The 197,890-nt window shown below is 71.8% G+C and carries 187 protein-coding genes, 1 tRNA gene and 1 pseudogene (1 of these 189 cut by a window edge); 81 read left to right on the forward strand and 108 right to left on the reverse strand.

The window, feature by feature from the left end:
* The 3 genes from ureG to ACQPZA_RS36280 all read left to right on the forward strand — a co-directional run.
* Positions 1–452 carry the 3' portion of an urease accessory protein UreG gene (gene ureG, locus ACQPZA_RS36270; RefSeq protein WP_433277012.1) on the forward strand. 253 nt of this gene lie to the left of the window's left edge, so only the last 452 of its 705 coding nucleotides appear in the window; its start codon lies off the left edge, out of view; its stop codon occupies positions 450–452.
* 5 nt (positions 453–457) lie between these two features.
* Positions 458–1,237 (forward strand): urease accessory protein UreD, encoded by a 780-nt coding sequence (locus ACQPZA_RS36275; RefSeq protein ID WP_433277014.1) that lies wholly within the window; start codon positions 458–460, stop codon positions 1,235–1,237.
* A 257-nt stretch (positions 1,238–1,494) separates the two neighbouring features.
* On the forward strand, positions 1,495–2,784 hold the full coding sequence (locus ACQPZA_RS36280; protein WP_433277016.1) for a reverse transcriptase family protein: 1,290 nt from the start codon (positions 1,495–1,497) through the stop codon (positions 2,782–2,784).
* A gap of 43 nt (positions 2,785–2,827) precedes the next feature.
* Here ACQPZA_RS36280 and ACQPZA_RS36285 read toward each other — a convergent pair whose 3' ends face one another.
* Positions 2,828–3,415, reverse strand: a complete 588-nt coding sequence (locus ACQPZA_RS36285; protein WP_433277018.1) for an ArsR/SmtB family transcription factor — start codon at positions 3,413–3,415, stop codon at positions 2,828–2,830.
* Between the two features lie 64 nt (positions 3,416–3,479).
* Between ACQPZA_RS36285 and ACQPZA_RS36290 the strand changes: the two genes are divergently transcribed.
* A complete protein-coding gene (locus ACQPZA_RS36290; protein ID WP_433277020.1) occupies positions 3,480–4,049 on the forward strand; it encodes a dienelactone hydrolase family protein in 570 nt (189 codons plus the stop codon).
* Between the two features lie 32 nt (positions 4,050–4,081).
* Here ACQPZA_RS36290 and ACQPZA_RS36295 read toward each other — a convergent pair whose 3' ends face one another.
* Entirely contained in the window at positions 4,082–4,744 is a 663-nt protein-coding gene (locus ACQPZA_RS36295; protein WP_433277022.1) for a lysophospholipid acyltransferase family protein, read from the reverse strand.
* Positions 4,745–4,912: 168 nt separating this feature from the next.
* On the opposite strand from ACQPZA_RS36295, the gene ACQPZA_RS36300 reads away from it, so the two are divergent.
* Positions 4,913–6,520: an ABC-F family ATP-binding cassette domain-containing protein gene (locus ACQPZA_RS36300; protein WP_433277024.1), complete on the forward strand. Its 1,608-nt coding sequence runs from the start codon at positions 4,913–4,915 to the stop codon at positions 6,518–6,520.
* A gap of 12 nt (positions 6,521–6,532) precedes the next feature.
* Here ACQPZA_RS36300 and ACQPZA_RS36305 read toward each other — a convergent pair whose 3' ends face one another.
* The 3 genes from ACQPZA_RS36305 to fbaA all read right to left on the reverse strand — a co-directional run bounded on the left by ACQPZA_RS36305 (position 6,533) and on the right by fbaA (position 9,158).
* Positions 6,533–7,636, reverse strand: coding sequence for an FUSC family protein (locus ACQPZA_RS36305; RefSeq protein WP_433277026.1), 1,104 nt, complete (start codon positions 7,634–7,636; stop codon positions 6,533–6,535).
* Between the two features lie 5 nt (positions 7,637–7,641).
* Positions 7,642–8,055, reverse strand: a complete 414-nt coding sequence (locus tag ACQPZA_RS36310) for a DUF3151 domain-containing protein (protein ID WP_169397996.1) — start codon at positions 8,053–8,055, stop codon at positions 7,642–7,644.
* A 71-nt stretch (positions 8,056–8,126) separates the two neighbouring features.
* Positions 8,127–9,158 carry a class II fructose-bisphosphate aldolase gene (gene fbaA / locus ACQPZA_RS36315; RefSeq protein WP_433277028.1) on the reverse strand — a complete coding sequence of 344 codons (1,032 nt, stop codon included), beginning with the start codon at positions 9,156–9,158 and terminating at the stop codon, positions 8,127–8,129.
* Between the two features lie 105 nt (positions 9,159–9,263).
* On the opposite strand from fbaA, the gene ACQPZA_RS36320 reads away from it, so the two are divergent.
* From ACQPZA_RS36320 to ACQPZA_RS36335, 4 genes are read left to right on the forward strand one after another with little or no spacing between them, the layout of a single operon-like run.
* Complete coding sequence (locus ACQPZA_RS36320; RefSeq protein WP_169397994.1) at positions 9,264–9,848, forward strand: SigE family RNA polymerase sigma factor; 585 nt, start codon at positions 9,264–9,266, stop codon at positions 9,846–9,848.
* A gap of 5 nt (positions 9,849–9,853) precedes the next feature.
* Complete coding sequence (locus ACQPZA_RS36325; RefSeq protein WP_169397993.1) at positions 9,854–10,078, forward strand: hypothetical protein; 225 nt, start codon at positions 9,854–9,856, stop codon at positions 10,076–10,078.
* Positions 10,079–10,105: 27 nt separating this feature from the next.
* Entirely contained in the window at positions 10,106–10,750 is a 645-nt protein-coding gene (locus ACQPZA_RS36330; RefSeq protein WP_169397992.1) for a DedA family protein, read from the forward strand.
* 48 nt (positions 10,751–10,798) lie between these two features.
* The gene (locus tag ACQPZA_RS36335) at positions 10,799–11,497 is read left to right on the forward strand and encodes a DedA family protein (protein WP_433277031.1); all 699 of its coding nucleotides are present in this window, start codon (positions 10,799–10,801) and stop codon (positions 11,495–11,497) included.
* An 18-nt stretch (positions 11,498–11,515) separates the two neighbouring features.
* Here the strand turns inward: ACQPZA_RS36335 and ACQPZA_RS36340 are convergent, their stop codons facing one another.
* Positions 11,516–12,583: a glycoside hydrolase family 76 protein gene (locus ACQPZA_RS36340; protein WP_433277033.1), complete on the reverse strand. Its 1,068-nt coding sequence runs from the start codon at positions 12,581–12,583 to the stop codon at positions 11,516–11,518.
* A 78-nt stretch (positions 12,584–12,661) separates the two neighbouring features.
* On the opposite strand from ACQPZA_RS36340, the gene ACQPZA_RS36345 reads away from it, so the two are divergent.
* Together ACQPZA_RS36345 and ACQPZA_RS36350 are read left to right on the forward strand one after the other, a co-directional pair.
* Positions 12,662–13,660, forward strand: a complete 999-nt coding sequence (locus ACQPZA_RS36345) for a GlxA family transcriptional regulator (RefSeq protein WP_433277035.1) — start codon at positions 12,662–12,664, stop codon at positions 13,658–13,660.
* Complete coding sequence (locus tag ACQPZA_RS36350) at positions 13,657–14,301, forward strand: DJ-1/PfpI family protein (RefSeq protein ID WP_433277037.1); 645 nt, start codon at positions 13,657–13,659, stop codon at positions 14,299–14,301. The genes ACQPZA_RS36345 and ACQPZA_RS36350 overlap by 4 nt, the downstream gene beginning before the upstream one ends.
* 21 nt (positions 14,302–14,322) lie before the next feature.
* Here the strand turns inward: ACQPZA_RS36350 and ACQPZA_RS36355 are convergent, their stop codons facing one another.
* From ACQPZA_RS36355 to ACQPZA_RS36365, 3 genes are all read right to left on the reverse strand, one after another.
* Positions 14,323–15,012, reverse strand: a complete 690-nt coding sequence (locus ACQPZA_RS36355; RefSeq protein WP_433277039.1) for an HAD family hydrolase — start codon at positions 15,010–15,012, stop codon at positions 14,323–14,325.
* A 183-nt stretch (positions 15,013–15,195) separates the two neighbouring features.
* The gene (locus ACQPZA_RS36360) at positions 15,196–16,005 is read right to left on the reverse strand and encodes an NAD(P)H-binding protein (protein ID WP_433277041.1); all 810 of its coding nucleotides are present in this window, start codon (positions 16,003–16,005) and stop codon (positions 15,196–15,198) included.
* Between the two features lie 104 nt (positions 16,006–16,109).
* On the reverse strand, positions 16,110–16,892 hold the full coding sequence (locus tag ACQPZA_RS36365) for a TrmH family RNA methyltransferase (RefSeq protein ID WP_433277043.1): 783 nt from the start codon (positions 16,890–16,892) through the stop codon (positions 16,110–16,112).
* Between the two features lie 535 nt (positions 16,893–17,427).
* Between ACQPZA_RS36365 and ACQPZA_RS36370 the strand changes: the two genes are divergently transcribed.
* From ACQPZA_RS36370 to ACQPZA_RS36380, 3 genes are all read left to right on the forward strand, one after another.
* The gene (locus ACQPZA_RS36370; protein ID WP_433277045.1) at positions 17,428–18,756 is read left to right on the forward strand and encodes a ferredoxin reductase family protein; all 1,329 of its coding nucleotides are present in this window, start codon (positions 17,428–17,430) and stop codon (positions 18,754–18,756) included.
* 53 nt (positions 18,757–18,809) lie between these two features.
* On the forward strand, positions 18,810–19,901 hold the full coding sequence (locus tag ACQPZA_RS36375) for a DUF4142 domain-containing protein (RefSeq protein ID WP_433277047.1): 1,092 nt from the start codon (positions 18,810–18,812) through the stop codon (positions 19,899–19,901).
* Positions 19,902–19,988: 87 nt separating this feature from the next.
* Positions 19,989–20,990: a hypothetical protein gene (locus ACQPZA_RS36380; RefSeq protein WP_433277049.1), complete on the forward strand. Its 1,002-nt coding sequence runs from the start codon at positions 19,989–19,991 to the stop codon at positions 20,988–20,990.
* A 19-nt stretch (positions 20,991–21,009) separates the two neighbouring features.
* Here the strand turns inward: ACQPZA_RS36380 and pyrE are convergent, their stop codons facing one another.
* From pyrE to ACQPZA_RS36395, 3 genes are all read right to left on the reverse strand, one after another.
* Positions 21,010–21,579 (reverse strand): orotate phosphoribosyltransferase, encoded by a 570-nt coding sequence (gene pyrE, locus ACQPZA_RS36385; protein ID WP_433277050.1) that lies wholly within the window; start codon positions 21,577–21,579, stop codon positions 21,010–21,012.
* A gap of 31 nt (positions 21,580–21,610) precedes the next feature.
* Positions 21,611–22,390: an SDR family NAD(P)-dependent oxidoreductase gene (locus ACQPZA_RS36390; RefSeq protein ID WP_433277052.1), complete on the reverse strand. Its 780-nt coding sequence runs from the start codon at positions 22,388–22,390 to the stop codon at positions 21,611–21,613.
* Positions 22,391–22,460: 70 nt separating this feature from the next.
* A complete protein-coding gene (locus ACQPZA_RS36395; RefSeq protein ID WP_169399255.1) occupies positions 22,461–23,111 on the reverse strand; it encodes a hypothetical protein in 651 nt (216 codons plus the stop codon).
* A 181-nt stretch (positions 23,112–23,292) separates the two neighbouring features.
* Between ACQPZA_RS36395 and ACQPZA_RS36400 the strand changes: the two genes are divergently transcribed.
* A complete protein-coding gene (locus tag ACQPZA_RS36400) occupies positions 23,293–24,540 on the forward strand; it encodes a flavin-dependent oxidoreductase (protein ID WP_433277054.1) in 1,248 nt (415 codons plus the stop codon).
* Between the two features lie 10 nt (positions 24,541–24,550).
* Here ACQPZA_RS36400 and ACQPZA_RS36405 read toward each other — a convergent pair whose 3' ends face one another.
* Both ACQPZA_RS36405 and clpB read right to left on the reverse strand, forming a co-directional pair.
* Positions 24,551–25,027, reverse strand: a complete 477-nt coding sequence (locus tag ACQPZA_RS36405; protein ID WP_169399253.1) for a cupin domain-containing protein — start codon at positions 25,025–25,027, stop codon at positions 24,551–24,553.
* Between the two features lie 130 nt (positions 25,028–25,157).
* Entirely contained in the window at positions 25,158–27,770 is a 2,613-nt protein-coding gene (gene clpB, locus ACQPZA_RS36410; RefSeq protein WP_169399263.1) for an ATP-dependent chaperone ClpB, read from the reverse strand.
* A gap of 370 nt (positions 27,771–28,140) precedes the next feature.
* On the opposite strand from clpB, the gene ACQPZA_RS36415 reads away from it, so the two are divergent.
* Complete coding sequence (locus ACQPZA_RS36415) at positions 28,141–29,244, forward strand: globin domain-containing protein (protein ID WP_433283130.1); 1,104 nt, start codon at positions 28,141–28,143, stop codon at positions 29,242–29,244.
* A gap of 40 nt (positions 29,245–29,284) precedes the next feature.
* Entirely contained in the window at positions 29,285–29,713 is a 429-nt protein-coding gene (locus ACQPZA_RS36420) for a hypothetical protein (RefSeq protein ID WP_433277056.1), read from the forward strand.
* Positions 29,714–29,724: 11 nt separating this feature from the next.
* Here ACQPZA_RS36420 and ACQPZA_RS36425 read toward each other — a convergent pair whose 3' ends face one another.
* From ACQPZA_RS36425 to dnaK, 4 genes are read right to left on the reverse strand one after another with little or no spacing between them, the layout of a single operon-like run.
* Positions 29,725–30,165, reverse strand: coding sequence for a heat shock protein transcriptional repressor HspR (locus ACQPZA_RS36425; protein WP_433277058.1), 441 nt, complete (start codon positions 30,163–30,165; stop codon positions 29,725–29,727).
* Positions 30,162–31,364, reverse strand: a complete 1,203-nt coding sequence (gene dnaJ, locus ACQPZA_RS36430) for a molecular chaperone DnaJ (RefSeq protein ID WP_169399249.1) — start codon at positions 31,362–31,364, stop codon at positions 30,162–30,164. Before dnaJ ends, ACQPZA_RS36425 begins: the two co-directional genes overlap by 4 nt.
* A gap of 19 nt (positions 31,365–31,383) precedes the next feature.
* Positions 31,384–32,055 (reverse strand): nucleotide exchange factor GrpE, encoded by a 672-nt coding sequence (gene grpE, locus ACQPZA_RS36435; RefSeq protein WP_433277060.1) that lies wholly within the window; start codon positions 32,053–32,055, stop codon positions 31,384–31,386.
* A complete protein-coding gene (dnaK, locus tag ACQPZA_RS36440) occupies positions 32,052–33,911 on the reverse strand; it encodes a molecular chaperone DnaK (RefSeq protein ID WP_169399247.1) in 1,860 nt (619 codons plus the stop codon). Before dnaK ends, grpE begins: the two co-directional genes overlap by 4 nt.
* Positions 33,912–34,101: 190 nt before the next feature.
* Here dnaK and ACQPZA_RS36445 point away from each other — a divergent pair, with 190 nt between their 5' ends.
* The 4 genes from ACQPZA_RS36445 to ACQPZA_RS36460 are packed head-to-tail and all read left to right on the forward strand — an operon-like array spanning position 34,102 to position 37,153.
* Positions 34,102–34,455 (forward strand): hypothetical protein, encoded by a 354-nt coding sequence (locus ACQPZA_RS36445; protein ID WP_433277063.1) that lies wholly within the window; start codon positions 34,102–34,104, stop codon positions 34,453–34,455.
* Positions 34,452–35,042 (forward strand): DUF3558 domain-containing protein, encoded by a 591-nt coding sequence (locus ACQPZA_RS36450; RefSeq protein ID WP_433277065.1) that lies wholly within the window; start codon positions 34,452–34,454, stop codon positions 35,040–35,042. Before ACQPZA_RS36445 ends, ACQPZA_RS36450 begins: the two co-directional genes overlap by 4 nt.
* Before the next feature lie 6 nt (positions 35,043–35,048).
* The gene (locus ACQPZA_RS36455) at positions 35,049–36,362 is read left to right on the forward strand and encodes a hypothetical protein (RefSeq protein WP_433277066.1); all 1,314 of its coding nucleotides are present in this window, start codon (positions 35,049–35,051) and stop codon (positions 36,360–36,362) included.
* Between the two features lie 2 nt (positions 36,363–36,364).
* On the forward strand, positions 36,365–37,153 hold the full coding sequence (locus tag ACQPZA_RS36460) for an ESX secretion-associated protein EspG (protein ID WP_433277068.1): 789 nt from the start codon (positions 36,365–36,367) through the stop codon (positions 37,151–37,153).
* A 251-nt stretch (positions 37,154–37,404) separates the two neighbouring features.
* On the opposite strand, the gene ACQPZA_RS36465 is transcribed toward ACQPZA_RS36460, so the two are convergent.
* From ACQPZA_RS36465 to ACQPZA_RS36495, 7 genes are read right to left on the reverse strand one after another with little or no spacing between them, the layout of a single operon-like run.
* Positions 37,405–37,833 carry a hypothetical protein gene (locus tag ACQPZA_RS36465; protein ID WP_433277070.1) on the reverse strand — a complete coding sequence of 143 codons (429 nt, stop codon included), beginning with the start codon at positions 37,831–37,833 and terminating at the stop codon, positions 37,405–37,407.
* Between the two features lie 37 nt (positions 37,834–37,870).
* A complete protein-coding gene (locus ACQPZA_RS36470) occupies positions 37,871–38,878 on the reverse strand; it encodes a C40 family peptidase (protein ID WP_433277072.1) in 1,008 nt (335 codons plus the stop codon).
* 15 nt (positions 38,879–38,893) lie between these two features.
* The gene (locus ACQPZA_RS36475; RefSeq protein ID WP_169400599.1) at positions 38,894–39,511 is read right to left on the reverse strand and encodes a hypothetical protein; all 618 of its coding nucleotides are present in this window, start codon (positions 39,509–39,511) and stop codon (positions 38,894–38,896) included.
* Positions 39,501–41,444 (reverse strand): hypothetical protein, encoded by a 1,944-nt coding sequence (locus ACQPZA_RS36480; protein WP_433277074.1) that lies wholly within the window; start codon positions 41,442–41,444, stop codon positions 39,501–39,503. The genes ACQPZA_RS36475 and ACQPZA_RS36480 overlap by 11 nt, the downstream gene beginning before the upstream one ends.
* On the reverse strand, positions 41,444–44,482 hold the full coding sequence (locus ACQPZA_RS36485) for an ATP-binding protein (protein ID WP_433277076.1): 3,039 nt from the start codon (positions 44,480–44,482) through the stop codon (positions 41,444–41,446). Before ACQPZA_RS36485 ends, ACQPZA_RS36480 begins: the two co-directional genes overlap by 1 nt.
* On the reverse strand, positions 44,469–44,969 hold the full coding sequence (locus tag ACQPZA_RS36490) for a hypothetical protein (RefSeq protein ID WP_433277078.1): 501 nt from the start codon (positions 44,967–44,969) through the stop codon (positions 44,469–44,471). The genes ACQPZA_RS36485 and ACQPZA_RS36490 overlap by 14 nt, the downstream gene beginning before the upstream one ends.
* 4 nt (positions 44,970–44,973) lie before the next feature.
* Complete coding sequence (locus tag ACQPZA_RS36495) at positions 44,974–45,234, reverse strand: hypothetical protein (protein WP_169400471.1); 261 nt, start codon at positions 45,232–45,234, stop codon at positions 44,974–44,976.
* A gap of 431 nt (positions 45,235–45,665) precedes the next feature.
* On the opposite strand from ACQPZA_RS36495, the gene ACQPZA_RS36500 reads away from it, so the two are divergent.
* The gene (locus ACQPZA_RS36500) at positions 45,666–48,095 is read left to right on the forward strand and encodes a (Fe-S)-binding protein (protein ID WP_433277080.1); all 2,430 of its coding nucleotides are present in this window, start codon (positions 45,666–45,668) and stop codon (positions 48,093–48,095) included.
* Between the two features lie 19 nt (positions 48,096–48,114).
* On the opposite strand, the gene ACQPZA_RS36505 is transcribed toward ACQPZA_RS36500, so the two are convergent.
* Both ACQPZA_RS36505 and ACQPZA_RS36510 read right to left on the reverse strand, forming a co-directional pair.
* Positions 48,115–49,029, reverse strand: a complete 915-nt coding sequence (locus ACQPZA_RS36505; protein WP_433277082.1) for a hypothetical protein — start codon at positions 49,027–49,029, stop codon at positions 48,115–48,117.
* Between the two features lie 52 nt (positions 49,030–49,081).
* Positions 49,082–49,873 (reverse strand): AraC family transcriptional regulator, encoded by a 792-nt coding sequence (locus ACQPZA_RS36510; protein ID WP_433277084.1) that lies wholly within the window; start codon positions 49,871–49,873, stop codon positions 49,082–49,084.
* Positions 49,874–50,103: 230 nt separating this feature from the next.
* Here ACQPZA_RS36510 and ACQPZA_RS36515 point away from each other — a divergent pair, with 230 nt between their 5' ends.
* Positions 50,104–50,751: a class I SAM-dependent methyltransferase gene (locus ACQPZA_RS36515; RefSeq protein ID WP_433277086.1), complete on the forward strand. Its 648-nt coding sequence runs from the start codon at positions 50,104–50,106 to the stop codon at positions 50,749–50,751.
* Positions 50,752–50,758: 7 nt separating this feature from the next.
* Here the strand turns inward: ACQPZA_RS36515 and ACQPZA_RS36520 are convergent, their stop codons facing one another.
* Positions 50,759–51,382 (reverse strand): response regulator, encoded by a 624-nt coding sequence (locus ACQPZA_RS36520; protein ID WP_433277088.1) that lies wholly within the window; start codon positions 51,380–51,382, stop codon positions 50,759–50,761.
* Positions 51,379–52,566 carry a histidine kinase gene (locus ACQPZA_RS36525; protein WP_433277090.1) on the reverse strand — a complete coding sequence of 396 codons (1,188 nt, stop codon included), beginning with the start codon at positions 52,564–52,566 and terminating at the stop codon, positions 51,379–51,381. Before ACQPZA_RS36525 ends, ACQPZA_RS36520 begins: the two co-directional genes overlap by 4 nt.
* A gap of 137 nt (positions 52,567–52,703) precedes the next feature.
* Between ACQPZA_RS36525 and ACQPZA_RS36530 the strand changes: the two genes are divergently transcribed.
* Positions 52,704–53,663, forward strand: a complete 960-nt coding sequence (locus ACQPZA_RS36530) for an ABC transporter ATP-binding protein (protein ID WP_433277092.1) — start codon at positions 52,704–52,706, stop codon at positions 53,661–53,663.
* On the forward strand, positions 53,660–54,445 hold the full coding sequence (locus tag ACQPZA_RS36535; RefSeq protein ID WP_433277094.1) for an ABC transporter permease: 786 nt from the start codon (positions 53,660–53,662) through the stop codon (positions 54,443–54,445). Before ACQPZA_RS36530 ends, ACQPZA_RS36535 begins: the two co-directional genes overlap by 4 nt.
* A 12-nt stretch (positions 54,446–54,457) precedes the next feature.
* Here ACQPZA_RS36535 and dcd read toward each other — a convergent pair whose 3' ends face one another.
* Both dcd and ACQPZA_RS36545 read right to left on the reverse strand, forming a co-directional pair.
* Positions 54,458–55,039: a dCTP deaminase gene (gene dcd, locus ACQPZA_RS36540; RefSeq protein ID WP_433277095.1), complete on the reverse strand. Its 582-nt coding sequence runs from the start codon at positions 55,037–55,039 to the stop codon at positions 54,458–54,460.
* A gap of 23 nt (positions 55,040–55,062) precedes the next feature.
* Complete coding sequence (locus tag ACQPZA_RS36545; RefSeq protein ID WP_433277097.1) at positions 55,063–56,217, reverse strand: UDP-N-acetylglucosamine 2-epimerase; 1,155 nt, start codon at positions 56,215–56,217, stop codon at positions 55,063–55,065.
* Positions 56,218–56,403: 186 nt separating this feature from the next.
* Here ACQPZA_RS36545 and ACQPZA_RS36550 point away from each other — a divergent pair.
* Both ACQPZA_RS36550 and ACQPZA_RS36555 read left to right on the forward strand, forming a co-directional pair.
* Positions 56,404–56,477 (forward strand) — tRNA-Gly (locus ACQPZA_RS36550).
* A 108-nt stretch (positions 56,478–56,585) separates the two neighbouring features.
* Positions 56,586–57,203: a GyrI-like domain-containing protein gene (locus tag ACQPZA_RS36555; protein ID WP_433277099.1), complete on the forward strand. Its 618-nt coding sequence runs from the start codon at positions 56,586–56,588 to the stop codon at positions 57,201–57,203.
* A 4-nt stretch (positions 57,204–57,207) separates the two neighbouring features.
* Here ACQPZA_RS36555 and ACQPZA_RS36560 read toward each other — a convergent pair whose 3' ends face one another.
* The 4 genes and pseudogenes from ACQPZA_RS36560 to ACQPZA_RS36575 form a co-directional block, all read right to left on the reverse strand.
* The gene (locus ACQPZA_RS36560; protein WP_433283132.1) at positions 57,208–57,759 is read right to left on the reverse strand and encodes a class I SAM-dependent DNA methyltransferase; all 552 of its coding nucleotides are present in this window, start codon (positions 57,757–57,759) and stop codon (positions 57,208–57,210) included.
* A 121-nt stretch (positions 57,760–57,880) separates the two neighbouring features.
* Positions 57,881–59,079 (reverse strand): annotated as a pseudogene (gene dinB, locus ACQPZA_RS36565) (DNA polymerase IV).
* 63 nt (positions 59,080–59,142) lie between these two features.
* A complete protein-coding gene (locus tag ACQPZA_RS36570; protein ID WP_433277101.1) occupies positions 59,143–59,601 on the reverse strand; it encodes a GNAT family N-acetyltransferase in 459 nt (152 codons plus the stop codon).
* Between the two features lie 4 nt (positions 59,602–59,605).
* Positions 59,606–60,100, reverse strand: a complete 495-nt coding sequence (locus ACQPZA_RS36575) for a cupin domain-containing protein (RefSeq protein ID WP_433277103.1) — start codon at positions 60,098–60,100, stop codon at positions 59,606–59,608.
* Between the two features lie 71 nt (positions 60,101–60,171).
* Here ACQPZA_RS36575 and ACQPZA_RS36580 point away from each other — a divergent pair, with 71 nt between their 5' ends.
* Positions 60,172–61,056, forward strand: a complete 885-nt coding sequence (locus tag ACQPZA_RS36580) for a LysR family transcriptional regulator (RefSeq protein WP_433277105.1) — start codon at positions 60,172–60,174, stop codon at positions 61,054–61,056.
* Between the two features lie 14 nt (positions 61,057–61,070).
* Here the strand turns inward: ACQPZA_RS36580 and ACQPZA_RS36585 are convergent, their stop codons facing one another.
* The 5 genes from ACQPZA_RS36585 to ACQPZA_RS36605 all read right to left on the reverse strand — a co-directional run bounded on the left by ACQPZA_RS36585 (position 61,071) and on the right by ACQPZA_RS36605 (position 65,369).
* Positions 61,071–61,418 (reverse strand): MmcQ/YjbR family DNA-binding protein, encoded by a 348-nt coding sequence (locus tag ACQPZA_RS36585; RefSeq protein ID WP_433277107.1) that lies wholly within the window; start codon positions 61,416–61,418, stop codon positions 61,071–61,073.
* A 49-nt stretch (positions 61,419–61,467) separates the two neighbouring features.
* Positions 61,468–62,286, reverse strand: coding sequence for a hypothetical protein (locus tag ACQPZA_RS36590; protein WP_169399783.1), 819 nt, complete (start codon positions 62,284–62,286; stop codon positions 61,468–61,470).
* Positions 62,287–62,337: 51 nt separating this feature from the next.
* Positions 62,338–62,805, reverse strand: coding sequence for a GNAT family N-acetyltransferase (locus ACQPZA_RS36595; RefSeq protein WP_169399782.1), 468 nt, complete (start codon positions 62,803–62,805; stop codon positions 62,338–62,340).
* A 34-nt stretch (positions 62,806–62,839) separates the two neighbouring features.
* Positions 62,840–63,106, reverse strand: a complete 267-nt coding sequence (locus ACQPZA_RS36600) for a hypothetical protein (protein WP_169399781.1) — start codon at positions 63,104–63,106, stop codon at positions 62,840–62,842.
* A gap of 184 nt (positions 63,107–63,290) precedes the next feature.
* A complete protein-coding gene (locus ACQPZA_RS36605; protein ID WP_433277109.1) occupies positions 63,291–65,369 on the reverse strand; it encodes an Hsp70 family protein in 2,079 nt (692 codons plus the stop codon).
* 290 nt (positions 65,370–65,659) lie between these two features.
* Between ACQPZA_RS36605 and ACQPZA_RS36610 the strand changes: the two genes are divergently transcribed.
* From ACQPZA_RS36610 to ACQPZA_RS36625, 4 genes are all read left to right on the forward strand, one after another.
* Positions 65,660–66,514 (forward strand): IniB N-terminal domain-containing protein, encoded by an 855-nt coding sequence (locus ACQPZA_RS36610; RefSeq protein ID WP_433277111.1) that lies wholly within the window; start codon positions 65,660–65,662, stop codon positions 66,512–66,514.
* 272 nt (positions 66,515–66,786) lie between these two features.
* Complete coding sequence (locus ACQPZA_RS36615; protein ID WP_433277113.1) at positions 66,787–67,656, forward strand: IniB N-terminal domain-containing protein; 870 nt, start codon at positions 66,787–66,789, stop codon at positions 67,654–67,656.
* Between the two features lie 168 nt (positions 67,657–67,824).
* Entirely contained in the window at positions 67,825–69,684 is a 1,860-nt protein-coding gene (locus ACQPZA_RS36620) for a dynamin family protein (protein ID WP_433277114.1), read from the forward strand.
* Positions 69,681–71,168, forward strand: coding sequence for a dynamin family protein (locus ACQPZA_RS36625; protein ID WP_169400419.1), 1,488 nt, complete (start codon positions 69,681–69,683; stop codon positions 71,166–71,168). Before ACQPZA_RS36620 ends, ACQPZA_RS36625 begins: the two co-directional genes overlap by 4 nt.
* Positions 71,169–71,286: 118 nt before the next feature.
* On the opposite strand, the gene ACQPZA_RS36630 is transcribed toward ACQPZA_RS36625, so the two are convergent.
* Positions 71,287–73,962 carry a LuxR C-terminal-related transcriptional regulator gene (locus tag ACQPZA_RS36630; RefSeq protein ID WP_433277116.1) on the reverse strand — a complete coding sequence of 892 codons (2,676 nt, stop codon included), beginning with the start codon at positions 73,960–73,962 and terminating at the stop codon, positions 71,287–71,289.
* A gap of 347 nt (positions 73,963–74,309) precedes the next feature.
* On the opposite strand from ACQPZA_RS36630, the gene ACQPZA_RS36635 reads away from it, so the two are divergent.
* Positions 74,310–75,128, forward strand: coding sequence for a glucose-1-phosphate cytidylyltransferase (locus tag ACQPZA_RS36635; protein ID WP_433277118.1), 819 nt, complete (start codon positions 74,310–74,312; stop codon positions 75,126–75,128).
* A gap of 29 nt (positions 75,129–75,157) precedes the next feature.
* Here the strand turns inward: ACQPZA_RS36635 and ACQPZA_RS36640 are convergent, their stop codons facing one another.
* Entirely contained in the window at positions 75,158–76,174 is a 1,017-nt protein-coding gene (locus ACQPZA_RS36640; RefSeq protein WP_433277120.1) for a peptidoglycan recognition protein family protein, read from the reverse strand.
* Positions 76,175–76,390: 216 nt separating this feature from the next.
* Here ACQPZA_RS36640 and ACQPZA_RS36645 point away from each other — a divergent pair, with 216 nt between their 5' ends.
* A complete protein-coding gene (locus ACQPZA_RS36645; RefSeq protein ID WP_433277122.1) occupies positions 76,391–78,250 on the forward strand; it encodes an acyl-CoA dehydrogenase in 1,860 nt (619 codons plus the stop codon).
* A 288-nt stretch (positions 78,251–78,538) separates the two neighbouring features.
* Positions 78,539–79,090 (forward strand): NADPH-dependent FMN reductase, encoded by a 552-nt coding sequence (locus tag ACQPZA_RS36650; RefSeq protein ID WP_433277124.1) that lies wholly within the window; start codon positions 78,539–78,541, stop codon positions 79,088–79,090.
* A 13-nt stretch (positions 79,091–79,103) separates the two neighbouring features.
* On the opposite strand, the gene ACQPZA_RS36655 is transcribed toward ACQPZA_RS36650, so the two are convergent.
* The 5 genes from ACQPZA_RS36655 to ACQPZA_RS36675 all read right to left on the reverse strand — a co-directional run bounded on the left by ACQPZA_RS36655 (position 79,104) and on the right by ACQPZA_RS36675 (position 85,036).
* Positions 79,104–79,529 (reverse strand): CBS domain-containing protein, encoded by a 426-nt coding sequence (locus ACQPZA_RS36655; protein ID WP_169398047.1) that lies wholly within the window; start codon positions 79,527–79,529, stop codon positions 79,104–79,106.
* Between the two features lie 104 nt (positions 79,530–79,633).
* On the reverse strand, positions 79,634–82,312 hold the full coding sequence (locus tag ACQPZA_RS36660) for a VanW family protein (RefSeq protein ID WP_433277126.1): 2,679 nt from the start codon (positions 82,310–82,312) through the stop codon (positions 79,634–79,636).
* Between the two features lie 52 nt (positions 82,313–82,364).
* Positions 82,365–82,682: a GroES family chaperonin gene (locus ACQPZA_RS36665; RefSeq protein ID WP_169398045.1), complete on the reverse strand. Its 318-nt coding sequence runs from the start codon at positions 82,680–82,682 to the stop codon at positions 82,365–82,367.
* 207 nt (positions 82,683–82,889) lie between these two features.
* On the reverse strand, positions 82,890–84,080 hold the full coding sequence (locus ACQPZA_RS36670) for an ATP-binding protein (RefSeq protein ID WP_169398044.1): 1,191 nt from the start codon (positions 84,078–84,080) through the stop codon (positions 82,890–82,892).
* A gap of 125 nt (positions 84,081–84,205) precedes the next feature.
* Positions 84,206–85,036 (reverse strand): DUF1206 domain-containing protein, encoded by an 831-nt coding sequence (locus ACQPZA_RS36675; protein ID WP_169398043.1) that lies wholly within the window; start codon positions 85,034–85,036, stop codon positions 84,206–84,208.
* Positions 85,037–85,135: 99 nt separating this feature from the next.
* On the opposite strand from ACQPZA_RS36675, the gene ACQPZA_RS36680 reads away from it, so the two are divergent.
* Both ACQPZA_RS36680 and ACQPZA_RS36685 read left to right on the forward strand, forming a co-directional pair.
* Positions 85,136–85,762: an SIMPL domain-containing protein gene (locus tag ACQPZA_RS36680; protein ID WP_433277129.1), complete on the forward strand. Its 627-nt coding sequence runs from the start codon at positions 85,136–85,138 to the stop codon at positions 85,760–85,762.
* Positions 85,763–85,829: 67 nt separating this feature from the next.
* Positions 85,830–86,396, forward strand: coding sequence for a hypothetical protein (locus tag ACQPZA_RS36685; protein ID WP_433277130.1), 567 nt, complete (start codon positions 85,830–85,832; stop codon positions 86,394–86,396).
* A gap of 12 nt (positions 86,397–86,408) precedes the next feature.
* On the opposite strand, the gene ACQPZA_RS36690 is transcribed toward ACQPZA_RS36685, so the two are convergent.
* The 5 genes from ACQPZA_RS36690 to ACQPZA_RS36710 form a co-directional block, all read right to left on the reverse strand.
* Complete coding sequence (locus tag ACQPZA_RS36690; RefSeq protein ID WP_169398041.1) at positions 86,409–86,888, reverse strand: FxsA family protein; 480 nt, start codon at positions 86,886–86,888, stop codon at positions 86,409–86,411.
* A 98-nt stretch (positions 86,889–86,986) separates the two neighbouring features.
* Positions 86,987–88,348: a dihydrolipoamide acetyltransferase family protein gene (locus ACQPZA_RS36695; protein WP_433283133.1), complete on the reverse strand. Its 1,362-nt coding sequence runs from the start codon at positions 88,346–88,348 to the stop codon at positions 86,987–86,989.
* Between the two features lie 5 nt (positions 88,349–88,353).
* The gene (locus ACQPZA_RS36700) at positions 88,354–89,328 is read right to left on the reverse strand and encodes an alpha-ketoacid dehydrogenase subunit beta (RefSeq protein ID WP_433277132.1); all 975 of its coding nucleotides are present in this window, start codon (positions 89,326–89,328) and stop codon (positions 88,354–88,356) included.
* A 1-nt stretch (position 89,329) separates the two neighbouring features.
* Complete coding sequence (pdhA, locus tag ACQPZA_RS36705) at positions 89,330–90,574, reverse strand: pyruvate dehydrogenase (acetyl-transferring) E1 component subunit alpha (protein ID WP_433277134.1); 1,245 nt, start codon at positions 90,572–90,574, stop codon at positions 89,330–89,332.
* A gap of 221 nt (positions 90,575–90,795) precedes the next feature.
* Entirely contained in the window at positions 90,796–91,122 is a 327-nt protein-coding gene (locus ACQPZA_RS36710) for an antitoxin (RefSeq protein ID WP_169398038.1), read from the reverse strand.
* A 209-nt stretch (positions 91,123–91,331) separates the two neighbouring features.
* Between ACQPZA_RS36710 and ACQPZA_RS36715 the strand changes: the two genes are divergently transcribed.
* From ACQPZA_RS36715 to ACQPZA_RS36725, 3 genes are read left to right on the forward strand one after another with little or no spacing between them, the layout of a single operon-like run.
* Entirely contained in the window at positions 91,332–92,246 is a 915-nt protein-coding gene (locus ACQPZA_RS36715; RefSeq protein ID WP_433277136.1) for an ABC transporter substrate-binding protein, read from the forward strand.
* A gap of 7 nt (positions 92,247–92,253) precedes the next feature.
* Complete coding sequence (locus ACQPZA_RS36720) at positions 92,254–93,174, forward strand: amino acid ABC transporter permease (protein ID WP_433277138.1); 921 nt, start codon at positions 92,254–92,256, stop codon at positions 93,172–93,174.
* Positions 93,171–93,935 carry an amino acid ABC transporter ATP-binding protein gene (locus ACQPZA_RS36725; RefSeq protein ID WP_433277140.1) on the forward strand — a complete coding sequence of 255 codons (765 nt, stop codon included), beginning with the start codon at positions 93,171–93,173 and terminating at the stop codon, positions 93,933–93,935. The genes ACQPZA_RS36720 and ACQPZA_RS36725 overlap by 4 nt, the downstream gene beginning before the upstream one ends.
* Before the next feature lie 22 nt (positions 93,936–93,957).
* Here the strand turns inward: ACQPZA_RS36725 and ACQPZA_RS36730 are convergent, their stop codons facing one another.
* From ACQPZA_RS36730 to ACQPZA_RS36755, 6 genes are all read right to left on the reverse strand, one after another.
* Positions 93,958–94,347 (reverse strand): VOC family protein, encoded by a 390-nt coding sequence (locus tag ACQPZA_RS36730; protein WP_433277142.1) that lies wholly within the window; start codon positions 94,345–94,347, stop codon positions 93,958–93,960.
* Positions 94,344–94,982: a TetR/AcrR family transcriptional regulator gene (locus ACQPZA_RS36735; RefSeq protein ID WP_433277144.1), complete on the reverse strand. Its 639-nt coding sequence runs from the start codon at positions 94,980–94,982 to the stop codon at positions 94,344–94,346. The genes ACQPZA_RS36730 and ACQPZA_RS36735 overlap by 4 nt, the downstream gene beginning before the upstream one ends.
* Positions 94,979–96,547: an FAD-dependent monooxygenase gene (locus ACQPZA_RS36740; RefSeq protein ID WP_433277146.1), complete on the reverse strand. Its 1,569-nt coding sequence runs from the start codon at positions 96,545–96,547 to the stop codon at positions 94,979–94,981. Before ACQPZA_RS36740 ends, ACQPZA_RS36735 begins: the two co-directional genes overlap by 4 nt.
* 89 nt (positions 96,548–96,636) lie before the next feature.
* Entirely contained in the window at positions 96,637–98,910 is a 2,274-nt protein-coding gene (locus ACQPZA_RS36745) for an ATP-binding protein (RefSeq protein ID WP_433277147.1), read from the reverse strand.
* Positions 98,911–98,989: 79 nt separating this feature from the next.
* Complete coding sequence (locus tag ACQPZA_RS36750; RefSeq protein WP_433277149.1) at positions 98,990–101,347, reverse strand: LuxR C-terminal-related transcriptional regulator; 2,358 nt, start codon at positions 101,345–101,347, stop codon at positions 98,990–98,992.
* A 144-nt stretch (positions 101,348–101,491) separates the two neighbouring features.
* Positions 101,492–103,051, reverse strand: a complete 1,560-nt coding sequence (locus ACQPZA_RS36755) for an AAA family ATPase (protein ID WP_433277151.1) — start codon at positions 103,049–103,051, stop codon at positions 101,492–101,494.
* A gap of 130 nt (positions 103,052–103,181) precedes the next feature.
* Between ACQPZA_RS36755 and ACQPZA_RS36760 the strand changes: the two genes are divergently transcribed.
* Positions 103,182–103,691 carry a hypothetical protein gene (locus tag ACQPZA_RS36760; protein ID WP_433277153.1) on the forward strand — a complete coding sequence of 170 codons (510 nt, stop codon included), beginning with the start codon at positions 103,182–103,184 and terminating at the stop codon, positions 103,689–103,691.
* A 7-nt stretch (positions 103,692–103,698) separates the two neighbouring features.
* On the opposite strand, the gene ACQPZA_RS36765 is transcribed toward ACQPZA_RS36760, so the two are convergent.
* From ACQPZA_RS36765 to ACQPZA_RS36780, 4 genes are read right to left on the reverse strand one after another with little or no spacing between them, the layout of a single operon-like run.
* Complete coding sequence (locus ACQPZA_RS36765) at positions 103,699–104,205, reverse strand: class I SAM-dependent methyltransferase (protein ID WP_169398031.1); 507 nt, start codon at positions 104,203–104,205, stop codon at positions 103,699–103,701.
* On the reverse strand, positions 104,202–104,699 hold the full coding sequence (locus ACQPZA_RS36770; RefSeq protein ID WP_169398030.1) for an acyltransferase: 498 nt from the start codon (positions 104,697–104,699) through the stop codon (positions 104,202–104,204). The genes ACQPZA_RS36765 and ACQPZA_RS36770 overlap by 4 nt, the downstream gene beginning before the upstream one ends.
* A complete protein-coding gene (locus tag ACQPZA_RS36775; RefSeq protein ID WP_433277156.1) occupies positions 104,678–105,808 on the reverse strand; it encodes a glycosyltransferase in 1,131 nt (376 codons plus the stop codon). The genes ACQPZA_RS36770 and ACQPZA_RS36775 overlap by 22 nt, the downstream gene beginning before the upstream one ends.
* 44 nt (positions 105,809–105,852) lie before the next feature.
* The gene (locus ACQPZA_RS36780; RefSeq protein WP_169398028.1) at positions 105,853–106,440 is read right to left on the reverse strand and encodes a peroxidase-related enzyme; all 588 of its coding nucleotides are present in this window, start codon (positions 106,438–106,440) and stop codon (positions 105,853–105,855) included.
* A 40-nt stretch (positions 106,441–106,480) separates the two neighbouring features.
* Here ACQPZA_RS36780 and ACQPZA_RS36785 point away from each other — a divergent pair, with 40 nt between their 5' ends.
* Positions 106,481–106,783, forward strand: coding sequence for a hypothetical protein (locus ACQPZA_RS36785; RefSeq protein ID WP_169398027.1), 303 nt, complete (start codon positions 106,481–106,483; stop codon positions 106,781–106,783).
* Between the two features lie 19 nt (positions 106,784–106,802).
* Here ACQPZA_RS36785 and ACQPZA_RS36790 read toward each other — a convergent pair whose 3' ends face one another.
* From ACQPZA_RS36790 to ACQPZA_RS36805, 4 genes are all read right to left on the reverse strand, one after another.
* A complete protein-coding gene (locus tag ACQPZA_RS36790; protein ID WP_433277158.1) occupies positions 106,803–108,689 on the reverse strand; it encodes a hypothetical protein in 1,887 nt (628 codons plus the stop codon).
* A 251-nt stretch (positions 108,690–108,940) separates the two neighbouring features.
* Positions 108,941–110,596 (reverse strand): monocarboxylate uptake permease MctP, encoded by a 1,656-nt coding sequence (gene mctP / locus ACQPZA_RS36795; protein ID WP_433283135.1) that lies wholly within the window; start codon positions 110,594–110,596, stop codon positions 108,941–108,943.
* Positions 110,596–110,841: a DUF3311 domain-containing protein gene (locus ACQPZA_RS36800; RefSeq protein ID WP_433277160.1), complete on the reverse strand. Its 246-nt coding sequence runs from the start codon at positions 110,839–110,841 to the stop codon at positions 110,596–110,598. Before ACQPZA_RS36800 ends, mctP begins: the two co-directional genes overlap by 1 nt.
* A gap of 134 nt (positions 110,842–110,975) precedes the next feature.
* Entirely contained in the window at positions 110,976–112,802 is a 1,827-nt protein-coding gene (locus ACQPZA_RS36805; RefSeq protein ID WP_169399378.1) for a phosphoenolpyruvate carboxykinase (GTP), read from the reverse strand.
* Positions 112,803–113,276: 474 nt separating this feature from the next.
* Here ACQPZA_RS36805 and ACQPZA_RS36810 point away from each other — a divergent pair, with 474 nt between their 5' ends.
* The gene (locus ACQPZA_RS36810; RefSeq protein WP_433277162.1) at positions 113,277–113,723 is read left to right on the forward strand and encodes a hypothetical protein; all 447 of its coding nucleotides are present in this window, start codon (positions 113,277–113,279) and stop codon (positions 113,721–113,723) included.
* A gap of 38 nt (positions 113,724–113,761) precedes the next feature.
* Here ACQPZA_RS36810 and ACQPZA_RS36815 read toward each other — a convergent pair whose 3' ends face one another.
* Positions 113,762–115,303 (reverse strand): MFS transporter, encoded by a 1,542-nt coding sequence (locus ACQPZA_RS36815; RefSeq protein WP_433277164.1) that lies wholly within the window; start codon positions 115,301–115,303, stop codon positions 113,762–113,764.
* Positions 115,304–115,450: 147 nt separating this feature from the next.
* Here ACQPZA_RS36815 and ACQPZA_RS36820 point away from each other — a divergent pair, with 147 nt between their 5' ends.
* Positions 115,451–115,996: a TetR family transcriptional regulator gene (locus ACQPZA_RS36820; RefSeq protein ID WP_169399376.1), complete on the forward strand. Its 546-nt coding sequence runs from the start codon at positions 115,451–115,453 to the stop codon at positions 115,994–115,996.
* Positions 115,997–116,018: 22 nt separating this feature from the next.
* Here the strand turns inward: ACQPZA_RS36820 and ACQPZA_RS36825 are convergent, their stop codons facing one another.
* The 6 genes from ACQPZA_RS36825 to ACQPZA_RS36850 form a co-directional block, all read right to left on the reverse strand.
* Entirely contained in the window at positions 116,019–116,315 is a 297-nt protein-coding gene (locus tag ACQPZA_RS36825) for a hypothetical protein (RefSeq protein ID WP_169399375.1), read from the reverse strand.
* Between the two features lie 138 nt (positions 116,316–116,453).
* Complete coding sequence (locus ACQPZA_RS36830; RefSeq protein WP_433277167.1) at positions 116,454–117,869, reverse strand: metallopeptidase TldD-related protein; 1,416 nt, start codon at positions 117,867–117,869, stop codon at positions 116,454–116,456.
* Positions 117,866–119,377 carry a TldD/PmbA family protein gene (locus tag ACQPZA_RS36835; protein ID WP_169399374.1) on the reverse strand — a complete coding sequence of 504 codons (1,512 nt, stop codon included), beginning with the start codon at positions 119,375–119,377 and terminating at the stop codon, positions 117,866–117,868. The genes ACQPZA_RS36830 and ACQPZA_RS36835 overlap by 4 nt, the downstream gene beginning before the upstream one ends.
* 44 nt (positions 119,378–119,421) lie before the next feature.
* A complete protein-coding gene (locus tag ACQPZA_RS36840; protein ID WP_433277170.1) occupies positions 119,422–119,748 on the reverse strand; it encodes a hypothetical protein in 327 nt (108 codons plus the stop codon).
* Entirely contained in the window at positions 119,741–120,535 is a 795-nt protein-coding gene (locus tag ACQPZA_RS36845; RefSeq protein WP_433277172.1) for a hypothetical protein, read from the reverse strand. Before ACQPZA_RS36845 ends, ACQPZA_RS36840 begins: the two co-directional genes overlap by 8 nt.
* A 74-nt stretch (positions 120,536–120,609) precedes the next feature.
* Positions 120,610–122,562 (reverse strand): DUF2339 domain-containing protein, encoded by a 1,953-nt coding sequence (locus ACQPZA_RS36850; protein ID WP_433277173.1) that lies wholly within the window; start codon positions 122,560–122,562, stop codon positions 120,610–120,612.
* 244 nt (positions 122,563–122,806) lie between these two features.
* Between ACQPZA_RS36850 and ACQPZA_RS36855 the strand changes: the two genes are divergently transcribed.
* The 4 genes from ACQPZA_RS36855 to ACQPZA_RS36870 all read left to right on the forward strand — a co-directional run bounded on the left by ACQPZA_RS36855 (position 122,807) and on the right by ACQPZA_RS36870 (position 126,655).
* Positions 122,807–123,586, forward strand: coding sequence for a glycosyltransferase family 2 protein (locus tag ACQPZA_RS36855; RefSeq protein WP_433277175.1), 780 nt, complete (start codon positions 122,807–122,809; stop codon positions 123,584–123,586).
* A gap of 38 nt (positions 123,587–123,624) precedes the next feature.
* Positions 123,625–124,674 carry a glycosyltransferase family 2 protein gene (locus ACQPZA_RS36860; protein ID WP_169399369.1) on the forward strand — a complete coding sequence of 350 codons (1,050 nt, stop codon included), beginning with the start codon at positions 123,625–123,627 and terminating at the stop codon, positions 124,672–124,674.
* Positions 124,667–125,413, forward strand: a complete 747-nt coding sequence (gene trmB, locus ACQPZA_RS36865) for a tRNA (guanosine(46)-N7)-methyltransferase TrmB (RefSeq protein ID WP_433277177.1) — start codon at positions 124,667–124,669, stop codon at positions 125,411–125,413. The genes ACQPZA_RS36860 and trmB overlap by 8 nt, the downstream gene beginning before the upstream one ends.
* Positions 125,414–125,536: 123 nt before the next feature.
* Positions 125,537–126,655 (forward strand): nitric oxide synthase oxygenase, encoded by a 1,119-nt coding sequence (locus ACQPZA_RS36870; protein ID WP_433283137.1) that lies wholly within the window; start codon positions 125,537–125,539, stop codon positions 126,653–126,655.
* A gap of 18 nt (positions 126,656–126,673) precedes the next feature.
* On the opposite strand, the gene paaI is transcribed toward ACQPZA_RS36870, so the two are convergent.
* The gene (gene paaI, locus ACQPZA_RS36875) at positions 126,674–127,105 is read right to left on the reverse strand and encodes a hydroxyphenylacetyl-CoA thioesterase PaaI (RefSeq protein ID WP_433277179.1); all 432 of its coding nucleotides are present in this window, start codon (positions 127,103–127,105) and stop codon (positions 126,674–126,676) included.
* Positions 127,106–127,198: 93 nt separating this feature from the next.
* On the opposite strand from paaI, the gene ACQPZA_RS36880 reads away from it, so the two are divergent.
* Entirely contained in the window at positions 127,199–127,825 is a 627-nt protein-coding gene (locus tag ACQPZA_RS36880) for an NYN domain-containing protein (RefSeq protein WP_312859622.1), read from the forward strand.
* The gene (locus ACQPZA_RS36885; RefSeq protein WP_433277181.1) at positions 127,822–129,144 is read left to right on the forward strand and encodes an amidohydrolase family protein; all 1,323 of its coding nucleotides are present in this window, start codon (positions 127,822–127,824) and stop codon (positions 129,142–129,144) included. Before ACQPZA_RS36880 ends, ACQPZA_RS36885 begins: the two co-directional genes overlap by 4 nt.
* Before the next feature lie 391 nt (positions 129,145–129,535).
* Here ACQPZA_RS36885 and ACQPZA_RS36890 read toward each other — a convergent pair whose 3' ends face one another.
* The 3 genes from ACQPZA_RS36890 to ACQPZA_RS36900 form a co-directional block, all read right to left on the reverse strand.
* Positions 129,536–130,621 (reverse strand): type IV toxin-antitoxin system AbiEi family antitoxin, encoded by a 1,086-nt coding sequence (locus tag ACQPZA_RS36890; RefSeq protein ID WP_433277184.1) that lies wholly within the window; start codon positions 130,619–130,621, stop codon positions 129,536–129,538.
* Positions 130,622–130,961: 340 nt separating this feature from the next.
* Positions 130,962–131,354: a hypothetical protein gene (locus ACQPZA_RS36895; RefSeq protein WP_433277186.1), complete on the reverse strand. Its 393-nt coding sequence runs from the start codon at positions 131,352–131,354 to the stop codon at positions 130,962–130,964.
* A gap of 167 nt (positions 131,355–131,521) precedes the next feature.
* Positions 131,522–133,711 (reverse strand): hypothetical protein, encoded by a 2,190-nt coding sequence (locus tag ACQPZA_RS36900; RefSeq protein WP_433277188.1) that lies wholly within the window; start codon positions 133,709–133,711, stop codon positions 131,522–131,524.
* A 137-nt stretch (positions 133,712–133,848) separates the two neighbouring features.
* Here ACQPZA_RS36900 and ACQPZA_RS36905 point away from each other — a divergent pair, with 137 nt between their 5' ends.
* Positions 133,849–135,348 (forward strand): SDR family oxidoreductase, encoded by a 1,500-nt coding sequence (locus ACQPZA_RS36905; RefSeq protein ID WP_433277190.1) that lies wholly within the window; start codon positions 133,849–133,851, stop codon positions 135,346–135,348.
* Positions 135,349–135,420: 72 nt separating this feature from the next.
* Here the strand turns inward: ACQPZA_RS36905 and ACQPZA_RS36910 are convergent, their stop codons facing one another.
* Together ACQPZA_RS36910 and ACQPZA_RS36915 are read right to left on the reverse strand one after the other, a co-directional pair.
* Positions 135,421–136,242, reverse strand: a complete 822-nt coding sequence (locus ACQPZA_RS36910) for an aldo/keto reductase (protein WP_433283140.1) — start codon at positions 136,240–136,242, stop codon at positions 135,421–135,423.
* A 183-nt stretch (positions 136,243–136,425) separates the two neighbouring features.
* Positions 136,426–136,800 carry a BlaI/MecI/CopY family transcriptional regulator gene (locus ACQPZA_RS36915; RefSeq protein ID WP_433277192.1) on the reverse strand — a complete coding sequence of 125 codons (375 nt, stop codon included), beginning with the start codon at positions 136,798–136,800 and terminating at the stop codon, positions 136,426–136,428.
* 145 nt (positions 136,801–136,945) lie between these two features.
* Between ACQPZA_RS36915 and ACQPZA_RS36920 the strand changes: the two genes are divergently transcribed.
* The 3 genes from ACQPZA_RS36920 to pcaD are packed head-to-tail and all read left to right on the forward strand — an operon-like array spanning position 136,946 to position 139,322.
* Positions 136,946–137,752 carry a CoA transferase subunit A gene (locus ACQPZA_RS36920; RefSeq protein WP_169399884.1) on the forward strand — a complete coding sequence of 269 codons (807 nt, stop codon included), beginning with the start codon at positions 136,946–136,948 and terminating at the stop codon, positions 137,750–137,752.
* Positions 137,749–138,549: a CoA-transferase subunit beta gene (locus ACQPZA_RS36925; RefSeq protein ID WP_169399885.1), complete on the forward strand. Its 801-nt coding sequence runs from the start codon at positions 137,749–137,751 to the stop codon at positions 138,547–138,549. Before ACQPZA_RS36920 ends, ACQPZA_RS36925 begins: the two co-directional genes overlap by 4 nt.
* On the forward strand, positions 138,546–139,322 hold the full coding sequence (gene pcaD / locus ACQPZA_RS36930; protein ID WP_433277194.1) for a 3-oxoadipate enol-lactonase: 777 nt from the start codon (positions 138,546–138,548) through the stop codon (positions 139,320–139,322). The genes ACQPZA_RS36925 and pcaD overlap by 4 nt, the downstream gene beginning before the upstream one ends.
* Before the next feature lie 42 nt (positions 139,323–139,364).
* On the opposite strand, the gene ACQPZA_RS36935 is transcribed toward pcaD, so the two are convergent.
* The 4 genes from ACQPZA_RS36935 to ACQPZA_RS36950 all read right to left on the reverse strand — a co-directional run bounded on the left by ACQPZA_RS36935 (position 139,365) and on the right by ACQPZA_RS36950 (position 142,856).
* Positions 139,365–140,591 carry a cytochrome P450 gene (locus ACQPZA_RS36935; RefSeq protein ID WP_433277196.1) on the reverse strand — a complete coding sequence of 409 codons (1,227 nt, stop codon included), beginning with the start codon at positions 140,589–140,591 and terminating at the stop codon, positions 139,365–139,367.
* A gap of 32 nt (positions 140,592–140,623) precedes the next feature.
* Entirely contained in the window at positions 140,624–141,469 is an 846-nt protein-coding gene (locus tag ACQPZA_RS36940) for a DUF4097 family beta strand repeat-containing protein (protein WP_433277198.1), read from the reverse strand.
* Between the two features lie 73 nt (positions 141,470–141,542).
* A complete protein-coding gene (locus ACQPZA_RS36945; RefSeq protein WP_433277199.1) occupies positions 141,543–142,064 on the reverse strand; it encodes a YlcI/YnfO family protein in 522 nt (173 codons plus the stop codon).
* A 78-nt stretch (positions 142,065–142,142) separates the two neighbouring features.
* Positions 142,143–142,856: an SDR family NAD(P)-dependent oxidoreductase gene (locus ACQPZA_RS36950; RefSeq protein ID WP_433277201.1), complete on the reverse strand. Its 714-nt coding sequence runs from the start codon at positions 142,854–142,856 to the stop codon at positions 142,143–142,145.
* A gap of 358 nt (positions 142,857–143,214) precedes the next feature.
* Between ACQPZA_RS36950 and ACQPZA_RS36955 the strand changes: the two genes are divergently transcribed.
* Positions 143,215–144,066: an enoyl-CoA hydratase/isomerase family protein gene (locus tag ACQPZA_RS36955; RefSeq protein ID WP_433277203.1), complete on the forward strand. Its 852-nt coding sequence runs from the start codon at positions 143,215–143,217 to the stop codon at positions 144,064–144,066.
* Positions 144,067–144,364: 298 nt separating this feature from the next.
* Here the strand turns inward: ACQPZA_RS36955 and ACQPZA_RS36960 are convergent, their stop codons facing one another.
* Together ACQPZA_RS36960 and ACQPZA_RS36965 are read right to left on the reverse strand one after the other, a co-directional pair.
* The gene (locus ACQPZA_RS36960) at positions 144,365–145,303 is read right to left on the reverse strand and encodes an SDR family oxidoreductase (RefSeq protein ID WP_433277205.1); all 939 of its coding nucleotides are present in this window, start codon (positions 145,301–145,303) and stop codon (positions 144,365–144,367) included.
* Between the two features lie 88 nt (positions 145,304–145,391).
* A complete protein-coding gene (locus tag ACQPZA_RS36965) occupies positions 145,392–146,024 on the reverse strand; it encodes an NADPH-dependent F420 reductase (protein WP_433277207.1) in 633 nt (210 codons plus the stop codon).
* Positions 146,025–146,227: 203 nt separating this feature from the next.
* On the opposite strand from ACQPZA_RS36965, the gene ACQPZA_RS36970 reads away from it, so the two are divergent.
* The gene (locus ACQPZA_RS36970) at positions 146,228–147,139 is read left to right on the forward strand and encodes a LysR family transcriptional regulator (protein ID WP_433277209.1); all 912 of its coding nucleotides are present in this window, start codon (positions 146,228–146,230) and stop codon (positions 147,137–147,139) included.
* Positions 147,140–147,518: 379 nt separating this feature from the next.
* On the opposite strand, the gene ACQPZA_RS36975 is transcribed toward ACQPZA_RS36970, so the two are convergent.
* Complete coding sequence (locus ACQPZA_RS36975) at positions 147,519–148,130, reverse strand: TetR/AcrR family transcriptional regulator (protein WP_433277211.1); 612 nt, start codon at positions 148,128–148,130, stop codon at positions 147,519–147,521.
* A 145-nt stretch (positions 148,131–148,275) separates the two neighbouring features.
* Here ACQPZA_RS36975 and ACQPZA_RS36980 point away from each other — a divergent pair, with 145 nt between their 5' ends.
* The 4 genes from ACQPZA_RS36980 (at position 148,276) to ACQPZA_RS36995 (ending at position 151,287) form a co-directional block, all read left to right on the forward strand.
* Positions 148,276–149,010, forward strand: coding sequence for an SDR family NAD(P)-dependent oxidoreductase (locus ACQPZA_RS36980; protein WP_433277213.1), 735 nt, complete (start codon positions 148,276–148,278; stop codon positions 149,008–149,010).
* Between the two features lie 32 nt (positions 149,011–149,042).
* Positions 149,043–149,666: an NADPH-dependent F420 reductase gene (locus tag ACQPZA_RS36985; protein WP_433277216.1), complete on the forward strand. Its 624-nt coding sequence runs from the start codon at positions 149,043–149,045 to the stop codon at positions 149,664–149,666.
* 454 nt (positions 149,667–150,120) lie between these two features.
* Entirely contained in the window at positions 150,121–150,288 is a 168-nt protein-coding gene (locus ACQPZA_RS36990) for a hypothetical protein (protein ID WP_433277217.1), read from the forward strand.
* A 459-nt stretch (positions 150,289–150,747) separates the two neighbouring features.
* The gene (locus ACQPZA_RS36995; RefSeq protein ID WP_433277219.1) at positions 150,748–151,287 is read left to right on the forward strand and encodes a hypothetical protein; all 540 of its coding nucleotides are present in this window, start codon (positions 150,748–150,750) and stop codon (positions 151,285–151,287) included.
* A gap of 469 nt (positions 151,288–151,756) precedes the next feature.
* On the opposite strand, the gene dnaB is transcribed toward ACQPZA_RS36995, so the two are convergent.
* From dnaB to rpsF, 5 genes are all read right to left on the reverse strand, one after another.
* A complete protein-coding gene (gene dnaB / locus ACQPZA_RS37000; protein ID WP_169399907.1) occupies positions 151,757–153,160 on the reverse strand; it encodes a replicative DNA helicase in 1,404 nt (467 codons plus the stop codon).
* A 534-nt stretch (positions 153,161–153,694) separates the two neighbouring features.
* Positions 153,695–154,144: a 50S ribosomal protein L9 gene (gene rplI / locus ACQPZA_RS37005; protein WP_433277220.1), complete on the reverse strand. Its 450-nt coding sequence runs from the start codon at positions 154,142–154,144 to the stop codon at positions 153,695–153,697.
* A gap of 43 nt (positions 154,145–154,187) precedes the next feature.
* Complete coding sequence (rpsR, locus tag ACQPZA_RS37010) at positions 154,188–154,424, reverse strand: 30S ribosomal protein S18 (RefSeq protein WP_094923024.1); 237 nt, start codon at positions 154,422–154,424, stop codon at positions 154,188–154,190.
* 57 nt (positions 154,425–154,481) lie between these two features.
* The gene (locus ACQPZA_RS37015) at positions 154,482–154,982 is read right to left on the reverse strand and encodes a single-stranded DNA-binding protein (protein WP_433277223.1); all 501 of its coding nucleotides are present in this window, start codon (positions 154,980–154,982) and stop codon (positions 154,482–154,484) included.
* Between the two features lie 10 nt (positions 154,983–154,992).
* Positions 154,993–155,313, reverse strand: a complete 321-nt coding sequence (gene rpsF, locus ACQPZA_RS37020; RefSeq protein ID WP_169399910.1) for a 30S ribosomal protein S6 — start codon at positions 155,311–155,313, stop codon at positions 154,993–154,995.
* Positions 155,314–155,619: 306 nt separating this feature from the next.
* Between rpsF and ACQPZA_RS37025 the strand changes: the two genes are divergently transcribed.
* Together ACQPZA_RS37025 and ACQPZA_RS37030 are read left to right on the forward strand one after the other, a co-directional pair.
* Positions 155,620–156,390 (forward strand): deoxyribonuclease IV, encoded by a 771-nt coding sequence (locus ACQPZA_RS37025; protein WP_433277225.1) that lies wholly within the window; start codon positions 155,620–155,622, stop codon positions 156,388–156,390.
* A gap of 40 nt (positions 156,391–156,430) precedes the next feature.
* Entirely contained in the window at positions 156,431–157,816 is a 1,386-nt protein-coding gene (locus tag ACQPZA_RS37030; RefSeq protein WP_433277227.1) for a glycosyltransferase family 87 protein, read from the forward strand.
* Positions 157,817–157,832: 16 nt separating this feature from the next.
* On the opposite strand, the gene ACQPZA_RS37035 is transcribed toward ACQPZA_RS37030, so the two are convergent.
* The gene (locus ACQPZA_RS37035) at positions 157,833–158,426 is read right to left on the reverse strand and encodes an NUDIX hydrolase (RefSeq protein ID WP_433277229.1); all 594 of its coding nucleotides are present in this window, start codon (positions 158,424–158,426) and stop codon (positions 157,833–157,835) included.
* Between the two features lie 142 nt (positions 158,427–158,568).
* Here ACQPZA_RS37035 and ACQPZA_RS37040 point away from each other — a divergent pair, with 142 nt between their 5' ends.
* A complete protein-coding gene (locus ACQPZA_RS37040) occupies positions 158,569–159,378 on the forward strand; it encodes an N-acyl homoserine lactonase family protein (RefSeq protein WP_433277231.1) in 810 nt (269 codons plus the stop codon).
* 9 nt (positions 159,379–159,387) lie between these two features.
* Here the strand turns inward: ACQPZA_RS37040 and ACQPZA_RS37045 are convergent, their stop codons facing one another.
* From ACQPZA_RS37045 to ACQPZA_RS37055, 3 genes are all read right to left on the reverse strand, one after another.
* Positions 159,388–160,959 (reverse strand): glycosyltransferase family 87 protein, encoded by a 1,572-nt coding sequence (locus tag ACQPZA_RS37045; protein ID WP_433277233.1) that lies wholly within the window; start codon positions 160,957–160,959, stop codon positions 159,388–159,390.
* On the reverse strand, positions 160,956–163,556 hold the full coding sequence (locus ACQPZA_RS37050) for a transglycosylase domain-containing protein (protein ID WP_433277235.1): 2,601 nt from the start codon (positions 163,554–163,556) through the stop codon (positions 160,956–160,958). Before ACQPZA_RS37050 ends, ACQPZA_RS37045 begins: the two co-directional genes overlap by 4 nt.
* A gap of 168 nt (positions 163,557–163,724) precedes the next feature.
* Positions 163,725–164,141 (reverse strand): DUF5318 domain-containing protein, encoded by a 417-nt coding sequence (locus ACQPZA_RS37055; protein WP_169400625.1) that lies wholly within the window; start codon positions 164,139–164,141, stop codon positions 163,725–163,727.
* A 150-nt stretch (positions 164,142–164,291) separates the two neighbouring features.
* Here ACQPZA_RS37055 and ACQPZA_RS37060 point away from each other — a divergent pair, with 150 nt between their 5' ends.
* The 4 genes from ACQPZA_RS37060 to ACQPZA_RS37075 all read left to right on the forward strand — a co-directional run bounded on the left by ACQPZA_RS37060 (position 164,292) and on the right by ACQPZA_RS37075 (position 167,898).
* Positions 164,292–164,912, forward strand: a complete 621-nt coding sequence (locus ACQPZA_RS37060; protein ID WP_433277237.1) for a PadR family transcriptional regulator — start codon at positions 164,292–164,294, stop codon at positions 164,910–164,912.
* Between the two features lie 13 nt (positions 164,913–164,925).
* A complete protein-coding gene (locus ACQPZA_RS37065) occupies positions 164,926–166,005 on the forward strand; it encodes an inositol-3-phosphate synthase (RefSeq protein ID WP_169400627.1) in 1,080 nt (359 codons plus the stop codon).
* 524 nt (positions 166,006–166,529) lie between these two features.
* Positions 166,530–167,090, forward strand: coding sequence for a C40 family peptidase (locus ACQPZA_RS37070; RefSeq protein ID WP_433283143.1), 561 nt, complete (start codon positions 166,530–166,532; stop codon positions 167,088–167,090).
* A 109-nt stretch (positions 167,091–167,199) separates the two neighbouring features.
* Positions 167,200–167,898 carry an SDR family oxidoreductase gene (locus ACQPZA_RS37075; protein WP_169400208.1) on the forward strand — a complete coding sequence of 233 codons (699 nt, stop codon included), beginning with the start codon at positions 167,200–167,202 and terminating at the stop codon, positions 167,896–167,898.
* Here ACQPZA_RS37075 and leuS read toward each other — a convergent pair.
* Positions 167,895–170,795, reverse strand: coding sequence for a leucine--tRNA ligase (gene leuS / locus ACQPZA_RS37080; protein WP_433277240.1), 2,901 nt, complete (start codon positions 170,793–170,795; stop codon positions 167,895–167,897). The genes ACQPZA_RS37075 and leuS overlap by 4 nt on opposite strands.
* A 203-nt stretch (positions 170,796–170,998) precedes the next feature.
* On the opposite strand from leuS, the gene ACQPZA_RS37085 reads away from it, so the two are divergent.
* Complete coding sequence (locus ACQPZA_RS37085) at positions 170,999–171,457, forward strand: SdpI family protein (protein WP_433277242.1); 459 nt, start codon at positions 170,999–171,001, stop codon at positions 171,455–171,457.
* Positions 171,458–171,485: 28 nt separating this feature from the next.
* Here the strand turns inward: ACQPZA_RS37085 and ACQPZA_RS37090 are convergent, their stop codons facing one another.
* Positions 171,486–172,094 carry a YqgE/AlgH family protein gene (locus tag ACQPZA_RS37090; RefSeq protein ID WP_169400211.1) on the reverse strand — a complete coding sequence of 203 codons (609 nt, stop codon included), beginning with the start codon at positions 172,092–172,094 and terminating at the stop codon, positions 171,486–171,488.
* Positions 172,095–172,127: 33 nt separating this feature from the next.
* On the opposite strand from ACQPZA_RS37090, the gene ACQPZA_RS37095 reads away from it, so the two are divergent.
* Entirely contained in the window at positions 172,128–173,459 is a 1,332-nt protein-coding gene (locus ACQPZA_RS37095) for an MFS transporter (protein ID WP_433277244.1), read from the forward strand.
* 68 nt (positions 173,460–173,527) lie between these two features.
* Here the strand turns inward: ACQPZA_RS37095 and ACQPZA_RS37100 are convergent, their stop codons facing one another.
* Positions 173,528–174,994, reverse strand: coding sequence for a CCA tRNA nucleotidyltransferase (locus ACQPZA_RS37100; protein WP_433277246.1), 1,467 nt, complete (start codon positions 174,992–174,994; stop codon positions 173,528–173,530).
* Between the two features lie 99 nt (positions 174,995–175,093).
* On the opposite strand from ACQPZA_RS37100, the gene ACQPZA_RS37105 reads away from it, so the two are divergent.
* From ACQPZA_RS37105 to ACQPZA_RS37120, 4 genes are read left to right on the forward strand one after another with little or no spacing between them, the layout of a single operon-like run.
* Positions 175,094–175,588, forward strand: coding sequence for an NUDIX domain-containing protein (locus tag ACQPZA_RS37105; RefSeq protein WP_169400212.1), 495 nt, complete (start codon positions 175,094–175,096; stop codon positions 175,586–175,588).
* The gene (locus tag ACQPZA_RS37110) at positions 175,585–178,149 is read left to right on the forward strand and encodes a DUF6049 family protein (protein ID WP_433277248.1); all 2,565 of its coding nucleotides are present in this window, start codon (positions 175,585–175,587) and stop codon (positions 178,147–178,149) included. Before ACQPZA_RS37105 ends, ACQPZA_RS37110 begins: the two co-directional genes overlap by 4 nt.
* The gene (murJ, locus tag ACQPZA_RS37115) at positions 178,146–179,804 is read left to right on the forward strand and encodes a murein biosynthesis integral membrane protein MurJ (RefSeq protein ID WP_433277250.1); all 1,659 of its coding nucleotides are present in this window, start codon (positions 178,146–178,148) and stop codon (positions 179,802–179,804) included. The genes ACQPZA_RS37110 and murJ overlap by 4 nt, the downstream gene beginning before the upstream one ends.
* 54 nt (positions 179,805–179,858) lie before the next feature.
* Positions 179,859–181,571, forward strand: coding sequence for a protein kinase family protein (locus ACQPZA_RS37120; protein ID WP_433277253.1), 1,713 nt, complete (start codon positions 179,859–179,861; stop codon positions 181,569–181,571).
* Positions 181,572–181,594: 23 nt separating this feature from the next.
* Here the strand turns inward: ACQPZA_RS37120 and ACQPZA_RS37125 are convergent, their stop codons facing one another.
* Positions 181,595–182,374, reverse strand: coding sequence for an alpha/beta hydrolase (locus ACQPZA_RS37125; RefSeq protein ID WP_433277255.1), 780 nt, complete (start codon positions 182,372–182,374; stop codon positions 181,595–181,597).
* 300 nt (positions 182,375–182,674) lie between these two features.
* Between ACQPZA_RS37125 and ACQPZA_RS37130 the strand changes: the two genes are divergently transcribed.
* The 6 genes from ACQPZA_RS37130 to ACQPZA_RS37155 all read left to right on the forward strand — a co-directional run bounded on the left by ACQPZA_RS37130 (position 182,675) and on the right by ACQPZA_RS37155 (position 187,442).
* A complete protein-coding gene (locus ACQPZA_RS37130; protein ID WP_433277257.1) occupies positions 182,675–183,250 on the forward strand; it encodes a TetR/AcrR family transcriptional regulator in 576 nt (191 codons plus the stop codon).
* Positions 183,251–183,365: 115 nt separating this feature from the next.
* A complete protein-coding gene (gene sigM, locus ACQPZA_RS37135) occupies positions 183,366–183,917 on the forward strand; it encodes an RNA polymerase sigma factor SigM (protein WP_169400092.1) in 552 nt (183 codons plus the stop codon).
* Complete coding sequence (locus ACQPZA_RS37140; RefSeq protein ID WP_433277259.1) at positions 183,914–184,654, forward strand: hypothetical protein; 741 nt, start codon at positions 183,914–183,916, stop codon at positions 184,652–184,654. Before sigM ends, ACQPZA_RS37140 begins: the two co-directional genes overlap by 4 nt.
* Positions 184,655–184,750: 96 nt before the next feature.
* Positions 184,751–185,749 carry a thioredoxin-disulfide reductase gene (trxB, locus tag ACQPZA_RS37145; protein ID WP_433277261.1) on the forward strand — a complete coding sequence of 333 codons (999 nt, stop codon included), beginning with the start codon at positions 184,751–184,753 and terminating at the stop codon, positions 185,747–185,749.
* A gap of 38 nt (positions 185,750–185,787) precedes the next feature.
* Positions 185,788–186,114 carry a thioredoxin gene (trxA, locus tag ACQPZA_RS37150; RefSeq protein ID WP_169400095.1) on the forward strand — a complete coding sequence of 109 codons (327 nt, stop codon included), beginning with the start codon at positions 185,788–185,790 and terminating at the stop codon, positions 186,112–186,114.
* Between the two features lie 173 nt (positions 186,115–186,287).
* Positions 186,288–187,442, forward strand: coding sequence for an N-acetylmuramoyl-L-alanine amidase (locus tag ACQPZA_RS37155; protein WP_433277263.1), 1,155 nt, complete (start codon positions 186,288–186,290; stop codon positions 187,440–187,442).
* A gap of 168 nt (positions 187,443–187,610) precedes the next feature.
* Here ACQPZA_RS37155 and ACQPZA_RS37160 read toward each other — a convergent pair whose 3' ends face one another.
* The gene (locus ACQPZA_RS37160; protein WP_407692271.1) at positions 187,611–188,267 is read right to left on the reverse strand and encodes a GNAT family N-acetyltransferase; all 657 of its coding nucleotides are present in this window, start codon (positions 188,265–188,267) and stop codon (positions 187,611–187,613) included.
* A 235-nt stretch (positions 188,268–188,502) separates the two neighbouring features.
* Between ACQPZA_RS37160 and ACQPZA_RS37165 the strand changes: the two genes are divergently transcribed.
* Together ACQPZA_RS37165 and ACQPZA_RS37170 are read left to right on the forward strand one after the other, a co-directional pair.
* Positions 188,503–189,834: a PLP-dependent aminotransferase family protein gene (locus tag ACQPZA_RS37165; RefSeq protein ID WP_433283145.1), complete on the forward strand. Its 1,332-nt coding sequence runs from the start codon at positions 188,503–188,505 to the stop codon at positions 189,832–189,834.
* A 1,311-nt stretch (positions 189,835–191,145) separates the two neighbouring features.
* Positions 191,146–192,093, forward strand: a complete 948-nt coding sequence (locus ACQPZA_RS37170; RefSeq protein WP_169399598.1) for a D-alanine--D-alanine ligase family protein — start codon at positions 191,146–191,148, stop codon at positions 192,091–192,093.
* A 93-nt stretch (positions 192,094–192,186) separates the two neighbouring features.
* On the opposite strand, the gene ACQPZA_RS37175 is transcribed toward ACQPZA_RS37170, so the two are convergent.
* From ACQPZA_RS37175 to rpmH, 8 genes are all read right to left on the reverse strand, one after another.
* Positions 192,187–193,209 carry a ParB/RepB/Spo0J family partition protein gene (locus ACQPZA_RS37175; protein WP_169399597.1) on the reverse strand — a complete coding sequence of 341 codons (1,023 nt, stop codon included), beginning with the start codon at positions 193,207–193,209 and terminating at the stop codon, positions 192,187–192,189.
* Between the two features lie 4 nt (positions 193,210–193,213).
* Positions 193,214–194,134: a ParA family protein gene (locus ACQPZA_RS37180; protein ID WP_407692257.1), complete on the reverse strand. Its 921-nt coding sequence runs from the start codon at positions 194,132–194,134 to the stop codon at positions 193,214–193,216.
* Positions 194,135–194,187: 53 nt separating this feature from the next.
* Positions 194,188–194,883 (reverse strand): 16S rRNA (guanine(527)-N(7))-methyltransferase RsmG, encoded by a 696-nt coding sequence (gene rsmG, locus ACQPZA_RS37185; protein WP_433277267.1) that lies wholly within the window; start codon positions 194,881–194,883, stop codon positions 194,188–194,190.
* Positions 194,876–195,406: a protein jag gene (locus ACQPZA_RS37190; RefSeq protein ID WP_433277268.1), complete on the reverse strand. Its 531-nt coding sequence runs from the start codon at positions 195,404–195,406 to the stop codon at positions 194,876–194,878. The genes rsmG and ACQPZA_RS37190 overlap by 8 nt, the downstream gene beginning before the upstream one ends.
* A 93-nt stretch (positions 195,407–195,499) precedes the next feature.
* A complete protein-coding gene (gene yidC, locus ACQPZA_RS37195; RefSeq protein WP_433277270.1) occupies positions 195,500–196,660 on the reverse strand; it encodes a membrane protein insertase YidC in 1,161 nt (386 codons plus the stop codon).
* Positions 196,654–196,941, reverse strand: a complete 288-nt coding sequence (gene yidD, locus ACQPZA_RS37200) for a membrane protein insertion efficiency factor YidD (protein WP_169399594.1) — start codon at positions 196,939–196,941, stop codon at positions 196,654–196,656. Before yidD ends, yidC begins: the two co-directional genes overlap by 7 nt.
* Positions 196,934–197,293: a ribonuclease P protein component gene (gene rnpA / locus ACQPZA_RS37205; protein WP_433277272.1), complete on the reverse strand. Its 360-nt coding sequence runs from the start codon at positions 197,291–197,293 to the stop codon at positions 196,934–196,936. Before rnpA ends, yidD begins: the two co-directional genes overlap by 8 nt.
* Before the next feature lie 13 nt (positions 197,294–197,306).
* Complete coding sequence (rpmH, locus tag ACQPZA_RS37210) at positions 197,307–197,450, reverse strand: 50S ribosomal protein L34 (protein ID WP_169399592.1); 144 nt, start codon at positions 197,448–197,450, stop codon at positions 197,307–197,309.
* Positions 197,451–197,890: the final 440 nt, after the last annotated feature.

Consider the following 197,890-nt stretch of genomic DNA (forward strand, 5'->3'; position numbering starts at 1 on the left):
CCCCCGACCGGATCGAGGCCGTGCAGACGGGCTGCTGCCCGCACACCGCGATCCGCGACGACATCACCGCCAACCTGGACGCCGTCGAGCTGCTGGAGGAGCGGTTCGGCGACCTCGACCTCGTACTCGTGGAGAGCGGCGGCGACAACCTGACGGCCGTGTTCAGCCGCGGGCTGATCGACCGGCAGATCTTCGTCGTCGACGTGGCGGGCGGGGACAAGGTGCCGCGCAAGGGCGGCCCCGGCGTCACCACCGCCGACCTACTCGTGATCAACAAGGTGGATCTCGCCCCGTACGTGGGTGCCGACCTCGAGGTGATGACCTCCGACGCGCACCGGATGCGCGGCGAGCTGCCCGTGATCGCGCAGTCCCTGGTGACCGACCCGGCCGCCTCCGACGTCAGCGAGTGGGTGCTCGCCCAGCTCGCCGCGGTGCGGGTGCCCGCCGCCTGATCGTCGTGCTGGCCAGAGCGCGGATCGTCGTCGAACGGCGCGGCGCGCGCACCGTCGTGCGTGAGCTGCGGTCCCAGCCGCCGCTGACGCTGCTGCCCCAGCGCGGGGCCGTGGCGTCCCGGTCCCCGGCCGCCACCGTGCACATGCTGAGCTCGGCGACCACCCCGCTCGGCGGCGACGACGTGGGGCTCGAGGTCGTCGTCGGGCCGGGGGCGCACCTCGTCCTCACGGGGGTGGCCGCCACGCTCGCCCTGCCCGGGCAGGGGACGTCCGGACCGAGCCGGCTCGTCGTCCGGCTCACCGTCGCTGACGGCGCCGCCGTCCAGTACCTGCCGGAGCCCACCGTGGTCACCCGGCGTGCCGACCACCGTGGCGAGCTGCACGCCGAACTGGGAGCCGGCGCCCGGCTGCGCTGCCGCGAGGTGCTGGTGGCCGGCCGCACCGCGGAGCCGTCGGGGCGCTACCTGGGGCTCACCCGCGTCGTGGACACCGCCACGGCCCGCCCGCTCCTCGTGCAGGAGCAGGAGCTGGGTGATCCGACGCTGCACGCATCGGGCGCCCACCTCGCCGGGCGCCGCGTGCTGGGCACCGAGGTGCTGGTGTGGGGCGAGGACCCGCCCACCGGTCTGGCGGGCGAGTGGTGGTCGCTCAGCCCGCTCGCCGGGCGCGGGTCGCTCGCCACGGCCGTGGGCACCGACGCCGTCACGGCGGGCCGAGGGCTGGCGCTCGCGATCGCCGGCCATCCCGGCTGGGCCGCGACGACGCTCACCTCCGCAGCCCCCTGAGGCTCCGGGCGGATTTGTCGGCCCGTGGCGCTAGGTTCACTCCTCGATGCAGCGGCGTACGGACGAGACGGCGAGCATCCGCCCAAGCACCACCCGGCGGGTCTCGTGGCTCCGGGGCAACCCCGGGGTGCACCACCTCTCTGCGGCATGGCGTCCCGCGCACCCCGGGCACGAACGCAGTGCCGTCAGTGCGCGGCCGACGGGAACACCGGTCGTCGCACGCCGCTGCATCACCACAGGTCCGGCGCGGATCTGACGTGGCGCCCCACCCACCCGTCGTCGCAAACGCCGCGCTGGCCGGTCCGTGGCGCCTGGACGCCCTCACCGAGCGGCTGGCCCCGCTACCCGGGTGGAGGAGTCCGGAGGAGATCGGCGACGTCGTCGCGCTCCTGCTCGGCCGCTGGCGCGCCAGGCCGCGGAGCCACGTGGCCCGGGTGGTGGCCGAGATCGCCGCGCTGCTCGCCGCCCGGCCGGGGACGCGCCCATTGCGGCCCGAGGAGCCGGCTGCGCCGGTCTGGCGCTGGCCGGTCACGCGGTGGAGCAGCCTCGACGCGGTGACCGGCGGCCTGGACCTGCGTGCGGGTGAGCTCGACTGGTTCGCCGACCGCGGCGGCTGGCTGCACCGCAGGCCGGAAGGGCCACTGCACCACTACCGGACCCGCTGGACGGCCTCGCGGTCGGGCGTCCCGCGGCTGCTGGAGACCCCGGCTCCTCGGCTGCAGGAGCTGCAACGGCGCATCGGACGCCACGTACTGGCCCGCATCCCGGTGCACGCCGCCGCGCACGGCTACGTCCGCGGCCGCTCACCGCTCACCCTCGCGGCGGCGCACGCGGGCCGGGCGATGGTGGTCCGGCTCGACCTGGAGGGCTTCTTCAGCCACGTCACCGGTGATCGGATCGCCGGTCTGATGCGCGCCGCCGGGTACCCACCGGCGGTGGCCTCGGCGCTGGCCGGGCTCCTGGTCACGAGCACGCCGGTGCACGTGCTGCGAGGCGCGCCACCCGCGCCGCCGGACGTGCTGGACTCCCGGCGCAGGCTGCTCGACCGGCTCGCCACGCCGCACCTCCCGCAGGGGGCGCCGACCTCACCGGCCACGGCCAACCTGCTCGCCCACCGGCTCGACCGCCGCCTCGCCGGGCTCGCGGCCGCCGTCGGCGCGGAGTACGGCCGGTACGCCGACGACCTGGTCTTCTCCGGTGGGGCGAGGCTGCCGGCCCACGGCATCGCCGCCCGGGTCACGGAGATCGCGGCCGAGGAGGGGTTCCGGGTGCGCGCCGACAAGACCCGGGTGCTGCCGGCCCACCACCGGCAGCAGATCACCGGCCTGGTGGTCAACGCGCGGCCGGCCACCCCGCGCCGCGAGTACGACGCGCTGCGGGGTCTGCTGCACAACTGCGCCCGCACCGGGCCGGACGCACAGAACCGCTCCGACCACCCGGCGTTCCGCGAGCACCTGCTGGGCCGCATCTCCTGGGTCGAGGCCGCCCACCCGGCGCGGGGTGCCCGCCTGCGAGCGCGCTTCGCCGAGATCCGGTGGCCGGGCTGACGCGTCAGGCCGATCACCGCCATGCGGCGCGTCGGCCGGCTGCTCACGGTCCGGCGGTCGCGTCCGGTTGGACCTCGGGAAGAGTCGGGTGGTCGGTGGGGTAGAGGCCGACCACGAAGCCGTAGACCTCGTCGCCGTCGCGCGGAAGCTCGCTGAACTCCTGAACCAGCACCTCGACCCGACGCCAGAACGCAGCGGCCTGCGGCCGGGCGATCCGGGCATGGCGGTGGTTGGCCCACATCCGGTCGGCGTGGTACGCCGCGGTCGACTCCTCAGCCGCGTCGGCGAGATAGTTCGTCCATGGCAGCGGGGTGATCTGCTCGAGTGGCACCGGCCCGACGAAGAACAACCGCGCCGTACGCCCGTAGAACCGCTCGTCGATGGCGCGGACCCGGCGCGTGCGCACCACGCGGAGCAGGCCGGCGTCGACCAGCACCTTCACGTGGTGCGCCATCGTGCTCTTGGGCCGTCCGACGGCGCCGGCCAGCTCGGACACCGTGGCGGCCCGCTCCAGGAGCAGGTCGAGGACCGTCGACCGCAGGGGATGCGCCATCGCGCGCAGCTCGGCCGGTGCGGTGAGCACGATTCGGTCGTCCAGGTCGTAGTCGGGGACCTGGTTATTGATCGACATAGTTGGATCATTCTAGTATTCTGGATCATTGACAGGCGGCGCCGCGAGCATAGGGAGTTCCACCATGGCCGAGGTCCTGCTGCTCCACCACGCCCAGGGGCTGACCGCCGGGGTCACGGCGTTCGCCGACGAGCTGCGCAAGGCCGGCCACACCGTGCACACGCCCGACGTCTACGACGGCAACACGTTCGAGACGCTGGACGACGGGATCGCGTACGCCAGGCAGGTGGGCTTCCAGGTGCTGCACGACCGGGGCATCCGAGCCGCCGAGGGGCTGCCGGCCGAGCTGGTCTACGCCGGGTTCTCCCTCGGCGTGATGCCGGCCCAGGCGCTGGCCCAGACGCGGCCGGGCGCGCGCGGCGCGTTGTTCTTCGACTCGTGCGTGCCGGTGTCGGAGTTCGGCACCTCATGGCCCACCGGCGTCCCGGTCCAGGTGCATGCGATGGAGTCCGACCCGTGGTTCCTCGAGGACATCGACGCTGCCCGGACTCTGGTCAAGGAGGCCGACAGGGCCGAGCTGTTCCTCTACCCCGGCGACAGCCACCTGTTCGCCGACAGCTCGCTGGCCGGCTATGACCCGGACGCTGCTGCGCTCGTGCGGGAGCGGGTGCTCGCCTTCCTCGCCGAGCACTGAGCTTCCGCTCAGCGGTCACTGGCCCGATCGGGTCAGGCGGCCGGGCGCTCGTGGTAGGAGTCGACGTACTCCTGGTGGGAGAGGCTCGCGATCGCGTCCATGATCTCGTCGGTCACGGCGCGGCGGATCATGCCCGAGCCCTCGAGCCCGTCGTAGCGGGTGAAGTCGAGCGGCTCCCCGAAGCGCACGGTCACGCGGCGCAGGCGCGGGAACCGGGCTCCCACGGGCTGCACCCGCTCGGTGCCGATCAGTGCCACCGGGACGACCGGCGCACCGGTGCTCAGCGCGAGCGTGGCGACGCCGGTGTGGCCGCGGTGCAGGCGTCCGTCGAGCGACCGGGTGCCCTCGGGGTAGATGGCGAAGACCCCGCCGGCGTCGAGCACCGCGCGGGCGGCGTGCAGCGCCGCGAGCCCGGCCTTGGCGTTGGCCCGGTCGACGGGGACGTAACCCAGCGCCGTCAGGAACGAGGCGAACGCGCGCCCGCGCAGTCCGGTCCTGGTGAAGTACTCCGCCTTGCCGAGGAACGAGACGGGCCGCCCGGCCGTCAGCGCGATCACCGCGGTGTCGACGGCGGCCCGGTGGTTGGCGGCGATGATCACCGGCCCGCAGCGGGGAATCTGCTCAGCGCCGTGCACCACCGGCCGGTACAGGAACCGGACGAACGGCGCGAGGAGCCAGCGAACGACCAGATGCACGGGCCGTGAACGTAGGCGGCGCGACCGTGGTTCCCGCGGTCGCCAAATCCGTTGCACAACCACCCGGATGGCTGCATTCTGGCCAGGTCATGCGGATCTGACCACGCCACGCGTCCACGCCAGCGGCCTCGCCCGGTGGACGCTCCGTCGACCCCTCGGTGGTCCCGCGTGCCCGCAGCACTCATCGCTCACGACCTCGTCAAGACCTACGGCGACCGCGCCGTCCTCGACGGTGTGTCGCTGACAGCCGCGCCCGGCAGCCGGATCGGGGTGATCGGGGAGAACGGCGTCGGGAAGTCGACGCTCCTGCGGCTGCTCGCCGGCGTGGAGGAACCCGACTCCGGCAGCGTCTCGCGGCCACCGGACGTCGGCTACGGCCACCAGGAGCTGCCCTATCCCGCGCAGGCGCGGGTCGCCGACGTGCTCGCGGACGCACTGCGGGAGGCCCGGGCGGCCGTCCACGCGCTCGCCGAACTGGCCTCCGAGCTTGCACGCCGTCCCGACGATCCCGACGTGCTGCGCCGCTACGGCGACCGACTCGAGTGGTGTCACGACCACGACGCCTGGGACGCCGACCGCCGGGCCGAGCTGGTGCTGGCCGGCCTCGGGCTCGCCCGGGTGGACCCCGGGCGGCGGCTCGACACGCTGTCCGGAGGGCAGCGGGCCAGGCTCGGGCTCGCCGCGCTGCTCGTGCGTCGGCCCGGCGCGCTGCTGCTCGACGAGCCCACCAACCACCTCGACGACGACGGGGCCGGGTTCCTCGCCGAGCACCTGCGGCGGCTGCCGGGAGTGGTGCTCGCCGCCAGTCACGACCGCGCGTTCCTGGACGCGGTGTGCACCGACCTGGTCGACCTCGATCCCGCGCTCGGCGGCCCGACGCGGTACGGCGGCGGGTTCACCCAGTACCTGGAGGCCCGCCGCGCGCAGCGGGCGCGCTGGGCCCAGCGCTACGCCGCCGAGCAGGACGAGCTGGAGGCGCTGCGCCACGCGGTGGCGGTCACCGCGCGGCGCGTCGCCCACGACCGTCCACCCCGGGACAACGACAAGATGGCGTACGACTTCTTCGGCGGCCGGGTGGCGCGGCAGCTGTCGCGGCGCGTGCGCAACGCCGAGCGCCGGCTCGACGAGCTCACGCGCGAGCAGGTGCCGCGGCCACCGGATCCCCTGCGGTTCACCGCCTCTGTCGGCACGCCGGCCGCCGGGCCGGCGGCCGCGCTGCGCCACGTGCACCTGCCCGGCAGGCTCGTCCTCGACCATCTCGACGTGGCCGCATCCGACCGACTGCTGGTCACCGGACCCAACGGGGCAGGGAAGTCGACGCTGCTCGCGGTGCTGGCAGGTCGGCTGGACCCGGTGGACGGCACGGTGCACCGCCGCCGCGGGTTGCGCGTCGGGCTGCTGGCCCAGGACATCGCGATCGAGCCGTCGACCCGCTCCGCGAGCTCGGTGTACGCCGAGCGGCTCGGACCGGAGCGGGCCACCGCCACCCCGCTCGCGACGCTCGGGCTGCTCGAGCCGCGGGACCTCGACCGGCCCGTCGCGGAGCTGTCGGTCGGGCAGCGCCGGCGCCTGGAGCTCGCGCTGCTGGTGGCAGGCGCCCCGCAGCTGCTGCTCCTCGACGAGCCGACCAACCACCTCTCACCCGCGCTCGTCGAGGAGCTGGAGGAGGCGCTCGGCTCGAGCCCGGGTGCGGTGGTGGTCGCGAGCCACGACCGGTGGCTGCGCAGGCGCTGGACGGGCCGCGAGCTGCATCTGCGGGACGGCCGCCCCGCCTGACCGTCGGCCCCGTCAGATCCGGCGCTGGTCCCGCATCGCCGCCAGCGCATCCGCGCGGGTCAGGCCGGTGGCCTGCAGGAGGTCCAGCGCGATCGAACCCAGCTGCGCCACGATCACCTGTTCCGACGGGCCGCCGGCCCAGCCGTCGGACAGCGCCGCCACGTGCCGGACGACGTCCAGCACCGGTTCCCGGGCGCGCTCCCGGTCGCCCTCACGCCCCAGCTGGTCGGTGAGCGCCCGGACCGCGGCGGAGAGCTCGCCCAGCAGGTCGGCCAGCTCGGGTGCGACGGGCTCGTCGTTCTCCAGGGCGGTGTAGACGCGGCGCCCGAGGACGCGGGCGTTGCGCATCGCGTAGTCGGCCCGCTCCGCGAGCTCGGCGAACCGGCCGAGGACACGACGACGCCTGCGATGCAACGGAGCGACCGTGGTGACCTCCTGGCCGCCCCGCAGCGCGGCACGCAGCTCGTCGATCAGCGGCTGGCTGGCCCGGGCGCGCTCCAGGGCCGCGGCGGCGGCGCTCGCGTCGCGGGCCCGCAGCGCGTCGGCGGTCATGGCGAGCACGGTGGCCAGCTCGTCGAGCAGAGCACGTCCCTGCCGGCGGGCCGGACCCACCGGGTCCGTCGGCAGGACGGCCACGACCAGCACGCCGACGGCACCGCCGATCAAGGCGTCGAGGCAGCGGTCGATCCCGCCGGCCTCACCGGGTGGCAGCAGGGTCGCCACCAGCACCGCGGACGACGCGGCCTGCGCGACGAGCAGTGTGGCGCCGTTGGCGAACACCGCGATGGCCATCGCGAGCCCGACGACCAGGGTGATCTGCCAGGCTCCGCTCCCGATCCAGGAGATCAGCAGGTCGCCGACGAGCACACCGAGGCTCACCCCGAGGACCAGCTCGGCCACGCGGCGGAGCCGGCTCCCCAGCGACACGCCGAGGCTGATCACCGCCGCGATGGGTGCGAAGAACGGCCGCGGGTGACCGACCAGGTTGTAGGCGACGAACCAGGCCAGTCCCGCGGCCACCGCGCACTGCGTGATCGGGACCGCGGACACCTCGAGCCTGCGGAAGCCGTGCTGGAACCGGGCGCGCACCCGGTCCAGCCGCACCGCTGCAGGCAAGGACGTCAGCCCAGACCGAGGGCGGCCGCGGCGGCCGGGTCGGAGTCGACGAGGAAGACCAGGCAACGCTCCGCCTCGTCGGTCTCCCCGATGAGGGCAGCGGCGCGCTGCAGCGAGGCCAGCGCCCGCAGGAAGCCCCGGTTGGGCTCGTGCGACCACGGGACCGGGCCGAAGCCCTTCCAGCCCGAGCGTCGCAGCTGGTCGAGGCCCCGGTGGTAGCCCGTACGCGCGTAGGCGTAACCGGTGATCGTCAGGGCGTTCTCCAGTGCCCGCTCGGCGAGCACCGCCCAGGCGAGGGACGACGTCGGATGCGCCGCCGCGACCTCTTCAGGCGTGACGCCGCGGTCGAGCTCCGCGGCGGCCGGGTCGACGGGCAGCAGGGTGGGCTCTGGTCCGAGCAGGTTGCCGTGCAGGGTCATGCCAGCATCTTGCCGTCCTCCGCGTGGTGCCTGGACACGAGTGCCGGAGCGCGACGACCGGCGCACCCGGTTCAGCGCAGGGTCGTGCCCGTGGACCGCAGGTTCTCGCACGCGACGATGACGCGCTCGCTCATCCCGATCTCGGCCGCCTTCAGGTACGTGCGCGGGTCGTAGGCCTTCTTGCTCCCGACCTCGCCGTCGATCTTGAGCACGCCGTCGTAGCTCTTGAACATGTGGTCGGTGATCGGGCGGGTGAAGGCGTACTGCGTGTCGGTGTCGACGTTCATCTTCACCACGCCGTAGCCCAGCGCCTCGTGGATCTCCTCGAGCAGCGAGCCCGAGCCACCGTGGAAGACCAGGTCGAACGGCTTCGACCCCGCCGCCAGCCCCAGCTTCGCGGTGGCGACCTCCTGGCCCTGCTTGAGGATCTCCGGGCGCAGCTTGACGTTGCCCGGCTTGTAGACGCCGTGCACGTTGCCGAACGTGGCGGCCAGCAGGTACCGGCCCTTCTCGCCGCCGCCGAGCGCCTCCACCGTGTCCTCGTAGTCGCCGGGGGCGGTGTAGAGCTTCTCGTTGATGTCGTTGGCGACGCCGTCCTCCTCGCCGCCGACCACGCCGATCTCGACCTCGAGGATGATCTTCGCCTTGACGGCCTGGTCGAGCAGCTCGGCGGCGATCCGCAGGTTCTCGTGCAGCTCGGTGGCCGACCCGTCCCACATGTGCGACTGGAACAGCGGGTTCTCCCCGCGGTCGACACGCTCCTGGCTGATCGCGATCAGCGGCCGGACGTAGCTGTCCAGCTTGTCCTTCGGGCAGTGGTCGGTGTGCAGCGCGACGTTGATCGGGTACTTCGCCGCGACGACGTGCGCGAACTCCGCGAGCCCCACGGCCCCGGTCACCATGTCCTTGACCGCGGTGCCGGACAGGAACTCGGCCCCGCCCGTGGAGATCTGCACGATCCCGTCGCTCTCCGCCTCGGCGAAGCCACGCAGCGCAGCGTTCAGCGTCTCCGTGCTCGTGACGTTGATCGCCGGGTAGGCGTACTCACCGTTCTTGGCCTTGTCCAACATCTCGTTGTACTTCTCGGGGGTGGCGATAGGCACGGTCTGGCCCTCCTCGACGTCCTCGTTCTCCGGCCCGCAGTATCCCGCACTCGGACTGCGACGTCCCCGTCGGCGGACAACTGCCCCACCATTAAGCTGCAGCGCATGATCCGCGACGGTGGGGAGAACGCCGTCGAGCAGACGCTGAGCAGGCTGCGGCGCATCGACACCCGCCCCGAGCCGCCCCCTGCTCCGGGTGCCCCGCGGACTCTCTCGGACCTCTACCGCGACCACCGCATGCGCATGGTGCGCCTGGCCGTGCTCCTGGTCGACGACCCGAGCACGGCGGAGGACGTCGTCCAGGAGGCGTTCACCGGGCTGCACCGGCACTGGTCGGGGCTGCGCGACGAGGCGGCTGCCGTCGGTTACCTGCGTACGGCCGTGGTCAACGGCTCGCGGTCGGTGCTGCGCCGGCGGCGTACGGCGCGCGACTACGTCCCGCCGCACCAGGTGAACGCCCGCTCCGCCGAGTCGCTCGCCATGCTGTCCGCCGAGCACCAGGCGGTGGTGGACGCCCTCTCCACGTTGCCGCCCCGGCAGCGCGAGGTGCTGGTGCTGCGCTACTACGGCGGGCTCTCCGAGGCCGAGATCGCCGACGCCACCGGCATCAGCCGCGGCACCGTGAAATCGACGGCGAGCCGGGCACTGGAGGCCGTCGCGCGCGTGATGAGCGGCGGTGGGGCACGATGACGTCCGTGAGCAGCAGCGACGATTCCGAGCGCCGGGTCGCCGAGGCACTGCGCGCCAGGGCGACGGGCGCGGGTCGCGCCGGCGTTCCCCGCGCGGTGCGGCCGGCGCCGGTGGCCGGCCCGGACGTACGGATCGCCTTGCTGATCGCGCTGCTCGGCGGCGTGGTGCTCGGCGTGGCACTCGCGCTGCTCTCGCTGCTCGCTCCGGGAGTGCTCCCCGGTCCGGGGTGACCGCCCCCACCCGGTACCGTCGCGGCCGTGCATGAACTTGCGCTCGGCCCCGAGTGGCTCCAGCCGGATACGATCATCTCCTGGCTCGGCCCGTGGGCGCTGGTCGGGCTGGCACTCATCGTGTTCGCCGAGTGCGGGCTGCTGCTCGGGTTCTTCCTGCCGGGTGACTCCCTGCTGTTCACCGGCGGCCTCTTCGTCGCGCAGGGCTCGATCGAGGCCCCGTTGTGGCTGGTCTGCGCGATCCTCGTGGTCGCAGCCCTCGCGGGCAACGCATCGGGCTACTGGATCGGACGCAAGGCCGGGCCGGCCGTGTTCGACAAGCCGAAGTCGAAGCTGTTCAAGCCGCAACACGTGCGCAAGACGCAGGACTTCTTCGACAAGTACGGCAACCGGGCCATCGTGCTCGGCCGCTTCGTGCCGGTGGTGCGCACCTTCATCACGGTGATGGCGGGCGTCGGCCAGATGGAGCCGAAGCGCTACTTCACCTACTCGCTCATCGGCGGCGTCGCCTGGGCCGCGGGTGTCACGGTGCTGGGCTTCTGGCTCGGCCAGTTCACGTTCGTGCGCGACCACATCGAGCTGATGCTGATCGTGATCGTGCTGGTGTCGGTGCTGCCGATCCTCTTCGAGGTGGTGCGCGCCCGCCGCTCCGGCGGAGCGCACGCCAGGTAACAGCGCTCCGCACGCGCGCGACCCCAGAGGTACCTACCCTGGAGCCCCGTGAGCAGCGCACCTGTCCTGCACCTGGCCGTCGGGCCTCTCGCCGAGGCCGGTCCGGTGACGGTGTGGGTCATCGTTCTCGCGTTCGTGTTCTTCGAATGCGCGCTCATCGTCGGGATGTTCCTGCCCGGCGACACGCTGCTGCTGGCCGCGGGCGTGGTGCTGGCGCAGGGCCATCACGAGGCCAGTGCCTGGGCGCTCGGGCTGGTGGCCAGCATCGTCGCCGTGGGCGGCAACCAGGTGGGTTACCTCGTCGGCCGGTACGCCGGCACCCGCATGCTCGCCCGCCGCGACGGCCGCATCCTCAACCGCACCAACCTGGCGCGGGCGGCGGGGTTCTTCGAGCGCTGGGGGTTCTGGGCCATCGTCGTGGCCCGGTGGGTGCCCTGGGTACGCACGCTCGCGCCGATGATCGCCGGCGCCGCCCGCATGGACAACCGGCGCTACATCGTCGCCAACGCCGTCGGCGCGGTCCTCTGGGTGCCCACGCTGATCATGCTCGGCTACTACGGCGCAGGGCTGCTCGACGTCGTGCCGTGGCTCAAGACCGCCACGGCCGTGGCCGCGATCGCGTTCTTCGTGCTCGGCACGGGCTACGGGCTCTACCGCTACCGGCAGGAGATGCGCAGGCCGATCGACGACCCCTCCGCCGAACCGGGTGAGCCGCCGGAGGAGCAGGACCTGCGCGACGCCGGCTGAGATCCCGGTTTCCGCAGCTCAGCCCGCCCGCTGCAGCCTGGCCGCGGCCTCCAGCAGCATCCAACCCGACAGCTGCACCGACAGATCGGCCTCCGGCACCCCCCGCCCGGGATGCATGGCCGGCCTGCCCCACTCCGCGGAGAACACGGGCCCCCCACGGACCTCCGCCCGGCCGTTCCACACCGCGGTGGCGCCCGCCGTCACGATCCGCGTCGCCGCACCGGCCAGCTCGGGCATGCGCAGCGCGGCGTCGGCGAGATAGCGGGCCGTGATCCCGGCGAAGAGGCCCCCGTCCCCACCACCGGAGCCGGGCAGCACGCCACGGGAGTCGGCCAGCCGGTGCGTCATGGCGTCGACGATCGCCATCGCGCGGTCGGTGAAACGGTGGTGGCCGTCCCGTTCGGCCAGCTCGACGCAGGCGCCGAGGTGCACGCCCTGGCAGTAGGTGTAGATGTACGGCTCGACGGCGCGGATGCTCCCGTCGGGTGCCACCCGGACGCCGTCCCGGACCAGGCCGGAGTCGGGATCGATCAGCGTCTCGGCCATCCAGTCGGCGATGGCCGCCGCGAAGGCCGACTGCCCGTCCCGGGCCAGCAGGATCGCCGCGGGGCCGTTGGCCGGGGCGTTCTTGAAGTCGTCGTCACGCCGCCACCAGATGCCCCCGCCCCCGCCCTCCGTCCAGCCGTCGTGGAGCCGGTTGGTGATCGCGGCGAGCGCCGACGGACCGGAGCGGCCTGCGAGGATCCCGGCGCGTTGCACCGCGAGACCGAGCCAGGCGATGTCGTCGTAGTAGCGGTTGAGCCACGAGCCGGCATTGTGCAGCCGCACACCCCGGACCAGCGCCCCGATCGCGTGGGCCCGCCGGCGCTCCGGCGAGCGCAGCTGGGCGTCGATCATGCAGTCCAGCAGATGCGCCTGCCACCAGTAGTGCCAGGGCACCGGCGACGAGGGCAGCGGGCGCGGCCACCGGATGCGTCCGATGCGGGTGCCCGGCACCACGCCGGCGATCCGTCGTAGGTGGCGGCGGACGACCGCCCGCTCGGCGATACCCGCCCGTTCCGACCAGTCGACCTCAGCGGCAGCCACCGAGCCAGTCTGCCTGATGGCCGAATCGGTGGGATCCATGTCGTTGACGCCATCATGTGACGCCGTCACCGTGGACACATGGCCACCCACGAGGTCGTCGTCCCCCTCTTCGACGGCATCCAGCCGCTCGACGCCACGGGTCCGCACGAGGTCCTCATGGGCGCCAACCGGGTGCTCGACCACATCGGCTCGGCGGAGCCGCGGTACCGCGTCACCTTCGTGGCACAGACGCCCGGGACCGTCACGGCCGACAGCGGCATGCGGATGTGCGTGGATGCTCCGCTGCCGGAGACAGGGGAGATCGGCACGCTCCTGGTTCCTGGGGGGTCAGGAGCGCGTGCCATGACAGCCGGCCATCCCCTCGCCTGCTGGCTGCGGCGGGCGGCCCCGCGCGCGGCGCGGGTCGTCTCGGTGTGCACCGGGGCGTTCCCGCTCGCCGCCGCGGGGCTGCTCGACAACATCTCGGCCACCACCCACTGGCGCCACGCGCCCGCGCTCGCCACCGCGTACCCGGCCGTCGACGTCCGGCCCGATCCCATCTACCTGCGGCAAGGACGCATCTGGACGGCCGCGGGCGTCACCGCGGGGGTGGATCTCGCCCTCGCTCTCGTCGAGGCCGACCACGGTGTCGACGTCGCGCAGCTCATCGCCCGCGAGCTCGTGGTGTTCCTGCGCAGACCAGGAGGGCAGAGCCAGTTCGCCGCACCGGTCTGGTCACCGCCCGCCCGGCAGCCCTCGATCCGCGCCGCGCAGGACCTGATCCACGGCGACCCGGCTGCCGACCTGCGGGTGCCGATCCTCGCCGCGCGGGTGGGCATGAGCGAGCGCCACTTCAGCCGCGAGTTCACCCGCGCGCTCGGCACCCCGCCGGGCGACTACGTCGAGCAGGTCCGCGTCGACGCCGCCAAGCGGTTGCTGGAGTCCGAACCCGTGCTCGTCACCGTCGCAGCGGCCCGTACGGGGTTCGGCACCGCCGAGACGATGCGCCGGGCGTTCGTGCGCCGCCTCGGCGTCGCCCCCGACCGCTACCGGCGGCACTTCGCCACCACGACAGCCAGCACCGACGAGAGGACATGACCATGCAGGTCGCCATCCCGCTGTACCCCCGCATGACGGCGCTCGACGCGATCGGGCCGTACGAGGTGCTGCAGCGCGTGCCCGCCATCGACGTCGTGTTCGTCGGCGAACGGCGGGGCGAGATCCGCACCGAGAACGGCTTCCTCGGCCTCACCGTCGACGCGACCCTCGACGAGGTGCCCACGCCGGACGTCGTCGTCGTGCCGGGCGGGATCGGCTCGCGTGACCTGCTGCAGGCCGGCCCGTACCTCGACTGGATCAGGACGGCCCACACCGGCACCCGCTTCACCACGTCGGTGTGCAGCGGCTCCCTCATGCTCGCCGCCGCCGGGCTGCTCGACGGCCTGACGGCCACCACCCACTGGATCGCCATGGAGCACCTGGAGAAGCTCGGAGCGGTGCCCGTGACGCAGCGGGTGGTGGAGCACCTGCCCGAGCGCCTGATCACCGCGGCCGGGGTGTCGTCCGGCATCGACATGGCGATCCGGCTCGTCGCACTGCTCGTCGACGACGTGGCAGCCCAGGCCGCACAGGTGTTCATCGAGTACGACCCGCAGCCGCCGTTCGACGCCGGCCACCCGAGCCGGGTCAGCCCCGCGGTGATGGAACGGGTGCACGAGCACCGCCGGGTGCGGGCCTGAGCACCCGGTCTCGGGTGCCCGTCAGAAGTGCTCGACGAGCTCCGGGAACCGCCGCAGGTGCAGCACACCGTGGTCGTCGGGGTCGAGCTCGTCGTGCTCGAGCACCCACGTGTACCGGTTCGGGATGAACACCGCGCCCAGACCGGCAGCCCGCGCGGGCAGGATGTCCGAGCGCGGCGAGTTGCCGATCATCCACGTCGTCGCCGGGACGAGCCCGTGCTCCACGACCAGCTCCTCGTAGGCCGCCACGTGCTTCTCCGCCACGATGTGGGTGCTGCGGAAGTGGTGGGCGAGGTTCGACGCGTCGATCTTGCGCTGCTGCTCGGCCTGGTCGCCCTTGGTGAGCAGGAGAAGGTCGTGCCGGGTGCCGAGCTCGGCGAGCGTCTCGGCCACCCCCGGCACGAGCTCCACCTCGTGGTTGACCAGAGCCGCGGCCAGATCCTCGATCCGCGCGGCCTCCGCCGCCGTAACGGGGCGCCGGTTGAGGCGCTCGAAGGCGTCGCCGAGGCTGCGCAGGAAGCTCGCGCTGCCGTAGCCGTGCACGGCGACGTTCGCCCGCTCCACCTCGTCGAGCACGGCGCGGGTGGCCACCCGGTCGAGCGTGGGATGGGCCAGCCAGTCGAGGTAGGCGTCGATCACCCGCTCGAACAGGACGTTGTTCTCCCAGAGCGTGTCGTCGGCGTCGAAGACGAGGGTCTGGCGGCTGTTCACGACCGGAGTCTAGGTACCGGCCGAGCCGATCTCCGTCCGGTTTTCCGGCGTCGCCCCCGCCCTCACCATGCGCCCGACAGGTCCGCGTGCTGCCGGATCCAGGCGTGCATGGCGCTAGGTGCTGGCGCCACTTCCTCCCTGCTGAGCCGGCATCTCGCGGGCATCCGATGGTGGGCTGTCGGGCTATCCGCGGAAGGCTTCGGCGTGCTGCTGCGCCCACTGGGCGAAGGTGGTCGCGGGGGAGCCCGTCACCTGCTCCACCGTGGGCTGCACCTCGGCGGGCCAGTCGACGGAGCCCTCGAGGATCGTGTCGACGTACCACTCCGCGTTGGCGCCCATGCCCGGGCGGAGCGCCTCTACGGCCTCGTCCCGGGTGACCTGGACGAACTCCACCGGCCTCCCGCGGGCCGCGCCGATCCGGTGCGCCAGGTCCACACGACTCAGCACCTCGGGGCCGGTAAGGGACAGCGACCGGCCCTCGTACCCGTTGCGGGTCAGAGCCACCGCCGCGACGTGCGCGATGTCGCTCATCGCGATCGGGGTGCTGCGGCCCTCCGGATAGGGCTCGCGGACGGCGTCCGTCGCGATGATCTGCGGTGCCCATTCCAGCGTGTTCTCCATGAAGTCACCCGGGCTGAGGTGTGTCCAGGCCAGGCCGCAGGCCTCCACCGCCTTCGCCACGCCGCCCCACCAGCTCTCGTGCTCACCGGAGAGATCGACGACCCGCTTCACCCCCGCCTCGCGCGCCAGCCGGAGCACCTCCTCCACGGTGTCCGGGGTCGGCGCCAGATACAGCGCCTCGACACCCTCGAACGCCGCAGGCAAGGTCTCCGGCCTACGCAGATAGCCCACAGCGACGTCGACCTCCGTGGGCAGCGCCGCCTTGACCGGGTTCGTCGTGAGCGCGCGGACCGCGCGGACCCCGCGCGCCAGCAGGTGGTCGACGACCTTGCGGCCGATGTTCCCCGTCGCGCCTGTCACCAGGATCGTCATGACGCTCCCCTACTTGGTACTGCGTACGCAGAAAATAGCAGTACAGCGTACGGAGTTCTCGCCCCTGCTGAGCTGGGCGCCGCTGGTGTCGAGGGCTTGCGCCTTCACCAGGCCGTGTCGAGGTCGGCGTGCTGCCGAACCCACGCGTGCATGGTGATCCCGGCGGCGACGCCCGCGTTGATCGAGCGGGTGGAGCCGAACTGCGCGATCGAGACCAGAAGATCGGCGATGGCCCGGGCCCCCGGCGTGAGGCCCGGGCCCTCCTGCCCGAACAGCAGTACGCACTGCCGGGGAATGGCGGCGGTCTCGATCCGCTGCGCCCCCTCGGTGTTGTCGACGGCCACGACCGCCAGTCCGCGCTCGCGGGCGAATGCGGCCAACCCTCCGACGTCCTCGTGATGGTGGAGCGTCTGATAGCGGTCGGTGACCATCGCGCCGCGCCGGTTCCAGCGCCGCCGTCCGACGATGTGCACGGCGGCCGCGGCGAACGCGTTGGCAGTGCGCACCACCGTGCCGATGTTGTGGTCGTGGCCGAAGTTCTCGATCGCGACATGGAACGGGTGGGCCCGCCGGGCGAGGTCGGCGGCCACCGCCTCACGGCGCCAGTAGCGATAGGCGTCCACGACGTTGCGCGCGTCGCCGTGCTCGAGCAGGTCGGGGTCGTACCGCTCGTCCCGGGGCCACGCCGCCCGCCCGCCCGGCCATGGCCCCACCCCCACCTGTCCGGGCACGCCCCACTCGCTCGGCCCGACCCCCTCCCGCGAGTCGCCCGGTTCCTCTCCGCGAGTCGCCCGTTCCGGGTGGTCGAGTCGCCCGTTCCCGGCCGCCGCGCCCACCACTCCCGGACCGGGCTCGTTCCCGGCCCGCGCGGTCGCGTCCTCGGTCATGGCCGAAATCATCCCCCGCGCCGGGTCCGTCGACGTGGCTGGTGCGACGACCCGTGGTGTCACGGAGGGCGCTCACAGGGTGACGGATGGCGCTCGCGTGTTGCGGAGGGCGCCCGCCGGGTGACACAGGGCACTCGTGTGTAACGGAGAGCATGCGATGTGTGACAGAGGGCGACACCAACGGGAATGAGCGCCGAACGGTCGGAGGGAGGTTTCGGACGACCGGGACGCGGGGAACGGACGACTTGCCGGGCTCGAATGCACGGCCCCCGGAGCCCCCTCCGTCCGGCGCACCGCCGACGCCGCTCGCCCGCGCCGCCTGTCCTCGTACGGTGGGGCGCCGTCGGCGAGTGGCGAGACCCCCGTTTCGGGCCTCTCTGGACGCCGGACCTGAAGGCGTTACACGGCAAACAGCCCAATAAATGAGACATTCGGAGTAATCCTCGGACCACTCGTCGCGCCGTGCGTCACTCCTGGCCCACTGTGCTCTCAGCTTCGCAACCCCTGCGGGACGCCGCCTCCTACGGTCCCCGGCATGGATCAGCGGTGGGTGCGCACGGGGTGGCTGAGTGTTTTCGGCCTGATCGTCGGAGCGCCGTCGCTCGTGTGGCTCTCGATCGCTCCGGTCGAGCCGCTGTGGGACCACCTCTCGGTGCTGACGGGGTTGCTGGCGCTGTCCGCGCTCGTGTGTGCGGCGGTACTGCCGTCCCGGCTCCGCTCCCTGAACCGGGCCCTCGGTATCGAGAGCGTGATCGACATCCACCGCTTCCTCGGCGTCGTCACCGCGGCGCTGGTCTTCGCCCATCTCGCCTGCGTGGTCGCCGCAGACCCGTCCAACATCACGCTGCTGAACTTCGAGACCGCCCCCGACCGCGCGCGAGCCGCCACCGGAGCGACCATCGCGCTCGCGGCACTCGCCGGGCTGGCCGTGCTGAAGAGCCGCACCGGGTTGTCCTACGAGCTGTGGCGGTGGCTGCACGTGGCGCTGGCAGTCACGGTGATCACGCTGTCGGCACTGCACGTGTGGTTGCTCGACCACCTCGTGGCCGAGCCCGCGATCGGCACCCTCTTCGGCATGCTCGCGGCCCTCGTGGTGGGGATCTTCGGATATCGCTGGGCATGGCGGCCCATGTTCGACCCGTCCACCGAGTTCCTGGTCCGCGAGGTACGCCGGGAGAACGCCACGGTGAGCACGCTCGTGCTCGAGCCGAGGCGCCGGCGGTACGGGGGGCCGCCGACGACGTGGGCCTTCGCTCCTGGCCAGTTCGCATGGATCCGTCTCGAGCGGTCGGTGGCCGCCGAGGAGCACCCGTTCACCATCGCGTCCAGCGCACACCTGGACACCACCGAGTTCACGATCCGCCACACCGGGGACTTCACCCGCGCGCTGCGCCGCCTTCCGCCGGGCTCCCCGGTCTGGGTGGACGGCCCGCACGGTGCCTTCACCAACGACGTCGGCGCGGCGGCCGGCTTCGTGATGATCGCCGGCGGCGTCGGGATCACGCCCATGATGAGCATGCTGCGCACGGCCGCGCACCGCGGGGATCCGCGGCCGTACCGCCTGGTCGTCGTGGCCAGCTCACCGGAGGACCTGCTGTTCCGTGACGAGCTCGCGGAACTGCGCTTCCAGCTCGACCTCGTGGTCACCGAGGTGCTGCGCCGTCCGCACGACGGCTGGGACGGCCACACCGGCGATATCGGTCCCGACCTGCTCTCGATGGTGCTCCCGAACACGGAGCACCCCGACGATCTCGACTACTTCATCTGTGGCCCGCCTGCGCTGGTCACCGACGCAATGAGCGCTCTCGACCCCCTTGGTGTGACACCGGCCCGGGTGCACACCGAACAGTTCGACTTCGTGTGAACGTCAGGAAGGCACCAATGCTCCGCAGTATCCCCCGCATACTCCGTCGCGCGGTGATCGTCGCCGTGATCCTCGCCGTATCCGCGTCGGTGTACCAGTCGTGGGCGTCGGGGTCGCCCGGCACCGGCGGTTGGACGCAGACCCAGTTCGGGCCGCTCGGACCTGCCGACCGCGACCTGCTCGTCAAGGTCCGGCTGGCCGGTCTGTGGGAGCAGCCGACGGGCCAGCAGGCCGAGCAGCAGGCGAGCTCCCCCGAGGTCCAGGAGGTCGGAAAGCACATCTCCGGCGAGCACGGCACGCTCGACCAGGAGGTGCGCAAGGTCGCCGACCAGCTCGGTGTCCTGCTGCCCAGCAGCCCCAACAGCCAGCAGGTCGCGTGGATGAACGAGATCTCGCAGCAGACCGGCTCCGACTACGACAGGATCTTCGTCCAGCGGCTGCGCGAGGCGCACGGCAACATCCTGCCCATCATCGCGCAGGTGCGGGCCAGCACCCGAAACGAGCTGATCCGGCAGTTCGCCACCACGGGCAACGAGTTCGTCAGCCGGCACATCCAGTACCTCGAGAGCACCGGACTCGTCGACTACGCGGCGCTGCCGCAGGCCTCGCCGGGTCTGCTGTCCGGAGGCACCGGCCCGACCGACCTCCTGGTGCCGATCCTGGTGTTCGTCGCCGCGCTGCTCGCCGCGATCGCGCTGTTCGCCGCCATGAAGGGTCGCAACGCGGCGCGGCGAAACCGGGTCACCGTCCCGCGCGCTCCGGCGCCTATCCCCGAGCTCACCGCCGTCGCCGCGATCCCCGCTCCCCGGGCGACGGCGTCCATAGGGTCGGGGCTCGACACCCTGTCCGACACCGGACGCTTCACCGCCGGTACCGGCCGGACCTCGACGATCTCCGACACCGGCACCCGCCGGAGGGTCTCGGACTCGGGGGCGTACCGCGCGGTGTCCGAGTCGGGGTCCTACCGCAGCGTCTCCGACACCGGGTCCTACCGCAGCGCGTCCGACACCGGGTCCCATCGGGCCGTCTCCGACACCGGTTCGCACCGGGCCGTTTCCGAGACGGGATCGCACCGGGCCGTGTCGGACACCGGATCCCACCGGCTCACCAGCCGTAAGGGTTCCCGCCACTCACTCCGGCGCTAGCTCCACGCTCCCCGCGTCAGCGCCGATCCATCCCGGTTGTGCCACCCGGCCACCGGTTTCCGCTCCCCGACCCCGAAACGGAGCAGTATGTTCCCGTCCAGTAGCGAACGACGCCGGAGCACGGCCCGCAAGCTGGCGATCTCCGCGGCCGCCATCGTGGTGACCGTCCTCCCCACCGCGTGCGACAGCGCGTACGCCGGATCCCCGAACAACGGGAACGGGGTCTCGATGGGCAGCTCTGGCCACGGCTCCGGAAGCGGTCACGGTTCGGGCGGCGGCCACGGTTCCGGATCCCCGATCGAGACGCGCCCCGTCGTGCCCGCCGGTAACAACTCGGATGATCCCGCCACCGAACCGTCCGACGACGCCGGGGATGCCCCCGAGACCACCGCTCCCGCCCAGCCGGAGGGCGACGACGAGAACGGGTCGAACGGGTCGGGCGACGCGGGAGGATCCGAGGGTTCCGCCGACCCTGACGAGGAGGGCGCCGGTGGTGACAACGGGGACGACGGGGACGCCGAACCCGCGCCGCCGGCCAACAACGGCCTCGACGTCCTCGGCACCGACTGCACCGGGAGCCAGCTCCCGCCGCACGACGGTTTCCAGCTCGCTCCCCGCTGTGTGAGCACCTCCTTCGGCGAGGTGGCGTCGGAGGACAAGAGCCCGTCGCTGCTCATCACGGACGCGCCCCGCAGCGTCGGCGTCAAGGAGAAGTTCACGATCTCGGTGAGCACCCGCAACCTGGTGCGTGACCGGTTCCTCGGTGCCGCGGCGGGTGGTTACTACCTGGAGAGCTCGTTCCTGACGCCGGAGGGCCTGCAGCGCGGGCACTTCCACACCGCCTGCCGGATGCTCTCCAGCACGGACGTGGCGCCCGACGCCGCGCCCGCGCCCGAGTTCTTCCTCGCGACTCAGGACAACGGTGGCGGCGCCGAGCCGGACACCGTGACCGTGACCGTGACCGGCATGCCGACCGCGGGCACCGCACAGTGCGCGGTGTGGGCGGGCGACGGATCGCACCGCCTCCCGATGATGCAGCGGGCCAACCAGACTCCCGCGTTCGACGTGGTCCGCATCACGGTGAAGTAAGCCTGCGGCCGGGCGCTGCTCAGGCGAGGCCGAGGTCGGCCAGCCCGAGCAGCGCCCGGTAGGGCACGTCCTCGGCCTCGATGGCCTCACGAGCGCCGGTGTCGCGGTCGACCACGGTGGCGACACCGGCGACCGTGGCACCGGCCTCCCGGACCGCCCGCACGGCCGTCAGCACGGATGCCCCGGTGGTGGAGGTGTCCTCCACCACGAGGACCCGCCGCCCGGCGATGTCCGGCCCCTCGATGAGCCGCTGCATGCCGTGCTGCTTGATGTCCTTGCGCACCACGAACGCGTCGACCGGTGGGATCTCGGGCACGGCCAGGCGCTCGGCGGCCGCCGCGTGCAGGACGGCGTCGGCCACCGGGTCGGCGCCGAGCGTCAGACCGCCCACGGCGGAGTACTCCCAGTCGGCGGTGAGCACCCGCAGCAGCCGGCCCACCAGCGGTGCGGCCCGGTGCTCGAGCGTGACGCGGCGCAGGTCGACGTAGTACTCGGCCTCGGCGCCGGACGACAGGGTGACGTGTCCGTGCACCACTCCCAGGTCACGGACCAGTGCCGCCAGCTCGTCGCGCTCGGTGTCTGCGTTCATGCGGTCATCCTGGCAAGCGGCGGACCGGACCTCACTGGCGGTGTCGGTCGCCGAGGGCCAGAAGACGCCGCGCCAGCGACCGGGGCAGCAGGTCGACGAGCGCGACGACCGCCTTGTACTGCGGGCTCGGCACCGACACCACCTTTCCCTTGGCCAGGTCGGCCAGGCACTCCTCGACGACGCTCTCCGCGGAGAGCCAGAACGGACCGCTCCGCGTGCCGACGTCCATCCCGGCGCGCTGGTGGAACTCGGTGCGGACGAAGCCGGGGCACAGCGCGAGCGCCCGGACGCCGGTGCCGCTGAGCGAGGCGGCCACCGCTTCGGTGAAGGACGTGACCCACGCCTTGTCCGCGCCGTAGACGGAGCCGCGGCCGGGCAGGAAGCCGGCGACGCTCGAGACGTTGATGACGCCACCGCGACCCCTGTCGACCATGCCCGGCACGGCGGCGACGGTCAGTCTCAGCACAGATGTCACGTTGACGTCGAGCTGGCGCTGCAACGCCGGGCCACCCGCCGCGATCGGATCGTCGTTCGCGGAGGCCGTGTAACCGGCGTTGTTGATCAGCAGGTCCACCGGCACGGCGTCCACATCGGACAGCCTCGCCGCGACCCGGTCGCGCTCCTCGGCGACCGACAGGTCGGCAGGCAGCACCTCGACGGCCACACCGGCAGCCCGGTGGCGGACCGCCGCGGACTCCAGCCGCTCCCGGTCGCGCGCGACGAGCACGAGGTCCCGGCCGTCACGCGCCAGACGGGACGCGAAGGCGGCCCCGATGCCCGAGGTGGCACCGGTGATCAAGGCGGTGGGCACGCCGGGAGCCTACCGGCGAACTATCCGGACATCTCGGCGGAATACGTGCAAACGGGTGGGGCAGACCGGGTCAGCGGCGCCCGACGCCGAGCGACTGCTCCAGTACGGTGGCCACCTCGGCGAGGTCGGCGAGCAGGTCCTGCACCCGCTCCGAGCTGGAACCCAGCGGAGCCGTGGCGAGCACCCACGACTCCTCGGCCCACAGCAGCTCCACGTCGTCGCCGACCTGGTCGCTGGCCTCCGCCAGGCGCGGCGTGATGAGGTGGCGCACGGCATCGGCGTCGGACACGAACGCGTACCGCTCCCCGACCGGCTCCAGCAGGTCGAGCCCTGCGTCGTCCGGGAGCGGGGCCGACGGCAGGCGCAGCTCCACCGCGGCGGGCAGCTGGTCCTGCACCTGGACCGCCACCAGCACGGAGTTCAGCCGCCCTGCCTGCTCGTGGTCGAACACGTAGGCGTGTCGCGGCCCGACGGACGTGGGGACGTCACCACTCATCAGGTTGCGCGCCACACCGGGACCGCCCTGGTGGATCGTCCCGTAGCGCCACCGGCTCGGCAGCACCGGATCGGTGTCGAGGTACTCCCAGCCGTGCGTCGCAGCCCAGCGCTTTCGGTCCTTCGCCCCACCGGGGCCGCCGCGGCGGTCGGCGAACAACAGCGCGGCGCCGAGCAGCAGCGCGATCACGGCGATGACGAACCACACCGTCGACGAGAGGCCCACGGCGGGAGCCTAGACCGATGGTCGCCGAGGTGCGCGGACGCCCGATCACCCGAACGATCCTCGTTCGGGCGGTACATCCTCCCGGGTGAGTCCGGAGCACCCCCGCAGCCGGTTCCGACATTTGGTGTGATCCGGATACCTGCGTCATCCTGATGGTCTCGGTCGGACGGGGGGAACCGTCATGCGAGTCATCATCGTCGGAGCGGGAATCGGGGGCCTCACCACCGCTCTACGGCTGCACCACGACGGCATCGACTGTGTCGTTCACGAGCAGAGCGAGCAGATCCGCGAGCTGGGCGTGGGGATCAACGCGTTGCCACACGCGGTCGAGGAGCTCGCCGGACTCGGGCTGCTCGACCGGCTGGACGACGTGGGGATCCGGACCAAGGAGCTGTTCTACACCCACCGGCTGGGACACGAGATCCTCCGCAGACCGTGCGGCACGGACGCCGGCTTCGCGTTTCCGCAGCTCTCGTTCCACCGGGGGCGGCTGCAGGGCGTGCTGCTCGCAGCGATACGCGAACGACTCGGGGTCGACGCGGTGCGCACCGGGCACCGTCTCGTCGGCTTCGACCAGGACGCGGACGGCGTTCGTGCGCGGTTCGTCGATCCGCACGGCCACAGCCTCGAACCGGTGCACGGTGACGTGCTGGTGGCTGCCGACGGCATCCACTCGACGGTGCGCTCGATCCTGTTCCCGGACGAGGGCGCACCCCGGTGGAACGGGGTACTCATGTGGCGGGGAGCCACCGACTGGCCGGAGTTCGGAACCGGACGCTCGATGATCATCGCCGGCGGCACGGCCGCCAAGCTGGTGATCTATCCGATCGGCCGGGGAGCAACCCCGGGCACCAGGCTCACCAACTGGGCGGTCTGCGTGCTGGCGGGGCGCCCCGGCGACCCGCCGCCCGGGCGGCAGGACTGGTCACGGGCCGCCGACCCGGCCCAGCTGGAACCGCACCTCGACCGGTTCCGGGTCCGGCACGTCGACCACGTGGGTCTCGTCCGGGCCACCGGGGAGTGTCTCGAGTTCCCGATGTGCGACCGGGACCCGCTGCCCCACTGGACCAGGGGACGCGTGACGCTGCTGGGCGACGCCGCCCACCCCATGTACCCGATGGGCTCCAACGGAGCGGGCCAGGCCATCCTCGATGCCACGAGCCTCGGCCACCGGCTGGTGCAGCACGCCGATCCCGCCGACGCGTTGCGCGCGTACGAGGACGACCGGCTGCCCGCCACCAGCGAGGTGGTGCTCCGCAACCGGGTGGGCGGCCCGGAGAGCGTGATCGACGAGGTCGAGCGCCGGGCGCCCGACGGGTTCTCCCGGCTGGAGGACGTGATCGACGCCGCCGAGCTCGAGGCCGTGGTGAGCAGCTACGCGCGGATCTCCGGATCCGCAGGTCAGCAGGCCGACCGGCCCACGACGTGAGCGCAGCCGCTCAGGCCCCTTCCACAGTTCCCGGCGGAAGGAAGTCCACGCCGCAGAGGGCCGACACGCGCACGACCTCGGCCGGGTCCTCGAGGTTGTGCAGCTTGTCGAACAGCTCGGCGAGGCGGCCCGCGGGGCTCACCCAGAACAGCCCTCGGGTGGGTTCCTCGCCGCGGTTGTAGTAGGCGTGCGGCAGGTTCCGCGGCATCCGCACCGTGTCGCCCGGCCCCGCGGTCTCCCACCGGCCGTCGAGATAGAGGGTGAACACGCCGTCGAGAACGTAGATGTGCTCGTCCTGAGTCGGATGGACGTGCGGTGGCACACCGGTACCGGGCGGGTCGAACGTCTCGAACGCGAAGCTCGACTCGCCCGCCGCCTTCATCGAGTAGGTGTGGCCGAGCACGTTCCACACCTTCTTCTGCATGCCCTCGTTCGCGAGCGTGATGCCCGCGGGCAATGGGCCGAGCACGATCTCCTCGCCGGTCATGTCGCCTCCTGGCCGCGGTCACTCACCCTGCAGTTCCCGCCTCAAGGTCTACACCCCGGCGCACGTCAACGGGAGGGTGCTCGGGCCTGGCCCGAGCACCCTCCCGTCAGGTGCGTGAGAAGCCGCCGCCTCAGATGGTGACCGGCAGGGCGCGGCCGACGATCAGACCGCCCATGCCGCCGCTCGCCTCCGGGTCGAGGTCGACCCGGACGGTGTCGCCCTCGCGGATGTCGCCGGACAGCAGCTCCTTCGCGAGCTGGTCACCGATCGCCGACTGCACGAGCCTGCGCAACGGTCGGGCCCCGTAGACGGGGTCGAAGCCGTTCATCGCCAGCCACTCGCGGCCTGCGTCGGAGACCTCCAGCGTGAGCCGGCGCTTCGCCAGCCGCCGCCGCAGCACGTCGAGCTGGATGTCGACGATGTGCGTGAGCTCCTCGGTGGACAGCGCGTGGAAGACCACCACGTCGTCGAGCCGGTTGAGGAACTCCGGCTTGAAGTGCCGCTGCACGACCGCCATGACCGCGTCCTTGCGACCGCGGTCGTCGAGAGCCGGGTCGGTGATCAGCTGCGAGCCGAGGTTGGAGGTCAGCACCAGGATCGTGTTGCGGAAGTCGACCGTGCGGCCCTGGCCGTCGGTCAGCCTGCCGTCGTCGAGCACCTGCAGCAGCGTGTCGAAGACGTCCGAGTGTGCCTTCTCCACCTCGTCGAACAGCACCACCGTGTACGGACGGCGCCGTACGGCCTCGGTGAGCTGCCCGCCCTGGTCGTAGCCCACATATCCGGGCGGGGCGCCGACCAGGCGGGCGACGCTGTGCTTCTCCGAGTACTCGCTCATGTCGATGCGGACCATCGCCCGCTCGTCGTCGAACAGGAACTCGGCCAGCGCCTTCGCCAGCTCGGTCTTGCCCACGCCGGTGGGGCCGAGGAAGAGGAACGACCCGGTGGGCCGGTTCTCGTCGGCGATGCCCGCCCTGGCCCGGCGCACCGCGTCGGACACCGCGCGCACGGCCTCGGTCTGGCCGACCACCCGCTTGCCGAGCTCGTCCTCCATGCGCAGCAGCTTGGCCGTCTCACCCTCGAGCATCCGGCCGGCGGGGATGCCGGTCCATGCGGACACGACGTCGGCCACGTCGTCCGGGCCGACCTCCTCCTTGAGCATCACGTCGGCATCCGGAGCCGTGACGGCCGTGGCCTCCTCCAGCTTCTTCTCCAGCGCCGGGATGCGCCCGTAGCGCAGCTCAGCCGCCTTGCCGAGGTCGCCGTCACGCTCGGCGCGGTCCGACTCCCCGCGCAGCCCCTCGAGCTGCTCCTTGAGCTCACGGACGCTCTCGATCGCGCCCTTCTCGTTCTGCCACCGGGCGGTGAGGGCGGAGAGCTCCTCGCGCTTCTCCGCCAGCTCGGCCCGCAGCGCGTCGAGCCGGTCGCGGGAGGCGGGGTCGTTCTCCTTCTCCAGCGCCATCTCCTCGATCTCCAGCCGGCGCACGGCGCGCTCGACCGAGTCGATCTCCACGGGCCGGGAGTCGATCTCCATGCGCAGCCGCGATGCGGCCTCGTCGACCAGGTCGATCGCCTTGTCGGGGAGGAAGCGCGCGGTGATGTAGCGGTCGGACAGCGTGGCTGCGGCGACCAGCGCGGCGTCGGTGATCCGCACGCCGTGGTGCACCTCGTAGCGCTCCTTGAGCCCGCGCAGGATCCCGATGGTGTCCTCGACGCTGGGCTCGCCGACCAGCACCTGCTGGAAGCGGCGCTCCAGCGCGGCGTCCTTCTCGATGCGCTGGCGATACTCGTCGAGCGTGGTGGCACCGACCAGCCGCAGCTCACCGCGGGCGAGCATCGGCTTGATCATGTTGCCGGCGTCCATCGCACCCTCGCCGGTGGCGCCCGCCCCGACGATCGTGTGCAGCTCATCGATGAAGGTGACGACCTCGCCGGCGCTCTCGGTGATCTCCTTGAGCACGGCCTTGAGCCGCTCCTCGAACTCGCCGCGGTACTTCGCGCCCGCGAGCATCGAACCGAGGTCGAGGGAGATCACCCGCTTGCCGCGCAGCGACTCCGGGACGTCGCCTGCCACGATCCGCTGGGCGAGCCCCTCGACGATCGCGGTCTTCCCGACGCCCGGCTCACCGATCAGCACGGGGTTGTTCTTGGTGCGCCGCGAGAGCACCTGCACCACGCGGCGGATCTCGGTGTCACGGCCGATCACCGGGTCGAGCTCGCCCTTGCGGGCCCGCTCGGTGAGGTCGACGCCGTACTTCTCCAGCGCCTGGTAGGTGCCCTCGGGGTCCGGGCTGGTGACGCGAGATGACCCGCGCACCTTCGCGAACGCCTCCCGCAGCGCGTCCGGCGTGGCGCCGTGGCGGCGCAGCAGGTCGGCGACCGGACCACGCGTGCCGGCCAGCCCGACCAGCAGGTGCTCGGTGGAGACGTACTCGTCGCCCATCTCCGTGGCGAGCTGCTGCGCGGCGGTGATCGCCGCCAGCGCGTCGCGCGACAGCTGCGGTGCACTCACCGTGGCGCCGGCCGCCGATGGCAGCCTGTTGCCCAGCTGTGTGAGCTCGGTGCGCACTACGGCAGGGTCTGCACCCACCGCCGTGAGCAGCGGCACGGCGATCCCATCGCCCTGCGCCAGCAGGGCACCCAGCAAGTGTGTGGGGCCGACATCAGGGTTGCCGGCGAGCGCAGCGGCCTGCACCGCGGCCGAAATGGCCTGCTGCGCCTTGGTGGTGGGGTTGAAGGAGTCCATCCCCTGTTCCTCCTGCATCGTCGCCAGGACACCATCGTGCCCGTCGCTCCGAACAACGTCAGGAAAGTTGAGCCTGTTCCACTCAGCTCTGCTTGTTTTCGCGAGCCGACAGCAGATTCGGACAACTGTGCGCCGAACGGTCCGGCAGCCCCCGGACGGGCGGGACAGGGCCGCCTCGCTGCGAGAAGACCCATCCTCGGGGCAACGGAGGGTCACCAGAGTGCCTCCCGAGCGTTAGGCTTCTCCAGCCAGAGACTCGCCTCCCTCCGCCCCCCGACCATCGAGCAGGAAGAGCCGGCCATTCATGACCGCTGAACAGTTGCTCGCCGCCGACCTCTCCGTCGGTGAGTCCCGCAGCGAGCAGTCCGGGATGGTCGACGTCATCCGGTCCAGTTTCGCAGAGGTCGAGCCGCAGGCCGAGGAGCTCGGGCGACACTTCTACGGCACCCTCTTCCGGATCGCCCCACAGACCCGCGACCTGTTCCCCATCAACATGGAGGTGCAGCGCAGCCGGCTGCTCCGGGCGCTCGTGCACGTCGTCCAGATGGTGGATCAGCCCGACGACCTGATGCCGTTCCTCGAGCAGCTGGGGCGCGACCACCGCAAGTTCGGCGTGCTCGCCCAGCACTACGACGCTGTGGGGGCGGCGCTGATCGGCAGCATCCGCCAGTTCTCCGGTCCCTCGTGGACCGCCGAGATGGAGAACGCCTGGACCGACGCCTACGGGATCGTGGCCAACGCCATGATCGACGCCGCTCAGGCCGAACGCGGTCCGGCGTCCTGGCTGGGCCGGGTGGTCGACCACCAGCGGGTGGGCTGGGACCTCGCGATGATCACCGTGCAGACCAGCGAGCCGATCCCGTACCGGGCGGGCCAGTACCTGAGCGTGGAGACACCCCAGCGGCCGCGCCTGTGGCGTTATCTCTCCCCGGCCAACGCGCCCCGGCCGGACGGCACGCTCGACTTCCACGTGCGCGCCGTCGACGGCGGATGGGTGAGCCGGGCGATCGTCGCCCACTCCCGGATCGGGGACACCTGGCGGATCGGTCCGCCGATGGGCCGCATGCACGTCGACGTCGAGTCGGGACGCGACCTCCTGATGGTCACCGGCGGCACCGGCGTGGCGCCGATCAAGGCATTGCTCGAGGATCTGGCCGCGCGGCCGACCCAGCCTCACACGCAGGTCTTCGTCGGTGGCCGCACGTGGGACGACCTCTACGACTTCCCCAGCCTGCGGCGCCTCTCCTACAGCAACACCTGGCTCGACATCGTCCCAGTCGTCGAGAAGGAGGAGGCGGGCACCGGCGCCGAGCGCGGCACGCTGGCCGACGTGGTCACGCGCTACGGGGCGTGGGCCGACCACGACGTGATGGTCTGCGGCTCGCCGGCGATGATCCGCGCCACCGTGTCCCGGATGCTCGTGGCCGGCACGCCGCTCGACCGCATCCGGTACGACCCGTTCACGATGGACTAGTCCCACTCCCGGCATCGAACGAATGCCTGATCACGCCACGATGAGATCAGGGAGCTGGGCGGCCGTCCTGCCCGACTTGTTGGCGCACATCGTCGACCAGCTGGGACCGGTCGTGCCCGAGCACCTCGCGCTGACCGCGGCCGGACCGCAGGTCGTGCTCTCGACCTCGCAGGATCGACACCGGGTCGTCGCCACGGAGACACTCGGCGTGCCGCCCGATGTCGACCGGGCCGGGTTGGCGGTGGTCGCAACTCACATGCTCGCCGACGTCCAGGATCTGGTGGTCCCGCACCTGCGTGCGCCCTGGCCGGTGACCGGGACCGGACGGGTCACGCACCCCATCGCCGAGCTGGTCGGGACGTCGCTGGAGATGCGCTTCGCGACCCGGGGCGACTCACCGGATGACGTCGTCGCGCTGCGGGCCTACCCGGTGCCGGAGAACCCGCCACGGGTCGTGACCGCGGGCTGACACGCGCCTCGTCACTCCCGGGGCTTCGGCCGCCACACCACGAGGGCCTGGCGGCGGTCCACCGGCACGAGGTCTCGCCGGTACGACGCGTGCACGCTGGCAGCGGCCTGGTCCGCGGCAGCATGAGCGGCCATCAGGTCGTGCGCCATCTCGTCGAGCCGCGCCCGCAGCTCGTCGACGAGCTGCTCGAGCTCGATGATGCGTTTGATGCCCGCGAGGTTCACGCCCTCCTCCTGGGAGAGCCGCTGCACCTCGCGGAGCAGCGCGATGTCGCGAGCCGAGTAGCGACGGCCGCCGCCGGGCGACCGGCCGGGGCTCACGAGCCCCAGCCGGTCGTAACTGCGCAGAGTCTGGGCGTGCAGCCCGGCCAGCTCCGCCGCCACCGAGATGACGAAGACAGGGCTGTCCGGGTTGGCGCCCGGGGGTAGCGCGGGGCCGCCGCCGCTGGTCATCGCCGGCCCCCGAGCAGGTCGGCCCGCGGGTCGAACGACTTGGTGGCCTCGGCGTAGGCCTGCAGCGACTCGGTGGCCGCGTCGTCGAGCGAGCTCGGCACCGCGACCTCCACGGTGACGAGCAGGTCACCGGTCTTGCCGTTCTTGCGCTGCACACCGCGGCCACGCACCCGGAACGTGCGCCCGCTCGACGTGCCCGGGGGGATCCGGAGCGACACGGTGGAGTCGAGCGTGGGCACGGTCAGCGTGCTGCCGAGCACCAGCTCCGGATAGGTGACCGGAACCGTCAGCGTCAGGTCGTCGGCATTGCGCTCCGACCGGCCGAACAGCCGGTGCGGGTTGACGTGCACCTTGACGTACAGGTCACCGGCAGGTGCGCCGCCGCGACCGGGCTCACCCTGGCCCTTGAGCCGGATCTGCTGGCCGTCGGCCACACCGGCCGGAACCCGGACGGTGAGCAGCCGGGTGCGGGTGCTGACGCCGTCGCCTCCGCACTCCGGGCACGGGTCGTCGATGATCCGGCCGGTACCGCGGCAGTCGCGGCACGGCTCGGAGAACGCGAACGCGCCCTGGCTGCGGCTGACCAGGCCGACGCCACCACACGTGGGGCACTGGTGCGGCGTGCTGCCGGGGCGGGCCCCGGTGCCACCACACCGCTCGCACCGACCGGGCGACGACAGCCTCAGCTGCACCTCGGCGCCGCGCACGGCGTCGATGAAGTCGATACGCAGCTCGCTCTCGACGTCGGCGCCGCGCTGGGCACGGGGCCCGGTGGGCCCCGCCCCGGCGCGGTTGCCGAAGATGCCGCCGAGAAGGTCGCCGAGACCCCCGGCCCCACCGGCGCCGGAGCCCCCGGCACCGGTGCGGTTCAACAGGTCGTTCAGGTCGAAGCTCTGGCCACCGGCCGCCCCGGTCCCGAAGCCACCGGGGAAGCCCCCACCGCCTCCGAAACCGCCGCCACCGGCGAAGAGCGCACGCGTCTCGTCGTACTCACGGCGCTTCTTCTCGTCGGACAGCACCCCGTAGGCCTCGGACACGGACTTGAACCGCGCCTCGGCCTTGGCGTCGCCGGGGTTGGCGTCCGGGTGCAGCTCACGCGCGAGCTTCCGGTACGCCTTCTTGATCTCGTCCGCGGACGCGCTTGAGGTGACGCCCAGCTCGCGGTAGAAGTCCTTCTCGATCCAGTCGCGCTGGGTCACTCCGCCTCCTCGCGTCTTCTCAGGGGCCCTGGGTGGGGCCGGGTTCCGTCATGGGCGTCGCATCCGGTTCGGTGGCGGTGCCGTCGTCGGCGCGGTCGGTCACCGCCACCATCGCGGGCCGCAGGACGCGGTCGGCGATGCGGTAGCCGCGGCGGAGCACCGCCGACACCACCGTGACGGTGGGACCGCTGACGTCGCTCGGCTCGTGCTGCACGGCCTCGTGCACGGACGGGTCGAAGGGTTCGCCCTCCAGCCCGAACCACTCCAGGCCGAGCTTCTGCACCACCGAGATCAACTTGTCGGCAACGGCCTTGAACGGACCGTTGAGATCGCCGTGGGCATCCGCCCGCTCCAGGTCGTCGAGCACGGTGAGCAGTTCGGAGACGAACTGCACCCGCGCCCCGACCAGCACGGTCTCGCGGTCGCGGTCGACGCGGCGCCGGTAGTTGGCGTACTCCGCACTGACCCGCTGCAGGTCGGCGGTGCGCTCGGCCACCTGGGCGGCGAGCTCTGCAGCCGCCACCGCGTCCAGGCCCACCTCCGGCGACTCGGCGGGGGCGGCCCCGGCCGGCTCACCGGCCGGGGTCCGCACCTCACCGGTCACCGGATCGATCCGGCGCCGGTCCCGAACCACGACCCGCTCGCCCTCGGCACCGTTCTCGCCGTGTTCGTTGCGGTCGCGATCAGTCACTTCTTGTCCTTCTCCTCGTCGACGATCTCGGCGTCCACGACGTCGTCGTCGGAGCTGTTGCTGCCCTGGGCCTGCCCGGCGTCAGCGCCCGGGTTGGCGGCACCCTCGGCGCCCGGCTGCTGGTACAGCGCGGCGCCCATCTTCTGGGACTCCGTGGCGAGCTTCTCCATCGACGACTTGATGGCGTCGGTATCGGTGCCCTTCAGCGCGGCCTGCGCCTCGCCGAGAGCGGCGTTGACGCCGTCCTTGACGTCGGACGGGAGCTTCTCGTCGTTCTCCTTGACGAACTTCTCCGTCTGGTAGACGAGCGACTCGGCCTGGTTGCGGACCTCGGCCTCCTCGCGGCGCTTCTTGTCCTCCTCGGCGTGCTGCTCGGCCTCGCGCATCATCCGGTCGATCTCGTCCTTGCCCAGGGCGGATCCGCCGGTGATCGTCATGGCCTGGCTCTTGCCGGTGCCCAGGTCCTTGGCCGACACGTTCACGATGCCGTTGGCGTCGATGTCGAAGGAGACCTCGATCTGCGGCACGCCACGCGGGGCGGGCGGCAGGCCGGTCAGCTCGAACATGCCGAGCTTCTTGTTGTAGGACGCGATCTCGCGCTCACCCTGGAACACCTGGATCTGCACGGACGGCTGGTTGTCGTCGGCCGTCGTGAAGATCTCCGACCGCTTGGTGGGGATCGTGGTGTTGCGCTCGATGAGCTTGGTCATCACGCCACCCTTGGTCTCGATGCCCAGGGACAGCGGGGTGACGTCGAGCAGCAGGACGTCCTTGACCTCACCGCGCAGCACACCGGCCTGCAGTGCGGCGCCGACGGCCACGACCTCGTCCGGGTTGACGCCCTTGTTGGGCTCCTTGCCACCGGTGAGCTCCTTCACCAGCTCGGTGACGGCCGGCATGCGGGTGGAACCACCGACGAGCACGACGTGGTCGATGTCGCCGACGGAGATGCCGGCGTCCTTCACGACCTGGTTGAACGGCGCACGAGTGCGGTCGAGCAGGTCGGAGGTGATCCGCTGGAACTCCGCGCGCGACAGCGTCTCGTCGAGGAACAGCGGGTTCTTGTCGGCGTCGACCGTGATGTAAGGCAGGTTGATCGTGGCCGTCGACTGGCTCGACAGCTCGATCTTCGCCTTCTCAGCGGCCTCACGCAGCCGCTGCATCGCCATCTTGTCCTTGGTCAGGTCGATGCCCTGGCTGTTCTTGAACTTGTCGACGAGCCAGGTGATGACCCGCTCGTCCCAGTCGTCGCCACCGAGGTGGTTGTCGCCGTTGGTGGCCTTGACCTCCACGACGCCCTCACCGATCTCCAGCAGCGAGACGTCGAACGTGCCACCACCGAGGTCGAAGACCAGGATGGTCTGCTCCTTCTCGCCCTTGTCCAGCCCGTAGGCCAGAGCGGCGGCGGTGGGCTCGTTGACGATGCGCAGGACGTTGAGGCCCGCGATCTGCCCGGCCTCCTTGGTGGCCTGGCGCTGCGAGTCCTCGAAGTACGCCGGGACGGTGATCACCGCGTCGGTGATCGTCTCACCCAGGTACGACTCGGCGTCGCGCTTCAGCTTCTGCAGCACGCGCGCGCTGATCTCCTGGGCGGAGTACTTCTTCCCGTCGACGTCCGGGGTGGTCCAGCCGGTGCCGATGTGACGCTTGACCGACCGGATGGTCCGGTCGACGTTCGTCACGGCCTGGTTCTTCGCCGACTGTCCGACGAGTACCTCGCCGTTCCGGGCGAAGGCGACGACGGACGGTGTGGTCCGCGCCCCCTCCGAGTTCGCGATGACCGTCGGCTCGCCACCTTCGAGGACGGCGACGACGGAGTTGGTGGTCCCGAGGTCGATGCCGACCGCACGAGCCATGGTGATTGCCTCCGAGTAGCTTGAGTTCGGTTCGCTCAAGTTTTACACGGAACCGGCCGCGCTTGCACAGCGCCCTTGAGCCGATCCCGCTCAACTTGCTGTCCCGTCCAACGCGCCACCGGCCGACCGTGTTCCCGGGACTTCCCCCGAACCACCCCACCGGCCGCTGCGGGCGCCCTACGCTGCCCGCATGATCGCGCCGCGCCCCGGCCCGCACCACGGGCAACTCGACGCCGCCGTCGAGTCCCTCACGCTCCAGGTGGATCGGGACACCGTGCTCCAGGCGCGAGCCGCGCTGCTGGGGGAGGCGTTGCGGCTCCGCGACGCGATCAAGTTTCACGGCGTGGGCATCACCGTTGGCCTCTGTGGCAGAGATCCAGTGTCCGCTGACGCTGCCCACGCTTTCAGCGAGCGAATCGAAGGGTTGGTCGACCACTGCGCCCGCTACACGACCGAGCTTGAGACAGCCGGAGCCCTGCTCGGTGACATCGCCAGGAGCTACGGCTACACAGATGCCGAGATTGCGGCCTCTTTCAGCGCATGACCCGCACTCACACAAACTTTCTCCCCCTTGCGCTCCTCATGCTCGCGCTTACGCTGGTTGCCTGCTCCGTCGATGTGACCGAATCGCCCGTTCCACCCACCAGTAGCGCCGATGTTTTGCCCGCGCGGCCCAGAGAGCTTCCCCTCGAGCAAGGGCTCGATCCTTGCCTGATGCTGACACCGTCGCAGCAGGGACATCTCGACGTAGGTAAGGGGCGTCCCGGAGTTGCCAGTGATGGCTTCAACAGTCCTGCCTGTGTCTGGAGCCGCTTCCCGCAGGAACCACTGGACTCCTATCTCGTGCAGTTGGTGACACAGCAGGGCGCAGAATTCGCTCTCCACAGCACCACCGGGGCCAGAGTCGTCCAGATCGGTGACTTCGCCGCAGTCGAGACTCAACGCGACGAACGCTATCCCGTCGAGTTCCATTGCGTACTACTCATCGATGTAGCGGCGGGACAATCCCTTTGGGTCCAATACGACTACGACGGGGCCACCGTCCCCATGACAAAACAGCTGGCGTGTGACAAGGCCAAGGTGGCGGCCGAGATGGCCGTCCAGACCCTCATCGAGCAGTCGGGCGGGTGACGAGGCATGACCGAGATCGGTTATTACCGCTACGAGGGCTTCGATCTGCGCACCAAGTTCTCCTGGATCAACGGTGCTGTCGGCCTGCAGGCCACCGAACCCGCGCGAATCGGGATGGGCAATCTCGGCAACGCGTTCGTCGCGTCCGACGATGCGATCCGTGGCCTGCTCGCCCCGCTGGGATTGCAGTGGCACGGGCAGGCGGCCGAGGCGACGGCCGGGGCTCTCGCGAGGGCGGCCGACCGGGCAGGCACGGCGGGGCTGGACGGCGGGGCCGGCAGCAGCGCCGTCGCAGGCTACGGCCAGTCGTTCGAGGAGATGCGTCCGAAGATCGCCTGGCAGGACCCGGGGAGCTGGGACTGGTGGGACATGGGTATCGACGTCTACGGCGCCGGGATGCGGACGGCGTTCGGGGACACGTTCGACGTCCAGTCCGACTTCACGGCGACCCTCGAGGAGAACCGCACGCTCGACGCGCGAGCCAACGAGGCGCTCTACAGCCACGAGCAGGTCAGCCGCGAGCGCTTGGAGGCGTTCCCGCTCGTCGAACCGGCGTCGGCACCGACCGTGCCGGGTGCGCCTGGGGGTTCCGGAGCGCCTCCGTTCCCGTCCCCTGGCCCCCTCGGCGCCGATCCCGTCGGCATCGGGCCGGCGAGTGGACCGCCGGCGCCTACCGGCGTTGCGGCACCACCGGGTTCTCCGACGGTGGGGCGGTTCGCACCCGAGACCGTCGGGATCGGTGGCAACGCCGGGACTCCTGCGGTGAGCGGGGCCCAGATTCCCGGTGCCGTCCCGGGTATCGGGCCTGCCGGAGGGCTGCACGCGCCGGGATCATCGCGCCCCGGCTCCACCAACGCCGGGAGCGGCGTCGGCTGGGGCAGCGCAGGCGCCGGCACTCCCGCCCCGGCTTGGGGAGGCAGCGAGCGATTGCCTGCCGGCATCGGCCGAGGCGGCGTCGGGACGAACGGCGCGGCCGGCTTGTCCGCTGGGCCCGGCCGTCCCCTCCCAGCGGGCGGACCGGGTGTCGGCCTCGGCCGGGGCGGCACGAACGGGGGTGAGTTCGCGGGGCGGCTACCCGGGGGATCCGAGCAGTCCGGCGCGGCTCGCCCGGCGGCGGGCGCGGGCGCTGCACCCCCGGGATCGCCGAGGGCGAACGGGGTGAGCGCCGGCGGGCATGCCCCATTCCTGGGCGGCATGGGGGCCGGAGCCGGAGCCGGGCCGACCGAGCACAAGGTCCGGTACTGGATCCCGTCGACCGAGGCCTTCGACGTGGACCTGCCACCACACACCGAGCCGGTCATCGAGGGACGGGACGGCTGACCATGGGTCTCGACTGGACCCGGGCGACCGTTCTGGGCGTCACCGAGTTCGAGATCTCCTGGGAACTGCTCGGTCTGGGGGAGACCCCGCCGCAGCTGGATCCGCCGAGTGCGGGCCGGACCATGGAGGAGCGCCGTCGCATCATCGCTGCCGTCTGTGCGGACTTGCACCGCCGTGGACTGGGCGACGACCGCGGTCCGCACCCGGTGCTCGCCGAGCGGCTGCGGTTGCTCGCCGGGGCCGAGTTGACGCTCGACCTGCGATTCCGCGGCGACACCCTGGTCGCCGGGTTGGCAGCGTGCCAGGCGAACCGCTGCACGCTCGCCGTCCGGCACGGGGCGCAGATCGCGCTGCTCGACGTGCCTGTCGACGCGGCGGCGCCGGCACTCGTCGAGCTGATCGGCCCCGTCACGCCCGGTCCAGGTGCCGTGGTGACGCTGCCGGCGGCGACACTCGACGCTGCCCGATCCGTTGCGCCCGACGATCCGGGCCGGTTCGCCGAAGAGCTCGTGTGGCGAGGCGTTCCCCGGCTCGACGCCGGCCGCCTGGTCCGGATGTGTTCCGGCGTGCGTCAACGCGGGCAGTTCGGAGCCACCGGCCGGCCCGGGGGCGGCCGGCGCCGTCGGGCGCCGTACGTGGTGGGGATGCACCGCACCGACGACGGGCACTTCCGCCAGCTCCGGCGGACCGAATCGGGCACCACCACCGTGACCATCGGGCCGGTGACGGCACAAGGGCTGGTCGACGACCTGGCCGACCTCGCAGGCGCCGTGGTCGGTTCAGGGATCTGAACCGACCACACCCCGCTTTCGGCAGCGGCCTTCAGGTTGGAGCGACGGCTACGCGGCCGCATCCACGCCGACCCGCAGGGAACCGGCGACTCGCGCACCGAAAGGGGCGACTCGTGGGCAGGGAACGGGCGACTCGCGCACCAGGAACGGGCGACTCGCGCGCGGGAAAGGGGCGACTCGCGGGGCAGGGAAGGGCGCTCGAGCACGCCCGGCGGGCGACTCGCGCACGGGGAACGGGCGACTCGCGGGCTTTACAGGGGGGCGGCCGGGCGGGGCTCGATTCGGCCCCCGGAGGCCGGGGGCAGCGGGTCGGCCACCGGTGCCAGTACGCGGTGGTTCTCCGGGTCGGGCACCACCTCGTCGGCGCTGTTGCGGTACTCCAGCTGTCCGTCCGGGCCGAGGTCGGCCACGTAGCCCGCAGCGGCGAGCTGCTCCTCGTCCAGATCGACCAGCAGCTCCCAGCGGCTCGGCACCACCATGTAGTCGGGCCAGGGCAGGTGGCCGTAGGCGTCGTGCAGGTCGGCGAGCAGCCCGACGAACACCTGCTGCCAGCGCAGCGGCATCGACTGGGCCAGCGAGCGCGGCACCACGAGATGGTCGTCGGTGGCGCCCGGTGCGGGCCCGTCGAGGTAGTCCTGCAGTGGCGTGGTGGACGCCGGAACGAAGGGTTCGGGGGGCATTGCTACTCCTGCTCGTACGTGGCCGCCGACCACGACCCTAGGCACGGTTCGGTGTGGTGCCGGGCCGAGTGGCCAGCGGCACGAGCTCCGCATAGTCCCACGGCACCGGCCGCACTCTGACGGATTGTCCGGTGTAGGGCGCCTCCACCATCTGCCCGTTGCCCATGTAGAGCACCACGTGATGGATGGTGGCCGGGTCCGACGGATCGGTGGCGTAGAAGAGCAGGTCACCGGGCTGTGCCTGAGCGACCGGCACGTGGCCACCGGCGTAGAACTGCTGCCTCGACACTCGGGGCAGGTTGATCCCGGCGGCCTGGAAGGCGCGCAGCATCAACCCGGAACAGTCATAGGTGTTGGGTCCGGTCGCACCCCACACGTACGGCTTCCCGACCTCCTTGAGCGCGAAGGCGATGGCCGCGCCCGCTGCGCCGTCGGGAAGCACGCTGGTCTGCCCGCACCCCGCCGGGTCGGACACGTCGGCCAACTGCTTCACGAGATCGGCGGCCAGGCCCTCCCACTTGGCGTACGCGTCGGGGAACGCCGAGCGCTGGACGGTCTGCGCCGCCACCGTGACGGGCATGTCGGCCCACCCCGGCACCGCCAGGAGTCGCTGGATGAAGATCGTGGTGCTGTACGTCGGATCGGTGACCTGGGACGGCGACCCCCAACCTTGGGACGGGCGCTGCTGGAAGAGCCCCAGCGAGTCCCGGTCGCCGTAGTTGATGTTGCGCAGGGTGGACTCCTGCATGGCCGTGGCGAGCGCGACGAGCCACGCCCGCGGCGGAGCCCCCAGGTTGCGGGCGACCTGGATGATCGTGGCGGCGTTGCGCCGCTGGTCATCGCTCAGGTCGGCGGCCCGCAGCGGCGCCCGGCCACTCGCGAGAGGGCTCGAGTCCAGCCCGGCGTCACACGGTCCGTACGACGCGGACTGGCCGCCTCCCCCGCCCGTGCTGAACGCGATGAAGCCGATGCCCAGGAAGAGACCGAGCGCGGCGGCGATCGCCACGAACGGGACGAGGAGCCGCAGCGGCCGCAGGACGTTCATTGCGTGCCCACGGCGTCACGCCCGGTCGTAGCCGGCGACCCGCCAGCCCTCGGTGTCGGTGTCGACGACGAGGACGACCAGGGTGAGAGCGTCCGTCGGCACCTGGACCTGCACCGAGTGCGGGGCGACCCGCACCGCGCGCGGCTCCCCGGTGACCCGGGTGGCCGGGATGTTGCCCGGGTCGACACCGCTGAGGACCCCCAGATACTCATCGGTCGTTGTGGGCCGGAGGCCGTCGAGCCACGCCTGCGCGGTGGTGCCGGCGGGCGGGCGGACCCAGGCGGCGGACCACCGGGCCGCCACCGAGAGCGCCGCCGCCGGTGCTCGCGAGAGCGGAAGGGTGGTGGGCTCGAGGTCCGGCACAGGGGGGAGCGCCGTCGGGGCGGGAGTCACGGGGACGGCAGCGGATCCCGGGAGCCGGGTGGCGGACGGGGCGGCCCCGGTGGACGACGGCGAGGCGAGCAGGCCGCGGCCTGCCGAGCCTCCCCCGAGGGCGTTGACGCCGATGCTCACACCGGCTGCCACGGCGATGACGAGGATCCCGGTGACGGCGAGCCGGGCGGGGGACCGGAGAGGCCACTGCCAGATCGACCGATAGGCAGCGGCGCGCCCGCGCGGGGACCTAATCGGCACGGCCGGACCCGCCGCTCGGGCTGTAGGCCGCCGGCGTGGAACGGGGCCGGTAGATGCGGTACACCGGGACACCGTCGACGATCTCGGCACGCACCGGGCGCGCGCCACCGGGGCGCAACGGCACCGAGTCGGGGCGGCGGTAGATCACGCGTTCGTCGACCTCGCCGGGATCGGCCCAGCTCGGCGTTGCTCCCCCGGCACCGACACCACCGGACCCGGTGGGGAGGGCCGGACGGCGCGCGCCCGGGACGAGCCGCTCCGACGAGGGCGCCTCGGCCTCGGTTCGCTGTCGCGGCACCCGCGCGCTCGCCTGGGTGGGAATCCGGATCCCCGGCTCTGCCTCGGGACGCCCGCCGTCCGGGTAGCCGTACGTCGAAGCCGCCCCGCGGCGCTCGTCCCACCACCGGGTCTGCCGGTCCTCGGTCGGTCCACCGCGCACCCGCTGCCAGACGCGGGACATGGGGCCGGCACCGGCACCCGGCACGATTCCCCCGAACTGCTCGCGGGTGAGCGACACCATCGACACGAGGCGCCGGAACGGGCGGGCGACGGCCCACAGGACCACGGTGACGACCCCCGTGACGAGCAGCGCGAGCCACAGGTCGACGCCGCTGCCCGGCCGGAACAACGACACCACCAGCAGCGCGTGCAATCCGGCGAGAGCCCCCACGACGAGCGTGTTCACGATCGCCGCGCCGGCGACGCGCAACACCGACGGCAGGATGTCGGGCTTGAGAATGGCCACCACCGCGACCGCGGGCGCGGTCATCACCATCAGCCGCAGCAGCAGCATCGCCACCAGCACGAGCACCTTGGAGAGCAGCTGGAACAGCGCGATGCACAACGCCTGCACCACCGCCAGGATCCCGACGCCGATACGGCTGCCGGACTTGCCCTGGAAGTAGGAGTAGCGGTCCCCCATGCGGCCCGCGAGCGCGGCGAAGTCGGCCTTCTTCTGCTCGGCGAGCTGCACCGTGTCGCGACCCTCGGCGACCTCGGGTTTCGTGAACGTCTGCGCGCGCAGCAGGTCGCGGCCGAGCTCCTTCGCCTGAGGAACGTCGGGCGACCCGAACTCACCCCGCAGCCAGTTCTGGTAGATCACCTGGTCGACGAGCACCGTTGGCAGCGTGTCGCGGTCGCCGAGCCCGACCTGCCCGAGGAAGCCCTGCTGCATGTCGGTGACGCCGTTGAGCAGCAGGGGGTCGGCCGCCTTCGCCCAGTCGACCGGCGCCAGGTACGCCGCCGAGCCCACCAGCAGGGCGAGCGCCGCGAACGCCGCACGCTGGGTCTGGCGGGCGAGGTCACCGCGCAGCGCGAGCACGAGGAGCAGCACGGCCAGAACGAGCAGCGCGAGGCCGACCCACGTGGTGAACACCGCGTCGTACATCGCCCGCGTGCCGTCGCCGATGAGCTGGTCGAGCGGGGCGAGCAGCTCCCCGCCGTCGGCGATCAGATAATGGGCCCAGTTCACCCCGGCGACGGCGAACTTCGCGACGTTGAAGGTCTGGTTGCCCAGCCAGGTGTCGGTGGAGGTCGCGGGGTTGACCACCGTTCCGGCGCACCCGAGGTCGTAGGTGTACCAGACGAGGCCCGCGTACCCGACCTCGTCGTACACGCTGCCAGGCTCCCCCACCCCGTAGGTAGGAGGATCGAGCGAACCCACCAGCCCCGTCCCCGGCCGGTCCGGCTCCGGCGACTCCTTGCAGTCCAGCGACTGCGCGAAGGCGGGCTGCCCGAGCAGTATCGAACCGCCGACGAGCCCGGTGACGATCAGCAGTGCGACCCGACGCCGCGGCCTCTCGGTGCGAGGCAGGCGAGTCGGCCCCGCGTGAGCGCGGGCCCGGCGACGACGCCACGAGTCCGCCAGCACGGCGGCAGCCAGCACCAGTGCCACCGGCAGCCAACCTGCGACCGGCGGCAGCCCCCCGGGCATCACCGACGGGCCTCCCCGACCGTACGTATGCGGTCCTGGCCGTGGCCGACGGGATCACCGTTGCCATTGCCGTTGCCGGGGTGTCGATCGTCGGCGCCGGTGTCGACGTCGCCGAGGAGATCGAGCTCCTCGTCATCGAGGAGCTCGTTGACGCTGCCCGCGCCGCTGCCGTTGACCGGGCCGCCTGCCCGGGTGGACGCACCGGCCACCAGCAGGCCGTCGGGGTCGTCGAGGTCGGCGAACTCCTCGTCGAGATCGTCGCCGAGGTCCTCGGGGGAGCGACGGAGCCCACCAGGGCTGTACAGGGTGTGGCCGGGAGGCACAGGAGCTGGGGGGGCGGGTTCGTCCGGGGCACGCACCGCCGCGGGTGCGGTCGCTGCCGGAACGCCACGGACGGAGACACGGCTGGCGTCGGGGTTGGTGTCGAGTGCCTCGCGCACGTGCTCGAGATGTGGCGCCTCGAGGTCGATGCGGATCTTCTCGACGCCGCCGTGCCCGTCGGCGAAGATGAACTGCCGCGGGGTGTCGTCGGGCCGGTCGTCGTGCCGGGGCCGGGGGGACAGCGTGCCGAGCATCTGCTCGTACCCGACGCCGGTGGGCACCTTCAGCAGGCGCAGTGCCTCGCTCTGCGCCTCCTCGTCGTCGGTGCGTCCGACGAAGACGGCGTTGACGAGCGACGCGAACCCCGAGACCCGCAGCAGGTCACCGGCGAGCTGGGAGGCGAACAGCGCCCGGACGTTGAACTTCCGCGAGTCGCGGGCGAGCCGGTCGATGAGCACCTTGCCGGTGGGCACCTGGGAGAGGAAGTGGGTCTCGTCGAGTGCGACGCCCTTGCGCAGGTTGCGGTCGGCGTCGTAGATCGTGCGCTGCGTGAGCCAGGACGCCAGGTTGAGCAGCTCCACGGCGAGCGACTCGCCATCGGTCCACTCCTCACGGGGGCTGCCGGGCCGCGGCAGCGTCATGCCCTGCATGGTGAGCACCGTGAGGCGGTACTCCCGGTCGGCCTGCCACGGGTCGTCGCGGGAGGTGTCGGGGAACAGCAGCGCCGCCTGGGGCAGCTCCCTGCGCTCCTCCAGGAAGTCGGCCACCACGCCGGCGTGGTCCTCGCCGTCGCGCGCGTGCCGGCGCAGCGCGTCGATCACCTGACCCGGGTGCCGGTCGGTGGCGCCACCGACCTCCCGCACCGCACGGAGCAGCACGATGCGGGTGTGCGGCAGCCGCGCGACGTCGTAGGGCAGGAGCCCGGTGAGAACGTCGAGAACGAGCCGTCGTCTGGTGGCCGCGGCGAGGGAGCGCTCACGCCGCCACGCCCGCTCGGGGTCCTCCTCGTCGAGGAAGTGCTCGGGACGCGGCTCGGCGACCACCCGGTACGGGTTGAGGATGCCGGGGTCGGCGCGGAGCAGGTTGATGTGGCGGCTGAACGGCGCGAGCTCGGGCAGGCGGGTGAGCTCCGCGAGCGGGCCCGACGGGTCGAGAACCGTCCAGCGGGCCCCGGCCCGCAGCGTCTTGTAGACGATCACCCCGGTGAGGAACGACTTGCCCGATCCCAGCCCGCCGACCACCGCGGTGAGGCCGGACGCCCTGCGCACCTCCTGCGCGAGCCACGGGTCCCAGGCCACGGGGCGGCGAGTGGCTGTGCACGTCTCACCGATCATGATGCCGCGCCGGTCGCCGACCGACGCGGTGGCCGCGGGAACGGCCGACGCCGCCCACGTGACCGAGCCCCGCCGCCGGTAGGCGGTGGACGCGAGCGGCTCACCCGGGATGAACTCGCGGGCGAAGCGGTACTGCGCCTCGGGGTGCTCGATCTGCACCTTCGGCCGGTACACGTCGAGCACCTGCTGCGCCCTGCTGACCGCCTCGGCCTCGTCCTTGCCCGACACCGCGACCCGCCACCAGCCGTAGAGGCGGGTGTTGAGCTGGGTGAGCCCGGTGGTCAGCTCGTCCTCGACCTCCAGTACGCGGTCGGCCTGCCGGGCCAGCGACATCGGCGGGTCGAGATCGTGGTCGTGCGTGTAGTGCCGGATCTGGCTGCGCACCTTTCCCATCTGGCGCTGCAGCTCGCCCGCCACCTCCTCGGGACGCCGGACGTAGATCCGCGCCGACCACTCCACCGGGAAGGGGAGCCGGTCGGAGTGCTGCATCCACGGGTCGTCCACCTCGGGGATCCGCAGCCCGTCCATCAGCCCCACGGACAGCACGGCGACGTTCCGCGAGACGGTCTGCGTGCGTAGTCGCCCGACCACGCGAACGGTGGGCGCGTAGGGCTCCTGGTGCATGTCGATGCCGTCGGTGAACGCCGCGAGGTCCTCGGTCTCCCACCGGCTGACCCCGCCGGGCACCATCGAGAGCGTGCGCGGGGCAGGCAGGCCGAGCGCGCACGAACGGTGCATCAGCCAGGAGATGTCGTCGGCCGAGGCCGGCACGGCGTCGAGTCCGCTGCCGGCGACGAGCGAGTCGAGGTGCCCCACCTCGGTGGACAGCGCAGCGATCTCGGCGCGCACCGCCGCGGGCGCGACCCTGCCCAGGACCGGCGCCGCCCGTTCGACCCAGCGGTCGAGCACGCTCCGCCCGGAGACCTCGATGCCGAGGAAGACCTCCTTGTCCGACATCGACAGGCCCATCAGGTGCCGTTGCTCACCCTCGAGGAACCCGTCCCAGCCCAGTGCGCCCGCGACGTCCGGCATCCGGCCGAGGGCGTTGTGGTCGAACGACTCGGCCCACATGTGGACCGGGTAGGGCCTGGTGGTGACCCGCAGGTGCAGCCAGCGGCCCTGCAGCTCTCCCAGCTGAGCGGCGATCTGCCGGATCAGCACCTCGCGCTGCGAGTCGCTGCGGAAGCTCCAGGCCTGCGCAGCGAGCCGGTACCAGGCCATCACCTGGGTGCCGGTACGGGTCAGATGACCCTCGATCGAGCGCAGCGCGATCTGGGGGACGTACTTCGGCAGTCCGGCCTCACCGGCCAACGCGCGACCACGGCGACCGCCACGCTGTCTCTCGAGTGGGCTGCTGTCGCGACGGGCGTCACGTCGCGCCACGTGAACGTCCCTTTCCACGCCCGGCCGCCGCCCGGCCCTTCGTCCGCGAGGTCTGCCACGAATCGCGTTCCGCGGGCACCTTCGGCGCCTTCGGTGTTTTCGATGCCTTCGCCTTGGCCTTGCGGGCCCGGACGACCGGCCCGACGCGTACGTGGTCGGAGCGGACCTCGCCGCCGCCGACTGCCGTGCGCACCCTCGGCCCGGTGATCTCGTGACGGAAGAGCTCCACAACCTGCCCGAGGGGTCGTTCGTAGTTGATGCGCTGCCCGAGGAACCGGGTGATCACGACGGTGATCACCAGGGCCCATGCTACGGAGAAGAAGTCGAGCCCGATGCCGACCCGTCGTTGCACGAACATGACGCCGATCATGACGAGCAGGCCGAGCCCGTAGCTGACGTACCGCGCACGCCACGGGAAGGTCGCGCGAGGTGGCCCCAGCCAGACGGAGTCGACGCGGTAGATCTCGTCGTCGGTGCGAACGAGCAACTGATCACCCGACGAGGAGGCTTGCCAGGAAGTTGCCGATCTGCGGACCGTTGCCCGAGACGGCGATCCCGAGCGCCACCAGCCCGACGAGCAGTCCCACGCTTCGACGCGCCACGCCCGCGTTGTCACCACGGCCGCCGATCCACAGCAGGATGATCGCGATACCCAGCAGCACGAGCGGGACGACGTTGTCTTGGATCCACCCCTGGAGCCCGTTGGTGGTCAGCCCTTGCGCGTAGTGCGCAAGCGCCTCTGGTCCGGTCATACGGCTCCTCCTTGCGGCGTTACCCACCCGAGGCTGCCCGTACCCGACCCCCCCGGGCTGGTGATACCCGAACGTGTCGACTCGGCTATCCAGCGTTGAGTAGACCATGCTGACCAGCGGGAGCATAGAGGGTCGCCCGCACGGCGGGCATCAGGTCACACAACGAGCGATGTGCACCGCCGACAGGGTGACTGACCTGGGGATCGTTCGCCCTCCGACTGTCTGGACTGATCGAGTGACGCGGCCCCCAACCGACCTTCGGGCGCCACTTTCCACACCGCGACGTGTCGAATCGCGCTCACTGTTACCGGCCGGTAAGTTGACCCCTGATCGGCCCGAACGTTCCCGGTCGCGAGCCGGAGACGGCGGTCTACCCTGCTCCGCAACGGCCCGCGGCGCCACCGCCGCTGACCAGCCCTGGGAGGAAGCCCGTGGTTGTCAGACTGGTCATCGGACTGGCGATGACAGTGATCGCCGTGGCGGTGTCCGGCCGTCGCGCACTGTGGCTCTACCGGCTGATCAAGTCCGGTCAGCCGGCCCACGACCGCACGAACGCCCTCAACGAGCGCCTACGGGCCCAGCTCGTGGAGGTCTTCGGGCAGCGCAAGCTGCTGCGGTGGTCGGTCCCGGGACTGGCGCACTTCTTCACGTTCTGGGCCTTCGTGATCTTGATCACGGTGTACCTCGAGGCGTACGGAGCGCTGTTCGACCACGACTTCCACATCCCGCTGATCGGCCGGTGGCCGGTGCTCGGGTTCCTCCAGGACTTCATCGCCGCCGCGGCGTTGATCTCGCTCGGGGTCTTCTCGGTGATCCGGCTGCGCAACGCGCCCGAGCGCGAGGCACGGGCGTCGCGGTTCTACGGCTCGCACACCGGGGGCGCGTGGCTGATCCTCTTCATGATCTTCAACGTGCTGTGGACGATGTTCTTCTTCCGCGGCGCGTCCTCGGCGCTGGGCGTGTTCCCCTACACCTCGGGCGCGTTCGTCTCGATCGGCGTCGGCCACCTGTTCGACGGCCTGTCCACGGGCACCCTCGAGGTGCTGGAGAGCGTCGGCCTGCTGCTGCACATCGGCGTGATGCTGGTCTTCACGGTGATCATCGCCTACAGCAAGCACCTGCACATCTTCACCGCGCCGATCAACGTCTCGGCCAAGCGCCTGCCCAAGGCGCTGGGTCCGCTGCCGGTGATGGAGTCGAACGGCAAGCCGATCGACTTCGAGGATCCGGGCGAGGACGACGTGTTCGGGCGCGGCAAGGTCGAGGACTTCACGTGGAAGGGCATGCTCGACTTCGCGACCTGCACCGAGTGCGGTCGCTGCCAGAGCCAGTGCCCGGCCTGGAACACCGGCAAGCCGCTCTCGCCGAAGCTCGTGATCATGGACCTTCGCGACCACCTGCTCGCGAAGGCGCCCTACATCATCGGCGGGAAAGACATGCCCGACGAGGGAGCCGTCTCGGTCACCGGCGGTGCCGACCAGGCCGGCGGGAACGGCCACCACGTGCCGGAGTCCGGTTTCGGCCGGGTTCCGGGCTCCGGGCCCGAGCAGGCCGCGCGGCCGCTGGTCGGCACCCTGGAGCAGGGCGGGGTGATCGATCCTGACGTCCTGTGGTCCTGCACCACGTGCGGCGCGTGCGTGGAGCAGTGCCCGGTGGACATCGAGCACGTCGACCACATCGTCGACATGCGCCGGCACCAGGTGCTCATCGAGTCGGAGTTCCCCTCCGAGCTCGGCGTGCTGTTCCGCAACCTGGAGAACAAGGGCAATCCCTGGGGGCAGAACGCCAAGGACCGGCTGGACTGGACCAAGAACCTCGACTTCGAGGTGCCGGTGTTCGAGGGCGAGCTGTCCGCCGACACCGAGTACCTCTTCTGGGTCGGCTGCGCCGGCGCGTTCGACGACAACGCCAAGAAGACGGTGCGGGCCACCGCCGAACTGCTGCACCGCGCGGGCGTCGGGTACGTCGTGCTCGGCCCGGAGGAGAGCTGCACCGGCGACCCGGCGCGCCGCTCGGGCAACGAGTTCCTGTTCCAGATGCTCGCCCAGCAGAACGTCGAGGTCCTCAACGCCGTGTTCGAGGGCCGGGAGCCGGGCACCCGCAAGATCGTCACGACCTGCCCGCACTGCCTCAACACCCTCGGGCGGGAGTACCCCCAGCTCGACGGGCAGTACGAGGTGGTGCACCACACGCAGCTGCTGAACAAGCTCGTGCGCGAGGGCAAGCTCGTCCCGGTCGCCGCGCCCGACGGCGCGCTGACCGACGTCACCTACCACGACCCGTGCTACCTCGGCCGGCACAACGAGATCTACGAGGAGCCCCGCGAGCTCGTCGGCGCGGCCGGGGTGAAGCTCAACGAGATGCCGCGCCACGCCGACCGTTCCTTCTGCTGCGGCGCCGGCGGTGCCCGCATGTGGATGGAGGAGAAGATCGGCAAGCGGGTCAACCTCGAACGCGTCGACGAGGCACTGGGCACCGGTGCGGAGAAGATCGCCACCGGCTGCCCGTTCTGCCGCGTGATGTTCTCCGACGGCCTGACCCAGCGGCAGAGCGAGGACAAGGGTGCGGGCGTCGAGATCCTCGACGTCTCCCAGATGCTGCTCGCCTCGGTCCGGCGGGGTGACACCGACAGCTCCGCCACCAACGGCTCCGTGGACGCGGTGGGGGCGGGCTCGCCACCCACGGCCGACACCACTCCCCCCGGCGGAACCCAGGTCAACGGGCCGGGCGACGAGTCGGCGGTCACCGCCGAACCCGACGGTGACGTGTCGGTGGGCGGGTCGGTCACCGGCGGCGCGGAGCCGAAGGGCGCCCGGCCGGGCGACCCCACAGCTCAGGAGGGTCGGCCGAGCGGAGACTGACCCGGGACGACGACCGGTCTCAGCAGGGACGGAAACCGGTCACGACGTACCGGGACGGGGCGACGGCCTCGATGGTGAGATGGCCGACCTGCGGACCTGCGGGGGTCGTCGAGCCCCAGTCCATGCTGCACGCGTCGGCCTCGAGTCCCGTCGGAGTGGGCGTGGTGGGGACGTTCGCCTGGGCGTACAGGATCCGATCGGACACGCGCGCGGCGAGCGCCATCACCGCGGCCGCGCAGTCGGGCTGTCCGACCGAAGCGGCGAACGGTGCTCGGGCAGGCTCGGCCAGCAGGTTGTCGCACACTGCACCGGGGCTGCCCAGGGCGATCCGGTTGAGCATGGATGGCAGCACGCTCTGCGGACGGGGTGCGCCCTGATCCGCCTTGCTCTCCTGCTGCAACTGCGCATAGGACGCCGCCGCCTGCTGCTGCTGGCGAACGGTGGTGAAGGCGAATCCGACGCCGGTGATCAGGCACAGCACCGCACCCCCCGCCGCGAGGCGCCACCAGGGCAGCTGGGCGAGCCCCGCGAGCAGCACTCCGATGCTCGCTGCCAGCGCCCAGGCCCACGGCCCGGTGCTCATCATCAGCCCGACGACGACCACCAGCCCGGCGAGGGGCAGGTCCCATCCGCGCAGCGGACCGTCGAGCCGCAGCAACCGCAGGACGACGAGCGCTCCGAGTCCGGCCAGCCAGGGGATCCACGACAGGCCGGAGAACGGCCACAGCAGGACGGCGGCCGCGGTGATCGCGAGCCCGGCGGCGCCGCGCGGAGACCGGATGAGCCGCCGCCAGTCGAAGCGGGGGCGGGCCTTCGGACCGCGAGGCGGAGGGCCCGGAGGCGGCGGGGGTGGCGGGCCGGGGACTGCTGGTGGGGGAACCTGCGGACGCGCCGCGGGCAGCCACGGAGGCGGGGTGGGTCGTGGCGGTTCCATCGGCATCCGAATCTACTGCTCGGACGGTCCGTGTCCCAGTGGTAGCGCTGGGTCAGCTCCGGCGTCCCGCGCGGCGCCACTCCTGGGGCGCCGACCCGTGGCTGCGCCGGAACCGCTTGATGAAGTAGCTGGCGTCGCGGTAGCCGACCCGGGCGCCGACGGTCTCCACCGTGAGGTCGGTCTCGGCCAGGAGACGGCGAGCCTCCGTCATGCGCCGCTCGGTGATCCACTCCTGGACCGTGCGCCCGGTCTTGCGCCCGACCACCGTCGTGAGGTGGCCGGGGGTGAGGCCCACGGCACGCGCGACGTCGCTCAGCGAGATCGGGCTCCGGTAGCGCGCCTCGATGACGTCGAAGACCGCGGCGAGCATCGGCTCGTCCCGCAGCGTGAGGTCCCCGGACACGTCGGTGACCAGCCGGGAGACGGCGACGAGCAGGAGCGTGAGGTGCGCCAGCACGGCCTCGTTGTAGCCGTCCCGCCGTTCGTGCAGCTCGCGTTCCAGCGCGGCGAGCTGCGATATGAAGCCGGGCCGGTCGGCGGCCGGCACGTGGAGCCGTTGCGCGCCACCCGCCAGGCCACGGACGAACGGGAACAGCAGCGGGTGGGCGCGCCAGGACAGGAACGCCCCGGGAAGGCTCGGCTCGACGACGTCGGACGGGAAGAAGACCGCCCACGCCTCGGGCACCCCCGTGCCGACCATCCGGTCGGGCGTCACGACCTCGCCGGGTGCCAGCACGAACACGTCGCCGGTGCCGAGCCGCCACTCGTGGTCGTTGATCCGCATCGAACCGCCGCCGCGCTCGACGTAGAGCAGCACGAGGAAGTCGTGTGCGTGGGTGCGCACGGACCCGTGCTCCTGGCGCGCTCCGGGGGAGCGCACCACGCTGACCGGCGGTACCCCGGGCAGCCGGGGGTAGGTGTGGACGGGGACGTCCCGCCCGCCACGGCCGATGGCAGGAAGAACCGAGGATCGTCCTACTGAACCCGCGGATCCGTCATTGGCCGCAGCTGATGTGCGATCAAGACTGGAGGACGACACCGGACGATCGTCGCATACAGCAGAGGACCTCCACGATGGCCGAACAGGCACCACAGCACGCGGGGCACGGGCACGGCTACCTGCCCGCAATGGGCCACGACCGCCTGCTGCCCTACTACGACGTGTTCACCTGGCTGCTGGGCGCACGCTCCCTGCACCGCACACTGGCCGACCAGGCAGGCATCGCTCCCGGTCAGCGTGTTCTGGAGATCGGGTGCGGCACCGGCAACCTGACGCTGCTGGCGGCGCGGCGGCAGCCCCGGGCGACGGTGGTGGGCCTCGACCCCGACCCGTTGGCCCTCGCGCGCGCCCGGCGCAAGTCCGCGCGCCACGGCACCCCCGTTCAGTGGGACCTCGGCAGCGCGGCAGCACTGCCCTACCCGGACGAGAGCGTCGACCGCGTGTTGTCCTGCCTGATGCTCCACCACATCGAGGAGGGCGAGAAGGACCAGGTCCTGAGCGAGGCCAGGCGCGTGCTGCGGCCGGGAGGTCGGCTGCACCTCGTCGACTTCGCGGGCGACGATCGCCGCGGGCTCCTCAGCCGGCTGACGCGCCGCCACCCGCGTCTGCACGACAACGCCGGAGACCGGATCCCCGCCCGCATGCGCGAGGTGGGCCTCAGCGACGTCTCCGACCTCGGCCCGGGCCGGCTCGGCGTCAGGTTCTACCGCGCCACCCGCTGAGTGACGGTCAGAGCCATCCGCGGTCGCGCGCCCGCTCCACCGCTTCGAGCCGCGTGCTGGCACCGAGCTTCTGCATCGCCGACGACAGGTAGTTGCGCACGGTGCCGGGCGAGAGGTGCACGCGCCGGGCGATGTCGGCGGCCGTGCCCGCCCCGTCGACGGCTCGGAGCACCTCGAGCTCACGCCCGGTGAGTGGGCACTCCTCGGTCATGAGTGCCGTCATCGCCAGTTCGGGGTCGACGTAGCGCCCGCCACCGTGCACCCGGCGGATCACGTCGGCGAGCATGCTGGCCGGGGCGCTCTTCGTGAGAAACCCGGTGGCACCCGCCGCGAGCGCCCTGCGCAACACGCCGGGCCGCGCGTGCCGGGTGAGGATGATGCACCTGGTGGCCGGCTCGTTCACGGCGACCCACTGGGCCACCTCGGCGCCATCGCGGCCCGGCATCTCGACGTCGAGCACGGCCACGTCCGGACGATGCCTGCGGACGCTCGCGATGGCCTCGTCACCGGTACCGGCCTCCGCGACGACGATCAGGTCGGGCTCCAGCCCGAGCAGCGCGCCGACGGCGCCGCGCGTCAGGGACTCGTCGTCGGCGAGCACGAGACGGATCCGGCCGTCCGACCCGGTCACCGGGACGCTCCGGGCAGCACGGCCTCGACGCGGAAGGTGCCGTCCGGACCGGGGCCGGCGTCGAGCCGGCCCGCGTGCTCGTGGAGGTAACGGCCGAGCGCGACCAGCCCGGTACCGGGGTCGGCACCGTCGCCCGGCAGCGCCCCGTCGTTGACCACTCTCAGCCTCGCCTGCCGGTCCGACACCTCGATCTCGATCGTGCAGTGGCTCGGTTCGGCGTGGCGCAGCACGTTCGTCATCGCCTCCCGCAGCACGCGGCCGAACACGTTGCGCGCCGTGGGCCCGACCGATGCCGGGTCGCCGCGCACGACCAGGGCCACGCCTGCGGAGTCGAGCACGGCGCGGGCTCCGGCCAGCTCGGTGACCAGGTCGGTGCTGCGGGCGTCGCGCACGAGCGCCCGGACCTCGGTGAGCGACTCGCGAGCCACCCGCTGCACCTCGTCCATCTCGGCGCGGGCCCGGTCCGGGTCCGCGGCCTGCAGCCGCGACGCCAGTTCGCTCTTGAACGCGACCACCTCCAGCGCGTGGCCGAGGATGTCGTGCAGGTCGTCGGCCAGCCGCAGCCGCTCGCGGGCGGTGGCGAGCTCGGCGGCCGCGCGGCGGGAGTCGTCCAGATCGGTGACGGCTTTGAGCCACCACAGCCGCTCGACGTCGAGTGTCCACATCGACCCGACGAAGAACGCCGCGAGGCCGGCGAAGACGAACGGGGACGGCGGCCACAAGGACTCGTCGAGGACCGCGAGCATGATCACGTAGCCGAAGCCGAACACCGCAACGACGGTCGAGACCACCCAGGCCGCGGCCCAGCGTGCGCGCAGCCCACCGATGATGTCGCCGAGCAGCACGCCCGTGACCATCGACCAGACGAACCCGATCGGTCCGCCGGCGAGCGCGACCAGCGACACGGCCAGCCCGACCGCTGCCGCGGCGATCATGAACCAGGTCGGAGCCCGCCGGCCGAGCGACTTCGTGAGCTCCCGGATCCGCCAGACGTGCAGGACCAGCGCGGCGACGAACAGGGCCAGCAGCGCTGCAATGAACCCGCCGGACGGCCACTCGTACAGCGCGATCGTCATCGGGACCACGAACAGGTACCCGATGGTGATCAGCAACCCGATCCGACCGAACCGGCGCGCCGCTCTGACCTTCCGCTCCTCGGCTCCGACCAGCGGCGAGACGTCCACGACGGGAAACCTAGCCAACGGGAGGCCACCGGGCCCGGAGTTGATGACACCTGTCATCCCCGCCTCTGCCGGTTGTCAGCTCGACCGGTTATCAGCGGTACTACTGGCGCCCGCCCCCCGGCAGAGATCGTGATGGCATGACACAGACGACAGATCGGGCAGGCCCCGGTGCGACGGCATCCCCGGACACCCAGCTCGCCATCGCCGTGCACGACCTGCACGTGCGCTACGGCGACTTCGAGGCCGTGCGCGGCATCGACCTGGACGTGCGCCGTGGCGAGATCTTCGCGCTGCTCGGCACGAACGGTGCCGGGAAGACCACGACGCTGGAGGTGCTGGAGGGCTTCGGCACCCGCAGCGGAGGCACGGTCGCCGTGCTCGGCCTCGACCCGGCGACGGAACGGGCGGCGCTGCAGGTGCGCATGGGCGTCCAGCTCCAGGAGGGTGGGTTCGTCGAGGAGCTGACGGTGGGCGAGACGCTCGCGCTCTGGCAGCGGCTCGTCGACCGGCCGGACCGCCCGGAGCGGCTGCTGGAGCGCTTCGACCTGCGCGCACGCCGCGACGTCTCCGTCGGGAAGCTCTCCGGCGGGGAGAAGCGGCGGCTCGACCTGGCACTGGCGGTGTGGGGATCGCCGGAGCTGGTGATCCTCGACGAGCCCACCACCGGGCTCGACCCGGAGTCGCGCAGGCGCACGTGGGACGCCATCCAGGAGCTGCAGGAGGCCGGCCGCACCGTCGTCCTCACCACGCACTACCTGGAGGAGGCCGAGGCTCTCGCCGACCGGGTGGCGATCATGCACGAGGGCCGGGTCGCCGTCACCGGGACGCTGGCGGAGATCGTCGCCGCTCAGCCTGCCCGCTTCTCGGCCACGCTCCCGGCGGAGATCGCCGACCTCCCGGAGCTCAGGGGAACGACACAGCGCGACGGCGAGCGGGTGCAGGTCCGGACCGACGACCTGCAGGGGGACCTCACGACGTTCCTGAGCTGGGCAGCCGCTCGAGGGGTGCGGCTGCCCGACCTGCGGGCCGCACCTGCCTCGCTGGCCGACATCTACCACGCAGTGCGTACCGACCAGATGGAGGTGACGCGGCCATGACCGCGACGACGACGGCGGCCACGGTGACGCCGGTGGGGCGGGTGCTGGCCCTGGCCACGACCGAGGTCCTGCTCATCCTGCGCAACAAGACGGTGGCGGTGTCCTCGATCCTGCTGCCGGTAGGGCTGGGCGTGTTCTGGACGTTCCAGTTCAGCAGCTACGGCGACCCGGCACGGCAGGCCGTGAGCATCACGCTGCAGCTGGCCGTGGCACTGGCGATGGGGATCTACATCACGGCGACGCAGACCCTCGTGGCCCGGCGACAGGCCCGCGTGCTGAAACGGATGCGGACCAGCGGGCTGTCCGACCGCGGGCTGCTCATGGCCACGCTGGCGCCGAGTGTCGTCCTCGGTCTCCTCCAGCTGGCGGTGTTCGCGGTGGTGAACGTGGCGACCGGGGCACCGATGCCGATCGACCCGCTGCCGCTCGTGCTCGCGGTGCTGGGCGGCCTGGCCCTCGTCGTCACGGCGGCGCTGGCGACGAGCGTCGTCACGCCGACGCCGGAACGTTCGCAGATCACCACGCTGCCGTTGATGTTCGTGATCCTCGGCGTCGGCGTCGTGGCGTCGCTCGCACCTGCGGAGGGGTGGTGGCCCGCACTCATGCTGGCGCCGGGCGCCGCAGTCGGCGACCTGGCCCAGCTCGCCATGACGGGTGGCAGCTGGACGGCCGCCACAGCCGGGCTGCCGGCGATCCTGCCGGCACTCGTGGCCACCGTCGGCTGGCCGGTGCTGTTCGGGACGCTGGCCCTGCGCCGGTTCCGCTGGGACCCGCGGCACTGACGGCCGGGGAGGTCAGCGCCGGGTGTCGGCCCGGTGGAAGTTCAGGTGGGCCCGCGACGGCGTCGGCCCCCGCTGCCCCTGGTAGCGGGAGCCGACGCCGTCGCTGCCGTAGGGGCGCTCGGCGGGGCTCGACAGCCGGAACAGGCACAGCTGCCCGATCTTCATGCCCGGCCACAGGGTGATCGGCAGGTTCGCCACGTTGGACAGCTCGAGCGTGATGTGCCCGGTGAACCCGGGGTCGATGAAGCCGGCGGTGGAGTGGGTGAGCAGGCCCAGCCGCCCCAGGCTCGACTTGCCCTCCAGCCGCCCGGCCAGGTCGTCGGGCAGCGACACCGACTCGAAGGTGGAGCCCAGCACGAACTCGCCGGGGTGCAGCACGAAGGGCTCGTCGCCGTCGGGTTCGACGGGGGTCGTCAGCTCGTCCTGCTGCTGCGCCGGGTCGATGTGGGTGTAGCGGGAGTTCTGGAACACCCGGAAGAAACGGTCCAGCCGCACGTCGATGCTCGAGGGCTGGAGCATCGCTTCATCCCACGGGTCGAGCACGAGACGTCCGGCCTCGAGCTCCTTGCGCAGGTCACCGTCGGACAGCAGCACCAGGCCAGACTATCGGCGCCGCGTCAGACCTCGGTGTTGGTGGCCGGGTCGGTCATGGACGTGGGGAAGGTCGGGGAGAGCACCGGCGACGGGCACAGCCCGAACATCCATGCCACGGCCTGCTCGACCCGCGCGGCCTCGAGGCCGTCGGACGGCGGGGACGCCGGCTTCGGCGCGGCCCTGATGATCTGGCGGACCGTGGTCATGACGGCCGGGCTGAGGATGCTGCGGATCGAGTCGCCGGGCTCCGGGATGTGCGGTCCGTCGACGAGCACGGCGGGCGTGCCGAGGCCGGGAGCGTCGGTGACCAGCTCGGGGTCGTCCGAGACCAGCACGGCACTGGCCGCGATGAGCCAGACCAGCTCCGCGAGCGGCAGGTTGCGCACCACGGTGGCCCGGGGGTGGCCCAGCAGCGGGTAGGCGGCACCGTGGCTCGCCAGCTCGCCGTAGACGACGATCTCGATGTCGGGTTCGCGATCGAGCAGGTCGGGCAGACTGGCGAGGACGCCAAGCGAGTCGGGCCGGTCCAGCCCGACGAGCACCATCTGCGGACCGCCGGACCGCACCCGCCGGAGGAGCCGAGCGAAGCGGAGATCGGCCGGCCGGGGGTTGGCGGCCAGCGTGTCGCCCACCGAGATGGCGTTGGGCCCGACCGGGCTGCCCAGCGCGGCGTCGCCGGTGGTGGTGAGGAACAGCGACGCGAGCTGCCCGATGACGCGCCTGTTGGCCTCCTGCGGGAACGGGCAGAGCAGGTCGTCGCCCGCCACTCCCGCCTGCAGGTGCACGACCGGGATCTGCCGCCAGAATGCGACCTGGGCGGCCACCACGGCCGTCATGCCACCGCCGTAGACCATGACGGCGGAAGGGTCGAGATCGACGAGCAGCTCGTCGAGCCGCGTCATCAACAACGACGCGATCGCGGCCGGATGGGGACCGGGTGGCTCCCGCAACAGCTGCGTGACGTCGGCGGGCACTCCCAGCGACTCGAAGGCCTCGTGGACGGTCATCGGATCCGGACCGGTGGCGACGGTGAGAGCACGGATCCGGTCGGAGTCGGCGAACGCGGTGGCGACCGGGGCCAGTCGAGCGACCTCCGGGCGGCTCCCGGCGATCAGGAGCACGTCATGATCGTGATCCTGGGCAGGAAGCGAACCCAGGGGCTGGTCGAGCTCAGTCATGCTCGGGTCCTTCGCGGCCGGGGGAGCTGGCCTTACGGGGCTCCAGCAGTGTGAACCGGGTGTCTACCGGCCGTCGAGTCCCGATCTCACCAACCGGATCGTACGGGTGAGAACCACCCTGTTGGGTGTACAGGACTGGCCTTGCTCGTTACGGAGTGTGAGGTGCTAAGCTCCTTCATACACTCTGCGGATGTAGTTCAATGGTAGAACATCAGCTTCCCAAGCTGAATACGCGGGTTCGATTCCCGTCATCCGCTCCACATAGAAGGCCCAGGTCAGCGGCATTTCCCGCCGCGCTGGGCCTTCGTCGTGTCCGGGTCGCCGCGTGCGTCCGGAACGTCGTTGCCCGCGTGAGCCGAGGAGAACTCGTGACGGCGAAGCTGGACTTCAAGCGGGAACTGGCGTGCTACACGGCGAAGCGCAACTCTCCGCAGGTCACCCATGTGCCGGACCTGCAGTACCTCATGATCGACGGCCACGGCGACCCGAACACCCCCGTCTACGGGGACGCGGTCTCGGCCCTCTACCCGGTGGCCTACACGCTCAAGTTCGCCAGCAAGAAGATCCTCGACCGCGACTACGTCGTGATGCCGCTGGAGGGTCTGTGGTGGGCCGACGACATGGACACCTTCACCACCGCGCGGGACAAGACGCAGTGGGACTGGACTCTGATGATCATGGTTCCCGACTGGATCACGGCCGAGATGTTCACCGATGCCGTCGAGCAGGTCGGCCGCAAGGACCGACCGGCCCGACTCGACGACGTCCGCCTGGAGGCCCTGTCCGAGGGACGCTGCGTTCAGGCCCTGCACGTCGGGGCCTACGACGACGAGGCCGAACTGCTCCGGCACATGCACGAGGAGTTCGTCCCTGCCCAGGGCCTCAGAATGGTCGGGAAGCACCATGAGATCTACCTCAGCGATCCGCGGCGAGCCGAGCCGGCCAAGCTGCGCACGATCCTGCGACAGCCCGTAGCCGACGCGTGAGCCGTCAGATCTTCTGAGCGATCACGTAGCCCTGCGGCTGCGCCTCGTCAGGATCTGCCGGCCGGCCACCGGTGAAGACGACACGGAAGCCGGCGGCCTCCAGCCTCCCGGTGATCTCCTCGGTGGACAACCAGTAGATGTCGAACTCCACGCCGACGGTACGGCCGCCGCGTCTCAGCGAGTTGTCGCCTGCCTTGAAGGCGGTGGCGAAGAACCCGTTCGGCTCGATCACGCGGGCCAGCTCGCCGAACGCACGCGGGCGGGCGGCCGGGTGGAGATACATGAGCGAGTACCAGCTCACGACACCACCGAGCGAGGAGTCGGAGAACGGCAGATCACGCACATCAGCGACCTCGAAAGGGAAACCCGGGTAGTCACGACGTGCGATGCGGACCATTTCGGGCGACAGGTCGACCCCGTGCGGCTCCAGCCCGCGGCCGGCCACGAACGGCGCCAGGCGTCCCGATCCACAGCCGACGTCGCCGACTCTCCTGCTGCTTCCCGACTCCAGAACCAGGTCGCAGAACAAGCCCAGTACTGCTCGGTCGATCGGCATCCGGTCGAGCGCGTCGGCCAGTTTCTCCGCGTACAGTTCCGCGAGTTCGTCGTGGGCACGTCGAAGCTCGTCGGTACTGTCGTCCACGACAAGATCGTAGAGGGAGCATTTCCCGCCGGGATCAGTCCGGGAGCAGCGGGACCGAAAGGCCGGGTCCCGGCCGAGCAGCACGGCGCGGGTGACGGCCGCCGAACCGAAACGGTCGTGGACGGTGTCGAGCACCGCGTCGAGAGCGGTGCCCGCCTCCTCGTCGAACGGCAGCACCAGTTGCAGTGCGGCATCGTCGTCGAGGTTGGCGACCGCCACGCCGACGAGCGTGAGCCCCCGCTCATCGATCAGCGGCCTGGCCCGGGCCGCGAGCGCCCGCGCCGCGGTGAGGACCGCCTCGGTCGAGCAGGTCGGCTGGGGCAGGGTGTGGGAGCGCGAGACCCGCGAGTAGTCGCCGAACCGCAGCCGGAGCACGACGGTGCGCCCCACCCGGTCGGCGCCCCGCAACCGCCGGCAGATGCGGTCGACCAGCGCGACGACCACGGCGTCGACGGCCTCCGGAGTGCTCGGCGCCCGGCGGCTCATCGCCCGCTGGGACCCGATGGAGCGCCGGCGGCGGCCGGGCTGCACCGGCCGGGGGTCACGGTTGTGGGCGAGGGCGTGCAGATGCCGGCCCAGCGCCCCGCCGAGCAGGGAGACCAGGATCTTCTCAGGCAGTTCGGCGACCTCGCCGACCGTGCAGATCCCGTGCTCGTGCAGCTTGGCGGCCGTCACCTTGCCGACGCCCCAGAGCCGCTCCACCGCGAGCGGGTGGAGGAAGCCGAGCTCGTCGTCGGGCGGCACGACGAGCAGGCCGTCCGGCTTGGCCACCCCGCTCGCCACCTTCGCGAGGAACTTCGTCCGCGCCACCCCGACGGTGATCGGGAGCCCGACCCGTTCCAGCACCTCGGCGCGCAGCCGCGCCGCGATCCCGCTCGGCGGGCCGGCGATCCGGCGCAGCCCCGCGACGTCGAGGAACGCCTCGTCGATCGACAGGCCCTCCACCAGCGGTGTGGTGTTGCGGAACACCTCGAAGACCGCCTTGCTCGCGGCGGAGTAGGCGGACATCCGGGGCGGCACCACGATGGCCTGCGGACACAGCGACCGCGCCTGCGCGCCACCCATCGCCGTGACGACGCCGCAGGCCTTCGCCTCGTAGCTCGCGGCCAGCACGACACCGCCCCCGACGATCACCGGACGGCCGCGCAGCCGGCGGTCGTCGCGCTGCTCGACCGACGCGTAGAACGCGTCCAGGTCGGCATGCAGGATCGTCCCCTCGCCCGACACGAACATATGTTCGCATCGATCCGGTCACCGGGCATCGGAGTCACCCGATCAGCGGTCCGGCGTCATGCCTCAGAGCACCTGAGCCATCAACATGGTCGCGGGGCCGAATCCGGCCCGGGCGTAGAACGGCACGGAACGCTCGCTCGGCGACAGCACGACCCGAACGCAACCGATCTCCCGCGCGTGCCCCAGCAGCCGGTCGAGCAGTGCCGAACCGACACCGCGGTCGCGGAAACCCTCGAGGACGAAGGCGTTCGCCAGGTATCCCCACCGCGACGGGGTTCGCTCCGGACTCGGCATCCGCTCGAAGACCACCAGGTGCATCATCCCGATCAGCCGGTCGCCGGCATCGGCGAGGAAAGAGACCCGGCGGCCCGCCTCGCTCCGGATCCACTCCTCGAAGCGGGCGTCGAACCCGTCGTCGTGGCTCGGTCGCCCCAGCTGCTCGTCGCGGAGGGTTCTTCTGAGCCCGGCGATGCCCTCCGCGTCGTGCTGGTCCGCCACTCGAATCGCCACGCCGTCGATCATGACGTCATCGTGTCGCGGTGCGAGCCTCGCGCCACAGCGCATTTTCCACGTAGTGATTGTCGAAGCGCGCCTGCGACTCCCCGATCTCCCGCGGGTCGGCCTCCCCGCGGTGGACGCAGTCGAGCAGCCGGTAGTAGTCGAACCGGTCCATCCCCGGGGTGAAGACGAAGAGCACGTCCGCGTCCGCACCCGGGACGGCGCCGAAGGCGTGCGGCACGCGCGGCGGGACGAGCAGGACGTCGCCCTGGTCGAGGACGTGCAGTCGGTCCTCGACCAGCACCTGCAGGCTGCCGCCGAGCACGACGAACAGCTCGGACGCACGGGTGTGGAAGTGCGGTGGGGCGCCGTCGGCCCCCGCCCTGAAGGTCGACCTGTTGCAGGTGATCACCCCGCCGGTGGTGGCCGAGTCGGCGAGCAGGGCGATGGTCCCGCCGGGGTCAGCGGTGAGGGTCTCGGCGTCGGACGCCCGGACGAGCAGTGGTGTCGTGGTCGTGTTCATGACGTCGACGATCGCCCCGGGCGGGGCCCGGAACAACGACGTACACGCCCCGGAACGATAATCTGTAAGTTATGGAGCTCCGGGAGATCGAGATCTTCCTCGCGCTCGCCGAGGAGCTCCACTTCGGCCGCACGGCCGAGCGGCTGCACGTGTCCCAGGCCCGGATCAGCCAGACGATCAAGAAGCTGGAGCGCCAGGTGGGCGCCCCGCTCTTCGACCGGACGAGCCGCCGCGTGGCCCTCACCCGGATCGGCGCCGGGCTGCGGGACGATCTCGCGCCCGCCTACCGGCAGATCGTCGACGGCGTGGCCCGGGCGACGGACGCGGGCCGCGGGACGGGCGGCGTCCTGCGCCTCGGGTTCGAGGCGCCGGGGGTCGCCGACCTCGTCGCCGACGTGCTCGACGCGTACCGCTCCCAGCGTCCGGACGGCGACGTGCAGGTCCGGGAGGCCGACTTCCGCGACCCGTTCGGGCTGCTCCGCGGCGGTGAGGTGGATGCGATGGTCACACTGCTGCCCGTCACCGAACCGGATCTCACCGCCGGCCCCGTCGTCCTCACCGAACCGATGGTGTTGGCCGTGCCGATGCGGCACCCGTTCAGCCGGCTCGACTCCGTGACGCTCGACGACCTCGCCCGCGACACGGTGTTCCGCGCGGCCCGCCCCGCACCGCCCTACTGGGTGGAACCTCCCGAGCCGTGGACGACGCCGGCCGGCCATCCGGTGCGGCGCGGACGCGTCCTCACGACGTTCCAGGAGCTGCTCGCGGCGATCGCGGCCGGCGAGGGCATCTGCCCCCTCGCCGCGCACGCGAGACAGTACTTCGCACACCCGAGGATCACGTTCGTGCCGTTCCGGGACGCGCCACACGCCGAGTGGGGAGTCGTGTGGCGCCGGGCGGGCGAGACGGAACGCGTGCGCGAGCTCGCCCGCGTCATCCGGAGCCGAGCAGGCTGACGCGGCAGCCGCGTTCACGAGCGCGCCGCGTCGTACGCCTTCCTCAGGCGGACCGGGGCCCGTTCGCGCCACGCGTCCTCGACCAGCTCCGCCAGCTGCTGGAGTGACACCTTCTCCAGGTCGACGAGGATCGCGCCGTACCCGTCGTAGTGCGCCGTCGTGTAGAACGCGGGGTCGCCGGAGGCGAGCAGTGCCTCCTTCTCGTCAATCTGACACATCAGGACGAGCCCGCCCTCGGCCTCGACGCGGAGCCGCGCGAATCCCTTGCCCTTCACCTTCAGGGCCGGCGTCCCGTAGGAGGTCGACTGCTCCACCTCCGGCAGCCCGCTCGCGATCGCCACGACGTCGTCCCAGCTCGGCATGGAGCCATCGTGGCCTGCTCCGCGCCGCCCGTCATGGACGAATCGGAGGTCAACGAGCCCGGGGAGGCTGTAGCGGTGGGGCCTTCGCGATCACCACCGTGCCCGCGAGCGCCGCCGCCAGACCCACCGCCAGCACCCACTCCCAGCCGGGGCGCACCGGGTCGCCCAGCAGTTGGATGCCGACCATCCCCGGTACGAGCACCTCGGTCACCGTGAAGACCGCGGTGACCGCGCCGACCTCGCCACGGGACAGCGCGGCGGTGTAGCCGATCATCCCCACCAGCCAGAACCCGACCACCAGGTAGGTGGACGGCTGGCCGAGCAGCAGCGCCAGGTCGAACCCTTCCCCGGTCTGGACGTGCGCAGCCCGCACCGACAGTGCGGTGCCACCGAACCCCAGGCCCGACAACAGCGCGAGCGGCCAGGCGTGTTTGCCCTGCCGCAGGATCAGCACGGCGACAGCCAGCAGCAGCAGCGAGACGAGCAGGACGACGTCGACGCCACGCGGGCGGACCGGCGGCTGCTCGCTCCCCGCGCTGGCCGCCACCATGACCAGGCCGGCCAGGCACACCGCCACGGCGATCCGGTTCCTGACCGGCAACGGCACCCCGATCATCCGGGCGCTCACCACGGCGGTCAGGGCGATCGTCCCGCCGATGATGGCCTGCACCGCGAACACCGGCAGCACGCGCAATGCCAGTACCGCGCAGCCCCACGCCACGAAGTCCACCGAGACCCCGGCGATGTAGCGGGGCTGGATCGCGGCAGGTCGGGTACGGGTGGCACGACGCGCACCCGCGGCCTGCAGGAGGGCCCCGAAGCTGTTCAGGACCATCGCGACAGTCGCGAGCAGGATCCCGACCAGCACGATGTCAGCATGCCGCCCCGCGACGCGGGCCGCTCGTCCGACCCGCCGGGTTCAGGCGCCGGAGGGGGAAGGATGCGGTAACGACAGCCGCATCACCGGGAGCGGTCTGCCGAGCGGGGAGTCCGCCCAGCGGACCGTCACACCGCCCATCCGTTCGTAGAAGCCCATGGCGTACGGCTCGGCCTCCCATTCGAGGACGCGCCCACCGCGGGCCGTCGCACGGGCCACCGCATGCTCGAACAGCAGCCGTCCCGACCCGTGCCCGATCTCGGCGGGTTCGAGCCACAGGTCGTCGAGCACGACGAGCTCGCCACGGTGCAGCAGCGTGTAGAACCCGCGGACCTCGCCCGCCCGCTCGCCCACCTGCACGTCGTTGGCCGCCACCACCTCGGGCGTGAGTGCGAGCGTGCGGGCGAAGCGGGCGAGGAACTCCGCCGGGTAGGGCCAGTGTCCCTTGGCCCGGACGGCGAGCGCTGCCAGCGAGGCAGCCTCGTCCGGGCGGGCGGGCCGGATCAGCACCCGACCAGTGTCCCGCCCCACCCGGCGTCCCGCGTCAGCGGCTCACGCGGTCATCCCCGCTCGGCACGGGGGTGAAGAACCCGCTCATCAGCCCGCCCGCGACCACGGGCCGTGCGCGCTGCGCGCGGTGTTCGTGGAGCTTGCGACGCGCTCCCTCGGACACCCGCACGAACGCGAGCACCAGCACCGTTCCCAGAATCAGAGGTACCCCGACCAACAGCACGGGCCACCCGAAGGCCCCGTACGCGACGCCCAACGCCGCAATCTCCATGGCGATGACCGCCCCGCCCATCCGCAGCACTACAGATCTCCCTCTCCCCCGGCGCGCCACCGGCGCGCCATACGCACGTTCATCGCCGGAGCCTGCTCGGATGTGACGGGGTCGGGACGCAGCGACACGAGTGAAGCACGGCGGACGATCACTTCTGTTCGCCCGGAGGTACGCACTCCGGCCGGCGGCGTCCCGCAGAGCCCCGGGCGACGGGTCAGACGGTCGGCGAGGCAGCCGTCTGCGGTTGCGTGGACTGCACGGAAGGCGCGGCAGCGCCGCTCCCGGTGGGGCCGGCCGCGCCCGTGCCGCTCGCCGGCTGGCCTCCGGCCGGCGGGGTGCCGCCGCCGGTGTCCGCGGGGGTGCCGCTGCCCGGCGGCGTGGCGCCACCGCCACCCGCGGGGGTCTCGCCCGGGGTGCCACCCGCGGGCGGGGAGGTTGAACCGCCGCCCACAGGAGGGGTCACCGGGCCACCGGTCCCCGGGGTCGTGGTCTGGCTTCCACCCGTGCTGCTCGAGGGTGGGGGGTCGGTCGTGGTCTGCGCCGGCGGCGGCTCGGACGTCGGCCCGCCCAGCGGGGGATCGACCACCGCGGTCGTCGTCGGCGCGGAGCCACCGGCACTGGGCCGGGCGGGGGCGCGGACGGGGCCGCCACCGCTGCCGGGTGCGTTGTTCCCGTTGCCCGCCGAACCGCCGGAACCACTGCCGCCGTTACCCCCCGCATCCTCCCGGGGGGCACCCGTGTCGGGAGGGGGGACCACCGGCGAGTCGGGACCGGGTTCGGGTTCGGACGTGGCGACGGCATCGCTCGGCCGGTTGTTCGTGCCGATCTCCGCGGACGAGGGAGGGGTGGGCCACAGCATCACCGCGGCCCCGACCGCCGCGGCGGCCAGGAGCCCGCCGATCCCCACCAGCAACCCGACCTGCCGCTGCTCGGGAACCGGCTCGCGGTGGATCCACTCCGCCTGAGGCGCGGCCGACGGCGCCGGGCTGCCGGAGAGCAACGACGTGGCGGGCTCGTGCGACGCCGCGGGGTAGCCGGCGAACCTCCCGGACTGCGACGAGGCGCCCGCGGGGGTCAGGGCGGGCAGCGGCGGCCGGACCGGCGGGAACACGGCGGCACCGGCAGGGGTCCAGTGCTCGACCACCTCCGTGGCGCCGGTGACGGGGGGGATCACCACACCCGGCCACGACGCGGTCGGCTTCGGCGAGACCGCCAGCGCGGCACCCTTGGCAATGGCGTTCTTCGGGTCGGCGTCGACGGCCACGGGCCTGCCGAGCTGCTCGGACACGAGCTGCCCGACCAGCGGGATGCGCGACGAGCCGCCCACCAGCAGCACCGCCGTCAGCTCCTCGGGGATGAGGCCGGCCGAAGCGACCGCCCTGCGCAGCGCGGCGACCGTGTCCTCGATGTGGGGCCGGATCATCGCCTCGAACTCGCTGCGGTGCAGCCGCACCGAACCGCGGGAGGCGGGCATCAGCACCGGAATGGAGACGTCGGTGTCGCTGCTCAGCGCCTCCTTGGCCTCCGTGCACTCGCGCCGCACCCGGGCCACGGCGGCGAGCACCGCGGGGTCGGTGTCGTCCAGATCGACGGGGAAGGCCGCCGGCAGGCCCGACCTGACGTGCTCGAAGACGGCGTCGTCGAAGTCGATGCCGCCGAGCCGTTCGATCCCCTCGGGATGGCCGAGCAGCCCGAATCCGACGCCGGCCGCGTCGGCCGACAGGTCGCCCTTGCGGACGACCGCGGCGTCGAACGTGCCACCGCCCAGGTCGTAGACGGCGATCGCGGAGCCTGCGGGGATCCGCTCGGCCGCCGCGTAGTGCAGGGCGGCGGCCTGCGGCTCGGCCAGGAACGTGACGGTCAGGCCCTGGTCGGCGAGCGCCTCCGCGAGCAGGTCCTTCTTGTGCGTGCCCCATGACGCGGGGTGGGTGACGGCGATCCGGTCGGCCGGGCCGCCCTCCCGCTCCGCCACCCGGTCGACCACCCACCGGACCAGCAGGGCCGACAGCTCCTCCGGGGCCCACGCCCGCCCGGCCACCAGGATCGGCGTCGGGTCGCCGATCCGGCGCTTGAACTCGCGTATCACCCGATCCGGGTCGGTCAGAGCGCGGCGCTCGGCGGCCTCACCGACCACGACCGAGCCCTCGGGGGCCACGAACAGCACCGACGGGACGATGGAGCTGCGGGTGCCGAGGGTCACGACCTCCGGCTCGGCCCAGACCTGGCCAGGCGACCGGCACACGGCAGCTGAGGTATACGTCGTCCCCAGGTCGATACCGAGCTGGTAGCCCATCGAGTTCCCCTCAGCCGCCGATCCGGCCCCGACGCCGGGATCGGTCCCACTTCTAACGGCATCGCAGTATTGCGTACGTCCGTTAGCTCCCGAACGGGTCACGCAGGGGTGCGAGCCCGATCCCCTATGTGTTCCCCCGGGTCCCCCGACGGCTCGCCGCCCGATCCCCGAACGGGCGGTCGGCGAACCATGGCTGATCCCCGATGGCCCGGGGGCGCCCCCCTCATAGCTTTCGTCTCAACGCCGGTCGGCCCGACCGGGACCCCACCGACACACCGGAGATGATCGCCATGAGCGAGCCGATGACGCTGCTCGAGTTCCTGCGTGAGCTGCTCACCAACGAGCAGGCCCGCGACTGGTACGCCGACGACCCCGACGCCGCTCTGAAGTACTACGGCCTCGACGACCTCAGCCCGGCGGACGTCCACGACGCCCTCACGCTGATCGAGGACAACCAGACCGCCGACTTCGACCGGGAGTACAACACCGGCCACAACGACGTGCACTTCCCGTCGCCGCCGCCGGTTCCGGTGCACTACGAGGGTGGCGACCACGAGGCAGCGGTCGAGTACCTCAACCGGTACATCACCAACAACTACGTCAACGACCAGGACACCATCGTCGACAACTCGACGAACCAGCAGATCGACACCCACGGTGGCGACTTCGACCAGGACATCGACGTCGACTCGGTGGTCGCCTCCGGCGACGGCTCCGTGGCGGCCGGCGGGGACATCGACGGCTCCACCATCGTGAGCGGCGACGGCAACCAGGTCGGCGACGGCAACGTCAGCGGGCACGACAACGTCGTGGGTGACGGCAACAACGTCATCAGCGGCGACGGCAACACCGCCGCGTTCGGCGACGGCGACGCCAACAGCGCCTCCTTCGACGACGTCTCCGTGGGCAACGGCGGCGCCATCTCGGTCGGCGGCGACGCCAGCGGCGACTACGACGTCGAGGACTCGTTCAACGAGACCAACACGACGGTCACCAACCACACCGAGTACGACGACTCGTTCAACGAGGACAACGACAGCACGTCGAACTCCTTCAACGAGTCGCACTCCTCGACCGACGTCGACTCGCACGACGAGACCGTGAACCACGTCGGAAGCCACAACGACGTCGACATCGACCACTGATCGGTCTCCACCCGCGCTCGGCCGCGGCCCCGCTCCCGTAGGAGCGGGGCCGCGGTCGGTGCTGCACCGCCGCACGTCCGGGAGGCCGCCCTCCCGCCGATCGGAAAGGCCGGACCCGGCCCCCGATCCCCCAGGCAGACACGACGCCGAGCCCCCACCCCCGGGATCGAGAACTCTGGACGATCCCCGATGGCCCGGCCGGCGGAGCGACCTAGTTTTCCTGGCAACGCCGGTTCGCCCGGCAGCCCGCGAACCCGACCCACATTGGGGAGATGACCGAGATGACCACCTCGACCTCGCTGCTCGACCTGCTGCTCAACCTGCTGCGTGACCCGGAGGCGCTGGCCGCCTACAAGGACGACCCGGAGAGCTTCCTGGCCTCCTGCGGCGACATCTCGCCCGACGACGTCCGCGACGCCCTCGTCCTGCTCGAGGACAGCCAGGACGCCGACTTCGACCGCGAGCACAACTCCGGCGGCAACGGCGGCCACCACAACGTCCACGTGCCCCCGCCGCACACCCCGGACCGGCACGACGGTGAGAGCGACCACGACGCCACCGTCCGCTACCTGAACACCTACATCACGAACAACCACATCGACGACCGAGACACCATCGTCGACAACTCCGTCAACCAGCAGATCGACACCGGTGGCGGCGACTTCGACCAGGACATCGACATCGACTCCGCGGTCGCCTCCGGCGACGGCGCCGTGGCGGCAGGCGGGGACATCGAGGACTCCACCATCGTCACCGGCGACGACAACCAGGTCGGCGACAACAACGTCAACGGCGAGCACAACGTCGTGGGTGACGACAACAACGTCATCAGCGGTGACGACAACACCGCCGCGTTCGGCGACGGCGACGCCAACAGCACCTCGTTCGAGGACGTCTCGGTGAACAACGGTGGCGCGATCGCGGTCGGTGGCGACGCCGACGGCAGCTCCGACGTGGACGGCTCGTTCAACGACACCACCACCGAGACCCACACCAGCACCGAGTACGACGACTCGTTCAACGAGGACAACGACACCACGTCGGGCTCCTTCAACGACTCGCACTCCTCGACCGACGTCGACTCGCACGACACCACGCACAACGACGTCGACAGCCACAACGACCTCACGGTCGACCACTGATCACGTTCACCGGTCGCCGGAGCCCGCCCCATGCCGGGGTAATCTCCAGCTGATGCGACCACCGGCCCCGCCACTCCACGGGATCCTCCGAGGTGGCGGGGCCGGTGTCGTTCTTGGAAGCAGCAGGTTCGCGCCTGCACACGCAGCCGTGAGGAGGGCAGGGACACCGTGGCGGTACCCGCAGCGGTCGAACTGGTCGACCTCGCACTGAAGGCCACCACCGCCTACGAACGGTCCGATCTCGGCGGCAGGCTGCTCCAGACGCGCAAGCGCCTGGTCGACCCCGATGTGCGGGTCCTCGTGGTCGGGGAGTTCAAGCAGGGCAAGAGCCAGCTGGTCAACGCGCTGGTCAACGCTCCGGTCTGCCCGGTCGACGACGACATCGCCACCGCCGTGCCCACCGTCGTCAAGCACGCCGAGACCACCACGGTCGCCCTGGTGCGGGAGGGCTCCGAGAACGCGGCCCCGGAGCGCATCGAGGTGCCCGCCGCGCGGCTGGCCGAGTACGTCTCCGAGGCGGGCAACCCGGGCAACAAGGCGATGCTGAGCTACGCCGAGGTCGGGCTGCCCCGCAAGCTGCTCGCCGGCGGCCTGGTGCTCGTCGACACCCCTGGCGTCGGTGGCCTGGGGTCCGCACACGGCGCCGCCACCATGTCGGCGCTGCCGAGCGCCGACGCCGTGCTGCTGGTCTCCGACACCGCGCAGGAGTACACGGGACCCGAGCTGGAGTTCCTGCAGGCGGCGCTGAAGCTGTGCCCGAACGTGGCGTGTGTGCTCACGAAGACCGACCTCTACCCGCACTGGCGCCGGATCATGGAGCTCGACCGCGGCCACCTCGCCGCCACCGGGATCGACGCCGAGATGTTCCCGGTGTCCTCCATGCTGCGGTTGCACGCCGCCAAGACGCAGGACACCGCGCTCATGGACGAGTCGGGGTTCCGTCAGCTGGTGAACTTCCTGCTCAACAAGGTGGTCGCCCAGTCCGACGACCTGGACCGGCGTTCGACGAGCCACGACGTGCTGTCCGTTGCCGAGCAGCTCGCCGCGGGGATGAAGGCGGAGCTCGAGGTCCAGCAGGACCCGGAGCGCATGGAGTCGCTCGTCGCCGAGCTGTCGCGGGCGAAGGGCAACGCCGACGAGCTCAAGCAGCGCTCCTCACGGTGGCAGATCACGCTCAACGACGGCGTCGCCGACCTGCAGTCCGACATCGACTACGACCTGCGGGACCGGCTGCGCACGATCACGCGCGAGGCGGAACAGCTGATCGACGACGCCGACCCGGCCGAGATCTGGGAGCAGTTCGCGGAGTGGTTCCACCAGCAGGTGTCGTCCGCGGCGTCCGCCAACTTCGTGTGGGCGGCCGAACGTGCCCGCTGGCTCGCCGGGCGGGTGGCCGAGCACTTCGCCGAGGGAGCCGACATCCTGCTTCCCGAGCTGCGGTTCGACGACGAGGGGATGGCCGGGAAGGTCGACCCGCTCGTCAAGCCCGAGGTGGAGAAGTTCGGCACCGGCCAGAAGCTCCTGACCGGGATGCGGGGCGGCTACAGCGGCATGCTGATGTTCGGCATGCTCGGCGCCTTCATGGGCCTGCCCATCTTCGCGGGGGCGCCCGCGGGTATCGCGCTGGGCGTCAAGTCCGTGCGTGACGAGAGCAAGAGGCAGCTGATGAAACGGCGCTCGGACGGGAAGCAGGCCGTGCGCAAGCACATCGACGAGGTGACGTTCCAGGTCGGCAAGGACTCGCGCGACATGCTGCGGCGCACCCAGCGGCAGCTGCGTGACCACTTCAGCGCCATCGCCGAGGAGATGAGCACGTCGCTGGCCGCGTCGGTACTCGCCGCGCAGAACGCGGTGAAGACCACCAGCTCCGAGCGTGAGCGGCGGATCCGCGACCTCAAGGCCGAGCTCGAGCGCATCGACGGGCTCGCCACCAGGGCGCGCGCACTCGTGAAGGACCTGGGTGCCGGTCAACCCGTCGCCGTCGGGTCGGGGGCAGCGCCCCGGAGCCCGGCGAGGAAGTCCCTGTGAACGGTCCCACCCCCGCGCTCGGCTCCGTCGTCCGCGTGCTGTTGCGGCGCACGATCGACGTCTACCGCGACAGCCCGAACGCCGTCGGGTGGCTGCAGCACAACCTGAACCGCTTCGACGAGCCGTTGCGCGTCGCGATCGCCGGCAAGGTCAAGGCCGGCAAGTCGACGCTGCTCAACGCACTGGTCGGCGAGGAGATCGCGCCCACCGACGCAGGCGAGTGCACCCGCATCGTCACGTGGTACATCGACGCCCAGGTCCCCAAGGTGATGATGTACCCCAGGGGCGTGCCACCGCGGCAGCTCGCGATCAGCCGTGCGAACGGCGCACTGTCCTTCGACCTGCAGGGCACGCCGGTCGAACAGGTGGACAAGCTCGAGGTGGAGTGGCCGTCGCAGAGCCTGCGCACCCACACCCTCATCGACACCCCCGGTATCGCGTCGTTGTCGGCCGACACCTCGGCCAGGGCCGGCGCCTTCCTCACCCCCGACGAGTCGCCCAGCCAGGCCGACGCCGTGATCTACCTGATGCGCCACCTGCACGCCACCGACGTGCGCTTCCTGGAGTCGTTCTTCGACCAGGGCGTGGCCAGGGCGACGCCCGTCAACACGATCGGCGTCCTGTCCCGGGCCGACGAGATCGGCGTCGGGCGGCTCGACGCGCTGAGCTCGGCACGCCGGATCGCGCGGCGCTACCGGGCCGACGAGAAGATCCGGGGGCTGTGCCAGACCGTCGTGGCAGTGGCCGGCCTGCTCGCCCAGACCGGGCGCACCATGCGTCAGCACGAGTTCGCCGCCCTCACGGCGCTCGCCGAGCTGCCCCGGGCCGACCTCGACGCGATGCTGCTGTCGGTCGACCGCTTCTCCCGGGCGGAGCTCCCGGACCCGTCCACCGGGCCCGACGCCGACACCCGGGCCCGCCTCATGGAGCGGTTCGGCCTGTTCGGCGTGCGGCTGTCCACCACGCTGATCCGCCAGGGCATGAACGACCCCAACGCCATCGCCACCGAGCTGGTGAAGCGCAGCGGGCTCGACGATCTGCGCAGCGTGCTCGCCACCCAGTTCACCGAGCGCCGTGACCTGCTCAAGGCGCGCTCGGCGCTGCTGGCCGTCGACCTCGTGCTCACCCGCGAGCCCCGCCCGGCGGCCGCGCCGCTGGTGGCGGAGGTGGAACGGATCCTGGCGGGCGCCCACGAGTTCGCCGAGCTGCGGCTGCTGTCGACGCTGCGCTCCGGTGCGGTGCGGCTGCCCACCGAGGCACTGCAGGAGGCCGAGCGGCTGCTCGGTGGCGACGGCGGCTCGGCCGCCGCGCGCCTCGGGCTGGAACCCGACGCCCACCCCGACGAGCTGCGCGCCGCGGCGCTGGACGCCGTGGCCCGCTGGCAGCGGCGGGCCGAGAGCCCGATGTCCGGACGCGCCGTGTCGGACGTCGCCCGGCTGGTGGTCCGCAGCTGCGAGGGCGTGCTCGCCGGCCTGTACCGCTGACGGAGGCCAGGAGGGCTCGGCGCGCTCCTAGGGGGTCCGCGGATCTTCAATCGCGATAGCCGCGCCCAGGCGGCCCCTGGATCACGGCTCTCATCGACCAAGATCCACGGGACACCCCCTAGGCCTCCGCGGCGTTGCCGACGATCTGGCGCAGGTGGGCGAACAGCTCGCCCCGACTGCTGGAGCCGAGCCGCTGGCGCATCCGGGCCACGTGGTGCTCCACGGTCTTCGCCGAGATGAAGAGCTGCTCGCCGATCTCCTTGTAGGTCAGCCCCTCGAGCACCAGTGCCGCCACCTCGCGTTCGCGCCCGCTCAGCGGACCTTCGTCGCCCGTGGCCGAGGGGAGGTCGGGGTCCGGGACCGCGGGGGGCTGGCCACCGGCCTGGCGCGCCGCGGGCACGGTGACCGGGATGCCCGTGGGACCGGTGTCGCTGTCGACATCCGCGGGGCCGGCGGCATCCTGCTCCGCGCCGGATCGGGCGGATCCGCTGCTCTGCAGCGCGCGGGCACACCCGAGCAGGGTGCTCATCGCCTTGCGGTCGCGGGTGCGGATGGCAGCCTGGCCCGCCAGCTTCCCGCCCTCCCAGGCCAGCCCCACCGCGTGCAGACCGCGCGCCGCAGCCTCGACGGCAGGCGCGTCGACCTCCGAGTCCAGCAGCCGCACCCAGTGGGGCGCGGCCATGGCCATGGCCGCGGTGTACCGGCTGGCGCCCGCCGCCGCCTCCAGTGCCACCGCGTGCCGTTGCGCGGCGTCGCGGCTCTCCGACAGGATCGCGGCCTGCAGCGCCGACCAGTGCAGGGGTGCGGCCCACAGCGCCGGATCGCCCAGGCTGGCGAGCAGCTCCGCGGCCTCGTCGAGGTGCGGTCGGACCCAGCTCGGCTCCCGCAGCCTGGTGGCCGCGATCGACAGCTCGCCGAGCTGCTGCAGCACGAACAGGTCGACCGGGTGCCGCACGATTGCCTCCCGGGCGCGGCCCCACGCGGGCATCAGCGACGCGAGGTCACCGGTGCGGCGGGCGAGCGCCACCTCCAGCGCGGCGGCGAGGAACTCGTCGCGGGGCTCGAGCTGCCTGCCCGGGGGTGACACCGACACGAGCGCCGACCGGGCCGCCGCGGTGGCTCCGCGGAAGAGTGCGATCCAGCCGAGCAGCAGGCGGTGCCGCGTGGCCGCGCTCCGGCCGCCGAGCCCAACCCGGACCGCGCGCTCCAGCACCGACTGGGCGACGTCGAGCTCCCCGCAGTGCACCGCGACGAGGGCGGCGAGTGCGGCCGGGGTGTCCGGCAGCAGCGCCGCGTGGTTCGAGGACTCCAGCAGGGACGCCGCGCGGGTCAGCTCCGACAACGCCGCCGTGGGGGATCCGGCGACCGAGTCGTACACGCCCCTGGCCATCAGCTCCTCGGCGCCGGCGAGCAGCGTCGGCGGACGGGACGGGACGCCGGAGACCCGGACGGGCCCACGCAGCACCTCGCGCGCCTCGTCGAGCGCCCCCGTGCCGATCAGTGCGGGCACGGCCAGCACCGCGGCGCTGCCCATCGACGCCGTGCCCATCCAGCGGTACAGCTCCGCGCTGCGGGCGAGCATGCCCCGGCGGGCGAGGACGGCCGCCGCCACCGTGCCGGCCCGGACGGCGTGGTCGGGTGGCACCTGCCCGGGGTCGGACAGCACCTGGTCGGCCTGGGCGAGTGCCTGGTCGAGGTCGCCTGCCAGCACGGCGGCCTCCGCGCGGCGCGCGGCCAGCTCCAGAGCAGGCGATCCGGCGCGCACGGCGGCCTCGAAGAACTCGCCCGCCACCGGGGAGGCCGTCCGCAACGCCTCCTCCGCCGCCGCGATGAACACGGCGGCCACCCGGGCTCCGCTCGCTCCCGTGCCGAGCAGGCCCCGCGCGGCGACGAGCAGGTTGCCCCCGCGGTTCAGCTCGATCTCCGCGAGCGCGCGGCGCATCTCCACGTGCGACGCCTGCGGCGTGTGCGCGAGCACCGCCGCGGAGACCAGTGGGATCGCCAGCCCGTCGGACGTCAGCAGGCCGGCCGCCCGCGCCGCCTCCACCAGCTCGTCCAGCCGGGCGGCGCCGTCGCCGTCCGACATGGCGAGCAGGGGCACCAGTACCTCGGCCTCCAACGGTGCGCCGAGCGCGCGGGCGAGCAGCAGCCCGCGCACCCCGGGGCCCAGTGCCTGCACGACGTAGCCAAGCTGCGCGAGCAGCCCCGCCGGCGGGCGAGCAGGCAGGGCGACCCGGCTGCGGTCCGGTCCCGCCTGCTCGATGAACGCGGTCAGCAGCCGGTCGACCAGTGCCGGAACCCCTCCGGTCTGGGCGAGCACCCGGTCGACCAGCTCGGCGGGCGGGTGCTCGAGCGATCCGGACCGGGCCCCCAGCAGCAGGCCGGCACGCGCGGCGACGCCGGTGCGGTCGAGCGCGTCGAGCACCACCGGTGGCCTGGCCGACGCCAGGGCCGCGCCGAGGGCAGCGGTGCCGGTCGGGCGCGGCCACGGCCGGTGGGCCACCACCAGGTAGCCGTCCGGGCCGGCGGCCAGCTGTGCGAGCCGCTGCAGCTCGGCCGGGGGCAGCAGATGCGCGTCGTCGACCAGCAGCGCGACATCCGGCGCGAGCGGCTCGCCCGCGGCCGGGACGTCGTGCCGGACGGGGATGCCCGCCTCGCGGAGAGCTCCGGAGATCGCATCGAGGAGCACGGTCTTGCCGTGGCCGCCGGGGCCGATGATGTCGACCCTGCGTACCCCGGTGGTGCCCGCGGCGGCCTCCCTGACGAGGCGCCGGGCGGCCGGCGATCCGGCCACCGATGCTTCCGATGCGACCTCGGGGATCGGCTGCGTTCGCGTGGACACCAACCACAACCCCCGTCATCGGTCGTTCGATGGGCGCAGGCGAGCGTACTCAGAGTGGCGCGCGTCTCCTCGGCGCAGTGCGGTGAACAGCCCGGACTCCGCCGTTCGGGGCAGCATGATCCACCGATCAGTGGCAGCGGAGCAGAGCCGTCCGGCAACCGCCGGGTGGCAGAAAAGTGCACAGGGTCACACGTCAGGACTTGCCGCGTGATCACCCTGTGCACTACGAAGTGGTCGTTCTCGGCGTCATCCCCAAAACGGACAGGGCGCTCCAGACACGGCGGAGGGAAAAGCTCCCGGTGGAAGCACATTCCGACATTCCGGTCGTCATCCTCTGTGGGGGACAGGGGACACGCATCCGAGAGGTCAGCGAGCGGCTGCCCAAGGGCATGGTCGAGATCGGCGGCCGCCCGATCCTGTGGCACATCATGAAGCTCTACAGCCACTTCGGGTACCGCAGGTTCATCCTGTGCCTCGGCTACAAGGGCTGGGAGATCAAGCAGTTCTTCCTCGACTACCGCGCCCACACGTCCGACTTCACGCTCTCGCTCTCGCAGGGCGACCACCAGCCCCAGTTCCGCAACGGGGTGGCGGACGAGAACTGGGAGATCACCTTCGCGGAGACGGGCCTCGCTGCCGGCACCGGCGCCCGGTTGCGCCGGATCCGCCACTACATCGACACCCCCCGCTTCATGGTCACCTACGGCGACGGGGTGAGCGCGGTGGACATCCACAACCTGATCCAGGTTCATGAGGCCGGTGGCCGCATGGGCACCGTCACCGGCGTGCACCCGACGTCGAAGTTCGGCGAGATGCAGGTCGACGGCAACGTCGTCGCGGAGTTCAACGAGAAGCCCACGCAGGTCAACGGCTGGGTGAGCGGCGGATACTTCGTCTTCGAGCGCGCCTTCCTCGACGACTACCTCAACGACGACGAGGGACTGTTCCTCGAGAGCGAGCCACTCCAGAAGCTGGCCCGCAACCAGCAGCTCACGGTGAACAGGCACGAGGGCTTCTGGGCCGCCATGGACACCTACAAGGACTACGAGTGGCTCAACACCTACTGGGACACCGGCAACGCGCCGTGGAAGGTCTGGGGGGACGGCACGCGCTGGTGACCGGCGCCACCGGGTGCCGCCCGGTGGCGTCAGCCCGCCAGTGAGGTAGGGGCCGAGAGGAGCCGCCGCCAGTCCTCGGCACCGACGAGGGACTCGGCGGGACGGCCGGGGGCGCCGGACGCGAGCAGTGCGCGCACCGCGCGTCCCGCCTCACCGTCGGCTCCCGGCCGAACAGGGCGCACCAGCAGCGGCCACGACTCGCCGCCGATCATCCCGTTGACCTCCTCCGTGCGGTGGGCCGTCTGGAAGCGCCGCACGGCGTCGGCGGTCCGGCGGTCGAAGGTGCCGTCCGCGGCGACGCCGGTCATCCCCACCTCGCGGAGGAGGTGCTGCGCCGCGAGCACGGCGGGGCCACGGTCGGCCACCCGCAGCAGCGGCCACGACTCCTTCACGGCGATCCGCCGGCTCACGTGCTGCCCCAGCACACCCGCGACCTCGGTGCGCAGCTGCGGCAGCCTTCCGTAGAGGACGTCGCCAGGGCAGGCGGTGTCCTTGAAGTCCCGGTGGCCGAAGATCTCGGTCGGGTCGATCCCGTACTGCTGACAGATGTAGGCACACAGGTCGCGCAGGCGGTTCCAGAGGACCGCGGGCGGGTCGACCGCGGTGTAGGTGCCCTCGTTCTCGATCCCGACGGCCACGACGTTCTGTCCCGTGCAGTGCGCGCCCTCGACCTGTCGCTCGCCGATCCGCAGCACCTCGAGGCTGCGGTGGCGCCCCTCCAGCACATAGCCGCCGCGGCTGATCGTGAAGTGCTGTCCCGAGTCGAGCCAGCCGCGCTGGTCCATGTGGAAGTTCTGGATGCCGCGCGCGAGCCGCTCGCCCGCTCCGCGGCTGAGGTCGGTGACGTTCGGCGTCGCGGTGTGGTGCACGAGGATCTTGACCGGGCGCTGGTTCCAGACCGGCACGACGTCGCTGTTGGGGCGCGCTCCCCAGGCGTCGCAGTCGATGACGTCCGGCACGGCGGCCCAGGCGTTGCTCGTGCCCGCCACCCCCGTGGCGGCGGCAGCCACAGCCAGCCCTCCGAGCAGGAGCCCCCGACGGGACATGCCTTCCGGACCCACCGCCACCCCCGGTCGTCTCGTACCACTGATCACAACTGCCCCATATGAACCATGCGTCACGCCTGCGGACGGCACAACCGCCGCACCCGAAGGTGTGAGGGCGCGAGCGGTCCCCGCGGCGGTCTTGCCGGGGTTACCGACCGGTAATATGGTCGTAGTTACCGCCGAGTAGGTCGTCAGCGTGATGAGGAGTCCAGGGACATGGGCCACTTCAGGAGCAACCTGCGGGACCTCGAGTTCAACCTGTTCGAGGTGTTCCGGGTGCAGGACCGGCTGGAGAGCGCACCCTTCGACGGGGTCGACGCCGACACCGTGCGCGGCGTGCTCAAGGAGCTCAACGCCGTGGCCACCGGCCCGCTGGCGGAGTCGTTCGCCGACGCCGACCGCAACCCGCCCGTCTTCGACCCGGCCACGCACTCCGTCGCGCTGCCGCAGTCGCTCAAGGACGCCTACAAGGTGCTGTGGGACGGCGAGTGGTGGCGCCTCGGCCTGCCGACGGAGCTCGGCGGCTACGGCATCCCGCCCACCGTGCAGTGGGCCGCCTCGGAGCTCATCCTCGGCTCCAACCCTGCGGCGTTCCTGTACATGGCCGGCCCCAGCTTCGCCGCGGTGGTGCACCGCAACGGCACCGACGAGCAGAAGCGCTGGGCCGAGCTGATGATCGACCGCGGCTGGGGCGCCACCATGGTGCTCACCGAGCCGGACGCCGGTTCCGACGTGGGCGCCGGGCGCGCCAAGGCGATCCAGCAGGCCGACGGCAGCTGGCACATCGAGGGCGTCAAGCGCTTCATCACCTCGGCCGAGCACGACCTGACCGAGAACATCATGCACCTGGTGCTGGCCCGTCCCGAGGGCCCGGGGATCACCCCCCGGCCCGGCACGAAGGGTCTCTCGCTGTTCCTCGTGCCGAAGTTCCACTTCGACCCCGAGACCGGCGAGCCCGGAGAGCGCAACGGCGCCTTCGTCACGGGCGTCGAGCACAAGATGGGCCTCAAGGCCTCCACGACCTGCGAGCTGACGTTCGGCCAGCACGGCGTTCCCGCCACGGGATGGCTGCTCGGCGAGGTCCACGACGGCATCGCGCAGATGTTCGAGGTGATCGAGTACGCGCGGATGATGGTGGGCACCAAGGCCATCGGCACGCTCTCGGCCGGCTACCTCTCCGCGCTGGAGTACGCGAAGGAGCGCGTGCAGGGCGCCGACCTGCCGCGGATGCTCGACAAGACCGCACCGCGCGTCACGATCACCCACCACCCGGACGTCCGCCGGCTCCTCATGCTGCAGAAGGCCTACGCCGAGGGGCTGCGCGCCGTCTACACCTACACGGCCACCTACCAGGACCGGATCAGGATCGGACAGGCGGCGGGCGAGGACGTCTCGCTGGAGGAGCGGGTGAACGACCTGCTGCTGCCGATCGTCAAGGGGGTCGGGTCGGAGCGCGCCTCGGAGCAGTTGCTGCTCTCGCTGCAGACCCTGGGCGGCTCCGGCTACCTGCAGGACTACCCCATCGAGCAGTACATCCGCGACGCCAAGATCGACTCCCTGTACGAGGGCACCACGGCGATCCAGTCGCTCGACTTCCTGTTCCGCAAGATCGTGCGGGACAACGGACAGGCGCTCGCCCACGTGACAGGTGAGATCCAGGCCTTCCTCGACGGGGAGCCGGGCAATGGGCGGCTGAAGGAGGAGCGCGCGCTGCTGGGCGTGGCCCTCGCCGACGTCCAGGGGATGCTCGGGAGCCTCACGGGCTACCTCATGGCCTCCGCGGAGGACCCGTCGAGCATCTACAAGGTCGGCCAGCACACCGTGCGGCTGCTGATGGCGGTCGGAGACCTGCTCATCGGGTGGCTGCTGCTGCGCCAGGCCGAGGTGGCGCTCGCCGCGCTCGGCGGGGACGGGCCGGTCACGGCGGCGACGACCAGGGACGGGGCCTTCTACGAGGGCAAGGTCGCCGCGGCCCGGTTCTTCGCCAGGACGGTGCTCCCGCAGCTCACCGCGCAACGCGCGGTGGTCGAGACGGCCGACAACTCGCTCATGGAACTGTCGGAAGCGGCGTTCTAGCCGTTTGGGCGCGGGAGCGACGTACACCACTCGGGCATGCCTGGTCTCCGGATCATTTCCGCGACAAACTGTGCCTCGGATACGACCGCCGGATGCAGAGGACACACCCCGCATCTCGGCCGTATGCCGAAAGCTGAGAGGTAACCAGGACCAGTAGATCGGCCCCCACCGGCAAAGCCGCAGGTGGGGGCCGGTGCTCCTCCTACTGGATACGTCCGGAATTTCGCCAATCGGGCATTTCCGGACTTCCTCGCCTCATTCCACAGGAACTCGCCTCGGAGGTCGAGCATGAAGGTAGCCGTCATTCTCGGAAGTACGCGCCCCAACCGCGTCGGAGCGGTTGTCGCCAACTGGGTGATGGAGGTGGCGGCCAAGCGAGACGACGCCGAGTTCACGCTCGTCGACCTGGCCGAGATCGACCTTCCGATCCTCGACGAGCCGCTGCCCCCCATCGTCGGCCGGTACGAGCAGCCGCACACCAGGGAGTGGTCCGCGCTCATCGACGGCTTCGACGCGTTCGTCTTCGTGACCCCGGAGTACAACCACTCGACCTCCGCGGTCCTCAAGAACGCGATCGACTTCCTGCACCGGGAGTGGAACAACAAGGCGGCCGGATTCGTCGGCTACGGGGCCGCGGGAGGAATCCGCGCGGTCGAGCACCTGCGGCTGATCCTCGCCGAACTGCAGGTCGCCACCGTCCGGGCGCAGGTCACCCTCGACTCGTACCGGGACTTCGAGAACTTCTACGACTTCACGCCGACGGAGCGGCACGTCGCGACCCTCACCGACGTGTTCGACCAGGTGCTCGCCTGGGGTGGCGCACTCAAGACCCTGCGGTAGCGGGCGCCGGGCATCATCCGGCGATGTAGCTCTGCAACTGCTCGCGCTCGGACTCGAGCAGGTCGATCCGGGCCTTGACCAGGTCGCCGATGCTGACGATGCCGGCCAGCTCCCCGTCGACCACGACCGGCAGGTGCCGGAACCGGCGGTTGGTCATCACCGCGGCGATGTCGGCCACGCTGTCGCCGGGGGCACAGGTGGTGACCCCGGTGATCATGATGTCCCCGACCCTGGCATCGAGCAGCTCCGGGCCGGCGTCGTGCAGTCTCCGCACGACGTCGCGCTCGGAGACGATCCCCACCAGCCGGCCACCGTCGACGACGGGCAACGCCCCGACGTTGTGGGTGGCCAGCTCGGAGATCAGCTCGGCGACCGTGGCCGTCGGGTCGACGGTCGCCACGCTGCTGCCCTTGCTCCGCAGCACGTCCGCGATTCGCATGTCGATCCCTCGATCCCCTTCGACAGCAGTGGACCGAGGGTACGAACATCCGGTGTCCCAGGGAAGACCAGATCGTCGAGTGGGCTACTGAGGGACTCGGTCGCTCACCCTCCGCACACGACGATCGGCGACGGGTTGTACCGCACCGTGCGGGTCTCGTGCTTGGTCTCTCCGGTGCTGACGTTGCGCAGGGTGCGGGTGTCGGTGACGGTGAAACCGGGCGCGCCCTGGCTCGGGCTGCACGGCTCTCCCGGCGGGATCGTGACCGTGTTGGGGTTCGTCGGGTTGGTACGCGGCCCCGGCGTGGACGTCACGTCGTAGACCTTGGTGCCGTAGAGCCGCACGGTGAGCGAGCTCGGTGTCCACACCGTCTGGATCAGCACACCGGTCGGGTTGTCGTTGCGGAACTTCAGGTCGATCGAGCCCTCGAAGACCGTGGCCTCACGACCGGCCGGGTAGCGGCTGATGTAGAAGCTGTGCTCCTTGTGCGCCACGTCGACCATGCCGGCGAAGTACGCCGCGTTGTAGAGCGTGGTGGCGACCTGCGAGACACCGCCGCCCACACCGCGAGACGGGTGGCCGTCGGAGATGATGCCGGCCTCGACGTAGCCGTTGCTCGCGTTGCGCGGGGCCGTGGCCTGGTTGAGGCTGAACGTCTCGCCGGGCTCCACGATCATCCCGTTGATCTGCTCCGCCGCCCGCTTGATGTTGCGCCCGGAGTCGGCGGCGAACCCGCCGGTGGTGAACTCGCCGACGACCCCGGTGATGCCGAGGTCGTTCAGCTCCTCGGTGGTGAGCTCGGCGGGCTGGTCGGCGTAGACGGCCGTGATCTCCCGCTCCCCGGTGCCGGTGAGCACGTCGAGCAGGGGGGCGAGGCTGGCCTCGTAGTCGACCCCGCGGCCGTCCTGCGAGGGGACGACGACGGGCCTGCCCGAGGAGAAGTCGAGCGACGCATCCCGGCCCGGGCGCTCGGACGACGCCAGCTGGGGCTTGAGCGCATCGGTGACGGCGGCGGGGTTGATCTCCGGGAGCAGGTCACCGCCCTCGGCGCGGAACGAGAGCGCTGACGCAATGACGTCCGGGGTGACGGTGCCGCTGGCCCCGCCCTCGCCGACCATGGTGACCGGCTCCGACACAGCGGGCCGGGCGACCTGGTCGATCGCGGCGGCGACATCCTCCGGCGTGGTGGACGGCGGCAGCACGGTGAGCGGCAGTGCCACGGGACGGCCGGTGGCCCAGTCGTTCATGAGCACCCCGGCGGCGGCGGGGACGTCGAGGTTCTGGCCCGGCACCGGGTCGACCGGGACGGGCGTGGTGCCCTCGAAACGCACGGACCCCTCGGTCGGGGGCTTGTCGACGATCGGGGACAGCTCTTCCAGCGCGGCGTCGAGCTTGTCGGCGTCGCTCGTGGTCACGACGCCGACCTCGCGCTGGGTGAAGAACGACGTGATGCGGGTGATCGGGTTGAGCGGCTGGGAGCCGGCGTTGGCCAGCGTGGCGTCCCAGTCGACGGCAAGGCCTGCTGCTGCCGGGTCGATCTCGCTGCGCGCCTCTCCGACCGTGACCTGGATCGGCTGCCGGGTGCGCGGTTCGATCTCCGTGCGGAGCCGCTGCTCGGCATCCTCGAGACCGAGGCCGCCCACCGACACTCCCGCCACGGTGACGCCGCGCGGCACCGAGCCGGAGTTGATCACCAGGTCGCCGACGTAGATGAGGGCCAGCGCGCCGACCACACCGGTCAGCAGAAGGATCCGGCGCTTGCGCTTCTGCGGAGGACGCGCGCCGGAGTCCGAACCGCCCGCGCCGTTGTCGCTCGGCGGCGGCGTGGACGGCGGCGGTGCGGTGATCGAGGTGGTGTTGATCGCTGCGGTCGGAGGCGCGACCGAGGAGGAGAAGCCGGGGCCCCGGGTGACCGGGATGCGTTCGGTGGGCGGATCGACCGGGCTCGGGGCCGGGGCAGGCGGCGCGGCGGGAGCGCGCGGGATGACCTGGGTGGCCTCGTGGTCGACCGGGTTGAACCAGGCGGTGGCCGGGGTGGGCTGGCGCGTGGCGGGCCGGCCCGGTGCCACGGCGGCGGCGGGGGGACGGACGGCGACCGTCGACTGGTCCCCCTGTACCGGGGCACCCTGCACCGGGCCGCCCTGCACCGGGCCCCCCTGCACCGGGCCCCGCGGGTGCCGGCCGTTCGTCGGGGCACCGGTCGCGGCCGTGTCACGGGCCGGGGCGGCTGCCGCTCGGGGCTGACCGGCAGCGCCGTTGCCGGGCGCCTCGGGGGTCGGTGCGCCGACGGGCGTGCGGACCGTCGGACCCTCACCGTCGGTGGCTCCGCCGATGGCGGTGCGGACCGTGGGGCTCTCGTCGCCGTCGCCGGCCTCGGGGGCCGGCTGCAGACGCGGCTGCGGCCGCGCTGCGGACGCTCCGGGCGTCTCGGCAACCCGCACCGGAGCCGGCTGCTCCGCCGGACCGGCAGCAGGGCGTGCTGCTGCACCTGCAGTCCCCTCGGGGGCCGCCGTCGCGATCTCCACCGCGGCGGTGGCGTCCAGCACGGGTTCGGCGCCCGTCGGCGCGTCGGCGGCGGGTTCCACGGGGCCGGGTTCGGTCGCATCCGGTGCTGCCGCGACCTGTTCGGCCACCTGCTCGGCCACGGAGTCGGAGCCCTCCGTCCCCCCGGTGGCATCGGTCGGGCGCCCCTGCGCCGCCGATCCCCGGTCGATGTCGTTCTCCGGCACATCCGTTTCCGGACGGGCCGTCACCTCGCCGGGCGAGGACTGCCGCTCGGGCATGAAGTCCGTTTCCCCTCACAACTCGGACCGGGCCTGAAGCAGACCCGGTTCGTCACAGGTAGAGCCCCGTGCCGTGCTCAGTGCGTTCGGTGGCGACAGCGTGCAACTCACGTTCCCGGAGGACCAGGTACGTGACCCCCTGCACGTCGACCTCGTACTGGTCGTCGCGGGCGAACAGCACCCGATCACCTACCTTGACCGTGCGGACGTTCGCCCCCACACCGAACACCTCCCCCCAAACCAGACGTTTGGCGACCTCGGCGGTTGCTGGAATAACGATGCCGGCGCCGCTTCGGCGCTCACCACTCGTCTCCGGCTTCACCATCACACGGTCGTGCAGCATCTGGATCTCGAGCTTCGGGTCCTGCACCGGCCAGATGGTACGACCTTCACCAGGCGCCCTTATCGCTGACCTCGCAGCTCGCCCGGTCGCACCCCGGGAACGAGAAGACCCCGCGGCGCTGTCAGGTCGGGGGTCCGACAGCACCACGGGGCTGTACTGGCAATCGAACGAAAGGCGCAGTCCGTTACTTCAACGGACAAGAACCGCCGCGTTCACCCGATCGGGTTACCGGCGTCACGCTTGGGTGAGGAGGTAGCGGCCGAAGTGGGGCACCGTGAACGCGATCTGACCACGCTGCGCCGAGAACACCAGCCCCTTCTTGAGCAGGCTGTCCCGAGCGGGTGAGAGCGACGAGGCGCGGCGCGCGAGGTGGTCGGCGATCCCGGCCGTCCCCACGGGCTCGTCGCGACCCTCGGTGAGCTCGGCCATGGCACGCAGGTACTCCCGTTCGGCCGGGGTGGCCCGCTCGTAGCGGGAGCCGAAGAACCCCACCGCGAGCTCGGCCTCGGCCTCCGGGGCCGCCAGCTTGACGTCGGCCGCGCTGATCGGGCTGCGCGGTGCCGCGTCCCACGCCGCCTTCCCGTACGCCTGGACGAAGTAGGGGTAGCCGCTCGAGGCCTCGAAGAGAGCGTCGAGGGCCTCGTGATCGAACGAGGCGTCCTCCCGCTCGGCGGGCGCGAGCAACGCGAAGTCGGCGTCCGGACGGTCGAGCTGGCCGATCCGGACGTACTTGAACAGGCGCTCGGAGTAGGACTTGGACGCCGAGAGCACGGCGGGCAGGTGCGGCAGCCCGGCACCCACCACCACGAGCGGAGCCCGCGACTGGGAGAGCTCGTGGCAGGCCGCGCACAGCGCCGAGATGTCGTCGGGGCGCAGGTCCTGCATCTCGTCGATGAGGATCGCCACGCCCGTGCCGACGTCCGCCGCCAGCTCGGCCACCTCGGTGAACAGCTCGACGAGGTCGATCTCGATGTCCCCGGAGTCGGCGCGTCCCGCCTTCACGGGCACGTCGATGCCGGGTTGCCAGCGGTCGCGCAGCTTCGCCCCGTCCGGCGCGGAGCGCAGGGCGAACGCCTTGAGGATGCCCAGCACCTCGTCCACCCGGTCGGGAGCGCGGTGCCGCACGGCGAGATCGCGGATCGCCCGGTGCAGGGCCGCCGACAGCGGCCTGCGCAGGTCGGCCTCCGGGCGGGCCTCGATCTTGCCTGCGCCCCAGCCGGCCCGGACGGCCATCGAGCGGAGCTCACCGAGCAGCACCGTCTTCCCGACGCCGCGCAGGCCGGTGAGCACCAGGCTGCGCTCGGGCCGCCCCCGGGAGACCCGTTCGAGCACGATCTCGAACGCGTCGACCTCCCGGTCGCGGCCGGCGAGCTCCGGAGGGCGCTGGCCGGCGCCGGGGGCGAACGGGTTGCGCACGGGGTCCACGCATCGGACGGTATCGGCGATTCTTGCCTGCGCCGTAGAGGCGGCTAGCAACCACGATGGTGTGTCGCGGATCGGAGCGTATCCAGCTTTCTCGGAGAAATCCGAGAATCAGATAGAGAGCCTGATCAAGCGCGCCGGGTCGCGGCGTCGGCCAGACAGAACAGGCCGAATGCGGCGAAGCCGACGGCCACCACCACCAGCAACGACGAACCGAGCGCCGTGGCACTCAGGGTGCGCAGCGCGGCGTCGAGCCCACCCGCCCGCGCCGGGTCGGCGAACAGGGCGGCGCTGCCGGCGAGCACCCCGACGACGCCCAGCGCGAGTGCGCGCGCCAGGTGCCCGGCCGCTCCGACGAGCTCGATCACCCGCCGGGCGAGCGGACCGAGGTGGCGCACCTCCAGATCACCCATGAACGTGCGCCGCACCCCCGTGTAGATCATCGCGCCCGCGATCACCAGTATCGTGCCCGCGCCGAGCCCCAGCAGCAGCCGCCCGGCCGGGAGCGCGAGCACCCCGGCCGCCAGCGTCTGCGCGGTGGTGCCGGAGGAGCCCACGTCGAGCAGGTAGTCGACGATCAGCACGGCGAGCGACGACATGGCGATCGCCTTGGCGACCGCACCCACGCGCTTGCGCACGCGCTCGTTCCCGTCCACCCACCTGAAACCCACCGCGGCGGCCGTGACCTGCCATACCGCGAACGCGATGAGCCCCACGGCGGCCACCCAGAGTGCGAGCGACCCGCCGGGGGTGCGCGCGATCGTCCCGACGGCACCCTCCGCGTCGGCCGGGACGTCCGGCACGCCGAACGCGATCTGCAGCGCGAGCCACGCCACGAGCAGGTGCACCACCCCGTACCCGACCAACCCGATCCGGCCGAGGACGTCCACGAACCGGCCGGGCGCGTCGGACCGGCCTTCGTGGACCAGAGTGCGCAGGCGTTCGCCGGGACCGGACATGGGGTCTCAGTATCCCGCCGGTGTTGATCGCACACTCTCACGCATTCTCGCTCAGTTGCTAGATGAGCTGATACAACCCGATCTGGTTTCCTGACGGTCGTGACCGAGACTCCGATCGACGCGCACTCCCCGGAGATCGTGACCGAGGGGACCGGGCATCACGAGCAGCTGGGCGACCGGGCCGAGCTGGACGTGAGCTTCACCGGCTACGCGGAGAACCGGGCCGACGCGGTCCGCGAGCTCGGGCGCCGGGTCGCCGCCGCCGAGCCGGCACTGGAGCTGCCGGGGCTCGTCGTCCGCAGCCGGCAGTTCTGGGTGCACAACGAATGGCAGGGCGACCGGGTGGTGGGCTGCCGGGCGGGAGAGGACATCGCTCTCATGCTGACCGACACCGCCGCGCTGGAGGAGGTGCTCTCGGCCCTCGTCGGCGCCGAGCCGACCGGTCTGCACGGCCCGCGCTGGGCGCTGGCCGATCCCGCGGCCGCGCAGCGCGAGGCCCAGCGCCGCGCGGTCGAGGACGCCCGGCAGCGGGCCGAGGGGTATGCGACGGCGCTGAACGGGCGGCTGGGGGCGCTGCGCAGGCTGTCCGATGCGCCCTCGCACGGCGGTCACGTCGCGCTGGCAGCCCGGGAGTCGGGCGGTCCGGACGTCCGTGAGCTCGGCCTGGAACCCGAGCCGGTGCGGGTGACCGCACGGTGCGTCGCCAGCTGGACGCTCCTCACCTGACGTGGAACGCGACGCCACTACCGGGTGGCGTTGACGGCCGAACGGGTGGATACCCGACAATGAGGCCGTGGATGTTCCCACGCCGCGTGACGACGACCCCGGTCCGTCCCTCCTCCGTGCCACCGATCGTGCACGTCAAGCGCTGCGCCGAGCCCAGCTCGTGCTCGGCGCGCTGGCGATCGGCGTCGCCGTGTTGGTCGGCGCGGCGGCGAGCGGGCACGAGGTCACCACCGCCCCTCCCGGCACGACGCTCGCAGAGGCCGAGCTGCTCGAACCCTCGCCGCTGCCGGAGGCGGCGATGCTGAATCCCACCCTCGCCACCCGGGCCCGGTGGACCACGAGCGGCGGCCTTCTCCGCACCGGCTCGCTCCGCGTGGACGCCGGGCTACCCGAGGGCGCGATGATCACCGTGGCGGTCGACGCCGCCGGCGAGGTGGTGGTCGACGCACGCACCCGGATCGCCGACTCCCGCGTGACCGGACTGACAGCAGGGCTCAGCACGCTGCTCGCCTGCTGGGCCGTGCTCGCTCTCTGCGCCGTCCTGTGCCGCGCCCGGCTCGATGCCCTGGACGCCCGACAGTGGGCCGACGACTGGGCGCGCGTCGAGCCGGAGTGGACGGGCCGCGCCGGTTAAGGGGGTGTCCCGCTAGCGCGGCTCGCCCGGCCCCGGCACGGTCCGGCCCTCGATCACCAGTGGCCCGTCAGCGGGGCGGTGCTCCTCGACCACCTCGCCGTCCACGACCGGCCCCCGCTCGCGGATGCGAGCCGTCCGCAGCCCGGGCGCGCGCCGCTCAGCCGCACGGATGAGCCTCCCGCGCACCAGCGACCGCGTGGGCGGCAGCAGGAGAAGCAGCCCGGCCACGTCGGTGACCAGGCCCGGGACGAACAACAGCACGCCTCCCGCGGCGACCAGCATGCCGTCGGTGACCTCCGCGGTGGGCACCCGCCTGTTGGTGACGGCCTCGCCGATCGCCTGCGCGGCGCGCAGTCCCTCCCGGCGGGCCAGCCACAGTCCGAGGATCGATCCGGCCAGCAGGACGAGGAGCGTCCAGCCCAACCCGATCACGGATCCGAGCGCGACCAGCGCGACGATCTCGACGACGAGGTACAGAAGGACGAACGCCATACACCAGTAACGCACGAGACGGCCTCTGTGCTCCCGAACTCGTGGTCACGGATCGGTCACCTGGCGGCGGAGCCCGTCCCCGCCGCCAGGCAGGTGCCTCACCAGGTGAGGGCGAGCCCCGGATCGGTGAGCAGCGCCCCGATGTCGGCGAGGAACCGGGAGCCCTGCTCGCCGTCGACCAGCCGGTGGTCGAACGACAGCGCGAGCTGGCACACCGTGCGGACCGCCAGCTCACCGTCCACCACCCACGGCGAGGGCTTGATGGCACCGACGGCGAGGATCGCCGCCTCCCCCGGGTTGAGGATCGGCGTGCCGGTGTCGACCCCGAAGACGCCGACGTTCGTGATCGTGAAGGTGCCGCCCACGAGGTCGGCGGGTGGGGTCCGGCCCGACCGTGCCGTGGCGGTGAGCTCGCCCAGCGCCGCGGCCAGCTCCCGCAGGGTGAGCGTGTCGGCGTCCCGGACCTTCGGGACGATCAGCCCTCGCGGGGTGGCCGCCGCGATCCCGAGCTGCACCCGGTCGTAGTAGACGATCTCGCCTGCCGCCTCGTCCCAGGAGGCGTTGACCTCCGGGGTGCGCCTCGCCGCGAGGCACACCGCCTTCGCGACGAACGCGAGAGGCGTCAGCTTGACCTCGGCGTACTCCCGCGTGCCGCGGAGCCGGTCGCGCAGGGCCATCGTCTCGGTGACGTCGACGGCGAGGAACTCCGTGACGTGCGGCGCGGTGAAGGCGCTGCTCACCATGGCCGCCGCCGTGGCCCGGCGGACCCCGCGGATCGGCTCGCGCCGCACCCCGCCCACCGTGGGCGCGGCGGGCGACGCCGGCGGCGCGGGCTCGACGACGGACGTGGCCGCGGCCGCCTCCACGTCCTCCCGCGTGATCACGCCGCCCGCCCCGGAACCGGTGAGCGACCGCAGGTCGATCCCGAGATCCTTGGCGAGCTTGCGTACCGGCGGCTTGGCGAGCGGCACCGGGTCCGCTGCCGGGCTCTCGGCCGCACCGGCCGAGCCCCGGTCCGGGAGGTCCGGCCGGACGTGGCGTCCGTTCGGCACGGCCGGTGGCGGTGCGGTGGGAGGAGCCGACGGCGAACGGCGGGCACGCCGCTGCACCGAACCCGGCCGGGGCCCGTAACCGACCAGGGTGGCGATGCGGCCGTCCTTGCCCGCCTCCCCGATCTTGGCGCCGGCCTCGTCGGCGGGCGCCGCCTGCGCGGGCGCCGCCTCCGCCGTCTCGATCGCGATGATCGGGGCTCCGACGGGCACGGTGCGGCCCGGCTCGACCAGCAGCTCCCCGACCGTTCCGGCATAGGGACAGGGCAGCTCGACCGCCGCCTTGGCCGTCTCGATCTCGACGATCACCTGGTTGACGGTGACGGTGTCACCGGGCGCGACGTGCCAGGTGACGACCTCGGCCTCGGTCAGCCCCTCGCCGACGTCCGGCATGGCGAACTCGCGACGCATCCCCGTCACCAGGCCAGGGAACGGTCGACGGCGTCCAGCACCCGGTCCAGATCGGGGAGGTAGTCCTCTTCGCATTTCGACGGCGGATACGGCGTGTCGAAGCCCGTGACCCGGATGACCGGGGCCTCCAGCGAGTGGAAGCACTGCTCCTGCACCCTGGCAGCGACCTCCGCGGTGACCGAGGCCTCCGACGGGGCCTCGGAGACGACGACCAGGCGGCCGGTGCGGCGCACCGACTCGATGACGGGCCCGAGGTCCAGAGGGGACAGCGCCCGCAGGTCGATCACCTCGATGTCGTGGCCGTCGGCCTCGGCGGCCGTGGCCGCCTCGAGGCACGTTCGCAGCACCGGGCCGTAACCCGCGAGCGTCAGCGTCGAACCCGCGCGGGCGACGCGCGAGGCGAACAGCGGTGGCGGGGTGGCGTCCAGGTCGACCTCGGCCTTCTCCCAGTAGCGCCGCTTCGGCTCGAAGAAGATGACCGGGTCGTCGCAGTCGATGGCCTGCTGGATCATCCAGTAGGCATCGGCCGGGTTGGAGCACGCCACGACCTTGAGCCCCGCCACGTGGGCGAACAGCGACTCCGGCGACTCGCTGTGGTGCTCGACAGCGCCGATCCCGCCACCGAACGGGATGCGCACGACCACCGGCATCCGCACCTTGCCCTGCGAGCGGAAGTGCAGCTTCGCGAGCTGGGAGACGATCTGGTCGAACCCGGGGAACACGAACCCGTCGAACTGGATCTCGCACACCGGGCGGAAGCCCCGGATCGCGAGCCCGACGGCGGTGCCGATGATCCCGGACTCCGCGAGCGGGGTGTCGAGCACCCGCTGCTCGCCGAAGTCCTTCTGCAGGCCGTCGGTGACCCGGAAGACGCCGCCCAGCTTGCCGACGTCCTCGCCCATGACGAGGACCTTCGGGTCGCGCTCCATCGCCGCGCGCAGACCGTCGTTGAGCGCCTTGGCCATCGTGAGAACGGTCATCTCAGACCCCCTCCCCGCCGGCGCCCGCGAGCGATCCCTCTGGCTCGAACGACTCGAGGTAGGCGAGGTACCCAGCGCGCTGGGCGTCGATCGTGGGCGAGCCCTCCGCGTAGACGTTGGCGAACATCCGGTCCGGCGCCGGCGGTGGCATCTGCAGGCAGTGCTCGCGGAACCGGGCGGCCAGCGCGTCGGACTCGGCCTGCACGTCCGCGAAGAACTCCTGGCCGACGGCGTGCTCGCGCACCAGGTTGACCCGCACCCGCTCGATCGGGTCCTTGAGCTTCCACAGCTCGAGCTCGTCGGCCAGCCGGTAGCGCGACGGGTCGTCGGAGGTGGTGTGCGCGTCCATCCGGTAGGTGAAGGCCTCGACGAGCACCGGTCCGTTGCCGGTGCGGCACTCCTCCAGTGCCCAGCGGGTGACCGCGAGGCAGGCGAGCACGTCGTTGCCGTCGACACGGACGCCGGGGAAGCCGTAGCCGGCCGCCCGCTTGTAGAGCGGCACCCTGGACTGACGTTCGGTGGGCTCGGAGATCGCCCACTGGTTGTTCTGGCAGTAGAAGACGACGGGAGCGTCGTACACCGCGGCCCAGACGAAGCCCTCGTGGACGTCGCCCTGGCTGGTGGCACCGTCGCCGAAGAAGCAGACGGTGGCCTCGTTCATCGAGCCGTCGTCGCCCGCGCCCACCGCGTTCCCGACCCGGCCCTCGAACCGCTGGCCCATCGCGTAGCCGGTGGCGTTGAGGCACTGGTTGCCGATGACGATCGTGTACAGGTGGAAGCGGGTGGCCAACGGGTCCCAGCCACCGTGGTCGGTGCCCCGGAAGATCCCGAGCAGCTCGGTGGGGTCGATCCCCCTGGTCCACGCCACCCCGTGCTCCCGGTAGGACGGGAACACCATGTCCTGGGGCTGCATGGCCCGGCCCGCGCCGATCTGCGCCGCCTCCTGCCCGAGCAGGGGCACCCAGATGCCCAGCTGCCCCTGCCGCTGCAGCGCGTTGGCCTCGCGGTCGAAGCGGCGCACCAGCACCATGTCGCGGTAGAGCTCCTGCAGAGCCGCGCTGTCGACGTCGCCCGCGAAGTGGTCGAAGCGGGGGTCGGACACCCGCTCGCCCTCCGGGGTGAGCAGCTGGACGAGGTTCGGATCACCCTCGTCGGTGGCTTTCAGTGCGGCGAGGACGTGCTCGCGGCTGGGGCGCTTGTCGGGTACCGCCGGAACGGACGGGGCCCAGTCGTGCGGATCGGACACGATGCCTCCTCATGCTCGGGACCCGCGACCGTTCGTGGCGGCACGGGGCGGGCGCGTCCGGATCCCGGCACCCGGGTGGGGGCACCATGTCCGGCGTAGCGCAATCCTGGCACGAGGGGCCGAAAGCCGGGAGCGACGCCCGGATGCGCCCGCGACACACCAGCGGCACGTCCCCGAAACGGGGACGTGCCGCTGGTCGAGCACCGGCGGTTCGGTGGGTTCTAGCGCTCCGGCGTGCCCGGGTAGGGCTGGCCGGGCTGGGCCTGCGGAGTGGTGTGGCCCCCGGTCGGACCGAAGTTGTTGGTGCGGTCATAACCCTGGGTGTAGCCGTTGCTCCCGGAACCCGGGATGTGCCGGATCCCGGCGACGCTCTTCGCCTTCTGCGCGGCGCCGCTGATCTGGCCCGAGTACTTGCCCTTCGTCTGCTTGTCGACGAACTTCGCAGCCTGGTCGACGAACTTGGCTGCCTTGTCCGGGTTGCTCTTCGCGTACCGGCGGGCGGCCTCCGCGACCGTGGCCAGCGTGGCCAACTTCCTGAACAGCGGCATTGCGCTCCTCCGTCGTATGTGGTGCCGCCGCGACAGCGTCTGCGCGGCGTCTTGGTTCTCCTGTACCCACCCTAGCGCCGGACCTCACCTGAGATCCCCAACGAACTACGGAGCGTGACGTCACACAACGGTGACCATCTCGAGGATGTTCGAGCGGTGTCGGAATGGCAGCATCCCCGCGTACTCGCCGTCAGGTACCGGAGGTCATCGTGCACGCCACCACCCGTTCGCTACCGGCCGTGCTCGCCGCGGCTGCGCTGACCGTCGCCCTCGCGGGGTGCGGCTCCGGCGGGGACGGCAGCGGCGCCACCTCCGGTGGCGCTCCCACCACAGCGGCGGCCCCGGCCGTCACCAAGGACGACGCGCTCGCCGCCATGGTTCCCGCTTCGGTCTCCTCCGACGGCAAGCTCGTGTTCGGCACCGACGCCTCGTACCCGCCCAACGAGTTCACGGCCCCGGACGGCACCACGATCATCGGGTTGGACGTCGACCTCGGCACCGCCGTGGCACAGAAGCTCGGGCTCACCCCCGAGTTCCAGAACAGCCAGTTCTCCGGGATCATCCCGGGCATCGAGGGCGCCCGCTACGAGCTGGGCATCTCCTCGTTCACGATCAACGACGAGCGCATCAAGACCGTCGACATGGTCAGCTACTTCTCCGCGGGCACCAGCCTGGCCGTGGCGTCGGGCAACCCGGAGGGCATCACGCCCGACAACCTGTGCGGTCGCGCGGTCGGTGTGCAGGCGGGCACCGTGCAGGTGGACGACGTGGCCGCTCGCAGCCAGGCGTGCACCGCGGCGGGGCAGCCGGCGATCGCGGTCACGGAGCTCCAGCAGCAGACCGACGTGACGCTCGCGCTGACCTCGAAGCGCATCGTCGCGATGCTGGCCGACTCCCCGGTCGTCTCCTACGCCGTGACCACCACCAGCGGCGCGGTCGAGGTGGTCGGCGAGCCGTGGGACACGGCGCCGTACGGCATCGCGCTGGGCAAGAACCAGGGACAGTTCGCCCAGGCGGTGCAGGGTGCCCTGCAGGCCATGATCGCCGACGGCAGCTACGCCGCGATCCTGCAGAAGTGGAATGTGTCGAACGGCGCGATCCCCACCTCAGAGGTCCGGAGCTGACGTCGCGGTGACCGCTTCTCCACCCCTCGACACGGCTCGGCGCCCGCCACCCATCAAGGCCGTACCCGTGCGGCACCCCGGCCGGTGGCTGGCCGTCGCGGTGCTGGCCGTGCTCGCGGCGATGCTCGTCAACACGATCCTCACCAACGACGGCTTCCGCTGGCCGGTGGTCGGCGAGTACCTCTTCTCCGGGCCGGTGCTGAACGGCCTGCGCAACACGCTCGTGCTCACCGTGCTGTCGATGGCGATCGGCATCGTCGGCGGCATCGGCCTCGCGGTCATGCGGCTGTCGCCCAACCCGGTGCTCTCCAGCGTCTCCGCGGTCTACATCTGGCTGTTCCGCGGCACCCCGCTGATCGCTCAGCTGCTGTTCTGGAACTTCCTCGCCGCGCTCTACCCGCGGCTCGCGCTCGGCATCCCGTTCGGGCCGGAGTTCATCTCCTTCGACACCAACCAGCTGATCAACCAGTTCGCCGCCTGCCTGCTCGGACTCGGGCTCAACGAGGCCGCCTACATGGCCGAGATCGTCCGCGGCGGCCTGCAGTCGGTGGACGACGGGCAGACGGAGGCGGCGGGCGCACTGGGCATGTCACGCTCGCAGACGTTGCGCCGGATCGTGCTGCCGCAGGCCATGCGCGTGATCATCCCGCCCACCGGCAACGAGACCATCTCGATGCTGAAGACCACCTCGCTGGTGGTCGTGATCGGCTACTTCGAGCTGCTCACCTCGGTGCAGCGGATCTACTCCACCAACTTCCAGACGATCCCGCTGCTCATCGTGGCCGCGGCCTGGTACCTGGCGCTGACGTCGCTGCTCTCGATCGGGCAGGGGTTCGTCGAGCGCCACTACGGGCGCGGCACGAGCCGGGGTCCGACCGGCCCGCGGCTGTTCGCGCGGGCACCCGAGCAGGGGACGGCGACCGGATGACCACACCGATGGTGGAGGCGGTCGAGGTCCACAAGAGCTTCGGCCACGTCGAGGTGCTGCGCGGCATCGACCTCACTGTGATGCCCGGCGAGGTCGCCTGCGTGATCGGGCCGTCCGGCTCGGGCAAGTCCACGTTCCTGCGCTGCATCAACCACCTCGAGCGCATCGACGCGGGGGCGATGCGGGTGGACGGCGAGCTCATCGGATACCGCGAGGCAGGCGGCAGGCTCCACGAGCTGCGCGAGTCGGAGGTGGCGAGGCAGCGCCGCGACATCGGCATGGTGTTCCAGCGGTTCAACCTGTTCCCGCACAAGACGGCCGCGGAGAACGTCATGGAGGCGCCGCGCACGGTCCGGCGGGAGCCGCGCAGAGCGGCCCGCGAACGCGCGATGGCCTTGCTGGACCGCGTCGGCCTCTCGGACAAGTACGACTCCTACCCGGCCCAGCTCTCCGGCGGACAGCAGCAGCGGGTGGCGATCGCACGGGCACTGGCGATGCAGCCGCGGCTCATGCTGTTCGACGAGCCCACCTCGGCCCTGGACCCGGAGCTCGTCGGTGAGGTGCTCGACGTGATGCGGGGGCTCGCCGGGGAGGGCATGACGATGGTCGTGGTGACCCACGAGATGGGGTTCGCCCGCGAGGTCGGCGACACCCTGGTGTTCATGGACGAGGGCCGGATCGTCGAAGCAGGCCATCCCCGCGACGTCCTGGGCAACCCGCAGCACGAGCGCACGAGGACGTTCCTGTCGAAGGTGCTGTAGCGGCTCCGCAGGTCGGTCGGGGTCAGCCGCCGGCGCGCTCGGCCTCGCCGCGGAGGATGCAGAACTCGTTGCCCTCCGGATCGGCGAGCACCACCCAGCCGCCGCCGTCGGGACGGCGGCGGTCGGCCACGGTGGTGGCACCGATCGCGAGCAGCCGGGCGAGCTCCTCGTCCCGGCTGCCCTCCGCGGGCACGAGGTCGAGGTGCAGCCGGTTCTTCACCTGCTTCGCGTCCGGTACCTCGATGAACAGGATCCGCTCGGAGCCATCGGATGAGAAGATCATGCATTCCTCGTGGCCGGGCTCGTTGGGGTCGTCCGGGTCCTCCCGGAAGCCGAGCACCTCCCCCCAGAACACGGACTGGGCGTGGGCGTCGATGGCGTCGAACGTGGTGTGCGAGATCCGGGCGGTCACGGCGCGACCCTAGAGGCGCCGTCGAGCGAGAAACCGGCCTGGATCAGCAACGCACGCAGGTAGCGGGTGATCTCCGCGGCGTCGAGAGCGCCGGGACGCAGGAGCAGGTGCTGGATGGCCGCCCCCTGAATCATGTCGATCAGGATGTCGACGTCGGCCGTGGGAGCGAGCACGCCGTCGGCCTGGGCCTGCCGCAGCACCGCCCGCGCCTGCTGCCGGCGCGGCTCGACGTGGTGGTGCCAGTAGGCGGCCAGCAGTCGTGGGTGCTCGGGGCCTGCGCCGAGCAGCCGGGCGGACAGGTTCCGGAAGCGCGGGTCGGCCAGCACCTCTCCCCACCGGGGCAGCAGTTCCTCGATCCGGTCCGGTAGCGGGCCCGTGGCGCCCGTCGTCACGTCCGGGATCTCGGACCTGGCCGTCTCGATCGCCTGGGCCAGCAGGTCCTCCTTGGAGCTCCACCGCCGGTAGACGGTCACCTTGGCCACGCCGGCGCGCCTGGCGATCTGCTCGATGCTCGTCTGATCGATACCGCGCTCGACGAGCAGCTCCACCGCGGCGCGCAGGATCGCCGCGTCGGCGCCCGGGTCGCGGGGCCGGCCCGGCCCCTCGCGCCGCGCGGGTGGTTCGGCTTGGGTCACGTCGGGCTCCGGCCCTGCTGCAGCACGCCGGTCAGCAGGCGATGTAGCTCCGTTGTGGAGCACCCCCGCCAGCAGAGGTGCCCGTCGGGTCGCACGAGCAGTGCCCTCTCCTTCCTGTCCGGGCCGGCGGGGTGCAGGAGCACCACCCGGTCACCGAGGTGGTCACGCGCCACCGCGAGGAGCCCGTGCACGTCCGTGCCGTCCCCCACCCCGCCGTTTCTGTCCGGGTCATCCTCCGGCCGCGGCGCGAGCAGCACCCAGCCGGGCCCGAGCTCGGAGTGCAGCCGCGCCGAGGTGCCGTCGGGCCGGGTGCAGTCCCGGTCCGGCACACGATCACCCGGCCGCGGCGCCCCACCGCGACGCGACCCGCCCAGAGGACCGTTCCGGTAGCTCACCCAGAGCTGGGACGCACCGCGGGTGGCTCTGCGCTGCACGGCCGGCAGGTTCAGGACGGGGACGAACACCCGGTCGCGGAGGAACCGGGTGACGACACCCTCGCCGACCAGGATGCGGGTGTTGGCCGTGGTGCTGCGCAGCACCCCGGCCGCGAGCGGCCTGCGTTCGGGGGCGTAGGTGTCGAGCAGGGCCTCGCCCGCCCGTCTCCGGACGACGAGGGCCAGCTTCCACGCCAGGTTCTCCGCATCGCCGATGCCGGTGTTCATACCCTGCCCACCGATGGGGCTGTGGATGTGCGCGGCGTCACCTGCCAGCAGGATCCGTCCTCGTCGGTAGTCGGCGGCGAGCCTGCGATGGATGCGGAACACCGAGGTCCACACCACCTCGCGGATCCGCACGTCCGTCTCGCCGGCCCGGTCCTGGAGTATCCGCACCAGGTGTTCGACTATCTGCGCCCCGTCGAGCCGTCGGTCCACAGTGGCCGGGACGTCGGCCATGAGGCGCCACAGGACACCCTGGCCGTCCGTGTCGGGCATCGGGATGGTCAGCAGCAGCCCGTCGGGGTGGAACCAGCCCGCCGACGCGGACGGGTCGCGGGCCCAGTCGGCGCGTACGTCGGCCAGCAGGAACTGCTCCACCACCGCGACGCCGGGAAAGGCGATCCCCGCCCGGTCGCGCACGGTGCTGCGGGCTCCGTCGCAGCCGACCAGCCACTGCGCCCGCACCGTGGTCCCGGTGTCCAGCACCGCGGTCACCCCTGCCGCGTCCTGTTCGAGGGCCGTCACCGCCGTACCCCACTCGATCTCGACACCCAGTTCCGTGAGCCGGCGCCGCAGCTCGGCCTCCACATCGGCCTGTGACACGAACAGCGCCTGGACCGACCCGAGCGGGTCAGGAACGAACCGCATCGTCGCGATCGGGCGGCCGCGTACGTGCATCGTCATGCCGATCGGTGCCCGCGCCCGCTTCCGCAGGCCGGCGAGCGCTCCCACCCGGCCGAGTACCTCCACCCCGCGGGCGTGCAGGATGTTCGCCCTCGACGTCGGCGCCGGGCCGGTGGCCCGGTCCACCACCCGGACGGTCACACCCTCGGCGGCGAGGGCGCAGGCCAGTGTGAGGCCGGTCGGCCCCGCTCCGACGACCAGCACGTCCAACTCGGATTCCGGCATCGTGACCCCCGATACATATACGCAAACGACCCCGTATACAAAATCGAGGACACCGGTCCCCCTGTCAACCGCGGCGGGCTGCGGATCTGTCAGGGGCGGGCGCTGCGGCGCAGCGCGTGCACGGTGGCGTCGGCCCGCCCCCTGGCGCCGATCTTGGAGTAGATCCGCGTGACGTGCTGCTCCACCGTGGACACGCTGATCGCCAGCTGCGCGGCGATCTGCTTGTTGGCCCGGCCGCCTGCGATGAGGTCGAGGACCTCCACCTCGCGGGCGGTGAGGCCGTCGGGATCCATCTGCGCCAGGCAGGGACCACGGTCCAGCGCCAGCGACAGCACCTCGGCCGGGGACAGATCCTGACCGGTGGCCCAGGCCGAGGCGAACGCCGCCTCCCCCAGCTCGGCCCGCGCGGAGGAGACGGCCCGGCGCATCCCCTCCTGGTCCGGCCCGGAGACGTAACCACCGGCGTCGACCCGGGCCAGCAGTGCCTCCGCCGCCGACCAGAGCCGGACGGCGCGGGCGACGTCGGTGTCCACGGTGGCGAGGCCCTGCAGGCAGAAGGCGACGTTCGGCGCGTCGCCCACCTCGGCCGCGAGGCGCAGTCCCTCACGGAAGTGGACGGCGGCATCGGCGTCGTGCCCCTCGTCGACGGCGATCCCGGCCAGCAGGTGCGACGCCATCGCCGCGCCCTCCCGATCACCCACCGCCCTGGCCAGGTCGAGCGCTCGGCGGCCCAGCGCAGCCGCCCGGTCCAGCCGCCCCCCTGCCTGGGCGACCGTGCCGAGGAAGCACGACATGAACGACGCGGCCCACAGCTCGCCGGTGGACAGCGCCAGGCCCACGCCGCGCTCCAGCAGCTCGACGCCCCGCTCCTGCTCGTCGAGGCCGATCGCCGCGAACCCCGCGCTGCTCAGCGCGTAGGTCTCGACGGCGGTGTCGCCCACCTCGCGCGCGATCCGGATGCTCTCGTCGAGCAGGTCGGCGGCCGTGCGGTAGTCGGCCTGCCCGCAGGCCATCGTGCCGGCGACGAACGCGGCCCGCGCCCGCGCCCGGGCCGACAGCGGGGTGGCGAGGGCGTGCTCCATCGCCAGCCGCCCTTCGGTGAAGCGGCCGCGCAACCACCAGAACAACCAGGTGTTCCAGCCGAGGTCGGCGAGCTGCTCGCCGTCACCGGCCGCCACGAGCGTGCTGGTGGCCCCCCGCAGGTCGGGCTCGGCGTCGTCGAGCCTGCGCAGCCAGTCCAGCTGGCCGGGACCGCGCAGTCCCGCGGCCGCACGCCCGGTCAGCTCCAGGATGCACGCGGCGTGCGCCGCGAGAGCCGCGTCCATCGCCCCGTGCTCCACGAGCAGCGAGAGCCCGAACTGGCGGACCGGTTCGAGCATCCGGTACCGCGTGGCGCCCCCGACCCCGGTCTCGGCCACCACGAGGGACTGGTCGACGACCACCGTCAGGAGGTCGAGCGGCCGGTGGTCGGTCGTGGCGGCAGCGCTCGCCGCGTCCAGACCCCACCAGCCCGAGAACACCGACAGGTGCGCGAAGAACTGCCGCTCGGGGTCGTCGAGCAGGTCGTAGCTCCATCGCAGCGCCGCCTCCAGGCTGCGGTGGCGGGGCTCCGCACCACGGTCCCCGCCGGCGAGGAGGTCGAGCTGGTCGGACAGCATGGCGGCGATCTCGGGGGCGGCGAGCACCGAGACCCTCGCGGTGGCGAGCTCGATGGCGAGCGGGAGCCCGTCGAGGCCACGACAGATCTCGCTGATCGCCTGCGACGTGGCAGGCGTCAGCGAGAAGCCGGGCATCCGATGGCGGGCGCGTTCGAGGAACAGCCGCACCGCATCGCCGTGCTGCAGCGGGGGAACCCGCCAGACCACCTCACCGGGCAGCCCGAGCGACCGCCGGCTGGTGGCGAGGACACGCACCCCGGCACACCCGGCCAACAGCTCGTGGACCAGCCGGGCCACGGCCTCGACGACGTGTTCGCAGTTGTCGAGGACGACGAGCAGGGTGCGGTCACGCAGGGTCGCGGCGAGCAGGTCGGCCGGTGCGGTGCCCGGCTGCTCGCGCACCCCGAGGGCCTGCGCCGCCAGGTGCGGGACGAGGTGGCCGTCGGTGGTGGCGGCGAGGTCGACGAACCAGCACCCGTGCGGGAACCGGTCGAGCACATCCACCGCGACCCGGGTGGCCAGGCGTGTCTTGCCGCATCCGCCCGGCCCGGTCAGGGTGACGAGCCGATCCGCGGCGAGGGTGGACGTCACCTCGGCGACCTCTGCTTCGCGCCCGACGAAACGCGTGAGATCGAACGGGAGGTTGTGGACGGCGTCCTCGGGCATGACCGGCCGCTCGGCGGCGGTACCGGTCGGTCTACCCACGGGCGGATGTTTCCACAGCGACGCGGCGAGGACCACGCGACAGCGGCCCCGTGACCCGCTCGGCGCAGTCGCCGAAAGCTCACCTATCCGTTCTGACCTGGGCCGCCAGTGCGGACCTCGTGGACACCCCCAGCTTCGCGAACGCCCGTCCGAGGTGCGTCTCGACCGTCTTCACCGAGAGCATCAGCTCCTCGGCGATCTCACGGTTGGTGTGGCCGCTCGCGACGAGCTGGGCGATCTGGTGCTCGCGGGGGCTCAGCACGTCCCGCGCGCTGTTCCCGGCGCCGCCGCCACCCCCGCAGCGGATCCCGCGGAGCAGGGCGTCCGCCTGCGCGCCGAGCGCCGTGGCTCCGCACCCGGCCAGCACGGCCGCCGCCGCTGTCAGCTCGGCAGCGGCCCGGGACCGCTGGCCCGCGGCACCGAGCGCGATGCCGGCGAGGGTGCGGGAGCGGGCCGCCTCCACCGGGTTGCCGGCGCGTTCGAGCAGCTCGGCGGACCGCAGGGCCGTACCGGCCGCGGGGGCGTGCTCGCGGTGGGCGTTGCGGACGGCCGCTGCCGCTCGCAGCGCCCAGCCCGTGCGGCCGGCGAGACCGAGACCTGCTGCCGCCAGCTCCGCCCGTTCGGCCCAGCCGGTCGCGTCGGCCCGCCGGCCGGCCCGGATCGCGGCCTCGGTGAGCAGCGCGAACCAGTAGGGCCGCCTGCTGTGCACGATCCGGGGCAGGTCCGGACCGCCACCCGCGTCCTGGAGCGCCGCGATCCCGGCGTCGTGGTCACCGGCCGCGAGCCGCACCTCGGCGACCGTCGCCATGACCTCGGGCGTGGCTCCCGTGAGACCACGGGTCTGCTCGCCCAGCCGGGTGGCGACGGTCAGGTCGCCCGCGACGACCGCGGCGGCGCAGCGGCTCCCCAGCGCGCGCACCCGGCTGTCCGCCACGCCGCTCGAGCACGCGCAGGCGATGGCCTCGTCGCCGGCCCGGGCGGCGTCGACCAGCGCGCCGGTCCAGGTCAGCACGGCGGCAAGGCCGGTATGGATCTCGGGCAGCAGGTACGCCTGTCCGGTTCGGCCGGCGAGAGCGAGCGCCCTGCGCAGGTGGGCGCACGCCGGTCCGGGTCGCTCGATCGTGGTCTCGCTCCAGCCCAGCAGCGCCACGGCGTCGACGTGCGCGGCGATGACGTCGTCGGGGAGGGGGTCGAGCAGGGCGCTCGCCTCGTCGGCCGCCGTCCTGGTCTCGGCCACGGCGCCTGAGCGGCCGCCGGCACCGGCCAGCAACGCCGCGGCAACCCCGCGCAGCACCGGATCCCCAGCCGCGACCCGCGCCCGACCGGCCCAGCGGGACGCCTCCTCGTGGTCGGAACCCCACAGGTGCACCGTGGCGATGGCGAGCCGCAGCCGGGAGGCGGTGGCCGACAGCGGGTCGGGCAGGGCGGCCAGGGCCTGCGTGAGCAGCCGCACCGCGTCCGGTCCGCGGTGCGGGCGCCGTTCGGCCGTCGCGCGGGCGGGCGTGCGCCGCGCGGGCACGGGGTGGACAGATCCGCTGTCCCGCACGCCCGGACGGGCCGCTCCGCGGGCGGCCCGGCGCAGCACCGGGTGTCGGAACGCGAACCGCCGGGGCACCTCGGTCCCGCGCACGACGTCGCGCCGGCACAGCTCGTCGAGCAGGTCGAGCGCCTCGCCCTCCGGCAGGGGGACGCCGGCCGCCGCCGATCCGGCGTCGAACGGGTCCCCGACGGCGGCGGCGGCGGAGAGCAGCAGAGCGGCGGCAGCCGGCAGGTCGCACAGCTCCTCCCGCAGCGACGCGACGATGGCCGGTGGGGCCCCGGTCCCGTGGCCCGGTGTTCGTGCGAGCTGGTGGAGGTAGAACGGGTTGCCCCCGCTCTCGGCGATGGCGCGGGCCCGGTCCGGTTCGGCGACGGCGCCCCCGAGCAGCGCCGCGGCGTCCTCGGCCGGCAACGGACCGAGCTCCACCGTGTCGAGCGAGCGGCACCGCTGCGCGGCGTGCAGGGTGCGTAGCAGCGCGGGCGAGGCGTATCGCGGCCGCAGCGCCAGGCCGAGCAGCACCGGCGCGCCAGGAGGGTGGCGCAGCAGGTGGCCGACCAGTTCGACCGTGGCCGGGTCGGCGCGGTGCGCGTCGTCGAGCACGAGCAGGAGCGGTGCTCCCTCGGGCAGTCCCGACAGCAGCCTGCTGACGACCTTGTGCCTGCGGTGGCGGCCGGCCCCCGCTCCCACCGGTACCCCGAAGAGCCGGGCCTGGTCGCCGGGGGCGCGATCGGTCCGGACGAGGAACCCGGCGGCCTCGGCGGTGGCGGCCAGGTGCTCCAGCAGCAGGGTCTTGCCGATGCCGGGCTCGCCGCGCACCGCGAGGGCGCGCGGCGAGCCCGCCGCAACCTCGGCCACGAGAATGTCGGCGAAGGCCTGCTCGACCTCGCGACCGACCATCGCGTGGGTCCTCCCGTCGTGGTTGCGTCGGCCCGGACACCCCCACGGACCGGGCCACCAGCAGCCTGACCCGGAAGCCGTCGACCGGCCATCCGGGATTACCCCTACGCGCGGTGTCGTCCCGCACAGGGGTCCCGGGCGGGGTCAACGGGACGGGACGAGAAGGCCGCCGACAGCCGCGCGGGTGCGGGCACCGACCTTGCCGAGCACCCGGGAGACGTATCGCTCGACGGTCTTCTCGGCCAGGTGCAGCTCCGCCCCGATCTCCCGGTTCGTCCGGCCCTCCGCCACCAGTGCGGCCACCTCCCCCTCCCGGTCGGTGAGCCGAGCCGGCCTGGGACGGTCCGGCGGGCCGGGCACGCCCGGCCGGGTCACGTCCGCACCCCTCCGTCCCGCGGTGGGCTCGACCGCCGCGAGCGTGAGGATCTCCCCGACGACGGCGCCGGCGGCGTCGGCGGCGTCGGGACCGCCGGCATCCTCGAGCGCGGTGGCCCGGCACCCGAGCAGGACGGCCCGTTCGACGATGGCGGCGTCGGGCAGCAGTCGCAGCGCGTCCGCGTACCACCGCGCCGCGGTGCCGGGAGCCCGCGGCGCCACGTCCGCCGCGGCGCGGGCGAGCAGGGTGGCAGCCGCGCGGTCACCCACCGCCGCGGCCTGCGCGACGTGGTGAGCGCATGCGGACGGCGGTGCCCCGGACCGCTCGAGCACCGCGGCGATCCGCCCGTGCGCCCGCGCGGTCCATCCCGGCCCGGTGTGCTCGCGGACGACCCGACGCACGAGCGGGTGCCGGAACCGGAACGCCCCGGGCAGGCCCGCCGGGTGCACCAGGTTCGCCTCGACCAGCACATCCAGGACGTCCGCGGTCCGGTGCCGCCACGGCGAGACCGATGCCACGCCCGACGCCGCCACGGCCGGCTCGAGGTCGAAGGGGTCACCGGCGACCGCTGCGCCCTCCAGCAGCCGTCGTGCCGTCGGGTCGAGCTGCTCGACCTCCTCGAGTACCAGCTCCGCCACCGGCCGCGGCACGCCCGCACCGTGCCGGGCCATCTGCAGGAGGTGGAAGGGGTTGCCACCGCACTCGCGGACCAGCGCCGCGCGCCGGGACCGGGCCGCCCCGGACACGAGCTGCGCGGCTGCGTCGTCGTCGAGCGGCCCGAGCTCGACACGCTCGACGAGTCCGGAAACGACCCCGCGGTCCAGCGCGCGGGCCAACCGCTCCCGCGCCGGGAACCGGCGGTGGGCCAGTACGAGCTGCACGGCCGCCCGGGGCGCCGCGCGGAGCAGGTCGACCAGCAGCTCGGCCGACGCGGCGTCGGCCCACTGGACGTCGTCGAGCGCGAGCACCACGGGCCGTCCGGCCGCGAGCCGTTCCAGGAGCGACCGGACGGCGAGGCGGCGTGGGCCGAGCCCGGTCACGAGCCCGGTCAGATCGGCGGTGGGCAGGCAGGGCCCCAGCGCGTCGACGACCAGGGCGTACGGGCTGTCCTGCTCGAACTCGGCGGCACGTGCGCCGAGGACCAGCGCCCCGGCCCGCTCCGCCTGGTCCGTGAGCACCCGCACCAGTGAGGTCTTGCCGATCCCGGGCTCACCCACCAGCTCCACGACGACGGGACCGCCTGCCGGGGACGCGTGTCTGCCCCGCGCGTGATCGAGCCGGGCGAGCTCGCGCGCCCGTCCGACGAGCTGCCCTTCCGACCCCGGCATACGCCACCCCTGGTCCTGGAGGATCCGGGCGACGCTACCCGCCGAGCCGAGGTTGCGGGGTCTCCCGGATACCGGCCGCTCGCCCGGGCGCCGCAGGGTCGGGGCCACCGTACTTCCCGGGAAGGCTGACATGGACCCGTCGATCACGTTCTACCAGACCCTCAGCAGCACCAGCTTCACGCTGCTCGGGCTCTGGTTCGGGGTCATGCAGTTCGCCCACGGCGGATGGCGGACCGATCCCGAACGGCACGCGAGCACCTTGCACCTGGCACTCAAGTTCTTCCTGCCCGCCGTGATGGGCCTGGCCTCGCTGCTGGCCTCGGCGAACGACGGCGGCCTGATCTGGCGGTGCACGTTCGCTCTGGGCGGCCTGATCGGTCTGGTCGAGTCGGTGCGGTACCTGCGCCGGGCCGGCGGGCCGACGGGGCGCATCACCGTCCGGACCCTGTCGATGGCCGACCCGCTGCTCTACGCACTCGTGGCGGCAGCCGCGTTCATCCCGCCGGGGACGACACGGCTCACCCCTCTGCAGATCGAGGGCATGGTCACCGGGCTGCTGTTCGTCACCGGCCTCGTCTCGGTCTGGGTGGCCTTCGCCGAGCGGGCGGCCGAGAAGGAGACCGCCGGCTCGGCGGAGTAGTCACGCGTCAGGGCTTGCGGGCGTAGAGACGCAGGTTGCGGATGTCATAGGTGAACAGCTCCTCCACCACGAAGAACTCCGCGACGGCCGCACGCAACGACTCCGCGTCGAACAGCGTGTGGTGGGCATTCCAGATCCACAGCGGCACCCCCCGCGCGTCCACGCCCTGGTGCGCCTCCCGCTCGGAGTGGCCACCGAGGATCCAGTAGTTCGCCTCCGCGGTGTCGATCGTGCCCTCCACCCACTGCGTGGCGACGAACCGTGCGTCCGGGACCCCGATGTCGATCTCCGCGCCGGTGCGCAGCACGCGGGCCCACTCCCGCAGGGTCTCCCGGACGAGCTCGTAGCTCTGGTGCTCGAGCACGTGGTTGGCCCGCAGCGCGTCGAGCGAACCCGAGGCGAACGGGAGGCGGTCGATCGCGCACCGGACCTCGATGTCGGGCAGCGCGAGCACGTCGACGTGCAGGTCGTAGTCGGGATGCGGCTTCTCCCCGGCGCCGATCTCCAGTCTCATGCGGTCGGTGGGGTGAGCTTCTTGAGGACCTTCGCCGGACGCCCTGCCACCACCGTGTAGGGCTCCACGTCCTCGCGCACCAGCGACCCACCCGCGACGACGGCGTGCTCGCCGATCGTCACGGGGCCGAACACGGTGACCCCGCTGGCGAGCCAGACGCCGTCGCCGATCACCACGTCGCGACCGGACCGGGGGAAGGCGAGCTGCCGGTCGTGGCCGAACTGGTTGATGTCGTGGGTGCCGGTGAGCACCGAGACGTCGTGACCGAAGAACGCGTACTCGCCGATGGTGATCGTGCCGCCGGACATGTTGAACAGCGCGTTGTTGACCACGGCGGTGTCCGGGATGCGCAGGCGTGAGCGATCCCCGTGCCAGCGGTAGGAGTACAGCGCGTCGAGCTTCAGTTCCTGGACCTGTCGGGCCACCTGTTCCGCGACCAGCGCATCGAGCGGACCGCGCAGGGCGCGGGTGATCAGGCGGTCAAGCAGTCGCATGCGGTTTGCCCTCCGGCATCCTCGTCGGTGCCGGAATGGTGGCATACCGGCGCACCGGACAGCAGCAGCTCCAGCCTCCGGGCGAGTGCGTCGATCCCGAAGTGGGTGCGGGCGATCGCCTCGTTGTGGTCGAGCAGTGACGGGTCCGGGTCTGCGAGCCAGGCCCGCAGCGGCTCGGGGTCGGCGGCGGGGAACCACCGGAACCCGAACGCGGCGAGCTCGCGGGCCACCGGGAAGTCGCCGACCGCGATCGGCTTGCGGTGCAGCGCCGACTCGATCAAGGGCAGCCCGAAACCCTCCCAGGACGACGGGAACACCACCGCGTCGCACGCCGCGTAGGCCGCGGCCATGTCGGTGCCGTCCGGGAGCCTGCGGCGCACCGGAACGCGGGCCTCCCGCAGGAGCCGGGCGAGGTCGGCCGCGTACCCGTCCTCGGCCGGACCGGTGAGCCAGAACGTGCCGCCGAGCGACTCGGCGAGCGCCAGCCCGACGTCGACGTGCTTCCGGGCGATCGCGCGGGTGGGCTGCAGCAGGAGGGGCCCGGCGGGGACGTCGAGCCGGGCGCGCAGCCCGTCGCGGTCCTCGGGACGCGGCGTCTCGTCGAAGCCGTGGTAGACGGTGGTGGCGAGGATGCCCCGCCGGTCCGAGAGCGAGCGCCGCGCCATGTCGTTGACGGTGACGTGGTGCCACGACGGGTCGTCCGGCGGCCAGGTCGTGACCCCGGCGTACCGCTCGCGCTCCCACGGCAGGTCGTGGTGGCGCAGCACGGCGGGACGGCCTCGCAGGTACTCGGCCACCGCCTCCCCGGCCGCCTGGTTCATCGGCAGCGAGCACACGTTGTCGGCGACCACCACGTCGACGTCCGCCAGCGCCGCATCCAGCAGTCGCCTCGACGGCGGCTGCGCGTCGTCCAGCGCGAGGCCGGGCACGAGCACGTCGGGCCGCCCGTCGCCGGCGACCAGGCGCACCCGCATCCCGAGCCGTCGGAAGGCGGTCGCCCACTGCGCCGCCGTGACCGACACACCGTCGGCCATCCCGAGGCGGTAGGAGACGATCGCCACCCGCTGCCCGAAGAGGTTCGACATCCGCGCATCGTCCCTGGGTCGCATCACCACAGCATGACCTGTGGGTTGCGGCGGCGTGCTGCCGATCTTCAGATTCTCGGCAGCCGTCCCATCAGGAAGAACTCCGGGTTCGGTCGCAGCGCCGTGAGGTGGGCCAGCCGGTTGGACATCGCGAACAGCGCGGTGATGGCCCCGACGTCCCAGATCTCGTCCTCGGAGAGTCCTGCGATGCGGGCGTCGTCGAGCTCGGCGTCGGTGAGCGAGGCGGAGTCGGTGGCGACGAGCAGCGCCAGATCGACGATCGCGCGCTCCCGTGGGCTCAGCTCGACCCCCCACGGGTTCGTCGCCACCCGGTCGGCGATCTCGGCATCCTTCGCCCGGACCCGGAGGATCGCACCGTGGGCGACGACGCAGTAGGTGCAGTTGTTGGCGCCGGACGTCGCCACCACCACCAGCTCACGCTCGGCCCTGCTCAGTCCGACATCGGAGTCCATCAGGGCATCGTGGTAGTCCAGGAAGGCCCGCAGCTCGGCCGGTCTGCGGGCGAGAGCCCGGAACACGTTCGGTACGAACCCCGACTTCTCGGTGATCTTCTCGATCCGCTTGCGGAGATCGTCCGGCATGTCCTCCAGCTCGACATGGCCGAACCGACTCACGGGGTGCGGCGAAGCACTCATAACTCTCGACGGTAGCCCTCGGAAGCGCCACGATGCGCTCATGGACGTGCCCGAGGAGATCCGCAGCCGGTTGTCCCAGTGGTGCGCTGATGTCGTCCCCGATGCCGAGCGCGAGCAACAGCGGCTCGGCTACACGATCCAGGGCGACGAGGTCACGATCCTCGACCGCAGGCCGCCCACCTACCCCGAGCTCGAGGTGGAGTGGTCGGCCACCCCGGTGGCGCTGCTGCGCCTCGAGGACGACGGCGGGTGGGTGCTCTACCGGGCGGCGGCCGACGGCGGCTGGCAGCACGAGACGGCAGGCCCGGACCCGATCGCGCTGCTGGAGCAGGTGCGCGACTGAGCGTCCGGCGCCGGGCGGTTCAGGCCCCGGCCTGACCGACCCGCGCCGTCTTGCGGCCGGCGCCGGCCAGCGGCACCACACGGGCACCGCCGGTGGGACCACTGCGGATCACCAGCGCCGACGCCCGTCGCAGCACGCTCGCCAGCGTGGGGGTGTCGGTGTCGCCCTGCGGCTCGTCGGTGGCGACCACCGCGAACATCCGCGGGGCCACGGCGGTGAGCAGCAGCCGCTCGACCCCGAGCCCGCCCGCCCCGAGCACCAGCACGACGTCGGCGCTGTCTGCCGGCGGGACCGCCGTGAGGAGCGCCTCCACCGGCAGGAACACGACGAGGCCGAGCGCCGCCGGATCGGTCCGGGCCAGCGTGGTCCAGGCGTCGGCGAGCTGCGGCGCATCCGCACCCAGCCGTTGCAGCAACCCGACCTGGAGGTTCTCGTCGTGCACGTCGCGCCGGGCCGCCGCGAGCGCGTCGACGGCCGCGGCGTACCCGGCCGCGTCGCGCTGCCGCAGTGCGGCGGCGGCCATCTCGTACTCGGGTGCCGGGACCGTGCCGGCGCGGGCGGCCACGTCGTCGGCCATGGCGTCGAGCCGGCGTCCGGCCACGATGGCCGAGCCGTGGTCGGCGTACTCGAGGATGGCGCCGGCGATCTCCTCGGCCGACTCCACGTTCGGAACCGACAGCGGCGAGTTGGGCGCGAGGAACAGCACGTCGTGGCGGAGCGCCCCCACCGAACGAGCCGCTGCGGCGACCTTGACCAGGCCGTCGGCCAGCTCGGCCAGCTCGCCCTCACCGCGCGGCAGGGGAAGGCCGAGCTCGGCGCAGCCCGCGGCGATGCGGTTGCGCCGTTCGCCGAGCTCGAGGTGCTCGATCACGCGGTGGACGTCGTCGGCCGTCTCCGGCGTCCGCGGCCCGACCCGGGCCAGCGCCAGGATCGGCCGTACCTCACGTTGCACGGTGTTGCGGAAGTAGCCGCCCCGGGCCCGGCCCCCGGACTCGAGGTGCTCGCGGTAGCGGCGCAGGACCTCGAACGCGTCGGGCGGCGGTGGCCCCGACAAGGTGACGGGCGGCAGGTGGCGCGTCCGGTCCAGGACCGTGACCACCTGCGCGGTGTCCTCCAGCATCCGGTCGAAGATCGCGCGGTGGTGGCCGTAGATCAGGTTCGACAGCAGCGTCCACGCCCACGGGTGCTCCCAGCGCGCGGGCAGTGCCCCGAGCGAGCGGTTCACGCACCGGGCGACCGAGGTGACAGCGCTGCGGCGCTCCGGATCGAGGTCCGACAGGAGCGTGGGCACCATCCACGTACCCTCGCCCGTCCCGACCGTGTCGTCGGCCTGGGCGCACAAGGCGGCGACCTCGTGCGGCGAGGGCAGCATCCCGTCCGCCGGGAGCTCCTGGCCGGCCCGGGCGCGTCGTTCCGGCGTGGAGGTGGCCAGCAGCCTGCGCAGCTCACGCAGCTCCGCCGGGGTGAGCTGCGGTAGCGCGTCGAGGGCCCGGGACACCGAGTCGGCGGGCAGCGCCTCGCGCACCGCGGTCAGCTCCGCTGGGTCGGTGGCGGTGACGACGATGCGTCGGCCGTCGGCCAGCAGGGCGGCCACCGCACGTGCCACCGCGGCCGCGTCGAAGTCCTCGAGGAGGACGAGGGTGTTGTCCCGCATCGCCGAGACGATCGAGCGAGGGTCCTCGGCCGGGCGACGCGGGGGTGGCGGCAGCTCGGCCACGGACGCGGCGAGAGCCTCGGCCAGCCTGCGCAGCCCCGGCGGGGGCGCGCCCGAAGCGATCGTCCGGCGGATCTGCGCCTGCGCCGACGTGGTGGCGTGGTCCGGCCCCGCAGCGGCCAGGCGGTCGACGAAGACGGCGAGATCGGCGTCGTCCTCGCCGTTCTGGTTCGCCGGTCCGACATCCAGCACGTGGTCACCTCCGACTGCCGCCGCCGAACGGCGACGGTCACCACTCGTATCGCGGGTGCCGTCGAGATGTTGCACCTGGGACTGGGATGCGGCAATCGGCGGGCGACCGAACGGTCCATGTTCAGCGATGTCCGGTCACCCTGTCGAGTGGAAAACGAGGCACGTCCGAAAGGTCAGACCTCAGGAGGGACGAGTCGGCGCAAACGTCCCGGCATCACGGCCGAACGGTCGGAATCCGTCGCCGGGCGGCGTCATCGCGTCGACATTCCGGCCGTCGCGGTGACCGGCTCAGGACGAGGGTCCGGGTCCGCGTCGGCGTGGTAGTCACCAGGAGCGGTGCTGTCCTCGCCCTCCGCCACGCCGGCCGAGCGCAGGGCGAACGTGGCCACCACCGACACCACCAGGTTCACCACCAGGGCGACGAACCCGACGTAGATCTGGACCGGCGAGCCGGCGAACGGGTGCCAGCCGAGGAGTGTGAGCCGGTCGAGGGCGAGTGCCGAGCCGCCGAAGTGGACGCTCCCCGTCGCCGGGTTCGGGATGATCCACAGCAGGTACAGGGCATAGCTCATCCCGGCCACCCACCCGGCCACCAGCGCCCAGCAGTGCAGCCAGCGCGTGTAGAGCGCGATCGCGACGGCGGGCAGGGTCTGGATGATGATCACGCCGCCGATGAGCTGCAGGTCGACGGAGAACTGCGGGTCGATGAGCACGATGCACAGCACGGCACCGACCTTGACCAGCAGCGAGGCGAGCTTGGCCTGCTTGGCCTCCTGGACCGGCGTGGCGTCGGGGCGCAGGTACTCCTTGTAGATGTTGCGCGTCCAGAGGTTCGCGGCGGCGATGGACATGATCGCCGCGGGGACCAGTGCGCCGATGCCGATCGCGGCGAACGCGATGCCGCTGAACAGAGAACCGAACTGTTCGGCGAAGAGCATCGGGATGATCGTGTTGGTGTCCGGCCGGCCGGTGGCGTTGTTCGTGATGGGCTGCACGTGGGCGGCGATCGCGACGTAGCCGAGCAGCAGGAGCAGGCCCAGCAGGAACGAGTACGCCGGCAGGGCCACCATGTTGCGCCGCACCACGTCGCGCCGGCGGGAGGCCAGCACGCCGGTGAGCGCGTGCGGGTAGAGGAACAACGCCAGCGCCGACCCGAACGCCAGGGTGATGTACTGCAGCTGGTTGTTGCCGCCCAGCAGCACCCCGTCGGCGGGCGACGGGGTCGCGGCGAACTTCGCGTCCGCCGCTCCGAAGATCGACGACCAGCCGCCGAGCCGGATCGGCAGGTAGATCACGGCCACCAGCACCACGATGTAGATCAGGATGTCCTTGACGAACGCGATCAGCGCCGGTGCCCGCAGGCCCGACTGGTACGTGTAGGCGGCGAGGACCAGGAACGCGATCAGCAACGGCAGGTGTCCGAGCAGCCCGGCACCGTTGAGACCCATCGTGCGCAGCACGGCCTCGAGCCCGGCGAGCTGCAGCGCGATGTAGGGCATCGTGGCGACGAGCCCGGTGATCGCCACCAGCAGCGCCAGCGTGGGGCTGCCGTAGCGACCACGCACGAAGTCGGCGGGGGTGACGTATCCGTGCACCCGCGCCACCGACCACATCCGCAGCAGCGGCAGGAACACCAGCGGGTAGGCGACCACGGCGTACGGCAGCGCGAAGAAGCCGGTCGCGCCGGCGCCGAACAGCAACGCGGGCACGGCGACGAACGTGTAGGCGGTGTAGAGGTCACCGCCGATGAGGAACCAGGTGATCCAGGAGCCGAACCGGCGCCCGCCGAGGCCCCACTCCTCGAGATGGTCGAGCGACGGGGCCGCCCGCCAGCGCGCCGCCAGGAACCCCAGCGCGGACACACCGACGAACAGCACCGTGAAGACGACGAGCTCAGGAACGCGGATCACCGGGGCGCACCGGTGTCGAGGGCGTCGACGTCATCGGGGCCGGCCGGAACGCTCGGGCCCCGCTCGCCGCGGGTGCGCACGTGGACCACAGCCACGAGGGCGACGCTGAAGGGCACCCAGGCCAGCTGCACCCAGTAGAAGAACGGCATCCCGAGGAGCCGGGGTTCGGCGACGTTGATCCACGGCGTGCCGAGAATCAGGAACGGAACGAGGAGGAGCAGATTCCACGCATTCCGGCGCAATTCGCCCGAACCGTTCCCACGATCAGCAGAACCCGACATCCGTTCCCCCCGATCAGAAAGCCCACGTGATCGTAGGGAAACCGGAACGGGCGGGCCGCATGGCGATGGTCACACCATGCGGCCCGCCGGATCGGTCACATGCCGAGGCGCAGCTTCAGTGCCTCCAGCTCGTCGCGCATCGACGTGGGCAGCTGGTCGCCGACCACCTCGAACCACTCCTCGATCAGCGGGATCTCGGCCTTCCACTCCTCGGGGTCGACGGCCAGCGCCGCCTCGATGTCGGCGAGCGGCGCGTCGAGGCCCTCGAGGTCGAGCTGGTCGGCGGTGGGGACGTAGCCCACAGCCGTCTCGGTGGCCGCGGCCGTGCCCTCGATCCGCTCGATCGCCCACTTCAGCACGCGGGAGTTCTCGCCGAAGCCGGGCCACAGGAACTGGCCGTCCTCACCGCGGCGGAACCAGTTGACGTAGAAGATCCGCGGCAGCTTGTCGGCGTCGGCGTTCTTGCCGAGGTTCACCCAGTGCTGGAAGTAGGAGCCGACGTTGTAGCCGAGGAACGGCAGCATCGCCATCGGGTCGCGGCGGACCTGGCCGAGACCACCCTTGGCAGCAGCGGTCTTCTCACTCGACATCGTCGCGCCCATGAAGGTGCCGTGCTGCCAGTCGCGGGCCTCCGTGACCAGCGGCACCGTGGTCTTGCGCCGTCCACCGAACAGGATCGCCGAAATCGGCACACCCTGCGGGTCCTCCCATTCCGGCGCCACGACGGGGCACTGGGAGATCGGCGTGGTGTAGCGCGAGTTCGGGTGCGCGGCCGGCTTGTCGGAATCGGGCGTCCAGTCCTCGCCGGTCCACGACGTCAGGTGCTGCGGGTCACCTTCGAGGCCTTCCCACCAGACATCGCCGTCGTCGGTCCGGGCGACGTTGGTGAACAGCGAGTTCCCCTTCTCGATGGTGCGCATCGCGTTGGGGTTGGTCTTCCAGTTGGTGCCGGGTGCGACACCGAAGAATCCGTACTCCGGGTTCACCGCGTAGAGCCGGCCGTCCTCGCCGAAACGCATCCAGGCGATGTCGTCGCCCACGGTCTCGGCCCGCCAACCGGGCACGGTCGGCTGCAGCATCGCGAGGTTCGTCTTTCCGCATGCGGAGGGGAATGCCGCCGCGACGTAGTACGCCTTCTCCTCGGGGCTGATCAGCTTGAGGATCAGCATGTGCTCGGCCATCCAGCCCTCGTCCCGGGCCATCACCGAGGCGATCCGCAACGCGTAGCACTTCTTGCCGAGCAGGGCGTTGCCGCCGTAGCCGGAGCCGAAGCTCCAGATCTCGCGGGTCTCCGGGAAGTGGGTGATGTACTTCGTGTCGTTGCAGGGCCACGGGACGTCCTGCTGGCCCGGCTCGAGCGGCGCGCCGACGGAGTGCAGCGCGGGCACGAACTTGTCGCCCGCCGGTCCGTCGAACAACGGGAGCACCGCGGCCCCCATTCGCGTCATGATCCGCATCGACACGACGACGTACTCGGAGTCGGTGATCTCCACACCGAGGAAGGGCTCGTCGGCATCGAGGGGTCCCATGCAGAACGGGATGACGTACATCGTCCGGCCACGCATACAACCGCGGTACAGCGCGGTCATGGTGGCCTTCATCTCGGCCGGGTCCATCCAGTTGTTCGTGGGGCCCGCGTCGGCCTCGGTGAGCGAGCAGATGAAGGTGCGCTCCTCGACGCGCGCCACGTCGTCCGGGTCGGACGCCGCCCAGTAGGAGTTGGGTTTCTTCCGCTCGTCGAGCTTCACGAACGTGCCCGCCTCGACGAGCCGCGTGGTCATGCGATCCCACTCGTCGTCGGATCCGTCGCACCAGACGACGCGGTCGGGCGTGGTCAGATCGGCGACCTCGCGCACCCAGGACAGCAGGCGCTCGTTCTCGGTCGGCGCTTCGTCGATCCCTGAGACGGTCATCGCTGTCATGGTTTCCTCGCTTCTCGCCGGCGCCCCGGCCCCCTGGGAATGCTGCGCGCACCCGGACCGCCTGGGCCGGGTGTGCAGGTCAAAGATGAAAGCTGACGGTACCGCTGGTGTCCGGTTTCCCCCACCGCTGGCAGCTGTCGATTGACTCACAGGACCGATCATGTAATCGATTCAGAAGCACGGAAACGCTTTCCGTCGACAATGCGTCGAGGACCGGCCCGGAAGCCCGCTACCCCGCATGACCAGTGAGTTGTCCGGACCGCATGTGTGGCCGGGGCGACCGGCGACCCGGGTGGCAGAGACAACCGCCACATTCCGTGCCACATCGGACAGCACGGACGTGCACGGCCCGTACGCGGACCGCAGCACAGCCGCCGGGAGGCTCCTGCTTCCGGTGGTACCGGCTCCTGCTTCCGGTGGTCCACGCTCCACACCCCGCGTAGTGTGCCGATCACGTTCGATGCCGGAGGACACATGACCGACACCGCCCTGTACATCACCCTGCTCGCAGTGTCGATCGCACTGACGTTCCTCGTCGGAAGGCTCCTCGTGACGGCGGGCGAGCCGTTCCTCCAGGAGGTCTTCCAGGACGAGAAAGTCACCCGATCGGTCAACCTGCTGCTCTCCGTGCTGTTCCACCTGATCACGCTCGGCGTGCTCGCGATCATCTCCGTCATCGACTGGGTACCGGGCGACGGCCAGCCGTTCCAGACGCTCGTCGCACGGCTCGGGGTGGTTCTGCTCGTACTCGGTGTCGCGTACGGCGTCTCCATGCTGGTGCTCATCCGGGTCCGGGAGCGCCGCCGGGCCGACCAGATCTCCGAGCACGTCCAGGAGCGGCTGGCCGACCGCGGCATCGGGGGCGGCCAGTCGCAGAGCACGCCCCCGCCGGCCCCGACCGAGCCTCCTCCCGCCCGGTGACAGCCGGGCAGTGACCCTCCGGCCGGCCGCGACCGTTCCTAACGGGCCCTGGTCCGCAGGCTGAGCAGGACGACCACCGCCACCGCCACCACCACGCCGGCCCCGAGCAGCGCCGCGACGTCGATCCCGGACACGAACGCGGCACGCGCGGAGGCCAGCAGTGCGTCGCCGTCGTGGCCGGGGAGCCCTGCCGCGGTGGTGACCGCACCTCCGAGCGTCTCCTGGGCGGCGTGGGTGCCCGCGGGATCCACGCCGACGGGCACGTGCACGCCTCCCCGGTACACGGCCGTGAGGACGCTGCCGAGCACCGCGGTGCCGAGCACCGCGCCGATCTCGTAGGCCGTCTCCGACACCGCCGACGCCGAGCCCGCGCGGTCGGCGGGGGCGGCGGTCAGGATCGCGTCGTTCGTGATCGTCTCCGACAGCCCGATGCCGGCTCCCACCAGCACCGACGCCACCGCCAGCACCGTCACCGGGGTGTCGACGGCCAGCGCGGTGCACAGCAGGAACCCGGCAGCGGCGAGCCCGAGCCCGGCCGGAACCAGCACGCGCAGCGGGAACATGCGCCCCAGGCGCGAGGCCGCCAGCCCGGCCAGCATCGTCACCACGAATCCCGGCAGCAGCACGAGCCCGGCGTCCATGGGCGAGAGCCCGAGCACGAGCAGCAGGTACTGGGCGGAGAAGAACAGCAGGCCGGTCAGGGCGAACATCGTCGTCGCGTTGGCGAGCGCGGACACCCGCAGCACCGCCGACGCGAAGAGCGAGACGTCGAGCAGCGGCTCCTCGCCCGCCGCCAGCCGGGCCCGGGCGCGGCGCACGAACAGCACGCCCGACCCCGCTCCCACCGCCAGCGCGAGCAGCACCGTCGCGCTGATGCCGTCGTCGGCGACGAGGGTGATCGCCAGCACGGTGGGCACCATCGTCAGCAGCGACAGCAGCACGCCGACCAGGTCGAGCCGTCCGGGGGCGAAGGTCCTGGACTCGGGCAGGATCAGGCCGGCCAGCAGGAGCAGCAGCAGCATCGCCGGCACGTTGACGAGGAACACCGCGCCCCACCAGAAGTGCTGGAGCAGCACGCCGCCCAGGATCGGGCCGAGCGCGGCGCCCGCGGCGAAGCCGGTGGCCCAGATGGCGACGGCGAGCCGGCGTTGCGCCCGGTCGGTGAACAGCGTGCGCAGCAGCGCGAGTGCGGCGGGCATCAGCATGGCTCCGAAGAACCCGAGCAGGGCGCGGGCGCCCACGAGGTACAGGGCGTCGGTCGCGAAGGCGGCCACGGCGGACACGGCGCCGAACCCGGCGACGCCGATCATCAGAGTCCTGCGGTGCCCGATGCGGTCCCCGAGCGTCCCCATCGTGACGAGCAGGCCGGCGAGCACCAGCGGGTAGATGTCGACCATCCACAGCAGTTGCGAGGCGGACGGGGTGAGCGCGGCGCTGATCGCGGGCACGGCGAAGCCGAGCACGGTGTTGTCGAGGGCGACCAGCACCGTCGGCAGGAACAGCACAGCCAGCCCGACCCACGCGCGAGGGGCGGCACGGGTCGGGGCGAGCGGGAGGCGGGCAGGGGCAACAGCGGTCATGACGTCCTTGCGAGAGCGCCGCCCGTCAAGGGCGGGTGGTGATCGGGGGGAAGCGCGTTAATATACCGTCTAGACGGTACAGTTCCGCTGGTTGTTCCCCCGTGGCGCCCGACGTGGCCGAGCACACCCGGCCTCTACACTCGGTCGATGGCGAGCGCCCGGGACCGCGTGCTGGACGCGTACGAGACGCTGCTGATCGACCACGGCGCCGCCGCCGTCACCCTCGACGCCGTCGCAGCGGCCGCCGCCGTGTCCAAGGGCGGCCTGCTCTACCACTTCGCGTCGAAGGACGCGCTCGCCGCGGGGCTGCTCGACCGCCTCCGGGAGCGCAGCGCCGCCGACGCCGACGCCATCCGCAGCGCGCCCGACGGGCCCGTCGCCTACTACCTGCGCACGTCAGCACCCGGCGGCGGCGTGCCGGGCGGCGTCACCCGTACCTACCTCGCCGTGCTGCGGCTCGCCGACGGCACGACCTCGGGCCAGGCCGTGCGCGAGGCACTCGCCGTGGTGGACGCCGACGCCTTCGCCGCCCTGCGTGAGGAGCTCGCCGACCCGGTGCTCGCCTGGCTGGCCCAACTCGTCGGCGACGGGCTCTACCTGCGCACCCTCACCGGCACCCCGTTACCCCCCGGCCTGGACGTGGAGGACCTGCTGGAGCGGATGCGCCGCGTCCTCCTCGCCGGCACCGACTGACCCGGCGCTCGCTGCCGGTGCGTCAGCGGGCGGCGGTGATGGCCGACCGTGCGATCACGGGCAACGCGATCGGCAGCCGGTGCACGGCCACGTTCCAGAACCGGGACTCCGGCTCACCGGCACGCCAGGCGTCGGCGAGCCGTGTGGCGGCCTCGGAGTCCATCCGCCGCCGCGGCCGGGGCCGCATGTGACACCGCCTGCGCACCTCGGCGTCCAGCGCCCGCCAGGCGTCGTCGGCCGTGGTGTGCACGCTCACCGTCGGTGGGCCTGCAGCATCCCCGACGAGCAGCGTGTACACGCTCACCACCTCGAACGACACCTTCGGCCCCTCTTTCGTCAACGACCTGGCGACGACGTCGGCGCACCTCCTAGTCAACGGCACCGAGCGCCGGGAGGTTCGCAACGCCACACTGCCGAGCGCCGTCCGGTCACCGATCGCGGCCGGACGGCGCTCGCGTCAGCGGCCCAGCGACACCGAGGACATGTTGAACTCCGGTACCCGCACCGGCGGCATCGCGACGCGCGTGAACCAGTCCTTCCACTCCCGTGGCAGGGTCTGTTCGGTGGCCCCGACCTCGGTCGTGCGGCGCAGCACGTCGAGCGGCGAGTAGTTGAACCGGAAGTTGTGGTCGACCTCGCCCACCACCTCACCGCCCTCCACCAGGTACACGCCGTCGCGGGTGAGCCCGGTGAGCAGCAGTGTGGTGGGGTCGACCTCGCGGATGTACCAGAGACAGGTGAGCAGCACGCCGCGCTCGGTGCGCGCCACCATGTCGCTGATCGAGGCCTGCGACCCCCCGGTGAGCACCAGGTTGTGCCCGGACGGGGTGAACGTGGTGCCGAACTCGGCCGCCTCGGCCCGCGAGTAGACCAGCTCGCCGAGCACTCCCCGGTCGACCCATTCCGCCCGGCGGGTGGGCGCGCCGTTGTCGAAGACGCTGACCCCCTCACCGGAGCGGGTGGCGGTGACGAACGGTCCGTACTCCAACCCGGGCGCCGCCGGGTCGCTGGCCATGGTGAGCGGCAGGTCGGTCAGCCGCTCACCGACGCGCAGACCGTCCGGACCCGCAAGGGCGCTGCGGCCCTCCTGCGCCGGCCTGCCCTCCATCGACCAGGCCAGGTAGATCAGGAGGTCGGACACCGCGGACGGGGGCAACAGCGTCTCGTACCGGCCCGCGGGCAGGCTGACCCGCCGCTTCCCCCACTCCAGCCGTCGCGCCGCCTCCGCGGCCAGCGCGACCACCTCGACGTCGCGGAAGTCGGCGGTGGACACGCCGGTCCAGGCGGACCCTGCGAGGTCGGGTGTCTTCGCGTTGAGCTCCACCGACCCCGTGGGCTGCACCCAGCGGCGCCGCACCCCGGTGGACGAGCCGAGCCAGACCGTGGTGATCTCGTGGCTGGCGAACCCGTACTGCCGGTGCGGGCCGGCCAGCACCTCGGACAGGCCCTCGGCGAACGAGCCGAACACCCCGATCGACGTCTCGGCCCCCGGATCGCCCCAGCCGGGATCGTCGCCGTCCGGTTCGACCAGGGGCATCGCGTCGCGCGCCGGGCCGGCGTCCCGCGCTGCCGCCTCGGCCGCGCGGACCAGATCCTCGAGCTGCCCGACGTGGGTGACGGCGGCGCTGGAGCTCACCACACCGGCCGCGGTGCCGCCCTCGACCACGACGAACGCGATCACCGTGACCCGGCCGGAGGTGGTGTGCCCGTTGGTGGTCATGGTGGAGTTGGCCCACCGCAGCACGGCCTCGCTGGTCTCGTGGACCAGGACGGCACAGCCGTGCAGGTGGGAACCCGCGGCCAGCGTCCGCTCCACGACCTCCTGCGGAGCGAGCACCGATGCCGGGGCACCGCTTCGCCTCGTCGAGGTCACTGGCCCTCCTCCTGCGTGTTGAGCACGTTGATGCCACGGAACCGGGCCGACGGGCAGCCGTGGCTCACCGGGGCCGCCTGCCCCGGCTGGGCCTTGCCGCAGTTCATGGCGCCGTGCAGCAGCCAGGTGGAACGGCCACCGACCGCGTCGAGCGAACCCCAGAAGTCGGTGGTGGTGGCCTGGTAGGCGACGTCGCGCAGCTGGCCGGCCAGCTTGCCGTCCTCGATGCGGTAGAAGCGCTGGCCCGTGAACTGGAAGTTGTAGCGCTGCATGTCGATCGACCACGACTTGTCGCCGACGACGTAGATGCCCCGGTCGACCCCGGCGATGAGCTCGTCGGTGCTGGTGTCGCGCACCGGGTCGGGCTGCAGCGACACGTTGGCCATCCGCTGGATAGGCACGTGGTGGGGCGAGTCGGCGAACGCACAGCCGTTGGAACGCTCCAGCCCCAGCCGGGGCGCGAACGTCCGGTCGAGCTGGTAGCCGACCAGCACGCCGTCGCGCACGAGATCCCACTCTCCCGTGGCGACCCCGTCGTCGTCGAAGCCGACGGTGGCCAGCCCGTGCGGCACGGTCCGGTCGCCGGTGACGTGCATGTGCTCCGAGCCGTAGCGCAGCGTGCCGAGCTGGTCGGGGGTGGCGAAGCTGGTGCCGGCGTAGGCGGCCTCGTAGCCGATCGCCCTGTCGTACTCCGTGGCGTGACCGACGGACTCGTGGATCGTGAGCCACAGGTTCGTCGGGTCGATCACGAGGTCGTAGGTGCCCGCCCGCACCGACGGCGCCTTCGTCTTCTCCGCGAGCAGCTCCGGGATCAGGGCGAGCTCACCGTCCCAGTCCCAGCCGTCACCGGTGAGGTACTCCCAGCCCCGCCCCGCGGGCGCGGCGAGGGAGCTCATCGTCTCGAAGCCGCCCGCGGCACGGTCGACGGCGGTGGCCGTGATCGTCGGGTCGATCCGGACGCGCTGCTGAGTGGTGGTGGTGCCCGCCGTGTCGGCGTAGAACTTGTTCTCCCGCACGACGGCCACCCCGGCCTGCACGTGGTCGACGCCGTCCGAGGCGAGCAGCCGCTGCGACCAGTCGGTGAGCAGCTCCACCTTCTCCCGCGTGGGGACGGTGAACGGGTCGACCGTGTAGTCGGAGACCCAGACGGCGTCGGCGTGCACCGGCTCCGCGGCCCGCTCGACGCGCTCAATCGCCACCGGCGCGAGGGTGCGGGCCACTGCCACCGCGCGCTCCGCCGTGGCCGCCGCCCTGGCCGGTGTCAGCTCGACGTGGGACGCGAAGCCCCACACGCCGTCGACGATGACGCGCACCGCGAGCCCCACGGTGGTGCTGTCGGCGACACCGGTGACGGTGCCGTCGCGCAGGTCGATCGACTGCGACACGATCCGCTCGACCCGCAGGTCGGTGTGCTGCGCCCCCAGCTCGCGCCCCCGGGCGAGGGCGGCGTCGGCCAGAGCGGCCAGCGGCAGAGCCCGGAACTCCGGGTCGATCCGATCTACGGCCATCTCCGAAACCTACTTTGCCGCCCGCAGTGTCCGGCGCCCCGACCTCACGGCTCGTACCCCGCCTCGGCCCCGCCGCGCAGGCCGTCGGTGATCGCGGTGCCGGCCCCGGCGGGCGGCTCCACGACCGTCTGCCGCACCGCCCCGTCCGGGCCGATCCGCAGGATCTGGTCGGCGAACCCGTCGCCGTCGAGGTCGGTGAGCAGGACGAGGTCGACGCCGTCGCAGGTGACCGCGGTGTCGGCGCGGCCGTCGCCGTCGGTGTCGAAGCCACCGGACACGTCGAACCCACCGGGAAGGTCGGGGGGCGCGTCGTCCGGCACGAAACCCGGGTGGCGCCCCGGCGGCGGTCCCGGCAGCGGAAGCTCAGGCACCGGACACCTGCCCGGTGCGCTCGGGGGCCAGCAGGGCCAGCTCGGCGTCGACCTCCGCACGGCGGCGCAGCACCGCGGCATCCAGGGCCGCCACCGCCGCCCGCTCCAGCTCCACCAGCCGGCGTCCGAGGTCGGCGTCGACGGCCCGGGCGGCCGCGGCGAGCACCTGCTCGGTGTGGCGGCGCAGCCGCAGGCGCTCCGCCGACGTACGGCGGGCCCGCACGGTGGCGACCACCGCCGCGGCTCCGGCGCCGACGGCGAGTGGGGCCAGCGCCGGCCCGGCGAAGGCCGGCAAGCCGAGCAGGGGCAGCGCGGCCAGCGGAAACAGGGCCAGCCGCCAGAGCGCGGCTCCGTCGGCGGCCCCGGCGAGCAGCGACCGCGGCCGGCCTGCCGGTACCGGCACGGCCGCCGCCAGGCCAGGAAGCCGCGGGGGCGGAAGCCGCGGCCAGCCGGGATCCAGCACGAGATCGCGTTCGCCTGCGATCCTGCGCAACGCGGGCCGCAGAGCGGCCGCCCATCCGGCGTGGACCTCGACCGCGAGGGCGTCGACCGCCGTGGCGAGGAGGCCGGGGAGCTGCTGCCGCGCCGCCCGCCGGCCGATGTCGACGTGGTCGGCAGCCTCCCGGGCGAGCCCGGCCAGCGCCGCCTCCGCGTCGGCGGCCGCCGTGATCCGGCTCAGCGCCAGGCAGCTGCGCAGCTCCCCGCGGTGGCCGCCGGTCAGCAGGGCACGCGCGGCGCGCAGCTCGGCGCGGCGGGCACGTACGGCGTCGACATAGCGATCGAGCATCCGGCCAGCGTCGCAGCGCAGCCGCGGCGGCGCGGCCGAACGGCGGCACCGGTGTGCGATCGCGAACGATTCGGTCAGCTCGGGTCGGCCGGGACGCCGTCGGGCTCCTCCTTCTCCTTCTCGGCCTCGGCGACGAGCCGCGCGTACCGCGTGCCCGCTGCCAGCAGCACCAGGCCCGCCCCGAGGAACGCCGCCACCCGGGCCAGCCCGTCGAGCGCGACGAGGTCGAACAGCACCAGCTTCGCGACGGCCGCGGCGACCAGCACGAGCCCGGTGATCCGCAGCGCGGGCCGGCTGATCCCGCGGGCCAGCAGCACGAGCGCGGCGACCGTCCAGGACACCGTCGCCACGGCGTGCCCCCCGGTGAACCCGGCGCGGTCCGGCGACAGGAGCAGCGCGACGGTGACCACCAGCGACGTCGCGCCGTAGAGGCCGACGACCCCGATCGGCACCCACAGCGGGGCGGACGCAGGGTCGGGCCGGATCAGGTCCACGCGGCCGGCCGCCACCAGCAGCGCCACCGCGAGCACCAGCACCAGCACCGAGACCCCGGCACCGGTGAGGAGTACGCCCCGGCCGCCCTGGTGGTAGGGAAAGGCCGGGAACTGCACCAGCGCGGCGAGCGGAGCGTCCTGCGCGAGAGCGAGCAGCGACCCGACGGCGCCGTACGCCATCGCGATGTTCAGTGGAAGCCGCGAGCGCAGTACGGCCGCCAGCACGGCGAGCACCACCGCCTGCCCGAGCAGCAGCACGGTGGCGCCGCTCCCGTCCACCGCCACCAGCGTCGCCTCGAACAGCGCGACGGCCGCCGCCGTGATGCCCACCGTCCGGAGCAGGTGGTCCAGCCCGGGAGTCATGGCGAACCCGCCCAGTGCGAGCGCCGCGACGGCGGCGACCGCGCCACCGCCCCAGTCACCGAGCGCGGCTGCGGTCGCGAGCACCGGAACGGGCGTGGCGGCCACCAACCCGGCCACGGGTCCCCGCGGCAACAGCCGGGCGGCGGGCACCGCGGTCGAGAGGCCCACGGCGAGGGCGCCGAGTACGACCGCGATCGTGGCCGCTTCCTCGTTCACGGCGACGAGAGCGCCGACCGCCGATCCGAAGAGCACCGGTCCGGCCGCGGCGAGGAGCATCAGGACGTGCCAGCGCCTGCGCAGCACCACCGGCAGCGCCGCCAGCTGCAGGGCCAGTGCGAGCGCCACCAGCCGCCAGTCCGCCACGATCACAGGTGCCAGCAGCGCCGCACCGGCCACCACACCAGCGCCCAACAGCTGCGACCGCCACCTGTCGGCCAGACCGAGGCCTGCGGCTGCCACCAGCAGCTCGACCAGCAACGCGGGCACGACGGGGAGGTAGCCGTAGAGCACGGTGGCCGCGGCGACCACGAGGTACAGCGTCGCGAGGCCCGTCGCCGCCAGTGCGAGGGCGCCGGCGCGCGCGTTCTCCCTGCAGTGCAGCCACAGCCCGATCCCGACCAGCGCGATGCCGAGCAGCGCACCGGTCGTCACCCGCGCAGGTGGCGAGAACCAGCCCCGCGACGCGGCCAGCACGAGCAACAGGACCACGCCGAGCAGCGTCACGCCCCCACCGACCCAGGCGAGCAGCCGCGCGCCGGAGATCGCCGACCTCGCCCGCGCCGTCCGCGCCGGGTTCGGGCCACCGGCCACGGAGGGCCACCCCGGCGTCGACGCGCCGGATGCCGACACGCCGCGCGCCGGCGGGCCGGGCGCGTAGGCGCCGACCGGTGCCCTGACCTGCGACGGAGCGGTCCGGTCCGGGCCTGCGGCGGAAGTATCCACGTCGCCGGGAGATTCGGGACCGATGTCCGAAGCAACCCGCCCCACCGAACGTGCGTCTCTAGATCGTGACCACAGAGGCGCCTCCACGGCCGGCGCCGGTCCGGGACCGACCGGGGCGGCAGCAGCACGCAGCCGCACCAGGTCCGTGCTCATCGCGTCGAGCCTGCGTCCGAGCAGGCTCATCTCGGCGGCGAGAGCGACGTAGGGATCCACGGTCTCGGTGTTCATGCCGGGCAGGATGGCGCGCCGCCGAGGCCGGCGGGGTCCGTATCCCTACCCGGTTCGTGTCACAGATACATCACGTACCCCCATCCGGGGGATTCGTAGCTGATCACCCGCAACCCGCTCGCGACAGCCTCGTTGTCTCGATCGAGCGGACTTGTCTGGAGGTTGTGTGAGCGCCGTTTCACCTGCCCGCCCAGCCGTCCCCGCAGGGGCGGCGCCCTTCGGGGCGGACCGTCGAACGCTGCGCGTGCCCCGACCGCGTGCCCAGCCGGTCCGTTCCCGGTTCCCTGCCGTCTCCGTGGTGGTGCCCACCCGCAACGAGGCCCGTAACCTGGAGATCATCCTCCCGGCGATCGCCGCGGTCCGTCCCGCCGTCCACGAGATCATCGTCGTCGACGGGAACTCCACCGACGGCTCCATCGAGGTCGCGAAGCGCGTCCTGCCGTGGGTCCGCACGATCACCCAGACCCGCAAGGGCAAGGGCAACGCCATGGCGTGCGGGTTCGCCGCGGCCACCGGCGACGTCATCGTGATGTTCGACGCCGACGGCTCCGCCGACCCCGCGGAGATCCCCTCGTTCGTCTCCGCGCTGGTGGCCGGGGCCGACTTCGCCAAGGGCAGCCGGTTCACCAACGGCGGCGGCAGCGACGACATCACCCTCCTGCGCAAGACCGGCAACGCCGGGCTCAACGGCGTCGCGAACGCGCTCTTCGGCACGGCGTACACCGACCTCTGCTACGGCTACAACGCGTTCTGGTCCGACCTCCTGCCGGTCCTCGAGCTGCCCCCGGTGGACGCACCGCCGCCCCCGGAGGGAATGCTGTGGGGCGACGGCTTCGAGATCGAGACGGTGCTGAACTGCCGCATCGCCGCAGCCGGCCTGAAGATCACCGAAGTGCCCTCGATCGAGCGGCAGCGGATGTTCGGCGAGACCAACCTCCGCACGTTCGCCGACGGCTCGCGCGTGCTGCGTACCCTGCTGGCCGAGCACCGGCGCGCCGACCGCCGCAAGTCCGACCGCCGCTAGCACCGAGCGGTCACCCACTTCCTGAAGGAGACCGCCCCGTGAGTACGCCCGCCGTCACGGCGACTGTCGTGATCTGCGTCTACACCGAGAAGCGGTGGGACGACATCGTCGCCGCGGTCGAGTCGGTCGAGGCACAGGACGTCGCTGCGGCGGAGACGTTGGTGATCGTCGACCACAACGCCTCGCTCCTCGCCCGTGCCCAGGAGGCCTTCGGCCCGCGCGGGGTCCGGGTGCTGCCCAACGCCCACAAGCAGGGCCTGTCCGGCGCCCGGAACACCGCGATCGCCGAGGCCACCGCCGACGTGATCGTGTTCCTCGACGACGACGCCGCCGCGCGTCCCGGATGGCTCGCCGCACTGCTCGAGCCCTACAGCGACCCCACGGTCGCCGCGGTCGGCGGGGTCGCGCACCCGCGCTGGCCCACCGTCGGGGTGCCCATGCGCACCACCCGTCCGCACGTCCTGCCGGGAGCCGATCCCCGCAACGGCGACGCGACGGGCGAGCTCGACTGGATCGTCGGCTGCACCTACACCGGGCAGCCCACGCAGCAGGCCGAGGTTCGCAACCTGATGGGCTGCAACATGTCGTTCCGCCGCGAGGTGTTCGAGCGCGTCGGGGGCTTCGCCGAGGACATCGGCCGCATCGGTAAGAACCCGCTGGGCTGCGAGGAGACCGAGCTCTGCATCCGGGCCCGGCAGGCCTACCACCGGGCGGGCGAGAAGATCCGCATCCTGTTCGAGCCGCGCGCCATCGTCGACCACCGGGTGAGCGAGGACCGCGTGGAATGGGCGTACCTGCGCCGTCGCAGCTGGGCGGAGGGGCTGTCGAAGGCCGCGGTCTCCAAGCTCGTCGGCACCGACGACGCCCTGTCCACCGAGCGCAGCTATGTTGCGAAGGTGCTGCCCACGGCCGTGGTTCGGGAGCTCCGCCAACGCAACGTCGTGTCGGCGGCGGCCGTCGTCACCGCGCTCGCCTGCACCGGAGCCGGCTTCCTGAGGGGCAAGCTGCCCGGCGCCACCGCGGGCGTGCGGCTCCCTGCCGCCACCGCGGGTACCGCGGGCGCCCCCCGCCCGAACACGGGTGGCTGAGGTCGGGCAGACCGCGGTGCACCCGCCCATCCACAGCTTCGTCCACCACCGCAGCCGCCTCACCGACGGCCAGCAGCACGCCTGGGACCGGTGGTGGGGGAGCCGCGGGCGCGACGTCGCCGACCTGCTGAGCGGCGCGGAGCCGTACGACCCGCCCGCGTGGTTCGGTCGGACGGCGCCGCTGGTGCTCGAGATCGGGTCCGGGATGGGGGAGTCGACGGCCGCACTCGCCACGGCCGCCCCCGATGTCGACCACATCGCCGTCGAGGTGTTCGAGCCGGGCCTCGCGCAGCTGCTGATGCGTCTCGCCGAGGGCGGGCTGACGAACGTGGCCCTGCTGCGCGGCGACGCTGTCGCGCTGCTGCGCCAGTGCGTGCCGCCGGCCTCGCTCGCCGGTATCCGGGTCTTCTTCCCGGACCCGTGGCCCAAGCGCAAGCACCGCAAGCGACGCCTCGTCCAGCCGGACTTCGTCGCGTTGGCCGCCTCGCGGCTCGTGCCGGGCGCCACCCTGCACCTGGCCACCGACTGGGACGACTACGCCGACCAGATGCGTGAGGTCTGCGACGCCGAGCCGCTTCTGGACAACACCGCGGCGGACCTCCCCGGCGGCTGGACACCGCGTCCGGACTGGCGTCCGGTCTCGAAGTTCGAGCAACGCGCGCGTCTGGAGGGACGCGCCGTGCACGACCTTCTTTATCGGCGTGTCGGCACTGGGCCACCTTCTGATCACAGGGTGTGACCGTGTAGGAAGGACGACGCCCCGCTCCCCAGGGGTGTCGGCGAGTGAAAGGCTGAGCGCCGGGTGTCATCGCTCGTTGCAACGAATGCTGCCGTGCCCGCTCCCCGAAAGGCTGACAGCGGCCTGACCGGGGCCCCTGCCTCCGCACCGACGGCCGTGGTGGATCCGGCCGCGGCGGAGGAGTTCCTCGATCAGTTCTACGCCGAGACCTCACCACCCGCCAGGTTCGACCACCGGGTGTGGCAAGTGCGACACGAGATCGAGACGACGGGCAGCTACACCCACACCGTCGACGAGCTGACGTTCGGCGCCCGCGTGGCCTGGCGCAACTCGGCGCGCTGCATCGGCAGGCTGTACTGGAACAGCCTCCGGGTGCGCGACAGGCGGCACCTGAGCGCCCCCGCCGACGTCGCCGCCGAATGCGTCGGACACCTGCGCGACGCCACCCGCGACGGCCGCATCCGCTCCACCATCACCGTCTTCGCCCCGGACCGGCCGCATCACCCCGGCCCGCGCATCCACAACGACCAGCTCGTGCGGTACGCCGGGCATCGCCTACCCACCGGCGAGACCCGCGGCGACGGGCGCTACGTCGACTTCACCGAGCGCGCCGTCGGGGCGGGGTGGCGACGGCCCGACCCGCCCGGCCGGTTCGACGTGCTGCCGCTGCTCGTGTCCGCAGGCGACGACGAGCCCGAGATCTTCGACGTCCCGGCCGACGCCGTACTCGAGGTCCCGCTCATCCACCCCGACCACGACTGGTTCGCCGATCTACGCCTGCGGTGGCACGCGGTGCCGGCGATCAGCAACATGCCACTCGTCGTCGGCGGCATCACCTACCCGGCCGCGCCGTTCAACGGCTGGTACCTCGGCACCGAGATCGGTGCCCGCAACCTCGTCGACGGCGACCGCTACGACCTGCTTCCCGTCGTCGCGGAGCGGCTCGGCCTCGACACCAGCTCGGAGCGCACGCTGTGGCGCGACCGGGCGCTGGTGGAGATGGTGCGTGCGGTGCAGCACTCCTTCGACGTGGCGGGCGTGACGATGGCCGACCACCACTCCGAGTCACGGCGGTTCCTCACCCACGTCGCCCGTGAGGAGAGCGCCGGCCGCCGCTGCCCCGCCGACTGGAGCTGGATCGTGCCGCCCGTCTCCGGGGGTCTCACCCCGGTGTACCACCGCTACTACGACGAGCCCGATCCCGAGACCCGCCCGGCCTTCCTCCCCCCGCACCACTCCTGACCCGGCGGCGGCTCCCCGTCAGACCGGTGTGGGCAGGCCTGGCACCTGACGGGTCCGGCCGCGGAGCTCGGCCACCACCAGCTCGCCGCTGCGGATCGTCACGTCGTACAGCCCGGACCGCCCCGTCCTCGCCCGCTCCACCGCCTCGGCGACGAGCTCGGCCCCCAAGGGCACCGGCCGGAGGAACGCGATGTCGGCGCCGGACGCGACGGCCGAGGTGCCGTAGCTGTTGGACGCGTAGGCGAGCGCGGCATCGGCGAGCAGGAACAGGTATCCGCCGTGGCAGATGCCGTGGCCGTTGACGTGCCGCTCCGCCACGGCCATGCCGACCCTGGCGCGCCCGGGGCCGACATCGAGCAGCCGGACGCCGGCTCCACGGCCGGCGGCGTCGGCCCGTTCCATCGCCTCTGCGGTGCGGGCCGCGACGTCCTCGGATGCTCGCTCGGTCACCGTGACGCCCTCTCGTCCATCGCCGCGGATGCTATCGCTCACGCAGCGCTAGGGTCGTTTCATGACCCCGACCTGCTCCCCGGTCCGGCGCTCGTGACCGCGACCATCCCCACGGACCCGGTCCCCCGCGTGATGCTGGTCTGGGACGCGCCCAACATGGACATGAGTCTGGGCTCGCTGCTCGGCGCCCGCCCCACCGCAGCCTTCCGGCCGCGCTTCGACGCGGTGGGCCGCTGGCTGCTGGATCTCGCCGGGCCGGAGGCGATCGCCGAGGCCACCGTCTTCACCAACGTGGTGCCGGGAAGCACCGAGGTCGTCCGGCCATGGGTCGAGGCGCTGCGCAACGTGGGTTTCGCCGTGTTCGCGAAGCCCAAGATCAGCGAGGACTCCGATGTCGACGAGGACATGCTCGCGCACATCCGCCTCCGGGCGCAGGAAGGCACGCTGCGGCACGTCGTGGTGGCCTCCGGCGACGGACGCGCGTTCCGCGAACCGCTCGAGGACCTCGAGAAGCTGGGCACCGGCGTCACGGTCATCGGGTTCCGGGAGCACGCCAGCTTCGCCCTGACCTCCGAGGTGATCGAGTTCATCGACCTCGAGGACATCGACGGCGTGTTCCGCGAGCCGCTCCCGCGCATCACCCTCGACTCGCTGCCCGAGGGCGGAGCCTGGCTGCCGCCGTTCCGCTCCCTGCGCTCGCTGCTGGAGGCACGCCGATGACCACACCTCTCGACGTACGGCTCACGGCTCCCGTCGTACTGCCCTGCGACCCCGCCTGCACGGTGCTGCGCGACGGAGTCGTCGACATCGACGCCACGGGCCGGATCACCCACGTCGGCCCCCGGTCGTCCGCCCCTCCGAGCGACGCACCGGTCCGGGCGTTGCCCGGCGCCCTGCTCCCCGGGCTCGTCAACACCCACGCCCACACCCCCATGTCGCTGCTGCGCGGCATGGGCGGCGACCTGCCGCTGATGCGCTGGCTGCAGGAGGTGATGTGGCCTGCCGAGGGCAAGCTCACCGCACCCGACGTGCACGTGGGCATGACCGCGGGATGCATCGAGCTGCTCCGCAACGGCTGCACCACGAGCGTCGAGATGTACTTCTTCACCGAAGCGGTGATCGACGCCGTCACCACCGTCGGATCCCGCGTCGTCCTGACCCCTGGCATCATCGCCGCGCCGGGCTGGGACCGGCTCGGCTCCTGGCAGCAGATGCGCGACGACGTGTCCGCGCTGATCGACGACATCGGGGTGCGGTCGGGTCCGGGCGAGCGCATCGAGCTCGGCTACGGCCCCCACGCGGCGTACACGCTGCCCCCGGAGGCGCTCACCTCGGTGGGCGAGCACGCCCGGGAACGCGGCGCACTCATCCACATCCACATGTCCGAGTCCGCCGAGGAGGACCTCGCCCAGCGCGAGGCCTACGGCTCGGTGCCCGCGATGCTCGACAAGCTCGGCATGTTCGGCGGGCGGGTGCTCACCGCCCACGCCGTCCAGCTGTCCGACGACGACATCGCGCTGCTGGCGGCCAACGACGCGGCCGTGGCCCACTGCCCCGGCTCCAACGCGAAGCTCGCCGCAGGTGTCGCACGGGTGTCGGCGCTTCGGCGCGCCGGTGTGCGCGTGGGCATCGGCACCGACGGACCGGCGTCCGGGGACAACCTCGACATGTGGGCCGAGGCCCGGCTCGCCGGCCTCCTCGCCCGCGTCACCAGCGGTGACGCCGCAGCACTCACCGCGGCGGAACTGCTGCTGATGTCGACGAGGGACGGCGCAGCCGCGATCGGGCGGGACGACATCGGCGCCCTGGAGCCCGGCCGGTGGGCCGACCTGGTGCACGTCGACCTCAGCGACTCCACGTTCATCATGCCCGAGGACGACGCCCAGCTGCTGTCGAACCTGGTGTGGGCGGGGGGCTCCCGGCTGGTCCGGGACGTCTGGGTGGCGGGCGAGCAGGTGCTGGCCGACCGCGAGCCGACGCGGGTGGACCGCGCGGCCGCAACCGCCGACCTCCGGCGGACGGCCGCACTCCTCCACTGACCCCCGCGAGTCGCCCCCTTTCGGCGCGCGAGTCGCCCACTTCAGACGCGCGAGTCGCCCCCTTCAGGCGCGCGAGTCGCCCGCCCCGGGTGCGCGAGCCCCCCGCTTCCCACGCGCGAGTCGCCCATCCTGGGTGCGCGAGTTGCCCGTTCTGCGTGGGCGAGTCGCCCCCTTCAGGCGCGCGAGTCGCCCGCCCGGGGTGCGCGAGTCGCCCGCTCCCGCCCGCGAGTCGCCCGTCATACGCGCGCGAGTCGCCCCGGCCGCGCGGAGCACGCGGAGACATGCGGGGCAGATCCATCAGCGATTGACGCGGCTTGACGGCGCGCGTCATCTGGCGGCCTGGGTCTCAGGGCGCCTGCACGAACTCCTGACCGTCGGGACGGATGACGGCTCAGCCGGCTCGCAGCTCGCGGTGCCGCCTCGCGCGCAGACCTCCAGCGGCGCGACCGCGCAGGGGCATGCCCCGCGTGATGAAGGCCTGGCCGATCTCGCTCTCCACCCGATGCATGGAGCTCAGATCGTCCGCACGAACGACGATCACGATCCAACCCCGCCGTTCGAGCTCGAGGATGCGCGCGACGTCCCGCTCCTCGCGCCCGGCATGTGCGGCGTACCCGTAGTACTCGACAGCGATCTTCAGCTCCGGCCAGCCGAGGTCGACCCGGTACCGAGGCTCACTGTCGATGGTGCACACCCAGTGGTTCACCTCCGGCACAGGGAAGCCCAGGTCGACGATCCTCCAGAGCAGCCAGCTCTCCGCCGGGGACTCGGCTGCACCGGTGGCGAGATCCAGGAGACGGACCCCGATGCGGGTGCCCCGGGGATCCGGGCGTTCTCGGAGCCGCCGGTGGAGCTCGTCGCGCAGGGCTGGACGATCATTCGGCGGCAAAGCGGAGAGCACCTGGTCGGCGATGGCCAGCGCATTCGCCGGCGCGGCGGTGCACAGCAGATCGGTGACGACGCGCTCCACGCACAGGACCGGCAGACCGCTGACCAACCGACGATCGCGATCGAGCGCCATGCCGTTGTGCACCACGAGCCCGGGACGGGTTCGCTTCTTGCTGCTGTAGGGCACGATGACGTGCACCGGTGTCGGCTCGGCTGCCGTGCAGCCGTGCATGAACGCAGCCGTGGGGCCGGTGATGACCGCATCCGGGCCGGAGGCGAGCCATCCCGCCGCGATCACGGTGGACGGTTCGGCCGCGCGCGCAGGATCAACGAGCACGCCCGGCCATGGCGAGCTGAACTCGCCCGAGCTGATCGCCGAACGAACCCGGTGCTTGCCGAGCAGCCGGACGGCATCGCGTCGCCGGCACGCACCGGCTGTACCAGTTGTCGGAAACACGACCCGACGATCCCGCGGCGAACCCGAGCGCCGAGGCCGGACGCCGAAACTGTGGACAACTGCGGCGGCATGTGGACAACTCGGCCCGCAGGACCCGCTGTCAGGCCGAACGGCCACTGCGCCCTTCCACAACGGGGCGGACGACCGACGCCCAGGCGGCGGGCGACTCGCCGGACCGAACCGGGCGACTCGCGGGCGCGGAGCGGGCGACTCGCCGGACCGAACCGGGCGACTCGCGGAGTCGAAACGGGCGACTCGCGGACCCGAAACGGGCGACTCGCGGGGGTTCTGGGCGGAGGTGGGTGGGGCGGGGGGCGGGTGACTGCTGAGGGCCGGGGCCGCGGCGCCGAGGTTCCAGCGCGGCCCCGGCCCTCGTCAGGGCAGTAGTGCAGTGCAGTGGTGCAGTACTGCCGTCGTGCACGGCCACTCCCCAGCGGCCGTCCGATCCCTGCACGCCGAACGTGCGGGGACGTCACCAGCGGGAGCTGTACGCCTCGCGTCGGTGGTGGTGCCGTCCCTCGTCGATCAGTTCGTGACGCGCAGCCGGCACGGCGACATGTGCTCCGGTGCCCGAGACCCGCGAGTTCGGGATGGACGGGGCCGGGGTGAGGGCCTGCACCGGGATCGGCGCGGTCAGTGGGTCACGTCGGAACGCGTCGACCGGATCAGGGCGGGGCGGCGGCGGCGGGGCAGCCGGGGCCGGCCGGACGGCCGGGGCCGCGGGCTCGTGTTGGCGACGGCGCCACCCACCGCGCGTGAGCGCGTGAAAGATCGGTGTCAGCTCCGCGTCCTCGTCGAACGCATGCCTACCCGTGGCCGGGGTCCAGTCGTCGTCGGTCGTCGAGTAGCGGGTCGCTGGGGACACGCGTCACCTCCATCGTCTTCCTGTGCGCCGTCCATGGTGCTGCCTTCAGCGGTTCTATCTGCGCACTTACACCCACAACGGGGACACTCGGGCGTGGAAACGGGTTCGGAGCGACCGTTACTGCTCTACGGCTCGATTCCGCCCGTTCGGGTGGATCTGGTCCCCCTTCAGACCCGCTTGAGCATTCGGGCAGCGCCCGCTGCAGCCGTTGTGGCGAGGATCCACCCCAGGGCGATCAACAAACTCGCTATCCATTGGGAGGCGCCGTCCAATCGCCAGTACCCGTCCTGCCCGAGGTTCACGATCGGGAGGAGCGTGTCGATGGCGAAGATCCAGGGGTTGAAGACGGGGTTCTGTCCGTTGTCGACCGGCGGCGGCACGTGCGTGGCGAACCAGGCGCCGCCGAGCACGGCGAAGAGCGCGAGCCAGCAGACCGCCAACCAGGGCTGATAGCCGAATCCGACCGTCCAGCGCTGGAGCACTCCCCAGATCCGTCCCGCGACGCCCGCCTCGGCGTAGTGCCGGCTCTGCATCTCCATGAGGACGCGCTCGGAGGCCGCCTCGTCGCCTGCGCGCCGGTACGCGGCCGCCATCTGGTCGTATGGTCCCGGTGCGTAGTCGGGTATCACCTGTTTGAGCCAGCTTAGCCGCTTTCGGATGTCAATCACATGTGTGTCATTCAGTTTTTGGTAATCAAAACCGTCCAGATCGATGCCACCAACGGCCCTCCATAACTCTGGGCAATCTTCGAAGGTGCCGACCTGAGCCTGCGCCAGACGCACGCTCGCGCCGGGCGGCCGGGCCGGGCGCACGACGAGTTCGCCGGTGACGAGTCCGTAGGCGTTGAGGGCATAGCGGACCCTGTCCGGCTCCGCCGCCTCCTGCGACTCCGACGGTTCCGGTGACTCCGACGTTCCCAGCGTCACGTCGACGAACTGCACCGACTTGCGCGCCTCCATCCGCCGGAGGCGGACGCCGCCGGCGGCCACGAACCCTTCCGAACAGACGACGTCCTTCCCGACGGTCGCCGCGCGGAGGTCCAGGGAGGGCCGGGCGTCCCCGTTGGGCCGCAACCGAGGTTGCTCCAGGTGAGCCCCGGTGCAGTCGAGCGTCGCCCCGATCTCGGCGTTCTGCAGCCGGACCGTGCCCTTGCACTGCAGGCGGCGGAGGTAGAACTCGCCGCCGATCCGCAGCCGGTCGGCCAGCAGCGCGTACCCGCGCGGTGTGGACAGCACGATCCCCGTGAGGCTCGCGCTCCCGCGGACGTGGGCGTCCACGAGCCGCAGCTGACCGGCGCACCGGAGGGGACCGCGCCCGTTGTCGCGGCCCTCGAGGTCGCCGCTGACGTCCATCCCGTCGCCGAGCAGGGCGATCCCCCGCCCTGTCGCGCCCATCGGGCCGACCAGCCGGGCGCCGGAGAGCCGCAGGTAGCCGCCGACGACGGCGTTGGGCAGGCGCACCGTGCCGTCGGTGTGCACCCCGTCGTCGAGCTCGAGGTTGCCCTCCACGCGGACGCGGTCGGCCACCAGGCACGCCGTGCCGTCCACGATCCCGCCGGGGACCACCGGCAACCGGCTTTCCCCCGGCTCCGGTTCCGATTCGACGGAAATGGCCGCGGAGCCACGCTCGATGCGCGCCCCGGAGAAGATGAGGTCGCCACCGACCCTGGCCCCGGCCAGCATGAGCCGGCCCGCCGCGCAGAACGCGACGTCCGGCCCGGCGTCGTGCCGACCGGCGAGAAGGCTGCCCCCGACGGTGATCCCGGTGGCGTCGAGCGCGTCGCCGGTCGGGCTGTTCAGATCGGCCCCGCTGAGGTCGAGGTTGCCCGTGATGCGCGCACCCGGCAGCCGGATCTCGCCGCTGCTGCGCAACCGCCGTGCGTACAACGTGCCGTCCACGACGATGCGGTCGGCGATCAGCGCCCTGCCCCCGGCTCCCCGCAGCCGTCCGCCGGACAGCCGCAGCGACCCTCCGATCTGCGCATCGGCGAGGTGCACCGGTCCGTGTGAGGTGAACCCGTCGTCGAGCAGCAGGTCGGCGGCCACCCGCAGGTTGCCTGCCCGGAGCCCCGGCAGCCTGCAGCCCGTGAGTGCGAGGCCGGTGAACTGCGCCATCCGCAGATCGGGAGCCTGCGCGAACACGCAGGAACGCAGTTCGACGGGAACACCGATCTCTGCGCCGGTGAGCCGGAGAACGCCGGTGATGGTGGCCCGCCGCAGCGTCAGCGCAGGTGCGCCCGACGCCGTGGACCCCGTGAGGACGGCCGCGAGGGTGGTGGCCGACAGCGAAGCACCCTCGAGATCCAGCTCGTGTCCGGTTGCCAGCGCGTCGGCGAGCACCGCCGCATCCACCACCACCGCGCCGGCCTCCCAAGATCCACAGACTCCGCGGCGGATGTTTATCACGGCCCGACGCCCCGTGGTGATCATCGGCGGAAAGCTCGCAAACGGGTCGTCGAGTGGCGGGCGGCCCCGCCCACCAGGAGCATCGGAGGGTGCGATACCTCGTCACGGGTTCCACCGGCTACATCGGCGGCCGGCTGGCCGCCCGGCTGATCGACGCCGGCGCGGGAACCGTCCGCTGCCTGGTGCGCGACCCGGAGAAGCTCCGGGACGTCCCGTGGGCGCACCGCGCGGAGATCATGCGCGGGGACCTTCTCGATCCGGCGAGCATGCGCGCGGCCTGCGAGGGCGTCGACGTCCTCTACTTCCTGGTGCACTCGCTGTCCGACCGGGACTTCGCCGCCACCGACCGGCGCATCGCACTCATCACCGGGCAGGCCGCGCGCGAAGCGGGCGTGCGACGCATCGTCTACCTCGGCGGACTGCATCCTGAGGGCGGACTGTCGGAGCACCTGGCCTCCCGCACCGAGGTGGGTGAGATCCTCCTGCGCTGCGGCGTCCCGACCGCGGTGCTGCAAGCAGCGGTGATCCTCGGCTCCGGTTCGGCGAGCTTCGAGATGCTGCGCTACCTGACCGAACGTCTCCCGGTCATGGTCACGCCGCGGTGGGTGCGCAACCGGATCCAGCCGATCGCGGTTCGCGACGTCCTGCACTTCCTCATCGGCGCGGCCACGCTGCCGCCCGAGGTGAACCGGACGTTCGACCTCGGCGGCCCGGAGGTGCTCACCTACCTCGACATGATGCAGCGCTATGCGGCGGTGGCCGGGCTGCCGTGGCGGCGCATCGTCCCGGTACCGGTGCTGACCCCACGCCTGTCGGCGCACTGGGTGAACATCGTGACCCCGGTACCGAAGACCATCGCAGCGCCGCTCATCGAGTCGCTCGTGCACGAGGTCGTGTGTTCCGAGCAGGACATCCTCGAGTACGTGCCCGAGCCGCCCGGGGGCCGCACCGGGTACGACCGGGCCGTCCAGCTCGCGTTGACGAAGATCAGCGGCGGTGACGTCGAGACCCGGTGGTCGGACGCGGCCGTGGCCGACATGGCGTCCGATTCGCTGCCCACCGACCCGCAGTGGTCCGGGGGAAGTGTCTACCTGGACGAACGGGAGCAGAGCAGCACGGCCGATCCCGACGCGCTGTGGGCGGTCGTCACGGGGATCGGCGGCGAACGAGGCTGGTACTCCTTCCCGCTCGCCTGGGCGGTGCGCGGGTGGATGGACCGGCTCGTCGGCGGGGTCGGCCTGCGCCGCGGCCGACGTGATCCCGACCGTCTGCAGACCGGGGACGCACTGGACTGGTGGCGCGTCGAGCGGCTACGCGACGACACGGGCGGCCGGACGCTGCGGCTGCGCGCGGAGATGAAGGTCCCCGGCCGTGCGTGGCTCGAGATGACGGTGTCGCCGCAACCGGGCGGTTCGCGGTACGGGCAGCGGGCGGTGTTCATCCCCCGCGGGTTGACCGGGCACCTGTACTGGTGGTCGGTGGCTCCGTTCCACGGCATCGTGTTCGGAGGCATGGTCCGCAACATCACCCGCAGCGCCGAGCGGGTCGACCGCGCGCACCGCAACGGCGAGGTCACCGGCCGCGGCTAGGAAACCGGGCGACTCGCGGGCTGGTTCGGGGCGACTCGCGGACGGGAAATCGGCGACTCGCGGGGTGGTGGATCAGGCGGCGGCGTCGTCGAGCCGCTGGACGGACTCCTGGTCCAGCTGCAGCTCGCCCGCCCGGACGTTCTCCTCCAGGTGCTCCACGCTGCTGGTGCCCGGGATCGGCAGCATCACCGACGAGCGCTGCAGCAGCCACGCCAGTGACACCTGCGACGCGGTGGCGCCGAGCCGGGCGGCGATGTCGGCGACCGGGCCACCGGGCTCCGCCAGCTTTCCCGCGCTGATGGGCGCCCACGGGATGAAGCCGATGCCGAGCTCGGTGCAGTAGCGCAGCACCGCGTCGTACTTGCGGTCGAGGACGTTGTAGCGGTTCTGCACCGTCGCGACGTCGACGATCGAGGTGGCGCGTTCGATCTGGTCGACGTCCACCTCCGAGAGTCCGACCGCGGCGACCTTGCCCTCCGCCTGCAGCTCGGCGAGCAGGCCGAACTGCTCGTCGGCGGGCACCCACGGGTCGACGCGGTGCAGCTGGAACAGGTCGATCCGGTCGACCCCCAGCCGGCGCAGGCTCAGCTCGCACTGCTGGCGCAGGTACTCCGGGCGACCGCTCGGGAACCACTTGCCGGGACCGGTACGCAGGAAGCCCGCCTTGGTGGCAACGGTGATGCCGTCGTAGGGGTGCAGCGCCCGGCGCACGAGCTCCTCGGCGACCTCGGGACCGTAGGAGTCGGCGGTGTCGAACAGATCGACGCCGAGGTCGGCCGCGCGGCGCACCACGGCGACGGCGGCGTCGGGATCGGCCGGTGGACCCCAGATACCAGGTCCGGTGAGAAGGCGCATCGTGCCGAAACCGAGCCGGTTCACCGGCCCGGTCGGCAGCGGGAAGCGCGCGCTGAGAGCGGGAACGGTGTCATGAAGAGTGACCACGCCGTCACCATCGCACCGTGACGAACCGGGCGCTGCAGTTCGTGACGGTCGCCTCGCCCGATGTCACCCGGATCTCACAAAAGTGCGATGGCCAGGGCGGATGCGATTCGCGAGCACTCAGCCGGCGAGTGATCGTCATCGCCCGTCCACGCCGTCCGGCGCCTCGCCGAGCGCATCACGCAGCACGGCGGACTCCCGCTCGGACACCGAGCGGGCGAAGTGCAGCAACACGGTCTCGACGTCGCCGGAGGCGTCCAGCAGGTCGCGCAGCGCGCGGGCGGTGACCTCTTCACGGGTGGCGCTGGGGCGGTAGCGGTAGGCGCGGCCGTCCATCTCGCGCTGTACCCATCCCTTGCGGTGCAGGTTGTCGAGGACGGTCATGACCGTGGTGTAGGCCAGTTTGCGCTGCGGTGTCAGCTCCTCCAGGACGTCGCGCACGCGGTGGGGCGGCTCCGGTGACGACCACAGCACGTCCATGACCGCAGCCTCGAGCTCACCCAGTCCTCGCACGCGTCCTCCCCCCGAGCAGCATAAAGCCGGACGTCCGTACGGGCGCCCCTACCTGACCTTCCGAACGATCCGATCCTGATCACCAGGGGGGTACGGTCGCCCGTCATCGATTGCCGGGCCTGGCCGCGCGCACTAGCGTTCCCCCGTGGCCAAGATCGTGTCGTTGCCGCAGGCGGTGTCCGAGCTTGTGCATGACGGGGACACCGTCGCGCTTGAGGGCTTCACCCACCTCATCCCGTTCGCCGCAGGGCACGAGATCATCCGGCAGGGGCGGCGCGGCCTCACCCTCGTCCGGATGACGCCCGACCTGATCTACGACCAGCTGATCGGCGCAGGCTGCGCCGCCAAACTCGTGTTCTCCTGGGGCGGCAACCCCGGCGTCGGCTCGCTGCACCGGATGCGCGACGCCCTCGCCACCGGGTGGCCCGCCCCGCTGGAGATCGAGGAACACAGCCACGCGGGCATGGCCAACCGTTACGTCGCGGGCGCATCCGGGCTGCCGTTCGCGGTGCTCCGCGGCTATGCCGGCACCGACCTGCCCCTCCACACCTCCACCATCTCCACCGTGGAGTGCCCGTTCACCGGGGAGCGGCTCGCCGCCGTGGCCGCGCTCAACCCGGACGTCACGGTCGTGCACGCCCAGCGGGCCGACCGGGCCGGAAACGTCCAGCTGTGGGGGATCACCGGGGTGCAGAAGGAGGCGGTGCTCGCAGCCCGGCGCTCGCTCGTCACCGTCGAGGAGATCGTCGACGAGCTGACGCCGGTGCCGGGGGCGGTCGTCCTCCCGGGCTGGGTGCTCGACGCGGTGGCCGTGGCACCCCGCGGGGCGGCCCCGTCGTACGCGCACGGGTACTACGACCGCGACAACGCCGCCTACCGCAGATGGGACGCGATCAGCCGCGACCGGGAGGCGTTCACCCGCTGGCTGACCACCCTCGAGGAGGCGGCATGACCGGCACGACCGATCCGGTGACCGAGTCGGAGCCCACCACCCGCTGGTCCGCCGACGAGATGATGAGCATCGCGGCTGCTCGCTCCCTGCGCGACGGGCAGGCGTGCTTCGTGGGGATCGGGCTGCCGTCCACGGCGGCCAACCTGGCGCGCCGCCTGCACGCGCCCCACCTCGTGCTGATCTACGAGTCGGGCACCCTGGACACCCGGCCCGACGAGCTGCCGCTCTCGATCGGCGACGGCATCCTCGCCGAGTCGGCCCTCTCCGTCGTCAGCGTGCCGGAGATCTTCAACTACTGGCTGCAGCCCGGCCGGATCGACATCGGCTTCCTGTCCGGAGCCCAGATCGACCGCTTCGCCAACATCAACACCACCGTGATCGGTGAGTACGACGAGCCGGCCGTACGGCTGCCGGGGTCGGGCGGCGCGCCCGAGATCGCGGCATCCTGCCGAGAGGTGATCGTGGTGATGCGCCACCGGATGCGCGCCTTCGTCGAGCAGGTGGACTTCGTGACGTCGGTGGGGCACGGGAGCGGTCCCCTGGACCGGCAGATCCTCGGGCTGCGCGGAGCGGGACCGGTCCGGGTGATCACGGACCTCGGCGTCCTGGAACCCGATCCGGACACCTCGGAGCTCGTGCTCACCGCGCTGCACCACGGCGTCACGGTCGAGCAGGTGCGGGCGGAGACGGGCTGGCCGCTGGAGGTGTCGGCGGACCTCATGATCACGGCCGCGCCGAGCACCACCGAGCTGGAGACGCTGCGCTCGATGCGCACCGTCGGATCGGGAGAGTCATGACGGAGGACCGCCCGGTGCGGTTGCACCACACCGACGAGGGCCCGCGCGACGCGCCGGTCCTCGTGCTGTCGGGATCGCTCGGCTCGACGCTGGAGATGTGGCGACCCCAGGTGGCGCCCCTCACCGAGCGGTTCCGGGTGATCCGCGTCGACCACCGCGGCCACGGCGGATCACCGGTGCCACCGGGCCCGTACCGGGTGGCCGACCTCGCCGGTGACGTCATCGCGCTGCTCGACGACCTGGGCCTGGAGCAGGTGGCCTGGTGCGGCCTGTCACTCGGCGGGATGGTGGGCATGTACCTGGGCTCCGAGGCTCCGGAGCGCATCACCAGCCTCACCCTGTGCTGCACGTCGTCGCACTTCCCGGACTCGTCGGTGTGGGCGGAGCGGATCAAGGCCGTCGCCGACGGCGGCACGGCCCCGATCGCCCCGACGGTCGTCTCGCGGTGGTTCACGCCGGACTGGGCGGCGGAGCACCCGGACGTCGTCGCGGAGGCGGCGGCGATGGTCGCCGGCACCTCGGACGAGGGCTACCTGGCCAGCTGCCAGGCGCTGGAGGTCTGGGACCACCGCGACCGGCTGCCCGCGATCTCCGCGCCCACGCTCGTGATCGCCGGCTCCGCCGACCTGTCCACCCCCGTCGAACCCCACGCCCGCACGATCGCCGACGGCATCCCGGGTGCCCGGCTGGAAGTGCTCGAGGGCGCCCACCTCGCCACCATCGAACGGGCCGACGAGGCCACCGCGCTGATCGCCGAGCACGCCGGGCGCTGACGCGGGGCCGGCCGCCACCGGGCGGAAGCTCGGCCGGCGGTCCTACCGGGCCGTTTCCGTCCAGGTGACCGGCAGTTCGTGGACGCCGTAGATGTTCATGTCGGTCTTGAGCTTCACCTCGCCTGCGGGGACGGCGAGCTCGAGGGTCGGGAAGCGACGCAGCAGTCCCTCGAATCCGGCGCGCATCTCGATGCGGGCCAGTTGCTGGCCGAGGCACTGGTGGATGCCGTGGCCGAAGGACAGGTGACCGCGGGCCTTGCGGTGGACGTCCAGCGTGTCGGGGTTGTCGAAGCGCAACGGATCGCGGTTGGCCGCCAACAGCGAGACGATGACCGTCGATCCCTCGGGGATGGTCTCGCCGCCGAGTTCGATGTCCTCGGTGGCATAGCGGAAGAAGATGTCGGCGATGGACAGGTAGCGCAGGAGCTCCTCGACGGCATCGGGCAGCAGATCCGGGTTCGCACGCAGTTCGGCCAGCTGCTCGGGGTGCTCCAGGAGCGCGAACGTGCCCAGTGCCAGCATGTTGGCGGTGGTCTCGTGGCCCGCGAGCAGCAGCAGGAAGGCGATGCCGGTCAGTTCCTCGATGGTGAGGTCGTCATGGCGGGCCAGGTCGGACAGGATGTCGTCACCGGGGGCGGCGCGCTTGCCGGTGACCAGTTCGGAGAGGTACGTGGCCAGTTCGGTGTAGGCGGCGATCTTCTCGTCGAGCTTCTGGTCCCTGACCAGGAACTTGGCCGAGTTGACCTGGAAGTTCTCCCGGTCCGCGTAGGGGACACCGAGCAGTTCGCAGATCACCAGCGAGGGCACCGGCAGCGCGAACTCCCTGACCAGGTCGACCGGCGGTGTGAGGCGAGCCAGTTCGTCCAACTGCCGCTCGACGATGTCGATGATGTGTTCTTCGAGCTGCTTCATGCGTTTGACGGTGAACGCGCCGGTGAGCTTGCGTCGCAGCCTGGTGTGGTCCGGCGGGTCCATGGCGATGAACATGCCCGGCGGCTGCGGGGACGGTTCGGTGGCGGCGGGCATGCCGGGGGTCTCGTAGGGAATGTGGAGAATGCCGATGTCCTGTCGCGAGCTGAACCGGGTGTCGGCCATGAGCCGGCGCACCGCGTCGTAGCCGGTGACGAGCCAGCCCTCGTGACCGTCGGGGAAGAGCATGGGACTGACGGGGTGAGCCTCACGCAGCAGGGTGATCTGGCGCGGCGGGTCGAAGGGGCCCGCGTCGCGCTCCATGGGGAGGCCGTCCGGGATGGGAACCGTGCGAGTCATCGGATTCCTTTCGTGGTGGTGGCGGACGTGGATCAGGACCGTCGGATCGTGATGCCGCCGAACGAGGTGCGTGCGCGCACCTCGACGGTCTCGTCGGACTCCTCGGGGCCGGTGGTGCTCTCCAGCAGGTTGTGCACCTGCCCGAACTTGGTGTTCACGTCCAGCCGGGCGGCGGTGCCCTCGGCGATGCCGATCTCCAGGTCGCCCATGGCGGTCGCGAGCTCGACCGAGCCACGGGCCACCTCGCCGAGGCGGATGCTGCCGTTGGACGTCTTCGCGTCGACACCCGCGCCGGCCCGGTCGACGGAGATGTCGCCGTTCGCCGAGCGCACCCGTACGGCGCCGGTGGCTGCGGCGATCGTGGTGTCGCCGTTGGAGTTCTTGACGGCCACGGAGCCCTCGGTCTCGCCGATGCGGATCTTCCCGGAGCCGGTGTGGATCTCGGCGTCGCCCGCCACGCCGTCCGCGGTGACGTGACCGGCCGCGGTGTCCACCCGCAACGGACCGGTCCGCTCGAGCCGGGCGTTCCCGGCGGAGGTCTTGAAGCTGAACTCCCCGAGCCGGCCCGTGCCGCTGAGGTCCCCCACCTGCACCTCACCGGACACCTGCGAACCGGTGGGCAGGCCGATGGACACCTCCACCGACCTGGTCTTGCGGGAGAAGTCGAATGCGCGCGCTTTCGGCCCTGTGACCTGGAGCAGGCCGTTCGCGTAGTCGACGCGGACGCGGCGGGCAGCCTCCACGTCGGACTCGTCGGACTCGTCGCTCGGGCGCACGTCGACGGTGGTGTCGGTCCGGTCGCTCGCGGCGATCCGCACATTGCCGACGCCCAGTTCGAGCGTCACGGAAATCGGTTCGGGTGTCTCGAAATCGGGCATGGCTGTCCCCTCATCGTGGGTCGGTGATGCGTCCCCGCAGGTCGGGGACGTGAAGTGGTGGAAAGCGGTGCGGTCAGCGCACCCAGCCGGTGAGGCGCTGCTGGCCCCGCCTGCCGCTGCCGCGCTGCTCGGGGCCCTGGTCGCCGTCCGAGCGCGCCACGGCGACCGAGGCCGCACGGACCAGCCAGGCGTTCACCGAGCGACCCTCCTTGGCGGCGGCCTCCTCGACCGCGGCCTTGAGCTGCTCCGGGAGGCGCACGTTGATCCGCGAGCTCGGGCCGTCCTCGGGGATCAGGGGACCGCCGTCCGCCGGTGCCGGATCGGCCTCGGCCGCGCCCCCGACCGGCTCGGCCGGCGGTGCGGTCACGACGAAGTGCGGGTCGCGCCCGCGCAGGCGCAGCTCCACCGAACCCGGAGCCAGGTCCCGGGTGATCTCGTCCGCGGCGGCGGACAGCGCGTCCAGCAGCGTCATCCGGATCGCCGACTCGAGCGACCCGCTCAGGCGCTCGACCAACGCACGCGTCTCGTCACCGCCGGCTTCGGCGAGCGTGGCGAACTCGCGCCCGAGGTTGCTCACGTAGGTGGTCAAGTCCATGGTGCCATCATGGCACCATCGTGGTGCCAACACAAGCCATCATGGCTCAGCGATGGCGCCATATGGCACCACGCCCGGTCAGAGTTGGTTCTCGCCGCCGTCGACGTAGATGTTGGCCCCGAGGACGAAGCTGCTCTGGTCCGAAGCGAGGAAGGCCACGGCGGCGGCGACCTCTTCCGCGGTTCCCATCCGGCCGATCGGCACCCCCGCCGCGAAGTCCGCCTTGACCGCCTCGGCGTTCTCCTCGCCGACCATGCCGGCGACCGCAGGGGTGTCGATCGTGCCCGGCGAGATCGCGTTGACCCGGATGCCCCGCCCCTTGAGCTCGTTGGCCCAGGTCCGCGTATAGGAGCGCAGGGCTGCCTTGGAGGCCGCGTACGTGCCGAACGCCTCGACCCCGTCGTCGGCGCGGGTGGAGGAGTTCAGGATCACCGAGGCGCCCTCGTTGAGCAGCGGCAGGGCCTTCTGCACGGTGAACAGCGTGCCCCGGACGTTGACGCCGAAGATCCGGTCGAAGTGCTCCTCGGTGGTCTGCTCCAGCGTCGCGAACGCGGCCGTCCCGGCGTTGGCGAACAGTGTGTCCACACCCTTGCCCCGTGCCCGGACCGCGTCGTAGAGCCGGTCCAGATCGGCCGGGGCCGAGATGTCGCCCGGCACCGCGGTGGCCGAGCCGATGGCCTCGACCGCTGCGTCCAGTTCGCCCTTGCGTCTCCCGGTGATGAAGACGTGCGCGCCGTCGGCCGCGAGCCGTGCGGCGACGGCCAGGCCGATCCCGCTGCTCCCGCAGGTCACCGACACGGCACTGCGCAGCTGGCCACCGGCCTGAGACTCGACATCAGATGTGAGACCTGCGGGGGCGTGCAAGCCCCGAAGCACCCACACCCGCGGGGTCAGCAGATCCCGCCTCGGGCCGCAGGCTGCGGCGTCGTCGAGCGGTGCTTGTCGCCCCACTACTGAAGCGCCCCCGAGATCGTCTGATCTCCGCGGTCGCCCAGCCCGTCCAGGCTCCGTCGGGCGGAGCGCCGGTCGCCGGTCGTCAGCGCTGTCAAGAATGCGGTCATCCCCACACGCCAGCTGAGTTGCACAATCATACTCAGGAGCTAGATTCAAGAAGGAAACACAGCGTCCCCGACCTCGAGAAGAGGAACCCATGGCCACCCGGACCCCGCAGCTGCGCATCGACAAGCGCTCCGCCCACCGCTGGAACGTCACGTTCGATCACCCGCCGCTGAACCTCATCGACCCTGACACGATCCGTGGGCTCCTCGCGCTCGTCGGCGAGCTGGAGACGGACTCCGAGGTCCGGGTTGTCGTGTTCGACAGCGCCGACCCCGACTTCTTCCTGGCGCACTACGACATCACCTGGGACCCGGCGGACACCATCTCGATGCCGGCCGATGGACCGACCGGCATGCACCCCTGGCTCGACGCGCTGGCGCGGCTGAGCAGCGCGCCGGTCGTCTCCATTGCGAAGGTCCAGGGCCGGGCCCGCGGCGCGGGCAGCGAGTTCGTTCTCGCCTGCGACATGCGGTTCGCCAGCCGCGAGCGCGCGGTGCTCGCCCAGCTCGAGGTGGGCCTGGGTCTCGTGCCGGGCGGCGGCCCGATGCACCGCCTGCCCTACCTCGTCGGCCGCGGCCGGGCCCTCGAGATCCTGCTGGCCAGCAACGACTTCAACGGTGAGCTCGCCGAGCGCTACGGCTACGTCAACCGCGCCGTGCCGGAGGCGGAGATCGACGAGTTCGTCGACACCATCGCCGACCGCATCGCCTCGTTCGACAAATCCGCGCTCGCCGAGACCAAGCATCATGTGGACGAGGTCACTCTCGCCGACTACGCACTGATGCCCGCCGCGTTGGACGAGTTCTGGCGCTCGGTGGCCCGCGAGGGTGCCCAGCGGCGCCTCGGCCAGGCGATCAAGGACGGCCTCCAGAGCCGCAGCGAGGTAGAGCTCGACACGGGCCACTACCTCGCCGGTCTCGACGCGGCGAGCTCCGGGAAGTGACGTCGGTCCTTCCTCAGCACCTCTCAGGCAACCCTGCGTGACGGGAGCTTGGACGGGGCGGCCTGATCGGCGACGAGGATGTGGGTGATCCCGTAGCCCGACCAGCCCGTCGCGTGTCAGCAGTTGTCCGCAGAGGTCGCGCTCGAGGCGGTTGATCTGTGTGACAAGCGTGGGCGCGTTGAGCCCGAGGGCTGTGGCGGCGGTGCCGATCGTTGGGTGTTCGGCTCATGATCTCCACGTCCTTCAGAAGAGCCGAACTTGCCGGTTGCCGCGCTCGTCACGATTCGGGTTCCTGCCGTCAGCCGGCGGGGAAGTAATGGCCGTTGTCCAGATCGGCGAGCAGGCCGGGCCGGGCTGGTTCCCAGCCGAGGGTCCGGCGGGTGATGAGGCTGGACGCCGGGTAGCTCTGCGTGACGATATTTGTGAGGAACCCGAAGTACCCCGGCGTCATCAAGGCATCGTTGGGAACGCTCACGGCGGGCAGGCCCAGGCGGCTGGCGATGGCCTCGGCGATCTCGCGGAACGGGATGGCCCCGTCCCCCACCGCGTGCCAGTATTTGCCGGCCGGCCCCTTCTCCAGCGCCAGGCGGAACAAGGTGGCGGCATCGCGGATGTGCACGGCGTTCCACAGGTTCGCGCCGTCGCCGTGGTAGCCGACGAACCCCTTTTCCTTCGCAAGCGCGATCAACGTGGGGAGGAAGCCGGCACGATCGGTCGTGCTGTGCGCGATGTTGGCGATCCGCACGAGCGAAGACCGCACCCCCTGCTCGGCGAGGTCGACCACGGCCCTTTCCACGACGTTCCGGGTCCGCAGGGTGCCTTTGTGCTCCGCGCCGGCGGGGAGGGCCGGGTCCTCCTCGGTGGCCGGCCGGCCCAGGTGCTGCCCGGGTGAGCCAATGCTCCCCGCCGTGACCAGTGGCTTTCCGGTTCCCGCCAGTGCCTCGCCGTACGCGAGCATGATCGGGAGCTCCGCAGCGGCCACGGCGTCCATCCCGCCGGAGGGCAGCAGGTCCTGCCTGTGGGCGACGTGGATGACGCCGTCGGAGTCCGAGGCTGCCTCCTTGAGCCCGTCGAGATCCTGAAGGTCGCCGCGACGCACCTTCGCGCCGAGCGCGGACAAGGCCGCCGCGGAAGCGTCCGACCGGGCCAGGCCGGTGACCTCGTGCCCGGCGGCGATGAGCTCGGGGATGATGTACGAACCGGAATGTCCGGTCCCCCCGGCGACGAATACGCGCATCCAACTGTCCTTGTGAGGGTAGGTGCAGGGCTTCCCGTGCCGTAAGTACTGGCGTGATGCGGCACGAGAGATAGTGGTAGGGGTTTGCTCAGCCGAGAAGGGAGATACCGAGGGAGAAATTGGTGTGCTTGACGGAGTGGTTCATGAGGCCCAGCTCCAGCAGGCCTACGTTCTCCAGTGCCCGCGCCATGAACAGTGCCCCGGTGTCCCAGGGGCGCAGCCCCAGGTTCTCGACGAACTCCGACACTCGTGCCTTCGCCTGCGCGTCGTCGCCGGCGATGAAAACGTCCAGAGGGCGGTCCTCGGCCGGGCCGGCCGCCAGAACGTGGGAGAACACAGTGTTGAACGCCTTGACGACATGTGCGTCGTCGGGAGCCGCCTTGGCGATCTCCTGTGCGCCCGAACTGTCGTCAGGGACGACGAAGCCCTGCAGGTCGGAGGCTACGGGGTTGGTGACATCAACGATGATCTTGCCGCGCAGTGCGTCCCCGTACTCCCTCACCACCGCCGCGGCGCCGGCGTACGGCACGGCGAGGACAACGACGTCCCCGGCAGGAGCGGTGCCGACCGTCCCGACAGTGGCGCCACCGAGCGCAGCGGCCAGTTCCTTGGCCTTGGCCGAGTCACGGCCGATGATCTCGACTGCGTTGCCGGCGGCGAGCGCCCGGGCGCCCAGGGCGCGGGCCACGTTCCCCAGGCCGATGATGCTGATGTTGCTCATGGAGTTCCTGCTTCCTGGAGCCGGATAGGACGCATGCCCATCCCGTCGTTGTCAACGGCTGCGTCGTCGACGCCGTCGAATTCTTGTATCGAATTCGCTCGGACCATTAGGTACCTATTCAGGTTGCCATTTGCCCGCGTGGGTGTCCAAGACTTCTTTCAGGCATGGTGATACCGTGGAGGCATCACCAGCTGGGAGCCGCCATGGATCTGGACCTGCGCAAACTGCGTTACTTCGTCGCCGTGGCCGACCAGTTGCACTTCGGCCGCGCCGCCGATGAGCTGCACATCGCACAGCCGGTGCTCAGCCGGCAGATCCGAGCGCTCGAACAGGATCTCGGCGCCTCGCTGTTCACCAGGGATCGCCACGGCGTAGAGCTGACAGATGCAGGCCGGCAACTGCTGGCCGACGCCGGTCCCCTGCTCGCCTCAACCCACGCGGTCCGCCGCCGAGTGTCCGCAGCCGCCGGCGGCAAGCGGCGGCTGATGGTCGGTTTCCGGGCCGGCATTGCAGTCACCCCGGCGGCCCGTGCGTTCGAGGACCGGCACCCGGACGTGGTCGTGGACCTGCAGCGGATCGAAGGGGACGACCAGGCTGCGATGCTGCTCGACGGCCGCATCGACGTCGGCTATGTGCGGCTGCCCATCGACGAGGCCGGCCTGCGCGTCACCCCGCTGTACACCGAGCCGCGGGTAGCAGTACTGGCCGCCGGACACCGGTTTGCCGGCAAGGAGCAGGTCACCGAGGCCGACCTGGCCGGCGAACCACTGGTCTGGCACGGCGACCCGAGTACGCAGCCCACCAAGCGCCCGCTCCCCAATGCCGGGTACCCGGTGCGCGGGGTGGACGAGACGCTCGAGCACGTCGCGGCCGGACGGGGCATCTCCTTCCTGGCCCGTTCGGCGTCCGTGTTCTACTCGCATCCGGACGTCGTCTATGTGCCCATCCCGGATCTGGCTCCCGACCAGGTGTGCCTCGCAGTGGCGGCATCTCACACCTCGCCCGTAGTAGAGGACTTCGTCACTGCGGCTCAGTCGACGGCCGAGGTCACGGCGGAATGCGGGAACTATGAGATGTGGCAGCGTGGAGGCGATGTCGTCTCACGGCACGCCTGAGTAGTTCGGCTGACCCCCGCTCACGCGCGAGAGTGAAGTGGCCTGACCGAGTGGTGCCGTTGCGGGTGGGTGTCCTCTGAGCCGGCCGTTCTTCGGCCGGCAGTTGCTCGAGGGGCCCCGAAGCACCTGAGACCGACTGGAAGTACGTGCTGCGGACGCGGCACACTGCTGATCCAGCTGCGTACGAGTTCTTCATACGCCACCGCGTACGGACTTGTGCGGTCCGCCGTCTGTTCGCACCGGCGGCCCGTCAGCGCCCTGGGCCGGGATGACGGCCTCGAGCTCCTGAGCCCTCGGGGTCGCCGCCTCCTTGCCCGCTTCTGCAGCAGGTGTAGCCGCCCGATCGGCAGCGCGTCCAACCCGGCCGCGGAGTGCCGAGTCAACTCGACACTTCCTCCCGTCGCCGGTCATCGCCGGCTGTGGCGGGGATGGCGTTGTCGATGAGGACGGCGGCGATGGCTGCGGCGGTGGGGAAGGCGTCGACGTTGAGGACCCGGGTGCGTGCTGCGGCGCCGTCGATGAGCAGCGCGAGCTGCTCGCCGAGCTGGTCAGGGTCGGCGGCGCCGGCTTCGCGGGCGGTGTCGGCGAGCCGCGCGGCGACGGCCTTCTTGTAGTCGCGCGCGTACCGGGATGCGGGGTGCTGGGGGTCGTGGAGTTCGACGGCGGCGGCGATGTAGGGGCACAGCGGGGTGGTGGGGGGCACGTCGAAGGCGGCGAGGAGCCGTTCGCGGGGTGTGAGGTCGGTGCGGTCGAACACGCCGGACAGAACGGAGGGGTCGAACCGGCGCAGGTACTCGGCGACGAGTTCGTCCTTGCCGGTGAAGTGCTGGTAGGCCGTGCGCTTGGACACCTCGGCCGCCGCGCAGAGCTGGTCCATGCCCGTGCGGTTGATGCCCTGCTCGCGGAACAGCTGCTGAGACGCGCTGAGGATGCGCTCGCGGGCGCCCCGACCGCGGCGGCGGCCCGTGGGGCCCTTCTCCAACTCCGTCATGGATCCACGGTACCGCAGCTAGGTAACGACCGGTGTACATAATTTGCACCCCGATCACCCGTCCCGTACCGTAAGCACACAGGACGGTTTACATAACGCCGTCACCCCCAGGTGCACACGGCACCACCGACCCGAGGAAGCGACTATGGGAAAGCTCGACGGCAAGGTTGCGGTCATCACCGGCGGCACCACCGGCATGGCGCTGGCCGGCGCGAAGCTGTTCGTCGACGAGGGAGCACACGTCTTCATCACCGGCCGCCGCCAGGACGCCCTGGACGAGGCCGTGAAGCAGATCGGCCGCAACGTCACCGGCGTCCAGGGCGACGCCGCCGACCTGGACGACCTGGACCGCCTGTACGACACCGTCAAGCGGGAGAAGGGAAGCCTCGATGTGCTGTGGGCCAGCGCCGGCGGGGGCGAGCCCGCCCCGCTCGGCGAGATCACCGAGGCCCAGTTCGACACCTGGTTCGGACTCAACGCGCGCGGCACCCTGTTCACCGTCCAGAAGGCCCTCCCGCTCTTCAACGACGGCGGCTCCATCCTCATGACCGGCTCCAACGCCTCCCTCGGCGCCTTCCCCGGCTGGAGCGTCTACGCCGGCAGCAAGGCCGTCCAGCAGGCCTGGGCCCGTGTCTGGCTCAACGAACTCAAGGACCGCCGCATCCGCGTCAACGTCCTGACCCCCGGCCAGGTCGCCACCGCCAAGCAGGAAGAACTCTTCGACGAGGCCACCAAGCGCCAGTTCGAGTCCCTCATCCCCCGCGGCCAGATGGGCCGCCCCGAGGAGATCGCCACCGCTGCCCTCTTCCTCGCCTCCGACGACTCCAGCTACGTCAACGGCATGGAACTCGTCGCCGACGGCGGCACCACCGCCGTCTGAACCGAACCACCACAGCCAGGGCAGGACATCTCATGAGCAATATCAGCATCATCGGCACCGGGAACATGGCCCGCACCATCGGCGCGCGGGCGATAGCGGGCGGCAACACCGTCGAAGTCATGGGCCGCGATCAGTCCAAGGCCGCTGACCTGGCCAAAGCCCTCGGCGACGGCACCACGACGGGAGAATGGGGCACGGTCCCGGCCGGGGACATCGTCATCGTGGCCCTGTTGCACGACGGTGTCGTGCCGGCCGTCGCCCAGTACGGAGACGCTCTCGCGGGCAAGGTCATCGTCGACATCAGCAATCCCTTCAATTCCACGTTCGACGGGCTGGCCCACCGCGAGGAGACCTCGATCGCGCAGGAAGTCGCCAAGGCGGCCCCGGCCGGCGCCAGCGTGGTGAAGGCGTTCAACACCGTCTTCCGTCATGTGCTGGAGAAGGGTCGGCCCGACGTCTTCATCGCTGGTGACAATGCGCAGGCCAAGGCAAGTGTGGAGGCGTTCATCGAGAGCCTCGGGCTGCGCCCGCTGGACGTCGGTGGCCTGAAAATGGCGCACTGGCTGGAAGGAGCGGGCGTGGTCACGGTGGGCCTAGCCAACCACGGGGTGGGGAACCTGGACTTCGCCCTCAGCATCACCGAACTTCCCGTCTGAGTTAACGGTTGTACGGCTGCGTATCTTCTGGCCGCCGACGACGACGGCCGGGTCTGGCTGAAGGAATCTCAGGTTTGAGACCCCACCACAGGTGTAGGGTCTCACCGCTCGTGCCATGTTGATCTTGACTGGACTGCGGGTTCTCGACTTGTCTCACGGGGTGTCGCCCAAGATCAGTCTCAGCTTCGCGTCATTTCTTCAGAGCGACGCCTCCGGACAGCTGCAATGGCCTCCGGGCCGAGTGGCGTCAACAGCATGGGTTGTCCTCATTCGGCGCGTGTCAAGAGCGGTCCACCGAGGTCGCGTTCAAGACGGTCGACCTGTGTGACAAGCACGGACGGGCTGAGCCGGAGGGCCGTGGCTGGTTCCGCACCGCCACGCCAACGGCACCGGCCTCGGTCGCCGCGCTGGTGCCCTTCTCGTCTTCGTTGCCCTCGTCTCGGCCGGGCTCTACGTGCCGTTCTCGTTGCACATCACCCTGGGCCAGGACTACCTGCCCCGTCATGTCGGCACGGCCAGCGGCGTGACCCTCGGGCTCACGGTGAGCATCGGCGACCTGGCCAGCCCCGCGATCGGGGCACTCGCCAACATCACCTCCCTACAGGCGCCCTCGCCCCGCTGACTGTGCTACCCGCGATCGGCTGGCTGCTCCTGCGCACACTGCGCGAGCCCGAGGTGGCCGGGGTGGCCGCCGAACGTTGATCGATCTTGCTTCGATCCACCTCCCACCGTGGGCGAGCCCCGAGCGGATGTTCGAGTCACGCGGTCGCGGGGGCGAATGCTGTCGTTGATGAAGTGAGGTGAGATGCGGTTCATTCTGCCGGACGCGACAATATCTGCCACGTTCCTTCTCTCGGCAGGGAAGATACTGGCCGGCTCGAATTCGTGACCGAGCTCGTGGGCGTGGCCGATCTCGAGCGCATGAATGGGGAGCAGGCCCTATCCCGAATCGGTGGGCTGGCCCCCACCTGTCGGGGGGCTGCCCTCTGGCTTCACGCCGGCGAGGTCGCCAGGGTTGGAGACGCAGCAACAGCGAGATGTCGGAGCGGCATCTCCACCACCCCTTACCCGAAGGTATCTCATGAAACTGAAGCGCATGGCCACCAGACTTGCCGCTGGATCACTGCTGGCCGGAAGCCTGACCCTCGCAGGCACCACCGGAATCGCACTCGCCGACGCCCCCTTGCCGGCACAGCAGCAGAATGCGGCCGTATCAGCGCAGCAGTCGGGTGCGGTGCCGGCGGCGGCCTGCTTCACCCGGGACGGCTCCGCGCGTGACGGTCGGCGCGTCGGAACCAACCCCGTTCGGTTCGACTATCCCGACAGCCCGTACGTCGGTGCGCGCTACGACAGCTGCCAGGGGGTTGTCCGAATTAGCTTCGGCGGCTACGTGTCAGGCGTCACCCATTACAACGTGAGAGTGAATGGTCGCCAGGTCGAAACCCGTGCGGGGGAGGCCCTGCTCATGACTCGTCAGGTGGGTCCGGGTGGGCCGGTCTCCATCGATGCTCAGGCGTGCACGCGCGGTAGGATCATCACCCCTGTCCCCGGCTTCCCGCCGATCAGGGAGCGCTCCAGCTGCACCCGCTTCTCGCCGCTCGTCAGTGTGCAGACCCGCTGACGGTGCAGGGCGGGAGCCGAAGGGCCACTGTGTGGGCGGGAGCAGCGTTCCGGCGCTTGCCTCCGCCCGTCACATGCGCGAACCATCTCCTGGTCCGGGACGGAGCCGGGCGAGAAACAGCCCTGACACGGTTGTACGGATCACCGAAAGGACTCGCCAAGTTAGGCCGTGGCGAGGGTGGGATAGCGGTCCTGCAAGAAGGCACGGCGGCACGCCAGGCCCGTTGATGCTGAGACGATCAAGAATCGTTCCCGAGGCCGTATCGGCGGGCTGCGGCGGGGTACCGGGCAGACAACTTCGGCACGGCCACTTTCGTTGGGCCGTGAGCCGCGATCGCCCAAGGCCCGCGCTCTCCCTGACGACGACGCGAGCACCGACGATGCTCCGGTCGCACCCACGAGCGGCTGCGGCCGCTGGGACGCCGGACCGCAGTTGGCGTGAGACCCGACAGCGGCGGCCGCCCAGGCGGTCAGCCGTGGGCGAGGTCGGCGAAGCGGCTGTAGTGGAGCTGGTGGGCCACGGTGATGGTGCTGGTGGGGCCGTTACGGTGCTTGGCCAGGATCAGGTCGGCCTCGCCCGCCCGGGGGTCGTCGCGCTCGAAGGCGTCGGGCCGGTGCAGCAGGATCACCATGTCGGCGTCCTGCTCGATCGACCCCGACTCACGCAGGTCGGACAGCATGGGCCGCTTGTCGGTGCGCTGCTCCGGACCACGGTTCAGCTGGCTGATCGCCACCACCGGCACCTCGAGCTCCTTGGCCAGCAGCTTGATCTGGCGGGAGAACTCCGAGACCTCCTGCTGGCGGGACTCGACCTTGCGGCCCGACGTCATGAGCTGCAGGTAGTCGAGGATCACGAGCTTGAGGTCGTTGCGCTGCTTGAGCCGGCGCGCCTTGGCCCGGATCTCCATGAGCGTGAGGTTGGGCGAGTCGTCGATGAAGATCGGGGCCTCGCTGATCTCGCTCATCCGCCGGGCCATGCGAGTCCAGTCGTCGTCGCTCATCCGGCCGGCGCGCATGTCGGCGAGGCGGATACGCGCCTCGGCCGACAGCAGGCGCATGACGATCTCGGACTTGCTCATCTCCAGCGAGAACACCGCGCTGGTGAGTCCGTGGGCGACCGAGCAGGAACGGGCGAAGTCGAGGCCGAGCGTCGACTTCCCGAGGCCGGGCCGCGCGGCCACCACGATCATCTGCCCGGGATGGAGGCCGTTGGTGGCGGCGTCGAGGTCGGCGAACCCGGTGGGCACGCCGAGCGCGACACCGCCACGGGAGGCGATGGCGTCGATCTCGTCCATCGTGGGCTGGAGGAGCTCCTCCAGCGCCACGTAGTCCTCGCTGGTGCTGCGCTCGGTGACCTCGTAGATGGCGGCCTGGGCGCGGTCGACGACCTCGTTGACCTCGGCCCCGTCAGCGCCGTGGTACCCGAGCTGGACGATGCGGGTGCCCGCCTCGACCAGGCGCCGCAGGATGGCCTTCTCGGCGACGATCTCGGCGTAGTAGGCGGCGTTGGCCGCGGTGGGCACGGTGGCGATCAGCGTGTGGAGGTAGGGCGCGCCGCCGAGGCGGATCAGCTCGCCGCGACGCTGCAGCTCCGACGAGACCGTGACGGCGTCGGCCGGCTCGCCCCGGCCGTAGAGATCGAGGATGCAGTCGTAGACCGTCTGGTGGGCCGGACGGTAGAAGTCGTCGGGCCGCAGTACCTCGACGACGTCGGCGATGGCGTCCTTGCTCAGCAGCATGCCGCCGAGTACCGACTGCTCGGCCGTGAGGTCCTGAGGAGGCTGCCGGTCGAAGGGGCCGCCCGGTTCCGCAGGCTCGCCCGCCGCGCGCACCGGGCGCGGTCTGCCAGCCGGACGATCGTCAGCCAGTGCCATACGCAGCGTCACCCCCAGTCACCACTATATCGAACATTAGTTCGACGCGCCTCACGGACCCCGGGTGACACCCGGGTGAATCACAGCTGTCGTAGCGCAGAGTCCTCGCCCCCCGCACGGCAGGTTATGGGGCAGGACCGCCGGGTCAAAACCGCCCTGTGTACGGACCTGGGGACGGCGTGGGGACGGATTCGACGCCGCCCAGGAAGGCGCAGGTAGCAGCCTGTGGACGAGATGTGGACAACTAGGCTTCCCGACGGGTCTGACCAGTTCAGAGGCCGATTCGAAAGTGTGGACAACTTTCTTGTCACGACACGCCGACGGCGCCGTTTCGGCGTGTCGGGGAGGGCTTCTCAGCGGGCACCTGGCGCGTCCGGGCGGTCACTCGGCGATGCCCCCGTCACTTTGTCCCGAACCGGCCGCAGAGCGCGACCGGCCTGATGGCAGGAAGGCGACGGGAAGAAGAACGGGGCGGGACGCGGGCACACGGCCCGTGTCCCGCCCCGACTACAGATCGTGACGGATGTGCATCAGTCAGCTTGCGACGACGGCGATGTCCAGCTCGGCGGTGACCTCGGGGTGCAGGCGCACCGTGACCGCGTGGGTGCCGACGGACTTGATCTGCCCGGACACCTCGACGGAACGCCGGTCGAGCGGCGGACCGCCGGCGGCACGGACGGCCTCGACGACGTCAGCAGCGGTGACCGAGCCGAACAGACGACCGGAGTCGCCCGCCGCCTTGGCCTTGACGGTGACGGACAGGTCGCCGAGCTGACCGGCGACCTCCTTGGCGTGGCCGAGGTCGCGGATCTGACGGGCCTGCTGGGACCGCCTGATCGAGGCGACCTGCTTCTCCGCGCCGCGGGTGGCCACGACGGCCAGCGAGCGGGGCAGCAGGTAGTTGCGGCCGTAGCCGTCCTTGACCTCGACGATGTCGCCGGGTGCGCCCAGGTTGGGCACGTCGGCGGTGAGGATGAGCTTCATTGTGGGAGTCCTCCGCTGTACTGAGGTTCGCTCGCGAGCTCGCTCAGCGGGCGGTCGAGGTGTAGGGCAGCAGCGCGACCTCGCGGGAGTTCTTGACCGCGACCGCGACGTCACGCTGGTGCTGACGGCAGTTGCCGGTGACCCGGCGCGCCCGGATCTTGCCGCGGTCGGAGATGAACTTCCGCAGCAGGCCGGTGTCCTTGTAGTCGATGTCCTGGGCCTTGTCCTTGCAGAACGCGCAGACCTTCTTCTTCGGCTTGCGCAGGACGGGCTTGGCCATGGGGTGCTCCTGCTTGTGCTCGTGACCCGCCTACGAGGGCGGGAAGTGGTGTCTCTGTCAGAAAGGGGGCTCGTCGTCGGCGGCCGGGCCGCTCCCGGCGGGCGGGGCCGAACCCCACGGGTCGTCCATGGGGGCGCCACCGCCACCACCGGAACCGCCGGAACCGCCGCCGAAGCCACCGCCGCCGCTGCCCCGGCTGACCTTGTTGACCTTGGCCGTGGCGTAGCGCAGCGACGGGCCGACCTCGTCGACCTCGAGTTCGACAACGGTGCGCTTCTCGCCCTCGCGGGTCTCGAAGCTCCGCTGCCGCAGCCTGCCCTGCACCATCACGCGCATGCCGCGGGTGAGCGTCTCGGCGACGTTCTCCGCCGCCTGCCGCCACACGTTGCAGCGCATGAACAGGGCGTCGCCGTCCTTCCACTCGCCGGATGCGCGGTCGAAGGTGCGCGGCGTGGCCGCGACGGTGAAGTTGGCGACTGCGGCGCCCGACGGGGTGAAGCGCAGCTCCGGATCGGCGGTGAGGTTGCCGACCACGGTGATGACGGTCTCGCCGGCCATCGCGATCGCCTCAGCTCGCCGCAGCAGCGGGCGCGGGTACCCGCTTCGGCTCGCGACGCAGCACCTTGGTGCGCAGCACGGACTCGTTGAGCCCCAGCTGGCGGTCGAGCTCGGCGACGGTGGCCGGCTCGCAGGTGACCTCGAGGACGGCGTAGATGCCCTCTGCGTTCTTGGCGATCTCGTAGGCGAGGCGGCGCTTGCCCCAGACCTCGATCTTCTCGACGGTCCCCTTGTCGTTCTTCACGACGTTGAGGAAGGTCTCCAGGGACGGCGTCACAGTGCGCTCGTCCAGACTGGGGTCGAGGATGACCATCAGCTCGTAATGACGCATGAGAACCACTCACCTCCTATGGACTGGAACGGTCGCGGTCCATCCGCGACAGGAGGTTCTCAGGAAGCCCCGACAGAAACGGACACCCGCAGGCGGGCGGCGCGTGCGGCACCCAGGGGGGCGCCGGTCAGGTCGACGTGTCGAGGCTACCAGGGGGAACGACGCCGACCGTGCCCGGCCCGCCGACGCCGGAGCCGGTGTCCGGCACCGCGGACCGGCCCACCGGCGGGAAGCGGACACTGCGGACCGCACCCGGCGGACCACGCCAGGCAACGGGGTGTCGGGGGCGGTCACTACGCTGGCCGCATGCTCATCGGGGCCCACGTGCGCGAGGACGACCCGCTGGTCACGGCGGCCGACCGTGGGGCCGACATCGTGCAGATGTTCCTGGCCGACCCACAGGGCTGGAAGAAGCCGCCCACGCACCCCCAGGCCGAGCAGCTACGCGACGGCGAGCTCACGGTGGTGGTGCACGCACCGTACGTCATCAATCTCGCGTCCCTGAACAACCGCATCCGCATCCCGTCGCGCAAGCTCGTGGTGCAGCACGCGGAGGCGGCCGCCGCGGTCGGCGCCATCGGGCTGGTGGTGCACGGCGGTCACGTCACGCAGGGCGAGGACGCGGCCACGGGCTTCGAGAACTGGCGCAAGTTCGTCGAGCGGCAGATGGGCGACGGCGGCTTCGCGGTGCCGGTGTTCATCGAGAACACCGCCGGTGGCGACAACGCCATGGCCCGCCGGTTCGACGCCCTCGCCCGGCTCTGGGACAGCGTCGGCGAGTTCGGCGTCGGGTTCTGCCTCGACACCTGCCACGCCTTCGCCGCCGGCGAGGACCTCGTCGACGTCGTCGAGCGGGCGAAGGCCATCACCGGGCGGATCGACCTGGTGCACCTCAACAACTCCCGCGACGAGTTCGGCTCCGCGCGCGACCGGCACGCCAACATCACCGACGGCACGATCGACCCCGACCAGCTGGCCGCCGTCTGCTCCGCCGCGGGCGCGCCGGTCGTCGTCGAGACGCCGGCCGAGGGCCAGGCGGACGACATCGCGTTCCTGCGTGAGCGGCTGGGGTCGTGAGATCCGCCCAGGCTGGGCCGCCCGGCACGGAGGCCGGCCGGTGACACGCACTGCCGTCGGCTCCGTCGGGACGGACCGGTCCCGGGCCGCGCTCCCGACCGGTCCCCGCGCCGGCCGGGCCATGCTGGTGGTGATCGTGCTGCTCACCGGCCTGGTTCTCGTGCTCGGTTACGTCAACAAGGCCCGGTGCACGGGTCCGGAGTTCGATGCCGCGGGACGGAGCCAGCCCGACTACGACCTGCGGATCGACCGGGACGTCTGCTACTCCGACATCCAGCACCTGTGGCTGGGCCGCGACATCGACCACCACGTCTTCCCGTACCTCACCGGCTCGATCACCCCGGACGGACGGCTCCTCGGTGGCACGGTGGAGTACCCGGTGCTCACCGGCCTGCTCATGTGGGCCGGAGCGCTGTTCGCCCACAACGACGCCGAGTTCCTTCTGGACTCGGCCCTGCTGATGGCCCCGTTCGGCCTGCTCACGGGCTGGTTGCTGGGCCGCTTGGCCCGGTGGCGGGCGCTGGTGTGGGCGCTCGGCCCGCCGCTGGTGCTCTACGCGTTCCACAACTGGGACCTGCCCGTGGTGGCCTGTGCGGTGGGCGCCGTGTTCGCCGTGCACGGGTGGCGCACCGACCGGCCACTGGCCCAGCGCGGGGTCGTGGCCGCCGTGCTGCTGGGGCTCGGCTTCGCGTTCAAGCTCTACCCCGGCGCCTTCGTGCTGCCGCTCGCGCTCTACGTGCTCACGGCCTCGCGGCCGGGGATGCTGCACTGGGGCGCGGCGATCCGCGTCGCACTGGCCGCGGCAGCCACCGTCGTACTGGTGAACCTGCCGTTCGCCCTGGCCGGCTACCAGGGCTGGCGCGCCTCGTTCACGTTCCAGGAGCTGCGGAAGGTCGACCTCACCACCAACTCGATCTGGTACTGGGGTTTCCGCCCGGAGTCCGATCCCGACAACGTCGCCTTCCAGTCCACGATGGACTGGCTCTCACCCGGTCTCGTGCTCCTGTCCTTCGCGGTGGCCGCGGCCGTCGGCTGGTGGCGGTGGCGGCGCGACGGCGTCTACCCGTGGGTGGCGGTGAGCGGGGCGATGCTGTGCGGCTTCCTGCTGCTGCACAAGGTGCACTCGCCGCAGTACACGCTGTGGCTGGTCCCGTTCTTCGTACTGCTGCAGGTGCCGTGGCGGTGGGTCGTGGGCTACCTGGTCGTCGACCTGGTGATGGGCATCGGCATCTTCCGCTGGTTCTACGCGCTCAAGACCGGCGTCGGAGTGGGGATCTACGAGGGGTTCGCCGCCCAGGCCGTGGCGATCGGCGTCTGGGGCCGCGCAGCGCTCCTCCTCGTGCTGTTCGTGGTGTTCCTCTGCCTCCCCGACCGGCTCGCCGCCGCAGGCGCGAACCGGCGCACCCCGCTCGCGGAGTCGGTGTAGAGAGCGCTCCGCGCACCTACCGCCAGGCGAACACCGGCTGTTCCAGGTGGGCCACCCGGGTCGGCCGCCCGTGCAGCACGACCTCCCGGAACTGGTGCAGCACCGCGCCGGTCGGCGCGTGCACGAACCGGCCGAACAGCGGCAGCTGGATCACCGGGGCGTCCGACTCGGGGATGGTGAGGAACCGCGGTTCGACGTCGATCAGCTCGAGGGGCACCTGGTGCAGCTCACTCACCTCGTCCGGGCTCGGGCGCAGCGCGGGGTCGGTGCCCGCCCACAGGACGACGGGCGTGATGACGTAGCCGGACCGGGTGGGGTAGTCGTCGAGCAGACCGAGCTCGGCCTCCTCGCCGAGCTCCAGCCCGAGCTCCTCGGCGAGCTCGCGCCGGGCCGCCTCCCCGTACGTCTCACCGGGCTCGGTGCGCCCGCCCGGGAGTGCCCACTGACCGGCGTGCCCCCGCAGCGACGAGGCGCGGCGCGTGAGCAGGAACGCCGGGCCCGGCTCGATCAGCGCGATCGCGACCGAGGCCGGTTTGAGGTCCGGCCGGTCGGCCGGGCGCCGGTCGAACCGGCGCAGAGCCTCGGCGACGCGGGATCGCAGGCTGTCCATCTCCTGATCGTGCCCCACCGGCCGCCCGGCCGTCCCGTGCCTCCACGGGCCGCGCAGCGAACATGACCTCGAGGCCGGCGTGCCCGGTCGGTTAGGCTGACCCGACTGTACGACAGTCTGATGATCGGACATGGAGGTCTGAATGATCGATCCGGCTGTGCTGGCGCCGGCCCGCGAGGTGCTCTCGGTGAAGTACGCCGAGCGCCGCGTCCGCCGCAGCGACGTCTTCCACGACTACGGGTCCTACGGCGACCCCGACGGCTGGCTCGACATGGACTACAACTTCTGGGTCATCCGGGACGACGACGGCGTCACCCTCGTCGACACCGGATACGACGTGGCCGCCCGCGACTGGCTCGGCGAGATTCCGGTGACCACGCCGCCGGAATGCCTCGACCTGCTGGAGATCGACCCCGCCTCCGTCACCCGGGTGATCACCAGCCATTTCCACTACGACCACATCGGTCACCTGGGCCTGTTCCCGACGGCGGAGGTGGTCTCCGGCGGGGCCGAGTACGACTACTGGTTCGCCAAGCGCGACAGCGGCGCACTCGGTGGCGAGTTCACCACCGAGGCCGACCTCGCCGTCGTGCAACGGGCCGAGGACGCCGGTCGCCTCCGGCTGGTGCGGGAACCGGCCCGGGTGGGTCCCTCGGTGGCGGTGCACCCGGTGGGCGGCCACTGCCCCGGCGAGTTGGTCGTCACCGTGCAGACGGCACGCGGCCCGCTGGTGCTCGCCTCCGACGCGGCCCATTTCTACGAGCAGATCCAGCACGGGTGGCCGTTCTTCGCCTTCACCGACCTCGACGAGATGCGGGAAGGCCTGGCCACGATCAACACGATGGCCGACAAGTTCGGGGCCACGGTCGTCCCGGGCCATGACGCCCGTACGCGCGAGCGCTTCCCCGCTGCGGCAGGACGCGCCGGACAGGTGGCCGTCGTCCTGGGATGACGCGAACCGTCAGGCACCGTTCCGGGCGGGATCGGTTCCCGGCGACACGGAGCCGTTGCGTGCCGGGGACGGCTCCGGCCGTCTCGACCTCGGCAGCGGGGGCCAGTCCGGGTCGTCCCGGTCCGTGCCGCGCAACCGCACCGCCCGCACCGGATCGGTCTCGGGTCGCAGGACGGAACGCACCACCAGCACGCACAGGAGCACGACCATCGCGTCGCGGAGTACGACGGCCCCGAGGAACCAGTCCGGCGGCAACCCCTTCGACGCAGGGGTCAGGTAGTAGAACATCCGCGGGACCCAGACCAGTGCGTCGACCAGCATCCAGGCCAGCAGCAGCCGCCACCGCGGGAGAGCGAGCACCGCGAGAGGTACGAGCCACAGCGAGTACTGCGGGCTCCACACCTTGTTGACCAGCAGGAACGCGGCCACCACGAGGAACGCCAGCGACGCCAGCCGCGGGGGCTGCGGTGCCCGCCAGGCCAGCACAGCGATGCCGGCACAGCACAGCACGAACAGCACCGCGCTCACCGTGTTGAGCACCGTGGGCGGCTGGCCCGACGCCAGTTGACCGTCGAACCCTGGCCAACCCGTGAAGTACGAGACGACGAAGTACAGCGAGTCGGGATCGGCGGGCCGCGTCTGGTTGAGCCGGAAGAACTCCCACCAGCCCCGCGTGAACGTCACCGCGACCGGCGCGTTGATCATCGCCCACGTGACGACGGCCGCCACCGCCGTGGTGATGCCGATGGCCGCGTCGCGGCGGCGGAAGGCGACGAGCACGATCGGTAGCAGCAGTAGCAGCGGGTAGGCCTTGAAGGCCCCACCGATCCCCAGCAGCACGCCGGCGAGCCCGGGGTTCCGGCGGGCGAGCGCGAGCAGGGCCAGCGTGGCGCACGCGACCGCGAGCGTGTCGAAGTTGGTGAACGCGTGCACCACCACCAGCGGTGACACCGCCACCAGTGCGGCATCCCACGGCCGGGACGGGCGCAGCATGCGCACCCCCCACACCACCACGAGCCACGCCATGGCCAGCCAGGCCGCCGAGATGTTGAAGTACACGACGACGGGTAGCGCCGTCGGGAGTGTCGGCAGCTGCCGGGCGAGCCACAGCCAGGCGTCGGCGAGCCGGGCGTTGGCGTACTGGAAGTACCCGGTCAGGACCGGGTACTCCATGTAGCGCACCTGCTCCGACGGGGTGCCGCCGTTCTCGACCCACGAGTCCCGGTAGGGCACGGCCCCGCTGTCGAGACCCTCGACCCCGTAGAGCGGGACGGTGTCCGAATAGCACATGGCGACGTACTGGCGGCCGTTGCGCCAGTCGAGCATCAGGCCGCCGTCCGATGACGGGCCCTGCTGCAGGCACGGCGCCTTACCGAGCCAGCCCAGTGCCAGCACGACCACCGCGAGGAGCAGCACCGCACGCAGCGGCGTCCAGAACGCGCTGCGACCGATCAGCGCGTGCCGGCCCAGCGGACCGCCCACGATCCGGCTGGCGGTGGCCACGAACGGTTCCGTCCAGGTGGGGACGACCCGGGCGGGCGGCGCGGGAGGCCGCCCTGCCCCCCGCCCGGCTCCGGTCACCGCGTGGATCCGGCCGCGTTGTTCGCCGGCGCGTTGCGACCGCTGTCGCCGCCGCCTCCGGTGGGTTGGTCGTTGCTGTCCCCGCCGCGCGGGTTGCCGCCGCCTCCGTTGCCGCCGCCACTGCCGTTGCCGTCGTTGCTGTTGCCGTTGCCGTCGTTGTTGCCGTTGCCGTCGTTGTTGTTGTTGTTGTTGCCGTTGTTGCCACCGTCGCCCGGCAGGACCCCGAACGGGCTGTCGGAGTCGTCGTCCGAGTTGCCGTTCTCGTTGCCGTTGCCGTTCGAGTCGCCACGACCGTTGTTGTCGTCGTCGCCCGTGGTCGGTGACCCGCTCTGCGGTGAACCCGAGGTGGGCGGGGCGCCCGAGGTGTTGGTGGTGGGGTCGGCAGCCGGCGGCACGCCCATCGGCACGAACTTGGAGAACTGCTCCTTCGGCGTGCCGCGCAGGGCGTCGTTCATGAACTCCTGCCAGATCGACCCGGGCAGCATGCGCCCGAAGATCGGGCTGCCGGCGGCGTTCTTGATCGGGTCGCTCTTGTCGCTGCCGACCCAGACCGCGGTGGAGATCGACGGGGTGTAGCCGACCGTCCACGCGTCCTTGTTCTGGCCCGGGACGTCCGCCTGCACGGTGCCCGTCTTGGCCGCGACCGGCCTGCCGTCCGACAGCGCGATCCGGGAACTGCTCGCGACATCGATCATCGACTCGGTGACGTTGCGCGCCACTTGCTGGGGGACCGCCTGCTCGCCGGCCGCCTCCCCGCGGTCGTAGAGCACCCGGCCGTCGGCCGCGACGACCTTCGAGACGAGGTACGGCTCGTGCCGCTCACCGTCGTCGGCGAACGTTGCGAACGCCGCCGCCATGTCGATGACGTGGACCTCGGAGTCACCGAGCGCGATACCACCGCGGGCGTTGAGCTCCACGTCGTCCGGGATGCCGGCCTGGTGGGCCGCATCGGCCACGCGCTGGGTGCCGACGTCGACCGCCATCCGGTAGAAGATCGTGTTGATCGACTTCGTCATCGCCGTCTGCACGGTGCACTTGTCGCAGTTGAAGCCCTCGGAGTTGTTGACGGTGACCCCACCCTCGAACTGTTGAGGCGAGGAGCCGTCGTAGGTGGAGCCGAGCCCGATGCCCTCGTTGCTCTGCAACGCGGCGGACAGCACGAACGGCTTGAACGACGACCCGGGCTGGCGCTTGGCGTTGGCGTAGTCGGTGGCGAGGCCGTTGGCACCGCCGTAGTAGGCCAGGATCGCACCGGTTTTCGGGTCGACCGAGACCAGCGCCGTACGCAGGTTGGCCGGCTGGCCCTCCATCACCTTCTTGATGGCCTTGACGGCCTCCGCCTGCCGCGGCTGCTGCACCGTGGTGGTGATCGTGAGGCCCTCGGTGTCGATCTGGTCCTCGGTGATCCCCTTGGCCGTGAGCTCCCCGACGGCCTTGTCGTAGATGTGGTACCGGTCGTCGTCGGGAACTCCGCCCAGCTGAGGGGGCTCAGGCAGCCAGTTGGTGGGGAACGTCTGCTGGGCGCGTTCGGCCGGGGTGAGGTACTTGTTCTCCACCATCCGGTCGAGAGCCCGGTTCCAGCGTTCCGTCGACTTCTGCTCGCTCTTGGCGGGGTCGTACGCGGACGGCGCCGAGATGATGCCGGCCAGCATCGCGCTCTCGGAGACCGTCAGGTCCTTGACGTCCTTGTTGAAGTAGGCCTTCGCCGCAGCCTGGATCCCGTAGGCGCCCCGGCCGAGGTAGATGGTGTTGAGGTAGTTCTCGAGGATCTGGTCCTTGGTCTGCTCACGGGAGATCTTCACCGCGAGCACGACCTCCTTGTACTTGCGCAGCAAGGAGACCTCGTCGTGGCCGGTGGAGACCTTGATGTACTGCTGGGTGATCGTGGAACCGCCGCCGATCCCACCGGTGAGCTGGTTGTAGACCGCACGGAAGATGCCCGTGATGTCGAAGCCGGGGTTCGAGTAGAAGGTGTTGTCCTCGGTGGCCACCACGGCCTGGCGGGTCTGCAGGGGAATCCGGTCGAGCGTGACCTTCACCCGGTTGACGTTCTCGGGCCGCACCGTGGCCAACGGCTGCCCGTCCGCGAAGGTGAACGTGGCGACCTGGGTGAGCGTCGCCTCGTCGGAGGTGGGGACGTCGAAGATCATCCAGCCGACGGCGAAGGCGAGGAACGGGCCGATCACCGCCAGACCGAGCAGCACGTAGAGGATCCGGCGGATCCGACGCCACGGGCTGTGCTTGCGGGACGGCGGCACCGGAGTGCCCGGTCCGGTCCCCCCGGCCGTCGCCGTCCGTTCCGCGAGAGCGAGCGCACCCTCCCTCGCCACCGAGGCGGCACCGGTCTCGTCGTGGGTGAGCAGCGGCATGTCCCCGGACGCGTACGGCGCCCTGGGACCGCCGGGCTGCTGCGGTACCGGCGGGCCGTCCGGACGGTAGCGCTGAGGCGGGACGGGACCGGGCGGGGGCGCGGCAGGGGCCCGGCCGCGCTGCGGCTGGCCGGGAGCAGGCGGATAGGGCGCTCCCGGGTGCGGCGGCCGCGGCTGCTGGCCCCCGGGACGTGGGGCCCCGGGAGGCGGGGCGCCGGGAGGCGGCATGGGACGCCCTCCGGGGAGGGGGCCGCCGGGCATCGGGGGACGCGGCGGAGGGCCGGATCGGGGACCAGGGGCACCCGGCGGCGTCTGGCCGGGGCCTCCGGCCATGCCGAACCGGGGGTGGTGCTGATCACTCACCGGTGCTCCGGAGGTTCGGGGGTTGGGACTCGGTCACTCGGCGGCGGTCCTGCGTCGATCGGATCTGCGACCACTGGTGGGGGGAGCGTCACCAGTGCCCATGACGTAGGACAGCACGAGATGGTTCCAGCTACAGGTGCGGCAGACCTCCACCACGTAGACGGAGAAATCGGCGTAGGAGTTCGCCAGTTGCTCGATCTCCTCGGGCTTGCGGGCCGAACCCGCCGCATGCTTGAGCGCGTCACCGAAGATCCACGACACCTGGGTGAGCCGCTCCTTGCGGCAGACCGGACAGGTCTGGTCGGTGGGCTCACCATGGAACCGCGCGGCTCGGAGCAGGTACGGGCTGGCGTCGCAGACCTCGGCAACCCCGACCCGACCGGAGTGGACCTCTGCGAGCAGCGCCCGACGCTGCAACGCGTAGTCGACCACCTGTCGCTGGGTGCGCACCCGGCCAGGGTACGCGGGCTGTCACGCCCCCTGTTGGGAACGCCTCCGGTGCACTCGTTCAGCGGGTGGCGTACATCTCGACACAGCGGGTAGATGTATCGAGCCGATACACTGGGTGCTGGCATCGGGCAGAGAGGCAGGTGGGTCGTCGTGCTGGAGCTCGCGATCCTCGGCCTGCTGCACGAAGCCCCGGTACACGGCTATGAACTGCGCAAACAGCTCGGGTTGCGGCTGGGCGGGTTCCGGGTGTTCTCCTACGGCTCGCTCTACCCGGCGCTGCGCCGCCTGACGCGCGCCGGCCTGATCGTCGAGGATCCGGAGCAGACGCCCGAGCCGGGCGCGTGGTCCCGGCGGGCCAGGCGCGTCTACCGCATCACCGCGGAGGGCAAGGAGCGCTTCGCGGAGCTGCTGAGCGAGTCCGGCCCCCAGTCGTGGGACGACGAGAGCTTCGGCGTGCACCTCGCCTTCTTCTCCCGCACCCCGGCAGAGGCCCGGATGCGGATCCTCGAAGGCCGCAGGCGCGCCGTCGAGGAACGCCGCGAGGGGCTGCGGTCGACGCTGGCCAAGGCAGGTGCACAGATCGACCGATACACCCGGGAGCTGCACCAGCTCGGCCTCGACACGAGTGAGCGCGAGGTGCGCTGGCTCAACGAGCTGATCGCCACCGAGCGTGCGCAGCAGGACAGCGCCACCGGCGACGCTGCCGACCACCACTCGGATACCGACCACCCAGGGACCCGCGAGCCAGGGCCTGGGCACACAGAAACATGAGGAGGAGCCGGCCATGACTCAGGTCCGTGTCGCCGTCGTCGGCGTCGGGAACTGCGCAGCGTCGCTCGTACAGGGCGTTCACTACTACGCGGACGCCGACCCGGCCACCCGCGTTCCTGGACTGATGCACGTCGACTTCGGCGGCTATCACGTCCGGGACATCACGTTCGTCGCCGCGTTCGACGTGGATGCCAAGAAGGTCGGTCGTGACCTCTCCGAGGCCATCGGCGCCAGCGAGAACAACACGATCAAGATCTCCGACGTGCCGCCGCTCGACGTGCCCGTGCAGCGTGGGCACACGCTCGACGGGCTGGGCCGGTTCTACCGTGAGACGATCACGGAGTCCGACGAGCAGCCGGTCGACGTCGCACAGGTGCTCCGGGACACCGGAGCCGATGTGCTCGTGTCCTACCTCCCGGTGGGGAGCGAGGCGGCCGACCGGTTCTACGCGCAGGCCGCCATCGACGCCGGCGTGGCGTTCGTCAACGCGCTGCCGGTGTTCATCGCCTCCGACCCCGTGTGGGCCGAGAAGTTCCGCGTGGCCGGTGTGCCCATCGTCGGTGACGACATCAAGAGCCAGGTGGGCGCCACCATCACCCACCGGGTGCTGGCGAAGCTCTTCGAGGACCGCGGCGTGCAGCTCGACCGCACCATGCAGCTCAACGTGGGCGGGAACATGGACTTCCTGAACATGAAGGAGCTCGAGCGGCTGGAGTCGAAGAAGGTCTCCAAGACGCAGTCGGTCACGTCGCAGGTCGACCGGGATCTCGGCAAGGACAATGTCCATATCGGACCGTCGGACTACGTGGCATGGCTCGACGACCGCAAGTGGGCGTACGTGCGACTCGAGGGCCGCGCTTTCGGGGACGTGCCATTGAACATGGAGTACAAGCTCGAGGTCTGGGACTCGCCCAACTCGGCCGGCATCATCATCGACGCCGTGCGCGCGGCGAAGATCGCCAAGGATCGGGGCATCGGCGGCCCGCTGCTGTCGCCGTCGAGCTACTTCATGAAGTCGCCGCCGGAGCAGTACAGCGACGACGAGGCCCGGCGGGCCGTGGAGGAGTTCATCCGCGGCGAGCGGGAGCGCTGACACCCCCGCCTTCCGCATCCACCGGCCCCGGCCGCGGCACCCGCCGCTGCCGGGGCCGGCTGCTTTTTTCGTTCCGCGGGCACAACCTTTTCGTGCGATCAACTTCGTTTCATAACGCAATAGATTTTCACTCTTTCGGATTATTGGCAACGCCAATGGCCCCCTGATCGACACTAGGCCGGGGACGATCTACGCAATTGCCGAGACCCGCCGGCAGGTCGGCGCCGGCGCACTCCACTATTCGGGTGGAAACATCGGTGATCACGATCACATATTGGGGTTGCTTCATTGAGAGATACGTCATGCCGAATTAGTGAAACGCCTTCGTAGCGTCTCGGACGGCCCTGCTGGCACCGCCGCTCACCCGGAGCGGGGGGCGCAGGGTCACCGTCTGACGGGCGGGGTGCGGCACGGCCGGGAACTTCGGCGGCTGCGCGTACTCGCTCCCCGTTGACGCCGCCAGCTCCCCGGTTCGGCGGCCGTACGTCGGGCGGTGCTCACCCCGAGGAACCGCATCCGTGCCCATGCACATCCCTGCTCTGGCAACCCGCGCCGCCATCACGGCCACCGCCACCGCTGCCGCCGCTCTCGTCGGCGTCCTGCCCGCCCTCAACGGCGTGGCCGCCCCCACCGCAGCACCTGCAGCAGCACCAGAACCCGCAGTGACCCCCGCAGCGCCGGTGAACTCCCCCGCCACCGTCGAGCTGCCGGTGGAAACCGTCGCCCTGTCCAGGCCCAGCGCCGTCGGGGCGAGAGCCGTCGGCCACGCGATGAGCAAGCTCGGTGCCCCGTACCGCTGGGGCGCAACCGGCCCCAACGCCTTCGACTGCTCAGGACTGGTGAGCTGGGCCTTCAAGAACGCCGGCGTCTCCCTGCCCCGCAACAGCCGGGCGATGTCCAGGGTGGGCAGGCCGGTCGCGAAGTCCGACCTCCGCCCCGGTGACCTGGTCTTCTTCTACCGGCCCGTGAGCCACGTCGGCATCTACATCGGCGGCGGCAAGGTCGTGAACGCGGTGAACTCGAGGACCCCGGTCAAGGTCTCGAACATCAACGCCATGCCGTTCAACGGCGCCCGCCGGATCTGACCCGCGCCACGCGGTCCGCCCGGCCCCCCACGTTCCCCACCCCCCGCGGCCGGGCGGACCGGTGTCCCCGGAGGTAGGACCAGGTCAGGAGGTCGTAGAGTGCGCGCCCGTGACGGAGCTCGACCTACGTCCTCTCGCCCTGGTCACCGGGGCGTCCCGCGGCATCGGCGCCGCCGTGGCGAGGGCGCTCGCCCCCGGGCATGACCTGCTGCTCGGCGGCCGGGACACGGAGGCGCTGAAAGCACTGGCGGCCGAGCTACCGGGCGCGCGCCCGTGGCCCGTCGAGCTCACCGACACCGCGGCACTGGCCGAGGCGGCGGGCGGCGTCGAGCGCCTGGACGTGCTCGTGCACTCGGCCGGGATGAGCGCGCTCGGCACCGTCGCCGACACCTCAGTGGCTACCTGGCGGCGCCAGTTCGAGGTGAACGTCGTCGCGGTGGCCGAGCTGACCAGGCTGTTGCTGCCTGCGCTCCGGGCCGCCCGGGGACGGGTCGTGCTCCTGAACTCCGGCGCGGGCCTCGCCGCCAACCCGGGCTGGGCCTCCTACGCCGCCAGCAAGTTCGCCCTGCGGGCGTTCGCCGACGCGCTGCGCGCCGAGGAGGCCCCCAACGGCCTGCGGGTCACCTCGCTGCACTGCGGCCGCGTCGACACCGGGATGCAGCGCAACGTCGTCGCCCAGGAGGGCGGCGAGTACCGACCGGAGGCCTACCTGCGGCCGGAGTCGGTGGCCGGGGCCGTGCTGCTGGCCGTGACGGCGCCCGACGACGCCGCCCTCACCGAGCTCGTGCTGCGACCGGCCGCCGGCTAGATCACCACGTTGACGAGGCGGCCCGGCACCACGATGACCTTGCGGGGAGTGCGGCCGTCCAGCAGGGCGGCGACCTTCTCCTCGGCCAGCGCGGCTGCCTCCACCACGTCCGTACCGGCGTCCGCCGCCACGGTGATCCGGCCGCGCACCTTGCCGTTGACCTGGATCGGGTACTCGACGGTGTCAGCCACCAGGTACTGCTCATCGGCCACCGGGAACGGACCGTGGGCCAGCGAGCCCTCATGGCCCAGCAGCGACCACAGCTCCTCGGCGACGTGCGGCGTCAGCGGCGCCATCATCTGCACCAGCTGCTCGGCGACACTCCGCGGCACACCGGTGCTGCCGTAGGCCTTGGTCAGGTGGTTGTTCAGCTCGATCAGCTTGGCCGCGGCCGTGTTGTAGTGCAGCGCCACGAAGTCGGCGTGCACCCCGGCGATCGCCCGGTTCAGCGCACGCAGCGTGTCGACGTCGGGCTCCTCGTCGGTGACGCGGACCGTGCCGGTGTGCTCGTCGACCAGGTTGCGCCACACGCGCTGCAGGAACCGCTGCGAACCCACGACGTCGCGGGTGGACCACGGACGGGAGACGTCCATCGGCCCCGTCGACATCTCGTACAGGCGGAAGGTGTCGGCGCCGTAGCGCTCGCACATCTCGTCGGGAGTCACCACGTTGCGCAGTGACTTGCCCATCTTCCCGTACTCCCGGCGCACCCGCTGCCCGTTCCACGTGAAACCAGGAGTGCCGTCGGGCTCGACGACCTCGACGACCTCCTCGGCCGGCACGTAGGCGCCGCGCGCGTCGGTGTAGGCGAAGGCCTGGATGTAGCCCTGGTTGAACAGCCGGCGGAACGGCTCCTCGGAGGTGACGTGGCCCAGGTCGAAGAGCACCTTGTGCCAGAACCGGGCGTACAGCAGGTGCAGCACCGCGTGCTCGACACCGCCGACGTACAGGTCGACGCCGCCGGGGTCGGCCGGACCGCGGGACGGGTCCTTGCCCAGCCAGTACCGCTCGACCTCGGGGTCGACGAAGCGCTCGGAGTTCTCCGGGTCCAGGTACCGCAGGTAGTACCAGCACGAGCCGGCCCACTGCGGCATCGTGTTCGTCTCGCGGCGGTAGCGCTGCACGCCGTCCCCGAGGTCCAGGTCGACCGCCACCCACTCCTCGGCACGCGACAGCGGCGGCTCCGGCTCGGTGTCGGCGGCGTCGGGGTCGTACGTCTTCGGGGAGTAGTCGTCGATCTCGGGCAGCTCGACGGGCAGCTGGTCGTCCGGCAGGGGGACCGGCAGGCCGTCGGTGTCCCACGCGATCGGGAACGGCTCGCCCCAGTACCGCTGCCGGGAGAACAGCCAGTCGCGCAGCTTGTACTGGACGACCGACTCACCGGCCTCCCGCGCCGCCAGCCAGTCGATGATCGCGCGCTTGGCGTCGGAGACGCCCAGGCCGTTCAGGCTGATCTCGTCGTTCGCCGAGTTGATCGCCGCGCCGTCACCCGTGTAGGCCTCGCCGTCCCAGCCCTCGCTCGGCTGCACGGTGCGGGTGATCGGCAGGCCGAAGGCCGTGGCGAAGTCCCAGTCGCGCTGGTCCTGGGCCGGCACCGCCATGATCGCGCCGGTGCCGTAGCCCATCAGCACGTAGTCGGCGACGAAGACCGGGATCGGCTGCCCGTTCACCGGGTTGGTGGCGTAGGCGCCGGTGAAGACGCCGGTCTTCTCCCGGTTCTCCTGCCGGTCCAGCTCCGACTTGCGCGCCGCTGCGTCCCGGTAGCCGGTGACGGCCTCCCGCGGCGTGGCGGCCCCGCCGGTCCAGCGGGCATCGACGTCGGCGGGCCACGCCTCGGGCGTGATCGCGTCGACCAGCGGGTGCTCGGGCGCGAGCACCATGTAGGTGGCGCCGAACAGGGTGTCGGGGCGGGTGGTGAAGACCTCGATCGGGGTGCCGACGCCGGTGATGGGGAAACGGACCTGCGCACCCTCGGAGCGGCCGATCCAGTTGCGCTGCATCGCCTTGACGGAGTCGGGCCAGTCCAGCCGGTCCAGATCGGCCGTCAGCCGGTCGGCGTAGGCGGTGATCCGCATCATCCACTGCTTCAGGTTGCGCCGGAACACGGGGAAGTTGCCCCGCTCGCTGCGGCCGTCGGCGGTGACCTCCTCGTTGGCCAGCACCGTGCCCAGACCCGGGCACCAGTTCACCGGCGCCTCCGAGATGTAGGCCAGCCGGTGCCCGTCGACCACCCGGCGCCGCTCCACGCCCGTCAGCTCGGTCCAGGCCCGCCCGTCGGGAACGGTTCGGGTGCCGTCGGCGTACTCGGCCTCCAGGTCCGCGATCGGACGTGCCTTCTGCTGCGCCTCGTCGTACCAGGAGTTGTAGATCTGCAGGAAGATCCACTGCGTCCACCGGTAGAACTCCACGTCGGTGGTGGCCACCGAGCGACGCTCGTCGTGGCCCAGGCCCAGCCTGCGCAGCTGCGCCTTGTAGCGCTGGATGTTCTCCTCGGTGGTCTTGCGCGGGTGCGTGCCCGTCTGCACGGCGTACTGCTCGGCGGGCAGCCCGAACGCGTCGAAGCCCATCGCGTGCAGCACCGTGCGACCGTTCATCCGCAGGTAGCGACCCAGCACGTCCGTGCCGATGAATCCCAGCGGGTGACCCACGTGCAGCCCGGACCCGGACGGGTACGGGAACATGTCGAGCAGGTAGACCTTCTCGCCTGCGGTGGCGGTCGGATCGGCCCACGGCCCCGACGGGTTGGGGGCGTGGAAGGTGCCCTCGCTCTCCCACCGGTCCTGCCAGCGACGCTCGATCTGCGCGGCCAGCCGCGCGTTGTACCGGTAGGGCAGCGCCCCGTCGTCGGCTGGGCCGTCGGCGCGCTCCGGCGCAACTGCGGTCGTGTCCGTGCTCATGTCCCACTCCTGGGAGGTGTCTAGTCGGCCCGAAAACCAGAAGACCCCCCTGCCGCTCGGGCATGAGGGGTCGGCCGCGCCGGGTGCTGCCTACTGCGACGCGGCCTCGACGAGGAGTCGATGGGCCACGCCTCCAGGGTAGCTCCGCTGACGCAGGTCCCGCGCCCGGGTTCGCCTAGCGCCGCGGCCATTAGGCTGGCGACGTGCCGCAGTCACTCCGTCTGGTCCTCGGTTCGCTGCTCGTGCTGGCCGGGCTCGCACTCATCGCCGTCGCCGTGCTCGGCGCCCGCTCGCGGCTGCGCCGCAACGCCTGGGTGGGGGTCCGCACGGAGACGACACTGAGCTCGCACGCGGCGTTCGTCATCGGCAACAGGGCGGCGGCCGCGCCGGCCGGCGCCGCCGGTGCGGTCGCGGTGGCGGGCGGAGCGGTGCTGCTCTCGGGAGCGGACGGTGTGCTCGGCTGGGTGGTGCTGGCCGTGGCGGTCGTCGGCACGCTCGGGCTCGCCGGCGTCGCCGGAGTGGTGGGCGACCGCGCCGCGACCTCCGTGCCCCCGCCGGCCTTCGCGCCGTCCGGCTGCTCGGGCACGTGCGCCGGATGCGACCTCGTGGCGGGTTGCCGCGACACGGCAGCCGGCGTCCCGAGCGGCGCCGAACAGGGCTGACAGGGCTGACAGGGCCGAGCGCCGACCGTCAGTTGTGCCGGACGTCGGACGGGTAGGTCGCCAGCAGCGAGAGCGGCATGCCCTGCCGGCGCAGCACCTGGCCCCACAGCCCCGCGTCGTGGCCGGCCAGCACGTCGTCGGGCAGGGCTGGGATCACGATCCAGTCACCCCGGTCGATCTCCCCGGCGAGCTGCCCCGCGTCCCAGCCCGAGTAGCCGGCGAAGACGCGCAGGCCACGAAGACTCGGGCCGATCGCCGCCGGATCGGTGTCCAGGTCGACCAGGACCACCGGTCCGCGCACCCGCACCAGCCCCTCCACGTTGCCCGGGTGCAGGCCGGTGCGCACCGCTCCGAGGCAGAGCGCCGTCTCCCCCTCCACCGGACCACCGACGAACACCGCCTGGGGCTGCGCGGACAGCGGCGCCCATGCGGGCAGCACGTCGCGCACCGGGACCTCGCTCGGCCGGTTCAGCACGACGCCGAGACTGCCCCGGTCCCGGTGCTCGATCATGAAGATCACCGTGCGGTGGAAGTTGGGATCCAGCAGCCCCGGCGCCGCGACGAGCAGGCTGCCCGGTCCCGGCTCGGAACCAGGAGAAGCACCAGAGCCCGAGCGGTCGTCCACCACGCGGTCCATCGTCGCATCCGGCAGTCCGCGTAGCCTTCGCCCGTGCCGACATCGGGACCACCGACGCCGCCGGTCGCCGCAGGAACAGCGGCGCCGGAGGCGACCGAGCGACTGGGTTTCGCCCGGCTCGTCCGCACCCACGGCCTCCGTCGCCTTCTGGCCGTGCGCTTCGCCACACAATGGGCCGACGGCGTGTTCCAGGCCGCACTCGGCGGCGCGGTCCTCTTCAACCCCGAGCGGCAGGCCGATCCGCTCGCCGTCGCCGCCGGCCTGGCCGTGCTGCTGCTCCCGTACTCGTTGATCGGCCCGTTCGCCGGGGCGCTGCTGGACCGCTGGGACCGCAAGCGGGTGCTGATGGCGGCCAACATCGTGCGGGCCGCGCTCATCGTCGTGGTCGCGGCCACGGTCTTCACCGGCGTCTCCGGCCCGGGCCTGTACCTCGCTGCCCTCGCCGTCGCCGGGGTCAGCCGGTTCGTCAACTCGGGCCTGTCGGTGGCGCTCCCGCACGTCGTCCCCCGGCGCCACCTCGTCGAGGCCAACACCTTCGCGGTCACCGTCGGCGCCGGCATGGCCGCACTCGGCGGGGCCAGCGCGATCGGGATCCGCGCACTCGTCGGGCCCGACGACACCGGCTCGGCGATCACCACGCTGGTGGCCGTGGTCGGGTCGCTGCTCGCCGCCGCACTGGCAGCGGGGTTCGGCCGCGGGTCACTCGGACCCGACCGGACCGACCCGGGCAGCCGCACCGCCGTCACCGTCCTGCACGGGCTCGCCGACGGGGTACGCGCCACCGCCGCCACCCCCTCGGTGGCCGCGTCCTTCCTCGCGCTGGCGGCCCACCGGCTCTCCATCGGCATCACCACACTGCTGTCGCTGCTGCTCTTCCGGTACGCGTTCACCGACAGCGGGCTGTTCCGCGCCGGGCTGGCGGGCATCGGCGAGGCCGTCCTGCTCGGCGCGGCGGGCCTCGGGGTCGCGGCGCTGCTCACGCCGTGGATGGTGCGGCGCTGGGGTCGCCCCCGCACGATCCGCACGGCGCTCGTGGTCGCCACGGTCACGCAGGTCGCTCTGGCGCTACTGCTGTCCGCGCCCGCCGTGCTGGCAGCGGCGTTCGTGCTCGGCGCCACGGGCCAGATCGTGAAGCTGTGCACCGACGCCGCGGTGCAGAGCGAGGCGGGCGACGGGTTCCTCGGCCGGGTGTTCGCGCTCTACGACATCGTGTTCAACGTCGGGTACGTGCTCGCGGTGGCCGTGGCCGCCCTGCTCAGCCCACCCGACGGCTACGCGCCGTGGCTCCTGGGCGCGGCGGCCGCCCTCTACCTGCTGGGGCTGCTGGCCCACGACCAGCAACTGCGGCGCACGCGCAAGGCCTGACCGCCGCCCCTCGTCGCAGCAAAGCCACTTTCACGCAACGAGCTTGCATGAACGTGGCTTTGCTGCAATCAGCCGACGCCGTTCTCGGACGCCCAGGTGCGCAGCTCGGCCTCCGCTTCCTCCCGAGTCAGCGGGCCGCGCTCCATGCGGACGGCGAGCAGGTGCTTGTAGGCCTTGCCGACGAGCGGGCCCGGCGGGACGCCGAGCAGCTCCATGATCGCGTTGCCGTCGAGGTCGGGCCGGATCGCGTCGAGCTCCTCCTGCTTGCGCAGCTCCGCGATCCGGTGCTCGAGGGAGTCGTAGCTGCGCTGCAGCGTGGCCGCGCGGCGCCGGTTGCGGGTGGTGCAGTCCGACCGCACGAGCTTGTGCAGCCGGTCGAGCAGGGGGCCCGCGTCGGCGACGTAGCGCCGGACCGCGGAGTCGGTCCACTCGCCGGTGCCGTAGCCGTGGAACCGCAGGTGCAGGAACACGAGCTGGGCGACGTCGTCGATGACGGCCTTGGGATAGCGCAGCTCACGCAGGCGCCGCCGCACCATCTTCGCCCCGACCACCTCGTGGTGGTGGAAGCTGACGCGCCCGTCGGGTTCCTTGCGCCGGGTGTCGGGCTTGCCGATGTCGTGCAGCAGGGCCGCGAGGCGCAGCACGAGGTCCGGGCTCCCGGGCTCCTCCCGCTCGATCGCCTGCTCCATGACGACCAGCGAGTGCGTGTAGACGTCCTTGTGCTGCATGTGCTCGTCGACGGCCAGCCGCATCGCCGGCACCTCCGGCAGCACCTGCTCGGCGAGCCCCGTGTCGACCATCAGCTCGACCGCCCGGCGCGGGTGCGTGCCGCAGATCAGCTTGCTGAGCTCCACCTGCACCCGCTCGCGGGTGATCCGGCGCAGCTCCGCCGCCATCGCCGTCATGGCCGTGAGGACCCGCGGGGCGGGCGCCAGGCCCAGCTGGGAGACGAACCGCGCGGCCCGCAGCATCCGCAGCGGGTCGTCGGCGAAGGACTCCTCCGGCGTCGCCGGCGTGTCGAGGACACCGGCCGCGAGCGCGGCCAGCCCGCCGTGCGGGTCGACGAAGCGGCGCTCGGCGCCGGTGAGCTCCACCGCCATCGCGTTGACGGTGAAGTCGCGGCGCACGAGGTCGTCCTCGATGGTGTCGCCGAAGGCGACCACCGGGTTGCGGGTGACGCGGTCGTAGGCGTCGGCGCGGAACGTGGTGATCTCCACGGTGTCACCGCGCTTGCGCGCACCGACCGTGCCGAAGGCGATGCCGGTGTCCCAGACCGCGTCGGCCCAGCCGGCGAGCAACGCGAGCACCGCGTCGGGCCGCGCGTCGGTGGTGAAGTCGAGGTCGCCGGACTCGCGCCCGAGAAGGGCGTCGCGGACGCTGCCACCGACGAGGTAGAGGCGGTGCCCGGCCAGCGCGAAGCGGGCCGCCAGCTCCTCGGCGACCGGCCCGATCTGCACCATCTCCACGACCGCATTCTCCTGGGCACGTACGAGGTCGGGGGGAACGGCACCGGACGCCAGGGCTGCTGCGGACACGGCGGGCCAGTGTAGGCGCCCGGGTCGGACGCGGCGACGAGGATGGTGGCCCCGGCGCTGGCCGGGCACCGGAACCGGTCTGCTCGATACGATCGCCGCATGTCCACATCCCGCGGCCGCTCCGGGGGGCGCCGCGCGAGCCGCCCTTCGGACCGCAGGCGGCGGCTGCGGACGGTCGACGAGACGTCGGCCGGTGGGCTGGTGGTGGACCCCGCGTCGGGCACGGCCGCGGTGATCGGGCGCCTGGACCGGCGGGGACGTCTGTTGTGGTCGTTGCCCAAGGGCCACATAGAGGCCGGTGAGACGGCCGAGGAGGCGGCGGTGAGAGAGGTCGAGGAGGAGACCGGCATCATCGGCCGCGTGGTCGCACCACTGGGCACCATCGACTTCTGGTTCGTCGCCGAGGATCGGCGCGTGCACAAGACCGTGCACCACTTCCTGCTGCGCGCCCTCGGCGGCGAACTGTCCGACTCCGACGTCGAAGTCTCCGAGGTGGCCTGGGTGCCGCTCGAGGAGCTCGAGTCGCGGCTGGCCTACGCCGACGAGCGACGCTTGATCCGGCGGGCCACGGAGCTCCTGGAGGAGACGGCGTGAAGCCGATCGCGACCCTGGTCGCGATCCCGGTTCGGATGCTCACGGCGCTGGCGCTGACGGGGCTGGCACTGACGGGACTGCTGCTCGTAGGGCCGTCGGCCACCCCGGCGTACGCATCCCCCGTCCGGGCCGCACCGCTCCAGTCCCCGTTCCAGCTGGATCCGGACGGGACCGCCGGGCCGCTCCGGCTGGACCTGACGCAGCTCACGCCGCGCGTGGTCACCACGGGCGGGCCCCGCGTCCTCACTCTCGCCGGCACGCTGACGAACACCGGCGACCAGCCGATCGGGGACCTGGTGATCCGCGTGCAGCGCGGCGACCCGCTGGGCACGGAGGGCGCGGTCCGGGACGCGCTGGACGGCGACGCGAGCACCGACGCGGTCACCCCCCAGTTCACCGGCCTCCCCGGGGAGCTCGCACCCCGCGGCCAGATGCCGATCCGGCTGACCGTCCCGCTCCGGGGCGCGCCCGGCACGAGCCTCGCGCTCGGCTCGACCGGGGTGCACGAGCTGCTCGTCAACGTCAACGGGGTGCCCCGCGACGGCCAGCGGGCGCGGCTGGCCGCGGTCCGGATGCTGCTGCCCGTGCTGTCCCTGCCGCCGTCCCCCGACGGGGCGGGCAGCGTTCCCCCGCCTCCGGCCGGCCCGGCCATCCCGTTCTCGCTGCTGTTCCCGATCACCGACACCCCGCGGTTGGTCGCGACGGTGCCGGGCGAGCCCACCCTGCTCACCGACGACGACCTCGCCGCGTCCATGGCTCCCGGCGGTCGACTCGGCAGCCTCGTCTCGGCGCTCACCACGAACGCGCCTCCCGGGTCCAGCGTTCGGGAGGCCACCTGCCTGGCCATCGACCCCGACCTCGTGGAGACGGCGTCCCTGATGCGCGCGGGCTACGAGGTCGAGCGGCCCGGTGGCGGCGGCCCGGTGCCCGGGTCGGGCGCGGAGGTGGCCGGGCAATGGCTGGACAGTCTCGCCGCGGTGGCGAAGGGCGGCTGTGTGATCGCGCTGCCGTACGCGGATGCAGATCTCGTCGCTCTGACGAGAGGTGGGCTCGGGGAGCTCGCCACGACCACGATCCAGGAGGGCAGGCAGGTCCTGTCCGACATCCTGCACACCACGGTCGTGCCCGGCGTCACGTGGCCCGTCGGTGGGGTGGCCGACGACCCCGCGCTGGACCGGATCGGCGAGGCCGACGGCCGGTCACTGGTGCTCTCCGCCGACGGCGTCGACCAGGGCCGCGTGCAACGTCACAGTGGCGTGGTGCCCATCGCGGGCGGCAACCTGCCCCAGTTCGCGGTGCTGACCGATCCGCTGCTCACCCGCGCCGCCACCGGGCCCAGCAGCTTCACCGGCCCCGACCCCGGACGCGGGGGAGCCGTGGTGTCGACCACCCCGGCCGGCGTGGTCGGTCCGCTGTCCACGCAGGACCTCATCGGCGCGCTCACCTTCCGCACGGAGGAGGCGCCGGACGACGCCGCCGCGCCCGGCCCGCTCGTGCTCGCGCCGCCACACCAGTGGGCGGTCGAGGGCGCCGGGGCCGACGCGCTGCTCGCCACCGTCGACCAGCTTCTCCAGGCTCACCGGATCGTGCCCCGCGCGCTCGACGGGGTGCTCGCGGCTGGTCCGCCCGCCGGGACCGCCCCGCTCGCCCCCGCCTACCCGTTGCGGGCAGGGGGCAGCGAGATCCCCGGCAGCGCGGTCGACATCGTCGGTGAGACCGCACGGGACATCGAGGACCTGAGCTCTGCCGCCGTACCCCGTTCCGGTGTGGGGGTCAGTCCCGACGACGCGTTCGACCCGCTCCGGCTCGGCCTCGCCCGGCCGGTCTCGGCGGCATGGCGGGGCCGGCCCGCCGCCGCCACCGCGGCCGCGACGGCGGGCGCGGGGAGGGTGGCCGAACTGCGCGCATCGGTGCGCGTGCTGGAGCCGCCGAGCCCGTACTCGCTCGGGACCTCCGACGCCCCGATCCTGATCACCGTGGCGAACGGGTTGCCGGTCACGGTCGAGGTCCACGTCGAGATCCTCCCGTCGGCCGGCCTGCGAGTGGCGCCGATCCCGCCCCAGCAGGTGCCACCGCTCGGCAGGCGGCAGGTGCGGGTGAGCGCCGAGGTCACGCGCTCGGGCCAGTTCATCGTCCAGGCCGCGGTACGTACTCCGGGGGGAGAACTGCTCGGACCACCGAGCCGCCTGCGGGTGCGCTCCACCGCTTACGGCACCATCACCGTGTGGCTGACGGCGAGCGCGGGCGGGCTGCTCGTGGTGCTGGCGGTCCGTCGGGTACTCCGACGGGTCCGCGGCGAACCGGGCCGGACCCCCGGACGGGGCCGTCCGGCTCCGGAGACGGACGGCCGCCCGGAGCCGCCGCGCCCCCGCCCGGACCGCCCCGGCCCGGCCCACCCTGGCCCCCCGGGCCCTGGACGGGTCCCCCCGGCGAAGACGGGCGACCCGTTCCCGGACCCCCTCGCGGTCACCGAGCGCCTCCCGACGTCCCAGCCCCGGCCCGACGGACCGCCCCGCCCCCCGGGGCGCGGCCCGCAGCCGCCCCGCGTCCCCAGCCCGTGACCAACCCCGTTCCGGACGACAGTCCCACGGAGCAGCTCGTCGTCGTGACGCGGAAGCAGCCGTCGCTCGGGCGGTCGAGCAGCCTCATGGCGATCGCGAGCCTGGTCAGCCGGATCACCGGGTTCCTGCGCCAGGTCGCGCTGTTCACGGTGCTGGGCGCCACGATCATCAACGACTCGTACACCCTGTCGAACACGCTGCCCAACATCGTCTACGAGTTCCTGATCGGCGGCGTGCTGACCAGCGTGATGATCCCGCTGCTGGTGCGTGCCCAGACCGAGGACCGCGACGGCGGCGAGGCGTACACCCGCAAGCTGCTCACCCTCGCCGGGATCGCGCTGGTGGTGGCCACCGCGGTCGCCATGCTCGCGGCGCCCCTGCTGACCCGCATCTACATCGGCAGCCAGAGCACGGGCACGGCCGACCCCGCGCTCGCCACGACGCTGGCCTACATGCTGCTGCCGCAGATCTTCTTCTACGGCATGGGCGCGCTGCTCGGCTCGATCCTGAACAGCCGGGGCGCGTTCGGCGCGTTCGCCTGGGCTCCGGTGCTGAACAACGTCGTGGTCATCGGGGTCGTCGCGGTCTACATGGTGGTGCCGGAGGGTGCACGCCTGCTCGTGCTCGGTCTCGGCACCACACTCGGGATCGCCGTGCAGACGGTCGTCCTGATCCCGGCGGTGCGCCGGGCCGGCTTCCGCTACCGCCCGGTGTGGGGCTGGGACCCACGCCTCACCACCGCGGGCGGGCTCGCGGTGTGGGTCACGGCGTACGTGCTGATCGGCCAGGCCGGACTGATCATCACCTCCCGGGTGGCTTTCGCGGCCGACCAGGGGGCGTACGCGGTCTACTCGAACGCCTGGCTGCTGCTCCAGGTGCCCTACGGGGTGCTCGGCGTCTCACTGCTCACGGCGCTGATGCCGCGGTTGAGCCGCTCCGCCGCCGAGGGCCGGACCCACGACGTCGTGGCGGACCTGTCGCTGGGTACGAGGCTCTCCGCGGTGTTCCTCGTGCCGATCTCGGTGCTGCTCACGATCTTCGGCACGGAGGTCGGTGTCGCGCTGTTCGGACTCCGGCAGGCGAACCTCGACGGTGCCACCCTGCTCGGCACCACCGTTGCGGTCTCGGCCTTCGGGTTGCTGCCCTACGGCGTCACGATGCTGCAGCTGCGGGTGTTCTACGCGCTCACCGACAGCCGCACGCCCACGTTCATCCAGCTGTTCACCGTCGCGGTCAAGGTGCCGCTGCTGCTGCTGTGCCCGGTCCTGCTGCCTCCCCACGACGTCGTGCTGGGGCTGGCCGCGGCCAACGCCGTCTCGTTCGTGGCCGGCGCCGTGGTCGGCCAGGTGTTCCTGCGGCGCAAGCTGGGCCGGGTGCCGACGAGGCAGGTGCTGGGGACCGTGGGGCGGGCCCTCCTCGCCTCGGTCGCAGCCGGGCTGCTGGCGCTCGGCGCCGTCACCCTGCTCGACCGGCTGCTGACGGATCTGTCGCCGTTGGCACGAGCGTGGATCGAGCTCGCGGTGGCAGCGGTCGTGATGGCGGTTCTGACCCTGATAGCGATGAAACTGCTGCGAGTGCGCGAAATAGACTCCGCGCTCGCTCGCCTCGAACGGCTCGTCGACCGGCGCAAACCTCGGCGTGGGGCCTCCCCCTGACGTACCCTTCGAGTGGGGCGGGAGTGGTTCGCGGTGTCTGGGGAGGTCGTGGAAGTGAGTGAGTTGGCGAGCCCACCGTCGGGTGCGGCGGCGCCATGGGAGGGGGGAGCGCCCACCACCGATGCGGCGCCCACACCATTCGTCCCGGAGCAGAAGCGTCCGGAGGATGCGCCCACGGTTCGGCTGGGGCCGTCTTCGGAGACTCCCACCGTTCCCGCGGTCCCATCCAGCACCATCGCGGGCACCGAGCTCGCCGGCCGTTACCGGCTGCGCACGCGCGTCGGTTCCGATGCAGCGGCCGGCGCCGAGTTCTGGCAGGCCGAGGACACGATCCTGCGTCGTGACGTGGGCGCCACCGTGCTGCGGAGGTTCACCGGCGAGAGCATCTCGGAGAGCGAGGCCGCCGCGCGCGCCGACGAGATCGTCGCGCGCGCCCTGCGCGCAGGCAGTTTCGAGCACAGCGGATGCGCCCGGCTGCTCGACGTCCTGGCTCCCGGCACCGGCGGCATACCCCACGACGTGCTGGGGGTGGCGGTCACCGAGTGGGTGCCCGGACGCAGCCTCGCCGAGGTCGTGGCCGACGGGCTGATCAAGCCGATCGCGGCAGCTCGCGCCGTGGCCCCGCTGGCAGCGGCGGCCGAGGAGGCCCACCGCCACGGCCTCGTGCTGGGCTGCGACCACCCGCAACGCGTGCGGATCACCCCGGAGGGGCGTGCACAGCTCTGCTTCGCGCTGCCCCGTCCCAACGTCACCGCCGCCGATGACGTCCGTGGGCTCGGCGCGGTGCTCTACACCCTCCTCACCTCGCGGTGGCCGCTGTCGAGCGCCGACGCCGCGCTTGCCGGCCTCGGCGCGGCCGAGCGCTCGCCGGGCGGCTCTCTCGTGCCCCCTTCGGAGCAACGACCGGGTGTACCCGTCGAGCTCGACGCACTCACCCGGGGCACGCTCGGCCCCGCAGGCGCACCCGGCCAGGTGCACACCGCCGCCGCGGTGCACCGCCTCCTCGACGAGGTGGTCGCCGAGCACGACCGCATGGCGCTGTTCCCCCCGGCCGACGACGGTGTCCCTTCCGGACCGGGCGACGTGTGGCAGGACAAGGGGCGCCCGGTCACCCCTTCCGACCCGCGACGCAGGCGGAAGCTCGCCACCGGGCTGTCCGCGCTCGCCGTCGCCGTCCTCCTGGTGCTCGGCTACATCGCGGTGCAGCTCGGTTCGGTGTTCTCGGAAGGCGACGCGCCACCCATCAAGGTCGACGGTGGGTCCGTCTCCGCCCCGGCCGCCGCACCCGCCGACGCCACACAGCCCGATCCGGCGGCCGCACCGGGCGGCGTGGCGGCGGTTGCCGGCGTCCAGGTCTACGACACCGTGGGCGACCGCGACAACTCCACCCGGGTGTCCCGCGTGATCGACGGCGACCCGTCGAGCGGGTGGAGCACCTTCAGCTACAAGCAGCAGTTCCCGGCACTCAAGCCCGGTGTCGGGGTCATGGTGTCGTTCGCGTCGGCCGTGCAGCTCTCCGAGCTCACGATCGAGTCGCCGAGCGCCGGCACGGTGATCCAGGTCCGCTCGGCTCCCGCCCCGGATGCGGCGTTCGACGAGACCGTACCGATCACCGAGGTCACGCTGAGGGATCACAGCACCCCGGTGTCACTGGCGGGAAGCCAGCCGGTCACCCACGTGCTGCTGTGGATCTCGAAGCTCAGCGGTGGCGGCGACGCCCATTCCAGCGAGATCGACGAGGTGCAGTTCCGCCGCGCCGGTTCCTGATCGGAGAACGCGGCGCAGGACGGCTACCTGACCGTCTTGTCCAGCCACCTGGAAATGCGAGCGGCGACATCCTCCCGGATGGGATTCAGAATGACGCCGTGCCCTTGCTCGGGCAGGAGATCGTACTCTGCGCCCATTTCCTCCGCGAGGGACTCGACGAACTCGTGGGGTACGACCGAATCGCGCTCCGCTCCCAGCAGGTACGCGGGAGCGGTAATACTGCTCACGTCGAGATCAACCGTCCACCGGGTGGCCTCGATGACCGCCCGAGGGGATTCCGGGACGACCAAAGACGCATATCTCTGCGCTTCGTCGTCGCCCACCGCGTCCCAGAACACCTGACGGAGCGCTTCGGCTGGAATGAGCCACATTGTCGAGGGGTCGATCGGCAACGGGATTTCTGCACCGGCATGCTTCCCGGGCACGACGGGGGTGAGCAACACCAGGGCTTTCACGGGATACTTGCTCGCATATGCCAGGGCCGCGAGGCCGCCCATACTGTGGGCGATGAGCACGGGATCATCGGGCAGTCGATCAGCCACCACGCGTATCTCTCGCGTGACATCCATGATGGAGCGTTCACGTGCCTCGGCAGGCGCCAGAGCGTCAGAACCGTGGTGGCCGAACCAGTTCAGACAGGAGGAATGCCATCCGCGGCCGGCCAGATCCCGAGCGACATGCTCCCAGGCCCAGCTCCCCTGGGTACCGCCGTGCACGAAAAGCAAGGAGGGCAGCGAAGACGGCTCTCCGTACCGTTCCACCCGCACGCCTTCGATTTTCTCATCTGCATAGGGCAGGTGCATTCTTGCCTCTTCGCGGTCAGACATCGGACGCCCCGTTTCGGCTGGATCTCTCACCGGCGTTCGCCCACCAGGTACAGCACCGTCCCTCGGACGGGCGCAGGCGAGCGCCTCACCTGCGGCGATGGCAAGAGTTAGTACGATCGATCGTTCTTTCTTGCTGAGGCTACGATCGCCCGGGTCTACTTGTCAACCATGGACAGTCCGACGCCTGAGCGGGGAGTCACCACCGGGGGCGCCCCCCGTTCTCCCGCATCACGCCGCACCCGGCGATCCGACGGAGAGCGCAGCTACCGGGCCATCATGGAAGCGGCGACCAGCCTGGCCACCGAGCGAGGCCTGGACGGTCTGTCGATCGCGGATCTGGCGGTCGCAACCGGGATGAGCAAGGGAGGGCTCTACGCCCACTTCGGCTCCAAGCTGGAGCTCCAGCTGGCCACCATCGCCGCGGCAGCCGACATCATGAACGCCCAGGTGATCGGCCCCGCACTGAGCGCACCCGAGCCGATCGCGCGACTACGCGCCTTGTCCGAGAATTTCCTGACCTACGCCCAGCACACGTTCCCGGGCGGCTGCTTCTTCGCGTCTGCCAGCTCAGAGTTCGGGGCCCGTGCCGGTGATGTCCGCGAACTTCTCGTCAACCACCACATCGCATGGACAAGTCTGCTCACCGACATCATCAGCGACGCCTGCGAAGCAGGTCAGCTGGACATCCGCGACAAGGAACCCACCCAGCTGGCGTTCGAGTTCGACAGTTTCCTCCACCTGGCCAACGACACCTACGTCCTGCACCGGGACCACGAGCAGATCCAACGCGCCCGCCGGGCCGTTGCCTGGCTCCTGGAGTACCACTCGCCGGACCAGTGCCGGTCGAGCTGAAGAACCACGTGAAGTCCTGCTCACCGAGTCACCGGTACGCCGCTCCGGTTCCTGATCACCACCAGTTCTCCGGAACGGCCACGGGAGGCGGCAGCCGCCACCTAGTCTCCGCCTCGTGTGCTCCCCGGCTCCCACAGACGCGGAGCTGCTGTTCGCGCACCGGGCGGGCGACCGGCACGCGTTCGCCGAGCTGGCTGCGCGCTACCGGTCCCGGCTGTGGGGGCTGGCGCTGCGCACCCTGCGTGATCCTGAGGACGCCGCCGACGCCGTCCAGGAGACCCTCGTGGCGGCGTTCCGGCGCGCCGGCTCGTACCGGGGGGACGCTTCGGTGCGCACCTGGCTCCACCGGATCCTGGTCAACAGCTGCATCGACCGGATCCGGCACGAGCGCAGGCACACCACCGTCCCGCTGCCGGACCGCGATCTCGCGGCCGGCCAGCCCGACATCGCCTCCGAGCTGGTCACCCGGCTGACGGTCGACGCCGCGCTGGCGGCGCTGCCCGTCGAGCAGCGGTTGGCCGTGGTGCTGGTGGACGTGCAGGGTTGGCCGGTGATGGAGGCCGCAGAGCTGCTGGAGGTCCCGGTGGGCACGGTGAAGAGCCGCTGCGCACGGGGCCGGGCGCGCCTGGCGGTGCTGCTCGGGCACCTGCGGGAGGAGGAGCGATGACCGCCGAACACCCCGACCTCGCGGAGCTCGCCGACCTGGATGCCGGGCTGCTCGACCCCGCACGCGCCGCAGAGGTGCGCGCGGCCGCAGCTGCCGACGCCGACTCGACGGCGGTGCTGGACGCGCTCGCTGCCACCCGCGCCGAGCTGGCGGCGCTGCCCCCGCCGGCGGTGCCACCGGAGTTCGCCGCGCGGTGGGATGCAGCCCTGGAGCGCGAAGCGGCCTCCGCCGCCGAGGCTGCTCCAGGCCCCCGGGCCGACCCCGGGGATGCCCCGGCTGATCCCGGTCCGCGCCGCGGGACACCACCTGGCCGTCCGGGGGGGACGTCTCGACCCGGGCGCACCCGCTCGGCACGGCGGTGGCCCCGGCCGTCCGTCGGCGCCGCGGCGGTGCTCGCCGCTCTCGTCGTCGCCGGTGTCGTATGGAACCGGCCCGCTGCGCCGCCGTCCGTCGATCGTGTGAACCTGGCCGCGGTCGCCCGGGCGGCCGTCGGCGCCACCGATGCCGGCGACCTCGCCGACCCCCGACGGCGTGCGGGATGCCTGCGCGCCGTCGCGCCCGCGCTGGTGCCCGACGCCATGCTCCTGGGTGGCCGCCGGGTCGAGCTCGACGGCCGCGAGGGGGTGCTGCTCGTGCTGGCCACGGGGCGGCTGGGCATCTTCGACGTGGCGGTCGTCGACCCGGGATGCGGGCCCGGAGGCGGCGCGCTGCTGGCGTCCATAAAGATCGGTGGGTGATCCGGCTCACCCCCGGCCGGTGCCCGGTAGCTGCCGGAATGCTCGTCACTGGGATTCTGTTGACAAGCACAGACAAACAGGGGAGGCGTGGCGCCAGTGACCACCGACGAGGTGCGTGAGCTGATCATCATCGGGTCCGGGCCGGCCGGGTACACCGCAGCCGTCTACGCGGCTCGGGCTCAGCTGCGGCCGTTGGTCTTCGAGGGCACTCAGTTCGGTGGCGCCCTGATGACCACCACCGAGGTCGAGAACTACCCCGGCTTCACCGACGGCATCATGGGCCCCGAGCTCATGGAACAGATGCGCAACCAGGCCGCGCGCTTCGGCGCCGACCTGCGCGCCGAGGACGTCGAGGAGGTGTCGCTGGAGGGCGAGGTCAAGACCGTCCTCGCCAACGGCGTCACCTACCGGGCCCGCGCGGTGGTGCTGGCCATGGGCGCGGCCGCCCGTTACCTGCACGTTCCCGGAGAGCAGCTGCTCCTGGGTCGCGGCGTGAGCGCCTGTGCCACGTGTGACGGCTTCTTCTTCCGCGACAAGGACATCGCCGTGATCGGCGGCGGCGACTCGGCGATGGAGGAGGCCATCTTCCTCACCCGGTTCGCCCGATCGGTCACGATCGTGCACCGCCGCGAGGACTTCCGAGCTTCCAGGATCATGCTGGAGCGCGCGAGGAACGAGCCGAAGATGCGCTGGCGCACCAACGCGGAGGTCGTCGAAGTCGTGGGCGAGAACAGCGTGGCCGGCCTGAAGCTCCGCGACACGGTCACCGGCGAGGAGTCCCTCCTGGAGGTGTCGGGCATGTTCGTCGCGATCGGGCACGACCCGCGCAGCGGACTCGTCCGCGACGTGCTCGAGACCGACGAGGAGGGGTACGTCAAGGTCCAGGCGCCGAGCACGCGCACCGCCATCCCCGGCGTGTTCGCCTCGGGTGACCTCGTCGACAAGACCTACCGGCAGGCGATCACCGCTGCGGGCTCGGGCTGCGCCGCGGCGATCGACGCCGAGCGCTGGCTGGCCGACGGCCCGGTGCCCAGCGAGCTGGCGGGCGGCGGCTACGGCCAGGTGGCCGAGCAGGTCGCCGCGGTCACCGGCTGAACGAATTCTTTGATCCTCACCGACGAACGGAGATTCCAATGGCCAACACGGTGAACGTCACCGACGACTCATTCGACGCTGACGTCCTCAAGAGCGACAAAACGGTCGTGGTCGACTTCTGGGCCACCTGGTGCGGGCCGTGCAAGATGGTGGCGCCCGTTCTCGACGAGATCGCCGGTGAGAACAAGGACAAGCTGACCGTGGCCAAGCTGGACATCGACGCCAACCCGTCGACCGCCCGGGACTACCAGGTCATGTCCATCCCGACGATGATCGTCTTTCAGGACGGTAAGCCGGTCAAGCAGATCGTCGGAGCCAAGCCGAAGGCGGCGTTGCTCTCCGATCTCGCCGACTACCTGGGCTGATTCGATCCACCCCCAAGTACCCCGCTTCCGAAGCCGGAAGCGGGGTACTTGTCTATCACGACACAAACATCGGCCGACACGGCCCGCCATCCCCCATCAGGGAACCGGCAGGGCACAATGAGCGACGATCCGAGCACCGCAGCGACGGTGCCTGACGAACGAGCGAGGAGTGCATGCAGCTGCTGCGCCGAGGTGACAGCGGTCCGGCCGTCGTCGAGATCCGGTCCACGCTGCGACGGTTCGGCCTGCTCGGCGACAGTCCGGAGAGTCCGGGGGCCGACCGCTTCGACCACGCCGTTGAACAGGCCGTACGTGCGTTCCAGCAGCAGCGGGGCCTGATCACCGACGGGCTCGTCGGTCCGGCCACCTACCGCGCGCTACGGGAGGCCGGGTGGACCCTCGGCGACCGGATGCTCGCGCTGATGATCTCCGCGCCGATGAGCGGCGACGATGTCGTCGCTCTGCAGGAACGGCTGCTCGAGCTCGGGTACAACCCCGGGCGTCCCGGTGGCGTCTTCGACGAGCAGACCGAGGCCGCCCTGCGGAAGTTCCAGCGTGAGTACGGTCTCGTGCCCGACGGGCTGTGCGGGCCTGCCACGTTGCGCTCGCTCCGCCAGCTCGGCCGCAAGGTCACCGGCGGCCGGCCCCACCTGCTGCGCGAGCAGGAGCTGCTGCGCCAGGCAGGCCCACGGCTGCGCGGCAAGCGGATCGTGGTCGACCCCGGCCACGGGGGGCCTGACCGCGGCATCATGGCGGCTGGTGTCGCCGAGGCCGATCTCATGTGGGATCTCGCCCGTCGGCTCGTCGGCCGGATGACGGCCACAGGTATGGACGCGATGCTGTCGCGGCAGGAGGACACCTGCCCCGCCGAGACCGATCGAGCCGCATTCGCCAACAACGCGGGCGCCGACCTCGTGCTGTCACTGCACACCGACGCCAACCGCAGCATGCACGCCCAGGGTCTTGCCACATTTCATTTCGGTAACGGCTCCGGATCCACGTCCACGGTCGGCGAAGCACTCGCCGGGTTCATCCAGCGGGAGCTGCTCACCCGCACCGCGATGTACGACTGCCGCACCCAGGGCCGAACCTGGGAGCTGCTGCGGCTGACGCGGATGCCCACGGTCCGGGTCGAGATCGGGTATCTCTCCCACATCGGCGACCGCAAGCGGCTGCTCGATCCGGCGTTCCGCGATGTGGTGGCCGAGGGCATCCTCGTCGCCGTGAAGCGGCTGTACCTGTTGGGTCAGGACGATCAGCCCACCGGCACCTTCACGTTCTCCGACGTGCTTGCCCGCGAGCTGGAGCGCGGAGCGCAGGCCATCTGACCGCAAGATCGGTCATAACGGACATATCAGGCGCTAGTACATCAACTTTTCGCGATGTACTGGCGCCTGAACCGCAGGACAACGAGGTGCAGGCCCTCGCACCAGCCTGATCCCCCCAGCTCGTCAGCGTCCGCTACAGAGCGCCCTGTACGGGCGTGAGAGCGTCGCTCAGGAGCGGGTGGGTACCTGACGGCGCGGCTGCTCGCTCACACTGGATGCCTGCATCGGGATCGTGATCGTGCCGAGCAACTGTTCGAGCGCGGCCTCCACGTCCTCCTTCCAGGTCATCGCGGAGCGCAGCTCCATCCGTAGGCGCGGGTACCGCGGGTGGGGCCGGATGGTCTTGAACCCGACGCCGCGGAGGAAGTCGGCGGGGATGAGGCAGCCGGGCTCGTCGCCGGGCCGCTGCTCGCCGAACACCTCGATCGCCTTCACACCGCGGCGCGTGAGATCACGCACGACGGCCTGAGCGAGCATCCGGCCCAAGCCCTCGCCCGCGAACTCCGGCATCACCTGCATCGTGGTGAGGAGCACCGCGTCGGCGCTGACCGGACCGGTCGGCAGCTCCGCCGCCCGCGGCGACGCCGAGGGCGGGGCGTAGATCACGTAGCCGGCCGGGACGCCGTCCATGTGGACGATGCGGCCGCACGATCCCCACTCGAGAAGCACCTCGGAGACCCAGGCCTCCTTCTCGAGCTCGGTGGACCCGAAATCCGCGGCTTGCTTACCGAGATGCTCCGACAGCTCCCAGAACACGCATCGACGACACCGCTTGGGCAAGTCGTCGAGATTGTCCAGGGTGAGGGGCGCCATGTGCCACGACAAGAGCAACCTCCGGCGACCAGATCCATGGAGAGAACGCCGCCGCCCCTCGCGCCGACTTCTCGACCATAGATCGATCCAGCAAGGAACGACACCCCGAGTACTGCGACTGGTGTCTCACCTACGACGAACTGAAGGATGTTCCCTCTTCCCGGTTACACTCGATGGGCCGCAGCCCCCGATCGGCGTCCCCGCTGCCGAGGAAATCCCGGGAGGATCCACCGTGCCGCAGTCGGCCGTGCCCCCGTCTCAACGACCGTCCGGCATCGACGCGGCAGCAGCAGCGGTGCCGGCCGAGCGCTTCGCCGCTCGCACGGCAGGCATGACCGCATCGGAGATCCGCGCCCTGTTCGCGGTGGCGAGCAGGCCCGAGGTCGTCTCGCTGGCCGGCGGCATGCCCAACCTCGCCGCCCTGCCCCTCGGCGCGCTGGCCGCCGAGGTGGCCGACCTCGTGCAGCGCGAGGGCGAGGTGGCACTGCAGTACGGCTCCGCGCAGGGAGTGCCCGCGCTGCGCGAGCAGATCTGCGAGGTGATGGCGCTGGAGGGTATCCGCGCCGACCCGGACGACGTGGTCGTCACCGTCGGCTCGCAGATGGCGCTCGACCTCGTCACCCGCATCTACTGCGACCCGGGCGACGTCGTGCTCGCCGAAGGCCCGTCCTACGTCGGGGCGCTCGGCAGCTTCGCCGCCTACCAGGCCCGCGTCGTGCACGTCGCGATGGACGAGCACGGCCTCGTCCCGGAACTGCTGCGCGAGGCGCTGCGCACGCTCGCCGCACAGGGGGTCACACCGAAGTTCCTGTACACGATCCCGAACTTCCACAACCCCGCGGGCGTCACCCTCGCCGTCGAGCGCCGCGCCGAGGTGCTGGAGATCTGCGCCTCCTACGGGGTCGGCGTCGTCGAGGACAACCCCTACGGGCTGCTCGGGTTCAGCGGCCGTACCTACCCGGCCCTGCGCTCCCTCGACCGCTCGGTGGTCTACCTCGGATCGTTCTCCAAGACGTTCGCGTCCGGCCTGCGCGTGGGGTGGGCACTGGTGCCGCCCGCGGTGCGCGACCGGCTCGTGCTCGCCGCCGAGTCGGCCACCCTGTGCCCGCCGAGCTTCACGCAGATGCTCGTGTCGCGATACCTCACCGGACACGACTGGCGCAGCCAGATCAAGACCTTCGCCGAGGCCTACCGCGACCGGCGCGACGCCCTGCTGGACGCCCTCGACACGTACCTGCCCGACGGTTGCACGTGGAACGTGCCCGACGGCGGTTTCTACGTCTGGGTCACCGTGCCGGAGGGCGTCGACACGAAGGCGATGCTGCCGCGAGCCGTCACCGCCCGCGTCGCCTACGCCTCCGGCACCGGCTTCTACGCCGACGGGTTCGGCAGCCGGCAGCTTCGGTTGTCCTACTGCTACCCGACCCCGGAGCGCATCACCGAGGGCGTCCGGAGGCTCGCCGGCGTGCTCGAGGCGGAGCTGGACGTCATGCGGACCTTCGGCTCGCCTGCCCGGTCCGCGGTCGGCCCCGCGCCGGCACGCAACGGTCCCCAGGCCCCCAGCCCCCACACCCCCTGACCCCGCGGCGCCGGTAGACCCGTCCCGGCCGCACCGGCCTGAGGCGGCTGACCCGGCCGCGCGCGGTTCGCGGCCCCGGCCGCGACATGGACACGTGTCGCGGTCGGAAGCGGGCCGCGAACAGCGACATGGAGCCATGTCACGGGGCGGCAGCTCACGAGCGGCACGGATCCGATGCGCGAGCCACCCGACCCCGAGGCGCCAGCGTCCGATCCCGCGCGAGAGCAGCCTCCCCACCCGCGACGCCGATCCCGCGCGCGACCGCCGGCCCGACGAGCGAGCACCCGCTCAACCGCCCTGACCGCGATATGGACACATGTCGCGGCGGGAACCCGGCTCTCGACAGCGACATGTGTCCATATCGCGCGGAGGTCGCACGACAACACGCACACGAGCCACCCGCGCCCGTCCGCGAGCCGAGACGATTCTGGACGCGACCCCGGTCCACAGACGCGAGCCGCCAGGATCCCGCGCGCACGCCGCATCCGTGGCTGCCAGATACCGGGACCGAGCTCCGCGCCCACGTGCGAGTCGCGCGTCAGCCGCACTCGCCGTGTCGCAGGGTATGAGTCGCCGGGTTCCCGCGCACGGACTGTCCGCATCCCCGTCCGCGAGTCGACAGAACGCCTCGAGTCGCCGAGATCCGGGGTGAGACTCGCGGACCACCACCCGAGGTGCCTGCATCCAGTTCCCGCATGACCGGACGCTCGGCAGCGAATGGCGAGTTCCCTGGGTGGGTGCTCGCGCGATTCCCCCGCGCCCGAGCGGTCGCTTCGGTGGGGCAAGTCCCGTGACTCCGTCTGTCGGCCATCCGCGCTGGCGGCTCGTCCCGCCTGCTCGCTGGGTCGCACGCCCGCCCGACGCACGTCTCCCGTTGCCGCCCGTTTCCGTAGGTCCACGAGTCGCTTCTGGCGCAGCACCCGCTCCTGCGTGGCGAGCCCCCGATCCGATGCGAGGCGCGCGCGCCGCGGGCAGAACTCTCCCGCTGTTCCACGTGAAACAACGCGTCCGTTCGTCGGACCGGTGCCGCACGGCCGCGGCGGCGAGGGTCCGGTGGCTCCCGCGGGACTGCCTGGAGGTCGCCGTGCAGGGAGCGCCGAGTTCGTGCACCGACCGTCGACTCCCACGTGGATCGTTGGCGCAACTCATGTCCGTGACACGCATCCTGTCGCCGCTGAGGCACGGGGCAAGGTTGGCGCCGCGTTCACCTGAGGACGGGCGAGCGCACCTCGACGCTCGGCCGCCCGGCTCACCTCGGAGCGGCGTCGAGCCGGGACCGCATCACAGATCGCCGTACCGGAGAATGCGGCGGTGACCGAAAGAACTGTGGCCGTGCTGGCTGGGGGCCTGTCCCACGAGCGCGAGGTGTCCCTGCGATCCGGACGGCGGCTCGCCGCCGCCCTGTCCGACGCGGGGGCATCCGTACGGGAGTGGGACGTCGACGCCGCGCTCGTCGAGCGGCTCCGGAGCGACCCGCCCGACGCCGTCGCGATCGCGCTGCACGGGGGCGAGGGGGAGAACGGCTCGGTCCAGGCGGTGCTCGAGCTACTCGGGGTGCCGTTCGTCGGGACGCCCGCGCAGGCCTGCCGGCGCGCCTGGGACAAGCCGACGGCGAAGGCGGAGTTGGCCCGCGCCGGACTCGACACACCGGACTGGGTCGCGCTGCCGCACACGACGTTCCGCGCGCTCGGCGCGCAGGCGGTCCTGGACGCGATGGTCGACCGCCTGGGTCTGCCGCTGATGCTGAAGCCCGACCAGGGCGGCTCAGCGCTCGGCTCCCAGGTGGTGACCGAGCGAGCGGAGCTTCCCGCCGCGATGGTCAGCTGCCTCGCCTACGCCGACACGGTGCTCGCCGAGCGCTTCGTCGCCGGCACGGAGGTGGCCGTCACGGTCGTCCACGACGGTGACGAGCCGCGGGCGCTGCCTCCCGTCGAGGTCGACGCCGTGGGGGGCGTCTACGACTACACCGCCCGCTACACGCCGGGAGCCGCGACGTTCCACTGCCCGGCGCGCCTCGACGAGGCCACGCTGGGGACCCTGGCGGAGACCGCGCTCGCCGCTCACCAGCTACTCGGGCTGCGGGACGTCTCGCGCATGGACGCGGTGGTCGACACCGAAGGACGGGTGCAGATCCTCGAGGTGAACGTCTCGCCGGGGCTCACCGAGACCTCGCTGCTGCCCACCGCCGTCCGGGCGGCCGGGATGAAGCTGGGTGACCTCTATGCGGCTCTCGTCGAGCGAGCGGTCGCCCGCGGCTGAGCTGTTTCACGTGAAACAGCGGGCGGCCCGGCGGGCGGTAGGCCCGCTCCGGGACGGGTCGTGACCCTGTTTCACGTGAAACAGGGCCGTGGGTCACTCCGTGCCGGGGCGGTCCATCAGCTTCGCGATCCGTTCCAGATCCTCGACCGACCCGAACTCCACGACGATCCGACCCTTGCGCTGACCCAGCTCGACCTTCACGCGCGTGTCGAACGTGTCGGACAGCCGGTTCGCCAGGTCCTCGACACCGGGCGCCAACATCGGCTTGCGGCGAGTCGGTTTCGCGGACGCAGGGGACTCGCGCCGAAGAAGGACGACTGCCTCTTCGGTGGCCCGGACGGACATGCCCTCGGCGATGATGCGAGCCGCGAGCTCCTCCTGCCGGCCCGCGTCATCCAGCCCGAGCAGCGCGCGGGCGTGGCCGGCGGACAGCACGCCCGCCGCCACCCGGCGCTGCACCGATACCGGCAGCTTCAGCAAGCGGATCGTGTTGGTGACGACCGGCCGACTCCGGCCCAGCCGGTCGGCGAGCTCGGTGTGCGTGACGCCGAACTCCGCGAGCAGCTGCTCGTAGGCTGCCGCCTCGTCGAGCGGGTTGAGCTGGACGCGGTGGATGTTCTCCAGCAACGCATCGCGCAGCATCGCGTCGTCGCCGGTGCGACGGACGATCGCCGGCAGCTGCGCCAGCCCCGCCCGCTGCGCGGCGCGCCAGCGGCGCTCGCCCATCACGAGCTCGTAGGTACCGGGGGAGGTCGCCTCGCGGACCACGATCGGCTGCAGGAGCCCGAACTCGCGGATCGAGTGCTCCAGCTCGGCGAGGCTCTCATCGTCGAAGTTGGTGCGCGGCTGCTGGGGGTTGGGACGGATGGCGGCGAGGTCGATCTCGCGGTAGACCGCACCGCCCACCGACGAGGTGGTCGGGTACGTGGGCAGATCGACGGGGTGGGATCCGCGCCCCTCCGACGAGGATCCGGTCGGCGCGGCCGGGGTGACGGTGAGGACCGCGGTCGGCGCCGGAGCTGCCGGTGCAGTCGGGATGAGCGCGGCCAGACCGCGTCCCAGCCCGCCCTTGCGCTGAGTGGCCACGCGCTCCACAGGCGTCCCCCGCTCGGTCATCTGACTACCGCCCGTCCGGATCGGCAGGAAGGTCCATCCGGGCTCCCCGCTCGGAGATCTCACGCGCCGCGTCGACGTAGCTCATCGCCCCACGCGAACCGGGGTCGTAGGCCAGCACGGTCTGGCTGTACCCGGGCGCCTCGGAGACCTTGACGCTGCGGGGGATCACCGTGCGCAGGACGGTGGGGCCGAAGTGGCTGCGGACCTCGTTGGTGACCTGGTCGGCCAGCTTGGTGCGGCCGTCGTACATCGTCAACAGGATCGTCGAGACGTGCAGGGCGGTGTTGAGGTGCGACCGCACGAGGTCGATGTTGCTCAGCAGCTGCCCGAGCCCTTCCAGGGCGTAGTACTCGCACTGGATGGGGATCAGGACCTCGCTGGCGGCCACGAGGGCGTTGACGGTGAGGAGCCCGAGCGACGGGGGACAGTCGATGAACACGTAGTCGACCCCGAGCTCGTCGAGCGAGCCGTCGTACAGCGCCTGCTTGAGCCGGTTCTCCCTGGCGACCATGCTGACGAGCTCGATCTCCGCGCCGGCCAGGTCGATCGTGGCGGGGACGCACAGGAGGTCGGGAGAGGCGGAGCTCCTGACCGCCGCATCGGCGATGCGGATCTCGCCGAGCAACGCCTCGTAGACCGACGGCGTGCCGAGCCGGTGCTCGACGGCGAGCGCGGTGCTCGCGTTGCCCTGCGGGTCGAGGTCGATGACGAGCACCCGGACCCCGTGCATCGCGAGCGCGGCAGCGAGGTTGACGGTGCTCGTGGTCTTGCCGACGCCGCCCTTCTGGTTGGCGACGGTCATCACCCGCCGATGCGACGGACGGGGCATCCGGTGCCGGTCGGGGTGCAGCACCCTGGCCGCGCGTTCGGCCTCCTCGGCAATGGGTGTCCATCCCGGTGTTTCACGTGAAACGGGAGGGAGCATCTCGCGCTGGGACATCTGGTGTGGGGACATCTCGTGCTGGGACACTCTGAACGTCACGCCTGCCCTCTCCTGCGGCGCGGTCGGTCGGGCTTCCCGGCCTCCCGCACTCGCTCGATGACGACCACCGTGCTCGGGGGATCGATGACTCCGACGCCGGCTCGCTCGATCCGTGGGACCCCACCGCCGAACCTGCGGACGGCAGCAGCGTCCCGCTCGATCTCCGCCGGGGCAGTGGCACCCTTCATGGCGAGCAGGATCCCGCCCGGCCGCAGCAACGGAAGGCTCCAACCGGCAAGCCGCGCCAAGGGCGCGACCGCGCGAGCGGTCACCACGTCGGCACCCTCCCATCGCCGCCGGACCACAGTCTCCTCGGCCCGACCCCGCTCCACCGTCACCGACAGGCCGAGATCGGCGATCACCTCGCGGAGCCACTCCACGCGACGCGCGAGGGGTTCGATGAGGACGATGCCGAGATCGGGCCGAGCCAGCGCCAACGGTATCCCGGGGAGGCCCGCTCCCGAACCCACATCCACAAGACGCGCGCCATCCGGCACGAGTTCCGCGACGAGGGCGCAGTTGAGGACGTGCCGATCCCAGACGCGGGGGGCTTCGCGGGGTCCGATCAGACCGCGCTCCACACCGGAGGTGACGAGATGCTCGGCGAAACGCCGAGCGAGGGGTAGCCGGTCACCGAAGACGGAGCCGGCCAACCCGTCGATCGGAACAGAGGTGGCCGGGAGGTCAGGCACCGCGGAAGACGACGACCTGCCGCCGCGGCTCCTCGCCCTCGCTCTCGCTCGACACGCCCTTGATGCGAGCGACGGCGTCGTGCACGACCTTGCGCTCGAAGGGGGTCATGGGGCGCAGCCGCACGGACTCCCCGGACGCCAACACGTCCTTCGCGGTACGGGTCCCGAGCTTGGTGAGCTCCTCGCGCCGCGCCTCCCGCCACCCGGCGATGTCGAGCATCAGCCGGCTCCGATTGCCGGACGACTGCTGGACGGCGAGCCGGGTGAGCTCCTGTAGTGCCTCGAGCACCGCGCCCCGCTCGCCCACCAGCTTGTCGAGGTCTTCGCCGCCGTCGATGCTGACGATCGCCCGCCCGGCCTCGACGTCGAGGTCGATGTCGCCGTCGTAGTCGAGCACGTCGAGTAGCCGCTCGAGGTAGTCACCGGCGATGTCGCCCTCGCGCACCAGCTGGTCCTCGGCGGTGCTCGCCGCGGGGCTCGCGGCGACGCTCTCGGTGGCCCCGTCCTGCGCAGTCTTCGGCACGATGCGTCTCCTCTCCGAAACGGTTGCGATGACGCCGGTCACCCGGCACACCGCTGCGGCCGCCGGCGAGGGCGGACCGCGGATGGCTCGTGGTCAGCGGCGCTTGCGCGGGCGCCGCGCGGGCGAGCGGGTCACGCCGCCGCTGCGTGGGCTCTTCGCGGAGTCGCCTGCTGTGCTGTTCGCGCTCGTCGCACCGTTGGGGACGGAGCCGTCCCCGTTGGCGACCGACCCGTCCCCGCCGGCTGCCGCCGTCGGCGTAGCAGCGGGGGTCGTGCCGTTGGAGGCGCCGTTCGTGGAGGCTGCGGTGGGCTTGGAAGGCGTGGTGGGCTTGCGGGCGACCGGCTTCGCGCCGGGCCGCTTCGCCGTGGGCTCCTCGACGGTCGGCTCGGGGCGGACCGGCTTCTGGCCGGGGCGAGGTGCCAGCGCCTGCCGAGTGGTGGCCGCCTGCTCGCGCTTCGTCGACTCCTCGGCGTCGATGCGCCGGTACACGACGTACTGCTGGCCGAGGGTCCACAGGTTGTTGGATACCCAGTAGAGAAGCACAGCGAGCGGCAGGAACGGCGCACCGACGACGACGCCGATCGGGAAGACGTACAACATCAGCTTGTTCATGATCGCGGTCTGCGGGTTCTCGCCCTGCGCCGCCGTCTGGCGGGCGACCGAGTGTCGCGCCGTGATGTGGGTGAAGATGCCCGCCATGATCATCAGGGGGATCATGGGGATGAGCTGATGCGCCACGGTGGTCCCGAGGACATCGAGCGGCGGCTTGGGGTTGACGATCCAGGCGCCCAGCTTCGCGCCGAAGAAGCTCGCGTCGTTGAACGACTCGACGCCCTTCGCGTCGAAGAAGTAGTTCTCGGTGCGCGGTGCGCCGTTGGGGAGGACGGGGCCGAACTCGCGCAGCACGTGGAAGAGGCCGATGAAGACCGGTACCTGGACGAGAACGGGGAGACAGCCGGCTACCGGGTTGACGCCGTGCTCCTTCTGGAGCTTCTGCATCTCCTCGGCCTGCTTCTGCCGGTCGTTCGCATACTTCTTGCGGAGCTTCGCGATCTCCGGCTGGAACTCCTGCATCTTGCGCATCGAGCGCACCTGGCCGACGAACGGCTTGTACAGGATCGCGCGCAGCGTGAAGACCAGGAAGATGACGGCGAGGGCCCAGGTGATGCCGCTGGCCTCACCGAAGAGGTAGCCGAACGCCTTGTGCCATACCCAGAGGATGAACGAGACCGGGTAGTAGATGAAGTTCAGCACGGCGCTTGCTCCTCGATGTGGTTCCGGGCCGGGCGGGGACGGCGCGGTGGCACCGGGTCGATACCGCCAGGGTGCCACGGCGCGCACCGCAGCAACCGACAGAGCGTGAGCCACGAGCCCCGCAGCACGCCGTGCACCTGCAGCGCCTCGACCGCATAGGCACTACAGGTGGGGTAGAAGCGGCACGTCGGGGGCAGCGCGGGCGAGACCCAGCGCTGGTACCCGTGCAGCAGACCGATCAGGACCCGCGCCACGACGGAACGGCCCGCGGGGTCACTCACCGCGTGCTCCGGAGAGCTTTCGCAGCGCGCCCCGCAGGCCGGCGTCGAGGTCCTCGCCCAGCTCGGCCGACGAGGCGGCTGCAGCGGGCGGGAGTGCCCGGACCACGAGGAGGGTGTCCGGCGGTAGCTGCCGGAGCCGTGGCACGACGAGATGCCGGAGCCGACGCGTCACCCGGTGACGGACGACGGCGTTTCCGACTGCTTTGCTCACGACGAACCCCGCTCGTGGCTCGCTCCCACCGTCGGCGCGACGGAGGTGGACGACGAGCCGTGATCGGCCGCTGCGTCGACCCCGCCGGACGACGGAAGCGAACTCGTCCCGGCGCGTGAGCCGGGATCCGGCCGGCAACACCGGGACGGCCGAATCAGGCCGAGAGCCGCTCGCGGCCCTTGCCGCGGCGGGCGGCGACGATGGCCCGGCCGGCGCGGGTACGCATCCGCAACCGGAAGCCGTGGGTACGGGCCCGGCGGCGGTTGTTCGGCTGGAAGGTGCGCTTGCCCTTGCTCACGGTCGGCTCTCCTGGGGTCGACGGCGGCAGAGCAGCCGTCGATGATCATCGTGCTTCGGGTTCGGACGGTGGTGCTGCGACACCCGCACGAGCCGAGACCATCCATGGACAGCACTGGGCTCACCTGCGCGGGCGCGGTTCAGTCCAGGGTACGCAGCCGCCGCACAGAGGGTCAAACCAGGCCGGTCCTCGTCATCCCGTTGCAGCCTTGCGCGACCAGGCGGCTTGTGGCAAGCCGTCACTGTTGTTAGCGTCCCCCCTCCACAGTTCGATCCGGGGGGATCGCCGACACCGGCCACCATCACCTGCACGGGCCCGCACGCATTCAGCGCTGCGTGCCCGCGTAGCGTCTTGCGCACAGGTGTGGACAAGCCTGGGGATGATCGACCGATCGGGCGCAAGAACGTCCGGGGTGAACGACCGGAGGGGAGCGCGGACCG

It is taken from the genome of Pseudonocardia xinjiangensis, assembly GCF_050948425.1.
Lineage (GTDB): Bacteria > Actinomycetota > Actinomycetes > Mycobacteriales > Pseudonocardiaceae > Pseudonocardia > Pseudonocardia xinjiangensis.

Coding starts and splice junctions, on each gene's coding strand:
- ACQPZA_RS36285 (WP_433277018.1), bottom strand. CDS start 3,415: ATGTCGATCAATAACCAGGTCCCCGACTACGACCTGGACGACCGAATC.
- ACQPZA_RS36290 (WP_433277020.1), top strand. CDS start 3,480: ATGGCCGAGGTCCTGCTGCTCCACCACGCCCAGGGGCTGACCGCCGGG.
- ACQPZA_RS36310 (WP_169397996.1), bottom strand. CDS start 8,055: ATGACCCTGCACGGCAACCTGCTCGGACCAGAGCCCACCCTGCTGCCC.
- ACQPZA_RS36320 (WP_169397994.1), top strand. CDS start 9,264: ATGATCCGCGACGGTGGGGAGAACGCCGTCGAGCAGACGCTGAGCAGG.
- ACQPZA_RS36345 (WP_433277035.1), top strand. CDS start 12,662: ATGGCCACCCACGAGGTCGTCGTCCCCCTCTTCGACGGCATCCAGCCG.
- ACQPZA_RS36350 (WP_433277037.1), top strand. CDS start 13,657: ATGACCATGCAGGTCGCCATCCCGCTGTACCCCCGCATGACGGCGCTC.
- ACQPZA_RS36360 (WP_433277041.1), bottom strand. CDS start 16,005: ATGACGATCCTGGTGACAGGCGCGACGGGGAACATCGGCCGCAAGGTC.
- ACQPZA_RS36365 (WP_433277043.1), bottom strand. CDS start 16,892: ATGACCGAGGACGCGACCGCGCGGGCCGGGAACGAGCCCGGTCCGGGA.
- ACQPZA_RS36370 (WP_433277045.1), top strand. CDS start 17,428: ATGGATCAGCGGTGGGTGCGCACGGGGTGGCTGAGTGTTTTCGGCCTG.
- ACQPZA_RS36380 (WP_433277049.1), top strand. CDS start 19,989: ATGTTCCCGTCCAGTAGCGAACGACGCCGGAGCACGGCCCGCAAGCTG.
- pyrE (WP_433277050.1), bottom strand. CDS start 21,579: ATGAACGCAGACACCGAGCGCGACGAGCTGGCGGCACTGGTCCGTGAC.
- ACQPZA_RS36400 (WP_433277054.1), top strand. CDS start 23,293: ATGCGAGTCATCATCGTCGGAGCGGGAATCGGGGGCCTCACCACCGCT.
- ACQPZA_RS36405 (WP_169399253.1), bottom strand. CDS start 25,027: ATGACCGGCGAGGAGATCGTGCTCGGCCCATTGCCCGCGGGCATCACG.
- clpB (WP_169399263.1), bottom strand. CDS start 27,770: ATGGACTCCTTCAACCCCACCACCAAGGCGCAGCAGGCCATTTCGGCC.
- ACQPZA_RS36415 (WP_433283130.1), top strand. CDS start 28,141: ATGGTCGACGTCATCCGGTCCAGTTTCGCAGAGGTCGAGCCGCAGGCC.
- ACQPZA_RS36420 (WP_433277056.1), top strand. CDS start 29,285: ATGAGATCAGGGAGCTGGGCGGCCGTCCTGCCCGACTTGTTGGCGCAC.
- ACQPZA_RS36425 (WP_433277058.1), bottom strand. CDS start 30,165: ATGACCAGCGGCGGCGGCCCCGCGCTACCCCCGGGCGCCAACCCGGAC.
- dnaK (WP_169399247.1), bottom strand. CDS start 33,911: ATGGCTCGTGCGGTCGGCATCGACCTCGGGACCACCAACTCCGTCGTC.
- ACQPZA_RS36445 (WP_433277063.1), top strand. CDS start 34,102: ATGATCGCGCCGCGCCCCGGCCCGCACCACGGGCAACTCGACGCCGCC.
- ACQPZA_RS36450 (WP_433277065.1), top strand. CDS start 34,452: ATGACCCGCACTCACACAAACTTTCTCCCCCTTGCGCTCCTCATGCTC.
- ACQPZA_RS36455 (WP_433277066.1), top strand. CDS start 35,049: ATGACCGAGATCGGTTATTACCGCTACGAGGGCTTCGATCTGCGCACC.
- ACQPZA_RS36460 (WP_433277068.1), top strand. CDS start 36,365: ATGGGTCTCGACTGGACCCGGGCGACCGTTCTGGGCGTCACCGAGTTC.
- ACQPZA_RS36465 (WP_433277070.1), bottom strand. CDS start 37,833: ATGCCCCCCGAACCCTTCGTTCCGGCGTCCACCACGCCACTGCAGGAC.
- ACQPZA_RS36470 (WP_433277072.1), bottom strand. CDS start 38,878: ATGAACGTCCTGCGGCCGCTGCGGCTCCTCGTCCCGTTCGTGGCGATC.
- ACQPZA_RS36480 (WP_433277074.1), bottom strand. CDS start 41,444: ATGCCCGGGGGGCTGCCGCCGGTCGCAGGTTGGCTGCCGGTGGCACTG.
- ACQPZA_RS36495 (WP_169400471.1), bottom strand. CDS start 45,234: ATGACCGGACCAGAGGCGCTTGCGCACTACGCGCAAGGGCTGACCACC.
- ACQPZA_RS36505 (WP_433277082.1), bottom strand. CDS start 49,029: ATGGAACCGCCACGACCCACCCCGCCTCCGTGGCTGCCCGCGGCGCGT.
- ACQPZA_RS36515 (WP_433277086.1), top strand. CDS start 50,104: ATGGCCGAACAGGCACCACAGCACGCGGGGCACGGGCACGGCTACCTG.
- ACQPZA_RS36530 (WP_433277092.1), top strand. CDS start 52,704: ATGACACAGACGACAGATCGGGCAGGCCCCGGTGCGACGGCATCCCCG.
- ACQPZA_RS36535 (WP_433277094.1), top strand. CDS start 53,660: ATGACCGCGACGACGACGGCGGCCACGGTGACGCCGGTGGGGCGGGTG.
- ACQPZA_RS36545 (WP_433277097.1), bottom strand. CDS start 56,217: ATGACTGAGCTCGACCAGCCCCTGGGTTCGCTTCCTGCCCAGGATCAC.
- ACQPZA_RS36560 (WP_433283132.1), bottom strand. CDS start 57,759: ATGCCGATCGACCGAGCAGTACTGGGCTTGTTCTGCGACCTGGTTCTG.
- ACQPZA_RS36570 (WP_433277101.1), bottom strand. CDS start 59,601: ATGATCGACGGCGTGGCGATTCGAGTGGCGGACCAGCACGACGCGGAG.
- ACQPZA_RS36575 (WP_433277103.1), bottom strand. CDS start 60,100: ATGAACACGACCACGACACCACTGCTCGTCCGGGCGTCCGACGCCGAG.
- ACQPZA_RS36580 (WP_433277105.1), top strand. CDS start 60,172: ATGGAGCTCCGGGAGATCGAGATCTTCCTCGCGCTCGCCGAGGAGCTC.
- ACQPZA_RS36585 (WP_433277107.1), bottom strand. CDS start 61,418: ATGCCGAGCTGGGACGACGTCGTGGCGATCGCGAGCGGGCTGCCGGAG.
- ACQPZA_RS36605 (WP_433277109.1), bottom strand. CDS start 65,369: ATGGGCTACCAGCTCGGTATCGACCTGGGGACGACGTATACCTCAGCT.
- ACQPZA_RS36610 (WP_433277111.1), top strand. CDS start 65,660: ATGAGCGAGCCGATGACGCTGCTCGAGTTCCTGCGTGAGCTGCTCACC.
- ACQPZA_RS36615 (WP_433277113.1), top strand. CDS start 66,787: ATGACCGAGATGACCACCTCGACCTCGCTGCTCGACCTGCTGCTCAAC.
- ACQPZA_RS36640 (WP_433277120.1), bottom strand. CDS start 76,174: ATGTCCCGTCGGGGGCTCCTGCTCGGAGGGCTGGCTGTGGCTGCCGCC.
- ACQPZA_RS36645 (WP_433277122.1), top strand. CDS start 76,391: ATGGGCCACTTCAGGAGCAACCTGCGGGACCTCGAGTTCAACCTGTTC.
- ACQPZA_RS36650 (WP_433277124.1), top strand. CDS start 78,539: ATGAAGGTAGCCGTCATTCTCGGAAGTACGCGCCCCAACCGCGTCGGA.
- ACQPZA_RS36655 (WP_169398047.1), bottom strand. CDS start 79,529: ATGCGAATCGCGGACGTGCTGCGGAGCAAGGGCAGCAGCGTGGCGACC.
- ACQPZA_RS36660 (WP_433277126.1), bottom strand. CDS start 82,312: ATGCCCGAGCGGCAGTCCTCGCCCGGCGAGGTGACGGCCCGTCCGGAA.
- ACQPZA_RS36675 (WP_169398043.1), bottom strand. CDS start 85,036: ATGTCCGGTCCCGGCGAACGCCTGCGCACTCTGGTCCACGAAGGCCGG.
- ACQPZA_RS36690 (WP_169398041.1), bottom strand. CDS start 86,888: ATGGCGTTCGTCCTTCTGTACCTCGTCGTCGAGATCGTCGCGCTGGTC.
- ACQPZA_RS36695 (WP_433283133.1), bottom strand. CDS start 88,348: ATGCGTCGCGAGTTCGCCATGCCGGACGTCGGCGAGGGGCTGACCGAG.
- ACQPZA_RS36700 (WP_433277132.1), bottom strand. CDS start 89,328: ATGACCGTTCTCACGATGGCCAAGGCGCTCAACGACGGTCTGCGCGCG.
- ACQPZA_RS36710 (WP_169398038.1), bottom strand. CDS start 91,122: ATGCCGCTGTTCAGGAAGTTGGCCACGCTGGCCACGGTCGCGGAGGCC.
- ACQPZA_RS36725 (WP_433277140.1), top strand. CDS start 93,171: ATGACCACACCGATGGTGGAGGCGGTCGAGGTCCACAAGAGCTTCGGC.
- ACQPZA_RS36740 (WP_433277146.1), bottom strand. CDS start 96,547: ATGCCGGAATCCGAGTTGGACGTGCTGGTCGTCGGAGCGGGGCCGACC.
- ACQPZA_RS36750 (WP_433277149.1), bottom strand. CDS start 101,347: ATGGTCGGTCGCGAGGTCGAGCAGGCCTTCGCCGACATTCTCGTGGCC.
- ACQPZA_RS36755 (WP_433277151.1), bottom strand. CDS start 103,051: ATGCCGGGGTCGGAAGGGCAGCTCGTCGGACGGGCGCGCGAGCTCGCC.
- ACQPZA_RS36760 (WP_433277153.1), top strand. CDS start 103,182: ATGGACCCGTCGATCACGTTCTACCAGACCCTCAGCAGCACCAGCTTC.
- ACQPZA_RS36765 (WP_169398031.1), bottom strand. CDS start 104,205: ATGAGACTGGAGATCGGCGCCGGGGAGAAGCCGCATCCCGACTACGAC.
- ACQPZA_RS36770 (WP_169398030.1), bottom strand. CDS start 104,699: ATGCGACTGCTTGACCGCCTGATCACCCGCGCCCTGCGCGGTCCGCTC.
- ACQPZA_RS36775 (WP_433277156.1), bottom strand. CDS start 105,808: ATGCGACCCAGGGACGATGCGCGGATGTCGAACCTCTTCGGGCAGCGG.
- ACQPZA_RS36780 (WP_169398028.1), bottom strand. CDS start 106,440: ATGAGTGCTTCGCCGCACCCCGTGAGTCGGTTCGGCCATGTCGAGCTG.
- ACQPZA_RS36785 (WP_169398027.1), top strand. CDS start 106,481: ATGGACGTGCCCGAGGAGATCCGCAGCCGGTTGTCCCAGTGGTGCGCT.
- ACQPZA_RS36805 (WP_169399378.1), bottom strand. CDS start 112,802: ATGACAGCGATGACCGTCTCAGGGATCGACGAAGCGCCGACCGAGAAC.
- ACQPZA_RS36810 (WP_433277162.1), top strand. CDS start 113,277: ATGACCGACACCGCCCTGTACATCACCCTGCTCGCAGTGTCGATCGCA.
- ACQPZA_RS36815 (WP_433277164.1), bottom strand. CDS start 115,303: ATGACCGCTGTTGCCCCTGCCCGCCTCCCGCTCGCCCCGACCCGTGCC.
- ACQPZA_RS36820 (WP_169399376.1), top strand. CDS start 115,451: ATGGCGAGCGCCCGGGACCGCGTGCTGGACGCGTACGAGACGCTGCTG.
- ACQPZA_RS36835 (WP_169399374.1), bottom strand. CDS start 119,377: ATGGCCGTAGATCGGATCGACCCGGAGTTCCGGGCTCTGCCGCTGGCC.
- ACQPZA_RS36845 (WP_433277172.1), bottom strand. CDS start 120,535: ATGCTCGATCGCTATGTCGACGCCGTACGTGCCCGCCGCGCCGAGCTG.
- ACQPZA_RS36850 (WP_433277173.1), bottom strand. CDS start 122,562: ATGAACACCGAGACCGTGGATCCCTACGTCGCTCTCGCCGCCGAGATG.
- ACQPZA_RS36885 (WP_433277181.1), top strand. CDS start 127,822: ATGACCACACCTCTCGACGTACGGCTCACGGCTCCCGTCGTACTGCCC.
- ACQPZA_RS36925 (WP_169399885.1), top strand. CDS start 137,749: ATGACCGGCACGACCGATCCGGTGACCGAGTCGGAGCCCACCACCCGC.
- pcaD (WP_433277194.1), top strand. CDS start 138,546: ATGACGGAGGACCGCCCGGTGCGGTTGCACCACACCGACGAGGGCCCG.
- ACQPZA_RS36935 (WP_433277196.1), bottom strand. CDS start 140,591: ATGACTCGCACGGTTCCCATCCCGGACGGCCTCCCCATGGAGCGCGAC.
- ACQPZA_RS36940 (WP_433277198.1), bottom strand. CDS start 141,469: ATGCCCGATTTCGAGACACCCGAACCGATTTCCGTGACGCTCGAACTG.
- ACQPZA_RS36945 (WP_433277199.1), bottom strand. CDS start 142,064: ATGGACTTGACCACCTACGTGAGCAACCTCGGGCGCGAGTTCGCCACG.
- ACQPZA_RS36955 (WP_433277203.1), top strand. CDS start 143,215: ATGGCCACCCGGACCCCGCAGCTGCGCATCGACAAGCGCTCCGCCCAC.
- ACQPZA_RS36960 (WP_433277205.1), bottom strand. CDS start 145,303: ATGCGCGTATTCGTCGCCGGGGGGACCGGACATTCCGGTTCGTACATC.
- ACQPZA_RS36965 (WP_433277207.1), bottom strand. CDS start 146,024: ATGAGCAACATCAGCATCATCGGCCTGGGGAACGTGGCCCGCGCCCTG.
- ACQPZA_RS36970 (WP_433277209.1), top strand. CDS start 146,228: ATGGATCTGGACCTGCGCAAACTGCGTTACTTCGTCGCCGTGGCCGAC.
- ACQPZA_RS36975 (WP_433277211.1), bottom strand. CDS start 148,130: ATGACGGAGTTGGAGAAGGGCCCCACGGGCCGCCGCCGCGGTCGGGGC.
- ACQPZA_RS36980 (WP_433277213.1), top strand. CDS start 148,276: ATGGGAAAGCTCGACGGCAAGGTTGCGGTCATCACCGGCGGCACCACC.
- ACQPZA_RS36985 (WP_433277216.1), top strand. CDS start 149,043: ATGAGCAATATCAGCATCATCGGCACCGGGAACATGGCCCGCACCATC.
- ACQPZA_RS36995 (WP_433277219.1), top strand. CDS start 150,748: ATGAAACTGAAGCGCATGGCCACCAGACTTGCCGCTGGATCACTGCTG.
- dnaB (WP_169399907.1), bottom strand. CDS start 153,160: ATGGCACTGGCTGACGATCGTCCGGCTGGCAGACCGCGCCCGGTGCGC.
- rplI (WP_433277220.1), bottom strand. CDS start 154,144: ATGAAGCTCATCCTCACCGCCGACGTGCCCAACCTGGGCGCACCCGGC.
- rpsR (WP_094923024.1), bottom strand. CDS start 154,424: ATGGCCAAGCCCGTCCTGCGCAAGCCGAAGAAGAAGGTCTGCGCGTTC.
- ACQPZA_RS37015 (WP_433277223.1), bottom strand. CDS start 154,982: ATGGCCGGCGAGACCGTCATCACCGTGGTCGGCAACCTCACCGCCGAT.
- rpsF (WP_169399910.1), bottom strand. CDS start 155,313: ATGCGTCATTACGAGCTGATGGTCATCCTCGACCCCAGTCTGGACGAG.
- ACQPZA_RS37025 (WP_433277225.1), top strand. CDS start 155,620: ATGCTCATCGGGGCCCACGTGCGCGAGGACGACCCGCTGGTCACGGCG.
- ACQPZA_RS37035 (WP_433277229.1), bottom strand. CDS start 158,426: ATGGACAGCCTGCGATCCCGCGTCGCCGAGGCTCTGCGCCGGTTCGAC.
- ACQPZA_RS37040 (WP_433277231.1), top strand. CDS start 158,569: ATGATCGATCCGGCTGTGCTGGCGCCGGCCCGCGAGGTGCTCTCGGTG.
- ACQPZA_RS37050 (WP_433277235.1), bottom strand. CDS start 163,556: ATGCCGCCTCCCGGCGCCCCGCCTCCCGGGGCCCCACGTCCCGGGGGC.
- ACQPZA_RS37065 (WP_169400627.1), top strand. CDS start 164,926: ATGACTCAGGTCCGTGTCGCCGTCGTCGGCGTCGGGAACTGCGCAGCG.
- ACQPZA_RS37070 (WP_433283143.1), top strand. CDS start 166,530: ATGCACATCCCTGCTCTGGCAACCCGCGCCGCCATCACGGCCACCGCC.
- leuS (WP_433277240.1), bottom strand. CDS start 170,795: ATGAGCACGGACACGACCGCAGTTGCGCCGGAGCGCGCCGACGGCCCA.
- ACQPZA_RS37090 (WP_169400211.1), bottom strand. CDS start 172,094: ATGGACCGCGTGGTGGACGACCGCTCGGGCTCTGGTGCTTCTCCTGGT.
- ACQPZA_RS37105 (WP_169400212.1), top strand. CDS start 175,094: ATGTCCACATCCCGCGGCCGCTCCGGGGGGCGCCGCGCGAGCCGCCCT.
- ACQPZA_RS37125 (WP_433277255.1), bottom strand. CDS start 182,374: ATGCACCTGCCCTATGCAGATGAGAAAATCGAAGGCGTGCGGGTGGAA.
- ACQPZA_RS37130 (WP_433277257.1), top strand. CDS start 182,675: ATGGAAGCGGCGACCAGCCTGGCCACCGAGCGAGGCCTGGACGGTCTG.
- ACQPZA_RS37140 (WP_433277259.1), top strand. CDS start 183,914: ATGACCGCCGAACACCCCGACCTCGCGGAGCTCGCCGACCTGGATGCC.
- trxA (WP_169400095.1), top strand. CDS start 185,788: ATGGCCAACACGGTGAACGTCACCGACGACTCATTCGACGCTGACGTC.
- ACQPZA_RS37155 (WP_433277263.1), top strand. CDS start 186,288: ATGCAGCTGCTGCGCCGAGGTGACAGCGGTCCGGCCGTCGTCGAGATC.
- ACQPZA_RS37175 (WP_169399597.1), bottom strand. CDS start 193,209: ATGACCGAGCGGGGGACGCCTGTGGAGCGCGTGGCCACTCAGCGCAAG.
- ACQPZA_RS37180 (WP_407692257.1), bottom strand. CDS start 194,134: ATGCTCCCTCCCGTTTCACGTGAAACACCGGGATGGACACCCATTGCC.